We start from the raw sequence: 182,035 nt of genomic DNA, 5'->3' as shown, positions 1-182,035 counted from the left end.
GGCCGTGATCAACGGGATGTGCCTGTGCCGGCTGCATCATGCCCTGAAAACTGCGGGACTGTGGGCGGCGGAGACCACCGATGGTGGGGTGACGGTGATCTGGACCGGCCCGGCAGGTGTCATCGCGGTGACCGAGGCTGATGGTCCCCTGTCCCCGGCCAGAGCCGGGCCCGACATCTGATCCGGCACGCCCTATCCTGGGCATCATGCATTCCGCCCCCACCGTCGCCCCCGACGTCGGTCGCCTCGCCGCGTCCGTCGATGGTTTTCCCGGCCGACTCGACGAGATCGACCCCTCCCTGCTCGGCCCCCGCCAGGACCACGAGCTCGTACGTATCACCGACGGCGACATCTCCCGCGACCTCTCCGGCATGACTCTCATCGACAGTCGCCTGGAGAACCTCACCGCCCACGGCGCGGTCCTCACCGGAGCCCGGATCACCGACTGCATCCTCACTGCAGTGAACGCCACCTCCCTGAACGCCGACCGGATCGGCCTGCAGGACGTCATCGTCCGCGATTCCCGCCTGGGTGCCGTCGACCTGGCGGACGCAGGGATCCACGGTCTGATCATCGAGCGCTGCAGCATCGACTTCCTCAACCTGCGGGGTACGGACCTCACCGACGTCCTCTTCCGTGACTGCCGGATCGGGGACCTCGACCTCGGCGGTGTCCGGGCTGACCGGATCGCCTTCGAGGACTGCCAGGTGGACGCCTTCGACGCGGTCAACGCGAAGGCCCGGAATGTGGACCTGCGCGGCCTCGAGATCCACGGAGTCCGCAATCCGGACGGACTGCGGGGGATGACGCTGTCCCCGGTCCAGGTCGCCCTGCTGTCCACCTCTTTCGCCGCCCACCTGGGCGTCAGGGTCGAGGACTGAACGAGGTCAGCTCTCGCCGTGCACGGCCTCGATCTCGACCTGCACCAGCCAGCCCTCCACCGGCTGCTCGGCGACCCCCACGGTGACCATTGTCGGCCTGGTGCGGTTGTCCGTCCCCGGGTAGAGCTCACTGGTCGGGGACGCCTCCGCCTCCGGGGAGGTCGACTCCGTCGGTTCATCCGAGACGGACGCAGATGCAGTCGCAGAGGCCGATGCCGACGCGGACGCCGAGGTGGTCTCCACCGGCTCTTCGAGCAGCGACCGGCCCGTGTCCCGGTCGATGTTGGCGAAGTAGCGGCGGTAGGCGCGCTCCCAACCGTCGAAGTCCGCGCCGTCGTCACCGTCCGCGGCGAGATAGACCCGCACCGTACCCACCTCGTAGAGCTTGAGCTTGCGGTCGGTGAGCAGGTCCTCGAGCTGCGAGAGCACCTGGAGGGACTGCGCCTCGGTGACGGTCATGTCCTCGGGCAGCTTGCCGTCGTCATCGAGCAGGTCCGGATCGACGAAGGACATCGGGTCGCCGTCCTCGGCCATGTAGTTCAGGCGCTCCGGGCCGGTGGCGGAGGAACGGAAGATCGAGGCGTCTGCGGGAACGGAGATGCCGGCGGCGGCCGCGTCGGTCTCGTCGGAGACGGAACTGCTGAACACCGCTTCGTCGGCGCAGGCGCTCACGGTGAGCATCAGGGCTCCGCCGGTGAGCAGGGCAGCGGTGCGCGGGTGTCGCATGTGATCCTCCGGAATTGTCGAACGTCCGGCTACCATCATACGAATGTCAGAGCAGAGCCCGGGCGTGGTCCTGGTCAACCCGAACACCAACCGTGCGACCACGGCCATGATGGGACGACGACTTCAGACGGCGCTCGCCGACATGGACTGCAACCTGCAGGTCACGGCGTTGACCGTGACGGCAGGCCCCGCGATGATCACCGGCCCTGGGGCGCTGGCGGATGCGGCCGGGCACGTCGTCGACCTGGTGCAGGGGCTGGCTCGGGTTCCGGAGGACGCCCCGAGGGTGGTGGTCGCGGCATTCGGTGACCCCGGCGTCCCCGAACTGCAGGACGCAGGCTTCAGGGTGACCGGTATCGGTGAGGCGGCGGTGCGTGCCGCAGTCGAGGGAGGACGCCGGTTCGCGGTCGCCACGACCACACCGGACCTCGCAGACTTGATCACCGGTCTGGTGCCCCGGGCCCTGGGGAAGGGGAGCGCGGCGGACCTGTTCACCGGGGTGGAGCTGACCACCACCGAGCCACTGGTGCTGGCCGAGGACCCGGTGGCCTGTCGGGAGGAGCTGGACGCGGTGGTCAGGCGGTGTCTGGTGGCCGGGGCGCAGCGCGTCGTCATCGGTGGCGGGCCGCTGGGTGACGCCGCCGCCGACCTGGCGGGGCGCTACCCGGACGTGATCGTCGAGCCGTTGACCGCCGCGGCGGCAGAGCTCTCGGCAGCAGCTGCCACGCCGCGGCACTCCTGACGTCCACAGTGCGCGGTCGCCGGATCAGCGACGCAGTCATCGCAGATGAGCACCATGTCACGGCAGTCGCCGTTGATGCAGTTGCGGTAGGTGTTCGTGGGCTCGCCACAGTGGATGCAGTGGCCGAGCTGCGCGGCGTCCTCGCTGAACTCGACGTGCATCCGACGGTCGAAGACGTACAGTGAGCCCTCCCAGAGACCGGCGTCCCCGAACTGTTCGCCGTAGCGGACGATGCCGCCGTCGAGCTGGTAGATTTCGCCGAAACCGCGGTCCACCATGAGTTTGCTGAGGACCTCGCAGCGCACACCGCCTGTGCAGTACGTGACGACCGGGCGACCTTTGAGCTCGTCGTACTTGCCCGAGTCCAGTTCCTCGAGGAAGTCACGGGTGGTGGTGGCGTCCGGCACGACGGCGTTGCGGAACCGGCCGATCGCCGCCTCCATGGCATTGCGGCCGTCGAAGAAGACGACGTCGTCGCCGCGCTCGGCGACCAGGTCGTTGACCTGGGTGGGGCTCAGGCGGACGCCGCCACCGACCACGCCGTGCTCGTCAACCTCCAGGTCGTCCGCGGCGCCGAAGGTGACGATCTCGTCGCGGACCTTCACCGACAGTTTCGGGAAGTCCTCGGCGCAGCCGGCGGACCACTTGAACTCCATGTCGTGGAATCCCGGGTACTCGCGGGTGCGGCGGATGTAGGTCTTGACCGAGGCCAGGGCCCCGCCGACGGTGCCGTTGATCCCGTCACGGCTGATGATGATCCGCCCACGCAGCCCCAGGGACTCGCAGAGGGTGCGCTGCCAGAGCTTCACCGCGGTCGGGTCGGCGACCGGGGTGAAGCGGTAGTAGAGGAGGATGCGGGATTCACTCACGTCTGACGAGTCTAGGCGGTGCCTAGAGCGTGAGGTGCATCTCCTGGTGCTCGATGCCCTCGACGGTGAAGGGGGCACCGATGGGCTCGAAACCGTAGGAGGCGTAGAAGGGCTGGGTGGCGACCTGGGCGTCGATCTTGACGATGGCGGTCTCGGTCACGGGATCGAGGGCGGCGGCGCGACCGCGGGCGACCTCGAGGGTGGCGTCCACGATCTGGCGGGCGATGCCGAAGCCGCGGAATTCGGGCAGGACAGCGAGGCGTCCGACCTGCTGTTCTTCGGCGGGGCCGAAGATGCGGGCGGTGCCGACAAGTCGCAGCGGGGAGCCCGGGTCCGGGGTGCCCCAGCGGTAGTTCGGCGCGTGGCCGGGGTGGACGTAGGCGAGGACGTGGTGGGTCCCGGGCTCGGCGTCGGCATCGTCGATCTCGGCGAAGGTGGTGTGCTGCTCGTTGACGAAGGTGTCCACGCGCAGCTTGTAGAGGGCATGGACCTGGCCCGGCTGCATGGCGAGCAGCTGCTTGCCGGTGATGTGGACTTCGGGGGTCTCGGAGGCGGTCTCCTGGCTATCGGTCATGGCGTACAGGATAGACGGCTTCCGGGGGTGACTGTGGCGGGATGCCGGATTTTCTGCGGGCCCGTCTCCGCAGGTGGGAAACTATTTTGACGGTGAACGAACCTGGTGGTCCGGTATTCTTGGACCGTTTTCCCGACGCCACAGTAAGGATCACCGCGACCCATGCCGCACCAGTCTTCCCCGTCATCCCACCGACGCCGCTGGCTGATCGCTGGCGCCGCTGTCATTCTGATTGTCGTTCTCGCCCTCGCGCTTGTCGTGGGTGTCGGTGGACGGGGCGGTTCCGACGATACTGCGTCCACCTGTGCGGACGTGGAGTTCATCGGCGCGGCGGGATCCGGGCAGCGGGAGGTGGACGCCGAGACCGACCTCATCGACGATGACGGGGTCGGCAGTATCGTCGCGGACACCTACCGGAATCTCCGCGACGATCTTCCGGAGGATGTGACGGTGAATCTCCGGGCGGTGGAGTATCCGGCGATGGCCGTTCCCCAGGGGGCTGACCGTGCGGCATGGTCGGAGTTCCTTGACTCGGTCGCCGAGGGGGCGGACGCCGCGGAGCAGCTCATCGCCGACACCATCGGGGAGTGCGGGGAGGACGCGAAGATCGTGGTTGCGGGATACTCGCAGGGTGCCATGGCGATGCACCGTGCGCTTGAGGCACTCGGCCCGACGGTGCAGATCGTGGCGGGCGTCCTCATCGGGGACGGGGACAAGATGCCGGACGACAATGTCCGGGGGCTGCCGGAGTACGACACGGCTTCCAGTGAGGGCATCGCCCAGGTGGCCAAGAGTGCGGGGATCGATTCCGGGGCCACCGATGTGCTGCTGCCGGAGGAGTGGTCGGCGATCATCATCGACGCCTGCGCTGACGGTGATGTGGTGTGTGCGCCGGATTCACTGTCCCTGGGGAATCTGGACGCGCACCAGAGCTATGACGCCGATGACTGGCGTGAGGAACTGATGGGCCTCGTATCCGATTAGGAAGTTGGGATACTGATATGACGCTCTCCCGGTGCGTTGCAGTTCCCGCGCTTATGCTCACCACGGTCCTTGTACTCGGGGCCTGCAGCGACAGTGACCGCGACGGAGGAGGGGAGACTACCGCTGAGAGTGCCGGTGTCGACGTCTCCGACGGTGCCGTCGAGGTCCGGGCCGGTCTGGCGATGCTCTACCCCGGGGCCTTTGACGGCGTCAGCGTGGACGACTTCCGTGACCCGGAGGTGACGGCCGGTGAGCTCACCGGCGATTTCGAGTATGCCGTGGCGGACCTCAATGCCGACGAGACACCCGATCCGACGGTGACTGCCCCGTGGGGGAGCACGTCCGTGACCGCCACCGGTCCCTCGACCAATGAGACCTGCACCATGAGCGTGCAGCTCGGGGACTGGCTCATCCGGTGCGAGGTGCACCGGAGGAAACGGGGCTGAGATCCGTTTCGAGAAGTGCGGCCAAGGTGAACTGATGGGACTCCTCGGCTGACAGTGTCCGCTGGGCGCGGTGCGTCTGGACGAGGGCACCGCGCAGTAGACCGGGACGCGTGAAACACCGGTCAAGATCGGACCTGTTTTCTAGACCGGCCCGATAACTGCAGACGCCACCGACAGGAAACCCCGGGTCCTCTGGCGAACCAGGGGAACCGGGGATGTCTGTGAAAAGGGGGAGACTACGCCTCGACGCGGGCCTCGCCGGAGGAGTACCGGATCATCTCCTCGATGTCACGGACCTTCTTGCGCTCGCGACCCTCGGCCTCGCCCAGGGCGCGCTCGTGGGCGTCGAGGTTGTACCAGCCCTCCCAGGTGGAGTAGTTGATACCGCGGGAATGCAGCAGCTCGATGACACCCTCTTCCGAGGCGTCCTCCGGGGCGAAGCCGATGCCCTGCGCGGCGTCCTCGAGGAGGTTGGCGACGGCCTGGTTGGCGTCGCCCTTGGTGTTGCCGATGAGGCCCACCGGGCCACGACGCACCCAGCCGGTGGCGTAGACGCCGGGCAGGGTCTCACGCAGCTCGGCCTCCGGGTCGGCGGAGCCGGGGACGCCGGCGATGCCGTCTGCGGTCGGACCCTCGGTGAGGACGCGGCCACCGACGTTCGGGATGACCAGTTCCTTCTCGTCCCAGGGGATGTCCTCGGGGCGGTCGGACTTGTAGCCGACGGCGCGGTAGACGTCGCCGACCGGCCACTCGGTGAGCTTGCCGGTGCCGACGACCTTGCCGTCGGCGTACTCGGTGCGCTCGGTCACCAGGCCGGTGACCTTGCCGTCAGTGCCGGTCTTGACCTCGACGGGGGACTCGAAGAAGTGCAGGTACAGCTTGTGCGGGGCACCCTTCGGGTCGTTGATGGCGTAGTTCTCGAGGATGGTGCAGACCTGGTCGGTGATCTTCGAGTTGTGACGGGCCTCCATGGACGCCTCGTCGTAGTCGATGTCCTCCGGGTCCACGACGACCTCGATGGTCGGGGAGTGGTTGAGCTCCTTGAGCTCCAGCGGGGTGAACTTCGCCTGGGCCGGGCCGCGGCGTCCGAAGACGTGGACCTCCTTGGCCTGGTTGTCCTTGAGGGACTCGTAGACGTTGTCCGGGATCTCGGTGACGCGCAGTTCCTCACCGGTCTTGGCGAGGACGCGGGCGATGTCGAGGCCGACATTGCCGACGCCGATGACGGCGACGGAGTCGGCGGGCTGGGTCCAGGAATCGGAGAAGTGCGGGTTGGCGTCGTAGAAACCGACGAACTTGCCGGCGCCGATGGTGTGCTCGCCGCCGGGGATGTCCAGGTCGCGGTCGTCGGTGGCGCCGGTGGCGTAGATGACGGCGTCGTAGTACTTCTTCAGGTCATCGAGGGTGATGTCCTTGCCGACGTTGATGTTGCCGAGCAGGCGGATCTGGGGTTTGTCGAGAACCTTGTGAAGGCTCTTGATGATGCCCTTGATACGTGGGTGGTCGGGGGCGACGCCGTAGCGGATCAGTCCGAACGGGGCGGGCATGCGCTCGTAGAGGTCGATGGAGACGTCCTGGCCGGACTTCATCAGGGCATCGGAGGCGTAGATACCGGCCGGGCCGGATCCGATGACGGCGACGCGCAGCGGGCGGTTGTCAGACATGAATTCGTTGGTCCAATCCGTTGAGTGGCAGTACTTCCACGTTAGTCTGCCCTGACTTGAACTGGAACCCTCGTCGCGGGCCGGGAGTGGCCGCGGCGGATCAGTGGTTGATCGTGGGCGGGTCAGGGCAGACCGGGTACAGGTGTGACGGCCCATGACTATAGACCGAGTGGTCTGTTCAGTGCAAGGGGAGCGGAATTGAGGTGGCCCTGCGTTGTGGATATGTACCGAGCGGTCTAGTGTGGGACGCCGACGATCACTAGACCGAACTGTCTGTGCAGAGAGAAGGGGCCTATGACCACGGCAACCGATTCGCCTTCCCGTGAGGCGGTCCGCAAGGCTGCCGCAGCCAAGGAGGACGCTGCGGCGGTGGCCAGGGCTGCCGCCGACGCAGCCAAGGCTGACCCGGACAATGAACAGCTCGCTGACGAGCTCCGTGAGGCGCGCAATGCCCAGCGCCGTGCTGCGCGCGCGCTGAAGAAGGCCGAGGAGACCCTCGCGTCCGAGGAAGCCGGAGCCGCTGCTGACACCGCCCCGGCAGAGGAACTCTCCCCGCTCGAGGCCGCACGCTCTGAGCTGCGACGTCTCGAGGACGCCCAGGCTGAGCTGGCTGCCGCCACGGTCAGGGCGGACGCCGCTGCTGAGGCCGATCCGGGCAATTCCGGTCTCTTCGCCGCCGCCCGTAAAGCGCGCTGGGATGAGCTGAAGGGGACCAAGGCCGTGCAGAAGGCGGCCACCGCGCTCGCCGAGGCCGAGGCCGAGGCTGCGGCTGCGGCACCGGCCGAGGTTGCACAGGAGCGGACCGCTGAGGTCGACGACCCGGACAACGCGGAGGACGCCGACGAAGTTGCCGAGTCCGCCGAGGTCGCACCCGCCGGCCCGCTGACCGTCGCCGACGCCGAGCGTCTGCTCGCCGACGCTGAGGCTGCGACGGAAGCCGCGGAGGCTGCCGCGGAGGCGGATGCCGAGGACAAACAGCTCTCCGCCGCCGCCCGCCGTGCGCGTGCGGCACAGAAGAAGGCCGCGCGTGCACTGAAGCGCGCCCGCAAGGCCGCGGTCGAGGCTGACGAGACAGACGACGCCGGCAGCTCCGGGGACACGGCAGCTGAGACTTCCACTGAGGTCCCCGTCACCGCCCCTGCTGCAGCGTCCACCCCGGAGGTCGCGGAAGAAGCCCCGGCTTCCCAGGCTGCTCCGGTCCCCGCTGCCGCCCAGGCCGCCCCGGTGCTCACCCAGGACACTCTCGCACTGGTCAGCTCGGGTACCTCGGTGCTTGCGGTCGCCGCGGACGCCTCCGAGCGCGCCGCCGCAGCCGACCCCGCCAACGCACTGCTGGCAGAGGCCGCCCGCAGCGCCCGCGCCGCCGCACAGCAGGCCGCCCAGGCTGTGGCTGCCGCAGCAGCACTGCACGGTGCCGCTCCGGCTGTCGCTGCACCGGCCGCTGAGCCCGAGGCGGTGACAGAAGCGGAGGCCCCGGCCGAGCACGAGACCTCCCACACGCCCGAGACCCCCGCCGAGGACCCTGCCGTCGTCGAGGCCCGCGAGGCCCTCGCTGCCGCCGAGGAGACACAGAACGGGTTCGCCACCGCCACCCTGAAGGCCGAAGCCGCCGCCGAGGCGGAGCCGGGCAATTCCGACCTCTTCTCCGCGGCCCGCAAGGCACGCTGGGACGAGCTCAAGGCGTCCAAGGCCGTCCAGAAGGCCACTGCGGCCCTGGAGAAGGCCATCGCCGACGCTCCGCCCGTCCCCAAGGTCCTCACCGAGGAGGAGAAGGAAGACCGCAAGGCGCCGAAGCCGCAGGGCCAGTGGCTCATCGACGGCAGGGACCCGCTCAACGGTGACGAGCGCATCAAGCAGGAGGACGCCGGCCTCGCCGTGGCAGACCGCGTCCGCGAGATCTACTCGAAGCAGGGCTTCGACTCGATCCCGCCCGAGGACCTCGCCCCCCGCTTCAAGTGGATCGGCATGTACACCCAGCGCCGTCAGGACATGGACGGTGAGCAGACCGGCACCCTGACCAACGCCGAGTTGCAGGACCGCTACTTCATGATGCGTATCCGCCTTGACGGTGGTCAGGTCACCCCGCAGCAGCTGCGCGTCATCGGCGGGATCTCAGCGGACTTCGCCCGCAACACCGCCGACTTCACCGACCGGCAGAACATCCAGCTGCACTGGATCCGTATCGAGGACGTCCCGGAGATCTGGGACCGGCTCGCCGCCGTCAACCTGGACACCTTCTTCGGCTGCGGTGACGTGCCCCGCGTCGTCCTGGGTTCCCCGGTCGCCGGGGTCTCCAAGGACGAGATCATCGACGCCACCCCGGCGATCCGTGAGATCAAGGAGAACTGGCTCACCCGGGACGAGTTCACCAACCTGCCCCGCAAGTTCAAGACGGCCATCTCGGGCAACCGTCGCCAGGATGTCACCCATGAGATCCAGGACGTCTCCTTCATCGGCTCCGAGCATCCGGAGCACGGCCCCGGCTTCGACCTCTGGGTCGGTGGCGGTCTGTCGACCAACCCGATGTTCGCCCAGCGTCTCGGCGTATGGGTCCCCCTCGACGAGGTCCCGCAGGTGTGGGCCGGCGTCGTCCGGATCTTCCGCGACTACGGTTACCGCAAGCTGCGCAACCGTGCCCGCCTGAAGTTCCTCGTGGCCGACTGGGGTGTGGAGAAGTTCCGCCGCGTCCTCGAGGAGGACTACGTCGGTCACGCGCTCATCGACGGCCCTGAGCCGGAGGTCTGGCCGGGCTACCGCGACCACGTCGGTGTCCACGAGCAGCGGGACGGGAAGTTCTACGTCGGTGTGAAGCCGACCGTGGGCCACACCGAGGGTGACCAGCTCATCCGCCTGGCCGATCTGGCTGAGGAGCGTGGGATCACGCAGATCCGCACCACCCCGGACAAGGAACTCATCTTCCTCGGCCTCGAGCAGGACGCCGTGGACGACCTCACCGATGCCCTGGAGAAGGAGGGACTGTCGGCCAGGCCGTCCAGCTTCCGTCGCGACATCATCTCCTGCACCGGCCTGGAGTTCTGCAAGCTCGCCCTGGTCACCACCAAGAAGCGGGCGATCGACCTGGCCGACCAGCTCGAGGAGAAGCTCGGTGACCTCGACGTGCCGCTGAAGATCAGCCTCAACGGCTGCCCGAACTCGTGTGCCCGGACGCAGGTCGCGGACATCGGCCTCAAGGGTCAGATCGTCACCGATGATGACGGCAACCGGGTCGAGGGCTTCCAGGTGCACCTCGGCGGTGCGCTGGGCATGCACCCCGACTGGGGTAAGAAGCTGCGCGGCCACAAGGTCACGTCCGCCGACCTGGACGACTATGTCGTCCGCGTCGTGGAGAACTACAAGGAAAACCGCACCAGCGTCGACGAGCAGTTCCGTGACTGGGTGCTCCGTGCGCCGGAGGAGCAGCTCCAGTGAAGGACGCCAACAACGACATCAGCGGGAAGTCCGCCCACCCGAACCCCAGGAGAGCCACCGTGATGCACTGCCCGTACTGCGCCTCGGAGAACCTGTGGCCGGACCCGGAGACGGACAACGCCTGGGAGTGCCGTGACTGCCGCCGGGTGTTCTCGGTGAAGCTCCACGGCCAGCTGCCCCGCGGCGTCTGACCGCCCGGTCCGACTGCTTCCTGTAGTGCCGCGGTCGCGGCGTCCTACAGTCTTCGTCGCAGTTCAGGTATGGGGTAACCTCGGCCTCCATGGCGGTACAGCAGGAGCAGCGGGAACACCAGGCACCACAGCCGGACAGCAGGATCCTCACCTCAGGGTTGCTCAGCGTCCGGCGCTCGCGCCTCCCCGCCCCTGACGACCCCCGGTGGCTTCTCAAGGTCGCCTTCTCGCAGCGTCCCCGGCAGTTCCTCGCCTCCGGCGGAATGCTGCTCGGTTTCATCTGCAACGCCACCACCTCCGTTGTCGTCGGTCGCGCCATCGACGACGCCGTCGCCACCGGCGACGGCGGTCACCTCTTCCTGTGGGTCGGCATTCTCGGCCTGCTCTTCCTGTTCAACGGCGTCTCCGTCTGGCTGGGACGCCGCTTCCTGGAAATGATCCTCCAGCAGGTCAGCCATGACGTCCGCACCGCGGTGACAGACCGGATCCAGGACCCTCGGGGCATCGGTCGCGAGGGGGCCGGAGGCGAACGCACCGCCGGCGGCCTGCTGTCCATCGCCAGCACCGACGCCAACAGGGCCGCCGACATCATCGTCATGACGGTTTTCCCGGTCGCGGAGCTCGGGTCGATCCTCTACGTCGCCGCCGTCGTCCTCACCGTCGACTGGCGCCTCGGTCTCGCCGTGCTGCTCGGCGCCCCGGCCGTGGTCCTGCTCTCGGTCCGCGCCGCCCGACCGCTGCGCAGCAGAGCAGGGGCGCGGCAGCAGGCCCTGGCCCGCACCGCCTCGGTCGCCACCGACGCGGTCCAGGGGCTGCGGATCATCAAGGGCCTCGGCGTCGTCTCCACGATGAAGGCCCGCTACCGCGGGTACTCCGAGAAGGCCTACCATGCCACGGTCGCCGCGAACGCCGCCGAGGCGCGGCTCACTGCCACCACCCAGTCCATCGGTGCCGTGTACGTCGTGGCCGTCGGTGTCGCCGCCGGCTGGCTCGCCCTGCACGACGGCCTCACCGTCGGGCAGCTCATCACCGTCGTCGGCCTGTCCCAGTACGTTGTCCACCCGATGACGATGCTGGGCCGCAACTTCGCCACCCGGGTCGCGATCTCCGCCGCGTCCGCCCGACGCGTCGTCAGCGTGCTCACCGCCCCCTACGCCACCCCGGACGAGGCGACGGACACCGAGACGCAGGCACTCATCGACGCCGTGCCGGTCGGCGTCACCGTCGTCCGCGACATCGCCCGTGCCGGGGAGGTGACGGATTCCCTGCTGCGCATGCCCCGCGACCGCGTGATCGTCGCCCCGCACGCGGCAGATCTCTTCGACGGCCCGTTGCGCGACAACGTCCACCCCGACCCGGTGGTCGCCGCCGAGGCACTGGAGGTGGCCGATTGCGCGGACATCCCCGGCGGTCCCGGACGTCCGGTGGGGGAGGGAGGGCGACGCCTCTCCGGTGGTCAGCGCCAGCGTGTCGCGCTGGCCCGGGCGATCGCCGCCGACCCTGAACTGCTGGTGCTCGCCGACCCGACCACGGCGGTGGATTCGGTCACCGAACAGCACATCGCCGAGCGGGTCGCCGCCCGCTACACAGGCACCGGTCACCGCGTCCTCGTCCTGTCCGAGGCGCCGGCCTGGCAGGTCGCCGCCACCACCCGGTGGGACGCCGCCGACCTCGACGCGGCCCTGGCGGAGGTGCACGCATGACCCCGACCACCTCAGAGATCCAGGCGTTCCCGCTGGCGACCTGGACCCAGGCCCGCCGGGATATCGTCCGGCAGCTGAAGGCGGTGCCGGGTGCGTGGTGGCAGGCGCTGGCCGCCGCCGTACTGCTCGGCATCGGTGCCTGGTGCACGGTCTCCGTACCTCGGCTGATGGGGCGCATCGTCGACATCGCGACCTCCGGCACCGACGGTGACCTGTGGCGCACCGCCGGGCTCATGGCCGCCGCCGCGGTCATCGCGGGAGTCACCGACGGTGCGGGCTACTTCCTGTTGGCCAGGCTGTCGGAACGGCTCATCGCCAACCTGCGTGAGGAGATGGTCGGGACGGCCCTCGGTCTGCCGACGCACCGGGTGGAGGACGCCGGCACCGGCGACGTCGTCAGTCGCTCCACCGACGATGTCGCCCAGACCTCCTCGGCGGTGATGGAGGTTCTGCCGGTGCTGTCCGGGGCGGTGTTCGTCATCGCCGCGACCGGCATCGGACTGCTCACCGTCGACTGGCGGTTCCTCGCCGTGATCCTGCTGGTCTCCCCGGTGTACTGGCTCGCCGCCCGGGCCTACCTGCGCAAGGCACCGCAGCTCTTCGCCGCGGAGCGGGCCTCGATGGGTCTGCGGGCGCGACGGGTGCTCGAGGCGATCCACGGCCGGAAGACGGTCCGGGCGTTCCGGATGGAGCGCGACATGCACGACCGGATCAGCGACGCGTCCTGGTCGGTGGTGGACAACGCCGTCGCAGCGAACCGTGTGATGGTCCGGCTGCTCAACCGGATGCTCGGCGCCGAGTTCGTGATGATCACCTCCGCGCTGGTGCTCGGTTTCGTCCTCGTCGACCGCGGGACACTCGGCGTCGGCTCGGTCACCGGCGCCGCGCTGATGATCATCCGCGTGCGCGGACCGCTGCAGCAGGTGATGCGCGTGCTGGACGCCGCCCAGTCCGGCTACGCCTCGCTGGCCCGCATCATCGGCGTGACCGTCGACCCGCCGCGACCGGTGCCGGACGCCGGTGCGCCGGAGGCCCGTGGTGAGGTCGTCCTCAAGGACGTCGCGTTTCGTTACGGGGAGGATTCCTGGGCCGTGTCCGACGTCAACTTCCGGATCGAACCGGGGAGGACGGTGGCCCTGGTGGGGGCGTCCGGTGCGGGCAAGACCACGGTGGCCACGCTGCTGGCAGGGCTGCGTGAACCGACCGCGGGAGAGGTGACGGTGGACGGGGTGCCGGTGACCGCACTGTCGGACTCCGAGCGTGCCGCCCGTCTGGCGTTGGTCTCCCAGGAGGTCCACGTGTTCTCCGGGACACTGCGCGACGACCTGCTGCTCGCCGCCCCCGACGCCACCGATGGCGCGCTGTCTGAGACGCTGGTGGCGGTGGGTGCCGACGGGTGGCTGGCGACGTTGTCGGACGGGTTGGACACCGAGGTCGGCGCCCGTGGCGTCCTCCCGGATCCGGTGGTGGCCCAGCAGCTCGCCCTGGCCCGGGTGCTGCTGCGCGACCCGAAGGTGGTCGTGCTCGACGAGGCGACGGCAGAGGCAGGGTCGGCCGGGGCCCGGGCCCTGGAGGATGCCGCCCGGCTGTTGACGGACGGGCGCACCGCGCTGACGGTGGCGCACCGGCTGGACCAGGCGCGTCAGGCCGACGAGATCCTCGTCATGGAGGATGGTCGGATCGTGGAGCGGGGCTCCCATGACGACCTGGTGGCGTCCGGCGGACGCTACGCCGAACTGTGGTCGGTGTGGTCGCGGGGGCGGTGAGCCGGTCGCGTGGGTAGACCTCTCTGTCTGGGAGTTTTATTCACGCTGACCTGTAGGTACAAAGACCTCCTGTAGGGGTACGGTCAATCCCTGTTGCTCATGGTGAACCGAGTGGTCTAGTCTGGTGCAGCATTAGACCGACCGGTCTGTTGACGACGGGCCGGTCGCGCCAGAGAAGACCACCAGAGAAGAGCAGGGAAGAACAGCCATGACGAACACGGGAGCAGGTGCCGGCATCACGACGCTGACCGGTCTCGTGGGGCTCGGCGGCACCGCCGCCGCAGACACCCCTGACCGGCCCCGGAGGGACCCCGAGGTCAGCCCCGCGGGCGCGCCCACGACCACCACCCACCTCACCGCCGAGCAGAGTGCCGCCCACCAGGCCCTGGTCGACGAATGGAATGACCGGCTCGACGGGAAGAGCGCTGAGGAGATCCTCGACTGGGTCAACGAGTACGTCACCGGCACCGTCGCGGTGACCATGTCCATGCAGGACACTGTCCTCGCCGAGCTCGCCCAGGGCCGCGTGCATGACGCGGAACTCGTGTTCCTGGACACCGGCTACCACTTCGACGAGACGATGGATGTCGCCCGCGAGGTCGATGAGCGCTACAGCCTGCCGCTGAAGACCGTCGAGCCCGTCCTCTCCGTCGAGGAGCAGGACCGGGAGTACGGGGCGAACCTCTACCGTTCCAACCCGACCGCCTGCTGCCGGATGCGCAAGGTCGAGCCGCTCGCCCGGATGCTCAACCCCTACGAGGCGTGGATCTCCGGTGTGAAGCGGGTCGACAGCGAACTGCGTAAGGACACCCCGATCCTCGACGTCGACCGCACCGGCCGGCTGAAGATCAACCCGATCGCGGCATGGACCGACCAGGACGTCGAGGACTACATCGAGGACCACGACCTGATCATCCACCCCCTGACGAAGCAGGGGTACCCCTCGATCGGCTGCGCCACCTGCACCCTGCCCGTCGCCCCCGGCGAAGATCCCCGTTCCGGCCGCTGGGCCGGTTCCACCAAGACAGAATGCGGACTCCACCTGTGACCACTGCAACGCCTGAAACCACTGAAACCACTGAAACCACTGAAACCACTGACAGCCAGCTCAGCCCCCACCTCGCGAGCCTCGAGGCGGAGGCCATGGAGATCCTCCGCGAGGTCGCCGGCCAGTTCGACAAGCCGGGCCTGCTGTTCTCCTCCGGCAAGGACTCGGTCGTCGTCCTCGAGCTCGCCAAGCGGGCCTTCGCCCCGGCCGCCGTGCCCTTCGAGCTCATCCACGTCGACACCGGCCACAACTTCCCGGAGGTCATCGAGTTCCGCGAGCGCATCGCCGCCGACCCGCGGATCAGCCTCCACGTCGCCCACGTCCAGGACTGGATCGACTCCGGCGCCGTCCAGGAGCGTCCCGACGGCACCCGTAACCCGCTGCAGACCGTCCCGCTCGTCGAGACGATCCAGAACCGTGGCTACGACGCCGTGCTCGGCGGTGCCCGCCGCGACGAGGAGAAGGCCCGCGCCAAGGAGCGCGTCTTCTCCGTGCGCGACTCTTTCGGCGGCTGGAACCCGCGGCGTCAGCGTCCGGAGCTGTGGGGCCTCTACAACGGTCGCCACCAGGCAGGCGAGAACATCCGCGTCTTCCCGATCTCCAACTGGACCGAGGCGGACATCTGGGACTACATCAAGGCCCGCAACGTGGAGATCCCGGAGATCTACTACTCCCACCAGCGTGAGGTCTTCAACCGTGGTGGCATGTGGCTGACCGCCGGTGAGTGGGGCGGCCCGAAGGAGGGTGAGACGGTCGAGACGAAGACCGTGCGCTACCGCACCGTGGGCGACATGTCCTGCACCGGTGCCGTGCTCTCCGACGCCGCCACCATCGACGACGTCATCGAGGAGATCAAGGCCTCCACCACCACCGAACGCGGCGCCACCCGGGCCGACGACAAACTCTCCGAGTCCTCCATGGAGGACCGCAAGAAGGAAGGCTACTTCTGATGACCGCCGCAACCCTGGAGAACGACACCGTGACCACTGCTCTGCCCACCCTGCGGCTGTGCACCGCCGGCTCAGTCGACGACGGCAAGTCAACCTTCGTCGGCCGTCTGCTCCACGACACGAAGTCCATCCTCGCCGACCAGTTCGAGGCCGTCCAGCGCGTCTCGGCCGCCAAGGGTCTGGAGAACCCGGACCTGTCCCTGCTGGTCGACGGACTGCGTGCCGAGCGTGAGCAGGGCATCACCATCGACGTGGCCTACCGCTACTTCGCCACCGACAAGCGTTCCTTCATCCTCGCGGACTGCCCCGGGCACGTGCAGTACACCCGGAACACCGTCACCGGTCTGTCCACCTCTGAGCTGGTCATCGTGCTCATCGACGCCCGCAACGGCGTCATCGAGCAGACGAAGCGACACCTCACCGTCGCCGCGATGATGCGCACCTCGCACGTCATCGTCGCCGTGAACAAGATCGACGCCGTCGACTTCTCCCAGGAGGTCTTCGACGGGATCTCCGCCGATGTCAGGGCCCTGGCCACCGAGCTGGACCTGCCGAAGGTCGACATCGTGCCGACCTCCGCACTGCTCGGCGACAATGTCGTGACCCGTTCGGAGAACACCCCCTGGTACGACGGCCCGTCCGTCCTCGAGATCCTCGAAACTGCCCAGCCGGCCCGCATCAACGCCGGCACGGAGCGCGGTCTGCGTTTCCCGGTCCAGGTCGTCATCCGCGACCACGCCAGCGACTACCGCGGCTACGCCGGTCGCCTGACTTCCGGCTCCGTCTCCGTCGGTGACGAGGTCACCATCGGTGGCGCCGGCGGACGCGCCAGCACCGTCATCGGCATCGACGGTCCCGGTGGAGCCCAGGAGAGCGCCGCCCGCGGCGAGTCCGTCACCCTGCGCCTGGCCGACGACATCGACATCGCCCGCGGTGACCTCATCGCCACCGCCACCGACTCCGACGCCATCCCGGCCGCGGTCAACAGCTTCAAGGCCCTGGTCTTCCAGCTCGCCGAGTCCCCGGTCCGGGTGCGCGGCAATGTCCTGCTCCGCTACGGCACCGCCACCGTCCGGGCCCGCGTCGACGAGATCATCCGCCGCGTCCACATCCTCGATGAGGATGAGGCCCGGGGCGACCTCGGCACCCAGCTCGAGCTCAACGACATCGCCGAGGTCCGCGTCACCGTGGCCGAGCCGCTGCCGGTCGAGTCCTACCGCCGCGGCGGACGGGTGGGTTCCTTCCTGCTGATCAGCCCGGGCGACGGTGACACCCTCACCGCCGGTCTGGTCACCTCGGTCGACTAGGCACAGGACCAGGTACCGCACATGGTGACGCCGGTCGTTCTCCTCGCACACGGGTCCAGGCACCCGGAGGCGGACGCCGCCGTCGCCCGCATCGCCGATGCGGTCTCCGCTCTCACCGGAGCTCCGGCACAGCCCTCCTACCTGGACTTCTCACCTCTGACGCTCACCACCGTCGCCCATCTGCTCGCCGCAGAAGGGTACCGGCGGGCGACCGTCGTCCCACTGCTGTTCACCCGCGCCTTCCACATGCGCCACGATGTCCCCGAGGCTCTCGCCGAAGCGACCGCGGCCACCGGCGTGGCATTCACCCTGGCCGAAGGAATCGGAACCGGTGCGGATGTGGCGGAGCTGCTGGCGTCCCGCATCCCGCCCGGCACCGGGCACCTTGTCCTCTACTCCGTGGGGTCCTCGGTGTCCGGGGCGAATGAGACGGTCGCCGACCTCGCCATCGACAGCGGTGGTCGGGCCGGCATCACCGCCGAACTCGTCACCGCCACCGGCCCCTCTGGGGGCGTGGACGCTCTGGTGGACGCGGTACGCCGCGCCACCGGACCGGTACATGTCGCACCGTTGTTCATCTCGCCCGGAACACTGTGGGACGCCGCCGTTGACGTCCTTTCCTCACTGCCGGACAACCTGTCCGTCACCACCGGCGTCCCCCTGGACACCGCTGTCGCCCCACTGACCGCCCACCGGGCCCGAGAAAGGAACGCCGGATGAAGCTCCTGCTCTTCGCCGTGGCCGGGCTGCTCGCCCAGCTTGTCGACGGTGCCCTCGGCATGGCCTTCGGCATCACCGCCACCACCGCGCTGATCCTCTCCGGCGCGGCCCCCGCCCAGGCCAGCGCCGCGGTGCACTTCGCCGAGGTCGGGACGACGCTTTTCTCCGGGCTCGCCCACTGGAAGCTCAACAACGTCCATTGGCCGACCGTGCTCTTCCTCGGAGTCCCCGGTGCGGTCGGCGCCTTTGCCGGTGCGACGGTGCTGTCGGGTCTGTCGACCGAGTCTGCCGAGCCGGTGGTCTCCACCATCCTGCTGTTGCTGGGTGCCTATGTGCTGGTACGCAGCGTTGCGCTGCCCTGGAAGCGGCGGCAGCGCTCCGAGTTCGCCGACGGCGCCGGCACGCCTCACCCACCGGCCGCCCGTGGCAGGTTCGGTCTGGCCGCCCTCGGACTCGGCGGCGGTTTCCTCGACGCGACCGGCGGCGGCGGCTGGGGCCCGGTCACCACGTCGACACTGCTCAGTGTCGGACGTCGTGAGCCCCGCAAGATCATCGGCACCGTGAACACCGCCGAGTTCCTCGTCGCGGTGTCTGCGTCCCTCGGATTCATCTTCGGCCTGGAGCAGGTCCACGGGTCCTGGCAGCCGGTGCTTGGACTGCTCATCGGCGGACTGATCGGTGCGCCCATCGCCGCCTGGGTGGTGACGGTCATCAACCCCGACGTCCTGGGCGCGGTCGTGGGCGCACTGCTCATCGTGCTCAACGGGGTGCGCGTCATCAACGCCCTCGGCTGGGGCGGTGCCGCGATCGTCACCGTTGTCGTGGTGGTCGTCGCCGTGGTCCTGACCCGTGTGCTGCTGCGCCGACGGGCCGTCAGGCAGGCGGAGGACGCGGCGGAGAGTGGACCTGTGGACAACGCGGGTGCCCCCGCTCCGGGAGCTTTTACCACAGGTTAGAGGGGGTGTGGTTCCTCCCACTCCTGTGGCGTTGGTCACCGACTGTGGTTCCGTGCACAATAGTAACGTTCATGTAGACCGCACCACAGCAGTAGACGACTCCAGGAGATTTCAGTGACAGTCCGCGCAGTGCTCAGTCCGATCGCCACCGCAGCCGGGCGTCGGGGAGAGCTCATCAGCACGCTCTCCGCCGGCCACGGCCCCGATGTCGGAGATGTCACCGACATCTTCGACACACTGCGTCCCTCGGCCCCGGACTTCAGCGAGGCACTCGATGTCGCACTCGGAGACCGTGACGGGGTCCTCGTCGGTACCGGCGAGCCGATGTTCGACTCCCGCCTCGCCGCCGCCGTCGGCGTCCCCCAGTTCCTCGTCGCCGCGGGTGAACAGGACCACCTCCAGTTGCAGCAGGTCGCCGGACAGCTGGTGCGTGTCGGTCGTGCGCCCCGTGGTATCGCCGTGATGGACGGCACCCACGGTTCCTCCGCCCTGGAGGCGGAAGGTACCGCCGTCCCGTTCCTCGCCCTCGACAAGGTCGACGAAGCCGAGGCGTCCACCCCGGTCATCGGACCGGAGGTCTTCGAGCGCAACCTCATCATCCAGGCCCGTGCCGCCAAGGCGCACATCGTGCTTCCTGAAGGTGATGACGACCGCATCCTCACCGCAGCCCACCAGCTGCTCGAGAAGAAGGTCTGTGAACTGACCATCCTGGGTGACCCGCCCGCCATGGCCGCCCGTGCCCACGAACTCGGCCTCGACATTTCCGGTGCCACGCTCACCGACCCGACCGAGGGCGACGACCTCGAGCGTTTCGCCGAGGAGTTCGCCGAGCTACGCAAGGCAAAGGGGGTCTCCCTCGACGAGGCCCGCGAGACCATGAAGGACATCAGCTACTACGCGACGATGATGATCCACCTCGGCCTGGCCGACGGCATGGTCTCCGGTGCCGCGCACACCACCGCGCACACCATCAAGCCCAGCTTCCAGATCATCAAGACCGTGCCCGAGGCGTCCATCGTCTCCTCGATCTTCCTCATGGTCATGGACGGCGTCCTCTGGGCGTTCGGTGACTGCGCGGTCAACCCGAACCCCACTCCGGCACAGCTCGCCGAGATCGCCGTGGTGTCCGCGAAGACCGCCGCGCAGTTCGGCATCGACCCGAAGGTCGCCATGCTGTCCTTCTCCACCGGGTCCTCCGGCGCCGGTGAGGACGTCGAGGCGGTCGCCGAGGCTGTGACCATCGCCCGCGAGTCCTCGGGGGACCTCAGCGTGGACGGCCCGCTGCAGTTCGACGCCGCCGTCGTCGAGTCGGTGGGCCAGAAGAAGCTGCCCGGCTCCGATGTCGCCGGTAAGGCCACCGTCTTCGTCTTCCCTGACCTCAACAGCGGAAACATCACCTACAAGGCGGTCCAGCGCACCGCTGACGCACTGGCCGTCGGCCCGATCCTCCAGGGGCTGAACAAGCCCGTCAACGACCTGTCCCGCGGAGCCACCGTCCCGGACATCGTGAACACCGTCGCCATCACCGCCATCCAGGCCGGCAACTAACCGAAAGAGCATACACAGCCATGACGCAGCACATTCTGGTCCTCAACTCCGGTTCCTCCTCGATCAAGTTCCAGGTCCTCGACCTGCAGGCGGAGAACCCCGACGTGCCCTTCCTCTCCGGTCTCGTCGAGCAGATCGGTGAGTCCCGCGGTCACATCCGCATCGTGACCGAGAACAACACCATCGAGGACCGCCGTCCGATCCTGAGCCACTCCGTCGGTCTGGAGCGCGCCTTCGGCATGATGTCCATGCTGGGCGTGGGACCGCAGGACCTCGACGTCCACGCTGTCGGACACCGCGTCGTCCAGGGGGGCTCGGTCTTCAACGAGCCGGTCATCATCGACGAATCCGTGAAGAACGAGATCCGGGGCATGATCCCGCTGGCGCCGCTGCACAACCCGGCGAACCTCGACGGCATCGAGAACGCCCAGTCCCTGCTGCCGGACGTCCCCCACGTCGCCGTCTTCGATACCGCGTTCTTCCACTCCCTGCCGGAGTCCGCGGCCCGCTACGCCATCAACCGCGACATCGCCGACCAGTACCACATCCGCCGGTACGGTGCCCACGGCACGAGCCACCAGTACGTCTCCGAGCAGGTCCCCGCCCTCATCGGCAAGGCCGCCGAGGACGTCAACCAGATCACCCTCCACCTGGGCAACGGTGCCTCGACCTCCGCCATCCGTGGCGGCAAAGCCATTGACACCTCCATGGGCCTCACCCCGCTGGCAGGTCTGGTCATGGGTACCCGTACCGGTGACATCGACCCCTCGGTCATCTTCCACCTCGCCCGTGAGGCGAAGATGAGCATCGACGAGATCGACACCCTGCTCAACCGTCGTTCCGGTCTCAAGGGCCTGTGCGGGGTCAACGACTTCCGCCTGCTCCAGGAGCTCATCAACGAGGGGGAGCAGGACGCCCAGGAGGCGTACGACATCTACGTCCACCGCGTCCGCCAGTATGTCGGTTCCTACATGCTGGAGCTCGGTCGCCTCGACGCGATCTCTTTCACCGCGGGTGTCGGTGAGAACCACGTCGGTATCCGCCGCGACACCATGGCAGGCCTGGAGAACTTCGGCATCAGGATCGACGATGCGCTGAACAACAATGAGGCAGGCGTCAAGGGGGCCCGGGTCATCTCCACCGAGGATTCCACCGTCAAGGTTCTCGTGGTCCCGACCAACGAAGAGCTCGCCATCGCGCGGGCCGCCGCCGAGCTCGCGGACAACTGATCTACCGCTTGACGGGGCGTTCTTCCACGGCACCGTCGGTGCGGAATATCGCACCTCATCGGCTGATGGCGTCGGTCTCACCTGGACACTTACCAGATGAAAGTTGAATCCGGGTGCGATATTCCGCCACGCTGTGCCACACTCGGTGATTCAGGGACAGATATATCACGTCCGGGTCGGGGGATCCGGGAGGGGGAGGGGCATATGCCGTATGCAGGTGACGCTATAGACAAGGGGATCGCCCGACACTGGCGTCCGCCGGCCGGGGTCCATAATGCGCACCGGCCGGGCACTCGGGACGAGGTCGTGGCGGAGCTCAGCGAAGGAGCATTGGGCGATCTCTACACGGAGGTCGACGGGTTGTGGGTGCCGACGCAGAGTGTCCGGCCCGAAGCCCTCGTCATCACCGGGGCGGCGCACCATCCCCGTCAACTCGCCTACCGGGTTGATGCCCTGACCCGGTTGCGTCGCATCCTGGATCTGCGCCCGGACTGGACCGGTGCCGCGTGGAGTGCAGGGTCGGCCTGGGGTGCGCCCTACTTCTGTGACGATGCGGACACCTGCGTCCTGTCGGGCGGGCGCCGTCGTCTCGCGACCACAATCTGACCAGGTGACGAGGCAACGGAGGGAGGGGCTTGTCGCTGAAGTATCTGCGGTGTCGGTGGATGCGCGGTGCCGGAACCACACGGTCACTCCGCCGGTCCTGACTGTCGCACACTGTCTGCAGTCGGTGCTCCGGGATGAGCACCGCTGGAAAGTGCTGCCGGTGGCAGGATGGTCGACCCGTGACCTCCAGGTGATCCAGGTGCTTGACATGTTCTCGGCACTCTTCGGTGTTCCTCCAGGTGACCTGGCTGCCGCATGCCGCGGTCTGGTGGATGCACGTCTGCTCCGCAGGTTGGCGAGACATGCTGACCAGGGTGGGGAATCGCCGATGGAGACGGTGATGCGTCTTGCGGTGGCGGGGCTGGAGGGAACAGGGGGGCTGATACCTCAGCTGGTTGTCCGGGCTGACGGCTCGGTCGCAGATCCGGTCCACACCGGTGGTGAACAGTGGGGGAGACGTCGACGTCTGACGTCGGCCGAATGGTCGGCACGCCGTCGGGGGCCGAAGATCGTCGCACGTCTTGACCTCGGAGATCCGGTGCTCCGGCTGGCACTGCAGTATGACGGTGCGGCGCACCTCGGTCTTGAACGTCGCGACCGGGATTCGAAGGTGAACACGCAGTTGACGAACCTGGAGTGGCATGTCCTGCGAATTACCCAGGGGCATCTGGCTGATCCGGACCTGCTTGCTGAGACAGTGGATGGCGGGGTGGAAGTCTGCCGGAGGAGGCTCGGAGGTCGGAGCTGACAGGCGGGGTCAACAGGTCAGGGGGTGAAGCAGTGTGGGATATCGCACCTGCATCAGCGTGGGGTGAAATCTGACCTCTATGCTTACCATCGGTAAGTGATCTCGAGGTGCGATATCCCGCACCAGGGACCAGAACACGGGGCCAGAGGGAGTGATGAGCGGTCGGGCATCGACAGATCAGAACCAGGTCCGTGGCCGGATCCGGTTCGCCATGTCCACCAGCCGGAACCGGTGCCGTGCGAACGGTGACTGACGGGCCAGTTCCCTCAGCCCACGCTCCAGGCCCGCCCGCAGACCACGCTCGGTGAAATCCACGTCGAAGAGCTGCCCGGGACCGATATGGACCGGGTCACCGGCCTCCTCACGGTCGCGCAGCCAGTCGAGCGCCGCGGAGAGTACCGCGATGCGCAGCTGGGGGATCCGTGGCTCGGTCGTGGGCAGCAGGTCGAGGCGACGTCCGGCACGACGGATCCGGGACTCGCTGAGGTCCGCACGGTCGGTGATGAACATCAGGACCGTCGTCATCCGGGCGATCTCGTGGTGCCGGGAGTTCGCCGGCACCTTGTCGAGTGTGGCGACCGCAGGGTCGACCATCCCCTCCGCCTGCAGTTGCCGGGCCATGCCGAAGGCGGAGGAGACCGTTGTCGGGTTCGTCGACCACACCAGGCCGTAGAGCCGCAGGGCGTGGAACCGCAGTGCCACCGGGTCCTGGGTGAGGTGCGTCCATCCCGGGACGACGGCCTCCTCGTCAAGGTTCAGCCCCTGCTGGTAGGTCAGCGCCATGGCGGACCGTCGGATCCCGGTGTCCAACAGCCCGATGGTGTTCACCCCCTGCTCCTGCAGGAGCAGTTCGTCGGTCGCGGCGAGCGCCAGCTTCGGCGCCGGCTCACCGGGCAGAATGTTCAGCACCGTGTTGAAGTACCGCTGTGCGGCGACGAAATCGCCGGTGAGCAGGGCGCACACCCCGGACAGCCACTGGTGGCGCCAGTCGCGGCGCAGTGTGGTGTCCATGTCCCGCAGCCGTGCCTCCGCCTCGGCGGTCATGCCCAGGTCAAGCTGGGCGCGGACCATGGTCAGGGGAATCTCGCGGGAATTCTCGAACCCGGGCTGGTCCATCGCCGAGGACAGCGTGTCGATGATTTCGCCGGGCTCGGTGAGACTCGCGGCGGAGAGCAGCGAGGCGCCCGGGTCATTCGGGTCGGTCAGCGGGATCGGCAGGGCGGCGACGACCTCCGGGGCGGTGATCTCCACCGACCGTTCGATACCGTCGAGCAGTTGATCGGTGCGGAACAGCTGGTGGTTCGTACCGAACGTGGAACGCTGGGCGGTGAACCGGGTGGCCGAGTGCGGGAACTGACGTCCGTCCCGGATGGCCAGCACCTCCCGCAGGACGCCGACCAGCTGGTCACGCAGACTGCGCACCGAGGAGAAACGCACGTCCGGATCCTCGTCGGTGGCGCGCAGCAGCAGCCGGTAGAGGGAGAGGTACCGCCGGAACATCGGCTCGTTGTCGGGGGAGGGGAGGCCGGGGTCGTACACGCCGTCGGTGACCGGGAGCTTGACCACGAGGCTCGCCAGGGTACGGCCGACGGTGTAGATGTCACTGGCGACGGTCGGCCCGGTGCGTGCCATCTCGGGGGCCTGGAATCCCCTGGTCCCGAAGATGTGCCCGTAGGCTCCGATGCCGGTCACCGCGCCCAGGTCGATGAGCTTGACCTGGTCCTCGGTGACGATGATGTTGTCCGGCTTGAGATCGTTGTACACCACGCCGCGGGAGTGCAGGTACTCCAGCGCGGGGAGGACGGACAGGACGTAGCCGATGGCGATGTCGACGTCGAGGGTGTTGTCCGGCTGCAGTCGACGCCGGTCACGCAGCGACGGCCCACCGACGTACTCCATGACGATGAATCCGCCGGGGCTGCGGGCGTCGTCGATGAAGTTGAAGATCTTCACGATCCCGGGGTGGGTGATGTCGGCGAGGAAGGCGCGTTCGGATTCTGCAACGGCCTGTTCCTGCTTCGTGACGGTGGCCATCATGCCCTTGAGCACCACCCAGCGGTCGGACACGTTGTGGTCCAGTGCCAGGTAGATCCAGCCCATACCACCGTGGGCGATGGTGCCGATGACCTCGTACTGGCCGGCGACGATGTCCCCGGGGTTCAGTGTCGGCGGTTCGGTGCCCTTGGCGATCTCCTCGGCCGGGTCGATCACGGCGGTGACCGGATCGGTCGGCGGCAGGAACGGGAGGCGGACCATGCCACCGGCGATGTCGGCACCGGCGCGCGAGGTGCCGCGACGCTGCCGGAAGGTCGAGAGAGCCTCCCGCCGGCTGCGTTCGCCGGCGTCCTGCCCGGAGAAACCGTCACCTGCGGCACCGGGACCGGAGACTTCGTCATCGTCGGCGAACGGGTTGAAGGGGGTGGCGGAGGTCGCGGCGGAGTCTTCACCGGCGTCCCCGGCGGAGGACGCGGGGTCCGGGGTGCCGAGCAGGTCGGCGAGGTCGATCTCCGGTTCGTCGTCATCGTCGGCGAAGGGGTCGAAGAAGGTCGCCTCGGTGCCCTTCTCCTGTGCCCGGTCCTGTGCCTGCTCCCGGGCCTTCTCCTGCTCGTCGCGCGTGCTGTCGTCCACGGTCAGCTCCTTTCGCCCTCGTCGTCGCCCTCGTCGTCGGCCGCGGTGGTCGGTGCGGCTGCCGCGGTGGTTGAGGCGCCGGACGCCTCAGATGTCTCAGCTGCTTCAGCCTCCCGCCGCAGATTCCGTAGCTCGGTCGACTCCTCGTCGGTGCGGTACACCGCCTCCGGCTGGGACCCTGCCCCGGTGTACGGGGCCAGCCACTGTCCGTGGAGCCGGTTCCAGGTGCCGTCGGAACGGAGCCGTTCCAGGGTGGTGTTGACCTGCCTGACCAGGCCGGCGGTGTTCCGGATGGTCGGCGGCGCCGTCGCGACGGCGTAGTGGTCCGTGTGGTCACTCATACCCACCAGTTCGGTGTTCGGGTCCTGGGCGAGCAGGCCCGAGAGAACGGCCGAATCCGAGTAGATCGCGTCCACCTGTCCGTGCTGCATCGCCATGAGGCAGTCCGGCCAGGTCTCCGTGAGCAGTAGCCTGTTGTGGTCGATGCTGCTGGTCAGTGACTGGGCGCTGGTGGATCTCGTCGTCGCACACACCGTCTTGTCCGCGAGATCCTCCTCGGAGGCGATCCCGGAGTTCCGGTTGACCAGCAGCCGCGGGTTGACCGTGAGATAGGGGATGGAGAACTCGACGTTCATCTGGCGCAGTCGGGTGACCGTCATCGAACGGATGACGATGTCGACGTCACCGTCTCGCAACGCCTCATCCCGGCCGTCACCCTCGATGTAGCGGAAGTCCACCCGGTCGGGGTCTCCGAAGATGTCGCGGGCGATCTCATGGGCGATGTCGACCTCGAAGCCGGCCATCTCCCCGGTCACCGGGTCCCGGAATCCCAGTTGGTTCATCGACTGCGAGACGCCGACGATCAGGCGTCCCCGGTCGATGATGTCGGGGACACGCTGCTCCGGGGTGGCGTCCCCCGGGCGCAGCGACCCGAAGGGGGCGCCGCCGTCGTCCTGGACGTCGCCGGTGTCCCCACCATCGCTGAACACCGCTCCTGCGGGCAGCGGGACCTGTGGGTCGGCGGGGTCGGGCCACTGTTGGAGCCCGTCGCCGCTGGAGCAGGACGCCAGTACCACGGCGGAAATCAGGAGGACGGCGGTGACCGGAATGACCCTGGTGCGGGAGCGGAATATCATCACAGGTACTCCTGGAGCCGGGGGCGCGTGCCCTGGACGACGCAGAGGATGGACAGCAGTGACAGCACGAAGACCAGGAGGTTCACCCGGCTGGCCGCCCGTCCGGCGTCGGAGAGGTAGTCGCGGAGCTGGTCACGTGAGTCGTCGATGAGAATCTCGAGGTCCTGGTCGAGGGCCGAGAAACTCTCACTGACGCTGTCGTCGCCACTCCCGACGGCCGCCTGCACGGCGTCGGTGTAGTTGCCCTGCCGGACCAGGGAGACCATGTTCGCGTGGGCGCTGTCCCAGGTACGGAGGGACTCCCTGGCAGCGTCGATCCGTTCCCGGCTCTCCTTGCCGTCGGTGACCCCACGCAGTTCCTCCAACCGGGCGTCGATACCGGCGATCCGGTCGGTGAAGTCGGTCTGGTTGTCAGTCGTGTAGTCACGCTGGACCAGACCGAGGACCTCGGTGGACCGCGTCTGCTGGACCCCGATCCGCAGTGAGGTGAGGGTCTGCAGGGGCTGGGAGGTACCGGCCACTCCACGCGGGCCGTCCTGCCAGGTCGTCAGGGCGGACGCGGAGGCCCAGATCAGCGCGACCGTCATGAGCACCGTGGCGGTGGCGTACCCCGCACTGATCCTGCGGTTGGACCACGCCGCCAGCCAGAACTGCGCGACGAACAGCAGGCACACCGCGGCCAGCAGTCCGGAGAGGGCGAACCAGCTGGGCCGGGTCAGTTTGTGCTGCTGGTCGACGACCGAGGAACTTGTCCGGTCGTAGAGCTCGGAGGCGGCGGGCAGCAGTTCGTCCTGCATCATCGCGGACGCCTGGGTGATGTACGCCGCCCCCAGCGGGTAGCCCTGCCGGTTGTTCGCCCCGGCCTCGGTCACCTGGCTGACATAGGTCGGGAGTTTCTCCTGGATCTCCAGGATCAGCTCCATCTCCCGGCTGGACGGGTCGTCGATCCCGTTGGCCGCCCGGACGACCGCGCGGGACGCCGTGTCCAGCGCCTCCCGGTAGGACTCCTGCGTGTCGGCGGTCCGGGAGGAGTCCGACAGGAAACTCGTGGCGGCGACCGAGTCTGCCACCGACAGGGAGTTGAAGAGTTCCTGGGCGGCGAAGGCCACCGGCTCAGACCGGTTGACCAGGGTGTTGAGTTCGCCCTGCCGGTTGCCGGAGGAGCCGGCCATCGCACCGCCGGCCGCGAGAATCGCCAGGACCAGCACCACGGAGACCACGGTGAGCAGACCCGGAGTGGTGGATACGAAGCGGGCGAAGCGGCGCGGTGCTTCGACGAGGGGGGTGAAGATGTGGATCCGGCGGGGACTCTCGCGGAACAGCTCCTCGTCCATCCACCGGTCGGTGTCGCGACGTGGGGCACCCGGCCCCGTCGCCCCCTCGGGGGTGTCGGTGGTGAGTTGCACAGGCGACGGACCGGTCGTCGCCTTCTCCGGCGCGGACATGGGACCGATGATACTGACCGATGTCATCCTGAGTGGTATGGCACCATAGTTGCCATGATCGAAGTTCAGTCACTGACCAAGAGGTACGGTCCCGCGACGGCCGTGGAGGACCTGTCCTTCACGGTGGAGTCCGGGATCGTCACCGGATTCCTGGGCCCGAACGGCGCCGGTAAGTCCACCACCATGCGGATGATCACAGGTCTTGACGAACCGACCGCGGGCTCCGCGACCGTCGACGGCAAATTGTACCGCGACCTGGACCGCCCCCTGACCAGGGTCGGCACCCTGCTGGACGCCAAGTGGGTTCACCCCAACCGCAGCGCGGCGAACCACCTGAAGTGGATGGCCGCGGCCAACGGGATTCCCCGGAAGAGGGTTGACGAGGTCCTCGACCTCGTCGGGCTGTCCCATGTGGCAGGACGCAAGGCCGGCAAGTTCTCCCTCGGCATGGGGCAGCGTCTCGGCCTGGCGGCCGCGCTGCTCGGCGACCCGGACACGCTCATTCTCGATGAGCCGGTCAACGGTCTGGACCCGGAGGGTATCCGCTGGGTGCGCGACTTCGTCCGTTCCCTGGCGGCAGAGGGCCGGACCGTGCTCATCAGTTCCCACCTGCTGTCGGAGATGTCGCTCACCGCGGACCGGCTCGTGGTCATCGGCCGGGGTCGTCTCGTCGCGGACACCACCACGCACGACTTCATCAGGAACTCCTCGGAGTCCACCACCGTGGTGCGTTCGGAGCATCTCGACCAGCTGGAGAAGGCTCTCGGTGACGAAGGGATCGAGACTGAGCGGTCCACCGACGACGACGACCGGGCCATTCTCGTCGTCCGCGGCACCTCACCGGACGACATCGGCCGCATCGCCTTCTCCTACGGACTCATGCTGCTGGAACTCTCGGAGCGCCGGGCGTCCCTGGAGGACGCCTTCATGCAGATGACCGGCCACGCCGTGGACTACCAGACCGGGGGCGTCCCCGATCCCGGGCAGGACGCCGGAACGGTCGGGCAGCAGCTGCCCGGTATCACGGATCTTCCCGGCATCGTCCGGGACGTCAACCAGGGAAGGGCGAACTGATGCTGCTCGACACCATCAACGCCGAGTGGATCAAGCTGCGCTCGACGAAGAGTTTCTACTGGACCACTGCCCTGATCGTCCTTTTCGGGATCGGGTGGGCGATGCTCATGGGCTTCGCCAACGGGTACGCCTTCCAGCAGGCCCTGGACGACCAGGACGCCGAGACCATCGCCTCGCTCGGCGACCCGGCCGACCTCTTCGATGCCTCGAACGGTGTCTCAGGTCTGGGGCTGTTCGGCATCATGATCGTCATCATCCAGGCGGTCATCCTCGTCACCGGCGAGTACGGCAACGGTACCGCGAAGCTGGCGGCGCTGGCCGCACCGAAGCGCTGGCAGATGCCGGCCGCCAAGGTGATCGTCTACGGCGTCATCTCGGCCATCGTCTTCTTCGTGATGAGCATCGTCAGCATCGGGCTCACCAAGCTGATGGCGGATGCCCAGTTGGACGACACGTCACTGACCGAAGGACTCTCGATGTCCGCAGACGGTGCCTGGAGCGTCGTCCTGCTGATGACCCTGGCGGCTGTCCTCATCGTCATGATCTCGGTCGGCGTGGGGTACATGCTGCGCCGCACCGCCGGGGCGGTGGCCCTGCTGCTGCTGTGGGCGCTGCTGCTCGAGGACCTGGTCGGCATGATCCCGAAGGTCGGTGACTGGGTCACCCCCTACCTGCCGTTCAAGAACCTCAACGCAGGTATCTACCAGAGCGCCCTCGATGACGCCCCGTGGGGCATCGGTGGTTCGGTGATCTACTTCGTGGTCTGGGCGGTGGCCATCTACGTCGCCGGAGTGGTCGTCCTGCGTCGCCGCGACGTCTGAGCGGTCGTGTGAGTACCGTGACCGGCCGGTAGTCTGAACTGCTGTGACATCTCATCCCACACCCGATACCCCGGCCGCCCGTCCCACCCGCCCGGCACTGCCGTTGGGGATGCTCCTCGGCATCGCTCTGCTGTCCACGGCGGGGCCGTTCGGCACGGACATGTACCTGCCGAGCCTCCCGGAGATCTCCGACGAGTTCGGGGTCACTGATTCCGTCACCCAGCTGACGATCACCGGATTCATGGTCGGTATGGCCCTCGGGCAGCTCGTCATGGGGCCGCTGTCCGACCGGGTGGGACGCCACCGCATGCTGATCACCGCATCGGTCGTGTGGTTGGTGGCCTCTGTCGCCTGTGCTCTCGCCCCCGGCATCGGACTGTTCACCGTCGCCCGGTTCTTCCAGGGCGCCGCCGGCGGTACCTGCGTCATGCTCGGGCGGTCGATGATCGCCGACCGGGCCTCCGGCGCGGCGGCGGCCAAGGCACTGTCCACGATGATGGTCTTCACCGCGGTCGCGCCGATCCTTGCACCGGTCGTCGGCGGTGCCGTCGCGGGCGTCGCCGGCTGGCACAGTGTCTTCTGGGTGCTGGCCGCGGTGGGCGTCCTCGAGTTGTTCGTCGCGGTGTCCCTGCCGGAGACCCTCCGCACCGAGAACCGGGCCACCGGCTCCCTGGGTGATGTCTACCGGCGGATGGGCGGGTTGTTCCGGATCCGCCCCTTCGTCGGCCACCTCACGGCCTTCGCCGTGGGCTTCGGTGTCTTCTTCAGCTTCGTGTCCGGCTCGTCCTTTGTCATGCAGGACCAGCTGGGGCTGTCTGCCGGGGCCTTCAGTCTCGTCTTCGCCGGCAATGCGGTGGCGATGGTGGTGACCAACCTGGTGAACGCCCGGATCGTCGGTCACTTCGGACCGGCGACACTGCAGCGGACGGGGCACATCCTGCTCGTCGTCGGCGCGGTGTCCCTGCTCACCGTTGCTCTGGTCGCACCGTCACTGCCCGCGGTGATCGTGTGCACCGCGCTGCTGACAGTCGGCACGGCCCTGAACATGGGCAATACGACGGCGCTGGCGATGGATCTGTCGCGGGGACGCGCCGGGGCCGGGTCCGCCCTGCTGGGTGCGGGTCAGTTCATCACGGCGGGAATCGTCTCGCCGCTGGTGGGACTGGGGGAGGACGGCCTGCTGACCATGGCGGTGGTCATGGTCGTCTGTGCGCTCGTCGCAGCCGCCTCCGGGGTTGTGGGGCGGCGCGGCTGACGAGGGGCTGCGTCCTACCGGTCCTACCTCTGCCGCTGGATGTCCTCGATGAGGCTCTCCGCGGCGATGGACAGGTTGCGCAGGGCGGGAACACCGCGGCGCAGCTTGGCCAGGTCCCGGCCGTCCATGCGGGTGGCGGCGCGGGAGATGAGCAGTGCCCACTCGTCGGTGACGGAGTTCAGCATCTCGATGCCCTCCTCCGAGAGGAAGAGGTCCTGCGCGCGGCGGTCCTGGTCGTTGGCACGACGCAGGACCAGGCCCGAGTTGATGAGCCGACGGACCGTCGCCGAGACGTTCGATGCCCGGAGGAAGCGGAGGCGGGCGATGTCGGAGACGCCGCAGCCTGGGTGCTGGGAGACGAACTGCAGCACCTCGATCTCGGACTGGGAGATGGCCAGCTTCTGGTTGGGGCGGTCCATCAGCCGTCGCAGGGCCGAGAGGAAGTCGTAGACGGCGGAGGCGATCTCGGTGACGTCGACATCGGGCAGGATCTCTGCTGCACGATGGCCGCGGATCTGTTCCCGGGACGCTTCGTAGATGTCGTCGACAGTCTCGTTGGTCATGGTGGGACTCCTTGTCAGGTGCTCTTTCCGGGTTGCAGGTCATTGCACAGCCAAAAGCGGATGACCCCATTGTAAAGCACTTACTGGAGCGCAGAGGTCAGACGGGCCACGTTATCGATGTAGCGGCGGCTCCTCGCCCGCGTGTCCCACTCCTCTGAGGTGAGTTCTGTGCAGGCCTCGCGGTATTCGCCGGCCAGAGCGGTCATCTTCTCCAGCAGGGACCCCTCCGCCGACATCAGGGTGATTTCGTAGTTCAGTCCGAAGGACCTCATGTCCATGTTCGAGGAGCCGGTGCACACGACCTCGTGGTCGGCGATCATGAACTTCGAGTGGAGGACCGCCGGGTACGGGAACCGGCGGATACGGACCCCGGCCCGGAGCAGTTCCGCGTAATAGGAGGACTGGGCGTGCTCGATGAGAGGCTGGTCGGCCTTCTCCGAGACGAACAGTTCGACCTTCACACCCCGGTAGGCGGCGGTGGTGATCGCCTCGAGCAGTGACTCGTCCGGGATGAAGTAGGGGCTCACCAGGACCAGCGACTTTTTCGCGTGGTGGACGATCGAGGTGAACAGGCGCAGGTTCGGTTCGGTGGTGAATCCGGGACCGGAGGGGATGATCTGCAGCATGTCGGGCCGGCTGGACAGCCACTCGGTGGACTCCGAGGGGGTGAGCAGCGGCAGTTCCTCACCACATTCGGTGAACCAGTCCACGGCGAAGACCGAGTTCAGCAGGGCGACCACCGGGCCGGTCATCTCCGCCATATTGTCGATCCAGTGGCGCCCTTCCCTGATATTCCCCTTCATGAGGTAGGAGGAGTCGATCATGTTCTGGCTGCCCATGAATCCGGTGTGGCCGTCGATGACCAGGAGCTTCCGGTGGTTGCGCAGGTCAGGCCGGCGGAATCTCCAGCGCCAGGGCTGCAGGGGAAGCATGACCAGCCACTTCACCCCGATCTCGTCGAGCCGCTTGCCGAGTGTCCGGTAGCCGGGGTACTTCCAGCTGCCGACATGGTCGAACATGTACCGCACGGTGACCCCCCGCTTCACCGCCCGTTCCAGGGAGCGGAAGAAGACGTCTGTCGTGTCGTCCCAGGCGGTGATATAGATCTGGACGTTGACGTAGTCCTGTGCGGTGTCCACCGCCTCCGCCATCCGGGTGATCGATCCTTCGTAGTCGGAGTGGACCGCAACCACCGTGCCCGTCGTCGCGGGCATGGCGGTGAGCTGTCGGTTCAGGGACACCAGGCTGCGCAGTTCCGGTGTGAGGGTGTAACCCTCCGGGACGTCCGGCTCATCGCGGCTGATGGTCCGCAGCATCTCATTGGCGGAGTTCTGGATCTTGTGCCGTCGACGGTTGATGTACGGTGACCCGATGAGCATGAACAGGGCGATACCGATGAACGGCAGCAGGAAGATCGCCAGCAGCCAGGCCATCGCGCTCGACGGCTTGCGCTGCGACGGCACATAGCCGACGGCGATGATCTTCACGACGAGGTCCAGCCCGAGGAGTATCCACGCCCACCAGACCAGACCGCCGCTCACGGTGTGGAGGAGCGACATTCCGAACCAGTCCGGGGTCATGAAGTTCCAGGCGGACCGGAAGGCGTCCCAGACCCCCATGTCAGCCCTCGACCGGTGCGTAGGCCACGATGACGGGAGCGTGGTCGGAGGCACCCTTACCGCGGCGCTCATCGACGTCGACCCAGGGCTCCGGGTCGTCAGCCGGTGTGATTCCACGGCAGTACTGCAGGTCGATGCGGATCCCCTGGCCGCGCTGGAAGCGCATCGCCTGGTAGTCCCAGTAGGAGTACCGGCCGCGCAACGGGGCGGTCGCCTCGGTCAGGCCGGCGTCCTCCAGGTGCCGCAGGGCGGCACGCTCCCGCGGGGTGACATGGGTCTTGCCGACGAAGAACGAGGGGTCCCAGACATCGTCGTCGGTGGGGGTGATGTTGAAGTCACCGGTGACCACCGTCGGCCGGTGCTCCTGCTCCGCATAGGACGCCAGGGCATCGAGGAAGTCGAGCTTGTAGGTGTAGTGCCGGTCGGAGATCTCCCGGCCGTTGGGCACGTACAGGCTCCACACCCGCACCCCGCCACAGGTCACGCCGAGGGCCCGGGCCTCCTGCTCCTGTGGGGCGGCCGGATCCTTGTCGAAACCGGGCTGACCGAAGTCCGTGGTCACCTCGTCGATGCCGGTGCGGGAGAGTACGGCGACTCCGTTGAAGGAGCCGAGTCCGTGGTGGGCCTGCTCGTAGCCGGTGTCGGAGAAATCAGGGAACTGTGCGTCGGTGCACTTCGTCTCCTGGAGGCACAGGACGTCAACGTCGGAGCGGGAGAGGAAGTCACGTACCCGGGCTTCCCGGGTGCGCACGGAGTTGATGTTCCAGGTGGCGACACGCATGCCCTACACAGTATCGGGAATGAGGACGCAACGGTGCCGGTGGTGCTCGGAAAACCCCAGGCCGTGGTAGAGGCCACGTCCGGCGAGGTTCGTCGCGATGACCTGGAGGTAGCTTTCCGTCGCGCCCTGTGCCGCTCCCCAGTGCAGCATCGCGGTGCCGAGCAGGGTACCGAGACCACGTCGGCGCCATGCGGGTGAGACCTCGACCGCGGAGTAGCCCAGGAACTGGCGTCCGCCACCCTCGGTGACGGTGCCCCGGGTGACGGCGACGGTCTCTCCGTCGACGGTGAGCCGGGCGAAGCCCAGGGCACCGTCGAGCCGGGCGGCGAGCAGCCGCAGGGCGTGCTCCGGCAGTGGCTCACCACGGAAGTGGTAGAGCTGCAGCCAGGCCTCGTCGGGCTGGTCGTCGACGCGCAGGTCCAGGCGTCCGGCGAGTTCGACGGGCGGCTCCGGGACAGCCGGGAGGGTAGTGGAGCCGGTGGCGCCGGTACCCAACCTGCGGGTCATCACGCTGATCTCCGGACCGCGCTGTGCCCCGGGGACGGTGAGCAGCGGCTCCGCGGGTCGGCTGATCCGGTCGGGCAGCAGCAGGCGGGTCGGGAGGTTGTGGGAGCGGTAGAACGCGTGGATCTCCTCCAGCGGGACCGGAGTGGTTCCGGCCCCGGGGCCGAGCGGGACCGCGGAATTGGACCGTTCGGTGATCCCGTCGCCGGCGCGGGCCAGCCAGCCACCGAAGTCGCGGTGCTCCAGACCCGGGAAGGCCCGTGCGGTGGCGGTCTCGACAGCCCGGATGTCACTGGTGCGCACCGGCCTCGCGTGCAGGGTCTTGAGCACCACCACGGCACGCACCGGGATACGGTGCAGCTCGCCCGCGGCGTCCTCCACGGTCAACGGGTCGAGCGACCGCAGGACGCCGATGACGTCACTGACCAGGGGACGACCGGTGTCCGGGTTGAGGGCGGGACGTCCGTCGTCCCCGGGCACCAGGTGACGCACTGTGGCGCGGGCGCCGGTGTGCACGCTGACCGGGTCGGTGTGCCGTGAGACGGGGAAGGGCAGACCTGTCTCCTGCGGTGGGCGTGCGCCGGCCCGGGCGCCGGAGAAGGAGGTGTCGTTCATCGCGGGTCAGTCGTCGTGACCGAAGGGGTCGGCGTCCACCCCCGGGAGCCAGGAGTTGCCGGGGACGGTCCATCCCTCACGCTTCACCATCTTCTTCGCCGCGCGGGCATTGCGGCCGATCAGCGTGTCGATGTAGAGGTGGCCGTCGAGGTGACCGGTCTCGTGCTGCAGGCAGCGGGCGAAGAATCCGTAGCCCTCCACGCTCGTCGGCTCGCCGTGCTCGTCGGTGCCGGTGACGCGGGCCCAGTCGGCGCGGCCGGTGGGGTAGTCGTAGCCGGGGACCGAGAGGCACCCCTCGACATCGTCCTCGGGATCCGGCATGGTCTCCGGGATCTCGCTGGTCTCCAGGACCGGGTTGATGACGCAGCCGCGGCGCATCGGCCCACCCTGTGCCTCGATCTCCTCCTCGGACTTCCGGGTGCCGTCAGGACCGTCGATGTCGGGGCAGTCGTAGACGAATACCCGCAGGCCGACGCCGACCTGGTTCGCGGCCAGGCCCACACCGTGGGCCAGCTCCAGGGTCTCGTACATGTCGGCGATGAGGGTGGACAGTTCGGTCCCCTCGCCGAGCTGGTCGGCGGCCGGCTCGGTGACCGGGGTGGTGGGGGTGTGCAGGACGGGATCGCCGCAGATGACGACAGGAAGAACGGACATGCCGTCCAGAATAACCCGCTAGACGTGCAGGTCGGACTTCTCCACCGACTTCGGCACCGCGAGTACCGCGATCAGGGAGATCAGGCACATCGCGCCGAGGTAGATACCGATCCACCAGGAGTCGCCGGTGTTGTCGAGGATCATCTGCGCGAAGGTGGACGCGAAGGCGCCACCGAGGATCGAACCGATGGCGTAACCGATCGAGGTGCCGGAGTACCGCACGTCCGCCGGGAACATCTCGGCGTACAGGGCACACTGCGGGGCGTAGGACGCCGCCAGGCCGAAGGTGAGGACGACGATCGCGAAGGTCATCGAGCCGGTGGTGCCCTTGTCGATGAACCACCACATCGGCACGACCCAGGCGATGAGCAGCACATAGCCGATGGCGAAGGTGACGCGGCGTCCGATACGGTCACTGATCCAGCCGCTGTAGATGGTGAGGAGCAGCCAGGCCACACCACCGGCGATGGCGGCGACGAGGGTCTGCGACTTCTCCATGCCCAGGGTCTTGGTGCCGTAGGAGGAGAAGAAGGCGATGATCATGTAGCCGGTGGCGTTGTTGCCGGCGAAGATCAGGGCGGCGAGCAGGACGTTCTTCCAGTGGTCACGGAAGAGGCGGCCGAGCGGTGCGGACGCGGCCTGCTGACGCTCCTGCATGTCCAGGTAGACCGGGGACTCCTCGACGGAGCGACGGATCAGGTAGCCGACGACGATGAGCACCAGGGAGGACAGGAAAGGCAGACGCCAGCCCCAGGACTCGAAGGTGTCGTCGGACATGGAGGTGTTCAGCAGGAACATGAACGAGGTCGCCAGGATCAGGCCCAGCGGGACACCGATCTGCGGGTAGGCGCCGAACAGTCCGCGCTTCTCGCGCGGGGCGTGCTCGACGGACATGAGGGCGGCGCCGCCCCACTCACCGCCGGCGGAGAAGCCCTGCAGGATGCGCAGCAGGATCAGCAGGACCGGTGCGGCCACGCCGATGGTCTCGTAGGTCGGCAGGACGCCGATGAGGGCGGTCGCGAGGCCCATTCCGACCAGGGTGACCACGAGGACGGTCTTGCGTCCGTAGCGGTCACCGAGGTGGCCGGCGATGATCGCACCCAGGGGGCGGAACAGGAAGCTGATGCCGATCGAGGCCCAGGAGAAGATCTGGGCGAGGTTGTCGCTGCCGACGGGGTCGAAGAACAGTGGCGCGAAGATGAAGGCCGCGGCCTGGGCGTAGATGAAGAAGTCGTACCACTCGATGGTGGTGCCGACGAGGGTTCCGGCAAGGACCCGCTTCTCTTCGCGGGTACGTCTACCGGGCGCCTGGGCGGCCGAATCGTTGATGGCTGTAGTCACAGGGGCTCCCTGGGGCTGGTCATGAATGAACGTCAGTAGGACCGTTACACTCTACGGTCATGGCGGCGCTGAGTGAACAGGAACGGGAGATTCTCGCGTTCGAGCATCTGCGGTGGTCGGCGTCAGGGGCGAAGGAAGAGGAGATCCGACGCCGGTTCGGGGTGGAACCGTGGCGGTACTTTCAGCAGCTCAACGCACTTATCGAGCGTCCTGAGGCGCAGGAGGCCGACCCGGCCATGGTGAGGATACTGCGTGAACGGCGTGACTGAAGTTACTATTGGGGCGTGACTGAGCAGAACCGACCGCGGCATTCCCGGGAGCCTGAGCAGGGCCCGTACGACAATTCCGGCTACGACGACTCCTACGACGACTCCTACGACGACTCCTACGACGAGGCCTACGACGAGGCCTACGCCTACCCGGCGGCGGCTACCGGCGCAGGTGCTGCCGGCGCTGCCGGAGTGGCCGGCACATCAGGTGAACCGCCGGAGAAATCCGGCCCGCCGCTGCGTGGCCTGGCCATGATCCTCACCGCCGTCGCCGTGGTCCTCATCATCTGGGGTGCCTTCTCCCTGTTCGGTGGCGACGATGACTCCGACGACACAGCATCCGGCCCGGACACCTCCGCCACGGCCGCCGCACCTGCCCCCGGTGAGGCTGACCAGGGTGCTTCCGAGGCTGCAGGCGCCGACGACGCCGACGGTGCCGACGGTGCGTCGAACGACTCCTCCTCGTCCGCGCAGGCTCCCGTTCCCGGCGACGAAGCCGGCACCGGGGATTCCGCTGCCGAGGTCGACCGGGGCATCGGGGTCACGGTGCTGAACAACAGCACCGAGTCCGGTCTCTCCCAGTCGGGTGCGGACCGGGTCCGTGACAGTGACTGGACCAATGTCGGCTACGGCAACCTCCAGGGTCGTATCGAAGGCATCAGCGAGGAGTCCCGCGTCTACTACCCGGAGGGCAACGCCGCAGCTCAGGCCGCTGCCGAGCAGGTCGCTTCCGACCTCGGGCTGACCGCCGCGCCGGGCAACTCCGACTACTACGACCGCTTCGGTGAGGCCGCCATTCGTGAGGGCGGTACGGCGGACGCCGTCGTCGTCGTCCTGACTGGTCCGCTGGGGTGACCGGCCTGCTGATGCAGTAACATCGGCGCCATGGAATTCCCCGGTTCAGCACCGACGGTCGGTATCGAGTGGGAGGTCGCCCTCGTCGACCCGGTGACCCGCGACCTCGTCGCGAAGGCCCCGGAGATCATGGCGGAGCTCGACCGTCGGTACCCCGGGCACACCATCACCCGCGAGTTCCTCGCGAACACCCTGGAGATGGTGACCGGCGTCCACGAGACGATCCCGGACGCCGTCGAGGACCTCCGTGGTCAGCTGGCGAAGATCATGACCGTGGCGGGGGAGATGGGGGTCAACGTCTTCTCCGCGGGGACGCACCCCTTCGCCCACTGGGGTGACCAGGTGCTCAGTGAGAAGCAGAGCTACAACGAGATCATCGAACGGACCCAGTACTGGGGACGCCAGATGCTCATCTGGGGGATCCATGTCCACGTCGGTGTAGGAGGCAGAGACCGGGTCTGGCCCATCATCAACGCGGTGATGACGCAGTACCCGCACGTGCTCGCGCTGTCGGCGTCCTCCCCGGCCTGGGAGGGCCTGGACACCGGCTACGCCTCGAACCGCACCCTGCTGTACCAGCAGCTGCCGACGGCGGGCATGCCCTACCAGTTCTCCGACTGGGACGAGTGGGAGGCGTTCAACGTCGACCAGGACCGGTCCGGGGTGATCAACCACACCGGGTCGATGCACTTCGACGTTCGCCCTTCGAAGTACGGCACGGTCGAGGTCCGGTTCGCGGACTCCACCATGGAGGTCCGTGAGGTCGGCGCCATCGCCGCATTCATCCACTGCCTCGTGGCGTACTACGAGCGCGAGTGGGAGGCAGGCCGTGACCTGCCGACGCTCCAGTACTGGCATGTCGCGGAGAACAAGTGGCGTGCCGCCCGTTACGGGCTGGACGCGTTGATCATCACCGACCGGGAGACCACCGAGCGGCTGGTCACCGACGACCTCGCCGACTGGGTGGAGCGTCTGACCCCGTTGTCGGAGGATCTGGGGTGTGCTGCGGAGCTCGCGGAGGTCTCCCGGATTGTCGAGCGCGGCGGTGACTACGCCCTGCAGCGGGCGGCTGCCCGTGAGGCCGGCGCAGCGCTCGAGCCTGGTGTGCGCACCCGAGGTGACGCCGGTGCAGAGCAGGGCTTCACCCAGCCGGAGGCGTGGATCGCCGCAGTCGACCTCACGGTGGAGACGCTGAAGAAGTCGCTGTAGAGACCGGGTGCGACTCGACCGGTTGGTCTGAGGCCGGGGAGCCACCCTGCCGGGTCGTACCTGTGCCGGGGTAGGCGCCGGGTCGGGTGCCTCAGGGTGGTCCGGGCATGAAAAACCACCCCTGAACTCCCGATCCGGGCGCATACAGGGGTGGTGGGCAAGAAACCCTCAGCCGTGCAGGCGGGTGGCGGCGGAACCCAGCGCGGCGGCGATGGAGGTGTCCCGGTCGGCACCGAAGCCCACCGCCCAGCACTTCGCGGTCTTGTGCTGTGCGTAGATGAAGGTGACCGTGGCCTCGAAGATGTCGTACTGGTGAAACTCGAGGATCTCCACGCGGCGACCGTGGTCGGCGAGGATCTGGGTCATGGCGGAGGCGGAGCCCATCGAAGTGATGGAGACGCGGGTCGACATACCGTCACGCAGCCCGGTGATCGCGAGCTCGTAGCTCTTCCGGCCGGCGGTGAGCTTCGTGGTACGCAGTGACTCGACCCGGATCGCATCCGGAGCGTAGGTCTCGATGAAGGTGCGCCACTCCATGCCACGGGTCTCCTGGCGCATGCCGGCGGGCAGGCGGCGTCCGAAACGGGCGCGGAAGGGATCCTCGGCGAAAGTGCGGGTGCGACGCTTCTCGATGCGGGGGAGGGGCTGCGCCGTCCGGTAGGTCACCGAGCTGGATCGGCGGGCGGAGGGGCGCAGAGCGTAGCTCGCCTGCTCATCCCTGGAGGATTCAGCGTTGGCGAAGCGGATCAGGGTAGTGGAAGACATCCGGTAATCCTGTGGCTCGAACATGAATATGCAGTTCCCTTGAACGGTGGTGAAAGTGTCGGCTGGATGTGGACCGACGCACCGTGCGAGTATCGCACCGACCCCGAGGTGGAGGGGTCAGTCCATTCCTCCACCCGGGTGGGTTACTCGCTGAAGGGAGATGTTCATGGTCGGTGATGATACTTACATCATCGATGTGGGGCAAATCACTCTGCGTTACTCCGCGGAGCGGGCGAGGAAAAGCAGCTCAGCGGTGCCGATAGCATGAATCTCATCCGGCGAGACGGACTCATCCGCAGAGTGGATACGGCAGGCGGGTTCCTCGATACCGAAGAGTCCGAGTTCGGCGTCCGGGAACTGGGCGAGTAACGCATTGCACAGCGGGATCGAGCCGCCTGACCCGATCTCGGCGGTCGTCTCGGCGCCGTAGGCGTCCGCCAGGGACGCGGTCAGCCGGGCCAGCGCCGGGCCGGTGATGTCGGCGAGGAAGGGGGACGCCAGCGTGTCACGTTCGATGGTGAGCTTCGCATGCTGCGGCACATGCGCCTCGAGGTGGGCGATGAGGGCGTCCTGCGCGACCTTGGGGTCCATTCCCGGCGGGACGCGGAGGCTGACGTGGGCGGCGGCCCGGGCCACGACGGCGTTGACGGCGTCCGCCACCGACAGGGAGTCGAGGCCGGTGACGGTGATGGACGGACGGGCGACCGTGAGGTCGTTGGGGTTCAGGCCCTGTGCCTCGCCGAGGAGGTCGACGCCGTCGAGGATGCCGGCGTCGCGGCGGAAGGTCGCGGCATCGGGGCCGCGTCCCTCCCATCGGGCGTCGGAGTCGAGTCCGTCGACGGCGACGAGTCCGTTCTCGTCGTGGAGGGTGGCGAGCAGGTGGATCAGCGATAGCAGGGCGTCCGGGGCTGCGCCACCGTACTGGCCGGAGTGCATCGGCTGGTCGAGGGTTTCCACGGTGACGGTCACCGGTGCGGTGCCACGCAGGGCGGTGCCGACCGCGGGGACGCCGAGGGTGTCGTTGCCGGAGTCGGCGATGAGGAAGACGTCGGCGGCGAACAGGTCCGGCTTCTCCGCCAGCAGGTCCTCAAGGCCGTAGCCGCCGCGCTCCTCGGAGCCTTCGACGAGGACGCGGACGCCCACCTTCGCGACATCCGGGAACTCGGCGGCAAGCTCGTTGAGAGCACGCAGCACGGCCAGGTGCATGACCACGTGGCCCTTGCAGTCGGCGGCGCCGCGGCCGTACCAGCGGCCGTCCCGTTCGGTGAGCTCCCAGGGCGACGAGGTCCAGTTCTCCACGTCGGACGCGGGCTGCACGTCGAAGTGGGAGTAGAGGAGGATCGTCGGGAATCCCTCTGCAGGCTCACGCAGGCCGATGACGGAGGTCGAACCGTCACTGGTCACGTGGGGTCCGACGGGGATGCCGACCTTGCGGAAGGAGTTGACGACCCAGGCGGCGGCGTCCGCGTTGTCCTTCTCCAGCCCGGGGGTGGAGTGGACGGAGCGGAAGGCGACGAGTTCGGTGAGTGCCTCACGGACGAAAGGCATCTGTGCGGCCATCGCCGCGCGGGCGGCCTCCGGAGTGGGGGAGGTCTGTTCAGTCGGGGAGTCAGTCATGGATATGAGGATAGCGCGTCGCCCCGGCACCCCTCCTTGCACTCGAGGGGTGAGACTGCTAAAAACGGGGTTAGCACTTACCCGTATTGAGTGCCAGACAATCTGGTTCGGGCTCGGTCTACGAGTCGCTTCACGAGCCACTTCAGGTGCAGTGAGGGTGGATGACGCGACATGCGTCCACCCGTGCCGTCGCGGGCGCTGCCTCTGAACCGTACGTGTCGCTCCTACTCTCACACGGAGGAAAACGAGCCACATGGCTAAAATGATTGCTTTTGACGAGGAGGCCCGTCGCGGCCTGGAGAAGGGTCTCAACACCCTCGCGGACGCCGTGAAGGTCACCCTCGGCCCGAAGGGACGCAACGTCGTCCTGGAGCGCAAGTGGGGCGCCCCCATGATCACCAACGACGGCGTCACCATCGCCCGGGAGATCGACCTCGAGGACCCCTACGAGAAGATCGGTGCCGAGCTGGTCAAGGAGGTCGCCAAGAAGACCGACGACGTCGCCGGCGACGGCACCACCACCGCCACCGTTCTGGCCCAGGCCCTGGTCAAGGAGGGTCTGCGCAACGTCGCGGCCGGCTCCAACCCCATGGGCATCAAGCGCGGTATCCAGGCCGGTGTCGAGAAGGTCGCCACCGAGCTGCTCAGCACCGCCAAGGAGATCGAGACCCGGGAGCAGATCGCCGCCACCGCCGGCATCTCCGCCGCGGACGAGAAGATCGGTGAGCTCATCGCCGAGGCCATGTACGCCGTGGGCGACGGTGAGCTCAACAAGGAGGGCGTCATCACCGTCGAGGAGTCCAACGCCTTCGGCGTGACCCTCGAGACCACGGAGGGTATGCGCTTCGACAAGGGCTACATCTCCGCGTACTTCGCCACCGATATCGAGCGCGGCGAGGCTGTCCTGGAGGACCCCTACATCCTCCTGGTCTCCTCCAAGATCTCCAACGTCAAGGACCTGCTGCCGCTGCTCGAGAAGATCATGCAGTCCGGCAAGCCGCTGCTGATCATCGCCGAGGACATCGAGGGTGAGGCCCTGTCCACCCTCGTCGTCAACAAGATCCGCGGCACCTTCAAGTCCGTCGCCGTCAAGGCCCCGGGTTTCGGTGACCGCCGCAAGGCCCAGCTGCAGGACATCGCCATCCTCACCGGTGGCCAGGTCATCGCCGAAGAGGTCGGCCTCTCTCTCGAGACCGCCGACCTGCCGCTGCTGGGTACCGCCCGCAAGGTCGTCGTCACCAAGGACGAGACCACCATCATCGACGGCGCCGGCTCCTCCGAGCAGCTCGCCGGTCGCGTCCGCCAGATCCGTCAGGAGATCGAGAACGCGGACTCCGACTACGACAAGGAGAAGCTCCAGGAGCGTCTCGCCAAGCTGGCCGGTGGCGTCGCCGTCCTGCAGGTCGGTGCCGCCACCGAGGTGGAGCTCAAGGAGCGCAAGCACCGCATCGAGGACGCCGTCCGTAACGCCAAGGCTGCCGCCGAGGAGGGCATCGTCGCCGGTGGTGGCGCTGCACTGCTGCAGGCCGCCCACGTCCTCGCCGACAACCTCGGCCTGGAGGGTGACGAGGCCACCGGTGTGCAGATCGTGCGCGCCGCCCTCTCCTCCCCGCTGAAGCAGATCGCCTTCAACGCCGGCCTGGAGCCGGGCGTCGTCGTCGACAAGGTCGCCAACCTGGAGAGCGGCCACGGTCTCAACGCCGCGACCGGTGAGTACGTCGACCTGCTGGCCGGCGGCATCGCCGACCCGGTGAAGGTCACCCGTTCCGCACTGCAGAACGCGGCCTCCATCGCCAGCCTCTTCCTCACCACCGAGGCTGTCGTCGCCGACAAGCCCGAGCCCGAGGCTGCTGCAGCCCCGGACATGGGTGACATGGGCGGCATGGGCGGCTTCTGATCCCCCGTAGGTGGGCAGACGGGTTGCATTTGTCGGGGACAGCATTAGTATTGTCCCCCGACGGCCCGCCCGGGTCGACTGCATACGATTCCTCTCAGGGAGAACACCATGACCGACCTTCTCGGCCTCTTCGAGAACCTGTCCACCTTCTTCGGCGGTTTCGCTGACGTCTTCTCCGGCCTGTTCGACATCTTCGACGCCGGTTCCGCGCTGTCCTCCTAGGACCTCGCCGCTTCAGTGGCCCGGTCCCCGCTACGGCGGGGCCGGGCCACTGTCGTGCCTGCCGCCGTGTGCACGTCCGTTGCCGGACACCGGGAGTTTCCGTTTCGGGGGTACACGAGGGGGAACGGGGTGTGCGGCCTGCGGGTGACGGCGGGCTGTTCGCTCTAGGATGGGGGTATGGCAGACAGCATGGGTACGGGTACAGGTGACAACCAGGAGTTCCACATCGTCGATCTGGCGGCCACCGAGGGTTACCTGGTGGACGACTCGGACGAGGACGATCCGGTACTCATCACCCCCGACGGGCACCGGGTGGACACCTGGCGGGAGAACTACCCCTACGAGGAGCGGCTCGACCGCGACGAGTACGAGTCCACCAAGCGGGCTCTGCAGATCGAACTGCTGAAGTGGCAGAACTGGACCAAGGACACGGGCCAGAAGCACGTCATCCTCTTCGAGGGGCGCGACGCCGCCGGCAAGGGCGGCACCATCAAGCGCTTCAACGAGCACCTCAACCCCCGTGGTGCCCGGACCGTCGCCCTGGAGAAACCCAGCCCGAGGGAGTCGACGTCCTGGTACTTCCAGCGCTACATCCAGCACCTGCCCTGTGCCGGGGAGATCGTCTTCTTCGACCGCTCCTGGTACAACCGCTCCGGTGTCGAGCGTGTCATGGGCTTCTGTACCAATGACCAGCACGCCGAGTTCCTCCGTGAGGTGCCCATGCTGGAGAACATGCTCATGGGCTCCGGGATCAGCCTGACGAAGTTCTGGTTCTCGGTGACGCAGAAGGAGCAGCGGACCCGCTTCGCCATCCGACAGGTCGATCCGGTGCGGCAGTGGAAGCTGTCTCCGATGGACCTGGCGTCCCTTGACCGGTGGGACGACTACACCCGGGCGAAGGAGGAACAGTTCCGCTACACGGACACGAATGAATCCCCCTGGATCACCATCAAGTCCAACGATAAGAAGCGGGCCCGGCTCAATGCCATGCGTTACGTGCTCAGCAAGTTCGACTACACCGGCAAGGACTACGACCTGGTGGGTCAGCCGGACCCGAAGATCGTGAAGCGGGGACGCGACCAGATCGGCGACTAGGCCGGCTGATCGGTCTCCTCCTCGGAGGCGATGATCGACTTCGCCAGTTTCTTCAGGTGCTTGAGCTGCTTGGAGGTGGATTCGTCGAGGGCCTTGTCCTCGGCGTCCTGCACCACGGGGGTCAGTTTCTCCTGCGCCTTACGCCCCTTCTTCGTCGCCGAGATGATCTGCCGGCGGCGGTCCTTGGGGTCCTTCACCCGCTGCGCCAGTGACCGCTGCTCCAGTGAGTCCACGAGGCGGACCATGTCAGAGCGGTCCACACCGATGACCTCACCGAGCGTGGTTTGGCTGGTGGCGTCCCCGTCGACGAGGTAGGTCAGCACCCAGTACTCGCGGAGGTTGAACCCCTCCCGGGCCAGGTCGGCCTCGACGAATTCCCGGGTGCGTCGGCGCAGTCGCTCCAGCTGGAACGAGGGGGACGCGAGGAGGTTGTGCGGCAGGTGGGGGGAATCGGCCATGCGCTCCAGAATACCGGTTCCGGGATTGGGTCGCCCAATTGTGGGGATTCCCCCGTACCTATCCCGGGTCTGACCCTGCGGCGCCCCCGGTCGCAGCAGGGGTAGAGCCCCGGGGCCGGTCAGTTCCGGGGTGCGGTCTGATCGCCGATGATCGGAAGGCCGGCATCGCGCCATCCGGAAGTTCCGTTGGCGACGTTGATCGCGTCGATGCCGTTCATCTCCAGCCACTGGCAGGCGCGGGCGGAGCGGCCGCCGGACAGGCAGATGAGGTAGATGTCCCGGTCGAAGTCGAACTCGCCGTAGCGCTCCTGAAGCTGGGAAAGCGGCAGATTCTCGGAGCCTTCGGCGTGCCACTGCGCGTACTCGTCGGGTTCGCGGATATCGATGAGCTGGGCTCCGTCGGGGACCTCGGTGGGCTGGACAGTCTCGAAATCACTCATGGTCGACCACTCTACGCCCGCGGTCGGCGGTCGTCCGAGCCTGCCCGAGACTGAACATTATATTTGTGTTTCTATTCCTTACGCTGAGGATGAGCGGTGGGGTTCGCGTCAATCTTCCGACAACGGTAGCGGAACGTTCTGGAATGAGACATTGTCGTGACAACTCCTGACCACCCCCAAACTTTTACCCCCTGCCGAATTCTCCCCCTACCTCCGGCACTGTCCTACGGTGCTCCGAAAGGCCCTCACGTGTCACTCACGCTGTCTCCCACACGCTCTGCCGCGGCTTTCGCCCTGGCCGCCGTCTCCGCTGTCACCGTCGGGCTCGCCGGCGCGCCGACCGCCGGCGCCACGGCACAGGACAAGACCCTCGTCTCCGACAACCGGACCATTGCCGACATTCCCGTGGTGAGTCCGGTCGCTGCGCAGGCGATCCTGCTGCGGGACGCCCAGGTGCCGATCGTGGTGCTCGGCGCCCGCCTCGACGAAGACTGCTCCCGCCCGCAGGTGCTCGACGACCGGTTGGAGGCCGCCACCGAGCTGGCCCGTACCCACCTGCTCAATCCGGTGATCGTCAGTGGTGGCGCTACCCAGGCGGACTGCCCCAGTGAAGCTGCGGCGATGGAGAGCGGACTCCGCGAACGGGGTGTGACCAACCAGATCCTCATCGAGGAAGAGTCGGACAGCACCGTCGCCAATGTGCAGAACACCAAGTCGATGATCTCCGACCGTGGCGGACTGGCCGTGGTCGTCACCTCCAGCCCGCACAATGTCCGTGCCCTGCAGAACTTCCGGGACGCCGGGATCGAGGCTGTCGCCTACGTCGGCGGCGAAGGCTGATTCCCGGGGCCGGCCCGCTACGGCAGCAGACCTGCCACTGCCGCAGCGACGATGACGGCGGAGACCTGCTGGGCGAGGAACCTGCTGCCGGCCAGGGAGGGATGGGCCGGCATGTTGTAGTCCGGGGTTGTGGTGTCCGTCATGCCGGAGATGAAGCGGTCGGCGTCCAGCCCGCAGCTGGAGTTCGCCTCGATGGTCATCGACCGGATGTCGATGAACTGCACGTCGGCCTGTGCGGCGGCGGCCCGCTGGTTGGCCTGGGTCGCGGCCTCATAGGAGGCGGTGGTCCGGTCGATCGCCCCGGTCGGCTGGTCGGGTACGGTGTTGCGGTCGCAGAACCGTCCCTCGGTGTTCGTGGTCGCCAACCGGCCCAGGACGGCGATCTGCGCTCCGGGGGCGACGGCCCGCACCTTCTGTACCGCGGAGACCAGGTTGGCGACGACGGTGGCATCCGACACTCCCTGCCGCTTGTCGTTCATGCCCGCGGCGAAGATCACCAGAGAGGTGTCGTTGATGTGGCCGGAGGCGATGGCGCGGTCGATCCGGCCCAGCATCTGGCCGGTCGTGTGTGCGTTGCATGCCCAGTTCTGGACCGGTCGCCCGGTGATGGCGCCGAGTTGGGCGGGCCAGGCGTCCGGCGCGGTCAGGCACCCTTCGGTGCGTGGGTAGGCGGGATAGGCCCAGGGTGCGTCGTTGACGTAACTCGCGGAATTCGAGGTGAAGGAGTCACCGAAAGCGACGATGTTGTTCCGGGTGTCTGTCGAGTAGGGGTTCTCGACGGTGGTCCCGAAGTCCAGGGATCCCAGGGATCCCAGGGATCCCAGGGAACCGGAGACCGCTCCGGCCGGAGCGGTCACCGCGGTGGAGGCCAGGAAAGCCAGGGCAAGAGGCAGCAGGATTCGGCGATGGTGCATGCGCAGGTCTCCTTCAGTGGATGATCAGTGGGGAAGGAGAGAAGGCACAACCGGCACAGCGGGCACAGCGTCTGAGGTGAGACATACTGTAGACGACCGTCGTGACGCATGGGGCGCAAGTTGCCTGAGAGAATGCCGAGAAGACCGCCGCACACACAGAAAACCCTCCCCGGATGCCACCGCCCGTGAGGGGGGCGTCCGGGGAGGGTGTCTGGACGTGAAAGGAGGGGGAGCGGTCCTACTTGTTGCGCTCGATGGCCTCGGCGAGGATCTTCTCGGCCTCGGCCTTGTCGCCCCAGCCGGAACCGTGGACTTCCTTGCCCGGCTCCAGGTCCTTGTAGTGGACGAAGAAATGCTCGATCTCGTCCTTGACGTCATGGGCGATGTCGTCGATGTCCTGGAACCTGTCGTAGCGGACGTCGTCGATGACGCACAACAGCTTGTCGTCGCCGCCGGCCTCGTCGGTCATCTTGAAGACGCCGACCGGGCGGGCCTTGACGATGACGCCCGGGAAGAGGGGCTCGGGGAGGATCACGAGGGCGTCCAGCGGGTCGCCGTCCTCACCCAGGGTGTGGTCGATGAAGCCGTAGTCGGCCGGGTACGCCATGGGGGTGAAGAGGTAACGGTCCAGGTAGACCTTGCCGGTCTCGTGGTCGACCTCGTACTTGTTGCGGGAACCCTTGGGGATCTCGATGGTGACTTCGATGCTCATGGGCAGTGAGTCTACCCTGCAGCCTCGGCCTCTCCTGCGATACCCGCCAGGGTCTGTTCAATTCCACTGTGCAGCTCGGCCTCGAAGGTGTCGTTGCCGCCGAGGAACGCGGCCACCATTCCGCGGGAGAGCGCGGAGGTGTTCCCCTCCACGATGCGGGACTCGGTGACCGTGGTGGTGCCGTCGCCGTTGTCGGCGAGGTCGTAGCGCCACCGCGAGCCGTTGAGCGGGATCCGGAACTCGAGGGTCTTCGCCGGTTCCCAGGCGGTGACCCTCGACCAGGTCGGCCAGAACAGGATGCCGCGGCGGTTGAGGTTCACGGTCGTCGTGCCAGGACGCGGCGTCCCCGGGCCGAGGACGAGCATCCTGCGGCACTGCGGACTGCGACGGCCCATGGCAGAGAGGTCGGAGACCACGTGCCAGACGCGGTCCGGGGTGGCGTTGACGGTGCGGGATGCGGTGATGAGTTCTTTCGCCATGGACATGGAGCATACGTTCTGGAAACGAACTCCGCAGGCTTTCTGCGGCCTGCCGGTGACCGGGTGACCCGTGACGGTGAGGAGCCGGCCGTGCGGACAGGGTCGTCCGATAGTCTGTGGGGGTCATATCCCGTAACCGGAAGGCACCGATGCCCGAGATGAGCAAGATCTCCTCACGCCGTTGGCTCTACGGCATCGCTGCATTCGTCGTCGCCGTCATCGTCATCGTCGCCGCGGCCCTCGTGGTCAACCGGACAGGCGACACAGGTGTCGAAGCGGCCGAGGAGATCACCGCAGCGTCCCCGGTGGTCGGTGCAGTACCAGTCGACGGTGTGGACAGTTCCGCCCCCGACACCGACACGGTGGCGTCCGTCCTCTCCGGTCCCGCCGCGGATGCGGCACTCGGACAGGTCACCGGTCATGTCACCGACGTCGCCACCGGTGAGGAGATCTGGTCGGCTGATCCGGACCGCACCCTGGTCCCGGCGTCCGCCACGAAGCTCACCACGGCAACCGCCGCGCTGCTCACCCTGCCCGTCGACGACCGCGTCGGGACCACGGTGCTCGCCGGCGACGAGCCGGGTCAGATCATCCTGCGCGGGGGCGGCGACGTCACCCTGCAACGCAGCGAGGACTCCGGGTTCTTCACCGACGCGCCCACGATCGACGATCTCGCCGAACAGGTCACCGGAGCTCTCGGCGGTCAGCAGGTCACCTCGGTCATCGTCGACAACTCGGTCCGTGAGGGCGATCTGTTCAACTCCACCTGGTCCACCGACGATATCGCCGCCGGTAATGTGGCCCCGCTCGGTGCGGTGATGCTGGACGCCGGGCGCCTTGACCCCACCGAGAACTATTCACCGCGGTCGAACACCCCTGCCGCCGACGCCGGCCGTGCCCTGGCGGACGCCCTCGGCGCCACCGGCGCGTCGGTCAGTGTCTCCGATGAGCCGGTGGGCACCGGGACTGACGACGGGGACAGCGACGGGGACAGCGACGGGTCCTTCGAAGCGCTCGGCACCGTCTACTCCGCGCCGCTGGGAACCCGGCTGCGCGACATGATGCTGCACAGTGACAACCTCCTCGCCGAGGCCGTCGGCCGCGAGGTCGCCGCCGCCCGAGGTGGGTCCGCGACCTTCTCCGGCGCCACTGATGCGATCCTCGACACCCTGGGTGAGGCCGGTATCGACGTCGATGAGGCCGTGCTCAAGGACTGCTCCGGGATGAGTGAGGACAACCGGCTCAGTGCCCGGATCCTCGACGGCGTCCTCGCCCTGGCCGCCGGTGCACCGGTCAGCGACGGCGTGGACGACGACATCGCCGACCGTGCCGCCGAACTGCGGCTGCTGCTCGACGCTCTGCCGGTCGCCGCCGCCGACGGCACCCTGTCCGACCGCTATCTCTCCGGTTCCGGCGCGGAATCCGCCGCCGGCCGGGTCCGGGCGAAGACCGGCACCCTCGACGGGGTCAATGCCCTCGCGGGCACGCTGACCACGGACTCCGGTCGCGTCCTCACCTTCGCCTTCCTGTCCAACGGTTCCGACCAGGACGCCGGCCGCGCCGCGCTCGACCGCCTCGCCGCCGCCCTGCGCAAGGTGTAGTCCCGATGTGTCCCGGTCGTCCCGGCCCGGCGACCCTCGCTGTCCGGCACAGCCTCGCCGCCTTCCTCGACCGTGCCGGGCTGCACCGCGGGGACGCCGTGGTCTGCGGAGTCTCCGGGGGAGGGGACTCCCTGGCACTGGCCGCCGCCTGCGTCCACGCCGGTCTTGCGGTCACCACCGTCACCGTCGACCACCGTCTCCAGGACGGCTCGGACCGCGTCGCCGCCCGTGCTGCACATCAGTGCCGTGGCCTCGGGGCGACGGCGACCGTGGTCACCGTCGACGTTGCCGGACCGGGGGAGGGGCCGGCCCGCGACGCCCGTTACCGTGCCCTCGGCGACGCCGCCGCCGGTCTCCCCGTGCTCGTCGCCCATACCGCCGATGACGATGCCGAAGGCCTGCTGCTCGCCCTGACCCGCGGGTCGGGCACCGGCAGTCTCGCCGGATTGCGGGAGATCTCCCGCAAGCATCCGGTGGTGGACGCCGGAGCGTCCTTCCTGGGACGCCCGCTGCTCGCCGCCACCCGTGACCAGACCCGCGGCAGCTGCGCCGAACTCGGCCTCGACCTCTGGGACGACCCCCACAACGAACACCCGGAGATCCTCCGCTCGCGGGTACGGCACGAGCTGCTCCCGGTGATGCGGGAGGTCCTGGGTCCACGGGTGGATGCCGCACTGACCCGCAGTGCCCGCCTGCTACGGGAGGACGCCGACCTGCTCGACGACCTGGCGACCGGGGCACTGGTGTCTGCCGGGGTGGCACCGGGGGACAGGCTGCCGGTGACGGTGCTGGCCGACCGGCCGGCGCCGTTGCGCCGCCGGATGCTCCGCGACTGGCTCGCCGGGTCCGCCGGCCTGCTGACCTCGGTCCACCTGACCAGGATCGACGCGCTGGTCACGGACTGGCACGGACAGGGGCCCGTCGCGGTGCCGCACCCGGAACAGGCGGGGCCTACAATCGATATCCGACGCAACACCCACCGACGTGTGGTCCGGCGGCGTGACGGCGCGCTGGAGACCACACACCTGAGGAGACTGGACACCGTGACCTCCGAGATTCCCGACCACCCTTTCGGCGACGATATCTCCGGGATCCTCATCGACGAGCCGACGCTGCAGCAGCGCGTCCGTGAACTCGCCGACGAGGTCAGTGACCGGTACCGGGACGCCCCGGAGGACCTCGTTCTCGTCTGCGTCCTCAAGGGTGCCGCCGTGTTCATGTCCGACTTCTCCCGCGCCCTGTCGGTGCCCGCCCAGCTGGAGTTCATGGTCGTCTCCTCCTACGGTTCGGGGGCGGAATCCTCCGGGACCGTGACCATCGTCAAGGACCTGGCTACGGACATCGCGGGCCGGGATGTGGTTATCGTGGAGGACATCATCGATTCGGGTAGGACACTGTCCTGGCTGGTCAAGGATCTGGAGGGTCGCGGACCGAAGAGTCTCGAGGTCGTCGCCCTGCTCCGTAAGCCTGACCGGGTCGTCGTCGACGTGGCGTGCTCCGCCCTGGGTTTCGAGGTTCCCGACGAGTTCATCGTCGGCTACGGGCTGGACTACGCCGAGCGCTACCGGACGCTGCCGTGGATCGGCGCACTGCGTCCCGAGGTGTACAGCTGATTCATCCGGCCCACCCCTGCGATACCCTAGGGAGACTATGACTAAGAAGAAGGTCCTGCGGATTGCCGCGGTCGTCGCCGCGATCCTCGTCGCCATCTACGCGTTCAGCGTTCTCACCGACTCCACCCGCGGGTACTCCGACGTCGACACCTCCGTCGCCGTGAAGCAGCTCGACGACAAGAACGTCAAGGAGGTGCAGATCAACGACCGGGAGCAGCAGCTCCAGATCACGTTGAAGGACACGATCAGCGTCGACGGGGACGACGACATCGAGAAGATCATCACGAAGTACCCGGCCCGTGCCGCGGAATCCATCTTCGACAAGGTCGAGGCGTCGGATGCCGAGTCCTACCAGACCAGGGTATCCGAGGATTCCTTCCTCGGCTCACTGCTGGTCATGCTGCTGCCGATCCTCATCATCGGTGGTCTGCTGCTCTTCTTCCTCACCCGTATGCAGGGTGGCCCCGGCGGTGCCTTCGGCATCGGCAAGTCGAAGGCCAAGGAACTCAACGTCGACAATCCGGACACGACCTTCGACGACGTCGCCGGCGCCGACGAGGCTGTCGAGGAGCTCGACGAGATCCGCGACTTCCTGCAGAACCCGGGACGTTATGAGGAGCTCGGGGCGAAGGTTCCACGCGGCGTCCTGCTCTACGGTCCGCCCGGTACCGGTAAGACGCTGCTGGCACGCGCCGTCGCCGGTGAGGCCGGTGTCCCCTTCTACACGATCTCCGGTTCGGACTTCGTCGAGATGTTCGTCGGCGTCGGTGCCTCGCGCGTGCGCGACCTGTTCAAGACCGCCAAGGAGAACAGCCCCTGCATCATCTTCGTCGATGAGATCGACGCGGTCGGTCGCCAGCGTGGCGCCGGCATGGGTGGCGGTCACGACGAGCGCGAGCAGACCCTCAACCAGCTCCTCGTCGAGATGGACGGCTTCGACGACCGTGAGGGCGTCATCCTCATGGCCGCGACGAACCGGCCCGACATCCTCGACCCTGCGCTGCTGCGCCCCGGCCGCTTCGACCGGCAGATCCCGGTCGGCAACCCGGACCTGGCCGGCCGCGAGCAGATCCTGCGTGTCCACGCGAAGAACAAGCCCCTGGCCCCCGACGTGGACCTGAAGTCCCTGGCCAAGCGGACCGTCGGTATGTCCGGTGCGGACCTGGCGAACGTCCTCAACGAGGCCGCGTTGCTCACCGCCCGCGTCGACGGCAATGTCATCACCGGCGATGCACTGGAGGAGGCGACCGACCGCGTGATCGGTGGTCCGCGCCGCACCTCGAAGATCATCTCCGAGCACGAGAAGAAGGTCACCGCCTACCACGAGGGCGGCCACACCCTCGCCGCCTGGGGCATCAAGGACATCGAACGGGTCTACAAGGTCACGATCCTGGCCCGTGGCAAGACCGGCGGTCACGCCATGGCCGTGCCCGAGGACGACAAGGGCATGTACACCCGCTCCGAGCTCTTCGCCCGACTGGTCTTCGCCATGGGCGGACGCTCCGCCGAGGAGCTGGTCTTCGGAAGCCCGACCACGGGTGCCTCCGCCGACATCGAGCAGGCGACCAAGATCGCCCGCGGCATGGTCACCGAGTACGGCATGAGCCCGCAGCTCGGCGCGGTGAAGTACGGCGAGGAACAGGGCGATCCGTTCGCCGGACGCCCCGGCCAGGGCACCCTGGACTACTCGCCGGCCGTCGCTGCGACGATCGACGACCAGGTCCGGATGCTCATCGAGAAGGCCCACGTCGTCGCCTACCGCATCCTGCGTGAGAACCGGGACTACCTCGACACCCTGGCGACCAAGCTCCTGGAAAAGGAGACGCTGCGTCGTCCGGACCTGGAGGCCATCTTCGGCGAGATGCCCTCGGTCGAGGTCAACGACATCTTCGACGGCCAGGACGTCGAGTTCCCGAAGGATTTCCGTGAACCGGTGAAGACCCCCAACGAACTCGCCAAGGAACGTGGCGAGGAGCCGCCGGTGCGTCCCGATTTCTACTCCGAGGCGCGCAAGGCCCGGATGGAGCGTCGCAGGGCGGCTCAGGAGGCCAAGCGTGCTGAGCAGCTTGAACAGACCCAGCAGCGGCAGCAGGGGGGCGACCGGGTGCCGCCGAAGTTGCCCGGTTTCCCGCCGCAGCAGCAGGGACAGCAGGTCCAGCAGCCCGGTCAACCCCGCCAGGACCACCTCTGGGGTGGTCAGGACCGGACCAACCCGCCCGGCGATCCGCTGAACAACCCCTCCGGCCAGGCCACCCCGCGTCACCCCGGTGAGCAGAACTACGGGTCCGGCCCCGAACGGGCAACCGGCCAGGGCGAGATGCGTGGTTTCCGTCTGCCGGACAATGAGCAGCCCGACCACCCGTGGGCCACCGACGACGCCCCCACCGGACGCCACCACCGGGTTGCCCCGGAGCAGAACACCGACGACACGACCGAGGACGACCGTTGAGTAACACTGAATCCACCGACCAGCCGGTCTCCCAGATCACCGGTCGCCCCTTCGACCGGGAGCGGGCGGAAGCAGCCGTGCGCGAGCTGCTGTTCGCCGTCGGTGCGGACCCCGACCGCGAGGGTCTGCAGGAGACCCCGGCACGGGTCGCCCGCGCCTACCGTGAGATCTTCGACGGTCTCTTCCGTGACCCGGCGGAGGTCCTCGACAAGACCTTCAACGAGGACCACCGCGAACTCGTCCTGGTCAAGGACATCCCGATCTACTCGACCTGTGAGCATCACCTGGTGCCCTTCTACGGTCACGCCCACATCGGCTACATCCCCGGCGAGGACGGCACCGTCACCGGACTGTCGAAGCTCGCCCGCCTCGTCGACGGCTTCGCGAAGCGTCCCCAGGTCCAGGAACGCCTCACCAGTCAGGTCGCCGACGCCGTCGCCACCCGTCTCAACGCGTCCGCCGTCATCGTCGTCCTCGAGTGCGAGCACCTGTGCATGGCGATGCGCGGTATCCGCAAACCCGGCGCGACGACCGTGACCTCGGCCGTGCGCGGTGGCTTCCGGGACGATGCCCGCACCCGTGCCGAGGCCTTTGCCCTGATCCGGGGGAACTGATGCCCCGCACGCTCGTGATGGGGATCCTCAACGTCACCGAGGACTCCTTCTCCGACGGTGGTGAGTGGAACTCCACGGAGCGTGCGCTCGCCCACGCCCGCGAGATGGTCGACGCCGGTGCGGACATCATCGACATCGGCGGGGAATCCACCCGTCCCGGAGCCACCCGCGTCGACCCGGACGTCGAGCGTGACCGGGTCGTCCCGGTCATCGCCGCCCTGCACGCCGACGGCATCACCACCAGCGTGGACACGATGCGCGCCGCCACTGCGGGCGCCGCGGTCGCCGCCGGTGTCGACATCGTCAACGATGTCTCCGGTGGGCTGGCGGACCCCGGGATGTACCGGGTCATCGCCGACGCCGACCGGACACGGCCGGTGGGGCGGCCGGTGGACTACTGTCTCATGCACTGGCGGACCGGGCGCTTCGCCTCCGCCGAAGGACGTGCCGACCACGGGGGAGATGTCGTCGCCGACGTCACCGGGCTGCTCGGTGACCTGACGGAGGCCGCCCGGGACGCGGGTATCCCCGCCGATCGGCTGATCCTGGACCCCGGTATCGGGTTCGCCAAGGACGCCGACGACAACTGGGCACTGCTGCACGACATGCCCGGCTACACCGCGACCTGGGCGGAGCAGGGGTACCGCACCCTCATCGGGGCGTCCCGCAAGCGGTTCCTCACGGCTCTGAGACCGGGTCCGGACGGGGAACCCGGCACCCCGACCTCCGCCGATGACGCCACCGCGGCGGTCTCGGCACTGGCCGCACAGGCAGGCGTGTGGGCCGTGAGGGTCCATGACGTCGCCGCGACCCGGGCGGCCGTCGATGTCGCCCATGCGGTGGCACTGGCACACGGACCGGCGCTGCCGGAAGGATGGAGGGCCCGACGTGGCTGACCGTATTGAACTCGACGGACTGGAAGCCTACGGCTACCACGGTGTCTACGACTTCGAGAAGGACAAGGGCCAGAAGTTCATCACCGATCTCGTGGTGTGGACCGACTTCTCGGCCGCCACCGCGTCCGACGAGATCGCCCAGACGATCTCCTACGTCGACCTCGCCGATATCGCCGTGGGGGTCATCGAGGGGCCGTCACTCGACCTCATCGAGACCCTGGCGGCCACTGTCGCCGACCGGATCAACGACCTGACCGGGGTGATCGCGGTCGAGGTGACCGTCCACAAGCCGGACGCCCCGATCCACCACCCCTTCACCGATGTTCGTGTCGTCGCCCGACGGTCCCAGAAGTCCGCTCCGAGGACGGGGAAGTGAGGGCCGTCCTCGCCTTCGGTGCGAACCTGCCCGGTGACCTCGGGGACCCGGCGGCACAGATCGCCCACGCGGCGGCGTCACTGGCGTCCACCGCGGGGATCCGCGTCCTCGCGTCGTCCCGGATGTTCGCCACCCCGCCGTGGGGTGTGGCCGACCAGGCCGAGTTCCGCAACTGTGTCCTCATCGCAGATGTGGAGGACGCCCTGTTCACCCCACTGGATCTGCTGCACCGCTGCCAGGCGGAGGAGCAGGCCGCCCACCGGGTCCGTGCCCGGCACTGGGGACCGCGCACACTGGACGTCGACCTGGTCGCGCTGTACTCGGACACGGGGGAGGAGATCCGCAGCGACGGCCGGTGGGGTGAGGAGCTCGTCGTGCCCCATGCGTGGGCCCATGCGCGCGCCTTCGTCCTGGTCCCCTGGCAGGACGCTGACCCTTCGTCCACGCTCGGTGGAACACCCCTGGCGGACCTCATCGCCGCCTGTCCTGAGGAGGATGTGTCCGGAGTGCGTGCGCTGCCCGACGTAGCATGGGCTCCATGAAGCAGAAGAACGGACAACCGGGTCAGTCGGGCGGACCCGGCATGTCGCTGACCCCGGTCAGTGCCCTGCTCGTCGCGGCCGGTGCCTCGGCACTGGTCGTCGGGGTGGCCGCGGTCTACTTCTACGGGGACTTTCCGCCGGCCCGGGTCCGGAATTCCGTGGCGATGTGGATCATCGCCGGTGTCGCGGCGGTGACCGCGGTGGCGGTGCGGCGGCGGATCGCCGACGGTGAGGTGGGTCAGGACCGCAGCCAGATGGCTCCTGTCTTCATTGCCCGGGCGGCGGTGCTGGGCAAGGCCTGCTCGTGGTTGGGGGCGTTCGTCGGTGGCGGTTACCTGGGGCTGACGGTCTACGTCGTCGTCGAGTACTCCTCGTTGCTGGCGGCCCAGGAAGACACTCCCGGGGCGGTGACCTGTGTGGCCGCCGGGGCTGCTGTGGCGGTCGCCGGCGTGGTCCTGGAGCGCTGTTGTCTGGTTCCGCCGGGCGACGCGGATCCGGATGGACGCCGGTCAGGGGCACAGGCAATGTAGTGTGGGCGACATGAGTTCCGCGTATCCGTCTCCTGATCCGCACCGACTCCCGGATCCGTCGAGCGCACGGCCCACCCGGGCACCGGGTGGTGTCTCGAAACTGCTGATGTACTTCCTCTTCGTCCTGGCACTGTTCGCGACGGTGATCATGTTCTTCGTCGACAGTGACGTGTGGATGAACATCGCGGTCATCGCAGCGCTGTGGGCGGCGTTCATCGGTGCCGTCCTCGTGTCCCGGTACTCGGGTGCGCTGGGGGAGGAATCCTCCCGCAACCGGGAGCGGGACGCCCGACGTGTCGCCGAGTTGGACGCCGAGCGTGCCGAGCACCGGCGTCGTGAGGCGGAACTGGAGAAGTCCTACGCGGACCGTGGTGACACGGGACGCGACGAGACACTCGAGTCCATCCGCCTCGAGCTCGCCGCACTGCGGGAGCAGCTCTCGGACCTGTCCGGACTGGATCTCACCGAGGACCAGGTGGCCGTCCGCGCCCGTGCCGAACGGATCATCGAGCTGGAGCGTCATTCCACGCCGCCGACGGCCGCGAACACCGCGAAGGCCGGGGGCACCGACACATCGTCCGATGCGTCGGGTCGGTCCCCGTTCGCGTCACGCTCCCCGTTCCAGCGTGAGCAGGAGGAGTCGGAGGCGGCCCCGGAGACCGGTCGTACGCACCAGGCGCCGGAGTCCCACCAGGGTGGACGCCGTGGCGGCTTCGCCACCGGTACCTTCTCCGCGGTGAACTGGTCCGGTACCGATTCCGAGGAGACCAGCATGCTCCCGCTGGTCGTGGACACCCGGGACAGCCGGTACAGCGACGCTGGAGAGTCTGCTCCGGAGCCCGTGACGGAGAAGCCCGCTGAGCGGACCTGGGCCCCACGGCAGCCGGAGAAGGCGGCCCCCGAAGCGACGGCTGCAGAGGCTGCAGAGGCTGCAGAAGCGGAGCCGGAGGAGTCCGCCCCGTCCTTCACCGCTCCCACTGCCGGCCATCACGAGGCTCCCGAGGAGGAGATCGGCCACCACCGTCGCCGTCGGGCCGAGTCTCCGGCCGTTACGGAGGATTCCCATGGACGCCGTCGCGCCGATGAACGTCCGGAAGACGGAAACAGCTCCGTCACTGTCGCGCAGCTCATGGCGCAGCTGAAGAAGAACGCCAAGTGACCGGAGGCGACGTCAGCGCACCCCACCCCGACCGACAGGAACCGCGCCTGTCGGTCGGGGTCATTTCTGCCGGTTCCGTGGGGACTGCGGTGGCCTCGGTTCTCCAGCGGGCCGGGCACCACATCCACGGTGTCGTCGCCCGCTCCGACGTCTCCGCTGCCCGGGCCGCCGAGCGGTTGCCCGGTGTGCCGGTGACCGACATCGCGGATGCGGCGCAGGCGGCACTGGTCGTCCTCGCCGTGCCGGATCCGCAGTTGCCCGCAGTCGTGGAGCAGGTCGCCGAGGTGACCCGTCCCGGCCAGATCGTGGTCCACACCGCCGGGGCCCTGGGCTGCAGCGTCCTGCAACCGGTGACGGACACCGGGGCGCTGCCCCTGGCACTGCACCCGGCGATGACTTTCACCGGGCGTCCGGAGGACACCGGCAATCTCGCGGGCTGCGCCTGGGGCGTCACCGCGGACTCGGACACCGGGGCCGCGGTCGCGGAACTGCTCGTCGGTGCCTGCGGTGGTATCGCCGTACCGGTCGCCGAGGAACACCGGACGCTCTACCACGCTGCGATGGCGCACGGCTCGAACCACCTGGTCACCCTGGTCAGCGAGGCATTGCGCGTCCTCGACCACGCGCTGGCGGATCCGGGGGAGGGACAGTCGGGTGTCCCGGTGGCGGAGGATCCGGACTCGGCGGTGCTGCTGCGCAGGATCCTGCCCGCGACACTCGCCGGAGTGCTCGACCGTCGGACGGCCGCACTGACCGGCCCGACCGCCCGTGACGACGCCGCCACCGTGCTGCGTCACCTCGACGCGCTCGGTGCGGTGGACGACGAGGGGCAGACGCTCGCGGCGTCCTACCGGGCGGCGGCACTGCGCACCGCGCGGTCCGTAGGGTCCCTCAATGTGGAGCGGGCACTGGACGGGGACTACTCTTATTGATCCGTTACAGCATCACACTCTGATCGCGAAGGAGCGGCAACGGTGAGTTTCACCCCCGGACAGGCCACGGTCTACACCGGCATCGAGGAGATCGGGGAGCTGACCCGGGCGATCCGCAAGGTCGGGCGTCCGGTCGTGCTCGTGCCCACGATGGGTGCGCTGCACGAAGGCCACCTGTCACTGGTGCGCAACGCCCAGCGCATCCCCGGGGCCCTTGTCGTCGTGTCGGTCTTCGTCAACCCGCTGCAGTTCGGCGAGGGTGAGGACCTGGACGCCTACCCGCGTACCCTCGACGCCGACGTCGAGAAGCTGCGCGCGGTCGGGGTGGACGCCGTGTTCGCGCCCAGCGTCCGCGAGATGTACCCCAACGGACCGCGGACCACGGTGCATCCCGGCCCGGTCGGTGAGATCCTCGAGGGTCGCACCCGGCCGATCCACTTCGCCGGGATGCTCACCGTGGTGCAGAAACTCATGCACATCACGAGCTGCTCGGACGCCTTCTTCGGTGAGAAGGACTACCAGCAGCTGGTCCTCATCCAGCAGATGGTGACCGACCTCAACCTCGGTGTGCAGGTCCACGGGGTCCCGATCGTCCGCGAGGCCGACGGCCTGGCGAAGTCCTCGCGCAACATCTACCTCGCCGAGACCGAGCGTGAACTGGCGCTGACCCTGTCGGCGGCCCTGACCGCCGGCGCCCATGTCGCCGAGGACGGTGCGGAGGCTGTGCTGTCCACCGCCCGGGCGATCCTGGACTCCGTCCCGGAGATCGAGGTCGATTACCTGGAGCTGCGCGGCGCGGACCTCGGGGACGCCCCGGAGACCGGTGACGCCCGACTGCTGGTCGCGGCGAAGATCGGCGACACCCGCCTGATCGACAACGTCGGCGTGCCTGTGGGGATCGGGTTCCGGAACCTGGGCGACGATCCCGTTGCGGCCACGGACGCCGCAGCAGCGCAGTAAGGTTGTCCGCGTGTTGAGAACCATGATGAAGTCCAAGATCCACCGGGCGACGGTCACCCAGGCTGACCTGCACTACGTGGGTTCCTGCACGATCGACGCCGATCTCATGGAGTCCGCCGACATCCTCGAGGGTGAGCAGATCGACATCGTCGACGTCGACAACGGCGCCCGGCTGACCACCTACGCCATCACCGGTGAGCGGGGCTCGGGGATGATCTCGATCAACGGCGCCGCCGCCCATCTGGTGCACCCCGGCGAACTTGTGATCATCATCGGCTACGGCCAGTACACCGCCGAGGAGCTCAAGGACTACAACCCGCGGGTCGTCTTCGTCGACGGGGAGAACCGCCAGGTGTCGCTGGGGGACGATCCGGCGGACGTGCCGGTGGGATCCGGCCTGATGAACCCCCGGTTCCCGGCGTAGGTCCCTGTTCACCGGTCCCCGGGTGCGCTGGGCTTTCCGCCCATATGTGGACCGGAACCTGTGAACTCGATGTTCTCCTCGGGGATGTGCATTCCCTCAAACAGAAGCGCTCGGTGGTGCGCCCGCTCGTCGCGGAGATCCGCCGGAAGTCCGATGTCTCGGTGGCCGAGGTGGACCACCGTGATCTGCACCGTCGGACGATGATCGGGGTATCCGTGGTCAGTGGGGACCGGGAGCGCGTCGTCGAGGTACTGGACGCGGTGGAACGGCTCGTGGCGTCCCACCCGGAGGTGCAGCTGCTGTCGGGGCGTCCCCGCTACCTCTCCTCGGATGACCTGTAGGGGGCGGTGCCTTGTCCGGTCCCGCCCGACTAACCCGACCGGGGGTGGCAGGGAGAAGGGGCGGGGGAGCCCCGGAAAATGTGACGTAGATCAATCGGTGGCGTCCTGTCGGACTGCACGGCCGGACGGTCTGTCCTGACGCTGCACGCCACAGGGCAGATAGTCCGGAACAGGTCAGGTAAACGTACCCTGACCTGTGGTTTCGCGTGAGACCACCGTGAACTTATATGGGGTATCTGAGATGTCCCTTTTACGGCGACCGGCCTAGCGTGGAGTCCATGCACCTCACCAAGTTCGCTGACCTGGGACTCCGGTCCCTCATGATCCTCGGGGACACCGGCGCCGCCGGTGCCACCGACCCGGCTCAGCGACGCACCGTCGGAGAACTCGCGGTCCAGACCGCGGCCCCGGCGTCCCACGTCAAGAAGGTCGTCGCCCGGCTCACCGGGCTGGGCGTCCTGGCGTCCGTCCGCGGACGCAGCGGTGGGGTGTACCTCGCGGACGGCGCACGGGAGACAGACATCGGACTCCTGCTCCGCCAACTCGAAGGCAACCACGAGGTCGTCGACTGTGACGGGGACGCCCCGTGTCCGCTCGCCGCGCGGGACTGTTCCCTGCGGCACCTGCTGGCACAGGCGCAGGAGAACTTCTTCGCCACGTTCGACGGCATGACCCTCGGCGAGCTCATCGACCGGAGCGACCAGGCGTCATCCGGACCTGTATCCATCGGGCTGCCCGGGCTACCCGCCCTGCACTGAACTCGAGAACCCCTACTCCACTCCACAACCACACTTCCCATGGAGGTAACGACCATGTTCACCGCAACCGAACCCCTGCGCGAGGCCGCCCGCACCGCCCACCTCAGCCCGGCCCACGAGGTGACCGTCAAGGCCACCCTCCCGGTCATCGGGGAGAATATCGGGGAGATCGCGAAGACCTTCTATGCCGGCATGTTCGCCGAGAACCCGGACCTGCTCGCCAACACCTTCAACCGTGAAAACCAGAAGACCGGCGCCCAGCAGAAGGCCCTCGCCGCTTCCGTCGCCACCTTCGCCACCATGCTCGTCAACCCTGACGGCCCGGACGCGGTCGACATGCTCTCCCGCATCGCCCACAAGCACGTCTCGCTCGGCATCACCGAGGACCAGTACAAGATCGTCTACCACTACCTTTTCGCTGCGATCGGCAAGGTCCTCGGCGAGGCTGTGACCCCTGAGGTCGCCGAAGCCTGGACCGAGGTCTACTGGCTGATGGCCCGGGTCCTCATCGACGCGGAGAAGGATCTCTACGCCACCGCCGAGGTGACCCCCGGTGATGTCTTCCGGGATGCCGTTCTCGTGGCCCGACGTGACCTGTCCGACCGGGTCACCGAGTTCACCTTCGAGGTGCCGGACGCTCCGGGTGCCTTCACCGCCACGAAGGCCGGCCAGTACACCTCCCTCGGCGTGACCCTGGGCGACGGCGCCCGTCAGCTGCGTCAGTACTCCCTGGTCAACTGGGACGACAAGGGCTTCACCATCGCCGTGCAGCGCGACGGTGAGGTCTCCTCCACGCTGCTGGACACCACCGCCGTGGGTGACCGGGTGGAGGCCACCCTGCCCGCCGGTGACCTCGTGCTCGGTGACTCGGATACCACCCCGGTGGTGCTCGTCAGCTCCGGTATCGGCTCGACCCCGATGGTCGGTATGCTCTCCGCGCTCGTCGCCGGGGCGGGTGCCCGCGACATCACCGTCATCCACTCGGACGTCTCCGAGGAAGCCTACGCTCAGCGCGAGGTCACCAAGGGGCTGCTGGATGCGCTGGACTCCCAGGGCTCCACGGTCCGCCGCTACCGCAGCTACACCGGCGCCGGCGAGCGTGTCTCCCTGGCAGATCTGGACATCCCCGCCGGTGCCGACTGGTACCTGTGCGGCGGCAACGGCTTCCTGCAGGACATCCGCGCCCAGATCGCGGCGTCCTCGCTGGAACCGGTCGGTGTGCACTTCGAGCTGTTCTCCCCGAACGACTGGCTGCTGGGATAGTAACCTCGGGAGGATGACAGGTTTCGCGTGGCCGCTGCCGTCCTCCGATGTCGTCGGCGATCTGCCCGACGGGGGGACGCTCCGGCTGCGCGCGCCGATTGACGCCGACCTGGACGGTCTCGTGACCTCGTCACGGGACGCCGGGTCGATCGAGTTCACCCACCTTCCGGAGAACTACTCCCGGGAGGACGCCGCCCTGTTCCTCCGCTCCATGCTCTACAACCCGGAGGCGATGCTCTGGATCGTCGATGACCCGGACAATGCCCGGCACTTCGGCGGCACCCTGGAGGTCCGACTGGTCAACCGGGCCGGAGCGGTCGTCGAACTCGGGTACACGACTGCACCGCACCTGCGCGGCCGTGGACTGATGACCGCGGTGGTCGCGTTGATCAGCGAGTTCCTCTTCGACTACGGGGTACACCGGGTGCAGATCAAGGCGAATCCGGAGAACGTGGCGTCCTGCAGGGTGGCGTTGACCGCCGGCTTCCAGCGTGAGGGGACGCTGCGGGACGCCGAGTACCTGCGAGGTCAGTGGAACGACCTCGACATCTTCTCGCGTCTCGACGGGGACGACTGACCGGTCACCGGTCCAGCAGATAGCGGGCGGTGCCGGCGATGCTGCTGTCCGGATCTTCGGTGAAGCGGCCCGGCGCCGTGCCCGCGTCGGGAAGGTCGCCGAGCGACTGGACGATGCGGAGGCGTACCGGGGTGGGGGAGTCCTCCGCCGCAGTGAGCAGCGCAGAGCCGACCCTGCCCGTTGAGGCATACTCCGTGGCGATCACGCCGAGGACCTCGACGATACGACGCCGCGCCACCTGCGGTCCGTCGGCACGGTTGACGAGTGCGGGTACGGCGTCCTTCCCCACACGGGCCAGCGCCCAGCGCAGTGCGCCGGCAGCGTTCTCGTCCGGTTCCTCCAGGTAGGACGCCACCAGTGCGGCGACCGGTTGCTGGTCCGGGGACTGGGATGCGGTGGCCTGGAGAACAGCCGCCTGACGCTGCCGTGATGAGCCCTCACGGAGAGCAGTGAGCATCGCGGTGACGCGCAGGGCGTCCTCCCATGTCTCAGATCCGGTGTCACTGACCTCGGTGAGGTGGGTAAGCAGGTCCTGCTCAGTGCGGATCCGGTCGCGGGTCTCCTGCCGGAGCCGGTCGAGCACGGTGCGGCGTCCATCGTGGGGTCGTCGAGGGCGTCGCCGACCTCGGCGAGGGTGAGGCCGAGCGAGCGCAACGCCTCGATCCGGAACAGACGGCCGAGGTCGGCGGGGGAGTAGTCGCGGTAGTCTGTCGAGGTCCGGTGGGAGGGGCTGAGCAGACCGGCCCGGTCGTAGTGCCGCAGCATGCGCACGCTGACACCGGAGAGGTCAGAGACTTCGCCGATACGCATGGTGCCGAGGTTGGTGTGCCGCGAACTCGGCGGCGTCAAAACCCAGGTCCGGGTCGTCGAGCATGAGCAGGGTGGCGCGTGCATGGATGCCATCGTGGACCCCACCGTGGACACCACCGTGCTCCTCGGGTGCGGGCCGCGCGCTCTACCCGAGCTGCAGGAATGCCCGCGAGAGACTGCGACGCATCTCCCGGTCGCCGTGATCCATTTGGGAGGTCGTCCGGCTGTGGATCGGTGCCGGCAGCGAGTGTGGCGCGCAGGCGGGTGTCGGCGTCCTCGGCGGTGTAGGCCCTGGTCAGGCGGTTCATGGTCGTGGTCAAGACCGGGGTGCGTGGGTTCCGGTCTTTCTCCGCCATTGACTAGACAGCCTGGTCTAGGTGGTGCTAGTGTCGTCGACGTCAGATCAAGAAGCTCACTGAGCGGCGCGCCTGACCCGGGCCGGAAACCCGGGGCGCCGCCCGGCTCCGGACGGATTCAGTGACTGGCAACCGTGTCGCGTGCATCGGTGCCCCCGAGAGAGATCGGCCCCGCAGGGCAGAAGTCCTGTGAGGAAACCGCGATGCACAGGAATATCATGCGCACGACGCACTGCACCCTGCACACCCCCGGACACAGTGTCCACTACATCCAGGGCCGTCGGATCACCGACTTCGCCCGCCACTACCCCGAGCGCTGCCACACGGTGACGGTCACCGACCTCGGCGCCGGCTGGTTCGAGACGGAGATCGACGGGGAGAGCGGTACCGTTCGACTCGGCTGGAACCACGACCACGATCTTGTCACCGAGATCGCCCGTGACTCGGTGCTGGGGGAGGTCGTCCACGTCCCCGACTTCGGCGCCCTCGTCCGCTGGGTCGGACGCAACAGGGCCGTCGGCCCCGTCGAAGGCTCCGGCACGGTGCTTCTCCCCACCTGGGGTAAGGCGGGGTCCTGTGTGACCACCGACTCCTTCGTCTACCGGGAGGTGCGCGATGAGCAGTGATTCCGTGAACAGCTACATGCCGCCCTGCTCCTCAAGTGCTCCGGGCCACGACATCAACATGATGTGGGCCTGGAAGTCGGCTGCCGGTACATCCGGGAGCATCCGGAAGAGTGTGTTCCCGTCCGTGTCGAGGATGTCGGAGACGGCGGATTCGGCGAGGTTCTTTTCGACGGTACGGCGACAAGCACTCTGCAGGTCATCCGACCGGCCTGGGGCGGTGGAGCACCCTGCCCCCCCGAGGCCACGGCAATCCGGAGGTCCGGGCCCGGGACTACGGCCACGGACGGGCGGTCCCGCGCGGGTGACCGTAGTCAGCGGTCAGATACCCGTGCCGCCGACGGGTCATCGAGTGCCGTTCCGGCGCCCTACCTGCCATGCAGTAGGCTGGATGACCGTGACTGACCAGAAGCAGAATCCCCAGACCACAGACGCCACAGCCTCCGACGACCTCCCGGAGCAGCTGAAGATCCGCCGCGAGAAGCGGGAGCGCCTGCTGGCCGAGGGGAAGGACGCCTACCCGGTCGTCGTCGACCGCACCCGCACCCTCTCCGAGATCCTCGCGTCCTACGCGGTTCTCCCGAAGGACGAGGAGGAGGCCGTCGCTGTCGAGCGCGTCGAGGGCGTCACCTACCTCGCGCCGGGCGACGAGACCGATGACGTAGTCGGCGTCGCCGGCCGCGTCATCTTCGTGCGCAACACCGGCAAGCTCGCCTTCGCCCGCCTGCAGGAGGGCGACGGCACCCAGATGCAGGCCATGCTGTCCCTGGCCGAGGTGGGGGAGGACGCCCTGGCGTCCTGGAAGGCCGACGTCGACCTCGGTGACATCGTCTTCGTCCACGGACGCGTCGTCGCCTCGAAGCGTGGCGAGCTTTCCGTCATGGCGGACGCCTGGTCCATGGCCTCCAAGTCGCTGCGTCCGCTCCCGGTCGCGCACAAGGAGATGAGCGAGGATTCCCGGATCCGTCACCGCTACACCGACCTCATCATGCGCGAGCAGGCCCGGACCAACGCCCTGACCCGCATCAAGGTCATGCGTGCACTGCGCAATGCCCTGGAGCGCCGTGGTTTCCTCGAGGTCGAGACCCCGATGCTGCAGACCCTGCACGGCGGCGCCGCTGCCCGCCCCTTCGAGACGCACTCCAACGCACTCGACATCGACCTGTACCTGCGTATCGCCCCGGAGCTCTACCTCAAGCGCTGCGTCGTCGGCGGTATCGACAAGGTCTTCGAGGTCAACCGCAACTTCCGTAACGAGGGTGTGGACTCCTCCCACTCCCCGGAGTTCGCCATGTTGGAGACCTACCAGGCCTACGGCACCTACGACACCGGTGCGCAGCTGATCCACGACATCATCCAGGAGATCGCGGTCGAGGTCTTCGGTTCCACCACCGTCACGCTCGTCGACGGCACCGGATACGACTTCGGCGGCGAGTGGCGTGTCATGGAGATGTACCCCTCCCTCAACGAGGCGCTGGGCCGGAAGTTCCCGGAGCAGACCGCGGTCGCTGAAGTCACCATCGATTCCACCGTCGAGGAGCTCAAGGCACTGGCCGCGGACATCGGCCTGGATGTCCCGGTGAAGGGTGGCTGGGGACACGGCAAGCTCGTCGAGGAGATCTGGGAGTACCTGTGCGAGGACCAGCTTTACGGGCCCGTCTTCGTCCGCGACTTCCCGGTGGAGACCTCCCCGCTGACCCGTCAGCACCGTTCCAAGCCCGGTGTGGCCGAGAAGTGGGACCTCTACGTCCGTGGCTTCGAGCTGGCCACCGGCTACTCCGAGCTCGTCGACCCGGTCATCCAGCGTGAGCGCTTCGAGGACCAGGCCCGCCTGGCCGCCGACGGCGATGATGAGGCCATGGTGCTCGACGAGGACTTCCTCGCCGCGATGGAGCAGGGAATGCCGCCTACCTCCGGCAACGGCATGGGCATCGACCGACTTCTCATGGCCCTGACCGGCCTCGGAATCCGTGAGACCGTGCTCTTCCCGATGGTCAAGCCGGAACGTTCCTGACGAAATATTTTCCCCCGGGCGGGGGTACCTTTCGCGATGTGATCTCCGGCACTGCCGGAAGAAATGTGACGCGGGTCATGGCACATGGCTATGATGAAATCATCATTATTCATCCGTCACTGTCCCAGACAGCGAAAGGTAGCTGCCCGCCATGAGCGACCGAAGCAAGCGGAACGACTCCACGCCCGGCCTGAACACCATCAAGCGCGACGCCACCGGCGCCGTGATGCGGGTGCTGACCCGTTTCACCGGTTCCGACCTCGCGCAGAAGTACGGTCTCGGTGAAAAGGTCGACCGCGTGGCCTACGAGTCCACCAAGGGTGGAATGCGCACCCTCGGTGCCATCAACCGCCAGTTCAAGAAGTCCAAGGGCTCCGGCAAGCCGGTCCGCCTGGAGAACCAGCCCACCGACGCCGCTGAGGGGGACGCCGCCGCTGAGTCCTCCAAGCCGGCGAAGGTCCTTTTCGACCTCACTCCGTCCGAGGACCAGGAGATGCTCGTCGGCGCTGTCCGCGAGTTCGCCGAGGACCAGCTCCGCCCTGTCGCAGCCGACGCCAACGAGGCCGCCGTCACCTCCGCCGAGGTGCTCGCCGCCGCCGCCGAGCTCGGTATCTCCCTGATCAACCTCCCGGAGGAGTACGAGGGACTCGCCACCGAGTCCGCCGCCACCACCGGTGCCATGGTCGCCGAGGCCCTGGCCTTCGGTGACATGGGCCAGGCTGTCGCGATCCTCGCTCCGGCCGGTGTCGCGAACACCATCACCAACTACGGTGACGACGCCCAGCAGAAGACCTACCTCCCGGAGTTCTCCGGCGAGAACGTCCCGGTCTCCGCGGTCATCGTCAACGAGCAGCGTGCACTGTTCGACCCCTTCGTCCTGCAGACCACCGCCAAGCGCGAGGGCGACGACATCGTCATCAACGGTGTGAAGACCATGGTCCCCAACGCGGGTTCCGCCGAGCTCTTCGTCATCGCTGTCGACCTCGACGGTGTGAACACCTTCGCCATCGTCGAGTCCTCCACCGAGGGCGTCGTCGTCGAGGCTGACCCGTCCATGGGTCTGCGCGCCGCGTCCCTGGGCCGCGTCCTGCTGAAGGACGTCAAGGTCCCGGCCTCCAACCTCCTGGGTGGTGCCGACCTCGACGCCGACACCCGTGGCGAGAACTACACCGAGATCATCCGCCGCGCCCGCCTCGGCTGGGCTGCGCTGGCCACCGGCACCTCCGAGGCCGTTCTCGAGTACGTCAAGCCCTACGTCCTGGAGCGCACCGCCTTCGGCGAGCCGATCGCCAACCGCCAGGCCGTCGCCTTCATGGTCGCCAACATCCGCATCGAACTCGATGCCCTCCAGCTGATCACCTACCGTGGCGTCTCCCGCCTCGACCAGGGCCGCTCCTTCAACCGTGAGGCCGGGCTCGCCCGCCGCTTCGCCGCTGACAAGGGCATGCAGATCGGTTCCGACGGCGTCCAGCTGCTCGGCGGCCACGGCTTCACCAAGGAGCACCCGGTCGAGCGGTGGTACCGCGACCTGCGTGCCGTCGGTGTCGCCGAGGGCGTCGTCGTCCTCTAGTCCGCAACCACTCGAAGGAGCATAAGAAATGATCAACCTCGAACTCCCGAAGAAGCTGCGGGCGACTGCCAACCAGGCGCACCAGGCCGCAGCCCAGATCTTCCGCCCGATTTCCCGCAAGTACGATCTCGCCGAGCACGAGCGCCCCGTCGAGCTCGACACCATGGCATCCCTCGTCGAGGGCATGACTGACGGTGGCGGCGACATGGCCGGCGCCTCCGGTGGCCGCGGTGACAAGAAGAAGGACCAGGGTGTCCGCAACGGCGGCAACATGGCGTCCCTCGTCAACGTCATCGAGACCTGCTGGGGCGACGTGGGACTGACCCTGTCTCTCCCGTACCAGGGCCTCGGCAACGCCGCCGTCGCCGCCGTCGCCTCCGATGAGCAGCTCGAGCGCTTCGGCAAGGTCTGGGCCGCGATGGCCATCACCGAGCCGCAGTTCGGTTCCGACTCCGCCGCCGTAGCCACCACCGCCAAGGAGGACGGTGACGACTACATTCTCAACGGTGAGAAGATCTTCGTGACCGCCGGTGAGCGTTGCGACCACGTCGTCGTGTGGGCGTCCCTCGACAAGTCCGCCGGCCGCGCCGCCATCAAGTCCTTCCTTGTCCCGCGCGACACCCCGGGCTTCGACCTGGTCCGCCTGGAACACAAGCTGGGCATCCGTTCCTCGGACACCGCCCACTTCATCCTGGACAACGTCCGTGTGCCGAAGGCGAACCTCCTGGGCACCCCGGAGATCGACACCAAGAAGTCCTTCGCCGGTGCCATGGCGACCTTCGACAACACCCGTCCGCTGGTCGCCGGTATGGCCATCGGTGTCGCCCGCGCCTCCCTCGAGAAGCTGCGTGAGATCCTCACCGAGGCCGGCGTCGAGATCGACTACGACGCCCCGGCCTGGAACCAGACCGCCGCCGCCTCCGAGTACATCCGCCTCGAGGCTGACTGGGAAGCGGCCTACCTGCTCACCCTGAAGGCCGCCTGGATGGCAGACAACAAGCAGCCGAACAACAAGGAAGCTTCCGAGTGCAAGGCGAAGGCCGGTCGCATGGCGACCGAGCTGACCCTGCGCGCGGTCGAGCTCGCCGGTTCCTTCGGCTACTCCGAGCGCTCCCTGCTCGAGAAGTGGGCCCGTGACTCCAAGATCCTCGACATCTTCGAGGGTACCCAGCAGATCCAGCAGCTCGTCGTCGCCCGTCGCGAACTGAACCTGTCCTCCAGCCAGCTGAAGTAGCAGCAGGACGCAGGACGCACCACACGCAGCAGCGGCCCCCGGTCATCATGACCGGGGGCCGCTGCTGTGATGTATCAGCACACTGACGACGCTTCCCCGAGGCCCGGGGCGCCCCTGGTGTGTAACCCAACCCCGTAGTTCCGGTGTCGGAACGCGGTGGTTCGCCGGCAACCACACCCGGGTGGGGAGCCGTGTGGACCTGGGGGACGCGTTCCGTGGGCAGACGGGCTCGGGCGCGAGGGACTGTCGCCCCAGGCCTACGGGAGTGTCGCCCGGGCCTACGGGCGGTTACGGTGGCAGACCAGAATGTCGCGCGGACCGGGAGACCCCGACATTCTTGTCTGACATCCGGCGCTCTCGTCTGTCAGCAGAGACCACAGCCCACCGGTGACGATCCGTGCCGGGGAACCACGTTGCAGCACAACTGCGGCAGGCAGGAATCCAGGAATCTGTGGCACGGAAGTACGGATCTGTGCCTGACGCAGATCTGAAGCCCTGGGTGCGGCTGCGGAGAGACGCCTGCCCGGGAGAATCCTGCCGTCAGCCGTTTGCCCGGGTGCTGGTACGGGTGTGCGGGCCGGGAGAGTTGCGCATTGCGTCCCTGGAGGAGCCGGAGCAGCTGTCCGGTCTGAACAGAGAACACCCCGGTGGCCTGCTCGGAGCAGACCGCCGGGGCGCTGTGGTGATGAAGCGGGAGGGTTAACGCCTTAGGCGGCGTCCTCGTCCTCCATGCCGTTGTCGACCTTCGGCAGCTCACGCGGGACGATCTTGCCGACCGCGTTGCGGGGCAGGACATCCATGAACACGAAGTAGCGGGGGACGTTGTGGCGGGCCAGCCTGGCCTTCACCGCGAGCTTCGCCTTCTCGGCGAAGCCTTCCTCGGACTCGCCCTCGTTGAGGACGACGTAGCAGGCCAGGGCCTGGCCGAAGTCCGGATCGGAGACACCGTGGACGGCGACCTCGTAGACCTCCGGCATATCCGAGATGACGTCCTCGGCCTCCAGCGGGTAGACGTTCTCGCCACCGGAGACGATCATGTCGTCGCTGCGTCCGGCCAGGTAGAACAGGCCGTCCTTGAAGTAGCCGAGGTCGCCGGTGGAGACCAGACCGTGCAGGTTCTCCTTGTCTACGCCGGGGCGGGTGTAGCCGTCGAAGAGCAGGTCGTTGCCGACGAAGACACGTCCGATCTCGCCCTCGGGGAGGTCGTTGCCGTCATCGTCGACGACCTTGAGGATGGTGGCCATCGGGGCCTTTCCGGCGGTCGTCGGGTGCGCCTCCAGCTCGTGGGGCTGGGCGATGGACGCCCAGGACACCTCGGTGGAGCCGTAGAGGTTGTAGAGGACCTGGCCGAACTTCTCGTGGGTGTCGCGGATGACGCGGGCCGGCAGTGCCTCACCGCAGGCGACGATGTTGCGGACGCCGGGGGAGAAGTTCTCCGGCACAGCCTCGAGCAGGCGACGCAGCTGCGTCGGGACGATAGCGATGGTGTCCGGACGGTTGGCCTCGATGAGCTTCACGGCGTCCCGCGGGTTGAACTTGCGCTGCAGGATGAATGTGGCGCGCAGTGCCAGGCCCAGCTGGATCTGGCAGAAGCCCCAGAGGTGGAACATCGGCGCCGGCACGTAGTAGCCGCGGTGGTGCTTCAGCGGGATGCGGGACATGATCGAGGAAGCCGGCAGGTAGGTCTTCGGCTCCGGGCGGCGCGCACCCTTCGGGGTGCCGGTGGTGCCGGAGGTCAGGATGATGGTCCGGCCGCGACGTGGGTGGCCCGGGATCTTCTCGGTGCCGGGGGAGGTGCGCAGGACCTCGGTGAGCGTCGGCCACTGCGGATTGCGCACCGCGTGGTCCTCGGATTCGGTGGCCTCGGCGACGTTGGAGGCGTACTCGATGACGTCGTAGCCGAGGGTGGACTTGCGCTCCTTCTCCTCGTCGGTGAGGGGAGCCGCGGCGGTATCCTGGTTCTCTTCCCAGTTGATGATGACGGGGCACTCGTCGAAGCCCTTGGGCAGCAGCGGGATGAACTCCTCGTCGATGAAGAGCAGGTCGATCTTCTGCTCCTTCATCACCGCACGGGTCTGGGACGCGGAGGCGCCGGTGTTGAACAGCACGATGTCGGTGCCGAGTCGACCGTGGGCGCACAGCGTCATGAGGAAGCCGCGGTGGTTGCGGCTCAGCATGCCGATCTTGTCGCGCTCGCGGACGCCGGTGCGGTACAGGGCCTGGGCCAGCTTGTTCGTCTGGTCGTGGAGCTCGCTGTAGGTGATCGAGCCGGCGTCGTCGATGATGGCGGTGTGGTACGGATCCTGGGCGGCGCCGAGGGACAGGAGACCGGCAGGGGTGAAGGACCACTGGTAGATGGACTTCAGTGCCTTGCCCATCGCCAGCGGTCCCATCAGTCCGAGGACGCCGGACTTGAACAGGGGCAGGGTTCCTTCAGCGAGCTTCGGGAGTTCCTTGAGGGTGACGGCGGGATCGGATCCGCTCATGGTGGTCCTTCTCTCTGGTGTTGCGGGGTGTGCCCGGTGGTCAATGGTGACGGGCGGCTGCTGGGACGCCCTCGTGTAATGCAGGTTACAGATAAAAATGTCCGGATTCCCGGTATTACTTGTTTTTGTGGAAGTGAGGACCGGTCAGCCCTGTTCGCTGACGGCGTACAGCCTCCTCCGGGAGGGAAAAAAGTGGCATTGACCTGCCGATATGTGTAGCGCAGGGGGGTGGTCGGCTCCGGGAACACCCGGCAGGAGCCGGGCGTTGTCCATAGTGAGTCAACGGCGGGTCGTGAAGTCACTAAGGTGGTGCCCATATCCGACCCCGCGAGTAAGGGAGAGCTCATGTTCGAGAGGTTCACTGACCGGGCGCGGCGCGTCGTCGTGCTGGCGCAGGAGGAAGCCCGCGCGCTCAACCACAACTACATCGGCACCGAGCACATCCTGCTCGGCCTGATCCATGAGGGGGAGGGTGTCGCCGCCAAGGCCCTGGAATCCATGGGGATTTCCCTGGAGGCTGTCCGTACCGAGGTTGAGGACATCATCGGTACCGGTGGCCACCCGCCGAGCGGCTACATCCCCTTCACCCCGCGCGCCAAGAAGGTGCTGGAACTCGCCCTGCGCGAGGCCCTGCAGCTCGGCCACAAGTACATCGGTACCGAGCACATCCTGCTCGGTCTGATCCGTGAAGGCGAGGGTGTCGCCGCCCAGGTCCTGGTCAAGCTCGGTGCTGACCTGTCCCGCGTCCGCCAGCAGGTCATCCAGCTGCTGTCCGGCTACGAGGGTGGCGAGCCCGAGAGCGAGCAGGCGTCCGATGAGCCGGCCGGTGCCGGCGTCGGTCCCGGCGACGGTGCTCCTTCCGCCCCGACCGGCAAGCCCGGTCAGAAGTCGAATTCCCTGGTCCTCGACCAGTTCGGCCGCAACCTGACCCAGGCTGCCAAGGACGGCAAGCTGGATCCGGTGGTCGGTCGCGGCAAGGAGATCGAGCGCATCATGCAGGTGCTCTCGCGCCGCACCAAGAACAACCCCGTGCTCATCGGTGAGCCCGGCGTCGGTAAGACCGCGGTCGTCGAAGGCCTGGCCCTCGACATCGTCAACGGCAAGGTCCCGGAAACCCTGAAGGACAAGCAGCTCTACTCGCTGGACCTGGGCTCCCTCGTCGCCGGTTCCCGCTACCGCGGTGACTTCGAAGAGCGTCTGAAGAAGGTTCTCAAGGAGATCAACCAGCGCGGCGACATCATCCTGTTCATCGACGAGATCCACACCCTCGTCGGTGCGGGTGCCGCCGAGGGCGCGATCGACGCCGCCAGCATCCTCAAGCCGAAGCTGGCACGTGGCGAGCTGCAGACCATCGGTGCGACCACGCTCGACGAGTACCGCAAGCACATCGAGAAGGACGCCGCCCTCGAGCGTCGTTTCCAGCCCGTCCAGGTGCCGGAGCCGAGCGTCGAGATGACCGTCGAGATCCTCAAGGGTCTGCGCGACCGCTACGAGGCACACCACCGCGTGTCCATCACCGACGGTGCCCTCGCCGCTGCCGCACGTCTGTCCGACCGGTACATCAACGACCGTTTCCTGCCGGACAAGGCCGTCGACCTCATCGACGAGGCCGGTGCCCGCATGCGCATCAAGCGGATGACCGCGCCGAAGGCCATCCAGGACGTCGACGACAAGATCGCCGAGGTCCGCCGGGCCAAGGAAGCCGCGATCGACGACCAGGACTTCGAGAAGGCCGCGTCCCTCCGCGACGACGAGCGTCAGCTCTCCGAGGAGCGCGCCGACAAGGAGAAGCAGTGGCGCGCCGGTGAGCTCGACGACGTCGCCGAGATCGGTGAGCAGGAGATCGCCGAGGTCCTCGGTGCCTGGACCGGTATCCCCGTCGTGCAGCTCACCGAGGAGGAGACCACCCGTCTGCTCCACATGGAGGACGAGCTGCACAAGCGGATCATCGGCCAGGAGGACGCTGTCAAGGCGGTCTCCCGCGCGATCCGTCGTACCCGTGCCGGCCTGAAGGACCCGAAGCGTCCCTCCGGTTCCTTCATCTTCGCCGGCCCGTCCGGTGTCGGTAAGACGGAGCTGTCCAAGGCGCTCGCGGAGTTCCTCTTCGGCGACGAGGACTCGCTCATCTCCATCGACATGGGTGAGTTCCACGACAAGTTCACGGCGTCCCGCCTCTTCGGTGCTCCCCCCGGATACGTCGGCTATGACGAGGGTGGCCAGCTCACCGAGAAGGTGCGCCGCAAGCCGTTCTCCGTGGTCCTGTTCGACGAGATCGAGAAGGCGCACTCCGAGATCTACAACACCCTGCTGCAGGTACTCGAGGAAGGCCGTCTCACCGACGGTCAGGGTCGGGTCGTGGACTTCAAGAACACGGTCCTCATCTTCACCTCGAACCTCGGTACCAGGGACATCTCGAAGGCCGTCGGCATGGGCTTCTCCTCGACCGGTGAGACGGACGAGAAGGGTCAGTACGACCGGATGAAGTCGAAGGTCAACGACGAGCTGAAGAAGCACTTCCGCCCGGAGTTCCTCAACCGTATCGACGACATCGTGGTCTTCCACCAGCTCACCCAGAAGCAGATCGTCGAGATGGTCGACCTGCTGCTCGGCCGGCTGCGCAAGGCCCTGTCCGACAAGGACATGGACCTGGAGGTCTCCGACAAGGCGAAGGACCTGCTGGCGAAGCGCGGCTTCGACCCGGTGCTCGGTGCCCGTCCGCTGCGTCGTACGATCCAGCGCGAGATCGAGGACCACCTGTCAGAGGAGATCCTCTTCGGCAACGTGGCCTCCGGTGAGATCGTCACGGTCGACGTGGAGAACTGGGACGGCGGAACCCGCACCGAGGGTGCATCCTTCGTCTTCGGCTCCAAGCCGAAGCCTGCCCCGGTGGTCATCCCCGAGGTCGAGGACGACACCGAAGGCGGTTCCGAGACCGCCGACGCCACGGCAGATGCCGGTGCAGATGTCGGTGACGTCCAGTAGCGTCACCCCGGGGCCGTCATCCTGACGGCACCACCGGCGACGGGGGCTACCGCGGTAAGCGGTAGCCCCCGTCGTGCTGTTCAACCAGGCCGTCGGCCAGGAGGGACGCCAGGGCACGGTCGCGCTGGGCGGCGTCCGGGCCCGCGTCCGGGAAGCTCTCCGCAGCGCCCTGCTCGCGGAGCACCGCCATGATCCGGCCACGGACCTGACGGTCGGTACCCTCGAACTTCTGTACCCTGCGCTTCGCCTCCGCCTTCGCGGCATCAGAGGGCTCAGGGCGTCCCAGCGCCAGCCACCGGCAGCGGGACGAGACCGGACAGTCGTCGCAACGCGGGGACCGCGCCGTGCAGACCACCGCGCCGAGTTCCATGAGAGAAGAACACATCCCCAACGCCTCGTCGCGACGTGACCGGTCGTGCAGGGGACTGGAGTAACCCCGTTTGGTCAGGTCAGGATCATCGTCGACCCAGGGCATCAGGTCGGCGACGTCGGCAAGATCGCGGGCCTTCGCCGGTCCCTGCAGGTACTCACCCTGGACGATACGACGCTGGACGCGGCGGACGTTCGTGTCCACCACCGGGACCACCGTGCCGAAAGCGAAGGCGGCGACGGCCCGGGCGGTGTATCCGCCGATACCGGGCAGGGCCAGCAGTTCAGAGACATCCGAGGGGACCTCGCCGTCGTGACGTTCCACGATCGCCCGGGCACAGTCGCGCAACCGCAGGGCCCTGCGTGGGTAGCCGAGGTTCGCCCAGGCGCGCAGCACCTCGTCGACCGGGGCGTCCGCGAGATCTGCGGGAGTGGGCCAGCGTTCCATCCACTGCCGCCACAGTGGTTCCACCCGGGCGACGGGGGTCTGCTGAGACATGATCTCACTGAGCAGGATCGCCCACGGGGTGGTGCCGGGCTCGCGCCAGGGCAACGGACGTGCCGTGCGGTGGAACCAGCCGTTGAGGAGCGACCCGAGGCTGGTGTGCCCGGTGTGCTCGCGGTTGACGGATACAGGTGCAGTCATGATCGTTCTACTGTGCCGCACCACGGGTGTGCGGGCCAACCTGCCGTGGAGCGGGTACTCCCGGTCAGCGTATGACGTCGTGCGGTGGCAGAATGGTTTTCATGCCCATCGAACAGACACCTACGAGCTTCGACTCCCGCTACATCCCGCAGGGGGCTCTCGAGACTCTTCAGCGCGGGAACGCCCGGTTCATGACCGAGGATCCCGCCCACCCCCGCCAGGACCACGACCGGCGCGAACTGATGACCTCCGGTCAGCGCCCCTTCGCCGTGGTGCTGGCCTGTTCGGACTCCCGGGTCCCCGTCGAGATCATCTTCGACCAGGGCCTCGGCGACCTCTTCGTCATCCGAACCGCGGGTGAGATCACTGACCTCTCCGTGCTGGCGTCCCTCGAGTTCGCCGTCGTCGGTCTGGGCGTCCCGCTGGTCGTGGTGCTCGGCCACGAGAGCTGCGGTGCAGTGGGAGCGGCACAGAAGGCGCTGGAGACCGGTGAAATGCCCGCCGGCTTCCAGCGCGTCCTCGTCGAGAAGGTCACCCCCTCGCTGCTCGCTGCCCGTGCCGAGGGCCGGGACACCACCGAGGACTTCGAGAAGCACCACGTCGTGGAGATCGCCGAGCACGTCGTGGACCGTTCGCCGCAGATCGTCCAGCGACTCAAGGACGGCACCGTGGGTGTCGTCGGTATGCGCTACCGGCTGTCCGACGGGCTCACCGAGCCGGTCGTGAACTACGGACTGGAGATCGACGGGCTTCCCGCCCGGCCTCTCGACTGAGCGGGACCGGGCGGGACTGAGGATGAACTGAGTCCGACCCGTGTCGTGACAGGGTTCCCGGTCCCCCGCTGGATACACTGGGTTCCGTGAGTCAGCCCTCGAACCAGTACAACCGCCCTCTGCCCCCGGAGATCTACCGTCGCCGACGTATCGCCGCCGGTGTGGGGCTGCTGGTGCTTGTCCTGGTGCTGGTGCTGATCGTCCGGGCCATCACCGGTGGGGGCGGTGACAGTACGGAGACCGCTGCGGACAGTTCGACGAGTTCGGCGTCCGCCGCGCCGTCGGAGTCCGCTACCGGATCCGCCGGTGCATCCGAGAGTGCGTCGGGGGAGGCGTCCGCCAGCGGTTCCGCTGAGGAGAGCGAGGGCGCTGATACCTCCAGAACCTCCGACGCTGAGCCGTCCGGCGCCTGCAACCTCGATGACCTGCAGCTGGAGGTCCGCTCCGGTGCGCCGACCTATGCCGGTGGTCAGTTGCCGGACTTCATCATGTCGGTCTCCAACACCTCCGACGAGGACTGCACGGTCGATCTCGAGGCGAATCCCATGAGCTTCGAGGTCTTCAACCTCACCAGCTACGAACGGATCTGGGGAGACACCGACTGCAACGAGCCGACCGCCACCGAGAACATCGACCTGGCCGCGGGCGAGTCCCGGAACTTCGCCCTCAACGGCTGGTCCCGCACCACCTCCGCCCCCGACCAGTGCAGCGACCGGGCGGACGCCGGTACCGGTGCCTTCCTGCTCTACGGGCACCTCGGTGACAGGGTCTCCGAGCCCGGCACCTTCAACCTCGGCTGACGGCGCTCAGTCGCGGTCCTTCTTCCGTCGCTCCGGGTACTTCCGCCGGGCCTCTTTCGCCAGGCCGAGCTGTTCCAGAGCCTCTCCCAGCGTCCTCACGGGAATGATGCGCAGTCCTTTCACCCGTACCCGGTCCGCGTCCCTGGTGGACGCCGGGACGATCGCGGAGGTGAATCCCAGCCGGGCAGCCTCGGACAGACGCAGCCGCAGATCCGGGACGCGTCGGACCTCACCACCCAGCCCGAGCTCGCCCACGGCGACCAGTCCGTCCGGCAACACCTTGTCGTGCCGTGTGGACGCCAGCGCCAGCGCGGTCGCCAGGTCTGCGGCAGGTTCACTGATCTTCATGCCGCCGACTGTCGCCGCATAGACCTCATGTCCCATCAGGTCGATACCGGCGCGGCGGGTGAGGACGGCGAGAATGGTGGCGACGCGCCCGGTGTCGATACCGGTGACCACGCGCCGCGGGTTGCTCATCTCCGTCTCCATGGCGAGTGTCTGGATCTCACCGGGCATGGCGCGACGTCCGTCCATGATCACGGTGACCGCCGTACCGGAGACCGGTTCGTCCCGCTGGTTGAGGAAGAGGCCGGAAGGGTCGGGGACCTCACGGATCCCCTCGGCGGCCTGCTCGAAGCAGCCGACCTCGTCGGTGGCGCCGAAGCGGTTCTTCTGCCCCCGGAGGAAACGCAGTGCACTGTGCCGGTCGCCCTCGAACTGGAGCACCACGTCCACCAGGTGCTCGACGGTGCGTGGGCCGGCGACAGCTCCGTCCTTGGTGACGTGACCGACGAGCAGTACCGGGATGCCGGTGGTCTTGGCGAACGTGGTGAGCGTGGCGGCGACCGCGCGGGTCTGCGCCACACCGCCGGCCACACCCTCCACCCCGGTGGCGTTCAGGGTCTGCAGGGAATCGACGATGACGAGCTCCGGGCGGGTCACCTCGATCTGCCCCAGGGCGGTCTCCAGGTCGTGCTCAGCGGCGAGCCAGAGATTCGCGGTCAGCGCATCGGTGCGTCCTGCACGCTGGCGGACCTGCCCGACGGACTCCTCGGCGGTGATGTAGAGGACGCTTCGGTCCTGTCTGGCCCACCGGTTCGCGACCTCCAGCAGGAGCGTCGACTTGCCGACACCGGGCTCGCCGGCGAGCAGGACCGCACTGCCGGGCACAACACCGCCACCGAGGACGCGGTCGAGTTCACCGATGCCACTGGGCCGGTGCACCGCCCCGGAGGGGTCGATGTCGGTGACCTTCCGTGCCGGTGAGGTAGGGGTCAGACCGGACAGAGAAACTGCCCCGCTCTTTCCGGACCGGCCGGCGGCCGCGGTTGTCCCCGCCACGGCTGCGGCAGCGGGGGAGAGCTCCTCGACGCTGCCCCATTCACCGCAGGACGGACACCTGCCCACCCACTTGGACACACGGTGGCCGCAGGAGGAGCATTCGTAGCCGGGAGACTTCTTCGCCATGGACGACAGCCTATAGGGGACCAGGACGCCGAAAACGCGCACCACCCGCCAAGGGGGAACGCGCGTTCGAGAACCGGGTAGTCGTCCCGGTGGAGGATCAGTGGTGCTCGGGCAGGTCGGCGATCTCGTCGCCGGCCTTGGTGATGCCGTCCTGGTCGCGGTGCAGGGAACCGGCCTCGGCGTAGTAGGAGACGATGGGGGCGTTGATCTCGATGTCACCTTCGTCGAAGGAGAAGGTGACGGTGCGGGACGCACCCGGGAAGAAGTCCTCACCCTCGACCGTGGTCGTCAGGTACTCGGTGCAGGAACCCTCGCCGAGGGCCTTCTCGGCGTCATCGGCGCGCATGTCTTGCAGGCCCTGCTCGGAGTCAGCCACCAGGTTGCAGCGCCCGTCGATGGTCCGGGAACCACCGAGGTTGAAGTCCGCGTCCTCGACGGTCACGTCGGACAGTGTGACGGGGTTGTCCTGGATGGCCTGGTTGGAGGCGTTGAACTTCAGCGCCACCGAGTTGTCCTCCTGGATGATCAGGCTGACGTCGCGGACGACGGCGTCGCCGATCTCTCCGTTGGTGCCGTTCACGGCGGGGACCTGGTTCGCGGTCTGCGAGATCTGGCCGGCACCGCAGGCGGTGAGGGTCAGTGCCGCGGAACCGGCGACCAGGGCAAGCGCGCCGCGGGCGGCGGGGGACTTCAGGTGCTTCACTGTCTTCTCCTCCGTTGAGGCATACGTCGTACTGCAGTCGGCGTCCAGAATAGCCCCTGCGGACCACGGGTACCTACTCAGTACCCCACTGAAGCAGCCCTGGAGGGGGAGGGAGGGGGGAGTGCGGTGGTAGACTTACCCGTCATGGAGTTCAACATCGGGGACGTTGTCGTCTACCCCCACCACGGTGCCGCAGAGGTCAAGGGAATCGAGCAGCGGGAGTTCAAGGGTCAGAGCGTCGACTACCTCGTCCTCCGGATCCTCCAGGGTGATCTCCTGGTGAAGGTCCCGGCCGCCAACGCGGAGCTCGTCGGCGTGCGCGATGTCGTCGGCGAAGAGGGCCTGCAGAAGGTCTTCTCGGTCCTGCGCGAGACCGACGTCGAGGAGGCCGGCAACTGGTCCCGCCGTTACAAGGCCAACCAGGAGCGTCTCGCCTCCGGCGACGTCAACCGCGTCGCCGAGGTCGTCCGTGATCTGTGGCGCCGCGACCAGGACCGCGGTCTGTCCGCCGGCGAGAAGCGCATGCTCGCCAAGGCCCGTCAGGTCCTCGTCGGTGAGCTCGCGCTCGCCGAGGGCGTCGACGACAAGAAGTCCGATGAGGTCATCGGCTGGCTCGAGACTGCGGTGATCCGCCACCGCGAGGCCGCTGCCGCCAAGCGTGCCGCGGAGGCCGCCGGTGAGGACCCGAAGCACACCGTCGACCTCGATGACGAGCTCGACGAGGACTGACCTGACAGAAAGCCCCGGGCACAGGGCCCGGCGTGGGGAAGATCCGGGGGATCAGGACGCGAAGGTGACCGGCGCCTCGGCCACGGCGTTGAAGCCGTTGGTGTGGTCGCCGAAGACCTTGATGATGCACTTGTCGGTGGAGCAGTCCACCGCGTCGCCCTGTTCGGCGACGGTGAGTTCGACTTCCGCGGTGCCGTCGGCCTTGACGTGGTCGGTGCCCTGGTCGGAGCCCTCGGCGGTGATCCACTTCGAGTCCTCGCGGCCGCCGGTGCAGTCGGGGGCACCGCCCTCACCCGCGGCGTCCGCCCCGGTACCGGCCTTGCAGATGCCCAGGTAGTAGCCGCCCTCGGCATCGAGACCACGGACGGTGACGGTGATCGTGTCGCCGTCGGAGAGATCCTGGGTCTTGTCCGCGGTGATCTGCGGTTCTCCCGGGTCGTTGGCGGGAGTGTCTTCGGCATCGTCGTCGTCGGCGTCCTCCTCCGGCTGGTTGAGTTCGGAGAGCGCCTCCTCGGCAGCCTGCGCGGCACGCTCGTTGGCGTCCTCGGAGCTTTCGTCGTCTGAGCAGGCGGTGAGTCCGAGGCTGAGGGCGGCCGCGGCAGCGACCGCAGCGGAGCGGCGGACGAGGGTCGAGCGGAGGGTCAGGATAGTCATCGGCATTCTCCTTGGAAAGGATGTCAGGTGATCGACGGTCAACGTCAGTTCTTAGCTGACCCTAGCAAAATCATCCGATGCGGACCGTCGTCTTGACGGAACCCAGCCCGTCGATCTCCACGGTGACCTCGTCGCCGTCGGCGAGGAAACGGTCGGAACCGGCACCCACGCCTTCGGGGGTGCCGGTGATGATGACGTCTCCGGGCTCCAGAGTGGTGAACTCGGAGATGTAACGCACCAGGTCCACCGGCTTGAACACAAGGTCTGCGGTGGAGTGCTCCTGACGGAGCTCCCCGTTGACCCAGGTACGCAGCACCGCATCCTCGGCCACCGGGTCGACGTCCGTGGTCAGCCACGGACCGAGACCGGAGGACGCGTCGAGGTTCTTGCCCTGCAGCCACTGCTGGGTGCGGTACTGCCAGTCGCGCTGCGAGAAGTCGTTGCCGACGGCGTAGCCGGCGATGGCGTCCCGGGCCTCGTCCTCGGAGGCTCCGCCGACCGCGCCGGGCAGGCGGCGTCCGATGACGACCACCAGCTCACCCTCGTAGTCCGCTTTCTCCGCCAGGTTCTCCGGCACGGTCACCTCGGCGAACGGTCCGGTGAGGGCTGTGGCGAACTTGGCGAACAGGGTCGGGTGGTCCGGGACCGGATGCCCCATCTCCACGATGTGCTCCCGGTAGTTCAGTCCGACGCACAGCGCCTTGCCGGGCCGGGGGATCAGCGGGAGAAGGTCCGCGGGATCCATGGTGAGCTCTTCGCCGTCGCGGCGCAGTCCGGTGTCCACCTTCGCGGTGAGGTCGCCGGGTGTCTTCGCGAGCAGGGTGCCGAGATCGCAGCGCTCCACGATACGTCCGGTGACGGAGGTGGCGTCCGCGTGGTCGACGAGGACGGTGGCGACGGTTCCTGCGTCGTCGATCCGGGCTGTGGCAAGTTTCATCGGCTTCTCTCCTACAATGACGGTGTGACTCTGCGCATCTTCGATACCGCGACCCGTGAACTCCGTGACTTCGTTCCGCTGCAGGAGGGGCATGCCTCGGTCTACCTGTGTGGTGCGACCGTGCAGTCCATCCCGCACATCGGGCACGTGCGTTCCGGCGTCGCCTTCGACATCCTGCGCAACTGGCTCGAGGCCAAGGGGCTCGACGTCGCTTTCGTCCGCAATGTTACCGACATCGACGACAAGATCCTCGCCAAGTCCGCCGAGAACAACCGCCCCTGGTGGGAGTGGGCCGCGACCCATGAGCGCGCGTTCACCCGCGCCTACGACCTGCTCGGCGTCACCCCGCCGTCGATCGAACCGCGCGCGACCGGGCACATCCCGGAGATGATCGCCTACATCCAACGGATCATCGACAACGGTCTCGGCTACGCCACCGAAGACGGTTCGGTGTACTGCCGGACCGCGCAGGTGCCGGACTACGGCTTCCTGTCCCACCAGAAGCTCGACGAGCTCGACCAGGGTGAGGACGCCGCCCCCGGCAAGGAGGACCCGCGCGACTTCGCCATGTGGAAGGCCGCGAAGTCCGGCGAACCCGGCTGGCAGACCCCGTGGGGCTTCGGTCGCCCCGGCTGGCACATCGAGTGCTCGGCGATGTCGCAGAAGTACCTCGGTGGTTCCTTCGACATCCACGCCGGTGGCATGGATCTGCAGTTCCCGCACCACGAGAACGAGGCCGCCCAGGCGCACGCCGCCGGGGACTCCTTCGCCAACCACTGGATGCACAACGGCTGGGTGACCATGTCGGGGGAGAAGATGTCCAAGTCCCTGGGCAACGTGCTCTCCGTGCCGAACGTGCTGACCAAGGTCCGTCCCATCGAACTGCGCTGGTACCTCGGCTCTGCGCACTACCGTTCCATGCTGGAGTACTCGGAGAAGGCGCTGCAGGACGCCGCCGCGGGTTTCCGGAAGATCGAGAAGTTCCTGGACCGGGCCGTGGAGCTGCTGGGTTCCGTCGAGACAGGCTCCTGGCGTCCTGCCTTCGGGGAGGCACTCGACGATGACCTCGGAGTGCCGGCCGCACTCGCCGTCATCCAGGACGCCGTGCGTGAAGGAAATACTGCGCTGGACGCCGGTGACCCGGACATCGTGGCGCGGATCGCCGGCGAGGTGCGCGCGATGACGGGCGTCCTCGGGGTGGATCCGCTGTCGGACACCTGGGCCGGTGAGGACTCGAAGGGCCGTGGTCAGGGCATCGGTGCCGGGGCGTCCTCCGAAGCGCTCGAGGCACTCGACGTGCTCGTGAAGTCCGAGCTGGAGCGTCGGGCTACCGCCCGTGCCGACAAGGACTGGGCCACCGCGGACGCTGTGCGTGACCGCCTGAAGGCCGCCGGTGTCACAGTCGCGGACTCCGCGGACGGCGCCACCTGGTCGCTGGGGTGATCCGGCGGTTCTGCTCAGTCCCGTTCTTTTTCCGCTGAGCTCCTCCCCGCCACCGTGCGAGGCGGGGCTTCAGATCTGCGTCAGGCAGGAATCCGGGCTTTCGTGGCAGAGAATCCGGGATTCCTGCCTGACGCAGATCTGCTGCACGGGGCGGGGGCGCTGAGCAGGCGGCCGGTCAGAACCTCTACTTCTCCGCCAAGGCCGTGCCCTTGAGCTCCGGCAGGGTGAACGCGGCCGCAGCGGCTATGGCGAAGGCCACGCCGAACAGGGCGAAGAGAATGCCCGTGCCGCCGAAGACCAGTAGCGGCGGCACGATGAGCGGCGCGATGATCGAGGCGATGCGCCCGAAGCCGGTCGCCGCACCGGTACCCGTCGCCCGCAGCGGGGTCGGGTACAGCTCCGGTCCGACGGCGTACAGCGCGCCCCACGCGCCGAGGTTGAAGAAGGACAGCAGGCAGCCGGCGGCGATGATCGCCCATTCCACGTCCGCCAGGCCGTAGAGACCGGCGGCACACGCAGAGCCGACGAGGAAGGCCGTGAGCGTGACGCGGCGTCCCCACTTCTCGATGAGCCACGCCGCACAGGCGTAACCGGGCAGCTGCGCGATGGTGATGATCAGGGTGAAGGTGAAGGACTTCACCAGGGAGTACCCGTTGGACGCCAGGATCGACGGGATCCACGTGAACGCCCCGTAGTAGCTGAGGTTGATGCAGAACCAGACAGTCCAGAATGCAGCGGTGCGCTTACGCATCGAGGGCGCCCAGATGGAGGTCACGGGTTCGGTGGAACCGGTGATCGCGGCGTCCTGCTGGGATTCGTCGAGGACGCGGTCCTGTGAGGATGCTGCGGACGCCTGAAGGAATCCTGCGGTCGGCTCGCTCGCCTCGAACTCGCGGACCGTGGTCTCCGCCTCCTCGTGGCGTCCCTTCGATTCGAGGTAGCGCACCGACTCCGGCAGGGTCAGGCGCACCACCAGCGCATAGGCGGCGGGGACGACACCCACCGCGAAGGCCCAGCGCCAGCCGTTGTCGCCCAGCGGCACCAGCACCGTGCCGATGATCGCCGCGGCGATCCAGCCGACCGCCCAGAACGCCTCGAGCAGCACGACCATGCGGCCCCGGATCGCCCGCGGGGAGAACTCCGAGACCAGGGTGGACGCCACGGGCAGTTCCGCACCCAGGCCCAGACCGATGATGAAACGCAGGATCAGCAGCATGACCAGGCCGGTGGACAGTGCCGCGGCACCGGTCGCAAGGCCGTAGACCAGCAGGGTGAGGGCGAAGATGTGGCGTCGGCCGAACCTGTCGGCCAGCAGGCCGCCGAAGGTCGCGCCCAGGGCCATACCGACGAAGCCGATGGAGGCGATCCAGGAGGTCTCGGTCTGGGAGAGGTCCCAGTGCACGGTCAGGGCGGCCATGATGAAGCCGATGAGTCCGACGTCCATGGCGTCCAGTGCCCAGCCGATGCCGGAGCCGGTGAGCAGTCTGGTGTGCTTCTTCGTCACCGGCAGCCGGTCGAGGCGTTCGGTGCGGGTGAGTGATCCGGTGGAGACTGAAGATGGCGGAGTCGTTTCCATGACGGATCAGAGTACCCTGACCGCCGCGTGAGGAACAGATCAGGAATAGAGGTTGACCGGTACAGACCGTTAGGATGGCCCCCATGGCAGGAAACGACAAGCGCCGCGGTGCGGTGCGCAAGACCGAACGCAAGGGATCGACGAAGGGGTCCGGCGGTCAGGTCCGACGGGGGCTCAAGGGCAAGAAGGCCACTCCGAAGGCGGAGGACCGCGTCTATCACGCGAAGTACAAGGCGAAGAAGGCCGCTGAGCGGCGGGATTCCGGACGCCAGGCGAAGAAGGACCCGGACACCACTCCGGAGCTGGTGGTCGGGCGCAACCCGGTCATCGAGTGCCTCCACGCCCACGTCCCCTCGACCGCCCTCTACGTGGCTCTGGGGACCAGCAACGACGACCGGCTCTCCGAGGCCGTGCACACCGCCGCCGAGCGTGGCATCCCGGTGCTCGAGGTCGCCCGCGAGGAGATGGACCGGATGACCGGCAACGGCATGCACCAGGGCATCGGCCTGCAGGTTCCGCCGTACAAGTACGCCACCGACGACGATCTCATCGAGCAGGCGAAGGATTCGGGACGCCCCGGGCTCATCGTCGTGCTCGACAACATCACCGACCCCCGCAACCTCGGCGCGGTCATCCGCTCCGTCGCCGCGTTCGGGGGTCACGGTGTGGTCATCCCGGAGCGTCGTTCGGCCTCCGTGACCGCGGTGACCTGGCGGACCTCCGCCGGTACCGCCGCCCGGCTGCCCGTCGCCCGTGCGACGAACCTGGTGCGCTCACTGAAGAAGTTCCAGCAGTCCGGCTACCAGGTCGTCGGCCTCGACGCCGGTGGCAGCCACACCCTGGACACCTACGACGGCACCGATCCGGTGGTCGTCGTGGTCGGTTCCGAGGGCAAGGGTCTGTCGCGTCTGGTGGGGGAGACCTGCGACGACATCCTCTCGATCCCGATGACCTCGACGGTCGAGTCGCTCAACGCCTCAGTCGCGGCGGGCGTGGTGCTCAGTGAGTTCGCCCGGCAGCGCCGGGTACGGGACCGCTAGGGACACACCTGCGCTGCCACCCCCGGGAATCAACGGCGATCGCGGAGCGTTGCAGCCCGGTATGAGTCACCTCCTCTTCACTCCCGTCACCCTGCCCACGCCCGACGGTCACGGACTGGAGGTGGGAAACCGTGCCTTCGTCGCCCCGATGTGCCAGTACGCCGTGGACGCCACCGACGGTGTGCCCACCGACTGGCACCTCTCGCATCTCGGCGCCCTGGCTGCCGGTGGGTTCGGTCTGGTTGTCGCTGAGGCGACCGGTGTAGAGGCCCGCGGGCGGATTTCTCCGCAGGACCTGGGGTTGTGGGAGGACGGTCAGGTGTCGGCGCATGCCCGCCTCGTCGACTTCATCCACGGGCAGGACCGGGTGGCCGGAGTGCAGCTCGCCCACGCCGGCGGCAAGGCGTCCACCTGGCCGATGCTCCCCGGGTTCTCCGATGTGACGGTGCCTGCCGCCGAGGGTGGCTGGCAGACCGTCAGCGCCGTCGACGGCCCGGTGCTCCCGGACCTCGACGCTGCCGCGGGGTTGACCGAGGATGGCATCGCGCAGGTCGTGGCGTCCTTCGCGGAGGCGGCGCGTCGGGCGGACGCCGCGGGCTATGACGTGGTGCAGATCCACGCGGCCCACGGGTACCTGGTCCATCAGTTCCTCTCACCGCTGACGAACACCCGTACCGACGGCTACGGCGGGGACCTCGACGGGCGCTCCCGGCTGCTGCGTGAGATCGTGGCGGCGGTCCGTGAGGTGTGGCCTGACTCGAAGCCGCTCGGTGTCCGGGTCTCCGGCACTGACTGGGTCGACGACGGACTGCAGGTCGGCGAGGTGGCGTCCGTGCTGCGTGATCTGGTGGATGCGGGACAGATCAGCTGGATCGACGTCTCCTCCGGTGGCCTCACCGATGGCTCGACCATTCCGGTCGGCCCCGGCTACCAGGTGCCGCTGGCCGTCTCCGTCACGGATACCCTGGCCGAGGCGGGTCTCGGGCAGGATGCCGCGGTCGTCTCCGCCGTGGGACTCATCGAGGACGCACTGCAGGCGGAGACGGTGCTGGCCACCGGACAGGCCCACGCGGTCTCCATCGGTCGTGCGGCGCTGGTCAACCCGCACTGGGCTGCGCAGGCCGCCGCTGATCTGCGTGTTCCGCGGTCTGAGCTGCCACATGCCCCGCAGTTCTTCCGCGCGAGGTTCTGACAGCGACTCCGGGCCGGGGGTAGAGAAGGGGAGTGAACGATAGGTAAAACAGGGAGACCTCCAGGAAAGGGGTCCCTCATGTTCACCAGAGCGTTCGGCCGGAGTACGGTCCTCGCCGGCGCGGTCCTGTTCGCGGCGGCACTGTCCGCATGCTCGGACGACGGCTCGGACGCCGACGCCTCGACGAGTGCGACCACGTCCGGTACCGCTGCGTCAACGACGTCAGCTACGTCCTCTGTACCGTCCGATGCGGACCAGGGGAGCACCGGTGGCTCCGACGGCATTGCTGTGGGGGAACCGACGCCCGGTGGTGGCTCCGGAGATGACGGCGGTGACGGGGGCGACGGAAGTGACGGGGGTGGTGGCCCGGTGGACGACCGGTGTTCCGTCGAGGCGCTCCAGCAGGCCTACGGGGGAGAGGTGACGCAGGTCGGCAGTGTCGGCTACTGCGACGGAGACTGGGCGGTCTCCGGAAACGCGCCGAACTACCTCAACCAGCCGTTCATGCACCGGGAACACGGCTGGGTCGTCTTCGTCGCCGACAGCTCGAACCCCGGCGTCGGTCACGAGTGTTACACCGCCGACTACCTCGACCAGCTCGGGGTGCCGGATGAAGCGCGGTCACTGCTGACAGCCTGCTACGCCCCGGAACCGTCCGGGACGATCACCGCCACGCCGCAGGAATGACACCGGGGGTGATGCACGGGAGGGCGTGCTGACGATGGTCAGGACGAGAGCAGCTGAAGGAGGCTGTCATGTCCACCACATCCGGCACAAACCCAGCTCCGGCGACGACGGGCAGCACCACAGGAGCAGGAACCGGGGGCGGTGGCGGCAACGGAGGCGGCGGGGACCCCGTCGATGACCGCTGCAGCCTCGAGGCACTGTCCCAGGCCTACGGCGACGGTCCCGGAGACATCGTCGGGGTCGCGCACTGTGACGGGGACTGGGCCGTCTCCCAGGGCAGTGATGATTCCCTCAACCGCGTCTTCATGCACCGTGACCACGGCTGGATCGGCTTCGCCGCAGACAGTATGAACCCCACTACCGGCACCGCGTGCTACTCCACAGACCGGCTGCAGCAGGTCGGTGTCCGGGCACTGCTGCCCTGGTGCGACCGGGGTCAGCCGTCCGAGCCCTGTTCCATCGACGCCCTGCACCGCACCGGGGGCACCGGGGACCTCGACACCCTCATCTGGTGCGACGGGTTGTGGATGCGCGCCGGGCAGGGGCAGACGGACAACGTCCGCAACTTCAACCTCGGCGGCCACCTGTGGCGGGACTTCCCCGCAGACGGCGCCTCGGAGGCCACCGGCTACCCCTGCTACACGCAGGGGCGGCTCGACCGTGAGGATGTTCCCGCTGGACCGCGCGCCTACCTCATGGTCTGCGAGGACGCCCGGTGAGCAGGCTCAGTGATGGTGCGAGCCGGCGCCGGGCTCCGCCTCGGCGGGCTCCGGCGGAAGGTCAGCGGAGTCCCGGGTGGCGTCCCGTGAGGTGTCCCGGGAGACACGGCGTCCCCGTAGGTGGCCGATGATGCGGCACACCAGGTAGATCGCGAAACTGATCGAGGTGACGAAGGGGCTCACCGGCAGTCCCGGCCCCAGTGACAGCACCAGTCCACCGGCGGCGGAGACCACCGCGAAGCACGCCGAGAGCACCACGGCCAGGGCCGGATTCGCGGTCACCTTCACCGCGGCGGCACCCGGGGTGATGAGCAGTGCGAGCAGCAACAGCGCACCGACGATCTGCACACCCTGCGAGGCGACCACGCCGATGATCACGGCGAAGACCGCGGCGAGGAGCTTCACCTTCACACCGGACGCCGCGGCGAGCACCGGGTCGACCGTGGAGAACAGCAGTGGCCGCCACAGCACCCCGACGACCACGACGACGACCGCGGTGACCACGGCCAGCGTCCCCAATGATGCCCCGGACACCCCGACGATCTGTCCGGTGAGCAGGGCGTAGGCCTCGGAAGTGCGCCCCGGGTAGAGGTAGATGAACAACACGGACAGGCCCATGCCGAAGGCGAGGACGACGCCGGTGGTGGAATCCTGCTCGCGCATGCCGAGCAGGGCCAGGACCAGGGACGCCAGGACCGCGCCCGCCACCGCACCGACCGTCACGCTGACACCGAGCAGCAGTGCGGCGGCCGCACCCATCAGCGCCAGCTCGCCGGTGGCGTGGGCCGCGAAACTCATCTTGCGCATGACGATGAGCGGGGCGACGGCACCGGAGACGATCCCGAGCAGCAGTGACGCCCACAGGGCGTTCTGCACGAAATCGACCTGGAGAAGATCCCAGGTACTCACACGACCACCAGCTTCCCGTTGACCTCGGCGACCTCCACCCGGGTACCGTACAGCGCCGACAGGACGTCGCTGCGCATGACCTCCCCGACAGTGCCGGTGATGTGGTCGTTCGGGCCCAGGTAGAGGATCCGGTCAGTGACGTCGAGGACCGGGTTGACGGAGTGGGTGACGAAGACGACGGCCGTGTCGTGCTCGCGGCGCCGACGGTCGAGCAGGTCGACGGCGGCACGCTGGGTGCGCAGGTCGAGGCTGAGCAGCGGCTCGTCACAGAGCAGGAGCTCCGGATCACCGGCCAGCGCCTGGGCCTGGCGCACCAGCTGCTGCTGACCACCGGACAGCGTGCCGACCCGGCGGTCGGCCAGCCCCGCGGCGCCGACCTGGTCCAGCGCCTCGTTGACCACGAAACGGGAGGGGCGCCGGTTCCGCCACGTCCCGTGGCCGATGGACAGTCCGACGAGGTCACGGACACGGACCGGCAGATCCGGGTCGACCATGCGCTGCTGGGGGATGTAGCCGATGCGCTCCGGGCCGTCGACCCGGCCCGCGGTGAGTCTCCGGGTGCCGAGGACGGTCCCGAGCAGCGTCGACTTGCCGACGCCGTTGGGTCCCAGCACGGTGAGGAACTCGCCGGGTTCCACGGCGAGGTCGAGGTGACTCCACAGTGGATCGACCGCGGCGTCGGTGAAGGTCAGGACGCTCACGCGGCGTCCTCTGCCTCATCGTCGGCGCCGGCGGTCTTCTCAGTGGCCTTCTCCAGGTCGGAGACGACCTTGTCGAGGTAGTCCATGTAGCTCTGGTTGTTGTCCGGGGACTCGTTGACGTTGATCACGGCATCGATCTTCGTGAGACCGGCGTCCTCCGCGGCATTGACGAGCTGGGTGGACCCGGCGGTCTGCGACTGGGAGTTGGTGACGAGGACATCCACCCCACCGTCGGCGACGAGGTCGCGGGCGGCGGCGAGGTCGGCGGCGGAGGGCTCGGACTCGGTGAGTACGGCGTCCGCGAAACCCTCGGGGGTGACGTCGGTCAGCGCGGTGCCGGCGATGAGGTCGAGGGCGACAGGCTCGGTGAACAGCAGCTTCGCGGCAGGCAGCTTGTCGAGGCGTGCGGACACCTCGTCGAGGTCCTCGGTCACACCGGTGGCGGAGTCAGGGAAGGACTCGTCGACGCTGTGCAGGTAGGACGCCAGGTTGTCGGCGAACTCGCGGACGGTGTCCAGGTTGAACCAGACGTGAGGGTTGGTGTCGCCGTGATCGTGATCGTGGTCGGCGTCCTCGTCGGTACCGTGGTCGTGGTCGTGGTCGTGCGCCTCGCCGGGCTCGGCGGCGGTGATGACCTCGGCGTCGGAGGCGGCGTTGTCGGTGAGCCAGTTGTCGTAGCCGGCTCCGTTGCCGAGGACGACGTCGGCGTCCCGGATGTCGGCGATGTCACGGGCCGTGGCCTCGTACTCGTGCGGATCGCCGTCGGTGCCGGAGAGGATGGTCGAGACCGAGACATCGAGAGTGGATCCGGCATCGGTGGCGTCGTCCACGACCTGTTCAGCGATCGAGCCCCACACGGCGGTGGAGGCGACGATCTTCAGGTCGGCATTGTCCGCGTCGGCGTCGGTGGAGCCGCCGGAACAGGAGGTGATACCGAGAGCCAGGGTGACGGCGGCGGCGCCGGCGAGAGTGGCGCGCAGAGTGCGCTGGGTGCGCTGGGTGTGCTGGGTGCGGCGCGGAGCGAGGCGGGGGCTTCTCATGGTGAGCCAACCTAGTTGTTGTTGGGAATGATTGTCAATTGGGACAGAGTCGGGGACTGTGGCCTGCTAAGATCGCCTGGCAAGGGCCCGGATGGTTGGTTTGACAACCTCTGACCGACCGTTCGGGTCGGACCTGGAACGGATCAGTGGATGACCAGAGGATGTGGAGGCGCAGAATGTTCCGCAGCATCCTCGACATGGGCCGGGAGGGGGCGGATCCGGAGAACATCGGTCCACCCGACCGGCGCCGGGAGGCATCACTGGGAGCATGGACCCTCGTGGTCCTGGTGCTCCTCTCAACCGGTGTGGTGGCGGTCTGCCCGGGGGCCCGGAAGCTGACCATGTGGCTCTTCGCCGACGCAGCGGGACTGCCGCCGAACTGACCTACCCCGGTACAGTGGTCATCTGTGAACCGAACAAGTGGGCAGAACGGCGCGTCCCGGCAGGGCCGTCAGGGCAGACGCGGCACTCTCGCATCCATCGCCGCCGAGCTCGGCGTGTCCCGGACCACCGTGTCCAATGCCTATAACCGCCCCGAGCAGCTGTCCGCTGACCTGCGTGAGAAGATCCTGCGCACCGCCGAGGCCATGGGCTACGCCGGACCTGACCCGATGGCACGGTCGCTGCGGACCCGTCACGCCGGCGCGATCGGCGTCCTGCTCACCGACGACATGACCTACGCCTTCGAGGACCAGGCGTCCCTGGAGTTCATGTCCGGCATCTCCGAGGCGTGCGTAGGCATGGACACCTCCATGCTGCTGATCCCCGCCGGTGCGGAGACCAGTGAGGAGGACCGGCCCGCGAGCCTGGTCAACCAGGCCGTCGTCGACGGATTCATCGTCTACTCCGTCGCCTCCGACGATCCCTTCCTCACCTCCGTCACGGCACGCAGCATCCCCACGGTCATCTGTGACCAGCCCGCCGACGACCACGGGGTGAACTTCGTCGGCATCGACGACGCCCGTGCGATCCGTCCGGCCGCCCAGGCGCTGGTGGACGCCGGCCACACCCGCATCGGCATCCTCTGCATCCGACTGGACCGCGTCCCCAACAACGGCCCCGTCTCCGCGGAACGTCTCGCGGGTGCACACCTGCATGTCCAGCGCGACCGCGTGACCGGCGCCCTCGGCGTCCTGGAGGACGCCGGGATCGACCGGTCCACCGTGCCGGTCATCGAACGACACCTCAACACCCCGGAGACCAGCGCCTCGGCCGCCGCCGAACTCCTGGAGAACCACCCCGACCTCACCGCCGTGATCTGTACGACGGACTCGATGGCCCTCGGCGTGCTGGACTACGCCGAGCGGATGGGCATCAGCATCCCGGACGACGTCTCCGTCACCGGCTTCGACGGTATCCCCCGCGCTCTCGACCGGGGACTGTCGACCGTCGTGCAGCCCAACCGGGAGAAGGGCTTCACCAGCGGCAACGTCCTCGCCGCCCTGATCCGGCGCCGCGAGGCCGCGCTGCGCCCCAGTCACCGGCGGACCGAGGCGGACACCTCCTGGTCTGAGCCGGACGGGCGCATTGTGCTGGCGACCCACTGGCACGAGGGAGTCACTGTCGCGCCGCCGCGATCCTGAGCAGCACCTCGGCGACTTCCCGCGTGTCCGCCACCCGGCGGGACGCCGCGGTCTCACCCTCGCCGACCTTCACTCCGAGATCCTGGGGCCGCAGGATCTTCAGTGCGGTCTCGTCGGTGGTGTCGTCGCCCATGAACAGCACCATGTCCGGCACAGTCGCGCCGATGAACCACTCCAGGTAGCGGCCCTTGGTCATGTCGGTCACCGCGATCTCGAGGATGTCCTTGCCGTCGGTGAGGTGCACCCCCTCGAACTGCCCGACAGCCTCCCGCAGCTCCGCCATCGCCGCCTCGGCGACCGGACGGTTGAGCGTTCCCCGGCAGTGCAGACTGCGGGAGAAGGGCTTGTACTCCACCCAGAGCCTGTCCTCCCGGGTGGCGTAGTCCTCGGCGAGTGCGGTAACGCGGTCCAGCAGGTCCTTCTGCTCCGAGGTGAGGACATCGGCGGCACCGTCGGAATCCGCGTCCGCCTCGGCCGGCTCTGCGCCGTGGGATCCGACCAGGCGCACATCATCCGGTCCCGGGGTGGCGACCGGCCCGTACGGCGTGATGATCTGCAGCTGCTTCAGGTCACGTCCGGACAGCAGCATCACGGTCGTGTCCGGGAGCGTCCGCAACGTCTCGACCGCTGTCGCCGACTCCGGCACCAGCCGGACGGACAGCGGGTCCGTGGAGAATCCGGCGAGGGTGCCGTCGACGTCGAGGGCGAGCAGGAGGGAACCGGCGGATGCCAGGGCGTCGATGTCGGCGTCGGAGACAGGAGAAGTCATGGGCACCAGCATAGCGTCACCCGGAGAAGGTGATGCCGTTCTCCGGGGCGTCCGCGACCCACAGCCGGAAATCGCGCAGGGCGTTGCTGTCGTCGAAACGCCAGCGCAGTTCAGGTGTCTCCAGAAGTCCGGTGAGTTGCCCGGCCAGGTACTCGTCGCCGGGGCGGCAGTCGTCGTCGGTGCGGGTGTCGGTGTCGGAGAAGGTCACCGTCGCGTCGTCTCCCGATCCGTTCCAGTCCACCGAGCCGGTGATCTGTTCGCAGCCGACGGTGGCGGTGAAGGTGTCCGCTCCGGCGGCGAAAGAGGTGCGGGCCTGGGTCGCGACGTCCGTCCCGGCGTCCCCTACGGCAGTGATCTGCCAGCGGACATTGACGACGTCGTCGGGTGCGTCATCGGAGCCGCAGGCGGCCAGCGCGAGCAGCCCCGCCACCGCGGTCGTACCGGCGAGCGTCCGGCGGACGGCCGTTCTCACTTCACGTCCGCCAGGGTCTTGAGGAAGCGGCGGGCCCAGGTGTGGACGTCGTGGGCGCGCACCTCGTCCCACATCGAGGTCATCCGCTCACGGCGGTCGTCCTCCGGCGACTCGATCGCCTTCATGATGGCGTTCGCCGTCGACTCCACATCATAGGGGTTGCACAGGTATCCCTCGGTGAGCTGCGTGGCGGCACCGGTGAACTCGGAGAGCACCAGCGCGCCCGAGCCGTCGGAGTGGGAGGCGACGTACTCCTTCGCCACCAGGTTCATGCCGTCCTTCAGTGCGGTGACCAGCATGACGTCAGCCGCCGCGTACAGTGCCACGACCTCGTCGAAGGGCAGGCTGGCGTGCGTGTAGTGCACCACCGTGTGGCCCAGACTGCCGTGGCGTCCGTTGATCCGCGAGACCGCCAGCTCCACGTCGTTGCGGGTCCGCTGGTACGAGTCGATCCGCTCCCGCGAGGGGGTGGCGACCTGGATCAGGCAGACATTGTCCGCATCCAACTGGCCGCGGTCGAGCAACTGCTCCAGGGCCTTGAGCCGCTGCAGGATGCCCTTCGTGTAGTCCAGCCGGTCCACGCCGGCCAGCAGGATCCCGGGCGAGCCGACCCGGCGTCGCAGGGCGGACGCCGCGGCGATGGTCTCCGGGGTGGACGCCTTCTCCGCCACGCCCGCGGAGTCGATGGAGATCGGGAAGACCCCCACCTGCACATCGCGGACGGAACCGTCCGGGTCCTGGACATGGACCGTGCCGGCCACGGCGTCCCGGCGGGGCAGTCGCGCGCCACGGATGTAGGAGACACCCTCCTCGTCGGTGCCTTCGGCGCCGGTGTCGGCGCCGCAGGCGTCGCCCGTGCCGACCTTCGCGAAGGAGACGTCCGCGCCGAGCGCGCGCAGGGTGTACAGGAAGTTCCACGCCGAGTCCGGGGTGTGGAAACCGATGAGATCGGAGCCCAGCGTCCCGAGCAGGACGTCCCAGCGCCACGGGAGCTGACGGAACAGTTCCGGGGTGGGGAAAGGGATGTGCAGGAAGAACCCGATCCTCAGATCAGGACGCAGCTCCCGCAGCATGCCGGGCACCAGGTGGAGCTGGTAGTCCTGTACCCACACAGTCGCGCCCTCGGCGGCGGCCTCGGAGGCAGCCTCGGCGAAGCGCCGGTTGACCGTCACATAGGAACGCCACCAGGACCGGTGGAACTCCGGGTGGACGATGACGTCGTGGTACAGCGGCCAGAGGGTGTCATTGGAGAATCCCTCGTAGTAGGTCGTGAACTCCTCCGCCGACATGTTCACCGGCAGGAGGCTGATGGCCCCCTCCGGCATGTCCGAGACGTGGATCTCCTCGTCGGGGGTGTCCGCCGTGGTACCGGGCCACCCGACCCAGCAGCCCTGCGAACTCTCGAGCACCGGACGCAGTGCGGTGACGAGGCCACCGGGGCTGGTCGTCCAGACGGTCTCGCCGTTGCGGTCCGTGGTCCGGTCCACCGGGAGGCGGTTGGCGACCACGACCATGTCGCTGGGGGTGACGGCCATGTGGGTATCAGTCCTTGTCGGCGGTCTTCTTGGCGGCGGCCTTCTTGGTCGTCTTCTTCGCCGCGGCCTTCTTCGTGGTCTTCTTGGCGGCGGCCTTCTTCGTCGACTTCTTCCGGCTCTTCTTCTCCGGCTCCGGCTCGGCGAACTCGGCGGCGACCTTGCGGTGGATCAGCCCCTCCGGCTCGACACCCAGCATGCACATCAGGGTGGCGGCGTCGAGATGGTCCTTGGCGTAGGTGGCGACGATCCGCTGGGCTGCGGCGGCGGTGTCCCCCTCCACGGTGTGCAGGGATTCTGCGCTGGTGGTCTGGTTGTCGGTGACCTTCGGCGGCACTGGTGCTCCCTCTAGAGATGATCGTGCGGTTGCAAGGCTCCCATCTTACCTGCGACGTCGGCGGCCCGCACGTTCCACCCGGAGTTTCCAGTGCCGCGGCGCACGGCGTGCACGGGGCCGTCGCAGACCCAGGTCGCGGTGCAGGATCCGGGGTTTACGCAGGCGTCGGGCGATCCACTCGCCGAAGGTCACACCGGCCGCCAGGGCGGTCGCCGTGGCCAGGGCGATACCGAGACTGGACAGGCCCAGGACCAGCTGGTCGGAGAGCAGCGAGTACATGCCGCGGTAGAGCGACAGACCCGGCAGTAGCGGGGTGATGCCCGCGATAGCGGTGATCTGCGGGGGAATGAGGAAGCGGCGGGAGAGCAGACCGCCGGCCAGGCCGATGAGCACGGCGACCGCCCCGACGGCGGTCACCGAATCCATCCCGATGAGCGGCATCGCCAACTGGTGGAAGGTGAAGACGACGAAGGTGGTGAATGTCGCGACGATGAGAGCGCGACGGTCGCAGAACTCGGCGATACAGAAGAACATCGCCGCACCGACGCCACCGAGAATCCGTAGCGCCACCCCGCTCACACCGCCGAGGTCCGAGGTGGAGGTGTCCAACGGAGGCAGCGTCATGCCCAGGCGGCTCATCAACTGGATACCGATCGCCACACCGGCGATGATGCCGCCGGTCATGAGGACGGTCTCGAAGAACCGGGCCGACGCAGTCACCGGCGCACCTGTCACCCCGTCCTGCAGTGCCTGGACCAGCGTCAGGCCGGCGAGCATGGCGACGATACAGGATGCGATGACGATCGACGGCGAGACATGGACGTGCAGGTCCCGGGCGAAACTGTAGGTCAGGGCCGCGGGGATCGTCGCGATGACGCCGCCGATGAGGTTCTGGAAGAACAGCGGCAGTCGCTTCCCGCTGAGCCAGAGGGTCACCGACATGATGATGGTGGTGGTGACCAGTGCGATCAGTGAAATTACGGGTCCGCCGCCGAGGAGCAGTCCGACGGAGCCGGCGAAGCCGCCCCAGGCCGGGGGGATCCAGCGCATCCGGTAGGGCAGCGGACGCCGTTCGAGCTCCGTGACGATGTCTGTGGCCATCTCCACCGGGGTGGCGCCGTTGACGATGGAGCGGATCAGACGGTCAACCTCGGTCAGTCGGGAGAAGTCCGTGTTCAGCGCGTTGACGACCCGGAAGGTGATGACCGGAGGATCGGAGTGGTCCGTGGTGCGGGTGTAGATCGTGATCGTGTTCAGTGTGATGTCCACATGGCAGCCGTAGAGGCCGTAGGACGAGGTCACGGCGAGGATCTGCGCCTTGGTGTCCGAGTTGCCGGTACCGGAGGAGAGCAGGAGGTCACCGATCCGGGCGGCGACGTCGGTGACGCGGTGGATGGCCAGGGGGTCGGTGAGATCCACCGGCGCCAGCGGCGAGGGTGGCGGCGCCATGCGGATCGTGTCGATGGTCGACCGGTTTCCGCCGAAGAGCAGGTCGGATGCCCGGTGCCGCAGATTCGTCATCTGTGTTCGCGTCCGTGTCGCGATGCCACCCATGAGACGTTTCCCTCCGACGTCGGTTCTGTCAGTCGTCACCCTACGACACTGCAGGACAGTGGGCGAAACCGCGGATCGGCGCCGGGCCTGATAGAGTCTCCGGCGGTGTATTTCACGCCCGCTGGAGTGGCGCAATCGGTAGCGCAACGGTCTTGTAAACCGTAGGTTGCGAGTTCAAGTCTCGTCTCCAGCTCTCTGACCAGGTAAAACCCGGTTCAAGTTCCAGACTTGGACCGGGTTCGGTTGTTGCGGCGTTCCCGGGATCCGGAGGACGCCGAACTGCCGGAGCTTCCCGAGGTACCGCTGCGGCCCCTGCCACCCGAGGATCCGGTACCGCTGAGGGGCGGGTCCACCGCCGGTCCGGCCGGGGAGTCCGCGGTGGCGCCAGCAGAGGAGACGGTCATGGTGGCGACCACTGCGCCGACGACCGTGCCGCCCCTGGATGGTGGATAGACTTCGTCTGTGACCGACAACAGCATCAGTGTCCGCGATACCTGCGACACGGACCTCCCCGCCATCACCGAGATCTACAACGACGCGGTCGTCAACACGGTCGCCGTGTGGAACGACGACACCGTCGATGTCGACAACCGTCGCGACTGGCTCCGCGCGCACCGGGTGCCCGGCACGGTCGCGCTCACCGCCGTCGACGCCGGAGATCGTGTCCTCGGCTACGCCACCTACGGGGACTTCCGGAGCTACGACGGGTTCCGCGACACCGTCGAGAACTCGGTCTACGTCTCCTCGGACGCGCGTACCGGTGGCGTCGGTACCGCGCTGATGACCGAACTCCTCATCCGTGCGAGGGCTGAGGGCAAGCACGTCATGGTCGCGGCCATCGAGTCCGGGAACACGGCGTCGCTCAGGCTTCACGAGAAGCTCGGGTTCGCCACGGTGGGCGTCCTGCCGGAGGTGGGGACCAAGTTCGGACGCCGTCTCGGGATGACGCTCATGCAGATCACCCTCGACTGACCCCGGCTGATCCTCGACTGTCCCGTTACCGACCACGTACCCTTTCGGGTGTCCGCCCATCTTGGTATGGTGAGCCTTCTGTTACCTGAGTATCACTCGTAAAAGGAGGAACGCCGTGGGCAAGGGATTCCAGGGTGCTCTGCTGCGTACGCTCGGCGCGAAAGAGCACCGGATCACCGTCGTCGACAAGGAGCAGGTGACGGAGCATTTCCTCCGTATCCGGTTCAGGGAGGACCCGGACAAAGCTGTCCTCGAACCTGACGGCGAATCGCCCGGCGCCTTCCTCCGTGCCTGGTTCCCGGACCCTGACGGCGGTGCGAAACTCCACCAGCGCGGCTACACGATCGCACGTTCAGATCCGGCGTCCGGTGAGTTCGACATGGAGTTCGTCATCCACCAGCCCTACGGCCCGGCGTCCTGGTGGGCGGTGAACTGTGAACCGGGCGACGAACTTGCCGCGATGCGTTACGGCGACGTCTCCTTCGAACCCCTCGACCCCGCGCCTGCGGGATACCTGCTGCTCGGCGATCTCGCCGCCCTGCCGGCGATCCGTGCAGTCGCGGCTACCGTCCCCGAGGACAGTGAGGTGATCATCTACCTCGAGAAGCACTCCGACGCGGACTCCGACGTGCCCCTGCCTGAAGGTCCGAACATCACCGCGGCGTGGATCGACGAGATCCCCGACGGACAGACGCTGGCACAGGCGCTCAGCGGCCGCGACTGGTCCGACTGGTACGCCTGGGTCACCGCGGAGACCACCGCCACCAGACACGCCCGCACTGTCCTGCAGCGTGAACACAATCTGAGTCGTGCGACGCTGCATGCCCAGGCCTACTGGGTCCGGGGCAAGGGGATGGGCAAGTCCGAGGTCCTCGACGAGGCGAACGCCGACGCACCGGACACCACCTCGCCTGCCGCCGGTGCGAGCGACTCCCCGGCGCAGGACGCCACCCCGTCCGAGAGCGTCCTCTCCGGCGCGGCGGTCCCGATGGTCATCGCCGGAGTCGCACAGGCGCTGCTCTCGGTGCTGCAGATCGTGCCGTTCATCCTGTTCGCCGAACTGGCCCGCAGGTTCCTCGCAGGCACCGACCGCGACGAGGTGGTGCGCATCGCCGTCATCGCACTGGTCATCATGGGTGTCTCGGCACTCGGTACCGCACTGCTGGTCTTCGGCACCCACCTTTTCGACTCCTCCTTCGCCGCGGCGCTGCGCAAGCGGCTCACCGGCAAACTCTCCCGCCTGCCGCTGGGCTGGTTCCAGGACCGTTCGGCGACCGAGGTGAAGAAGCTCGTCGCCGACGATGTCTCCGCCCTGCACTACCTGGTCACCCATGCGGTGCCGGACCTGGTCGCCGCGGTGGTCACTCCGGTGGCGACACTGATCTACCTGTTCACCGTCGACTGGCGGCTGGGCCTGGTGCTCTTCATACCCATCATCATCTTCATCAAGGTGATGGTCGGGATCTCCATCGAGGAGAAGGACGGCACCGTCCAGACCATGCGTCGGATGTCGCTGTTGTCCGGGCAGACACAGACCTTCCTCGCCGACCGCGAGGTCTCCCAGGTCTTCGGCGACCGCTCCCTGGTCGATCTGCCCGGGACCCTCGAGGAAGCCGGCGATTTCACCGACGCGGTACAGCGCAAGACCGGTACCCGCAAGATCCTCGCGGTGATGATCAACCGGCCGACCACCACGCTCGGCATCATCGTCGTCGCCGCCTGGCTGCTCATGCTGCCGGGCTGGGTCAGCGTCCACGACCTCGTTCCCTTCCTCATCCTCGGCCCGGCCTTCGGTGGACAGCTCGTCGCGATCTCCGGCGGTGTCGGGGTCCTCATGATGTCCCTGGACGCCCGCAGTGGTCTGGAACTGCTGCTGTCCACCCCGGAACTCGCCGGTCCGGCGAACCGGCCGGGGTCGGAAGGGCACGTCGTCTTCGACGACGTCACCTTCCGCTACACCCCGGAGCGTCCGGTGCTGCAGGACCTCTCCCTGTCGCTGGAGAAGGGCACCGTCACCGCACTGGTCGGTCCCTCGGGCGCCGGAAAGTCCACGGTCGGTGCACTCATCGCCCGGCTGTGGGACCCGCAGGCCGGGTCGGTGAGCGTCAACGGTCGCGACATCCGTGAGATGGACGTCGACGAGCTGTACTCGACCGTCACCATTCTGCTGCAGGACGTGCAGCTGGTACGCGGCACGGTCCGGGAGAACATCGCCCTGACCCGGCCGGACGCCACCGAGGAGCAGATCGTCGCCGCAGCGACCGCGGCCCGGATCCATGACCGGATCGGTGAACTACCCGACGGCTACGACACTGTCGTGGACGCCGCCCACCTCTCCGGCGGTGAACGTCAGCGCATCGGCATCGCCCGCGCGTTGCTCGCCGACACCCCCGTGGTCGTGCTGGATGAGGCCACCGCCTCGGCCGACCCGGACTCCGAGTGGGAGATCCGGCAGGGTCTCGACGAACTGCTGGTGGGACGCACCGTGGTGATGATCGCCCACCGGCTGCACACCATCGCCCGCGCCGACCGGATCCTGGTGATGGATGCCGGACGGATCGTCGAGGACGGTACCCACGCGACACTCATCGACGCCGGCGGGACCTATGCGTCCCTCTGGCACGACGCGAACGACGAGAGCGATCCGACCAACGCCCACGAGACCGAGGTGCACTGATGCTCACCAGACTCCACACCGTCACCTGCGGAGGACGGACCTTCCGGATCTACCTCCTGCTCGTCGTCCTGTCCACGGTCCTGCAGGTCGCGGCGATCATCACACTGTTCCCGCTGTGCCGGGACCTGTTCTCCGACGACCCGGCGTCCGCCGGCTGGTGGGTGCTGCTCATGGTGGTGCTCATCGCCGTGTGCTGGGTCGTCGACATCCTGGCCGCCCACCGGGGACTCGATCTCGGACTGGCGGTCATGCGCCGTATCCAACGTGCCACCCCGGACGCCCTGCTCGCCTGGCCGGAGTCCCGCTTCACCCCGACGATGACCGCGGACCTGCGCCGACTGCTGTCACAGGGGGCGACCGAGGCCAGTTCCTCGGTGGTGCTCGCGTTCACCCCGCTGGCCACCGCGGTCATCTACGTCTTCGCCCTCGGGGTCGGGCTGCTGTTCGTCCACGTCCCCGCCGGGCTGGTGACGCTGTTCGGTGGCGCCCTCGCCATCGGTGCGCTGTGGGCGAGTACCCGCCTGGAGGCCCGTGCCGACCGGCAGTTCGAGGAGGCGACCGGTGAGGTGGACTCCCGGTTGTTCGAGTTCGCCGTCGCCCAGCCGTCACTGCGCACCGGCCGACAGGCAGGCGCCGGTGCCCGACTGGTGGACCGGGCGGTGTCCGGGAACCGCAGCCGGGTCCTCAGACTGCTGCTCTGGCAGATCCCCGGGGAATTCCTGTTCAGCCTGGTGACCCAGGGCGTCCTGCTTGCCTTCGGCGTGGTGATCTGGATGGGCTACGACGGCGGTTCCCTCAGCGCCGTCGAGGCGGCGACCATGGTGATCGTGCTGCTCCGGGTCGTTGAACAGGTCTCCGCGGTGGCGGGCCTGTCCGCCGGAGTGAACAACTTCAACCGCAGCCTGGACCTCGCCGCGCAGGTCGTGAAGACCACACCGGTGCGCCCGGTGGCGATCACGACCGGGGCAGCACCGGCCGTGCAGCTCGACGGGGTAGACGTCACCTTCCCGGACGGCACCACCGGCCTGCAGGACGTGGACCTCACTGCCGCGCCGGGCAGCGTCACCGTCGTCATCGGAGCCTCCGGCTCCGGCAAGACCACCCTACTGCGTACGCTGGCCGGTCTGACCCCGCCGGACGCCGGTGCACTTACTCTCGACGGGACGCCTGCGGGCCCCGCCGAACTGCGCGGCAGCGCGACATTCGCCTTCCAGCACACCGTCCTCAATGCGGGGACGCTGCGGGAGAACCTGCTCACCGTGAACCCGGACCTCACTGACGCGGACCTGGACCGGATCGGAGCGGACGCCCGGCTCACCCCGCTGCTGGAGGCTGCACCCGACGGCTGGGACACCCCGGCCGGTGAACTCGGTGCGCAGCTCTCCGGTGGTGAGCGTCAGCGGGTCGGTATCGCCCGTGCCCTGGCCAAGCCGGCCCGCGTCCTGCTCATCGACGAGGCGACCTCCGCCCTGGACACCACCAGTGAGCGTGCGGTCGTCGAGGCGGTCAGGCGGGTCCGCGACGACTACACGACCGTCATCGTCACCCACCGTCCGGCGATGCTGGACATCGCCGACCGGGTGGTCGTCATGGCCGGCGGACGTGTCGTCGAGGCCGGTGCCCCGGCGGATCTGGAGGCAGCGGGTGGCGAGTATGCCCGACTGCTGGCCGGCTGGCGTGCTGCCGCGGACTGGCAGGTGCGGTAGTTACCGCGCTGTCTTGAGCAGTAGCGCGACACCGACGAGCAGCACCAGACCGATGCCGAGGATGCCGGCGCGGTCATTGCCGGCGATCCCGGTGAACAGGGCGAACATGGCCGGTGCGAGCCAGCTCACCGCGCGTCCGGTGGTGGCGTAGAGGCCGAACATCTCGCCCTCGCGTCCCGGCGGGCAGATCCGGGACAGGTAGGAGCGGGACGCCGACTGCGCCGGGCCGACGAACAGGCACAGGGCCAGTCCGAAGATCCAGAACATCAGCGGTCCGGAGACGATGAAGAGCACCAGGGCAATGGCGACCATGAGCATCAGGGAGACGGCGATGACCGGTACGGGGCCGCGGCTGTCGTCGAGGCGTCCCGCCAGCAGGGCGCCGAGGGCGGCGACGACATTGGCGCCGACACCGAAGATCAGGACGTCGGCGTCCGTCAGCTCGTAGACGGAGACCGCGAGGATCGCGCCGAAGGTGAACACGCCGGCCAGGCCGTCGCGGAAGATGGCAGACGAGATGAGGAACCACACGGTCTTGCGGTCGGTGCGCCACAGCACGGCGATGTCATGGAACAGAGCCCGGTAGGAGTCCTTCCACCCGGTGGGTTCGGAGCCGTTGGGTTCGACCTCGGGGATGCGGCGGAACAGGGGGATCGCCGACAGGCCGAACCACACGGCGGCGAGCAGGGCGACGATGCGGACGTTCCAGCCGTCGTCGGTGGTGATGTTGAACAGGCCGCGGGTGTCTCCGTCGCCGGCGATGAAGCCGACGTAGCAGAACAGCAGCAGGAAGATTCCGCCGAAGTAGCCCATCGCCCAGCCGAAGCCGGAGGCCCGTCCGACGTTCTCCTTCGTGGAGACCTGGTTGAGCATCGCGAAGTAGCCGACCTCGGCGAACTGGAAGGTCACCGAGGCGACCGCCATGATCACCGCGCCCAGCCAGAAGTAGCCCGGGGCGTCGTCGCCGACGAAGACGAGCATGAGCATCAGCGCCACGGTGACCAGCGTCCATGTGCGCACCGCACTGCGGCGCTTCCCCCGGGCATCCGCGCGGCGTCCGACCACTGGGGCCGTCACCGCGATGATGACGCCGGCGACGGCGATGGCTGCGCCGTACCAGGTGGACGCGCTGACGGAGCCGCCGAGGGAGTCACCGACAGAGTCGGTGAGGTAGACGGAGAAGATGAAGGTGACGAGGACGGCGTTGAAGGCGGCGGAGCCGAAGTCCCAGAAGGCCCAGGCGGTGACCGTGCGGCGGTCGGTACGGGCTGTCGTGGTGGGGGCGGCGGTGTCAGGTGCCGGGACGGGGGCGGTCATGCCCTAGAGGATACGGTGCGCGACGAAACCATCCGTGAAGGTGGTGGCGTACACAATCGTCACGGATCGTGCCGCTACAGTGTCCGGACACTGCGAATCTGTCACGATCGTGTACAGACGTCACTGCGCCGCCCGGGCGTGCTTCCGGTTCCTCACCGTCAGATACGCCCCGCCGAGGATGGCCGAGAGCAGCGACGCCGTGAGTACGCCGACCTTCGCGTGGTCGTCGAGCACGGTACCTGCCCCGAAGGTCAGCTCACTGACCAGCAGGGAGACAGTGAAGCCGATGCCGGCGACCATGCCCATGCCGATGATGTCCGGCCACTTCAACGACGGGGCCAGCGCCATGCCGGGAAGCTTCGAGGCCAGCCAGGTCGTCAGCGTGATGCCCAGTGGCTTGCCGACGACCAGGGCGATGATCACACCGTAGGCCACCGGGTCGGTCCAGGAATCCGTCAACCCCGACCAGCCGCCGACGGTCACACCGGCGGCGAAGAAGGCGAACACCGGCAGCACAACCAGCGACGACCACGGGCCGAGCGCCGCCGAGAACTGCCGCGAGGTCTCCTTGCCCGCCCGGGACTTCACCGGGACCATGAAGCCGAGGACCACCGCCGAGATCGTGGCGTGGATCCCGGAATGGTGCACCAGTGCCCAGGTCACCACCGCCAGCGGCGCCAGCACCCACCACTGGTCGACGCCCCGCTGCGTACACACCGCGAACAGGACCAGTGGCACCAGCGCGAGCAGCAGGAACCCCAGGTTGAGATCGTCGGCGAAGAAGAAGGCGATGATGAGGATGCCGATGAGGTCGTCGACGACAGCCAGCGTCAGCAGGAACACACGCAACCGTTGCGGCAGATTCGACCCCACCACGGCGAGGACGGAGACCGCGAAGGCGATGTCGGTGGCCGCCGGGACCGCCCAACCTGAGGTGTCGCCACCGCTCGCCGCGGCATTCACCACGGTGTAGAGGATCGCCGGCACCGCGACACCACCGCAGGCCGCGAGCACCGGCACCAGTGCGTCCTGTACCCGGCGCAGTGCACCGGTGAGGAACTCCTGCTTCAGCTCCAGTCCGGTGACGAAGAAGAAGACCGCCAGCAGACCGTCGGATGCCCACTCACCGACGCTGAGGTGCAGATCCGCCCACTCCGGGCCGGTCTCGGCGTCCCGCAGCCCGGAGTAACCCCCGGAAAACCCGCTGTTCGCCCAGACCAGCGCGATGACCGTCGCGATGAGGAGGAGGATGCCGCCGCCCTTGTCGGTGATGAGGAATCGCACGGCGCGGGTGAACGGGGTGGGGCTGGGACCGGTCATGGTGGGAAACGGTACTCCTGACGGTACGGTTGATCCGTGACATGGCGCAGTACTGAGAGGACCGACGACCGGTACCAGGCGATGGCCGACCGGGTCGCCGCCGACGTCATCGCCCATTACTCGACCTCCTTCACTCTGGCCACGCGCCTGCTGTCCCCGCCGGTGCGTCGCGATGTGTGCAACCTCTACGCCGTCGTCCGGATCGCCGACGAGATCGTCGACGGTGCCGCAGCAGCTGCGGGGGAGGACGCCACGGGCATCCGCGCACTCCTCGACGGGTACGGGGACGCCGTGCTCACCGCCGCAGACTCCTCCGCCCCCGCCTTCCACACCGACCCGGTGCTGCACGCCTTCGCCGGTACCGCCCGCCGCTGCAACCTGGACCCGGCACATCTGCAGGCCTTCTTCGCCTCGATGCGCGCCGATCTGGCCCCCGACGTCCACGATGACGCCAGCCTCGCCGCCTACATCCACGGTTCGGCCGAGGTCATCGGCCTGATGTGTCTCGACATCTTCCGCGCCCACGGAACCGCCACCGGGGATCCGGAGTGGCTGGCCGAGGGGGCGGCGTCGCTCGGATCGGCGTTCCAGAAGGTCAACTTCCTGCGCGACATCGGTGCGGACTCCACTGTCCTGCACCGCCACTACCTTCCCGACGATCTCACCGAGGACGCCAAGCACGCCCTGCTCGACGAGTGTGTCGCGGAACTGGATGCCGGGTGCTCGCGCATCCCGGCCCTGCCCCGGGGAGCCCGTGCCGGGGTCGCCGCCGCAGCCGCGCTGTACCGGGCACTCGTCGACCGGCTGCGGGAGACCCCCGCCACCGACCTCACCGGTGCGGACGCGGTGCGGGTCAGCGTGCCCTCCCGGGTGAAGACGGTGGTCACCCTGCGTGCCGTGGGGAAGGCGGTGCTGTCATGACGCGGGACATGCAGAGCGTGGTCGTCATCGGCGGCGGCGTGGCAGGTCTGGCGACCGCCGGACTGCTCGCCCGCAACGGTCATGCGGTGACTCTGCTGGAGAAGGGGGACTCCGTCGGCGGTCGTGCCGGGTCCCTCACCGTCGATGACGCCCCGGGGTTCCGCTGGGACACCGGCCCGAGCTGGTATCTCATGCCCGAGGCTTTCGACCGGTTCTTCGGACTCATGGGCACCTCGACGGAGGCGGAGCTCGACCTGGTGGACCTGCACCCGGGGTACCGCGTCCTGCCCGAGGGACTGGATCCGGTGGACGTCCCCGTCGGGGAGGACGCGGTGGCGTCCCTGTTCGAGGAGATCGAACCGGGGGCGGGGGAGAAGGTCCGCCGCTACCTCGCCGAGGCCGGCGACACCTACCGCATCGCCGTGGACCGGTTCCTCTACACCCACTTTTCCTCGCCGCGTCCATTCCTGGGACTGCCGGTGCTGCGCCGGGCAGGACGCCTGGTCCGGCTGCTCACCGGCTCGCTGGAGAACCTCGTCAACGCCCGGTTCTCCGACCGACGGCTGCGTCAGATCCTGTCGTACCCCGCGGTGTTCCTGTCCTCGCGCCCGTCGGCGACGCCGGCGCTGTACCAGCTCATGAGCTACACCGACCTGGTCCAGGGCGTGAAGTACCCGCTCGGCGGGTTCACTGCGGTGGTGGACGCACTGCGCTGCCTCGCCGAGGACAACGGCGCCGTCATCCGCACAAATGCGGAGGTCACCCGGATCCGGACCGACCGGGTGTCCGCCAATCCGTTGCGCCGGGTGCCCGGACTGGGGCGGATCTGGCCGCAGCGTGCCCGGGCGACCGGGGTGGAACTCGCCGACGGTACCGTGCTGGACGCCGACCTCGTCGTCAGTGCCGCTGACCTGCACCACACGGAGAATGTTCTGCTTTCGGCCGGTCTGCGTACGTATCCGGAACCGCATTGGACACGGGCGGACGCCGGGGTCGGCGCGGTCGTCGTGATGCTCGGCATCCGCGGCGCACTGCCGGAGCTCGCTCATCACACCCTCATCTTCAGTGAGGACTGGACGCCGGACTTCGCCGCGGTCTTCGACAGTGACGCATCCGGTAGCGGGGCATCCCGTTCCGTCTACGTCTCGAAGCCGTCCGCGACGGATCCCGACGTTGCGCCGGACGGGTACGAGAACCTCTTCGTCCTGGTCCCGGTGACCGCTGATCCCGGCCTCGGTGGCGGGTCGGCCTACAGTGCCGACGGGATCGGTTCGGCGCGGGTCGAGCAGATCGCCGATGCGGTGGTGGACCTCATCACCGAGCGTGCCGGGATCGACGACCTGGCGTCCCGTATCGAAGTCCGCCGCACGTTGGGGCCGGCGGACTTCGCCGCGCGGTACCACTCCTGGCACGGCTGGGCGCTGGGGTTGGCGCACACCCTGCGCCAGTCGGCGTTCTTTCGTGGGACGAACCGCTCGCGAGCCGTGGAGAATCTCTTCTACGCCGGGTCGACGACCACGCCCGGTGTCGGCGTGCCGATGTGCCTGATCAGTGCGGAGAACGTGCTGAGCCGGCTGGTGGGAGGACGGGGTACGGCAGACATGACGGAGCCCCGCACATCCTGAGTCGTGTGCGGGGCCCGTGGTGTCGGCCGGGAAGCAGGGTCTAGTAGATGAAGACCTCGTCGCCCTCGTTGAGGGAGTTGAAGAAGACGTCGTCATCGTCGCCACCGAGATGGATGCATCCGGCGGAGTCCACGTCCGGGTCGCCACCGTGGAAGGCATGACCTGACCAGGTGAAGTACACGGAGTTCGGCATCGGGGCGTCGTTGAACTCGCGGCTGATCTCATCCTTGACCTTGTAGGTCACGTGGAAGGTGCCACGCGGGGTCTCGGTGTCCGCACCCGGGGCGCCGGAGGAGATGTAGACCGGACCGTAGACGGTGTTGCCACCGTCGGTCAGCCAGGCACGGCGACCGTCGAGATCGACGCAGGCCTTCGCGGTGGCGGGGCACGGCGTGTTCGTCGTGTCGTTCCAGGCGTCCTGGCGGGCCTGCTCGGCAGCGGCGGCTTCCGCGGCTGCACGGGCGGCCGCACGCTCGTCGAGCGCGCCCGGGGCGACGGCGTTGGTGAGGTCGGTGACGCCCTGCTCGTAGACGTCACGGAATTCCTCCGGCACCTGGCCGGACTGCTCCAGAGCACCGTCGTGGGCGTCGAGCGCACCATCGGTGACCTGCGCACGGAGGTCATCGAGCGGGTTTGCCATGGCGGGGGCGGCACCGAGGCCGGCAAGGGCCGCCGTGGAAGCGCCGACGAGGGCGATGTTCCGGCGGGTGTGGGTGTGGGAGACCGCGCGGTGGCGTCCATGGTAGGTGTAGTTCGTAGTCACGGGGAGACACTTTAGCTGTTCAGCGGGTGGTTGACCAGAACGTTGACCGGAACTCAGTCGGCTGTGGGGTGTCGGTGTCGGTGAATCCCCGGCAGTTCCACAGGTAAAGTACAGGAGGTATGCACCCGTTTTCCGGGGTGTCTGTCCACACTAGGAAGCATGACCGTGCCGCTCACCCATCAGAATCATCAGACCGTCTCCACTCACGACACCCGGGTACTCGTCGTCGATGATGAAGCCAACATCGCCGACCTCATCAAGGCCCGCCTCGAGTTCCAGGACTTTGACGTGCGCACCGCCAACGACGGCGCGTCCGCCCTGGAGATCGCCAAGGACTTCCAGCCGGACGCCTACATCCTCGACGTCATGATGCCGGGGATGGACGGCTTCACCGTGCTCAACAAGCTCCGCGAGGCAGGCGACGAGGCTCCGGTCCTCTTCCTCACCGCCAAGGACGCCGTCGACGACCGTATCCACGGCCTGACCCTCGGCGCCGACGACTACGTCACCAAGCCCTTCGCCCTGGAGGAGGTCATCACCCGACTGCGGGTGATCCTGCGCCGCGTCCAGCCGGAGGAGAAGGAGGACGAGTCACTGATCACCTACGCCGACCTCACCCTCTCCGACGACATGCACGAGGTGACCAAGGGTGGTCAGGTCGTCGACCTGTCACCCACCGAGTTCAAGCTGCTGCGTTACCTGCTCATCAATGCGGAGGTCGTCGTCTCCAAGGCGAAGATCCTCGACGCTGTATGGGAGTACGACTTCGGCGGCGACGGCAATGTTGTCGAATCCTACGTCTCCTACCTGCGTCGGAAGATCGACACGCAGGAGCCGCACCTGATCCACACCGTCCGTGGTGTCGGGTACGTCCTGCGCATGCCGCGTAACTGACGCCTGACCAGAACACACCCAGCGCGCAACTGACACGGAACTGAGGTACTGACCTGTGGTGAGCATGCGGTCCGGCGGTCGGACGGGGACGAAGGACAGGAGTGCGCGCCGCTATCCGGGTGTCTTCCTGTCCCACTTCCCGCTCCGTGTGTCACTCGTCCTCGTGATGACGACGATGGCTGCGCTCGGTCTCGCCGTCTCCGGCGCGGTCGTCAGCGGGATGATGCAGCAGTTCCTCACCAACCGGGTCGATGAGCAGCTCACCACCGCCACCCACGACTGGGCGAGCCGCCCGGTGGAGGACCTGGAGACCTCGGCCGGTGGTAAAGCGGGGCCGTCGAGTCCGCCGAGTCAGTTCTTCGTGGTCATCTACGACACCGAAGCCGAGGGGTGGAGCACGTCCATCAATCCACTGGAGAACAGGTCCGCCCCGGATGTCTCGACGATCACCGAGGCCACCCCACCGGTGACAGTGCCTGCTTTCGGGGGCTCGGAGAGCTCCACACCCTGGCGCGCCGCCGCGGTGGTCAACGATGACGGGAAAGTCGTCGTCATCGCTCTGCCGATGGCGGGCGAGTACCACATCATGCACCAGCTCCTCGTCGTGCTGGTGACGATCGGCGCCATCGTCCTGGTGCTGCTGGTGGCAGGCAGTCTCTATCTCATCCGGCGTGCTCTGCAGCCGCTGTACCTGGTGGAGCGCACCGCCGGGCGGATCGCCAAGGGGCAGCTCGACGAGCGTGTCCCCGAGTGGTCGCCGAACACCGAGGTCGGTCGTCTCTCCGGCGCGCTCAACCGGATGCTCGCCCAGATCCAGGGTGCGTTCATCGCCACCAACCGCTCGGAGAAACAGGCGCGTGAGGCAGAGGCGTCGATGCGCCGCTTCATCGGGGACGCCTCCCACGAACTCCGCACGCCGTTGACAAGTGTCCGCGGCTACGCAGACCTGTACAAGTCAGGTGCCACCGAGGATGCGGACATGGTCATCGACCGGATCTCCTCGGAAGCCGGCCGAATGAGTCTGCTGGTCGAGGATCTGCTGACCCTGGTGCGCATGGACGAGGGGCGTCCGATGCGTCGTGAACCGGTGGACCTGCTGGACCTGGGGTTCGCCGCTGTGGAGAACGCACGTGCAGGGTTCCCGGGCCGCGCAGTGTCGCTGGTCAACGAGACCCGTTCGATCCCGGTGACCATCGGTGACTCTGACCGGCTGCACCAGGTCATCGGCAACCTCATGACGAATGCGCTGCGCCACGGTGGGGAGGGCGCTTCGGTGATCCTCAAGCTCACCCAGTCCGACCCCGGTGTCCAACCGGCGACCGTGGGTGTCGATGTCATCGACGACGGCGCCGGTATCCCCGCCGAGGATGTACCGCACCTGTTCGAGCGTTTCTACCGCGCCGACGTATCCCGGTCACGCGCGTCCGGCGGGTCCGGCCTGGGCCTGTCGATCGTCAAGAGCCTCGTCGAGGCGCACGGTGGCACGATCAACGTGGAGAGTGAGCTCGGTGAGGGCACGACCTTTCACGTGTCTCTGCCGGCGGCGGCGGAGATGCTCGACGAGAGTGAGATCGAGGAACTGTAGCCGGAGTTCCGGCTGCCCCGGCGGGGCTAGCTGAGCGCTTCGGCGACGAGGCGTCCGACCCGTCGGCTGTGGGGCAGTTTCTCGTGGGGAATACCGTCGATCTCGATGACCTCGGTGGGGCCACGGTGGGCGGGCGTTCCGGAGGCGGCGTCCTCGTCGGTGAAGGCCCGGGCCCGGTCAGTGGGAACGTAGGGGTCCCGGAGCGTGAGGATCTGGGTGACCGGGACCGTCGAACGGGTCGCGTAGTTCATCAGTCTCGCCATCTCGGAGGAGTCGGCGGGATGCCCGCGCCAGGCGGGGACGATGCGGGTGGCCAGCGGCATGATGCGCCGGAACCCGGTGACGCCACGGAAGTCCGCGCCGATGCCCACCAGGCGTCCGACCTTGCCCTGCAGTTCCGGGGTGCCGGACGCGGCGAGGGCCAGCAGTCCGCCCTGGGAGTGGCCGACGAGGTCGACGGTGCCGGCGTCTGCGACGATGTTCGCGAGTTTCTCGCGGACCTCGGTGAAGCTGTGGCGCAGCGGCATGGTGCCGTGGTGGCCGTAGGAGACGGAGAGGACGGGGTGGCCGGCGTCCTTCAGTGCGGCGGCGACACCGGTGAAGTTGCTGCGGGAGCCGACCGCACCGTGAACCAGGACGACCGGCCGGGTCGCCGGGTCGTCGGTGCGGGGATACGGACGCCGGTGGCGGGATTCGGCCCAGGCGTCATCGGGCAGGAGGTCGAGCAGTCGGCCCAGGAGTGGAATGTTCACTCCAGCTACTGTGCCACGGTCACATCCGGCGGCGGACAGGTGCCCGGTCGTGGGAGGAGACGGCACCGATGACAGCACCGGTGGCCTCGCTCTACGCGTCTTCCCCGTTCCGCGACGACCTGCCGCAGCAGGTGTAACCCGTGGACAGCGCCCGGCAGGGCGACGCGGACGTCGAGTCGGGCGAAGGGGTGGTTCGCGGGTGCGGAGTGAGGGGCTGGTCAGGTGCCGGAAAGGTCTGGCTCAGGTCTGGCTCAGGTCTGGTTCATGTCTGGGGTGCAGAACCATGAACCATTGGTAGGCCGGTGGAGTCAAACCGTGTATGGACGATAGGCAGGGCAATCGATTCTGTAGTGCCGTATTCGGTACCAGTCACTGACATGGGTAAGGGCATCGGGAAGCTCCTGGCACAGATGAGAACACAAGGGGCAGGGTGTGGCTGCGACGTTATGCTGCGGCATTGTGCATTCTCAACAACGTCCACTCCTGGGAAACCTGCAGGTAGACGTGATGTCCGCGTCCTGTAGTCGGTATTACAGAATGCATAATGTCTGACGGTGGGGTGGTGAGGCAAGAGGGGGCGAGGAACAGGGAACGCCCTAACCCTTCGCGTCCTCCAGCCGTTCCAGCGTCTCCTCCAGTGCCTCCACCAGGCGTTCGTGCACGATGCGCTGCACCTTCGGGTCCGAAGGCATCTCATTGTGCAGGACGCGACCGGCCCCGAGGTCCTGGATGAACTCGTTGGTGACCTCGACAGCTACCCGGTCGCCCGCGTCATCCACGGCATCCGGCTCCAGGAAGCCGGACTCCGCCGGCACGACCGTGGTGTCCACCTTCGTCGCGAAGCAGGTGTAGCGCACGCCCGGCCTCGTCTCCGGAGAATAGGACAGGTCACCCAGCAGCGGCGATCCGACGACCTGCTGCATCCCGGCCACACCCATCATCCGCGTCACCGTCGTCTCGGCGACTTTCGCCGCGAGCTCGTTCGTCGAGATCAGTGAGGTCAGCTGTGCGTTCACCGTGGTCCCGTGGTGCGGTGCGGACAGTGTGACGAGGTGGTGGACCTTCGAGTCGAAGTCCATCTGGTTGATGAGGTACCGGGCCAGCAGCCCGCCCTGGGAGTGAGCGACGATGTCGACCTTCTCCGCACCCGTCGCCGAAAGCACCTGGTCGATGTACGCGCCCACGTCCTTGGCGGACTGGCGGATCTCGCCGGTGCCGTGGCGTCCGTAGTCGGGGGCGAAGACCACGAAACCGTCATCGCGCAGATCGGTCACCAGGTTCTGCCACACCGACTTCGAGGAGATCGTGCCGTGGACCAGCACCACCGGGTACGGCCGGTACGCCGGTGGCTTCGCATGCCACAGGTCGTCGACGTAGCCGGCGAAACTCTGCCGGGCGCCCATCGGCACCGGCTCCTCACCCGGCGGCTGCGGGGCGAGCTTGACCAGCCGCGAGGTGAACCCGAAGGTGTTGCGCAGCCCGTCGGAGAACGAGGCCAGCTGCTCCGCCCACGAATGCTGTTCCGGATCGGCGGTCTCCTCGGCCGCCGCAGAGGTCAGCGCGTCGATATACGGGGCGAGGTCGTCATCGGAACGGTGGCTCACGGTCGCCTACTCGCTGACACCGGAGACACCCCGGGACTGCAGTCCGAGACGGATCTTCGCCGCCGCCTCCTCCATCTGCACCGGATCGGTCTCGTCCATGCCGAGGGCGTCGGCGAGGTTGTAGCCGGACATGTCGGCGGCGGGGAAGACGTGGATGTGGGTGTGGGGGACCTCGAACCCGGCGATGAGGTAACCGGCGCGCGGGCACTCGAACTGCTCCACGATCGCGGCCCCGACCTCCTGGGCGACCTCGTTGAGGTGGGCCCACAGTTCGGGTTCCAGGTCGGTCCAGCGGTCGACCTCCTCGACCGGCACCACGAGGGTGTGCCCGTAGGCGACCGGCTCGATGGTCAGGAAGGCGACGACGGTCTCGTCGCGGTACACGAAACGGCCGGGGATCTCGCCGGCGATGATCTTGCTGAAGACAGATGCCATGCTGCCGATCGTAGTCACACCTGAGCCGTTAAGATCGGGAGTCATGCGCACACTCGTCATCGGCAACGGAGCCCGCGAACACGCCCTGGCCTATTCCCTCTCGCTCGACCCCTCGGTGACGGAGGTGCACGTCGCCCCCGGTAACCCGGGCATCGGTGGCGTGGCCACCCTGCACCCCGGCATCAAAGGGGAGGACGCCGCGGCCGTCGTCGCACTCGCCCGGGAGCTGACCCCGGACCTCGTCGTCATCGGCCCGGAGATCCCGCTGGTCGCCGGTGTCGCCGACGCCCTGCGCGCCGAGGGTTTCGCCGTCTTCGGCCCTTCCGGATCCGCCGCCCGCATCGAGGGCTCCAAGGCCTTCGCCAAGGGGATCATGGCGTCCGCCGGTGTGAAGACAGCCCACGCCGAGGCCGTCGGCCCGGGTGCCTTCGACGAGGAGATCGGTGCCGCGATCGACCGCTTCGGCCCGACCTGGGTCGTCAAGGATGACGGGCTCGCCGGAGGCAAGGGCGTGGTGGTCACCCCCGACCGTGCCGCCGCCGTCCAGCATGTCCATGACGTCCACGCCGCCGGCAACCCGGTGCTGCTCGAGAGCTTCCTCGACGGCCCCGAGGTCTCCCTGTTCTGCCTGGTCGACGGTGAGACCGTCGTCCCGCTGCTGCCCGCCCAGGACCACAAGCGCGTCCGCGACAACGACGAGGGCCCGAACACCGGCGGCATGGGCGCCTACACCCCGCTGCCATGGCTTCCGGCTGATGGTGTCCAGCGCATCGTCGACGAGGTCTGCGTCCCCGTCGCGAAGCAGATGGTCGCCGAGGGCTGCCCGTTCTCCGGTCTGCTCTACGCCGGTCTGGCCTGGGGCTCGGCCGGCCCCGCGGTCGTCGAGTTCAACTGCCGCTTCGGGGACCCGGAGACCCAGGCCGTCCTCGACCTGCTGAAGACCCCGATCGGTGGAGTGCTGGCCGCCGTGGCGAACGGCACGCTGGCCGAGCTGCCCCCGCTGGAGTGGGACGACGGTTACGCGGTGACCGTCGTGCTCGCTGCGCAGGGTTACCCGGAGAAGCCGGTCACCGGTGTGGCGGTCTCCGGTGCCGCCGCCGGTGACGAGGCCCGGGGCATCCGCGCCGCCGGTGTCGCCGAGAAGGACGGTGCGCTGGTGTCCGCCGGTGGCCGCGTCCTCAATGTCATCGGCCGCGGGGCGACCCTGGAGGAGGCCCGCGCAAAGGCCTACGCCGAGCTGGAGACCATCGACCTGCCCGGTGGCCACTACCGGTCGGATATCGGCCTCGCCGCCGTCGAAGGCCGGATCGCGATCCCGGAGTAGCGCATGTCCGCCCGCCCGAACAGCCCGTGCACGGACGCGGACATCGATGCCGTGGAGAACCGTCTGGGGCGCCGGATCCCGGCGTCCTACCGGGAACTGCTGCGGGAGACCGGGGGAGGTGTGCTCGACGACGACCACCGGGTGTACCCGGACACCTGCAGGACAACCGCCACGGCATCGGAGGAATCGTCCTCAACTGCGGGATCGCCGATGCTCCGGAGGGCGCGGTGCTGGCGATGACCCCGGCCTTGTCCGGGGCGGTGGACGCCCTGGTGGCGTCCGGTATGCGTGAACCGGAGGTCCCGCCGAGGGCGCCGGCGGAACGCCTCATCGACGCCAGAGGCTACCTCGGCCTTCACGAGGATGCGGACAGCCTGCTCTTCCTCGACATGCTCTTCGCCCTGGTGTCGGTGGAAACGGAGGCGGAGAATCCTGCGGCGTTTCTGGACCGGATCACGGACCCGGTCGGTGACGGTTCCACCGACGGTTCCCCGACGATGTTCCGGCTCACCTACGGGTGCAGCCGGGTCTTCGTCGACCACTGGTGGCCGACCCGCAACGCCGCACGGGGACTGGACTACCTCGAGAGGGTCATCGACGTGCGCTACGACCGGCTGCTGAAGAGCCTGGACCGCGGCATCGAGCTCTATCACCGCTTCCAGGTCACCCCGTGGGAGCAGTGGCTGCGCACGGCCCGCACCGAGATCGCCGCCGGTGACGCGCACGGTCTGACGTACATGCTCAGCGCCTACGGTGGCATGGGAAGCCTCCGGGACCTGTACATCCAGGGTCCGGGGCATCCGGTGACCGATGCGGAGTGGGGGGCCGGCCATGGACCTCCACGAGGAGATCGTCTCCGCGATCCACGCGGACGCCACGGCGCTGATCACTCTGATCGCCCCCGACGGTATGAACGGTATGAACAGCCCAGACAAGAAAGCCAGGTGACACCATGAGACGGACAGCGATGACCAGCGGCCTCGGGGTAGCCACGCTCACGGCCCTCGCCCTCACCGCCTGCGGCAGCGATGAGCCGACCGACACCTCCGACATCGCCCCGATGCTCCTCACCGAGGAGGACGCACCGGAGGGCTACACGTGGAACAGTGTCGCCGAGGTACTCACCGATGCCGGGGACGACCTCGGCCAGCAGTTGGACGCCGCGATGGCGGGCGTGACGACCGAGCCGGAGTCCTGCGCAGCCCTGGTGCCGAGCTCCGACTCGATCATCGCGGAGCTCTACGACCACCAGGATGCCGCCGATGCCGTCGAGTTCCTCCCGGTCGACGAGAATGATCCGGCGGTCATCGACGCCATCGTGTCCACCGCCGATTCCGGGGACACGGCTGACCTGGCGTCCGGCGAGATCGACGCGGAGGACTGCAGCGACTTCACCCGCACCGATTCCTCGGGTACGGAGACGACTTTCCACGCGACCTCGCAGAAGGCGTCGGTCGCAGACACCGACGACACCTTCGTCATCACCGTGCTCAGTGATTCCGCGACACCCGGTGAGGAGCTGGTCACCACGGTCATCGGCACGGTCGACGACGTGCACTTCCGGATCACCGCGGCCGGGGTCACCGACGTCGAGGTGCTCACCGAGCTCGCCGAGAAGCAGGTCGCACAGATCACCGGGACCCAGGAGGGGCAGGACTAGATGTTCGGCAGGAAATCGTCGAAGACCCGGCGACAGTGGAAGGACGCCCCGGATCCCGGCACGGTCGAGGTGCTCCCCGATCCGATACCGGACGCCGACCTGGCGTCTTCCGTGCTGCAGCGCGTCCTGGTCGAGGTCGGTGGCGACAATGTCGCGGGGTTCGACGTGACCGCCGGTGTGGCGACAGGTCCGCTGACGTTCACGGTGGAGGCTCTGTGGCACGGGATCGCGGGGGATGGCGGCGGCGTGGACACCGCCCTCAACCGCTGGAACGCCAGGCATACCGTGCCCCGCGCACACGCTGAACTCGACGAGGACGGCCGGGTGCGGGTCCGGGCGGACAGTACCCTGACCTGTGGTGCCGGGGTGACGGTGCAGCAGCTCGACGAGTGGATGCGCCGCGGCCTGGCCGGGTTCACCGCGCTGGGGGAGTTCCTCGACGCGCGGTGGCCGTCGGTGGAGGTCATCGGGGACGATGACGACGATGACGACGGAGAAGTCGGAGATTCCGGCGATGCGGATGTCGCCTCGGGTGACATCACCGCCCTGGTCACCGACGGCAACCGGTACGGACTGCTCGGCGGTCGCACACCCGCGGTGCTGCTGCCGCGACTCGCGGACGCCGTGACGAACAGGGACGGTGGGGAGAGCACCGAGGTCCGCGAGTCCGGTGCATCCGGGCGGCGCGGCAACGGCTACCTGCGCTTCGGGTCCGGCCCCGATGTGGCGCTGCACGACGGCACCCTGACGGTTACCGACGGTGTCGCCCTGGGTGCAGTGGACGCCGACACCCTCGACTGGCTCCATGCCCTGTGCGGTCGGGTCAACGCACTGCCCGGTGGTGTGGTCGCCGTGGCGGACGGGTCGGCAGGGGAGGGGACCGGAACTGTGCTGACCTGTGCCGTGCACCGGCCGGTGGGCTCAGGACTCTCGGATGCCCAGGTCGCCCATGTCGTCGGATGGGACCGGTCCGCCGTCGCGGGGACGCTGCGGCTGCTGCTGGCCGAGGTCACCGGGGAGGACGAGGGAGAGGACGCCGATGCCTGAGGGGCATGTCATCCACCGTCTCGCCACGGGGCTGACCACGAGTTTCGGCGGTGAGGAGGTGTCGGTGGAGTCTCCGCAGGGACGGTTCACCGCTGAGGCGTCCCTGCTTGACAGGTCGGTGCTCACCGACGCCGAGGCCTGGGGCAAGCACCTCTTCGTGCACTTCACCGCGGGCACGGTCCATATCCACCTCGGCCTGATCGGCACGCTGCAGTTCGAGCCGCTCGCCGCCCCGCGGGGGCAGGTGCGGCTACGCATCGCCGATGACACGGTCGCCGCGGACCTGCGCGGCCCGCAACGGTGTTCCCTGGTCACGCCAGTGGAGGAGGATGCCGCGGTCGCGAAACTCGGTGTCGACCCGTTGCGCGTCGTCGGTGGGGGCACCCCGGCCGGGGAACTCAACGCACGGAAGCTGGAGACGGCACTGGCGAAGACCCGACGGTCGTCGAAGCCCGTCGGGGCGCTGCTCATGGACCAGGCGCTGTATGCCGGCGTGGGCAGCATCTACCGCACCGAGGTGCTGTTCCGGCTGGGCATCGATCCGACCCGTCCGGGCAGGTCCCTGACCACGGTAGAGCTCGACGAGATCTGGTCGGACATGGTCGATCTCATGACCTACGGCGAGGTGGTCGGTCGGATCGACACCGTCCGCGCGGAGCACACCCCGGAGGCGATGGGGCGTCCGCCGCGCAAGGACGATCACGGGGGTGAGGTGTACGTGTACCGGCGCGCCGGGTTGCCCTGCCTGGTGTGCGGGACGCCGGTGGAGACAGGGGAGATGGCCGGGCGGAAGATCTACTGGTGTCCGGTGTGCCAGCGGGGTTGAGTGCACCCCCGGTCATAGATTTGTGAGCGATAGCACACTAGTGTGGTGCCGATAATTCTTGACCGATCCAGTGGCGCACCACGGCCACCTCCGCCTCATGGAGCCTTCATGTACCAACCTGACCTGGCACCGGTCGCGGACAACACCTTCCTGTCCGCGCTCGTCGCTCTCCTGCCCCTCCTCACGGTGTTCCTCACCCTCGGCGTCCTGAAATGGCGTGCCCACTGGGCTGGCCTGGCAGCGCTCGCTGTCTCGCTCGTCATCGCGGTCGCCGTCTACGGCATGCCCGCTGACCTGGCGGGACTGTCCGCCACCCAGGGTGCGGTCTTCGGACTCTTCCCGATCCTGTGGATCGTCATCGCCGCGATCTGGTTCTACGAGATCACCGTCAAGGCAGGAAGGTTCCAGGACCTCCGCGCGGTCATCGACGGCATCTCGGATGACCCCCGCATCCAGGCCATCCTCATCGCCTTCTGCTTCGGCGGCATGCTCGAGGCGCTCGCCGGTTTCGGCGCGCCGCTGGCGATCACCGGTGTGATGCTCCTGGCCGTCGGCTTCCCACGTATGCGCGCGGCCATCGCCGTCCTCGTCGCGAACACCGCCCCGGTCGCCTTCGGCGCCATCGCCACCCCGGTGATCACCGCCGGTAACCTCACCGGCATCGACTACGAGCACATCGGCGCGATCATCGGCCGCCAGACCCCGTTCATCGCCCTCGTGGTTCCGCTGTTCCTGCTGCTGATCGTGGACGGCCGCCGTGGCCTCAAGGACTGCTGGCCCGTCGCCCTGGTCATCGGCACCGCCTTCGCCGCAACCCAGTTCGTGGCGTCCAACTACATCTCGGTCGAGCTCACCGACATCATCTCATCGCTGGCCGGCCTGGCCGTCGCGGTGATCATGCTGCGGTTCTGGTCCCCGAAGGGCACCGCCGACGCCACGGAGCGTCTCGGCATGGAGCGGGGGAAGGAGGATGCCGAGGCGACCGGCGAGAACGCGCAGATCGCGAAGGACGCCATGGGGGAGCGGGACGCCGACCGCGAACTCACCGGCGGTCGGATCGCCATGGCGCTGTTCCCGTACCTGCTGGTCATCGTGGTCTTCAGTCTCGCGAAGCTGTGGGCTCCGCTGAAGGACTTCCTGACGGACACGGACCTCAGCATCGGCTGGCCCGGGCTCGACGGTGAGGTCGCCACCACCTCCGGCGAGATCTCGAATGCCACGGTCTTCAACTTCCAGTGGCTGTCGTCGCCGGGCTCGTTGCTGCTGATCTGCGGCGTGATCGTGGCGCTGGTGTACCGCTACCCGCTGACCGGTGCGGCGAAACTCTACGTCGACAACGTGGTCAAGATGCGCTGGACGATCCTCACGGTGGTCTCGGTGCTGTCGCTGGCCTACGTGATGAACCAGTCGGGGCAGACCATCACCGTGGGTACCTGGATCGCCGGTGCCGGTGCGGCCTTCGCTTTCTTCGCTCCGGTCCTCGGCTGGCTCGGTACCGCGGTGACCGGCTCCGACACGAGTGCCAACGCCCTGTTCGCCACGCTGCAGCAGACTGCCGCCGAGGGTGCGGGCCTGGATCCGGCGCTGATGGTGGCGTCCAACACCTCCGGTGGCGTGGTCGCCAAGCTCATCAGCCCGCAGAACCTGGCGATCGTCGCGACGGCGGTGGGGCTGGTCGGCAAGGAGTCCGTGATCCTGCGCAAGGTCGTGTGGTGGAGCATCGGCATGCTGGTGGCGCTCTGCCTGCTCAACGGTCTGCAGGCGGGAGCTCTGGAAGGTATGCTGCCCTAAGGTCAGACCAGGCGTACCATAGTTTCACATGGTTACACGTCAGTTCCCGCACCCGTCCGAGATCCTCGAACTCATGCAGTTCAAGAAGCCCGAGTTCAACACGAAAAAGCGCCGGTTGGACAAGGCCCTCACCATCTACGACCTGCGTACGATTGCGAAACGCCGTACCCCGGCGTCCGCCTTCGACTACACCGACGGTGCCGCGGAGGGTGAGATCTCCCTCGCCCGTGCACGCCAGGCCTTCGAGGACGTCGAGTTCCACCCGTCGATTCTCAAGGACGCCTCCCACATCGACACCACCACCGAGATCCTCGGCGGCTCCTCCGCACTGCCCTTCGGTATCGCCCCGACCGGTTTCACCCGCCTGATGCAGACCGAGGGGGAGATCGCCGGTGCCGGTGCCGCCGCGGTCGCCGGCATCCCGTTCACGCTGTCCACCCTCGGCACCACCTCGATCGAGGACGTCAAGGCCACCAATCCGGCCGGCCGCAACTGGTTCCAGCTCTACGTCATGAAGGACCGCGAGATCTCCTACGGTCTCGTCGAGCGTGCCGCGAAGGCCGGCTACGACACCCTCTTCTTCACCGTGGACACCCCCGTCGCCGGCAACCGCATGCGCGACACCCGCCACGGTTTCTCCATCCCGCCGCAGCTCACAGCGAAGACCATTCTGGACGCCATCCCGCGGCCCTGGTGGTGGATCGACTTCCTCACCACCCCGCCGCTGGAGTTCGCATCCCTGTCCTCGACGGGCGGTACCGTCGGTGAGCTGCTGGATTCCGCGATGGACCCGACGATCAACTACAAGGATCTCGAGGTCATCCGCGAGATATGGCCGGGCAAGATCGCCGTCAAGGGCGTCCAGAATGTCGAGGACTCGGTGACGCTCGCCGAGCTCGGGGTTGATGCCGTCGTCCTGTCCAACCACGGCGGACGTCAGCTCGACCGCGCTCCTGTGCCGTTCCAGTTGCTCCCCTCGGTGAAGGACGCGGTGGGTGACGACATGGAGATCATCGTGGACACCGGCATCATGAACGGTGCCGACATCGTCGCCGCCATGGCGCTCGGCGCGGACTTCACCCTGATCGGTCGCGCGTACCTGTACGGCCTCATGGCAGGTGGCCGCGAGGGTGTGGACCGCACCATCTCGATCCTGCAGTCCCAGATTGAGCGCACCATGAAGCTGCTGCAGGCCAACACCATCGGTGAGCTGACCCCGGAGCATGTCACCCAGCTCTCCCGCTTCAACCGGGTGGAGAAGCCTGGCCAGCAGGTGCTGTAGCCCCGGTCACCGAGTTCACGCCACGTCGATGGTGCAGGTCTCGGACGTATTCGCATCGTCGTGGGCGGGGACGGTCACTTCGACGTGGTCGATGTCCTCGGGATCGCAGGTACCGTCATCGGATATGCTGCCGAGAACCGGTGGCGTCGAGGTCCGGGCGTCGGCAGGGGGTCTCGGAGGAGGAGTCGTCCGACGAACATGCGGTCAACACGAGGGCGGCGACGGTGAGGGAAACGGCGAGGGATGGGAGGTGCAGCAGACAGCGGAGAGAACGCATGGCCCCTCCCCACGGGAGCAGCACCCCGTCCCAGGGGCGTACACAATCATGACGGATCTGGCCTTGCCGTTGTCTGCGTCCTCCAGAAACGTGATGTTCGGGTACAGATTCGGGTGACCGCAGGCACGGCGGCAGCAGTTGCCGCACCATGTGGGATACTGGAACGCGTGGCTGACAAGAAGAAGATCTCCAATGTCCTGGCTGACCGCTACGCCTCCCCCGAGCTGACCCGCATCTGGAGCCCCGAGGACAAGATCCTCGCCGAGCGTCGGCTGTGGATCGCCGTAATGAAGGCCCAGAAGGAGATGGGGGTGGATATCGCCGAGGGTGCCGTCGAGGACTACGAGAAGGTCATCGACCAGATCGACCTCGCGTCCATCGCCGAGCGGGAGAAGATCACCCGCCATGACGTCAAGGCCCGCATCGAGGAGTTCAACGCGCTGGCCGGTCACGAGGACATCCACAAGGGCATGACCTCCCGTGACCTCACCGAGAACGTGGAGCAGCTGCAGATCCGCCGCTCCCTCGGGATCGCCCGCGACAAGGCCGTCGCCGTGCTCGCCCGCATCGCGACCCGTGCCGGCGAGTACAAGACCCTCGTCATGGCCGGCCGTTCCCACAACGTCGCCGCCCAGGCCACCACCCTCGGCAAGCGCTTCGCGTCCGCCGCCGACGAGCTCATGCTCGGCATCGAGCGCATCGAGGACCTGCTGTCCCGCTACCCGCTGCGCGGCATCAAGGGCCCGATGGGCACCAGCCAGGACATGCTGGATCTCCTCGGCGGCGACGTCGGGAAGCTGGCGTCCTTCGAGAAGAAGATCGCCGAAGAGCTCGGCTTCTCCCGCATCTTCGACTCCGTCGGCCAGGTCTACCCCCGCTCCCTCGACTTCGACGCTCTCTCCGCCCTGGTGGAGACCGGTGCGGCAATGTCGTCCCTGTCGATGACCATCCGCCTCATGGCCGGCAACGAGACCGTCACCGAAGGCTTCAAGGAGGGCCAGGTCGGCTCCTCCGCCATGCCGCACAAGATGAACGCCCGCTCCTGCGAGCGCGTCGGCGGCATGCAGATCATCCTCCGCGGCTACATGACCATGGCCTCCGACCTCGCCGGCTCCCAGTGGAACGAGGGCGACGTCTTCTGCTCGGTCGTCCGCCGCGTCGCCCTGCCGGACGCCTTCTTCGCCTTCGACGGCCAGTGCGAGACCTTCCTCACCGTACTCGACGAGTTCGGTGCCTTCCCTGCGATGATCGACCGTGAACTGGAGCGCTACCTGCCGTTCCTCGCCACGACCCGCATCCTCATGGCCGCGGTCCGTGCCGGGGTTGGCCGCGAGACCGCCCACGAGGTCATCAAGGAGAACGCCGTCGCCGTCGCGCTGAACATGCGTGAGAACGGTGGTGGACAGGACCTCGTCGAGCGTCTCGCCGCCGATGACCGTCTCCCGTTGGACGCCGACGCACTCACCGCAGCCCTGGCCGACCGCCACGCCTTCATCGGCGCCGCCGAGGATCAGACCGACCGCGTCCTCGCCCGTGTCGCCGCCGTCGTCGCGAAGTACCCGGAGGCCGCCGCCTACACCCCCGGCGACATCCTCTAGGACGTTCCAGGACGCTTCAGGACGCTTCAGGACGCTTCAGGACGCTACGGTCGACCTGGCAGGGTCGCCTGTCCATGCTGGTCACGGGGGTGCTGGGTGCCAATGACGGCATCGTGTCGACCTCCGCCCTGCTGCTCGGCGTCATCGCCACCGGGGCGGGGTCCACGGCCGTCTTCGCGGCCGGTCTCGCCGCCGCCGTCGCGGGCGCGGTCTCGATGGCCCTGGGGGAGTATGTTTCCGTCTCCGCACAGCGGGACAGTGAGAAGTCGTTGATCGCCGAGGAGACCGGTGAGCTGACGGAGATGCCCACCGAGGAGACTGAGGAGATGGCGGAGATCCTCCGGGGCTACGGCATCTCATCCGAGACGGCGGAGAAGGCGGCCGAGGAAATCCAGGCGGGGGATCCGCTGCCGGCCCACCTGCAGCTGGAACTGGGCATCGACGAGGAGGACCTCACCAATCCCTGGGCCGCAGCCGGATCCTCTGCGGTGTCGTTCATCCTAGGGGCATTGCTGCCGATGCTGGCGGTCCTGATCGCACCGCACAGTGTGGCCGCAGTCGTCGTGACCGTGGTGACGCTGCTCGCCCTGGCGGTGACCGGTGCAGTCTCCGCGCGGCTCGGCGGTAACCCGCTCGGTAAGTCCGTTGCACGTCTGGTCATCGGTGGTGCGCTGGGACTGGCGATCACCTATGCGCTGGGGTCGGTCTTCGATGTTTAGCCGGTGATCACGTCGAGCAGCAGCCAGGTTCCGAAGACGGTGAGGAAGATGCCGGACGCCATACTGACCGCAATGCTCAGCCGGGGCCGGGAGCGCAGCAGGGAGCGGGCGGCCACCGCCACGCCGGAGTAGACGACGAGGATCTCGAGGATGAAGATCCCGCCGAGCAGAAGAATCTGCACGCCGGAGGCCCATCCTCCCTCGGTGAGGAACCGGGGGAGCAGGGCGAGCAGCAGCATGAGGCCCTTGGGGTTGATCCCGCTGACGCCCATGCCGTGCAGGTACTGCCGCAGACTGTCGCCGCGGTAGGCGGACTCTGTGTCCGTCACCGCGACGAGTGTCCTGTCGCTCGACTTCACCCCGAGTAACGTGCTCACACCGAGCCAGAGAATATAGGACGCTCCTACCGCGGTCAGCACCGTGAGAACCCCGGGAGAGGACGCCACGACAGCACCCACGCCCACGGCAATCACCGACACGACGATGACATATCCGCTGGCCAGTCCGAGGATCGGCGGAACGATCGACCGGGATCGGAGGCCTGCGGTGATGGCATAGGCCCAGTCGGCACCGGGCATGAGTGAGAAGAGGCCGGCGGTGAGCGCGAACTGGAGGACGAGTGTAGTTTCCACAGGTCACAAGTTTATTGCGGGTTCGTGGGAAGATGTTCCTGACTTTTCGACAGGTTGGGAAATCACGTGCAATAATATTGCGTATGGACGCAGTTGACCGGGAAATAATGTCGCAGCTGCAGCGGGACGGGCGGATGAGTGTCACCGACCTCGCCCGGAGAGTCCGGCTCAGCATCTCCGCCTGCCACCGTAGGGTGAAGGATCTCGAGAGCTCCGGGGCGATCCGTGGCTACCACGCGGAGATCGCCCCCGAGGCGCTGGGACTGAGCTTCGAGGCCCTCGTCATGGTGACGATGGGTAGGACCGATCAGGCGACCGTGGCGGCTTTCGAGAATGCGGTCGCCGCTGAGCCGGCCGTCATCTCCGCGGAGCGGCTTTTCGGCGAAACCGACTTCATCCTGCGGACGCTAAGCCGGGACATCGCCGGCTACCAGGAGCTCTACGACACGGTGCTCGGTACCCTGCCCGGGGTGGAACGGCTGACCTCCACCATGGTGATGAAGCGCATGGACACCGGTGCCCCCGGGCCACGGTTGTAGAGGAGGAGACAGGAAACCCCACCACTCCGGACGAGTGACGGGGCTATGCTGCCGGGCACAGGGCCCGGTGGAGGGGGAGTACTACTCCACGACGACGAGAAGGTCGCCGCCCTCCACCTTCGTCGGCTTGGTCATGACTACGCGGGCGATCTTGCCGGCGACCGGGGCCGTGATCGACGCCTCCATCTTCATGGCCTCGATGACGGCCACGGCGTCACCCGCCCCGACCTCGTCGCCGACCTTCGCGGTGACTGTGACAGCACCGGCGAACGGTGCTGCGACATGGCCGGCCACAGCAGGATCGGCCTTCTCGGCGGCGGCGGTGACGGACTCCACGGACCGGTCACGCACCCGCATCGGGCGGATCTGGCCGTTGACGTTCATGACGACCTGACGCATGCCCTTCTCGTCGGGCTCTCCGACGGCGTCGAGACGGACCACCATCGGCGGGTTGCCCTTGATCCGCACCGCTGTCTCCTCGCCCTCCTGGAGACCGTAGAAGAACTGACGGTCGGTGAGCGTGGAGACGTCACCGAACTGGCGCTCGTGCTCGTCGAAACCGGCGCTCTCCTTCGGAAACAGCAGGCGGCTCAGTGCGTTCCGCCTCTCCCGGGAGGAATCGCCTCCCAGGTGTGCCTCCTCCTCGGCCGGAACCTCGGTGACACGCGATGCGGTGGAACCGCGCCCCTCCAGGGCTTTCGTGCGCAGCGGCTCGGGCCAGCCACCGGGCGGGGTACCCAGCTCACCGCGCAGGAAGGCGATGACGGACGCCGGGATGTCGTATTTCTGCGGGTCCGCGGCGAACTCGTCGACGGTAACACCGGCACCGACGAGGTGCAGCGCGAGGTCACCGACGACCTTGGAGGACGGGGTCACCTTGGTCGGCCGGCCGAGCAGCCTGTTGACGCCGGCGTAGGCGTCCTCGATGAGTTCGAAACGGTCGCCGAGTCCGAGGGCGACAGCCTGGGTACGCAGGTTGGACAGCTGTCCACCGGGGATCTCGTGGGTGTACACCCGACCCGTCGGACCGGGCAGACCGGACTCGAAGGGACCGTAGAGGGAACGCACGGACTCCCAGTACGGCTCCAGCGAGTTCACCGCGTCCAGCGAGATGCCGGTGTCCCGGTCGGTGTGCGCGAAGGCCGCGACGATCGCGGACAGGGAGGGCTGGGACGTGGTCCCGGCCATCGCAGCGGACGCCCCGTCCACCGCGTCCGCCCCGGCGTTCGCCGCGGCGAGGTAGGTGGCCAGCTGACCGCCGGCGGTGTCGTGGGTGTGCACGTGCACCGGCAGGTCGAAGTTCTTGCGCAGGGCGGTGACCAGGGTGGACGCCGCCTGCGGACGAAGCAGTCCGGCCATGTCCTTGATCGCCAGGACGTGGGCACCGGACTTGACGATCTGCTCGGCGAGTTTCAGGTAGTAGTCGAGGGTGTAGAGGTCCTCGGCCGGGTTCGAGAGGTCACCGGCGTAGGCCATGGCGACCTCGGCGACAGCCGTCCCGGTCTCCAGGACAGCGTCGATGGCGGTGCGCATCTGGTCGATGTCGTTGAGCGCGTCGAAAATGCGGAAGATGTCCACACCACTCTTCGCGGCCTCGGCGACGAAGGAGCGGCAGACCACGTCGGGGTACGGGGTGTAGCCGACGGTGTTGCGGCCACGCAGCAGCATCTGGATGTTGGTGTTCGGCATCGCGACGCGCAGCCGGTCGAGACGCTCCCACGGGTCCTCGTGGAGGAACTGCAGCGCCACGTCGTAGGTCGCGCCACCCCAGGCCTCGACGGAGAGGAGCTCCGGGGTCAGCCGGGCGACCGCCTCCGCGGCGTCCACCAGGGCGGTGGTGCGCACGCGGGTGGCGAGCAGGGACTGGTGGGCGTCGCGGAAGGTCGTGTCCGTGACGGCCAGGGCCTCCTGGGCACGCAGCTTCTTCGCGAACTCGGCCGGGCCGACCTCGAGCAGCAGGTCGCGTGAACCGCGGGGCAGACCTTCGGCGACATTGGCGTCCTCACCGTGGCGGGCGTCCTTGACCTGCACGACATCCGGCAGCTTGTGGCGCGGAATGACGTCCGTCGGACGCTCGCCGTTGGGCCGGTTGACGGTTACGTCGGCCAGGTAGTCGAGCAGACGGCCCGGCTCATCGTCGGCCGGCGGGGCCTGCAGCAACCACGGGTGGTCGGCGATGAAGGACGTGGAGATGCGGTGGTGCTGGAAGTCGTCCTCGCGCAGCAGGGCGCGCAGGAAGCCGATGTTGGTGGCGACACCGGAGACGGTGAACTCGTTGAGCGCGCGCTGGGCGCGGGTGACCGCCTGGGCGAAGTCCGCGCCACGGCAGGTCATCTTCACCAGCATCGAGTCGAAGTGTGCGGTGATCTCGCCGCCGAGGGACGCCGCACCGTCGAGACGAACGCCCGCTCCGCCCGGGGAGCGGTACGCGGTGATGACGCCGGTGTCCGGACGGAAACCGTTGTTCGGGTCCTCGGTGGTGATACGGGTCTGCAGGGCGGCACCGCGCAGCTGGATGCTGTCCTGGCTCAGGCCCAGATCCTCGAGGGACGCCCCGGCGAGGATGTTCATCTGCGACTTCACCAGGTCGACGGAGGTGACCTCCTCGGTCACCGTGTGCTCCACCTGGATACGTGGGTTCATCTCGATGAAGACGTGGTTCTCGTTCTCGTCGACGAGGAACTCCACCGTGCCGGCACCGTAGTAGTTGATCGACTCGCAGAACTTCACCGCGTCCGCGCAGATCCGGTCGCGTAGTTCCTCGGAGATGTGCTGCGCCGGGGCGATCTCCACGACCTTCTGGTGACGACGCTGCAGGGAGCAGTCACGCTCGAAGAGGTGGATGATGTTGCCCTGGGTGTCACCGAGGATCTGCACTTCGATGTGCTGCGGGTTGACCACCGCACGCTCGATGTAGACCCGGCCGTCACCGAAGGCGGCGGCAGCCTCACGGGACGCCTCGGCGGCCTTCTCCGCCAGTTCGTCGGGGGAACCGACGAAGCGCATGCCGCGTCCACCACCACCGGCGACAGCCTTGACGAACAGCGGGTAGGTGCGTCCCTCCGCGAAGGAGACGAGCTCGTCGATGTCCTCGCTGGGGGCCGAGTCGTCGAGGATCGGCAGTCCTGCCTTGCGGGCGGCCTCGACCGCGGCGGACTTGTCACCGGTGAGGTCCAGGGTCTCCGGGGACGGGCCGATGAAGGTGATGCCGTTGGCGGCGCACTGCCGGGCGAGTTCGGCGTTCTCCGAGAGGAAGCCGTATCCGGGGTAGACGGCGTCCGCCCCGGTCTGCTTCGCGGCCCGGATGATCTCGTCGATGTCGAGGTAGGCCTTGACGGGCGACCCCTCGGTACCGATGCGCACGGCTTCGTCGGCGAAGGAACGGTGGAAGGAGTTGCGGTCCTCGCGGGGGTACACCGCGACGGTCTGCGCGCCGGTCTCGTAGGCGGCGCGGAAGGCGCGGACGGCGATCTCACCGCGGTTGGCGACGACGATCTTCCCGAAAGAGGGCAGTGAAGGGTAGGCCATGTGAGGCGCGTCCTTTCTGGTGGCGTGGAGTGGTACGCGAACCGCCCGCACTGGACCGGGGTGCCGGTGCAGGGGCGGGCGGTGTGCGGTCCGTTTCCCAGGCTACTCAGCCCTGGGAGCCGGACGGTGGAGCAGCGGAGGCGGTCAGGCCTGGACGGACCGCTGGGCCTCGCCGTTGTAGGCGGACAGCGGGCGGATGAGAGCGTTGTTCTCGTTCTGCTCCGCGATGTGGGCGGTCCAGCCGACCACGCGGGCGATCACGAAGATCGGGGTGAAGAAAGGGATGTCGATGCCGAGCATGTAGTAGGTCGGGCCGGCCGGGAAGTCCAGGTTCGGCTGGATGCCGGTGCGCTTGTCCATCGCGGCCTGCATGTTCTCGTACATGTCGACCCATTTCTGGCCGTCGTGGTTGGCGGCGGTGCGGCGCATCGCGGCCTCCATCGACGGGACACGGGAGTCGCCGCGCTTGTACACGCGGTGACCGAAGCCCATGATCTTCTCCTTGTTGTCGGCCTTGTTCAGCACCCACTCCTCGGCCTTGGCCGGGTCGTCGACCTCGAGGAAGTTGTGCATGACGGCCTCGTTGGCGCCACCGTGCAGCGGGCCTTTCAGCGCACCGATCGCACCGGTGACCGCGGAGTAGGTGTCCGCGGTGGTGGACGCGATGACGCGGCCGGTGAAAGTGGACGCGTTGAAGGAGTGCTCGGCGTAGAGGGTGAGGGACTGGTCGAAGGCCTCGACGTCCGCCGGGTGGGTGGCGGGAGAGCCCTCCTCGTCGCCGAAGGCCATGTAGAGGTAGTTCTCCGCGATGGACCGCTCCGGGTCCGGCGCGATGAACTTCTGGCCGCGACGGCGGCGCATGTCCCAGGCGATGACGGTCGGCATCTTCGCCAGCAGGCTCAGGCCGATGCGGCGGACACCGTCGCCGGAGCGGTCGTCGGCCTCGGGGTCCTGGGTGCCGAGCCAGGACGCCGCGGTGCGGCAGACGTCCATCGGGTGACAGTCGGCCGGCAGGTCGGCGATGATGTCGAGCAGGGCCTGCGGGACCTCACGCTGGGAGCGCTCGGTCTTCTCGAAGGCGGCCGTCTGCTCCGCGGTCGGCAGTTCGCCGTTCCACAGCAGGTAGGCGACGTCCTCGAAGGTGCAGTTCGCGACCAGTTCCTGGACCGGGTAGCCACGGTACGTCAGGGAATTGGTCTCCGGGACGACCTTGGACACGGCGGTGTAGTCGACGACGACGCCGGCGAGGCCCTTCTTGATGTCGATGCTCTCTTCGCTCACGGTAGTGGCTCCTCTCATGGAGTGGGGTGGTCCCCCGTTGGGTGTGGTTGTGGTGCCGTGTGCCGGTCAGGCAGCGCTGGTAACTGCCGGCTCCTGCCGGCAGCTGTTACTTGCTGGGGTCGTAGCTCTCGCGGGAGTAGGTGAAGACGCCCTGGTCGAACTCGTTGTACTCGTCGTAACGGAGCAGTTCGTAGAGACGGGAACGGTGCTGCATGCGCTCCAGCCATTCCTTCTGCGTGCCGGTCTCGGCGATGTCGCCGAGCGCTTCCTCGACCTGGCCCATGGCGATACGCAGGGTGGTCACCGGGTAGATCACGGCGTTCATGCCGAGATCCTCCAGCTCCCGGGCGGACAACAGCTCGGACTTGCCGAACTCGGTCATGTTCGCCAGCAGCGGGATGTCCACTGCGGCGCGGAACTTCGCGAACTCCTCCGGGGTGTGCAGGGCCTCGGTGAAGATGAGGTCCGCACCGGCGTCGGCGTAGGCCTTGGCACGCTCGATGGCGGAGTCGATGCCCTCGACTCCGGCGGCGTCGGTCCGGGCGCAGATGACGAACTGGTCGTCGCGGCGCTCTTTCACGGCGGCACCGATGCGGCGGAGCATGACGTCGGTCGGGACGACCTCCTTGCCGTCGAGGTGACCGCAGCGCTTCGGGTTGACCTGGTCTTCGAGGTGGCAGCCGGCGACACCGGCGTCCTCGAACTCCGAGATCGTGCGGGCGGCGGACATCGGCTCACCGAAGCCCGTGTCGGCGTCCACCAGGACCGGCAGGTCAGTGGCGCGGGCGATCTGGCGTGCCCGGCCGGCGACCTCGGTCAGGGTGGTCAGCCCGATGTCCGGCAGGGCCAGATCAGCGGCCACGACGGCACCGGAGACGTAGACGCCCTCGAAGCCTTTCTCCTGGATCGCGCGGGCGACCAGCGGGGAGAACGCACCCGGCAGGCGGGTGATCTCCGAGCCGTTCAGCGACGCGCGGAAAGCCCTGCGACGGTCGGTCGGGGTGACGTTGCTGGAGTACAGGCCCGTCATCAGAGGATGCCCTCGGGGATGGTCGGGGCCTTCGCCAGGACCTCGGGATCGAAGGTGACGGTGAGCTGGTCGAGCTCATCGGCGCCGAGGGACGCGGCGTTGCGGGCGGCCTCCAGGAAGCGCTCCTGCTCCTTCTCGGCGACAAGACCGTCGGCCAGCTTGCGGAACTTGCCCTCGTACTGGGAGCGGTCGAAGGGGTGCTCGCCCAGCGGGTGGGCGTTGGCGACGGCCAGCTCGTCCTCGATGACGGTGCCGTCCTTGAGGGTGACGACAGCCTTGGCGCCGAAGGCCTTCACCTGCGGGTCGTTGGAGTGGTAGCGACGGGTCCACTCCGGGTCCTCGACGGTGGAGATCTTGTTCCACAGCTCGATGGTGGACGCGGTGTGGGCGCGGTCCGGGGAGTAGGAGGTGTTGTAGTCCCACACGCCGTCCTCGAGGGCCACGGCGAAGATGTACATCACCGAGTGGTCGAGGGTCTCGCGGGAGGCGTCCGGATCGAACTTCTGCGGGTCGTTCGCACCGGTACCGATGACGTAGTGGGTGTGGTGGCTGGTGTGCAGCACGATCGACTCGATGTCGTCGAGACTGCTGATCTGGCTGCGCAGGCGGAAGGCCAGGTCGATCGGGGCCTGGGACTGGTACTCCGCGGAGTGCTCCTTGGTGTAGGTGTCCAGGATGCCGCGCTTGCCCTCACCGGCGGCGGGCAGCGGCACGGTGTATTCGGCGTCCTTGCCGTCGAGCATCCAGGCGATGAAGCCGTCCTCACCCTCCCAGATCGGGGCCGGGGCACCCTCGCCGCGCAGTGCGCGGTCGACGGACTCGATGGCCATCTTGCCGGCGAAGGCCGGGGCGAAGGCCTTCCAGGAGCTGATCAGGCCCTTGCGGGACTGACGGGTGGCGGTGGTGGTGTGGAGAGCCTGGCCGATGGCCTGGTAGATGGTCTCCGGGTCCAGCTTGAGCATCGCGCCGATACCGGCGGCGACCGACGGGCCGAGGTGGGCGACGTGGTCGATCTTGTGCTCGTGGAGGCAGATGCCCTTGACCAGGTCGACCTGGATCTCGTAGCCGGTGACGATACCGCGGATGAGGTCCTCACCGGTGAGGCCCTTGGCGGCGGCCTGACGCTGGGCGACGGCCAGGATCGGCGGGATGTTGTCGCCGGGGTGGGAGTACTCGGCGGCGAGGAAGGTGTCGTGGTAGTCCAGCTCACGGACAGCAACGCCGTTGGCCAGCGCGGCCCACTCGGGGGCGAAGGTGCCGGGGACACCGAAGACGGTGGAACCGGGGGTCTGCGGGCGGGACAGGGCCTGGGAGCGGGCGGTGCTCGGCGGGCGACGCAGCACGGAGGCGACAGCGACGGAGGCGTTGTCGATGATGCGGTTCACGGCCATATCCGCCGACTCGGTCGGCACGGCCACCGGGTCAGCGGCGACCTGTGCGATCTTCCACGCGAGGTGTTCGCTCTTGGGGAAGTCTTCGGCGGACGGACGGACGCGGACGATGTGGTTCTCCACGGAGGGAATCTCCTTTGTGACAGTGGACACAGGATGTGATGTGGGTCCCACTATTCCATCTGACCCGGAGAAAATGTTCACGAAAGTAATTGCGGGGGTGACGCGTTCGTCACACTTTGTGGTGTGACGCGGTTGCTCACACACTTTCGTGGGTGAATGGTGATGTGGAGTGGAATCTGCAACTGTGCAGGTGAGGAGGGTCCTGTGGGGCGTCCTGGGGTGACCGTGGCGAGGATTCCGGGTCGATCTGGCGGTTTTCTGCCGTTGGGGGTGGTGGAGTCACGGTGAGTTGTGTATGTGGTGTGACTGGCGTCCGGGGGTGCACGCCGGTGGCCCGGTGAGAGTCCCCGCGCTGCCGGTGCGACCCGACCGGTTGGTCAGGGTGGCTGATTCCACCCTCCCGAGTCGCACCTGGCGCGGCACTACCCCTGGTACAGCGGCAACGTGCCACCCGGGATCGACTCGATGAGTCGACGGGTGTACTCCTGCTCCGGGTTGTCGAACAGGGCGTCCGTCTCCCCGCGCTCGACGATCCGACCGGACTTCATGACCAGCGTCTCGTCGGCGATCTGCTTGACCACCGCGAGATCATGGGTGATGAAGAGGTAGGTCAGCCCCATCTCGTCCTGCAGGTCGTTGAGCAGCGAGAGCACCTGTGACTGCACCAGCACGTCGAGCGCACTGACCGCCTCGTCGAGGATCAGCGCCTCCGGGCCCAGCGCCAGCGCACGGGCGATCGCGACACGCTGACGCTGACCGCCGGAAAGCTCCCCGGGGTAGCGGGACAGCATCGACGACGGCATGGCCACCAGGTCCAGCAGTTCGCGGACACGGGCCTCCTGCTCCTTCTTCGAGCCGACCTTGTGGATCTTCAGCGGCTCGGCGATGGTGTTGAACACCGAGTACATCGGATCGACCGACCCGTAGGGGTTCTGGAACACCGGCTGGACGCGGCGTCGGAACGCCAGCTCACCGGCCCTGTCCAGGTGGGTGACGTCGGTGCCGTCGAAGGAAACCGTTCCACTGGTCGGCTCCAACAGGCCGAGCACCATCTGCGCGACCGTGGACTTGCCCGAGCCGGACTCGCCGACGAGCGCGAGAGTGCGGCCCTCGCGCAGGAAGAAGTTCACGTCCTCGGCGGCGGTGAAGTCCTTCTTCCGCCACGGCCTGTCACCGGGGACCTGGTAGATCTTCGTCAGACCGGAGACCTCGATGAGGTTGGGGGACGCCTCTTCAGCGTCCTCCCCGGAATCCCGGAGGGGTTCCTCGATGTCAAGGTCGATACGACGCGCGGCGACCGACGGGGCGGACGCCACAAGCTTCTGCGTGTACGGGTGCTGCGGATTCTGCAGGATCTCCAGCGACGGGCCGGCCTCCACGATCCGGCCCTGGCTCATGACGATGATGCGCTGGGCGCGTTCGGCGGCCAGGCCGAGGTCGTGGGTGATCAGCAGCACCGCGGTGCCGAGCTCCTCGGTCAGCCCCTGGAGGTGGTCGAGGATCTGCTGCTGGACCGTCACGTCGAGAGCGGAGGTCGGCTCGTCGGCGATGAGCAGTTTCGGACGCGCCGCCAGGCCGCAGCCGATGAGCGCACGCTGACGCTGACCGCCGGAGAACTGGTGCGGGAACTGGTTGATCCGGCGGTCGGCTTCGGTGAGCCCGGCCTCCTCCATGAGCTCGACGGCCCGGTCGTGGGCTGCGGAGCCGGAGGCGACGTTGTTGGCCTTCAGCGCCTCCTTGATGTGGTGGCCGACGCTCCACACCGGGTTGAGGTTGCTCATCGGGTCCTGGGGGACCAGACCGACCTCGGAACCACGGATTCCGGTGAACTCACGCTCGGAGAGATGGGTGATGTCCCGGCCGTCGAAGGTGATGGTGCCGTCGGTGACGTGGCCGCCACCGGGCAGCAGTCCCATGATGCTCATCGCGGTGGTGGACTTGCCCGAGCCGGACTCACCCACCACGGCGACGGTCTCGCCGGGCCAGATGTCGAAGTTGACGTCGAAGACCGTCGGCAGCGGGTTCTTCCGCGTACCGAAGGCGATGTCGACGTTACGCAGGGAGAGCAGAGGAGAGGTTGCGTCACTCATCGGGTGCGCTCCTTCGGGTCGAGGGCGTCCTTGAGGGTGTCGCCGAGCAGGATGAATCCCAGCACGGTGATTGCCAGCGCGCCCGCCGGGTAGAACAGGATCTCCGGGGCGACACGCAGCGTGGATTGCGCGGTGGAGATGTCGTTGCCCCAGGAGACGGTCTCCGGGGGAAGACCGATGCCCAGGTAGGAAAGTGTCGCCTCGGCGACGATGTAGATGCCCAGGTTGGTCGTCGTCATCACGATGATCGGTGCCAGGCAGTTCGGCAGGATGTGACGTACGAGGATGCCGATCTTCGACAGGCCCAGGGCACGGGACGCCTGGACGTAGTCGTTGTTCTTCGTCTGCATCACCGCGCCACGGACCATGCGGGCCATCTGCGGCCAGCCGAACAGCGACAGCACCAGGACCACGGTCCAGGTGGTGCGCACGTCGAAGGCCTGCATCAGCACGATGCCGGCGAGCAGCAGCGGGATGGCGAAGAAGATGTCGGTGAGGCGGGAGAGGACGGCGTCCACCCAGCCCCCGAAGTAGCCGGCGGTCGCGCCGACGACGATGCCCAGGACGGTCACGGCCAGCGTCGTGAGGACGCCGGTCGCGATGGACGCACGGGCGCCGTAGATGGTGCGGGCGTAGACGTCGTACCCCTGCTGGGTGAAGCCGAAGGGATGGCCGGAGCGGGCACCCTCGAGGGAGTCCTCGAGGTCGGCGGCCCGCGGGTCGGTCCCGGAGAACAGGCCCGGAAACAGGGCTACCAGGAGAACCAGGGCGATGATGACGACGGAGACCCAGAACATGGGTCGGCGTCGCAGATTCACCCAGGCAGATCCCCAGATGCCGCGGGGTGCTGCATCGGGCAGCAGCTGGTCACGGGTCAGGACGTCATCGGTCTCGACCTCGGCGACCCAACGACCGTCGCGGTCGAGGGGAGTGGGGCGTGTGTTCTTGTGCGTGGACTCAGGCATAGCGGATCCTCGGGTCGAGCAGGGCGTAGAGAAGGTCGATGATGAGGTTGGAGAGTACGAAGATGATCACCAGGACGGTGACCACGGAGACCACCGTCGGGGACTCCCCGAGCTTCACCGCCTCGAAGAGCAGTCCGCCGACGCCGTGGATATTGAAGATGCCCTCGGTGACGATCGCGCCGCCGAGCAGGGCGGCGAAGTCGGCGCCGATGAATGTGACGACCGGGATGAGCGAGTTGCGCAGCACGTGGGCCGCGATGACCTTCGGTCGGGACAGGCCACGGGCCGAGGCGGTGCGGACGTAGTCGGCACGTAGGTTCTGCGCGACCTCGGAGCGGGTCAGCCTCAACACATAGGCGAAGGAGACGAGCCCCAGTACGAAGGCGGGCAACAGCAGTCTCGTGAAGGAGCCGTGGGAGCCGACGGTCGGTGGGACGATGCCCCACTGGATACCGAAGAGGAATTGGCCGACGAAGCCGAGCACGAAGACCGGGATGGCGATGATGATCAGGGAGACGACCAGGAGGGTCGAATCGAACCAGCCGCCCTTCTTCAGGCCGGCGACGACACCGAAGCCGACACCGAAGACGGTCTCGATGACCAGTGCCATCAGCGCCAGCCGGATGGTGATCGGGAAGGCCTCGGCGAGCACCGTGGTGACCTCGCGTCCGGAGAAGGTGAGGCCCAGATCGCCCTGGAAGATGCCGCCGAGGTACATGAAGTACTGGACGATGAAGGGCTTGTCGAGGTGGTACTGCTCGCGGATGGAGTCCAGCACCGCGGGGTCGGCGGCCTTGTCGCCTGCCAGGGCCAGTACGGGGTCACCGGGGGTGAGGAAGACCATCGCGTAGATGAGGAAAGTGGCCCCGAGGAAGACGGGGATGAGCTGGAGGAGTCGTTTACCGAGATACCACCACATGTCAGTTCACATCCTTGGTGATCTCGGTGTACACGGGCATGCCGAGCCAGCCGGACTCGACGTTCTGGAGATCCGGGTTCCAGGCGGTGGACGCGGCGTAGTACCACAGCGGAATCTGGGGCAGGTCCTGCATGAGGATCTCCTGCGCGCTGTTGTAGATCGGCTGCGCCTCTTCGGGACTGGACTGTGCCGCAGCCTCGGCGAGGAGCTCGTCGAAATCCTTGTTGGAGTAGCCGCCGTCATTGGCGGAATCCCCGGTGCGGTAGTTCGAGACGAGGAAGGACGCGATTGACGGGTAATCGGCGTTCCAGCCGGACCGGAAGGCCGCGCCGACGGTGCCGTTGACCACGTCGTCACGCATGGCCTTGAACGTGGGGTAGGCCTTGCCGGTGGCGTCGATGCCCAGGTTCTGGCGGATGCTGTTGGTCACCGCCTCGACCCACTGCTGGTGGCCGCCGTCGGAGTTGTAGGCGATCTGGAACTTCTGACCACCCCACGGGTTGATCTTGTTCGCCTCCTCCCACAGCTCCTTGGCCTTCTCCGGCTGGTAGGTCAGGACCTCCTTGCCCTCGATGTCCGGCAGACCGCCGGCCAGGGTCGGGGCGCCGAAGTCTTCGGCGATCTGGCGGGCGCCGAAGTACACCTTGTCGATGATCAGCTGCCGGTCGATGGACATGGAGATCGCCGCGCGACGCAGGCGTCCCTCCTCGTCCGTGGCGAAGCCGGGAAGGTTCTCCGGGATCGTGAAGTTCTGGATCGCGGCGTAGGGCCTGTCGTCGTGCGAGTCCGGGAAGTCCTCGGTGTAGGTGGGGTACGCCTCGGGGGAGACCGCCTCACGCATGTGGTCGAGGTCGCCGGACTGCAGGTCGGCGTAGGCGGTGTTCAGTGAGGAGTACATGAGGAAGGCGATGCCCGGGTTCTTCGGGGCGTCCTCCCCGGGGTAGTCCGGGTTGGCCTTCAGCGATATGGCGATGTTGTGCTGCCAGGCGTCCTGCCCGCCCATCATGTACGGGCCGTTGCCGATGGGGTGCTCGCCGAAGCCCTTGGGGTCGTCGAAGAAGACCGAGGGAAGCGGGACGAAGGCGGAGTAGCCGAGCAGCAGGGGGAAGGTCGAGTCAGGCGCGGAGAGCGTGACGGTGAACTCCGTGTCGCTGATCTTCGTCAGACCGGACATGGTGTCCGCGGTCGCGCCGACGGTGTTGCCGTCCTCGTCGGTGGTGCCGGCCACCTCGTCGTAACCCTTGATCGGCGCGAAGAAGGCGGACTGCAGCTGGGCGTTGGCCGGGTCAACGGCCCAGTTCCAGGCGTCGATGAAGGAGTCCGAGGTGATCTTCTCGCCGTTGGTGAAGCTCCAGTCCCGCAGCTTGATGCGGAAAGAGGTGGAGTTACTGTTCGGGGTGATCGATTCAGCGACCGCGTTCCGTGCTTCGCCCTCCGGGGTGTAGCGGGCGAGGCCGGTGAAGAGGTTCTCGATCACCTGGCCACCGTTGACTTCCTGGGTGTTGGTCGGGATCAGCGGGTTCTGCGGCTCACCGCCGAAGAAGGTGATGTAGTCGTCCGGCACTTTGGAGGTGTCGTTCATGCAGGCGGTGAGGCCGAAGACCACGGCAACGCTGGTGAGCAGTGCCGTGATGAGGCGGGGTATGTGACCGGGGAGCCTGGTGCGGCCCATGTCGGTGCCTTTCGTCAGAAGGGGTAGGGGACCCGGGCCGATGGAGACGGTCAGGGACAACTGGTTGCTGGATCACGGTGACCGGGGTCATGAGATCCGGACCACAGATACTTTAGAGTTACCAGGGATACACCGGGTATTCATCCGGAAGAACCCCCGGCGTCGGCGGTGTGGGGTCTGTCGCCCGGCTGTGGGGTGGTCGCGTGGAGATCGGCTGCGCGGCGGGCTAGACTTTGCCCCCATGCGACCTGACTTGTCCGAGTACACGCACTTTTCCGCAGGTAAGGTGCGCGAGATCTACGAGATCGACGACGCCACCCTCCTCATGGTGGCCACCGACCGGATCTCCGCCTACGATTTCGTCCTGGACACGGACATCCCTGACAAGGGACGCGTCCTCACCGCGATGAGCGATTTCTTCTTCGCGGCCCTGGACTTCCCGAACCACCTCGCGGGTTCCGCCGATGACGAGCGGATCCCGGAGAAGGTCCTCGGCCGGGCGATGGTCTGCCGCAAGCTGGAGATGCTCCCCTTCGAGTGCGTCGTCCGCGGCTACCTGACCGGTTCCGGGCTCAAGGAGTACCGGGAGAACGGCACCGTCTGCGGTGTCGAGCTGCCCGAGGGGCTCACCGAGGCCTCCAGGCTGCCGGAGCCGATCTTCACCCCGGCGACGAAGGCCGAGATCGGTGACCATGACGAGAACGTCTCCTTTGACCGGGTCGTCGCCGACCTGGGTCAGGAGCGCGCCGAGGAACTGCGCGCGGCGTCCATCAGGATCTACAGCCAGGCTGCGGCCGTCGCCGCCGAGCACGGCATCATCCTCGCCGACACGAAGTTCGAGTTCGGTCTGGACGCCGAGGGCAACCTGGTCCTCGGCGACGAGGTCCTCACCCCGGACTCCTCCCGCTACTGGCCCGCGGACACCTACGAGGAGGGCAAGGTCCAGCCCAGCTTCGACAAGCAGTATGTGCGCAACTGGCTGACCGGGCCGAAGTCCGGCTGGGACATCAAGTCCCAGACCCCGCCGCCGGAGCTGCCCGGCTCGGTCGTCGAAGCCACCCGCGAGCGCTACATCGAGGCCTACGAGCGGATCTCGGGGAACCGCTTCGCCGACTGGATCGGCACCTGCGCGGGGTACTGAGCCCGCCGCGGCCCGCACCACACGTCGCGGCTACGATCGGGCGTCATGGATTCAGACACTCCTATGCCCGCGACCGTGGCGGCTCTTCCTCCGGTCGCCGCGAAGATCCCGCACATCCGCACCTTCCACGGCCGTGAGTTCCGGGATGACTACGAATGGCTCCGGGAGAAGGACAACCCGGCGGTCCGGGAGTACCTGGAGGCGGAGAACGCCTTCACCGACTCCCGCACTTCGCACCTCAAACCGCTGGAGGACGCCATCTTCGGCGAGGTGAAGGAGCGTGTCCGCGAGACCGACATGTCCCTGCCGGTCCGCGCCGGACGCTACTGGTACTTCTCGCGCACCGAGGAGGGCAAGAGCTACGGCATCTCCAGCCGCATCCCCGTCAATGACGCCGCCCCGTGGACCCCACCGGAGATCGTGCCGGGGGAACCGGCACCGAACGAGGAGGTCATCCTCGACAGCAATGAGCTCGCCGAGGGTCATGAGTTCTTCAGCCTGGGCGCGGCGAGCGTGACAGTCGACGGCCGCTACCTCGCGTACTCCGTGGACCTGGCCGGTGATGAGCGCTTCGATCTGCGGATCAAGGATCTCAGCACGGGGGAACTGCTGGCCGACGAGATCCCCGGCGTCGCCTACGGTGCGACCTGGGTCGGCGACGACTATCTCTTCTACCAGCGGGTGGATGAGGCCTGGCGTCCTCACGAGGTGTGGCGCCACCATGTCGGTAGCCCGGTCAGTGAGGACGTCTGCATCTTCCGTGAGGAGGACGAGCACTACTGGGTGGGGGTCGGGGTGACCCGTTCCGAGCGGTTCCTGCTGGTCTCTGCGGCCTCGAAGACCACCAGTGAATCCTGGTACCTGGACCTCGGTACCGACGGGGAGAATGCCGACGGTGAGCTGTCCTGCATCCGACCGCGGGAACAGGGCGTGCAGTACGACGTCGACCATGCGGTCGTCGGCGGCGAGGACCACTGGCTGGTGCTCCATGACTCCCTCGACAAGCGTCCCAACGGCGAGCTGGGACGCTGCCCGGTCGGCCCGATCGATGACCTGGACGCGTTGACGGTCATGGTGGAGCACCGCGACGACCGTCGGGTCGAGGGTGTCGACGTTTTCGCCGACCACATCGTGCTCTCCACCCGCGACAACGCCATCGAGAAGCTCTCGCTGATGATGCTCGGCGGTAGCGACGACGAGGACGCCACGGGTTGGGGCACCTTTGAGCCCGTCGCCTTCGACGAGGAGCTGTACTCCGCCGGCAGCACCGGGAACGCGGAGTGGGAGTCCCCGGTGCTGCGGGTCAGCTACACCAGCTACGTCACCCCGGGGCAGGTGTGGGAGATCGACCTGGCGTCCGGTGGGCGGACGCTGCGCAAGCAGCAGGAGGTCCTCGGTGACGTGGACCTGTCGCAGTACACGGCGTCCCGCCGGTGGGTGAGGGCGACCGACGGTGCGGACATCCCGGTCTCGCTGATCCACCGCACCGATGTGCCGCTGGACCGGGTCAACCCGGTGCTGCTCTACGGCTACGGCTCCTATGAGGCGTGCATGGACCCGTACTTCTCGGTGTTCCGGCTGTCGATGCTGGACCGCGGTGTGGTCTACGCCGTCGCGCACGTCCGTGGTGGCGGCGAGATGGGTCGCATCTGGTACGAGCAGGGCAAGGAGTTGCAGAAGAAGACGACCTTCACCGACTTCATCGACGTCGCCGACAACCTCATCGCCGCCGGGATGACTACTCCGGAGCGGATGGTGGCCGAAGGCGGGTCCGCCGGCGGCCTGCTCATGGGTGCGGTGGCGAACATGGCCCCGGACCGGTTCGTCGGTATCGAGGCTGTGGTGCCTTTCGTGGATCCGCTGACCTCAATGCTCATGCCGGAGCTGCCGCTGACTGTCACCGAGTGGGAGGAGTGGGGCGATCCGTTCCACGATGCCGGGGTCTACGACTACATGGCGACCTATGCGCCCTACGAGAACGTGACGACTCAGAAGTACCCGTCGATCCTCGCGGTGAGCGGCTTCAACGACACCCGCGTGCTCTACGTGGAGCCGAGCAAGTGGGTGGCGAAGCTGCGGGAGACCGCCGCGCCGGAGTCCGGGGAGATCCTGCTGAAGACGGACATGTCCTCCGGGCACGGGGGAGTGTCCGGACGCTACGCCAAGTGGCACCAGACCTCTTTCGAGATCGCCTGGGAACTGGACCTGATGGGTGCCACCGAACGTCTCTGAGGAGCTGCCTGAATCACCCCCGGTGCCTGTCTGGCGGACACCGGGTCCCACGGTCTGACCACTTTGTAACCGTATACTGGGACAACAGTGTGAGTGAATAAAGTTCACGTGAACTGGTGTGATCGTCCCCATACATGAACGGCGGGGGGAGCGGTACGGAATCGCTGAAAAACCTTTTGGAGCGGGGGTCGGTCGGGGGTAGATTCTTGCGACTATGAGCAGTCAAGAGTCTTCGGCGGCAGTGAAGCCGAAGAAGAAGATCAACAAGAGCCAGTGGCTCTACATCACCGTCATCATCGCGATTGTCGCGGGCGTCATCCTGGGCCTCGTCGCCCCGGGCGTGGCATCGAACGTCAAGTTCCTCGGAACGATGTTCGTGAACCTGATCAAGATGATGATCGCGCCGATCATCTTCTGCACCATCGTCGTCGGCGTCGGCCACGTCCGTGAAGCGGCGACAGTGGGTAAGGCCGGCGGCATGGCCCTGGTCTATTTCATCATCATGTCGACCTTCGCCCTGGCCATCGGCCTGGTCGTGGGCAATCTCCTTGACCCGGGCAACGGTCTGAGCATCAACCCGGGAGGCTCCGACAAGTACCCCGCGGGCGAGCAGAAGAGTGACGGTGTCCAGGGGATCATCGAGGAGATCATCCCGGACACCATGGTCTCCTCCCTGACCTCCGGTGAGATCCTGCAGGCCCTGTTCGTCGCTCTGCTCGTCGGTTTCGCGGTCCAGGCCATGCCGAACAAGGTCGCCGGTCCGGTGCTCTACGCCGTCGAGCTCGGTCAGCAGGTCGTCTTCAAGGTGATGGCCATGGTGCTGTGGGTCGCTCCGGTCGGTGCCTTCGGTGCGATGGCCGGTGTCGTCGGCGAGACCGGTATGGACGCCGTCTGGAGCCTGATGAAACTCATGCTCGCGTTCTGGATCACCTGCATCCTCTTCATCACGATTGTGCTGGGCACGATGCTCAAGACCGTGACCGGCCTCAGCATCTTCAAGCTGCTGCGCTACCTCGGCAGCGAGTACCTGCTCATCTTCGGTACTTCGTCCTCGGAGTCCGCGCTGCCGCAGCTCATCGACAAGATGGGATTCGCCGGGGTGGACAAGTCCACCGTCGGTATCGTCGTGCCGACCGGCTACTCCTTCAACCTTGACGGCACCGCGATCTACCTGACCATGTCCTCGATCTTCATCGCCGAGGCGATGGACATGCCCATGAGTATCGGCGAGCAGGTCAGCCTCATGGTCATCATGATCATCGCCTCCAAGGGTGCTGCAGGTGTCTCCGGTGCAGGTATCGCGACCCTGGCCGCGGGTCTGCAGGCACACGAGCCGCAGATGCTCTCCGGCGTGGACACGATCCTCGGCATCGACAAGTTCATGTCCGAGGCCCGTTCGCTGACCAACTTCACCGGTAACGCTGTCGCCACCTTCCTCGTCGGCAAGTGGACGAAGTCCATCGACATCCAGCGTGCCCACGATGTCCTCGACCGCAAGGTGGAGTACACCTCGGGTGAGGTCGCGGAGCAGACGCCGGTCGAGGCCTTCGTCGGCGCCAACCCACAGCCGGCGGTCCAGGAGCCCCAGACCGAGATCTGGAAGCCCTGACCTGACCCGCAGGATGACCTGCAGGATGACCCGCTGAGCCGGGGCCGCCCCCGCCGTCCCGTGACCCCGCGGGAGCAGGGGACGGTCCCGGTTCGCTCTGTCCGGGTCAACCGGTAAGGTTGTGCCTGTTCAGCAACCCCGACCAGCAACCGCTGACTTTATGGAGAGAATCACCGTGGCCCGAGTCGTTGTCAATGTCATGCCGAAGGCGGAGATCCTGGACCCCCAGGGCCAGGCCGTCGTCCGAGCCCTGGGACGCATCGGCGTCAGCGGTGTCGCTGACGTCCGCCAGGGCAAGCGCTTCGAGCTCGAGGTCGACGGCACCGTGACCGCCGGGGACCTCGACCGGATCGCCGCCACGCTGCTGGCGAACACCGTCATCGAGGACTACGAGGTCGTCACCGCCGAGCTCGCCGGGGAGAACAAGTAATGGCAGCCCGTATCGGTGTCATCACCTTCCCCGGCACCCTGGACGACGTCGACGCAGCCCGCGCCGTGACCATCGCCGGTGCCGAGGCCGTGAGCCTCTGGCATGCGGACGCCGACCTCAAGGACGTCGACGCGGTCGTCGTCCCCGGCGGCTTCTCCTACGGTGACTACCTGCGTTCCGGCGCCATCGCCGCCCAGGCGCCCGTCATGCGCTCCGTCATCGAGCGTGCGAACGCCGGCATGCCCGTTCTGGGCATCTGCAACGGCTTCCAGATCCTCACCGAGGCCGGCCTGCTCCCCGGTGCCCTGACCCGCAACCAGGGTCTGCACTTCCACTGCACGGACGCCTGGCTCGAGGTCGCCAACAACTCCACCGCCTGGACCACCGGTTTCGACGAGGGCCAGAAGATCCTCATCCCGTCGAAGCACGGTGAGGGACGCTTCCAGGCGTCCGCCGAGACCGTCACCGAGCTGGAGGCCGAGGGCCGCGTGGTCTTCCGCTACACCGACAACGTCAACGGTTCGGTCAACGGTATCGCCGGTGTCGGCTCCGCCGACGGTCGCGTCGTCGGCCTCATGCCGCACCCCGAGCACGCCGTGGAGACTCTCACCGGCCCGTCGCTCGACGGCCTGCAGCTGTTCCTGTCCGCCGTCGGCTCCGTCGCCGCCTGATCCGCCGCGTCTTCGCAAGGGAGAACAATGACCGTCCACAACGACACCGTCGCCAACGCCGTAGCCACCCCGGATCTTGAGCAGCCCTGGGCTGAACTCGGCCTCAAGGAGGACGAGTACGGCCGCATCCGGCATATCCTCGGACGCCGCCCCACCGCCGCGGAGCTCGCCATGTACTCCGTGATGTGGTCTGAGCACTGCTCCTACAAGTCCTCCAAGACCCACCTGCGCTACTTCGGTGAGACCACCACCGAGGAGATGCAGTCCAAGATGCTCGCCGGCATCGGCGAGAACGCCGGCGTCATCGACATCGGGGACGGCAACGCCGTCACCTTCAAGGTGGAGTCCCACAACCACCCGTCCTACGTCGAGCCCTACCAGGGTGCGGCCACCGGTGTCGGCGGCATCGTCCGCGACATCATGGCCATGGGTGCCCGCCCGGTCGCCGTCATGGACCAGCTGCGCTTCGGTGCTGCGGACGCCCCGGACACCCAGCGCGTCCTGCCGGGTGTCGTCGCCGGTGTCGGTGGCTACGGCAACTGCCTCGGCCTGCCGAACCTCGGCGGTGAGACCGTCTTTGACCCCTCCTACGCCGGTAACCCGCTGGTCAACGCCCTGTGCGTCGGTACTCTCAAGAGCGATGACCTGAAGCTCGCCTTCGCCTCCGGCGTCGGCAACCGTGTCATCCTCTTCGGCTCCCGCACCGGCCTCGACGGTATCGGCGGCGTGTCCGTGCTCGCCTCCGACACCTTCGAGGAAGGCGCCGAGCGCAAGCTCCCCGCTGTCCAGGTCGGCGACCCCTTCGCCGAGAAGGTGCTCATCGAGTGCTGCCTCGACCTGTACAACGCCGGCGTCGTCGTCGGTATCCAGGACCTCGGCGGTGCCGGTCTGTCCTGCGCCACCTCCGAGCTTGCCGCCGCCGGTGACGGCGGCATGCACATCAACCTCGACAACGTGCACCTGCGTGCCGAGAACATGTCGGCCGCGGACATCCTCTCCTCGGAGTCCCAGGAGCGCATGATGGCTGTCGTCGCGCCCGAGCACGTCGACGCCTTCATGGAGATCTGTGCGAAGTGGGAGGTCATCGCCTCCGACCTCGGCGAGGTCACCGACGGCGACCATCTCGTGATCGAGCACCAGGGCGAGATCGTCGTCGACGCAGACGCGTCCTCCATGGCGGATGAGGGTCCGGTCTACGAGCGTCCCTACGCGAAGCCGGATACCCAGGATGCCCTGAACGAGACCCCTGACCTTGCCCGCCCGGCCTCCGCCGACGAGCTGCGTCAGACCGTGCTCGATCTCGCAGCGTCCCCCGCACTCTGTTCCCGCGCGTACATCACCGAGCAGTACGACCGCTACGTCCGTGGTAATACTGTCCTGGCGAAGGATGCCGACGGTGGCGTCCTGCGTATTGACGAAAAGACCGGACGAGGCATCGCCGTGGCCACCGACGCCTCCGGCCGGTACACGAAGCTGGATCCGAACACCGGCGCCCGCCTGGCGCTGGCCGAGGCGTTCCGCAACGTCTCCGTCACCGGTGCGACCCCGGTCGCCCTGTCCAACTGCCTGAACTTCGGCTCCCCGGAGGACGCCGGCGTGATGTGGCAGTTCCGCGAGGCCGTCCACGGTCTGGCTGACGGTGCCGCTGAGCTCGGCATCCCGGTCACCGGCGGCAACGTCTCCTTCTACAACCAGACCGGTTCCGAACCGATCCTGCCGACCCCGGTCATCGCCGTGCTCGGCACCATCGATGACGTCGCCACCCGCATCCCGGCCCAGGCACCGGCAGGGGAGTACACCCTGCTGCTGGCCGGCAAGGCCACCGCCGACGAGCTCGGTGGGTCGATCTGGCAGCAGGTCGTCCATGCAACGCTGGCCGGTGTGCCGCCGCAGGTCGACCTCGCTGACGAACAGAAGCTGGGCGCGGCACTGTCCGCACTGCGCGGTACCGTCGCCTCCGCCCACGACCTCTCCGAGGGTGGCCTGTCCCAGGCACTTGTCGAGTTCGCTGTCCAGGCCGGCGCCGCCGTGTCCGTCGACCCGACGGCTGCGCTCGCTGCCGCCACCGGTGATGCCGTGGCGGACACCTTCACCGCACTGTTCTCCGAGACCGCGTCCCGCGTCCTCGTCGCCGTCGCCGCCGACAAGGCGGGGGAGGCGGAGTCAGTCTTCGCCGCCAACGGTGTGCCCGTGGTCACCCTCGGTAAGGCCGTTGTCTCCGGCGACGCCGCTGACGTCGAGGGCCAGGTCATCGAGGTGACCTCTGAGGGTGCGTCCTTCACCCTGCCGGTCGCCGAGGTGAAGGCCGCGTGGGAGGGCACCCTGCCGGGCCTGTTCAGCCACGCCGTCGGAGCGAACTCCGTGATCGACTAGACCCGCTGACGGGGATACTTCCCCGCGGCACTGCTCCGTGTCCGCCGCGTCGGCTATCGTCGCGGGGGACACGGTGTTCTCCTGTCGAAAACACCACGGATTCAAAGGAGCGCGCGCCATGGGCCACTACGACCTCTACTCCTCACTCGGTCTGGACCGGTGGGCCCCACCGGACGCCCTCGCCGCCGAACTGGACCGGCGCATCGCCTGGGCACAGACCGGGAACCCCTCGGCTCTCGACGAACTGCACTGTGCCCGGGCGATCCTCGGGGACCCCGGTCGCCGCACCACCTACGACCGGATGCTCGACAACCCCGCCGGCCCACCGGTCACCACCGACACCCTGCGACAGCTCGCGGCGTCCGCCCCCGGTGGCGGGTCCTCGGGTTCCCCGGGTTCCTCGGGAGGAAGCGGCGCCCTGCGGATCCTCGTGCCGGTCGTCGCCCTGCTGGTCGGTCTCGGGCTCGGTGCCGGGGCAGTGGCCCTGTTCGCGGGCGACGACGGGGACTCCGGACAGGCCATCTCCACCGGCGACCGCGAAGAGGCCGAGTCGCTGACGCAGGAGTTCATCGTGCTGGACAGCAGGGACGCGGCGCTCGACTGGGCGGAGGACCACTTCGACCGACGGGTCCGCAACGAGCTCATCGAGGAACTCGGCGCCAGCGGCAGCCTGCGGGACTTCACGGGAATGGAGGACCTCTTCGGGGGTACGGGTCTGGCCACCGGCCCCGCCACCGAGTTCAGTTCGGTCGTCGCCTACGAGGCCATAGCCTCGGGGATTTCCATGCAGGACGCCCTCGACTCCCTGTCCAGTGAGCAGAACTTCGGGACCGGGGAGATGGGCTCCTCTCTGATGGTCCCCGTCCTTGACCGCAGCGACCGGGCTCTCGGGTTCGTGGTCTTCATCGACGACGGGGGCGACTACCGGGTCGCAGGGTTCGTGGCCACGGGAGCGGTGACGGACTCCGGCTACGGGTGGGACGCCTGATCCCCCGCACCACCTCCGATGACCGGATCAGGGTGAGAACTTTGTTAGTTTATGGGGAGTGAAAGTCAGCGTGGAATGAGGAGACACCCGTGCCAGAGAACCCGTGGGCCAGAGCGGACAGCGGCGAGACCCGGCAATGGGTGCCCGCCACCCCGCAGGGTTCCACCGGTCCGCAGCGATCCGGGGGAGGGAACGGCGGCCTGGTCATCGCGATCATCGCCGCCGTCCTCGCTGTCGCCCTGCTCATCGGCGTGCTCATCTGGCTCTTCACCAGTGGCGGCGATGACAACGACGACAACGCCTCCCCCACGACTCCGCAGTTCAGCGGGGCACCGACGGTCACCGAGACGGTGACCGCGGCCCCTGCCCCCGAACCTGCGCAGCCGGAGCCGACAGCCGCCGCACCGGACAGCGGAAGCGACGGCAGCAGCAACGGCAACGGTGGCAGCAGCTCCGGCAGTTCGGGCAGCGGTTCCCTGCCCTCGGGGCTCACCGACAGTGGGTGGACCGGCTACTCCAACGCCACCTGCAACGGCAGCGACACCTGGGTCTACGCCGGCGGCAACGACTCCACCAAGGTCGTCATCTGCCGGGCGACGGCCCGGGACGGTTCCTCGCTCGGTCTCTACTACCGCGGTCACGCCGGTGGACAGGGCCTGGAGCGGGACGTGGACATGAGTTCCGCCGACATCGCCGCCGGCCACTTCGAGATCCCCGCGAACCCGGCGAAGTTCGTCATCGACGGTGACGAGATGGAGGTCTACGAGAACAACAGTCTCAGGAAGACCCACACCTTCAGCGTGGCCCGCGTCAGGACCTCCGCCTAGAACACCAGCCTAGTTCACCGGGTACTGCGGCTCCTCGCGCAGCGGGCGGAACAGTGGCTCCGGGGAGTACTGGCTGCGGAGCTCGCGGAGAGTGACGGCATGCTGCTCGAGGCGCCGGTCCTCCGGGGACTCCGGGGTGAACTTCCGGGCGTTCAGCGGGTTTCCGTCGATGTCCACGCCGACATAGGTCATCGAGGCGTGGATCGCCACCGGCAGGTTTCCGGTGCCCTCACGGGGATCACCGGCTCGCAGGTGCACCGTGACGGCCATGGAGCGGGTGTCGGTACGGATCAGCCGTGCCTCGACCTCCACCAGGTCGCCGATGTGGACCGGGCGGTAGAAACGGATGCCGCCGGCGTAGACCGCCACGGTCTGCTCCCCGGACCAGGCCATCGTGCAGGCCGTCGCCGCCTCGTCGATCCACTCCATCGCGGTTCCACCGTGGACGTTGCCGCCCCAGTTCACGTCCGTGGGCTTCGCCATGAACCGGTGCACCATACTCGGCCCGGTGCCCGATGCGGTGTAGCTCTGCTTGAGCATCTCCTCCTCGATGGCTTTGCGCAGCCGGACGCGGGACAGCGCGGCGTCCGCCACCCGACGTTCCTCGTCGTTGCGCGGCTCGAAGTGGGGCACCGGGGTCGACTTCCGGTTCTCGTCCATCGCCACGAAGATGACGAGGCAGTCACAGGCGCGGGTGAAGACCAGTTCACGCGGATCCGCCGACAGCACCTCGTTGACGACGTGCATCGACGACCGGCCCGTGTAGGCGATCCGTGACCGGACCTCGACGACGTGCCCCGAGGGGATCGGCCGGGTGAAGTGGATGTGGCCGACGTAGGCGGTCACGCAGTAGGCCCCGGACCAGCCCACGGCGCAGGCGTAGGCTCCCTTGTCGATCCATTCGAGGACGCGACCACCGTGGACGCCGTTCGCACCCTGCATGAGCACGTCCGTCGGCGCTGCCATGAACCGCAGCGTCACGTCGGGGGAAGGGGACCGTTCTACACCGTTCACAGTTTCCGTCACCGGTTCATGCCTTCCATGCTCTCCATACGTCCATCACGCGTCTTCATTCCTGCCATACTATGTGTCTCCGGGTGTCACGTGTAGTGACGGGGCACACTCGACGTGGTGTTCAACAGGCGAACCACATGCACCGACAAACACAGAACAGGGGACACGGGTGGAGAAGACAGAGCCGGCTGAGGTCAGAGCGGCACTGCTTGCGGTGCGGGACTGGGTCGACGGGGACGGGGAGCGTCCCTCCCGGACCGCCGTCGCCCGGGCCTGCCGGCTCAGCACCGCACTGCTCGGGGAGGACGCCCCGGGGCACAGCGTGGAGGTGCGCGTTCCTCCGTTCGCGGCGGTGCAGTGCGTCGCCGGTTCCGTGCACCGACGGGGGACGCCGCCGAACGTCGTGCAGTGCAGTCCGCGGACCTGGCTGCGTCTGGCGACCGGGGTCGACACTCTCGACGACGCGGTGTCCGCCGGGGCCGAGGTGTCGGGGGCGCACGCCGCAGATGTCGCACACTGGCTCCCGGTGGTGGATCTGCGCCGGTGAACAGATAGGATGGGGCCGTGACTGAGACGAACGATTCATCCCTCCCCGACAACACCGACGCCACGGGCGCGAGCTACGCCGCCGCCGGTGTGGACATCGAGGCCGGTGACCGCGCGGTAGAGCTCTTCGCTCCGCTCGCGAAGAAGGCCACCCGACCCGAGGTCCGGGGCGGTCTCGGCGGCTTCGCCGGGCTCTTCGCCCTCGGGGAGTACGACAAGCCCCTGCTCGCCGCGGGTTCCGACGGCGTGGGTACCAAGGTCGCCGTCGCGCAGGCCATGGACAAGCACGACACCATCGGCCGCGACCTTGTCGCCATGGTCGTCGACGACCTCGTCGTCTGCGGGGCGGAGCCGCTCTTCCTCCAGGACTACATCGCCATCGGCAAGGTCGTTCCGGAGCACGTCGCCTCGATCGTCTCGGGCATCGCCGCGGGCTGCATCGACGCCGGCTGCGCCCTTCTCGGTGGCGAGACCGCCGAGCACCCGGGCCTCATGCAGGTCGGCGAGTACGACATCTCCGCCACCGCCGTCGGCGTGGTCGAGGAGGATGAGCTGCTCGGCCCGGACCGCGTCCGCAGCGGTGACGTCGTCATTGCGATGGCCAGCTCCGGTCTGCACTCCAACGGCTACAGTCTCGCCCGCCACGTCCTGCTGGAGCAGGCGGGTCTGCCGCTCGACGGCTACGTCGCCGACTTCGGCCGTACCCTCGGTGAGGAGCTGCTGGAGCCGACCCGCATCTACGCCAAGGACTGCCTGGCACTGGCCGCCGAGTGCGATGTGCACACCTATTCCCACGTGACCGGTGGCGGCCTGGCGGCCAACCTGGCCCGCGTGATCCCGGAGGGCTTCACCGCCGAGCTGGACCGTGGCACCTGGACCCCGGACCCGGTCTTCCACACCATCGCCCGCCTCGGCAAGGTCTCCCAGGAGGAGATGGACAAGACATTCAACATGGGTGTCGGCATGGTCGCCGTCGTCTCCGAGGAGGACGCCGAGCGCGCCCTCGCGATGCTGACCGCCCGCCACATCGAGTGCTGGAACATCGGTCGCGTCCGCGTCGCCAGGGACGATGAGCCGGAGCGCGCCGTGCTCACCGGCGAGCACCGCCGCTAGCTCCGCGTTCGACAGCAGCGCCGGGAGGATGTTACCGGGTTTCCGGAACGACCTCCCGGTGCTACTTCTGTACCGGGGCGGGCAGCGGCCGGGACCCGCGTGAGAAGTCGGTCAGGATCGGTCGATCCGGGTGTGTCGGGGACGCATAACCGGCCCGGCTTTTCACCGGGTTCTACGGTGGGGCGCGTGGGGACAGGGCGGGCCCGGGGCGGTCCCGGCGGAAAAGGGGTCCGAATATGCCGCGACCCCGCAGGCCGGTCGAGGCGGCGTGCGGGGTCGTACGGTGATATCAGAGGCTGAGTGGCCCCGGGGATGACGTCAGGGCGTCACCGGCCGGAATCGTCCGGGCCCCACTCCTCCCACTCGGCGTAGTCCTCTTCGGACGCCGCCTCATGCGGGTGTTCATTCGAGAGTTCACGCTGGAGACTGTCCAGGTCCATCTCGGGAGAGTTGTACTTGAGCTGACGGGCGACTTTCGTCTGCTTCGCCTTGGCGCGGCCGCGACCCATGGCCTACCCCCTCGGGTGTACTCGCGCAGCGGCCAGGGATTCAACCGCCTACGCATGTGTCTTGTATCTGTTCCTGGCACCACAATAGCGGGTGTCGGCGGAAATTTCAGAACCGACCCCCTGGACACACGGTCACCTGCAGTGGAACACCGAGCGCAGTCACCGACCCTTCAACTTGTTGACCGCCGCCCGCCCGGGCCGGACCGATCTGTCGACATGCAGGTCATCCCGGTCGATCGCCGCGTCCACCCCGTCGACCTGCAGTGGTGGGGCAGTTCCCTCGGCCGCAGCCTCGACGACGGCCCGCTTCACCAGGGCCAGGGCGACGGGGCCGTAGTCCGCGTCCTGGACGGGGGTGCCCATCCTGCCCACGGTGCGACCGCCGGCGGTCACGTCGGCGCCGATGTCCGGCAGACGACCGGCGGAACCGTCGAGCTGGAGCAGGACAAGCAGGCGGGGTGGTCGGCCCAGATTGTGGACCCGCGAGACCGTCTCCTGGCCGCGGTAGCAGCCCTTGTTGAGGTGCACCGCGGAGGCGGTGGGACCCTCGGCGGCGTCGGCCAGGCGGGTCGCCCCGTCGATCCCCGCACCGATCCAGGCGGGGACCTCATGGGGGATGAGCCGTTCATCGGTGTCCACACCCAGCACCGGGAGACGGTCGCGTAACCGCCAGGCATCGACGGCTGCACTACCGGTCGGGCGCGCGCCGGCCTCGACCAGGGCATCCCAGACCGCCGGCAGATCCGACAGCGGCACCCAGAGGTCAGTGACCGGCACCCCGGAGGTCACCCGGGTGCGCCAGAAATCGGCCGCCGGGGCCAGTGGGGTCGTGGTCCCGGCATGGCCGGGTCCGGGGAAGTCGGGGTCGGCCTCCCGGCCCAGCAGGGACAGTCGTGCCAGCCCGGGACGGCTGATCTCCACCTGCGCCCAGAAGACCATCCTGCGCAGGAAGTCCTCCAGTGCATCGGCATGGTCGGCGGCGACATCCAGAAGCACGGCGGGGGAGCCGTCGAGATCCACGATGCTGATCCCGAACTCCTGCTCCACCCGTCCCTGCGCGTCCAGCAGCAGTCCGTCAGTGGCGGTACCGGGCTCTGCGGCGTCCACCTTCTGGGAGATGAAACCGTTGAGCCAGCTGCGTGCCTCATCCCCGGTGACCAGCAGTGCGACCCGGTCCCAGCCGTCGGTGAGACCGGCGGAGCCTTCGTCGACCCGGGTCTGTTCGATCAGCGGGGCGCCGTAGTGGCGGGCGGTGACGGACTCCACCCCTGAGCCGTCCTGTGTGCTTGCCGCCGCGACATGGGCGACGATCGGCGAAACTTGCGAGGCACTCACGTCATCCACTGTAGACCCTTGCAGGTGTGCCCGCCGCAAGTCCGGCCGACGGCACAGTCCTAGGATGGCCCCATGGATGTCCCCACGACCACCTCCGCCCCCCTCGGTTCCCGCGCCGCCGTCGCCGTCCACCCGGCCGGTGACGCCGCCCCGGAGCTGCTCGACCCGACCCTGCCGGCCCTCTACATCGACGACCTCGCCGCCGTACGCGGTGACGGCGTCTTCGAGACACTCATGGTCCGTGACGGTGCGGTGCGCAACCTCGACCGGCACACCGCACGATTCATCAACAGTGCCGCGATGCTCGACCTGCCCACCCCGGACACCGGACGCTGGCACGCCGCCACCGATCTCGCCCTGGAGCACTGGGTGGCCTCGGGCGGCGGCGACGGATCGCTGCGGTGGATGTACTCCCGTGGCCGCGAGACGACCGGTGAGCCGACCGGCTGGGTGACCGTCGCCCCCGAGTCGCCGGCCGTCGCCAGGGACCGGGAACAGGGAGTGCGGGTGATGACCGCCCAGCGCGGGTACAGCCTCGACATCACGAAGGACGCCGCCCCCTGGGCCCTCGTCGGCGCGAAGACCCTCTCCTATGCGGCGAACATGGCGGCGCTGCGTTACGCGAAGAGCCACGACCTCGACGATGTCATCTTCATCGGTGACGGGGAACGGGTGCTCGAAGGCCCGACCTCCACCGTCATCGTGGCCCGGGACCGCGACGGTGTCCGGAAGATCCTCACCCCGCTGCACGAAGTCGGCGTCCTCCCGGGAACCACCCAGGCCGCGATGTTCCGCCTTGCGGGAGAGGCCGGCTGGGCCTGCTCCGAGGCGCCGCTGACCGTCGATGACCTGCGGGACGCCGACGGCGTCTGGCTGCTGTCCTCGGTGCGCCGTTACGCCCGGGTCACGGCCCTGGACGGTACCCCCCTGGGCCGTCCGGTCTGCGCCGACGAGATCGAGGACCTCGCCACACGCGCCGCCGAAGGACGCTAGCCCATCACGCGGCTGAGCTCGGCGGACATCCACGGGGTCAGGCCACCCTCAGCGTCGGAGCCGTCCTCGGCGCGGGCGATGCGCTCGTCGACCCAGCCGAGGTTGTTGTTCGGCATCAGGCCGTAGAGCCGCTTGCCCGGGCCCAGGGTGGACGGTCCGGTCTCGGTGACCATGGTGGACGCACTCTCGAGCTGCCAGGCGCGTTCGGTGAGCGGCTTGCCGTACATGATCTCCACCGCACCGTCGCTGTGCGCGGTGACGAACTCGATGTTGTCCTCGAGGTCGATGCGCAGGAAACCGGTCTCGCGGCGGTCCGGGCCGACGGCATTGCCCTCCTCGTCGAGCCGCCAGATGCGGGAGGAGTAGCTGATGTAGTTCTCGCCGTCGTGCGCGAAGACCAGCTGCTGGCCGAAGGCGTAGGGGTCGGAGCCGTCGGTGGGGGCGGCATTGCCCTCACCCCGCCAGACTCCGATGAGGGGGAGCAGGGCCAGCAGACCGTCGTGCAGGCTCGGGCCCTGACGCAGGTTAGCCGTGTCCTCGGCGACGGGGAGGTCGCCGAGGGAGGGGATGTTGCGGTCCGCGGTGTTCTTCGCCTGTTCGGTGGCGCGGGCGACAGCCTCGTTGCCGTCGATGGAGGGGGTCTCGGGGGAGTCACTCATGGCGTCCAGCATACGGAACGGTCTCAGCGACCCGGGAAGTCCCCGGAGCAGCCGGAGACAGACCCTGGAGCAGTTCCCGGAACAGTCCCTAGAGCCCGGCCTGTTCGTCTGTGGCCAGCGGGGCCGAGCGCGGTGCCAGATCGGAGATCCCGACCCGGGTGTAGTTCTGCTCCGACTCGATGTACAGGGCGCCGCCGTTGACGTACACCCGGCCCGGCTTCGTCCCCAGCGGCAGACTGTCGCCGGGGAGTTCCAGGGTGAAGGCCTCCATCACACGCTCGCGGGTGGCGTCGTCGAGGGCGTTCTTCTTCCCGTCGCCGCGGGAGGAGTCTCCGTCGACCGAACGGATCTCGGTCGGCAGCAGACGGACATCACCCTCCCAGACACGCAGCCGCATCCCGACATCCACCGGGCCGTCGATGCCGGGCACATTGTCCGGCGTGGCGGTGAAATAGGCCTCGGTCTCCCAGCCGCCGGAGGGTGAGATGTCCTCCACGCCCTGGACGTTGAGGTCGGAGAAGCCGTCCTCACCGTTGTCACCGCCGGTCATCAGACCGCCGAGCGCCACCGGGTCGAGCTGGAGGCGGGTGAAGACCTTGCGGGCCGGGGCGTCCTCGAAATCGCCGGAGAGGATCTCGTCGCGGGTCAGCGTCACCTTCTCGGCCGAGGAGGTCACCGACACCCGGGCGAAGCCGGGGACCTCGACATCACGGGCCTCCACCGACACCGAGGTGAGCTCGTGGGACCAGAGGGACGCACTGACCGGCATGCCGCCGATCTGCACGGCCGGGGGAGAGGCGAGCTTTGAGTCATGGAGGATGCGCTGCGAGATCTCGCGCTCCACCTTCGCGGCGAAGAGACTGTCGCCGACCACGGCCACCCCGGCCAGGGCCAGGACCACCACGACGACGGTCACCAGGACACGCACCGGGCGGTGGGGGCGGCGCGTGCTGTCCGTGCTTCCCTTGCCGCCCTCGCTGTCCCGGCTGCGGCGGGGCTCGGCCTGCTCTGGCTCAACGGTCTCGGTCACCGGTCCAGCATAGAGGAGTGGCGGGTGTGGACGGGTGTGCCGGTGGACCGGGTGGCGCGAGTGCAGTGTTACGGGGACGTTTCCGGAGTTTTTCGCCTCGCCTCTCGATGGGAGAGCCACTTTCCACCCGTGTAATCTCGTGGTGGTCACAGAGAAATCGACGTGAAGTGGGAAGGACGCCGGCCGTGAAACTGACCGTGCTCTCGGAGAAGGACGACATCGCGCAGGTCCTGCCTTCACTGGCTCTGCTGTCCCATGAGACCGTGCTGTTGGATTCGTCCGCGGCCTCCGTCCGCGAGGTGGGGGACGCGGAGATCGTCCTCATCGACGTCACCGGCCGGAACCTGCTGGGTATCCGCGACCTCTGCCGCTCCGTCGCCGCCGCGTACCCCACCCTCCCGGTGGCCGTCGCGATCGAGGAGACCAGCGTCATCGCCCTCGACGGGTCCTGGGCGGTGGACGATTTCATCCTCCCCAGCGCCACCCCCACCGAGGTGGATGCCCGGCTGCGGATGCTCATGACGCGTCGCCCCGTCCCCGTCGAAGAAGCCGAGGACAGTCAGGTCGCCTCCATCGGCGGGCTCATCGTCGACGAGGTCACCTACGTCGCCCGCGTGGAGGGACGCCCCCTCGACCTCACCTACAAGGAGTTCGAGCTCCTCTACTTCCTCGTCAAGCATGCCGGCCGCGTCTTCAGCCGTGAACAGCTGCTCCAGGACGTCTGGGGCTACGACTACTTCGGCGGCACCCGTACCGTCGACGTGCATGTCCGCCGGCTGCGTGCCAAGCTCGGTCACGACTACGAGAAGGTCATCGCCACCGTGCGTAATGTGGGGTACAAGGCCGTGGACATCAGCGCAGACGGGAGATAGCGGTGGACAGTTACCGGTGGCTCGAGGACGGGCCCGCAGGACAGCAGAGGACCTGGCGTGAGGAGCTCGCCGAGCTGCTCGACGCGGTCTCCGCGGCAGACGGCGTGCCTGCGCTCTCCGAGGAGTTCGTCCGGGCGCTCGAGGAGGGGACCGGACACCGACATCTCCTCGCCGTCGACAGCGGCAGTGGCGCGGAGCGCGTCATCGGGGTCCTGGCCGTGGACGTCCCCGACGTGACCGATGCCGGTGGTACCGCCGAGATCGCCGTGCACCCGGATTTCCGCCGACGCGGCACGGCCGCCGGCCTGCTGCGTGAGGCGGGAAGGGGCCTGGACCCAGAGTCGCAGTTCAGCATCTGGGCCCACGGCAACCTCGACCCTGCCCGGGGGCTCGCCGCCGACCGGGGCGCTCGCACCGTACGCGAACTGCTGAAGATGACCGTGTACTGCGGTGTCGACGATCCGGCCCGCACACCGCTGGTGGAAGGGGCCGCCGCCGCGCCGACCGCCGTGACGGACGCGGGACTGGAACTCCTCGACTACCCGGCGGCCTGTGAGGAGTTCGGGGCCGACCTGGTCGACGCCGAGTGGCTCCGCGTCAACAACGAGGCTTTCGCCTGGCACCCGGAACAGGGCGGTTGGGATGTCGACCGGCTGCGGCGGGCGCGGGAAACCGACTGGTTCGATCCCCACGGTGTCCTCATGCTGTGGAGCCGCGACGACAACCAGGGACCGCAGTGTGCCGGGGTGCACTGGACGAAACTTCCGGCAGACGACACCCACGGCGAGGTCTACGTGATCTGTCTCGCCGACGCCGTCCGCGGTCAGGGCCTCGGTGGCCCGTTCACCCTGCTGGGCATCGGGTACCTCATCGACGCAGGCGCACAGGCCGTCGACCTCTACGTCGAGGGCGACAACACCCCGGCCGTCGCGACCTACCGGCGGCTGGGTTTCGAGATCGTCCACCGGGACGTCGTCTACCGCGGCATGGTGTAGCGGGGTCTCCCCACAGCAGTTCACGGAGAGTTCATCCGGGTGGTGGTTGGCGTCCACCTCGGGCAGTTAGGGTCAACGGTGACCATCACGACGACCAGTCACGACGACGAGTCGAGAACCGTTGAAAGAGGAACCATTCCGTGAAGACCGTGAAGTACACCGCTGCCCTGGCCGCAGTGGCCGCCGGCTCGCTCCTGCTCACCTCCTGCTCCAACTCCGGCAACGGGGATTCCAGTGCGGACGCCACCTCCACCTTCGATCTCACGGGCACCACCGGTGAACTCCAGGGTGAAGGCGCCAGCTCCCAGCAGAAGGCCATGGAGCAGTTCGGTGTGGCCTACCAGTCCGCCGTCCCGGGGGCGTCGCTGTCCTACAACGCCACCGGGTCCGGTGCCGGTCAGAAGCAGTTCATCGCCGGCCAGGTCGACTTCGGCGGCTCCGACTCCCCGCTGAAGGACGACCAGGTCGCCGATGCGGCGAAGCGTTGCGGCGGGAACGACGCCTGGCACCTTCCGCTCGTCGTTGGCCCGGTCGCCGTCGCCTTCCACATCGACGGCATCGACGAGCTCAACCTCTCTGTCGACACCGTCGCCAAGATCTTCAAGGGTGAGATCAGCAACTGGAACGACCCGGCTATCGCCGCAGAGAACGAGGGCGTCGACCTGCCCGACCTTCCGGTCAGCGTCCTGTACCGGGCGGAGGAGTCCGGCACCTCCGACAACTTCCAGGACTTCCTCAAAACCGCCACCGACGGCTACTGGGACACCGAGGGCAAGACCTTCCCGACCAAGGTCGGTTCCGGTGCCCAGGGCTCCTCCGGTGTCGCGGACCAGGTGAAGGCCACCAACGGCGCCGTCACCTACGTGGAGTCCGGCTACGCCGACGCCGCGGGCCTGGGCATCGCGGCCCTCGACTTCGGCGCCGGCCCGGTCGAGCTGAACACGGAGAGCGTCAACAAGGCCCTGGCCGATGTCTCCTTCACCGGTGAGGGCAACGACCTGATCGTCGACTCCGAGGCACTGTTCGCCTCCAAGGAGGCCGGTGCCTACCCGCTGGCCCTGACCACCTACGAGATCGTCTGCTCCGACGGCTACGACGACGAGACCACGTCCCGGGTGAAGGACTTCCTCCACACCATCCTCGACAACCAGAACGATGCTCTCGAGGAGGCCGGCTACGTGCCGCTGTCCGGCACCTTCCGCGACAAGCTGGTCACCGCCGTCGACGCGATCGGCGGGTCCGACTCCGACTCCGCCGGCACCACCGAGTAACCGACAGGACTGCAACCTCCATGTCCAGCACTGAACGTGACGGCCGTGACGGCCGTGACGCCGAGGACGTCGTAGTCGACGGAACCGTCGCCACCGACGCCACCGGTACCGACGACGGGCCCCCGACCGGGGACGCCGCCGAGGCCGCGCCCGAGTCGTCCGACCGGCCCGGCACCGCCGGACTCGCCACGAGGCGATCACGACGGGCCGGTGACCGGATCTTCGAGAGCCTCACGACGGGCTCCGCGGTCCTGATCACCGTCTTCATCGCCGCCATCGCGATCTTCCTCATCGTCCAGGCGGTCCCCGCCCTGGCGAAGGAACGCGACGGTATCGGCGCTTTCTTCACCTATTCCGGCGCCTGGAACCTCAACTACACGTCCAACGACGGCGGGTGGATGGAGTTCGGCATCCCGAACCTCTTCTTCACCACTGTCCTGGTGTCCGCCCTCGCCCTGGCGATCGCCATGCCGGTGGCCCTGGGTATCGCGATCTTCCTGTCGAACTACTGCCCGAAGCGGCTGGTCCGTCCCCTCGGTTTCATGGTCGACCTGCTCGCCGCTGTGCCGTCCATCGTCTTCGGCATCTGGGGCATGCAGGTGCTCGGCCCGTCACTCGGCGGCATCTTCGAGTGGATCCACGGCTGGGCCGGGGGTTTCTTCCTCTTCCAGTGGGACCAGCAGACCTCCCCGGCCTTCTCCACCAGCCGGAATGTCTTCACCGGTGGCGTGGTCCTGGCGATCATGATCCTGCCGATCATCGCTGCGACCACACGTGAGGTCTTCATTCAGACACCCCGCGGGCACATCGAGGCGGCACTCGCCCTCGGCGCGACTCGGTGGGAGGTCGTCCGACTGACGGTTTTGCCCTTCGGACGCTCCGGTTACGTCTCCGGTGCGATGCTCGGCCTCGGCCGGGCCCTGGGCGAGACGATGGCACTCTACATGGTCATCGCGTCCGCCCCGGGATTCCGATGGTCGTTGTTCGACGGAGGCACGACCTTCGCCACCGCCATCGCCAACGCCGCGCCGGAATTCAACGACGACACCAAGGCCGGCGCCTACATCGCCGCAGGCCTGGTCCTCTTCGCCCTGACCTTCATCGTCAACGCGGCGGCCCGCACGGTCGTCAACAACAGGAAGTAGGACGCCATGTCCCTCGGAACGGCATCCCGCAACTCGCCGCACGCCGACCTGGCGCCCAGCGGCTTCACCGACATCGCGGCGTCCCGCAAGCGCAAGGACCGCGCCGCCACCGTCATCGTCTACTCGATGATGGGCGTGGCCCTCATCCCGTTGGTCTGGGTGCTCGTCGTCCTCGTCGCCAAGGGGCTGCCGGCCGTCCTCGACGTCGGCTGGTGGTCTTTCGACATGGCCGGACAGCTGTCCAACCAGGCCGGTGGCGGCATCAGCCACGCCATCATCGGCACCCTGACCCAGGCCCTGGTCACCACCGTCATCTCCGTGCCGGTGGGTGTGCTCACCGCCGTGTACCTCGTGGAGTACTCCCGCGGTGGGTGGCTGGGCAGGGTCACGACCTTCATGGTCGACATCCTCACCGGTGTGCCCTCCATCGTCGCCGCACTGTTCGTCTACGCGCTGTGGATCGCCCTGTTCGGGTTCTCCCGCTCCGGATTCGCCGTGTCCCTGGCTCTGGTGCTGCTGATGGTCCCGGTGATCGTCCGCAACACCGAGGAGATGCTGCGCATCGTGCCCATGGACCTGCGCGAGGCCGCGTACGCCCTGGGTGTGCCGAAATGGAAGACGATCGTGAGGATCGTGCTGCCCACCGCCCTGTCCGGCATCATCACCGGCATCATGCTCGCCGTGGCCCGCATCATGGGCGAATCCGCTCCGGTCCTGATCCTCGTGGGCGCGACGCCGGTGATCAACTGGAACGTCATGGAGGGCAACCAGAACTCCCTGCCGCTGTTCATGTTGGAGATGTACAAACTGCAGGCCAATGATCAGGTGCTCGCCCGCCTCTGGGGCGCGGCACTGACCCTGGTGCTCATCATCGCCGGACTGAACCTCGCCGCCCGGTTCATCTCCCACCGCTTCTCCGTCAAGACCGACTGACCTCCACCGACTAAGGAACACACCATGGCCAAGCGACTCGATCTCAGAGACGTCAACATCCACTACGGCGACTTCCACGCGGTGCAGAACGTGGACCTGCAGGTCCCGCCCCGGTCCGTGACCGCCTTCATCGGCCCCTCCGGTTGCGGCAAGTCGACCGTGCTCCGCTCGCTCAACCGGATGCACGAGGTCATCCCGGGCGCGTACGTCGAAGGGGAGATCCTGCTCGACGGGGAGAACATCTACGACCGGCGGATCGATCCCGTCGCCGTGCGCAACACCATCGGCATGGTCTTTCAGAAGGCGAACCCGTTCCCCACGATGTCCATCGAGGAGAATGTCGTCGCCGGCCTGAAGCTGTCGGGGGTGAAGAACCGGAAGAAGCTCGCCGAGGTCGCCGAGAAGTCCCTGCGCGGGGCCAACCTGTGGGAGGAGGTCAAGGACCGCCTCGACAAGCCCGGTGGCGGACTCTCCGGCGGTCAGCAGCAGCGACTGTGCATCGCCCGGGCCATCGCCGTCGAGCCCGAGGTGCTGCTCATGGACGAGCCGTGCTCCGCCCTGGACCCGATCTCGACCCTGGCGGTGGAGGACCTCATCCACGAGCTGAAGGAGGACTTCACCATCGTCATCGTCACCCACAACATGCAGCAGGCCGCACGCGTCTCCGACCAGACCGCGTTCTTCTCGCTGGAGGCGGCAGGACGCCCCGGGCAGCTCGTCGAGGTCGGCCCGACCAAGAAGATCTTCGAGTCCCCGGAGCGTCAGGAGACCGAGGACTACATCTCCGGCCGCTTCGGCTGATCCGGCGGTGCCGGCAGGGGACCACCCCCGTCCGCTTTTCGTGCCACACTTGAGGCGTCGAAAGGAGTATGTGATGGAACCGGTACACATCGTTCTCATGGGGGTCAGCGGCAGCGGCAAGGCGGCGCTGGCCGAGGAGCTGCAGCGGCGCACGGGGTACACCGGCGCAACCGCCGAGGAACTGCAGCCCGAGGAGGTCCGCCGGAAGATGGCGGAGGGAGGCTTCGTCTCCCCGGACGACCGCCTGCCCTGGGCGTACGCCATCCGTGACTGGCTCACCGGGCAGGCGCAGCAGGGGAACTCGACGGTGGTGGTGAGCCTGGGGCTGGGACGCCGGGCCCGCGACATCTTCCGCGAGGCGGAGGGGTTCGTCTTCTTCGTCCACGTTGAGGGGACCCAGGACGTCATCCGTGAACGCATCCGCCGGAATACCGGGAAACTCCCGGATGCGGCCGAGGACGAGGTGCTGCGGCGTCAGTATGTCGAGCTGGAGCGGCTGCGGGCGGACGAGCCCGGCGTCCGGGTGGATGCCACCCGCGAACCCGAGGTGCTGGCGGACGCTGCACTGGTCGCACTCTCGGTGGCACGCAAGGCCGGCGCCGACACCTAGAAGGCGTCGGAACCGTAGCGGCGGCGGATCTCGTCGAACTGCTCCCGCATGGTCTCCTGCTGTTCCTCGGTCCGCAGGGCGGTCTCGTACTCCTCCGGCTGCTTGCCGGTTGCCAGGTAGACCACCCGGGTACCGATGTTCACGGCGTGGTCCGAGTACCTCTCGAAGAACCGGGAAAGCAGGGTGACGTCCACCGCGACTGACACGGGGAAGGGCCATTCGCGCTTCGTGGTGAGCTGGAACATATGCTCGTGGAGGTCATCGACCGCGTCATCGTCGAGTGCGAGTTCCATCGCCTTCTCCGGGTCATAGGTGACCAGGACGTCGTGGAGCTTCGCGCCGATCTCGTCGGTCAGCCGGGCCATCTCCCGGAAGTAGGGTTCGATCTGCTCCGGCAGGGTGTGGTCGGGGTGGTGACGCCGCGCGGTCCGCGCGACATGCACCGCCAGCGCCGCCATCCGGGCGAGATCCTCGACGATGTAGGTTCCCGAGACGACCTGGCGAAGGTCACGCGCGACCGGGCCCTCCAGGGCCAGTAGCTCGAAAGAGGTCTGCTCCGCCTTCTTCCGCAGCTCCTCGACCCCGTCGATGGAGCTGAGGACCGTCTCGGCCTTCTCGATGTCGGCCTCGAAGAGGGCCAGGCAGGCCTCCGACATCATTGTGCGGACCCGGTCCGACATCACGGAGAGGTCGTGGGCGAAGGCCCGCATCTGTTCCTGGTACACGGTGCGCATGGCGGACAGTCTACGTGGATCGGACGCGCTCGGCCCGCACGACGCGGAAACTTCACGCTCCGTTCATGTAGGAGACGCCGATGGTGGGAATGGCCCACATATGTCGGCGTTCGCCCACTACCCGCCGTTGTTGGCGGCATCCTCCACGTCTTCGGTGACGCCGGCGCAGTCCTCCCACGGATCCTGGAGCCAGTCATGCGGCAGGGAGACCTTACCGGGTGATCCCTGTCGGCCGCGGGCGCTGTCCGCTTCCGCGGCCAGCGCGTCGGACTCCCAGATCGGGTCGAGCACCTCGCGCAGGTCAGCGAGGCTGTTGATGCTCCCCAGCTGACGCCGCATCTCGCCACCGGCCGGGAAACCGCGCAGGTACCAGGCGATGTGCTTGCGGATGTCTCGGCTGGCGTACTTCTCGCCGTCATGGTCGGCGAGCAGCTCGGCGTGACGGAGGATGATGTGCGCGACCTCGCCGAGAGTCGGCTCCGCGGGAATCTCCTCGCCGCGCAGGTGGGCGGAGAGTTCGGCGAACAGCCAGGGCCGGCCCAGGCAGCCGCGTCCCACGACGACGCCGTCGCATCCGGTCTGCTCCATCATCGCTGCGGCGTCCGTGGCCTTGAAGACGTCACCGTTGCCAAGCACCGGGATGCCGGTGCCGTCCATGTGCTCCACGAGGCGGGCGATCTCACCCCAGTCCGCGGTGCCGGAGTAGCGCTGCGCGGCGGTACGTCCGTGCAGGGTGACGGCGGCCGCGCCCTGGTCGGCGGCGATGCGGCCGGCGTCCAGGTGGGTGTGGTGCTCGTCGTCGATGCCGACGCGGAACTTGACTGTGACGGGGATGGCGTCCGGGCCGGAGGCGCGTCCGGCGTCCGCCACGCCCTTGACCGCTGCACCGACGACCGCGGCGAAGAGCTTCCGTTTGTAGGGCAGGGCCGAACCGCCGCCACGGCGGGTGACCTTGGGGACCGGGCAGCCGAAGTTCATGTCGATGTGGTCGGCCCGGTCCTCCTCGGCGAGCATCCGGGCCGCCTTGTAGGTGTACTCCGGATCGGTCGTGTACAGCTGCAGACTGCGCGGGGACTCGTCGGGTCCGAAGGTCGTCATGTGCAGTGTCTTGGGGTTGCGCTCGACGAGGGCGCGGGCCGTGATCATCTCGCAGACGTAGAGGCCGGACGCGGACCCGGTGCGCTGTTCCTCCTGCTCGCGGCACAGGGTGCGGAAGGCGACATTGGTGACTCCGGCCATGGGTGCCAGGACCACCGGGGACGCCAGTTCGAGAGGTTCGATGGTCAGGGCGGGGGTGGACGTTGTCGCCGTGGTTGCTGCAGTCACCGTCCGATTCTCACACCGTGGGCGTTGCCGGGGCAATTCCCCGGCGCTACGTCTGACCTGAATGCTTGTTCAGGGTTATGGACAACGCGGGTGTAGTACCGGGGGTGGGTAAGGGGAACCTCGTTTTCCAGTGATCTCGCACGCCTAACTAGGGTGGGGGTGGAGCGTGTCACAGTCGGCGTTTTGTCGGCGGAAAACCCTGCCGAATCGCCGACGATGCGGTATCGCGTCCCATCTGCCATACTTGGGCGGCTGAGTACGCGTTTGATCAGAAAACAACGATCACGCAGAGATAAATACAAGGAGAGTCAGTGTCAGAGCGCATCAGGAACCAGTCCCTGAAGTCCAAGGTCATGTCCGCCGACGAGGCGGTGCAGTTCATCGACAACGGTGACATGATCGGGACCTCCGGTTTCACCGGTGCCGGCTACCCCAAGGGCATGCCCGCGGCCATCGCCGCCAAGGCGAACGAGGCGCACGCCCGCGGCGACGAGTGGGCCGTGAAGATCCTCACCGGCGCCTCCACTGCCCCGGAGAACGACGGCGTGCTGGCTGAGGCGGACGCCGTGAGCTTCCGCTCCCCGTTCAACACCGACCCGAAGATGCGGGCCAAGATCAACGAGGGCAAGGTCAAGTACACCGACATCCACCTCTCGGAGCTCGGCATGTACGTCCAGGAGGGCTTCTTCGGTCACATGGACGTCGCCATCATCGAGGCCGTCGCCATCCGTGAGGACGGCTCCATCGTCCCGTCCTCCGCCGTGGGCAACAACGTCGAGTACATGGATGCCGCCGACCGGATCATCATCGAGATCAACGAGTGGCAGGACCTCGAGCTCGAGGGCATGCACGACATCTACCGTATGCCGATGCCGGGTTCCCGCGTCCCGCTGCCGATCTGCAACCCCGGTGACCGCATCGGTGGTACCTCCATCGACGTCGACCCGGAGAAAATCGTCGCGATCGTCCACACCGACGGCCCGGACCGCAACGCCCCCTTCCGTCCCGTCGACGAGACCTCCGAGGCCATCGCCGGTCACCTCCTCGACTTCCTCGACGGTGAGGTCCAGGCCGGTCGTCTGGCCTACGACCGCCTGATCCTGCAGAACGGTGTCGGCAACGTGCCGAACGCCGTCCTCGCCGGCCTGGAGGACTCGAAGTTCGAGAACATCACCGCCTACACAGAGGTGATCCAGGACGGCATGCTGGACCTCATCGACTCCGGCAAGATGTCTTTCGCCTCCGCGACCTCCTTCTGCCTGTCGCCGGACGCCGCCCACCGGATGAACCAGGAGGCCGACCGCTACCGCAACCACATCGTGCTGCGTCCCCAGCAGGTCTCCAACCATCCGGAGGTCATCCGCCGACTCGCCCCGATCGGCATCAACGGCATGATCGAAGCCGACATCTACGGCAACGTGAACTCCACCAACGTCGCCGGCTCGAAGATGATGAACGGCATCGGCGGCTCGGGTGACTTCACCCGCAACGCCTACATCTCCTCCTTCGTCACCCCGTCCGTGGCCAAGGGTGGCGACATCTCCGCCATCGTGCCTTTCGCGTCCCACATCGACCACGCCGAGCATGACGTCAAGCTCGTCGTCACCGAGCAGGGCTACGCCGACCTGCGTGGCCTGTGCCCGCGTGACCGCGTGAAGAAGATGATCGACATCGCCGCACCGGAGTACCGGCCGCTGCTGGAGGAGTACGTGGAGTTCGCCTCCAGGTCCAAGGCCCAGCACACCCCGCACGACCTCACCCGTGCCTTCGAGTTCCACACCCGCTTCCTGGAGACCGGTTCCATGAAGAAGTAGCCCCTCCCGCCGCCTCCTGGCGGTACCGGGCCACGGACCCGCCGACGCCCCCGCGTCCGGCGGGTTTCTGCATGTCCGGGGCCAGCGACAGGGTGACTGCCTCTCCGCCACCCCCGAATGGAGCCGATTCGGAAAGTATGTTTCATGATCCATATAATGGACGTCACGTTGATGGACATATCGTGAGTCCCATCACTATGTACGGTGACCACCGAAAACACCAAGGAGAGAGCACACAATGTCAGACAGGATCGCCCACCCCGGACTGCGCGCAAAAGTCATGACCTCTGATGAGGCGGCCACCTTCGTCAACGACGGAGACCTCGTCGGAATGTCAGGCTTCACCGGTGCCGGCTACCCCAAGGTGCTGCCGACCGCGATCGCCAGGCGGGCCAGGGAGTTCCACGACCGCGGCGACAGTTTCTCCATCTCCCTGCTCACCGGTGCGTCCACCTCCGCCGAGCTCGACGGTGAGCTGGCTGAGGCGGACGCGGTGAAGTTCCGCGCCCCGTACCAGTCCGACCCGATCATGCGTGACAAGATCAACTCCGGTCAGATGAAGTACGCGGACATCCACCTGTCCCACCTGGGCATGATGGTCCAGGAGGGCTTCTTCGGGAAGATGGACGTCGCCATCGTCGAGGTCACCAAGATCCTCGAGGACGGCCGCATCGTCCCCTCCTCCTCGGTGGGCAACAACGTCGAGTACCTCGACGCCGCAGATAAGATCATCCTCGGTGTGAACTCCTGGCAGTCCGAGGATCTCGAGGGGATGCACGACATCTACCGCATCCCGCTGCCAGGGCACCGGCAGCCCATCCCGATCACCGAGGTCGGTGACCGGATCGGCAGCCCGTACATCGACATCGACGTCAACAAGGTCGTCGCCGTCGTCGAGACTGATTCCCCGGACCGCAACGCCCCCTTCAAGCCCGCCGACGAGACCTCCAAGAAGATCGCCGGTCACTTCCTCGACTTCCTCGAGGGTGAGGTCCGGGCAGGTCGCCTATCCTACGACCGCTACATCATGCAGTCCGGTGTCGGTAACGTCCCGAACGCCGTGATGGCGGGCCTACTGGACTCGAAGTTCGAGAACATCACCGCCTACACCGAGGTCATCCAGGACGGCATGCTCGATCTCATCGATGCCGGCAAGATGACGGTGGCCTCGGCGACGTCGTTCTCCCTGTCGCCCGAGTACGCGGAGAAAATGAACCGGGAGGCGAAGCGCTACCGGGAGAACATCATCCTGCGTCCGCAGCAGGTCTCCAACCACCCGGAGGTCATCCGCCGACTAGGCCTCATCGCCACCAACGGCATGATCGAGGCGGACATCTACGGCAACATCAACTCCACCAACGTCATCGGCTCCCGCGTGATGAACGGTATCGGTGGTTCGGGTGACTTCACCCGTAACGCCTACATCTCCTCCTTCATCAGCCCGTCGGTCGCCAAGGGGGGCGCGCTCTCGGCGATCGTGCCCTACGTGACCCACACGGACCACACCGAGCACGATGTCATGGTCGTCATCACCGAGCACGGCTACGCCGATCTGCGTGGTCTGGCACCGCGTGACCGTGCGGAGAAGATGATCGCCATCTCCGCGCCGGAGTACCGGCCGCTGCTGGAGGAGTACGTCGACCGTGCGGGTCAGGGCGAGTTCCTGCAGACCCCGCACGAGCTGGCACACGTCTTCGACTTCCAGAAGCGGTTCGTGGAGACCGGCTCGATGTTGAAGTAGGCTCTTCGGCTCCCCCCCGGGGCGAGCTTCCCGGACAGCCACGGTGCGGCTGCCGTGGCGTCCGTGATGAGGGTGGGACATGTCCACTGTGGCTGGTGGCATGTCCCGGTTTCGTGTTCTACCCGGTGTCCTGCACCGTGTCTGCACTGCGTCGGGGGCAGGCGCACACCTGTGGTGGGGTGTGCGCTACACTCTCTTTCGACAGTGGTACGGGCCTTTAGCTCAGTTGGTAGAGCTACGGACTTTTAATCCGCAGGTCGTGGGTTCGAGCCCCACAGGGCCCACAGTCAGTGAATGCAGATCAGAGGGTCTGTCGGGAAGTCCCGGCAGGCCCTCTCCTGTGTGCTCTGGGCCTCGGCGCCTGAGTGTCATGAGGAAATCGCGGGCGGATTCAGAGGGCGGATTCAGAGGGCGGATTCAGAGGGTCATGGAAACAGTTCCCGTCAGAAAGGACTGCCATCCATGTCTGTTTCGAAACTCATGACGGGAATCCTCAGCATGTGGCGGGCGAGGGGTGGGAGAGCGGGACCCGCAGCGGCTCGCGTGCGTCGGGCGACCCCCGTCCGGGGTTGAGATCCCACAGTGGCCACAGAAAACAGACAGATACCGCTGCTACCCTCGGGGGCACTTTCAGCCTCGACGGAATGCTGACGGGGCGCCGATGGAACGACCCACGACCAGAGCCCGACCTCAGTGAGGACGCACATGGTGGAAACGACAGGACGCTCTGTCTACTTCGTCTCCGACAGCACCGGCATCACTGCGGACACTCTGGGAAATGCACTGCTCGCACAGTTCCCGGACCTCGACTGGCGGCGTCACCACCTGCCCTTCATCGAGTCCGTCGAGACCGCCCGTCGTGCCGTGGACCAGATCACCACGGAGAGCGCCGAAGGTCCCGGCCACGCCCCGCTGATCTTCGTCACCGTCCGCGACACCGCCGTGGCCGCGGAACTGAGCAAGGCCCCCGGTGAGGTCATCGACCTGCTCGGCACCCACCTTGCCCGCATGGAGGACATCCTCGGCACCGAACGCTCCGGCAGGGCCACCGCCTACCACCGTGTCGGCAACATGGAGCGCTACCACGACCGCATCGACGCGGTGGAGTTCTCCATCGCCCACGACGACGCCGCCGACCTGCGACACCTGGAGACGGCGGATCTCATCCTCCTGGCCCCGTCACGGTGCGGCAAGACCCCCACCGCCATGTATCTCGCGCTGCAGCACGGCCTGCGCGTCGCCAACTACCCGCTCACCGAGGAGGACCGGCCCGGCGAACTCCCGCCGGCGTTGACAGACCACAAAGACAGGCTCTTCGGCCTGACCACCACCGCCCAACGACTCAGCGAGGTCCGGGGCGAACGAAGACCCGGCAGCGGCTATGCCAGTCCCGCCCGTTGCCGGGCCGAACTCCGCCAGGCAGAACAGCTCTACCGGACCCACCGCATCCCCTACATTGACTCCCACGCCATGAGTGTGGAGGAGATGGCCAGCATCATTCTCACCACCATGGACCTGCGCCGCACCTGAGCAGGAATGAAAGGACCACACCATGTCCGGAAACAGCACTGACAAGACCCGGAACGTCATCCCCTTCGACCACCTCGGCATGGACGACGTCCCCGAGGTCGGCGGAAAGAACGCCTCTCTCGGTGAGATGGTCGTCAACCTCGCCGACGCCGGCGTCCACGTCCCCGGTGGTTTCGCCACCACCGCCGACGCCTACCGTGATTTCCTCGCCCTCGACGGTCTCGACAGGAAGATCAGTGAGGCTCTCGCCGACCTCGACATCGACAACGTCAACGAGCTGACGAAGCGCGGCGAGCAGATCCGTCAGTGGATCCTCGACCAGCCCTTCCCCGAGGCGCTCGAGCAGGATATCCGGGACAACTACGCCGACCTCGTCGACAATGACCCCCACCCCGAGGAGGTCACCTGGGCGGTGCGGTCCTCCGCCACCGCCGAGGACCTGCCCGACGCGTCCTTCGCCGGCCAGCAGGAGACCTACCTCAACATCGGCGGGATCGACAACATCCTCGAGGCCGTGAAGTGGGTCTTCGCGTCCCTCTACAACGACCGCGCGATCGCCTACCGCGTCCACCACGGTTTCCACCACGACGATGTCGCGCTCTCCGCCGGTGTTCAACGCATGGTCCGCACCGACATCGGTGCCTCGGGTGTCATGTTCACCGTCGACACTGAGTCCGGTTTCGACCGCGCGGTCTTCGTCACCGCGTCCTACGGGCTCGGCGAAGCTGTGGTCCAGGGGGCGGTGAACCCGGACGAGTTCTACGTCTCCAAGCCCGCCGTGCGTGACGGGAAGACCGGGAAGGACGCCGTCCTCTCCCGCACCGTCGGCGGCAAGGCCGTCGCGATGCGCTATGCCGAGGGGACCGGCATCGAGACCGCCACCCGCTGGGAGGATGTCGCCGAGGACGACCGGAACCGCTTCTGCATCACCGATGAGCAGGTCACCGAACTTGCCCGTCACGCCGTCGCCATCGAGGACCACTACGGCCGACCGATGGACATCGAGTGGGGGCTCGACGGCCAGGACGGACAGCTCTACATTCTGCAGGCCCGCCCGGAGACGGTCGTGTCGCGCCGGGAGGGGCAGTCCCTGTCCCGCTTCGAGTTCGCGGCGGACGCCACCACCGGTGCGGAGGTCCTCGTCGAGGGACGCTCCATCGGCCAGCGGATCGGCGCCGGTCCCGTGCGGGTGCTGCGTTCCCTCAAGGACATGGACAAGATGCAGGTCGGTGACGTCCTCGTCGCCGAGATCACCGACCCCGACTGGGAGCCGGTGATGAAGCGTGCCTCGGCCATCATCACCGAACGCGGTGGCCGCACCTGCCACGCGGCGATCATCGCCCGCGAGCTCGGGGTCCCCGCCATCGTCGGTACCGGGGACGCCACCTCGGCGCTCGCCGACGGCACCGAGGTCACCGTCTCCTGTGCCGAGGGTGACACCGGACGCGCCTACCGGGGCGTCCTGGACTTCGAGGAGAAGACCACGGACCTCGGGGAGATGCCGGAGATCCCGGTGAAGCTCATGATGAACGTCGCCACCCCTGACCAGGCGTTCGCCTTCTCCGCCCTGCCGAACAGCGGTGTGGGTCTGGCGCGCATGGAGTTCATCATCAACCGGCAGATCGGGGTGCACCCGAAGGCGCTGCTGGAGCGCGACAGCCTACCTGTGGACCTGCAGGCGCAGGTCGACGAGATCACCGCGGCCTACCCGGACCCGGAGGAGTTCTTCATCCGGCGCGTCGTCGAGGGTGTCTCCACCATCGCCGCGGCCTTCGCCCCGAAGCCTGTGATCGTGCGCCTGTCGGACTTCAAGACCAACGAGTACGCCAACCTCGTCGCCGGTGAACGCTACGAGCCGGACGAGGAGAACCCGATGCTCGGCTACCGCGGTGCGGCCCGGTACGTCTCCGAGGAGTTCCGTGACTGCTTCGCCATGGAGTGTGAGGCGCTGCGCCGCGTCCGCGAGGACATGGGTCTGGACAACGTGAAGATCATGGTGCCGTTCGTCCGCACCACCGACGAGCTCGACGAGGTGCTGGAGGTCATGGCGTCCCACGGGCTGAATCGTGGTGAAGGTGCCGGTGAGGACGGCCTGCAGGTCGTCATGATGTGCGAGATCCCGGCGAACTACCTGCTCGCCGACGAATTCCTCGACCGGGTCGACGGTTTCTCCATCGGCTCGAATGACATGACGCAGCTGGTCCTCGGTGTCGACCGTGATTCCGGCCTCGTCGCACACGACTTCGACGAGCGCAATCCCGCGGTGCTCAAGGTGCTGGCGTCCGCTATCTCTTCGTGTACCGCGCGCGGCAAGTACGTCGGCATCTGCGGCCAGGGCCCGTCGGACCACCCTGACCTCGCCGCATGGCTGGTGGAGCAGGGCATCGAGTCGATGTCGCTGACCCCGGACACCGTGGTGAGGACCTGGCTGTCCCTGGCGGGGGAGTAGCCGTTCAGTCTGTCGTCGCGAGTCGTCCGATCTCCGCGACGACGAGGTCGGCGGCCATCCGGGACAGAGTGCGCCCGCCTCGAGGACGACGGTCACGTCGGGCGTGCCGGCGTCCGTGTACCGCCGGCGAAACACTGGCCCGGTGTCCCGCTCAGGGCAGGCGTCCGGGCCCGCGCTGTCGGCGCGCCCGTCCTGTGGCCCGGTGTGCCGCCGCACTTGTCCAGTCGACCGAGATACTCCGCCGACGCCCGGGGTGGTCCGGGTCGAAGTGGACCGTCACGGCGTCCCCCTCTTCCACGAGGCGGACGTTCCTCGGTGCGAGACGCCTGACCCACCGTCGCGTCCCCGAGGTGTCGGTGAATCGGATCGTCGCGCGGTGTCGTAGCCGGCGCTCGTCCTCGACGAAGCTCCACACACCCGTGACCTGACCCGGGGACCCGGCACCGTGGAACCGGATCTCGTCCCGGTGACGCTGTAACGCGGCGCGGTAGGCGGTGATCAGCCACGGCGCGGCAAAGAACAGGACGCCGACGACCGTCACAGGCAGTGCCCAGCTCAGGGTGGCGTGATGGTGTTCACCGGACAGGGTCGACAGACCACCGACCCCGATGCTGAGGGCCACCGTCCCCAGGTAACGGAAGACGTCGTAGCCGACGGACCACACGCCCTCCCGGTTCCGCACGAGGAAGACCATGAGCAGCAGGAGGATCAGTCCCGATGTCCAGGATGCACTGAGCCAGACCCCTGGTTCGTCCTGCAGGGAACCGGTACCGGAACTGCTCCACGCCGTAGGCTGTCCCATCACGCGTCCGGTCCGGACACCGACCACAGCGACCGGGACCCACAGCAGGACCGCCACGGCCACCGCACCCCGCGGCATCCGCCAGAATCTGTTACCTGGATCACGTGTGGTCATGGTGTCGACTCTATCGGGAGAGCGCAGGGGGCGGCGGCGGTAATCTCAGCGGCATGATCAGGACGCTGCTCGTCGACAACCACGACTCCTTCACCTTCAACCTCGTCCACGACCTCATCCGGGTCAACGGTGAAGAGCCCGTCGTCGTGCCGAACGACTGGGACCGGTGGGACATCGACGGTGCCGCTCTGCTCGACCGTATCGACAACATCGTCATCTCCCCGGGGCCCGGCACACCGCTGAACCCGGACGACGTCGGCATCTGCCCGGCCGTCATCACCGCCGCCGTCGAACGAGGCATCCCGGTCCTCGGCATCTGCCTCGGTCACCAGCTCATCGCCCACCTCTACGGCGGTACCGTCGGGCCCGCGGATGAACCGGTCCACGGCAGGTCCTCGCAGGTCACCCATGGCGGCCGCGACATCTTCCGTGGCGTCCCCTCGCCGTTCGAGGTGGTGCGCTACCACTCCCTGGCCGTCACCGGTCTCCCCGGTGCCGTCACCGTGGACGCCCGTAGCGACGACGGCACGGTCATGGGGCTCAGCGTCCCCGGCAAGCTGCTGTGGGGAGTGCAGTTCCACCCGGAGTCGGTGAAGACCGGGCACGGGCCGGAACTGCTCGCCAACTTCGCCGACCTCACCCGCGCCCACGGCCGTATCCGTACCGTCCGCGACAAGGTCGTCCCACTCACCGGGTTGGACGCGGCGGGTACCCGCAGGCTCTCCCAGGACCTTTTCCGCACCCTGTACGGGGACGTCACCGGCCCCGCCGTCTGGCTCGACGGCAACGCGGACTCCGATCCACGGGCGAGGTTCTCGGTCATGGGGGCGGCCACCGGCGACCATGCCGGCCCCTCGGCCCGGACCGTCACCGCGGACGTGGACGCCGGAACGGTCACTGTCTCCCGCGGCGACAGCGGAGCGGAGGAGATCCGCACCGAGCAGGCGGACATCCTCGACTGGCTGCGGTCCGACCTGGAACGGTGGAACATCCGTGGTGGTGGACTCGACGATGACCTCGCCGGTGAGCCGCCGTTCGCCTTCCGCCTCGGCTGGGTCGGCGTCCTCGGCTACGGGGTGAAGGCTCAGTGCTGTTCCGGCGAGGGTGGACCGAACCGGCATCCGGCTGCGGAGGTCGGCCAGCCGGACGCGGCGTTCGTCTTCCTCGACCGGGCGGTCGTCATCGACCATGAACAGGCCGAGGCACACCTGCTGTGCCTTGACCGTCCGTTGGCGAAGGACGCCGGCCCCTGGGCCACCGCCGCCGAGACCGCCTGGGTCGAGCAGACCGCGGCGGTGGTGCGGAACCTGGTCAACGGAGCAGAGGGTGCGCAGAGGGGTGCGCAGAGGGATGAGCAGGGGGATGCGCGGGACGGGACCGCTCCGGTCGCGGCGTCCGTCACCATGCACGGGCGGGCCGACTACCGGGCAAGCGTCCGGAAGATCCAGGACCTCATCCGCGCCGGGGAAACCTACGAGGCCTGCCTCACCACCACTCTCGACGTGGCGTCGGCGGCCGACGACCTCGACATCTACACCGCGTTGCGGCGCGACAATCCCGCGCCCTTCGCGTCCTTCCTGCGACTTCCCGGTGTGACGGTGATGTCCACCTCCCCGGAACGGTTCCTGCGGGTCTCCGTCGACGGACTCGTCACCTCCTCTCCGATCAAGGGGACCCGACCGGTCGGCGACACCGAGGAGGCGGACCTGCGCATCCGGGCGGACCTGCAGCACAGTGAGAAGGACCGGGCGGAGAACCTCATGATTGTCGACCTGGTGCGCCACGATCTCGGCCGCGTCGCCGCGCCGGGCACCGTCCAGGTCCCCGAACTGTTCAGCATCGAGAGCTACGCCACGGTCCATCAGCTGGTCAGTACCGTCACCGCGCGTCTGGGGGAGGGACGCACCGGAGTGGACGCCGTCCGGGCGTCCTTCCCGCCGGGATCGATGACCGGCGCCCCGAAGGAACGCACGATGCGCATCCTCGAGGAGCTGGAGGACGCCCCGCGCGGTGTGTACAGCGGTGCGGTCGGTTACTTCTCTCTCGACGGTGCGGTCGATCTGTCGGTGGTCATCCGCACCCTCGTCGCCGCCCGGAACGGTCAGGAGCGTCGGCTGAGCTACGGCGTCGGAGGGGCGGTGGTGACCCAGTCCGATCCGGACGCCGAGTACGACGAGACGGTGATCAAGGCCCGGCCGGTGCGGCGACTAGGCTGAACAGTGTGACTGAGACTGATCTTTCCCCTGAGTCCCGCACCGGGACGTCCGCAGATTTCCGTGCCCGGTGGGACGCGGTGCGCGCCCGCGTCGATGAGGCGGCCCGCGCCGCCGGCCGTGACCCTGCCGAGATCCGCCTGCTGCCGGTGAGCAAGACCGTGCCGGTGGAGCGGCTGCGTCTGGCGGTGGACGCGGGGATGACCGAACTCGCGGAGAACAAGCCGCAGGAGATCGGACGGAAGGCCGTCGAGATGGCTGACCTGCCGGTCCGGTGGGTCGCGATCGGACACCTGCAGACCAACAAGGCGAAGATCATCGCCGAGCATGCCGCGGAGTTCCAGGCGCTCGACTCGGTGCGACTGGCCGAGGCGCTGCAGCGTCGTCTGGAGGCGCTCGATGAGTCGGCGGACGGGTCTGCGGGAGGTCCGCCGGACGGCCCTGCGCGGACACTGGATGTCCTGGTGCAGGTGAACACCTCGGGGGAGGAAGCGAAGACCGGGGCGTCCCCCGAGGAGGTCGATGAGATCCTCGATGCGGCGTCCCGGTGTGACCGGCTGCGGGTCCGTGGATTCATGACGGTGGCCGTGCACAGTGAGGACGAGTCCGAGGTGCGGGCCTGTTTCGTGCAGCTGCGGGGGATCCTGGAGCGGGCGCGTGAGCGGGCCGTCGTGGATCCGGCGCTGCTCACCGAACTGTCGATGGGGATGTCCGGGGACTTCCCACTGGCCATCGCGGAAGGCGCGACCTGTGTTCGGGTCGGCACGGCGCTGTTCGGTGCGCGCGACTACCCGTAGGCGGAGTTGAACCGCCTGGTCAGGGCATATTTTTGTGTATGATCGGGCGGTGGTCTATTCTAAACGAGCTGCCGACCTGAGCGGCCCGGTCAACGGGTTGTCTTCGGTAGAGGTAGAGCTCCCATCGTCTAGTGGCCTAGGACTCCGCCCTTTCACGGCGGCAACACGGGTTCGAATCCCGTTGGGAGTACTGTGGACACACAGTTTCCACTTCTTGTCTGGCCCTGTGGCGCAGTTGGTTAGCGCGCCGCCCTGTCACGGCGGAGGTCGCGAGTTCAAGTCTCGTCAGGGTCGCAACATGGACGGCGGGTCCCCACTTCGGTGGGGCCCGCCGTTTGTCGTGTGCGTGGATGTCGGGGTGGTGCAGACCCTCTGGCCCTGTCTGGCCCTGTCTGGCCCTGTCGCGCGTACACGATCATCACGTCTTCGGACCTGGCGTTGTACCGACTGCCCCGATCCGTGATGATCGTGTACGGACGGTAGTGCGCCTCGGACCCGGCGGGTATGTGCCGGGTAGGTGCCGGGGCGTATCTGGGATGCGTCTCGGATGGAGCCTGTTAAGGGGCGTCCTACATGCTGGTTTGCCGGTTCTACGGGGCCTGTGTAGAGTATCGCCTCGTGCAAGGGACACGCCGCGAGGCGATCCGCAGCACGGCCCTGTGGCGCAGTTGGTTAGCGCGCCGCCCTGTCACGGCGGAGGTCGCGAGTTCAAGTCTCGTCAGGGTCGCTGAAGAGGGGTACGCCCCTTTTCTGCCCAGATAGCTCAGTTGGTAGAGCGTACGCCTGAAAAGTGTAAGGTCCCTGGTTCGATCCCTGGTCTGGGCACACTGAACAATCCCCCGCGGAACACTCCGCGGGGGATTTCGTGCGTCCGGAGCCCGGTCGTGTCCCCGGTGTGAACCGGGGACGCGGCGCCCTCAGATGTTGTTCTGGAGGTCGTCCACGTAGGACGCCGGCTCGACCAGGGGGGTGTGCTCGTCTGCCTTGCGGGGGCGGATCTTCGCCGGGATACCGACGAGGATCGAGTTCTCCGGGGCGTCCTTGGTCACCACGGCGTTGCCGCCGATCGCGGAGCCGGCCCCGATGGTGATAGGGCCCAGGACCTTCGCGCCCGCACCGACCATCACGCCGTCGCCGATGGTGGGGTGACGCTTGCGCTGGACGAGCTCTGAGCCGCCGAGAGTGACGCCGTGGTACAGCATGACGTCATCGCCGATCTCGGCCGTCTCACCGATCACCACGCCCATTCCGTGGTCGATGAAGAAGCGGCGTCCGATGGTGGCGCCGGGGTGGATCTCCACGCCGGTGAGGAAGCGGGTGAACTGGCTGAGGATGCGGGCCGGTCCCTTGGCACCGCGGACCCACAGTCTGTGCGCCAGACGGTGGCTCCAGATGGCGTGGAGGCCTGAGTAGACCAGGGCGTTCTCCAGGTCACCGCGCGCTGCGGGATCGTGGGTCCTGGCGTTCGCCAGGTCCTCCTTGAGGGTGCTGAGCAGACTCACCGTCGAGTCGCCTCCTTGTGTTGTCCTTGTGTTGTCCTGTGTTGTCACTGCAGTTGTCCTGCGGCTGTGGTTTCCTCTGTCACACGGTACCGTCCCTGTCACGACCGACGGCCCCGTACCGCCACTCCGTGCGGGAGAGGCGGTGCGGGGCCGTTGTGCGGCATGTGTCCCGGGGGACGGTCCTGTCGACTAGTCGCGCAGGTCGTCGAACAGGAGGGTGGAGACGTAGCGCTCGCCGAAGTCGGCGACGACGGCGACGATCAGCTTGCCCTCGTTCTCCGGCTTCTTGGCCTCCTCGACGGCGGCCCAGATGTTGGCACCGGTGGAGATACCGACCAGGATGCCCTCCTTGGCGGCGATCTCGCGGGCGTACTTCACGGAATCCTCGATGGTGGCGTCGTACACCTCGTCGATGATGTCCTTGTCCAGGTTGTCCGGGAAGAAGTTGGTGCCGATGCCCTGGATCTTGTGCGGGCCGAACTTGCCCTCGGTCAGCAGCGGGGAGTCCTTGGGCTCGACGCCGACGATCTTGACGTCCGAGCTCTGCTCCTTGAGGTACTTGCCGGCGCCGGAGACGGTGCCGCCGGTGCCGATGCCGGCGATGAAGACGTCGACCTTGCCGTCGGTGTCGGCCCAGATCTCCGGACCGGTGGTCTCGTAGTGGGCCTTCGGGTTTGCCGGGTTGGCGAACTGGCGGGCCAGGACGGCGTTCTCGGTGTTCTCGACGATCTCGTTGGCCTTGTCGACGGCACCCTGCATGCCGGCGGGCGGCGGGGTGAGGACGAGCTCGGCACCGAGGGCGCGCAGCATGATGCGACGCTCGAGGGACATGGACTCCGGCATGGTCAGGATGACCTTGTAGCCGCGGGCGGCGCCGACGGTGGCCAGGGCGATACCGGTGTTACCGGAGGTGGCCTCGACGATGGTGCCGCCGGGCTTCAGGGTGCCGTCCTCGACAGCGGCGTCGATGATGGCCGCACCGATGCGGTCCTTGACGGAGTTGCCGGGGTTGGCGGACTCGAGCTTGACGGCGACGGTGCCGGGAAGACCCTCGGTGAGCTTGTTCAGCTTCACCAGAGGGGTGTTGCCGATGAGGTCGGTGATGTTCTCGTAGATCTTTGCCATGGCTGCTGCAGGCCGTCCTTCCGGGGGAATCGAGTGGCTAGACCGATCGGTCTGTCCGTTTCGTGGCAAGTGTACATCAGTCCGACCCGGGGTGTCGACGGCCGTGACACAATGGCCACCATGACTGACTCAGAAACCACGTACGAGATGATCCTCACCTCCGTCGCCGACGGCGTCGCCACCGTCACACTGAACCGGCCCAAGGCACTCAACGCCCTCAACCAGACCGTCATGGAGGAGGTCGTCGGCGCGTTGGAGCTCTTCGACGCCGACCAGACCGTCGGGGCGATCGTCATCACCGGCAGCGAGAAGGCCTTCGCCGCCGGCGCCGACATCACCCAGATGAAGGACCAGACCTGGCCCGACATCAAGCTCAAGCGCTTCTACGCCCAGTGGGAGCGGGTCGCGAACATCCAGACCCCGGTCATCACTGCGGTCCAGGGCTTCGCCCTCGGCGGCGGCTGTGAGCTCGCCATGATGGGCGACATCATCCTCGCCAGCGAGAAGGCGAAGTTCGGCCAGCCCGAGATCACCCTCGGCGTCATCCCCGGTATGGGCGGTACCCAGCGCCTCACCCGTGCCGTCGGTAAGTACAAGGCGATGGACCTCATCCTCACCGGCCGCATGATGGGCGCCGAGGAAGCCGAGCGGGCCGGTCTGGTCTCCCGGATCCTGCCGGTCGAGGGCTTCACGGATGCGGTAGCCGACGTCGCACGCAAGGTGGCGTCCTTCTCCCGCGTGGCGTTGGCCGCCGCGACCGAGACGGTGGACGCCGCCCTCAACACCCCCCTGACCGAAGGGATGCGCCAGGAGCGCGAGGCGTTCTGGGGCCTGTTCGCCACCGAGGACCAGAAAGAGGGGATGGCGGCCTTCGTCGAGAAGCGCGATCCCGAGTGGAGGCACCGCTAGATCATGGCTACCAGGGCAACCACCGTCGTCCGCGAGATCGCCGTACCGATCGAGCGCGTCCGCGAGGTCACGGTCTCCGAGGAATTCCTGCTCACCCTGGACACGGATGACGCGGCGATGCGCATCCGCGACGGCCACCGGGAGGTCCATGAGGACGGTTCGGTGGACGCCACCGTCACCGCCGTCGTGGGGGAGGGGGACAAGGAACTGGAGATGGTCCAGAAGACCGAGGTCTCCGAGGTGCGCGAGGACGGCTCCTTCAGCATCTTCACCTCGGTGCCGCTGCCCAAGGACATCGGCACCATGGCCACCAACCAGGTCTACCGGCCCGAGGGGGACGCTACGCTGCTGGAGTCCACGGTCGCCGTCGAGGTGCACATCGCGCTGGTCGGGGCGAAGATCGCCTCGAAGGTCCTCGAGGGTGCACCGTCCTCCACGGAGAAGGGTGTGGCCCGCATTCTCAGGCTGGCGGAGCAGTAGAAGGCGCCACAGGGAGCTGACGGGGGCGGGGACGCAGAGTGCAGAGCCTGCGTCCGCCCTCCGGTCGGGGGTGGAACGGGCCCCGGAGGAAAGACACGGG

164 protein-coding genes, 6 tRNA genes and 3 pseudogenes are annotated in these 182,035 nt (G+C 67.7%); 111 read left to right on the top strand and 62 right to left on the bottom strand.

Translation table 11 applies throughout. From position 1 onward, the window contains the following. Both Q0A27_RS13930 and Q0A27_RS13925 read left to right on the top strand, forming a co-directional pair. Nucleotides 1-181: pseudogene (locus tag Q0A27_RS13930) on the top strand (HNH endonuclease); the annotation flags it as partial. A gap of 25 nt (nucleotides 182-206) precedes the next feature. Beyond that, complete coding sequence (locus Q0A27_RS13925; RefSeq protein WP_291476325.1) at nucleotides 207-881, top strand: pentapeptide repeat-containing protein; 675 nt, start codon at nucleotides 207-209, stop codon at nucleotides 879-881. A gap of 6 nt (nucleotides 882-887) precedes the next feature. Here Q0A27_RS13925 and Q0A27_RS13920 read toward each other — a convergent pair whose 3' ends face one another. Beyond that, a complete protein-coding gene (locus Q0A27_RS13920; RefSeq protein WP_291476324.1) occupies nucleotides 888-1,607 on the bottom strand; it encodes a hypothetical protein in 720 nt (239 codons plus the stop codon). Nucleotides 1,608-1,650: 43 nt separating this feature from the next. Here Q0A27_RS13920 and Q0A27_RS13915 point away from each other — a divergent pair, with 43 nt between their 5' ends. Continuing rightward, nucleotides 1,651-2,349 (top strand): aspartate/glutamate racemase family protein, encoded by a 699-nt coding sequence (locus Q0A27_RS13915; RefSeq protein ID WP_291476323.1) that lies wholly within the window; start codon nucleotides 1,651-1,653, stop codon nucleotides 2,347-2,349. On the opposite strand, the gene Q0A27_RS13910 is transcribed toward Q0A27_RS13915, so the two are convergent. Both Q0A27_RS13910 and Q0A27_RS13905 read right to left on the bottom strand, forming a co-directional pair. Further along, nucleotides 2,268-3,218 carry a rhodanese-related sulfurtransferase gene (locus Q0A27_RS13910; RefSeq protein WP_291476320.1) on the bottom strand — a complete coding sequence of 317 codons (951 nt, stop codon included), beginning with the start codon at nucleotides 3,216-3,218 and terminating at the stop codon, nucleotides 2,268-2,270. The two genes, Q0A27_RS13915 and Q0A27_RS13910, sit on opposite strands and share 82 nt — an antisense overlap. A 22-nt stretch (nucleotides 3,219-3,240) precedes the next feature. Then, a complete protein-coding gene (locus tag Q0A27_RS13905) occupies nucleotides 3,241-3,792 on the bottom strand; it encodes a GNAT family N-acetyltransferase (RefSeq protein ID WP_291476318.1) in 552 nt (183 codons plus the stop codon). A 162-nt stretch (nucleotides 3,793-3,954) separates the two neighbouring features. Between Q0A27_RS13905 and Q0A27_RS13900 the strand changes: the two genes are divergently transcribed. Together Q0A27_RS13900 and Q0A27_RS13895 are read left to right on the top strand one after the other, a co-directional pair. After that, complete coding sequence (locus tag Q0A27_RS13900) at nucleotides 3,955-4,776, top strand: cutinase family protein (RefSeq protein WP_291476316.1); 822 nt, start codon at nucleotides 3,955-3,957, stop codon at nucleotides 4,774-4,776. 17 nt (nucleotides 4,777-4,793) lie between these two features. Continuing rightward, nucleotides 4,794-5,222: a hypothetical protein gene (locus tag Q0A27_RS13895; RefSeq protein WP_291476315.1), complete on the top strand. Its 429-nt coding sequence runs from the start codon at nucleotides 4,794-4,796 to the stop codon at nucleotides 5,220-5,222. A 236-nt stretch (nucleotides 5,223-5,458) separates the two neighbouring features. Here the strand turns inward: Q0A27_RS13895 and Q0A27_RS13890 are convergent, their stop codons facing one another. After that, complete coding sequence (locus Q0A27_RS13890; RefSeq protein ID WP_291476313.1) at nucleotides 5,459-6,886, bottom strand: FAD-dependent oxidoreductase; 1,428 nt, start codon at nucleotides 6,884-6,886, stop codon at nucleotides 5,459-5,461. 294 nt (nucleotides 6,887-7,180) lie between these two features. Here Q0A27_RS13890 and Q0A27_RS15090 point away from each other — a divergent pair, with 294 nt between their 5' ends. From Q0A27_RS15090 to Q0A27_RS13825, 13 genes are all read left to right on the top strand, one after another. Next, nucleotides 7,181-10,315 (top strand): nitrite/sulfite reductase, encoded by a 3,135-nt coding sequence (locus tag Q0A27_RS15090; protein ID WP_367273330.1) that lies wholly within the window; start codon nucleotides 7,181-7,183, stop codon nucleotides 10,313-10,315. Continuing rightward, nucleotides 10,312-10,506 (top strand): hypothetical protein, encoded by a 195-nt coding sequence (locus Q0A27_RS13880; RefSeq protein WP_291476312.1) that lies wholly within the window; start codon nucleotides 10,312-10,314, stop codon nucleotides 10,504-10,506. The genes Q0A27_RS15090 and Q0A27_RS13880 overlap by 4 nt, the downstream gene beginning before the upstream one ends. A gap of 89 nt (nucleotides 10,507-10,595) precedes the next feature. After that, a complete protein-coding gene (locus Q0A27_RS13875; RefSeq protein WP_291476310.1) occupies nucleotides 10,596-12,209 on the top strand; it encodes an ABC transporter ATP-binding protein in 1,614 nt (537 codons plus the stop codon). Further along, complete coding sequence (locus Q0A27_RS13870; protein ID WP_291476309.1) at nucleotides 12,206-13,975, top strand: ABC transporter ATP-binding protein; 1,770 nt, start codon at nucleotides 12,206-12,208, stop codon at nucleotides 13,973-13,975. The genes Q0A27_RS13875 and Q0A27_RS13870 overlap by 4 nt, the downstream gene beginning before the upstream one ends. Before the next feature lie 208 nt (nucleotides 13,976-14,183). Then, nucleotides 14,184-15,023: a phosphoadenylyl-sulfate reductase gene (locus tag Q0A27_RS13865; protein WP_291476307.1), complete on the top strand. Its 840-nt coding sequence runs from the start codon at nucleotides 14,184-14,186 to the stop codon at nucleotides 15,021-15,023. Beyond that, nucleotides 15,020-15,973, top strand: a complete 954-nt coding sequence (gene cysD / locus Q0A27_RS13860) for a sulfate adenylyltransferase subunit CysD (protein ID WP_291476305.1) — start codon at nucleotides 15,020-15,022, stop codon at nucleotides 15,971-15,973. The genes Q0A27_RS13865 and cysD overlap by 4 nt, the downstream gene beginning before the upstream one ends. Next, the gene (locus Q0A27_RS13855; protein ID WP_291476304.1) at nucleotides 15,973-17,280 is read left to right on the top strand and encodes a GTP-binding protein; all 1,308 of its coding nucleotides are present in this window, start codon (nucleotides 15,973-15,975) and stop codon (nucleotides 17,278-17,280) included. The genes cysD and Q0A27_RS13855 overlap by 1 nt, the downstream gene beginning before the upstream one ends. Before the next feature lie 21 nt (nucleotides 17,281-17,301). Further along, a complete protein-coding gene (locus Q0A27_RS13850; protein WP_291476302.1) occupies nucleotides 17,302-18,000 on the top strand; it encodes a sirohydrochlorin chelatase in 699 nt (232 codons plus the stop codon). Next, on the top strand, nucleotides 17,997-18,956 hold the full coding sequence (locus tag Q0A27_RS13845; RefSeq protein WP_291476301.1) for a sulfite exporter TauE/SafE family protein: 960 nt from the start codon (nucleotides 17,997-17,999) through the stop codon (nucleotides 18,954-18,956). Before Q0A27_RS13850 ends, Q0A27_RS13845 begins: the two co-directional genes overlap by 4 nt. A gap of 114 nt (nucleotides 18,957-19,070) precedes the next feature. Beyond that, the gene (gene pta / locus Q0A27_RS13840; protein WP_291476300.1) at nucleotides 19,071-20,504 is read left to right on the top strand and encodes a phosphate acetyltransferase; all 1,434 of its coding nucleotides are present in this window, start codon (nucleotides 19,071-19,073) and stop codon (nucleotides 20,502-20,504) included. A 20-nt stretch (nucleotides 20,505-20,524) separates the two neighbouring features. Beyond that, nucleotides 20,525-21,733, top strand: coding sequence for an acetate kinase (locus tag Q0A27_RS13835; RefSeq protein ID WP_291476299.1), 1,209 nt, complete (start codon nucleotides 20,525-20,527; stop codon nucleotides 21,731-21,733). Between the two features lie 306 nt (nucleotides 21,734-22,039). Next, entirely contained in the window at nucleotides 22,040-22,339 is a 300-nt protein-coding gene (locus Q0A27_RS13830) for a hypothetical protein (protein ID WP_291476297.1), read from the top strand. Nucleotides 22,340-22,499: 160 nt separating this feature from the next. After that, nucleotides 22,500-23,087, top strand: a complete 588-nt coding sequence (locus tag Q0A27_RS13825; RefSeq protein WP_291476295.1) for a hypothetical protein — start codon at nucleotides 22,500-22,502, stop codon at nucleotides 23,085-23,087. Nucleotides 23,088-23,264: 177 nt separating this feature from the next. Here the strand turns inward: Q0A27_RS13825 and Q0A27_RS13820 are convergent, their stop codons facing one another. Genes Q0A27_RS13820 through Q0A27_RS13810 form a run of 3 tightly spaced genes read right to left on the bottom strand, consistent with a single transcriptional unit; the run spans nucleotide 23,265 to nucleotide 28,296 of the window. Continuing rightward, nucleotides 23,265-25,715: a serine/threonine protein kinase gene (locus tag Q0A27_RS13820; protein ID WP_291476293.1), complete on the bottom strand. Its 2,451-nt coding sequence runs from the start codon at nucleotides 25,713-25,715 to the stop codon at nucleotides 23,265-23,267. A 2-nt stretch (nucleotides 25,716-25,717) separates the two neighbouring features. After that, nucleotides 25,718-26,851 carry a transporter substrate-binding domain-containing protein gene (locus Q0A27_RS13815; protein WP_291476291.1) on the bottom strand — a complete coding sequence of 378 codons (1,134 nt, stop codon included), beginning with the start codon at nucleotides 26,849-26,851 and terminating at the stop codon, nucleotides 25,718-25,720. Further along, on the bottom strand, nucleotides 26,851-28,296 hold the full coding sequence (locus Q0A27_RS13810) for an MCP four helix bundle domain-containing protein (protein ID WP_291476289.1): 1,446 nt from the start codon (nucleotides 28,294-28,296) through the stop codon (nucleotides 26,851-26,853). The genes Q0A27_RS13815 and Q0A27_RS13810 overlap by 1 nt, the downstream gene beginning before the upstream one ends. Nucleotides 28,297-28,350: 54 nt before the next feature. Here Q0A27_RS13810 and Q0A27_RS13805 point away from each other — a divergent pair, with 54 nt between their 5' ends. Genes Q0A27_RS13805 through Q0A27_RS13795 form a run of 3 tightly spaced genes read left to right on the top strand, consistent with a single transcriptional unit; the run spans nucleotide 28,351 to nucleotide 31,446 of the window. Beyond that, complete coding sequence (locus Q0A27_RS13805) at nucleotides 28,351-29,370, top strand: ABC transporter ATP-binding protein (protein WP_291476287.1); 1,020 nt, start codon at nucleotides 28,351-28,353, stop codon at nucleotides 29,368-29,370. Next, complete coding sequence (locus tag Q0A27_RS13800) at nucleotides 29,370-30,191, top strand: ABC transporter permease (RefSeq protein WP_291476286.1); 822 nt, start codon at nucleotides 29,370-29,372, stop codon at nucleotides 30,189-30,191. Before Q0A27_RS13805 ends, Q0A27_RS13800 begins: the two co-directional genes overlap by 1 nt. Before the next feature lie 43 nt (nucleotides 30,192-30,234). Next, a complete protein-coding gene (locus tag Q0A27_RS13795; protein ID WP_291476284.1) occupies nucleotides 30,235-31,446 on the top strand; it encodes a Bcr/CflA family efflux MFS transporter in 1,212 nt (403 codons plus the stop codon). A 23-nt stretch (nucleotides 31,447-31,469) separates the two neighbouring features. On the opposite strand, the gene Q0A27_RS13790 is transcribed toward Q0A27_RS13795, so the two are convergent. The 6 genes from Q0A27_RS13790 to Q0A27_RS13765 all read right to left on the bottom strand — a co-directional run bounded on the left by Q0A27_RS13790 (nucleotide 31,470) and on the right by Q0A27_RS13765 (nucleotide 37,523). Continuing rightward, nucleotides 31,470-32,009: a MarR family transcriptional regulator gene (locus tag Q0A27_RS13790; RefSeq protein WP_291476283.1), complete on the bottom strand. Its 540-nt coding sequence runs from the start codon at nucleotides 32,007-32,009 to the stop codon at nucleotides 31,470-31,472. An 80-nt stretch (nucleotides 32,010-32,089) separates the two neighbouring features. Beyond that, nucleotides 32,090-33,568 (bottom strand): cardiolipin synthase, encoded by a 1,479-nt coding sequence (gene cls / locus Q0A27_RS13785; RefSeq protein ID WP_291476332.1) that lies wholly within the window; start codon nucleotides 33,566-33,568, stop codon nucleotides 32,090-32,092. A gap of 61 nt (nucleotides 33,569-33,629) precedes the next feature. Then, entirely contained in the window at nucleotides 33,630-34,409 is a 780-nt protein-coding gene (locus tag Q0A27_RS13780; RefSeq protein WP_291476282.1) for an exodeoxyribonuclease III, read from the bottom strand. 3 nt (nucleotides 34,410-34,412) lie between these two features. Continuing rightward, nucleotides 34,413-35,528: a GNAT family N-acetyltransferase gene (locus tag Q0A27_RS13775; RefSeq protein WP_291476280.1), complete on the bottom strand. Its 1,116-nt coding sequence runs from the start codon at nucleotides 35,526-35,528 to the stop codon at nucleotides 34,413-34,415. Between the two features lie 6 nt (nucleotides 35,529-35,534). Further along, nucleotides 35,535-36,182: a peptide deformylase gene (locus Q0A27_RS13770; RefSeq protein ID WP_291476279.1), complete on the bottom strand. Its 648-nt coding sequence runs from the start codon at nucleotides 36,180-36,182 to the stop codon at nucleotides 35,535-35,537. Between the two features lie 18 nt (nucleotides 36,183-36,200). Continuing rightward, entirely contained in the window at nucleotides 36,201-37,523 is a 1,323-nt protein-coding gene (locus Q0A27_RS13765) for an MFS transporter (protein ID WP_291476278.1), read from the bottom strand. A 59-nt stretch (nucleotides 37,524-37,582) separates the two neighbouring features. Here Q0A27_RS13765 and Q0A27_RS13760 point away from each other — a divergent pair, with 59 nt between their 5' ends. The 3 genes from Q0A27_RS13760 to Q0A27_RS13750 are packed head-to-tail and all read left to right on the top strand — an operon-like array spanning nucleotide 37,583 to nucleotide 39,856. Beyond that, nucleotides 37,583-37,792, top strand: a complete 210-nt coding sequence (locus Q0A27_RS13760; protein ID WP_291476277.1) for a DUF3263 domain-containing protein — start codon at nucleotides 37,583-37,585, stop codon at nucleotides 37,790-37,792. A 15-nt stretch (nucleotides 37,793-37,807) separates the two neighbouring features. Beyond that, nucleotides 37,808-38,647, top strand: coding sequence for a LytR C-terminal domain-containing protein (locus Q0A27_RS13755; protein WP_291476276.1), 840 nt, complete (start codon nucleotides 37,808-37,810; stop codon nucleotides 38,645-38,647). 30 nt (nucleotides 38,648-38,677) lie between these two features. Next, entirely contained in the window at nucleotides 38,678-39,856 is a 1,179-nt protein-coding gene (locus tag Q0A27_RS13750; protein ID WP_291476275.1) for a glutamate--cysteine ligase, read from the top strand. A gap of 168 nt (nucleotides 39,857-40,024) precedes the next feature. Here the strand turns inward: Q0A27_RS13750 and Q0A27_RS13745 are convergent, their stop codons facing one another. Beyond that, nucleotides 40,025-40,645 carry a hypothetical protein gene (locus Q0A27_RS13745; protein ID WP_291476273.1) on the bottom strand — a complete coding sequence of 207 codons (621 nt, stop codon included), beginning with the start codon at nucleotides 40,643-40,645 and terminating at the stop codon, nucleotides 40,025-40,027. 192 nt (nucleotides 40,646-40,837) lie between these two features. After that, a complete protein-coding gene (locus Q0A27_RS13740) occupies nucleotides 40,838-42,238 on the bottom strand; it encodes a dipeptidase (protein WP_291476271.1) in 1,401 nt (466 codons plus the stop codon). Nucleotides 42,239-42,491: 253 nt separating this feature from the next. Between Q0A27_RS13740 and groL the strand changes: the two genes are divergently transcribed. From groL to ppk2, 3 genes are all read left to right on the top strand, one after another. Next, nucleotides 42,492-44,135, top strand: coding sequence for a chaperonin GroEL (groL, locus tag Q0A27_RS13735; protein ID WP_291476269.1), 1,644 nt, complete (start codon nucleotides 42,492-42,494; stop codon nucleotides 44,133-44,135). A 108-nt stretch (nucleotides 44,136-44,243) separates the two neighbouring features. Then, nucleotides 44,244-44,357, top strand: coding sequence for a PorACj family cell wall channel-forming small protein (locus tag Q0A27_RS13730; RefSeq protein WP_291476268.1), 114 nt, complete (start codon nucleotides 44,244-44,246; stop codon nucleotides 44,355-44,357). A 177-nt stretch (nucleotides 44,358-44,534) separates the two neighbouring features. Beyond that, nucleotides 44,535-45,452, top strand: coding sequence for a polyphosphate kinase 2 (gene ppk2 / locus Q0A27_RS13725; protein WP_291476266.1), 918 nt, complete (start codon nucleotides 44,535-44,537; stop codon nucleotides 45,450-45,452). Here ppk2 and Q0A27_RS13720 read toward each other — a convergent pair. Both Q0A27_RS13720 and Q0A27_RS13715 read right to left on the bottom strand, forming a co-directional pair. Further along, nucleotides 45,449-45,910 (bottom strand): MarR family winged helix-turn-helix transcriptional regulator, encoded by a 462-nt coding sequence (locus Q0A27_RS13720; RefSeq protein ID WP_291476265.1) that lies wholly within the window; start codon nucleotides 45,908-45,910, stop codon nucleotides 45,449-45,451. The genes ppk2 and Q0A27_RS13720 overlap by 4 nt on opposite strands. 119 nt (nucleotides 45,911-46,029) lie before the next feature. Beyond that, complete coding sequence (locus tag Q0A27_RS13715) at nucleotides 46,030-46,350, bottom strand: rhodanese-like domain-containing protein (protein ID WP_291476263.1); 321 nt, start codon at nucleotides 46,348-46,350, stop codon at nucleotides 46,030-46,032. Nucleotides 46,351-46,599: 249 nt separating this feature from the next. Here Q0A27_RS13715 and Q0A27_RS13710 point away from each other — a divergent pair, with 249 nt between their 5' ends. Further along, the gene (locus tag Q0A27_RS13710) at nucleotides 46,600-47,190 is read left to right on the top strand and encodes a YdcF family protein (protein ID WP_291476261.1); all 591 of its coding nucleotides are present in this window, start codon (nucleotides 46,600-46,602) and stop codon (nucleotides 47,188-47,190) included. A 17-nt stretch (nucleotides 47,191-47,207) separates the two neighbouring features. Here Q0A27_RS13710 and Q0A27_RS13705 read toward each other — a convergent pair whose 3' ends face one another. The 3 genes from Q0A27_RS13705 to Q0A27_RS13695 form a co-directional block, all read right to left on the bottom strand. Then, on the bottom strand, nucleotides 47,208-48,104 hold the full coding sequence (locus Q0A27_RS13705; protein WP_291476259.1) for a GDSL-type esterase/lipase family protein: 897 nt from the start codon (nucleotides 48,102-48,104) through the stop codon (nucleotides 47,208-47,210). Nucleotides 48,105-48,342: 238 nt separating this feature from the next. After that, nucleotides 48,343-48,816: an inorganic diphosphatase gene (locus tag Q0A27_RS13700; protein WP_291476258.1), complete on the bottom strand. Its 474-nt coding sequence runs from the start codon at nucleotides 48,814-48,816 to the stop codon at nucleotides 48,343-48,345. Nucleotides 48,817-48,827: 11 nt separating this feature from the next. Then, nucleotides 48,828-49,295 carry an SRPBCC family protein gene (locus tag Q0A27_RS13695; protein WP_291476256.1) on the bottom strand — a complete coding sequence of 156 codons (468 nt, stop codon included), beginning with the start codon at nucleotides 49,293-49,295 and terminating at the stop codon, nucleotides 48,828-48,830. A 149-nt stretch (nucleotides 49,296-49,444) separates the two neighbouring features. On the opposite strand from Q0A27_RS13695, the gene dacB reads away from it, so the two are divergent. From dacB to Q0A27_RS13610, 17 genes and pseudogenes are all read left to right on the top strand, one after another. Next, nucleotides 49,445-50,896: a D-alanyl-D-alanine carboxypeptidase/D-alanyl-D-alanine-endopeptidase gene (dacB, locus tag Q0A27_RS13690; protein ID WP_291476254.1), complete on the top strand. Its 1,452-nt coding sequence runs from the start codon at nucleotides 49,445-49,447 to the stop codon at nucleotides 50,894-50,896. Nucleotides 50,897-50,901: 5 nt separating this feature from the next. Next, a pseudogene (gene tilS, locus Q0A27_RS15085) lies at nucleotides 50,902-51,519 on the top strand (tRNA lysidine(34) synthetase TilS); the annotation flags it as partial. A 420-nt stretch (nucleotides 51,520-51,939) separates the two neighbouring features. After that, entirely contained in the window at nucleotides 51,940-52,509 is a 570-nt protein-coding gene (hpt, locus tag Q0A27_RS13680) for a hypoxanthine phosphoribosyltransferase (protein WP_291476331.1), read from the top strand. 37 nt (nucleotides 52,510-52,546) lie between these two features. After that, nucleotides 52,547-54,958, top strand: coding sequence for an ATP-dependent zinc metalloprotease FtsH (ftsH, locus tag Q0A27_RS13675; protein ID WP_291476253.1), 2,412 nt, complete (start codon nucleotides 52,547-52,549; stop codon nucleotides 54,956-54,958). Next, nucleotides 54,955-55,572, top strand: a complete 618-nt coding sequence (gene folE, locus Q0A27_RS13670) for a GTP cyclohydrolase I FolE (RefSeq protein WP_291476252.1) — start codon at nucleotides 54,955-54,957, stop codon at nucleotides 55,570-55,572. The genes ftsH and folE overlap by 4 nt, the downstream gene beginning before the upstream one ends. Beyond that, nucleotides 55,572-56,468: a dihydropteroate synthase gene (gene folP, locus Q0A27_RS13665; protein ID WP_291476251.1), complete on the top strand. Its 897-nt coding sequence runs from the start codon at nucleotides 55,572-55,574 to the stop codon at nucleotides 56,466-56,468. The genes folE and folP overlap by 1 nt, the downstream gene beginning before the upstream one ends. Further along, a complete protein-coding gene (folB, locus tag Q0A27_RS13660; protein WP_291476250.1) occupies nucleotides 56,461-56,844 on the top strand; it encodes a dihydroneopterin aldolase in 384 nt (127 codons plus the stop codon). The genes folP and folB overlap by 8 nt, the downstream gene beginning before the upstream one ends. Beyond that, nucleotides 56,841-57,386: a 2-amino-4-hydroxy-6-hydroxymethyldihydropteridine diphosphokinase gene (gene folK / locus Q0A27_RS13655; protein WP_291476249.1), complete on the top strand. Its 546-nt coding sequence runs from the start codon at nucleotides 56,841-56,843 to the stop codon at nucleotides 57,384-57,386. Before folB ends, folK begins: the two co-directional genes overlap by 4 nt. Next, nucleotides 57,383-57,916 (top strand): DUF3180 domain-containing protein, encoded by a 534-nt coding sequence (locus Q0A27_RS13650; protein ID WP_291476248.1) that lies wholly within the window; start codon nucleotides 57,383-57,385, stop codon nucleotides 57,914-57,916. Before folK ends, Q0A27_RS13650 begins: the two co-directional genes overlap by 4 nt. 10 nt (nucleotides 57,917-57,926) lie before the next feature. Further along, nucleotides 57,927-59,075, top strand: a complete 1,149-nt coding sequence (locus Q0A27_RS13645) for a DUF6779 domain-containing protein (RefSeq protein WP_291476247.1) — start codon at nucleotides 57,927-57,929, stop codon at nucleotides 59,073-59,075. Next, nucleotides 59,072-60,007 (top strand): DUF2520 domain-containing protein, encoded by a 936-nt coding sequence (locus Q0A27_RS13640; protein ID WP_291476246.1) that lies wholly within the window; start codon nucleotides 59,072-59,074, stop codon nucleotides 60,005-60,007. Before Q0A27_RS13645 ends, Q0A27_RS13640 begins: the two co-directional genes overlap by 4 nt. A gap of 42 nt (nucleotides 60,008-60,049) precedes the next feature. Then, on the top strand, nucleotides 60,050-60,967 hold the full coding sequence (gene panC / locus Q0A27_RS13635; protein ID WP_291476245.1) for a pantoate--beta-alanine ligase: 918 nt from the start codon (nucleotides 60,050-60,052) through the stop codon (nucleotides 60,965-60,967). Between the two features lie 10 nt (nucleotides 60,968-60,977). Further along, on the top strand, nucleotides 60,978-61,391 hold the full coding sequence (panD, locus tag Q0A27_RS13630) for an aspartate 1-decarboxylase (protein ID WP_014009032.1): 414 nt from the start codon (nucleotides 60,978-60,980) through the stop codon (nucleotides 61,389-61,391). A gap of 44 nt (nucleotides 61,392-61,435) precedes the next feature. Beyond that, on the top strand, nucleotides 61,436-61,732 hold the full coding sequence (locus Q0A27_RS13625) for a DUF503 domain-containing protein (protein ID WP_291476244.1): 297 nt from the start codon (nucleotides 61,436-61,438) through the stop codon (nucleotides 61,730-61,732). A gap of 278 nt (nucleotides 61,733-62,010) precedes the next feature. After that, nucleotides 62,011-62,490 carry an Rrf2 family transcriptional regulator gene (locus Q0A27_RS13620; protein WP_291476243.1) on the top strand — a complete coding sequence of 160 codons (480 nt, stop codon included), beginning with the start codon at nucleotides 62,011-62,013 and terminating at the stop codon, nucleotides 62,488-62,490. A gap of 54 nt (nucleotides 62,491-62,544) precedes the next feature. Next, on the top strand, nucleotides 62,545-63,753 hold the full coding sequence (locus Q0A27_RS13615; RefSeq protein WP_291476242.1) for a globin domain-containing protein: 1,209 nt from the start codon (nucleotides 62,545-62,547) through the stop codon (nucleotides 63,751-63,753). Nucleotides 63,754-63,766: 13 nt separating this feature from the next. Further along, nucleotides 63,767-64,330 (top strand): GNAT family protein, encoded by a 564-nt coding sequence (locus Q0A27_RS13610; RefSeq protein WP_291476241.1) that lies wholly within the window; start codon nucleotides 63,767-63,769, stop codon nucleotides 64,328-64,330. Nucleotides 64,331-64,334: 4 nt separating this feature from the next. On the opposite strand, the gene Q0A27_RS13605 is transcribed toward Q0A27_RS13610, so the two are convergent. Next, nucleotides 64,335-64,913, bottom strand: a complete 579-nt coding sequence (locus Q0A27_RS13605; protein ID WP_291476240.1) for a hypothetical protein — start codon at nucleotides 64,911-64,913, stop codon at nucleotides 64,335-64,337. Nucleotides 64,914-64,948: 35 nt separating this feature from the next. Further along, a pseudogene (locus Q0A27_RS15080) lies at nucleotides 64,949-65,140 on the bottom strand (MerR family transcriptional regulator); the annotation flags it as partial. 559 nt (nucleotides 65,141-65,699) lie between these two features. Between Q0A27_RS15080 and Q0A27_RS13600 the strand changes: the two are divergent. The 4 genes from Q0A27_RS13600 to Q0A27_RS13585 all read left to right on the top strand — a co-directional run bounded on the left by Q0A27_RS13600 (nucleotide 65,700) and on the right by Q0A27_RS13585 (nucleotide 70,937). Further along, nucleotides 65,700-66,122 (top strand): hypothetical protein, encoded by a 423-nt coding sequence (locus Q0A27_RS13600; protein ID WP_291476239.1) that lies wholly within the window; start codon nucleotides 65,700-65,702, stop codon nucleotides 66,120-66,122. A gap of 388 nt (nucleotides 66,123-66,510) precedes the next feature. After that, nucleotides 66,511-68,133: a lysine--tRNA ligase gene (gene lysS, locus Q0A27_RS13595; RefSeq protein WP_291476238.1), complete on the top strand. Its 1,623-nt coding sequence runs from the start codon at nucleotides 66,511-66,513 to the stop codon at nucleotides 68,131-68,133. Between the two features lie 151 nt (nucleotides 68,134-68,284). After that, the gene (locus Q0A27_RS13590) at nucleotides 68,285-69,703 is read left to right on the top strand and encodes an acyl-CoA dehydrogenase family protein (protein WP_291476237.1); all 1,419 of its coding nucleotides are present in this window, start codon (nucleotides 68,285-68,287) and stop codon (nucleotides 69,701-69,703) included. 28 nt (nucleotides 69,704-69,731) lie between these two features. Then, nucleotides 69,732-70,937, top strand: coding sequence for an acyl-CoA dehydrogenase family protein (locus tag Q0A27_RS13585; RefSeq protein WP_291476236.1), 1,206 nt, complete (start codon nucleotides 69,732-69,734; stop codon nucleotides 70,935-70,937). Nucleotides 70,938-71,644: 707 nt separating this feature from the next. Here Q0A27_RS13585 and Q0A27_RS13580 read toward each other — a convergent pair. Continuing rightward, nucleotides 71,645-73,423, bottom strand: a complete 1,779-nt coding sequence (locus Q0A27_RS13580; protein WP_291476235.1) for an AMP-binding protein — start codon at nucleotides 73,421-73,423, stop codon at nucleotides 71,645-71,647. Nucleotides 73,424-73,768: 345 nt separating this feature from the next. On the opposite strand from Q0A27_RS13580, the gene Q0A27_RS13575 reads away from it, so the two are divergent. After that, nucleotides 73,769-76,405 carry an ATP-dependent Clp protease ATP-binding subunit gene (locus Q0A27_RS13575; protein ID WP_291476234.1) on the top strand — a complete coding sequence of 879 codons (2,637 nt, stop codon included), beginning with the start codon at nucleotides 73,769-73,771 and terminating at the stop codon, nucleotides 76,403-76,405. A 46-nt stretch (nucleotides 76,406-76,451) separates the two neighbouring features. Here Q0A27_RS13575 and Q0A27_RS13570 read toward each other — a convergent pair whose 3' ends face one another. Continuing rightward, nucleotides 76,452-77,420, bottom strand: coding sequence for an A/G-specific adenine glycosylase (locus tag Q0A27_RS13570; protein WP_291476232.1), 969 nt, complete (start codon nucleotides 77,418-77,420; stop codon nucleotides 76,452-76,454). A 92-nt stretch (nucleotides 77,421-77,512) separates the two neighbouring features. Between Q0A27_RS13570 and Q0A27_RS13565 the strand changes: the two genes are divergently transcribed. Together Q0A27_RS13565 and Q0A27_RS13560 are read left to right on the top strand one after the other, a co-directional pair. Further along, nucleotides 77,513-78,193 carry a carbonic anhydrase gene (locus Q0A27_RS13565; protein ID WP_291476231.1) on the top strand — a complete coding sequence of 227 codons (681 nt, stop codon included), beginning with the start codon at nucleotides 77,513-77,515 and terminating at the stop codon, nucleotides 78,191-78,193. 86 nt (nucleotides 78,194-78,279) lie between these two features. Beyond that, the gene (locus tag Q0A27_RS13560; protein WP_291476229.1) at nucleotides 78,280-78,993 is read left to right on the top strand and encodes a hypothetical protein; all 714 of its coding nucleotides are present in this window, start codon (nucleotides 78,280-78,282) and stop codon (nucleotides 78,991-78,993) included. A 6-nt stretch (nucleotides 78,994-78,999) separates the two neighbouring features. Here Q0A27_RS13560 and radA read toward each other — a convergent pair whose 3' ends face one another. Both radA and Q0A27_RS13550 read right to left on the bottom strand, forming a co-directional pair. Then, nucleotides 79,000-80,460 (bottom strand): DNA repair protein RadA, encoded by a 1,461-nt coding sequence (gene radA, locus Q0A27_RS13555; protein ID WP_291476227.1) that lies wholly within the window; start codon nucleotides 80,458-80,460, stop codon nucleotides 79,000-79,002. 97 nt (nucleotides 80,461-80,557) lie between these two features. Next, complete coding sequence (locus Q0A27_RS13550) at nucleotides 80,558-81,163, bottom strand: hypothetical protein (RefSeq protein ID WP_291476225.1); 606 nt, start codon at nucleotides 81,161-81,163, stop codon at nucleotides 80,558-80,560. A gap of 144 nt (nucleotides 81,164-81,307) precedes the next feature. On the opposite strand from Q0A27_RS13550, the gene Q0A27_RS13545 reads away from it, so the two are divergent. Then, the gene (locus Q0A27_RS13545; protein ID WP_041629784.1) at nucleotides 81,308-81,892 is read left to right on the top strand and encodes a CarD family transcriptional regulator; all 585 of its coding nucleotides are present in this window, start codon (nucleotides 81,308-81,310) and stop codon (nucleotides 81,890-81,892) included. A 51-nt stretch (nucleotides 81,893-81,943) separates the two neighbouring features. Here the strand turns inward: Q0A27_RS13545 and Q0A27_RS13540 are convergent, their stop codons facing one another. Beyond that, nucleotides 81,944-82,546 carry a neocarzinostatin apoprotein domain-containing protein gene (locus Q0A27_RS13540; RefSeq protein WP_291476224.1) on the bottom strand — a complete coding sequence of 201 codons (603 nt, stop codon included), beginning with the start codon at nucleotides 82,544-82,546 and terminating at the stop codon, nucleotides 81,944-81,946. Between the two features lie 70 nt (nucleotides 82,547-82,616). Continuing rightward, entirely contained in the window at nucleotides 82,617-83,483 is an 867-nt protein-coding gene (locus tag Q0A27_RS13535; protein ID WP_073884465.1) for a fumarylacetoacetate hydrolase family protein, read from the bottom strand. A 24-nt stretch (nucleotides 83,484-83,507) separates the two neighbouring features. Here Q0A27_RS13535 and cysS point away from each other — a divergent pair, with 24 nt between their 5' ends. Next, entirely contained in the window at nucleotides 83,508-84,926 is a 1,419-nt protein-coding gene (cysS, locus tag Q0A27_RS13530; protein ID WP_291476223.1) for a cysteine--tRNA ligase, read from the top strand. A 184-nt stretch (nucleotides 84,927-85,110) separates the two neighbouring features. Here cysS and Q0A27_RS13525 read toward each other — a convergent pair whose 3' ends face one another. After that, nucleotides 85,111-86,502, bottom strand: a complete 1,392-nt coding sequence (locus Q0A27_RS13525; RefSeq protein ID WP_291476222.1) for an MFS transporter — start codon at nucleotides 86,500-86,502, stop codon at nucleotides 85,111-85,113. Between the two features lie 83 nt (nucleotides 86,503-86,585). On the opposite strand from Q0A27_RS13525, the gene rlmB reads away from it, so the two are divergent. The 4 genes from rlmB (at nucleotide 86,586) to Q0A27_RS13505 (ending at nucleotide 90,140) form a co-directional block, all read left to right on the top strand. Further along, nucleotides 86,586-87,542, top strand: coding sequence for a 23S rRNA (guanosine(2251)-2'-O)-methyltransferase RlmB (gene rlmB / locus Q0A27_RS13520; RefSeq protein ID WP_291476221.1), 957 nt, complete (start codon nucleotides 86,586-86,588; stop codon nucleotides 87,540-87,542). 61 nt (nucleotides 87,543-87,603) lie between these two features. Continuing rightward, a complete protein-coding gene (locus Q0A27_RS13515) occupies nucleotides 87,604-88,734 on the top strand; it encodes an NADH:flavin oxidoreductase/NADH oxidase (protein WP_291476220.1) in 1,131 nt (376 codons plus the stop codon). 78 nt (nucleotides 88,735-88,812) lie between these two features. Beyond that, nucleotides 88,813-89,421 carry a hypothetical protein gene (locus Q0A27_RS13510; protein ID WP_291476219.1) on the top strand — a complete coding sequence of 203 codons (609 nt, stop codon included), beginning with the start codon at nucleotides 88,813-88,815 and terminating at the stop codon, nucleotides 89,419-89,421. 68 nt (nucleotides 89,422-89,489) lie between these two features. Beyond that, nucleotides 89,490-90,140: a hypothetical protein gene (locus Q0A27_RS13505; RefSeq protein WP_291476218.1), complete on the top strand. Its 651-nt coding sequence runs from the start codon at nucleotides 89,490-89,492 to the stop codon at nucleotides 90,138-90,140. A gap of 6 nt (nucleotides 90,141-90,146) precedes the next feature. On the opposite strand, the gene Q0A27_RS13500 is transcribed toward Q0A27_RS13505, so the two are convergent. The 3 genes from Q0A27_RS13500 to Q0A27_RS13490 are packed head-to-tail and all read right to left on the bottom strand — an operon-like array spanning nucleotide 90,147 to nucleotide 92,790. Then, complete coding sequence (locus Q0A27_RS13500; protein ID WP_291476216.1) at nucleotides 90,147-91,049, bottom strand: metal ABC transporter permease; 903 nt, start codon at nucleotides 91,047-91,049, stop codon at nucleotides 90,147-90,149. Then, a complete protein-coding gene (locus tag Q0A27_RS13495) occupies nucleotides 91,046-91,750 on the bottom strand; it encodes a metal ABC transporter ATP-binding protein (protein ID WP_291476215.1) in 705 nt (234 codons plus the stop codon). Before Q0A27_RS13495 ends, Q0A27_RS13500 begins: the two co-directional genes overlap by 4 nt. Beyond that, nucleotides 91,747-92,790 (bottom strand): zinc ABC transporter substrate-binding protein, encoded by a 1,044-nt coding sequence (locus Q0A27_RS13490; RefSeq protein ID WP_291476214.1) that lies wholly within the window; start codon nucleotides 92,788-92,790, stop codon nucleotides 91,747-91,749. The genes Q0A27_RS13495 and Q0A27_RS13490 overlap by 4 nt, the downstream gene beginning before the upstream one ends. Nucleotides 92,791-92,966: 176 nt before the next feature. Here Q0A27_RS13490 and Q0A27_RS13485 point away from each other — a divergent pair, with 176 nt between their 5' ends. Beyond that, nucleotides 92,967-93,173, top strand: a complete 207-nt coding sequence (locus tag Q0A27_RS13485; RefSeq protein ID WP_291476213.1) for a hypothetical protein — start codon at nucleotides 92,967-92,969, stop codon at nucleotides 93,171-93,173. Nucleotides 93,174-93,197: 24 nt separating this feature from the next. Beyond that, the gene (locus tag Q0A27_RS13480; protein WP_073884476.1) at nucleotides 93,198-94,373 is read left to right on the top strand and encodes a LacI family DNA-binding transcriptional regulator; all 1,176 of its coding nucleotides are present in this window, start codon (nucleotides 93,198-93,200) and stop codon (nucleotides 94,371-94,373) included. Here the strand turns inward: Q0A27_RS13480 and otsB are convergent. From otsB to Q0A27_RS13455, 5 genes are read right to left on the bottom strand one after another with little or no spacing between them, the layout of a single operon-like run. Next, nucleotides 94,348-95,142 (bottom strand): trehalose-phosphatase, encoded by a 795-nt coding sequence (gene otsB, locus Q0A27_RS13475; protein ID WP_255307755.1) that lies wholly within the window; start codon nucleotides 95,140-95,142, stop codon nucleotides 94,348-94,350. The two genes, Q0A27_RS13480 and otsB, sit on opposite strands and share 26 nt — an antisense overlap. Before the next feature lie 16 nt (nucleotides 95,143-95,158). Next, nucleotides 95,159-95,614 carry an META domain-containing protein gene (locus Q0A27_RS13470; RefSeq protein WP_073884478.1) on the bottom strand — a complete coding sequence of 152 codons (456 nt, stop codon included), beginning with the start codon at nucleotides 95,612-95,614 and terminating at the stop codon, nucleotides 95,159-95,161. Then, nucleotides 95,611-97,149 carry a trehalose-6-phosphate synthase gene (locus tag Q0A27_RS13465; RefSeq protein WP_291476212.1) on the bottom strand — a complete coding sequence of 513 codons (1,539 nt, stop codon included), beginning with the start codon at nucleotides 97,147-97,149 and terminating at the stop codon, nucleotides 95,611-95,613. The genes Q0A27_RS13470 and Q0A27_RS13465 overlap by 4 nt, the downstream gene beginning before the upstream one ends. Before the next feature lie 7 nt (nucleotides 97,150-97,156). Beyond that, complete coding sequence (locus Q0A27_RS13460; protein ID WP_073884480.1) at nucleotides 97,157-97,483, bottom strand: hypothetical protein; 327 nt, start codon at nucleotides 97,481-97,483, stop codon at nucleotides 97,157-97,159. A 45-nt stretch (nucleotides 97,484-97,528) separates the two neighbouring features. Continuing rightward, a complete protein-coding gene (locus Q0A27_RS13455) occupies nucleotides 97,529-99,004 on the bottom strand; it encodes a threonine/serine exporter family protein (protein WP_291476211.1) in 1,476 nt (491 codons plus the stop codon). A 153-nt stretch (nucleotides 99,005-99,157) separates the two neighbouring features. Here Q0A27_RS13455 and Q0A27_RS13450 point away from each other — a divergent pair. The 5 genes from Q0A27_RS13450 (at nucleotide 99,158) to Q0A27_RS13430 (ending at nucleotide 104,392) form a co-directional block, all read left to right on the top strand. Continuing rightward, a tRNA-Thr gene (locus tag Q0A27_RS13450) sits at nucleotides 99,158-99,230 on the top strand. A gap of 50 nt (nucleotides 99,231-99,280) precedes the next feature. Further along, nucleotides 99,281-99,490, top strand: coding sequence for a hypothetical protein (locus Q0A27_RS13445; protein WP_291476210.1), 210 nt, complete (start codon nucleotides 99,281-99,283; stop codon nucleotides 99,488-99,490). 9 nt (nucleotides 99,491-99,499) lie between these two features. Beyond that, the gene (locus Q0A27_RS13440; protein WP_073884482.1) at nucleotides 99,500-100,009 is read left to right on the top strand and encodes a GNAT family N-acetyltransferase; all 510 of its coding nucleotides are present in this window, start codon (nucleotides 99,500-99,502) and stop codon (nucleotides 100,007-100,009) included. A 115-nt stretch (nucleotides 100,010-100,124) separates the two neighbouring features. Continuing rightward, entirely contained in the window at nucleotides 100,125-102,686 is a 2,562-nt protein-coding gene (locus Q0A27_RS13435; RefSeq protein WP_291476209.1) for an ABC transporter ATP-binding protein/permease, read from the top strand. Then, nucleotides 102,686-104,392: an ABC transporter ATP-binding protein gene (locus tag Q0A27_RS13430; protein WP_291476208.1), complete on the top strand. Its 1,707-nt coding sequence runs from the start codon at nucleotides 102,686-102,688 to the stop codon at nucleotides 104,390-104,392. The genes Q0A27_RS13435 and Q0A27_RS13430 overlap by 1 nt, the downstream gene beginning before the upstream one ends. Here Q0A27_RS13430 and Q0A27_RS13425 read toward each other — a convergent pair whose 3' ends face one another. Then, the gene (locus tag Q0A27_RS13425) at nucleotides 104,393-105,709 is read right to left on the bottom strand and encodes an MFS transporter (protein WP_291476207.1); all 1,317 of its coding nucleotides are present in this window, start codon (nucleotides 105,707-105,709) and stop codon (nucleotides 104,393-104,395) included. It abuts the gene before it with no gap. A gap of 120 nt (nucleotides 105,710-105,829) precedes the next feature. Then, nucleotides 105,830-107,029, bottom strand: a complete 1,200-nt coding sequence (gene nhaA / locus Q0A27_RS13420; protein WP_291476206.1) for a Na+/H+ antiporter NhaA — start codon at nucleotides 107,027-107,029, stop codon at nucleotides 105,830-105,832. 36 nt (nucleotides 107,030-107,065) lie between these two features. Between nhaA and Q0A27_RS13415 the strand changes: the two genes are divergently transcribed. Continuing rightward, the gene (locus Q0A27_RS13415; protein WP_291476205.1) at nucleotides 107,066-107,950 is read left to right on the top strand and encodes a squalene/phytoene synthase family protein; all 885 of its coding nucleotides are present in this window, start codon (nucleotides 107,066-107,068) and stop codon (nucleotides 107,948-107,950) included. Next, nucleotides 107,947-109,575, top strand: coding sequence for a phytoene desaturase family protein (gene crtI / locus Q0A27_RS13410; protein WP_291476204.1), 1,629 nt, complete (start codon nucleotides 107,947-107,949; stop codon nucleotides 109,573-109,575). The genes Q0A27_RS13415 and crtI overlap by 4 nt, the downstream gene beginning before the upstream one ends. A gap of 40 nt (nucleotides 109,576-109,615) precedes the next feature. On the opposite strand, the gene Q0A27_RS13405 is transcribed toward crtI, so the two are convergent. After that, the gene (locus tag Q0A27_RS13405) at nucleotides 109,616-110,338 is read right to left on the bottom strand and encodes a L,D-transpeptidase (RefSeq protein WP_291476203.1); all 723 of its coding nucleotides are present in this window, start codon (nucleotides 110,336-110,338) and stop codon (nucleotides 109,616-109,618) included. A 159-nt stretch (nucleotides 110,339-110,497) separates the two neighbouring features. Between Q0A27_RS13405 and Q0A27_RS13400 the strand changes: the two genes are divergently transcribed. Together Q0A27_RS13400 and Q0A27_RS13395 are read left to right on the top strand one after the other, a co-directional pair. Continuing rightward, on the top strand, nucleotides 110,498-111,232 hold the full coding sequence (locus Q0A27_RS13400; RefSeq protein ID WP_041629794.1) for a response regulator transcription factor: 735 nt from the start codon (nucleotides 110,498-110,500) through the stop codon (nucleotides 111,230-111,232). Between the two features lie 64 nt (nucleotides 111,233-111,296). Next, nucleotides 111,297-112,817: a cell wall metabolism sensor histidine kinase WalK gene (locus Q0A27_RS13395; RefSeq protein WP_291476329.1), complete on the top strand. Its 1,521-nt coding sequence runs from the start codon at nucleotides 111,297-111,299 to the stop codon at nucleotides 112,815-112,817. Between the two features lie 26 nt (nucleotides 112,818-112,843). Here the strand turns inward: Q0A27_RS13395 and Q0A27_RS13390 are convergent, their stop codons facing one another. The 3 genes from Q0A27_RS13390 to Q0A27_RS13380 all read right to left on the bottom strand — a co-directional run bounded on the left by Q0A27_RS13390 (nucleotide 112,844) and on the right by Q0A27_RS13380 (nucleotide 115,608). Further along, the gene (locus tag Q0A27_RS13390) at nucleotides 112,844-113,569 is read right to left on the bottom strand and encodes an alpha/beta fold hydrolase (RefSeq protein WP_291476202.1); all 726 of its coding nucleotides are present in this window, start codon (nucleotides 113,567-113,569) and stop codon (nucleotides 112,844-112,846) included. 596 nt (nucleotides 113,570-114,165) lie between these two features. After that, nucleotides 114,166-115,173 (bottom strand): alpha/beta fold hydrolase, encoded by a 1,008-nt coding sequence (locus tag Q0A27_RS13385; RefSeq protein WP_291476201.1) that lies wholly within the window; start codon nucleotides 115,171-115,173, stop codon nucleotides 114,166-114,168. A 6-nt stretch (nucleotides 115,174-115,179) separates the two neighbouring features. Further along, the gene (locus tag Q0A27_RS13380; protein ID WP_291476200.1) at nucleotides 115,180-115,608 is read right to left on the bottom strand and encodes an HIT family protein; all 429 of its coding nucleotides are present in this window, start codon (nucleotides 115,606-115,608) and stop codon (nucleotides 115,180-115,182) included. A gap of 43 nt (nucleotides 115,609-115,651) precedes the next feature. Here Q0A27_RS13380 and purD point away from each other — a divergent pair, with 43 nt between their 5' ends. The 10 genes from purD to Q0A27_RS13330 all read left to right on the top strand — a co-directional run bounded on the left by purD (nucleotide 115,652) and on the right by Q0A27_RS13330 (nucleotide 126,132). Continuing rightward, complete coding sequence (gene purD / locus Q0A27_RS13375; RefSeq protein WP_291476199.1) at nucleotides 115,652-116,932, top strand: phosphoribosylamine--glycine ligase; 1,281 nt, start codon at nucleotides 115,652-115,654, stop codon at nucleotides 116,930-116,932. Between the two features lie 3 nt (nucleotides 116,933-116,935). Beyond that, nucleotides 116,936-117,172: an SMI1/KNR4 family protein gene (locus Q0A27_RS13370; protein WP_291476198.1), complete on the top strand. Its 237-nt coding sequence runs from the start codon at nucleotides 116,936-116,938 to the stop codon at nucleotides 117,170-117,172. Beyond that, nucleotides 117,160-117,888: a hypothetical protein gene (locus Q0A27_RS13365; protein WP_291476197.1), complete on the top strand. Its 729-nt coding sequence runs from the start codon at nucleotides 117,160-117,162 to the stop codon at nucleotides 117,886-117,888. The genes Q0A27_RS13370 and Q0A27_RS13365 overlap by 13 nt, the downstream gene beginning before the upstream one ends. After that, entirely contained in the window at nucleotides 117,885-118,592 is a 708-nt protein-coding gene (locus tag Q0A27_RS13360; RefSeq protein WP_291476196.1) for a hypothetical protein, read from the top strand. Before Q0A27_RS13365 ends, Q0A27_RS13360 begins: the two co-directional genes overlap by 4 nt. After that, entirely contained in the window at nucleotides 118,593-119,639 is a 1,047-nt protein-coding gene (locus Q0A27_RS13355; RefSeq protein WP_291476195.1) for a YbjN domain-containing protein, read from the top strand. Continuing rightward, entirely contained in the window at nucleotides 119,632-120,465 is an 834-nt protein-coding gene (locus Q0A27_RS13350) for a DNA-formamidopyrimidine glycosylase family protein (RefSeq protein ID WP_291476194.1), read from the top strand. The genes Q0A27_RS13355 and Q0A27_RS13350 overlap by 8 nt, the downstream gene beginning before the upstream one ends. A 108-nt stretch (nucleotides 120,466-120,573) precedes the next feature. Further along, entirely contained in the window at nucleotides 120,574-122,256 is a 1,683-nt protein-coding gene (locus tag Q0A27_RS13345) for an L-lactate permease (RefSeq protein WP_291476193.1), read from the top strand. Between the two features lie 28 nt (nucleotides 122,257-122,284). Continuing rightward, nucleotides 122,285-123,538, top strand: coding sequence for an alpha-hydroxy acid oxidase (locus tag Q0A27_RS13340; protein WP_291476192.1), 1,254 nt, complete (start codon nucleotides 122,285-122,287; stop codon nucleotides 123,536-123,538). A gap of 444 nt (nucleotides 123,539-123,982) precedes the next feature. After that, a complete protein-coding gene (gene purB / locus Q0A27_RS13335) occupies nucleotides 123,983-125,413 on the top strand; it encodes an adenylosuccinate lyase (protein ID WP_291476191.1) in 1,431 nt (476 codons plus the stop codon). Between the two features lie 74 nt (nucleotides 125,414-125,487). Beyond that, entirely contained in the window at nucleotides 125,488-126,132 is a 645-nt protein-coding gene (locus Q0A27_RS13330; protein ID WP_291476188.1) for a VIT1/CCC1 transporter family protein, read from the top strand. Here the strand turns inward: Q0A27_RS13330 and Q0A27_RS13325 are convergent. Next, complete coding sequence (locus Q0A27_RS13325; RefSeq protein ID WP_291476186.1) at nucleotides 126,129-126,764, bottom strand: LysE family translocator; 636 nt, start codon at nucleotides 126,762-126,764, stop codon at nucleotides 126,129-126,131. The two genes, Q0A27_RS13330 and Q0A27_RS13325, sit on opposite strands and share 4 nt — an antisense overlap. Nucleotides 126,765-126,847: 83 nt before the next feature. On the opposite strand from Q0A27_RS13325, the gene Q0A27_RS13320 reads away from it, so the two are divergent. Next, a complete protein-coding gene (locus tag Q0A27_RS13320; protein WP_291476184.1) occupies nucleotides 126,848-127,303 on the top strand; it encodes an Lrp/AsnC family transcriptional regulator in 456 nt (151 codons plus the stop codon). Nucleotides 127,304-127,384: 81 nt separating this feature from the next. Here Q0A27_RS13320 and Q0A27_RS13315 read toward each other — a convergent pair whose 3' ends face one another. The 8 genes from Q0A27_RS13315 to Q0A27_RS13280 form a co-directional block, all read right to left on the bottom strand. Beyond that, nucleotides 127,385-130,831: a pyruvate carboxylase gene (locus Q0A27_RS13315; protein ID WP_291476182.1), complete on the bottom strand. Its 3,447-nt coding sequence runs from the start codon at nucleotides 130,829-130,831 to the stop codon at nucleotides 127,385-127,387. Between the two features lie 144 nt (nucleotides 130,832-130,975). After that, complete coding sequence (locus Q0A27_RS13310; protein ID WP_291476181.1) at nucleotides 130,976-132,130, bottom strand: bifunctional 2-methylcitrate synthase/citrate synthase; 1,155 nt, start codon at nucleotides 132,128-132,130, stop codon at nucleotides 130,976-130,978. A gap of 88 nt (nucleotides 132,131-132,218) precedes the next feature. Continuing rightward, nucleotides 132,219-133,142 (bottom strand): methylisocitrate lyase, encoded by a 924-nt coding sequence (prpB, locus tag Q0A27_RS13305; RefSeq protein WP_014009095.1) that lies wholly within the window; start codon nucleotides 133,140-133,142, stop codon nucleotides 132,219-132,221. Beyond that, complete coding sequence (locus Q0A27_RS13300; protein WP_291476327.1) at nucleotides 133,142-134,656, bottom strand: MmgE/PrpD family protein; 1,515 nt, start codon at nucleotides 134,654-134,656, stop codon at nucleotides 133,142-133,144. Before Q0A27_RS13300 ends, prpB begins: the two co-directional genes overlap by 1 nt. A gap of 422 nt (nucleotides 134,657-135,078) precedes the next feature. Continuing rightward, the gene (locus tag Q0A27_RS13295) at nucleotides 135,079-136,746 is read right to left on the bottom strand and encodes an ABC transporter ATP-binding protein (RefSeq protein ID WP_291476180.1); all 1,668 of its coding nucleotides are present in this window, start codon (nucleotides 136,744-136,746) and stop codon (nucleotides 135,079-135,081) included. After that, nucleotides 136,743-137,711 (bottom strand): ABC transporter permease, encoded by a 969-nt coding sequence (locus Q0A27_RS13290; RefSeq protein WP_291476179.1) that lies wholly within the window; start codon nucleotides 137,709-137,711, stop codon nucleotides 136,743-136,745. The genes Q0A27_RS13295 and Q0A27_RS13290 overlap by 4 nt, the downstream gene beginning before the upstream one ends. Beyond that, nucleotides 137,704-138,630 carry an ABC transporter permease gene (locus Q0A27_RS13285; protein WP_291476178.1) on the bottom strand — a complete coding sequence of 309 codons (927 nt, stop codon included), beginning with the start codon at nucleotides 138,628-138,630 and terminating at the stop codon, nucleotides 137,704-137,706. Before Q0A27_RS13285 ends, Q0A27_RS13290 begins: the two co-directional genes overlap by 8 nt. Before the next feature lies 1 nt (nucleotide 138,631). Next, complete coding sequence (locus tag Q0A27_RS13280; RefSeq protein WP_291476177.1) at nucleotides 138,632-140,302, bottom strand: ABC transporter substrate-binding protein; 1,671 nt, start codon at nucleotides 140,300-140,302, stop codon at nucleotides 138,632-138,634. A 241-nt stretch (nucleotides 140,303-140,543) separates the two neighbouring features. Here Q0A27_RS13280 and Q0A27_RS13275 point away from each other — a divergent pair, with 241 nt between their 5' ends. From Q0A27_RS13275 to Q0A27_RS13240, 8 genes are all read left to right on the top strand, one after another. Beyond that, on the top strand, nucleotides 140,544-141,443 hold the full coding sequence (locus tag Q0A27_RS13275) for a phosphoribosylaminoimidazolesuccinocarboxamide synthase (protein ID WP_291476176.1): 900 nt from the start codon (nucleotides 140,544-140,546) through the stop codon (nucleotides 141,441-141,443). Between the two features lie 45 nt (nucleotides 141,444-141,488). Continuing rightward, nucleotides 141,489-143,675, top strand: a complete 2,187-nt coding sequence (locus Q0A27_RS13270) for a S9 family peptidase (protein WP_291476175.1) — start codon at nucleotides 141,489-141,491, stop codon at nucleotides 143,673-143,675. 214 nt (nucleotides 143,676-143,889) lie between these two features. Further along, nucleotides 143,890-145,284, top strand: a complete 1,395-nt coding sequence (locus tag Q0A27_RS13265) for a cation:dicarboxylase symporter family transporter (protein WP_291476174.1) — start codon at nucleotides 143,890-143,892, stop codon at nucleotides 145,282-145,284. A 175-nt stretch (nucleotides 145,285-145,459) separates the two neighbouring features. Further along, nucleotides 145,460-145,714 carry a phosphoribosylformylglycinamidine synthase subunit PurS gene (purS, locus tag Q0A27_RS13260; protein WP_291476173.1) on the top strand — a complete coding sequence of 85 codons (255 nt, stop codon included), beginning with the start codon at nucleotides 145,460-145,462 and terminating at the stop codon, nucleotides 145,712-145,714. Next, nucleotides 145,714-146,385, top strand: coding sequence for a phosphoribosylformylglycinamidine synthase subunit PurQ (purQ, locus tag Q0A27_RS13255; RefSeq protein WP_291476172.1), 672 nt, complete (start codon nucleotides 145,714-145,716; stop codon nucleotides 146,383-146,385). The genes purS and purQ overlap by 1 nt, the downstream gene beginning before the upstream one ends. A gap of 27 nt (nucleotides 146,386-146,412) precedes the next feature. After that, the gene (purL, locus tag Q0A27_RS13250) at nucleotides 146,413-148,758 is read left to right on the top strand and encodes a phosphoribosylformylglycinamidine synthase subunit PurL (protein WP_291476171.1); all 2,346 of its coding nucleotides are present in this window, start codon (nucleotides 146,413-146,415) and stop codon (nucleotides 148,756-148,758) included. 118 nt (nucleotides 148,759-148,876) lie between these two features. Continuing rightward, nucleotides 148,877-149,746 carry a hypothetical protein gene (locus Q0A27_RS13245; RefSeq protein WP_291476170.1) on the top strand — a complete coding sequence of 290 codons (870 nt, stop codon included), beginning with the start codon at nucleotides 148,877-148,879 and terminating at the stop codon, nucleotides 149,744-149,746. An 89-nt stretch (nucleotides 149,747-149,835) separates the two neighbouring features. Continuing rightward, entirely contained in the window at nucleotides 149,836-150,573 is a 738-nt protein-coding gene (locus Q0A27_RS13240) for a hypothetical protein (protein ID WP_291476169.1), read from the top strand. 9 nt (nucleotides 150,574-150,582) lie between these two features. Here Q0A27_RS13240 and Q0A27_RS13235 read toward each other — a convergent pair whose 3' ends face one another. Next, a complete protein-coding gene (locus tag Q0A27_RS13235) occupies nucleotides 150,583-151,539 on the bottom strand; it encodes a hotdog domain-containing protein (protein ID WP_291476168.1) in 957 nt (318 codons plus the stop codon). Between the two features lie 217 nt (nucleotides 151,540-151,756). Here Q0A27_RS13235 and Q0A27_RS13230 point away from each other — a divergent pair, with 217 nt between their 5' ends. Together Q0A27_RS13230 and purM are read left to right on the top strand one after the other, a co-directional pair. Further along, nucleotides 151,757-152,134, top strand: a complete 378-nt coding sequence (locus Q0A27_RS13230) for a sterol carrier family protein (RefSeq protein ID WP_291476167.1) — start codon at nucleotides 151,757-151,759, stop codon at nucleotides 152,132-152,134. Between the two features lie 17 nt (nucleotides 152,135-152,151). Further along, complete coding sequence (gene purM, locus Q0A27_RS13225; protein WP_291476166.1) at nucleotides 152,152-153,246, top strand: phosphoribosylformylglycinamidine cyclo-ligase; 1,095 nt, start codon at nucleotides 152,152-152,154, stop codon at nucleotides 153,244-153,246. A 326-nt stretch (nucleotides 153,247-153,572) separates the two neighbouring features. On the opposite strand, the gene Q0A27_RS13220 is transcribed toward purM, so the two are convergent. Further along, a complete protein-coding gene (locus tag Q0A27_RS13220) occupies nucleotides 153,573-153,755 on the bottom strand; it encodes a DUF3073 domain-containing protein (RefSeq protein ID WP_014009112.1) in 183 nt (60 codons plus the stop codon). Between the two features lie 159 nt (nucleotides 153,756-153,914). Further along, the gene (locus tag Q0A27_RS13215) at nucleotides 153,915-155,090 is read right to left on the bottom strand and encodes a folate-binding protein YgfZ (RefSeq protein WP_367273329.1); all 1,176 of its coding nucleotides are present in this window, start codon (nucleotides 155,088-155,090) and stop codon (nucleotides 153,915-153,917) included. Between the two features lie 72 nt (nucleotides 155,091-155,162). Between Q0A27_RS13215 and Q0A27_RS13210 the strand changes: the two genes are divergently transcribed. Then, nucleotides 155,163-156,083 (top strand): aminodeoxychorismate lyase, encoded by a 921-nt coding sequence (locus Q0A27_RS13210; protein ID WP_291476163.1) that lies wholly within the window; start codon nucleotides 155,163-155,165, stop codon nucleotides 156,081-156,083. On the opposite strand, the gene Q0A27_RS13205 is transcribed toward Q0A27_RS13210, so the two are convergent. Together Q0A27_RS13205 and Q0A27_RS13200 are read right to left on the bottom strand one after the other, a co-directional pair. Beyond that, on the bottom strand, nucleotides 156,080-156,742 hold the full coding sequence (locus Q0A27_RS13205) for an FABP family protein (RefSeq protein ID WP_291476162.1): 663 nt from the start codon (nucleotides 156,740-156,742) through the stop codon (nucleotides 156,080-156,082). The two genes, Q0A27_RS13210 and Q0A27_RS13205, sit on opposite strands and share 4 nt — an antisense overlap. A gap of 88 nt (nucleotides 156,743-156,830) precedes the next feature. Beyond that, a complete protein-coding gene (locus tag Q0A27_RS13200) occupies nucleotides 156,831-157,772 on the bottom strand; it encodes a DUF2993 domain-containing protein (protein ID WP_291476161.1) in 942 nt (313 codons plus the stop codon). Between the two features lie 185 nt (nucleotides 157,773-157,957). On the opposite strand from Q0A27_RS13200, the gene Q0A27_RS13195 reads away from it, so the two are divergent. The 7 genes from Q0A27_RS13195 (at nucleotide 157,958) to Q0A27_RS13165 (ending at nucleotide 164,399) form a co-directional block, all read left to right on the top strand. Beyond that, nucleotides 157,958-158,644 (top strand): response regulator transcription factor, encoded by a 687-nt coding sequence (locus Q0A27_RS13195; RefSeq protein WP_291476160.1) that lies wholly within the window; start codon nucleotides 157,958-157,960, stop codon nucleotides 158,642-158,644. A 2-nt stretch (nucleotides 158,645-158,646) separates the two neighbouring features. Next, nucleotides 158,647-159,639 carry a mycothiol synthase gene (gene mshD, locus Q0A27_RS13190; protein WP_291476159.1) on the top strand — a complete coding sequence of 331 codons (993 nt, stop codon included), beginning with the start codon at nucleotides 158,647-158,649 and terminating at the stop codon, nucleotides 159,637-159,639. A 140-nt stretch (nucleotides 159,640-159,779) separates the two neighbouring features. Next, nucleotides 159,780-160,910: a phosphate ABC transporter substrate-binding protein PstS gene (gene pstS / locus Q0A27_RS13185; RefSeq protein WP_291476158.1), complete on the top strand. Its 1,131-nt coding sequence runs from the start codon at nucleotides 159,780-159,782 to the stop codon at nucleotides 160,908-160,910. A 20-nt stretch (nucleotides 160,911-160,930) separates the two neighbouring features. Further along, entirely contained in the window at nucleotides 160,931-162,055 is a 1,125-nt protein-coding gene (gene pstC / locus Q0A27_RS13180) for a phosphate ABC transporter permease subunit PstC (protein WP_291476157.1), read from the top strand. Nucleotides 162,056-162,061: 6 nt separating this feature from the next. Continuing rightward, nucleotides 162,062-162,988, top strand: a complete 927-nt coding sequence (gene pstA / locus Q0A27_RS13175) for a phosphate ABC transporter permease PstA (protein ID WP_291476156.1) — start codon at nucleotides 162,062-162,064, stop codon at nucleotides 162,986-162,988. A gap of 24 nt (nucleotides 162,989-163,012) precedes the next feature. Continuing rightward, a complete protein-coding gene (gene pstB, locus Q0A27_RS13170) occupies nucleotides 163,013-163,789 on the top strand; it encodes a phosphate ABC transporter ATP-binding protein PstB (protein WP_291476155.1) in 777 nt (258 codons plus the stop codon). A 73-nt stretch (nucleotides 163,790-163,862) separates the two neighbouring features. Beyond that, nucleotides 163,863-164,399: an AAA family ATPase gene (locus Q0A27_RS13165; protein WP_291476154.1), complete on the top strand. Its 537-nt coding sequence runs from the start codon at nucleotides 163,863-163,865 to the stop codon at nucleotides 164,397-164,399. Here Q0A27_RS13165 and phoU read toward each other — a convergent pair. Both phoU and dusB read right to left on the bottom strand, forming a co-directional pair. Continuing rightward, on the bottom strand, nucleotides 164,396-165,133 hold the full coding sequence (phoU, locus tag Q0A27_RS13160) for a phosphate signaling complex protein PhoU (protein ID WP_291476153.1): 738 nt from the start codon (nucleotides 165,131-165,133) through the stop codon (nucleotides 164,396-164,398). The genes Q0A27_RS13165 and phoU overlap by 4 nt on opposite strands. Before the next feature lie 117 nt (nucleotides 165,134-165,250). Next, the gene (gene dusB, locus Q0A27_RS13155) at nucleotides 165,251-166,459 is read right to left on the bottom strand and encodes a tRNA dihydrouridine synthase DusB (RefSeq protein WP_291476152.1); all 1,209 of its coding nucleotides are present in this window, start codon (nucleotides 166,457-166,459) and stop codon (nucleotides 165,251-165,253) included. 311 nt (nucleotides 166,460-166,770) lie between these two features. On the opposite strand from dusB, the gene Q0A27_RS13150 reads away from it, so the two are divergent. The 5 genes from Q0A27_RS13150 (at nucleotide 166,771) to ppsA (ending at nucleotide 173,993) form a co-directional block, all read left to right on the top strand. Continuing rightward, nucleotides 166,771-168,273 (top strand): succinate CoA transferase, encoded by a 1,503-nt coding sequence (locus Q0A27_RS13150; RefSeq protein WP_291476151.1) that lies wholly within the window; start codon nucleotides 166,771-166,773, stop codon nucleotides 168,271-168,273. A gap of 238 nt (nucleotides 168,274-168,511) precedes the next feature. Next, on the top strand, nucleotides 168,512-170,014 hold the full coding sequence (locus Q0A27_RS13145; protein WP_291476150.1) for an acetyl-CoA hydrolase/transferase family protein: 1,503 nt from the start codon (nucleotides 168,512-168,514) through the stop codon (nucleotides 170,012-170,014). Between the two features lie 211 nt (nucleotides 170,015-170,225). Beyond that, nucleotides 170,226-170,298, top strand: a tRNA-Lys gene (locus Q0A27_RS13140). A gap of 421 nt (nucleotides 170,299-170,719) precedes the next feature. After that, nucleotides 170,720-171,544 carry a pyruvate, water dikinase regulatory protein gene (locus Q0A27_RS13135; RefSeq protein WP_291476149.1) on the top strand — a complete coding sequence of 275 codons (825 nt, stop codon included), beginning with the start codon at nucleotides 170,720-170,722 and terminating at the stop codon, nucleotides 171,542-171,544. A gap of 22 nt (nucleotides 171,545-171,566) precedes the next feature. Beyond that, nucleotides 171,567-173,993 carry a phosphoenolpyruvate synthase gene (gene ppsA, locus Q0A27_RS13130; RefSeq protein WP_291476148.1) on the top strand — a complete coding sequence of 809 codons (2,427 nt, stop codon included), beginning with the start codon at nucleotides 171,567-171,569 and terminating at the stop codon, nucleotides 173,991-173,993. Nucleotides 173,994-174,144: 151 nt separating this feature from the next. Here ppsA and Q0A27_RS13125 read toward each other — a convergent pair whose 3' ends face one another. Beyond that, nucleotides 174,145-174,909, bottom strand: coding sequence for a hypothetical protein (locus Q0A27_RS13125; RefSeq protein WP_291476147.1), 765 nt, complete (start codon nucleotides 174,907-174,909; stop codon nucleotides 174,145-174,147). Nucleotides 174,910-174,962: 53 nt separating this feature from the next. On the opposite strand from Q0A27_RS13125, the gene pabB reads away from it, so the two are divergent. The 6 genes from pabB (at nucleotide 174,963) to Q0A27_RS13095 (ending at nucleotide 178,744) form a co-directional block, all read left to right on the top strand. Beyond that, nucleotides 174,963-177,125, top strand: coding sequence for an aminodeoxychorismate synthase component I (pabB, locus tag Q0A27_RS13120; protein ID WP_291476146.1), 2,163 nt, complete (start codon nucleotides 174,963-174,965; stop codon nucleotides 177,123-177,125). 5 nt (nucleotides 177,126-177,130) lie between these two features. Further along, the gene (locus tag Q0A27_RS13115; RefSeq protein ID WP_291476145.1) at nucleotides 177,131-177,919 is read left to right on the top strand and encodes a YggS family pyridoxal phosphate-dependent enzyme; all 789 of its coding nucleotides are present in this window, start codon (nucleotides 177,131-177,133) and stop codon (nucleotides 177,917-177,919) included. A 117-nt stretch (nucleotides 177,920-178,036) separates the two neighbouring features. Then, nucleotides 178,037-178,109, top strand: a tRNA-Glu gene (locus tag Q0A27_RS13110). Between the two features lie 30 nt (nucleotides 178,110-178,139). Next, a tRNA-Asp gene (locus Q0A27_RS13105) sits at nucleotides 178,140-178,213 on the top strand. Nucleotides 178,214-178,572: 359 nt separating this feature from the next. Continuing rightward, nucleotides 178,573-178,646 (top strand) — tRNA-Asp (locus Q0A27_RS13100). Nucleotides 178,647-178,671: 25 nt separating this feature from the next. After that, nucleotides 178,672-178,744, top strand: a tRNA-Phe gene (locus Q0A27_RS13095). A gap of 92 nt (nucleotides 178,745-178,836) precedes the next feature. Here Q0A27_RS13095 and epsC read toward each other — a convergent pair. Both epsC and cysK read right to left on the bottom strand, forming a co-directional pair. Beyond that, nucleotides 178,837-179,421 (bottom strand): serine O-acetyltransferase EpsC, encoded by a 585-nt coding sequence (epsC, locus tag Q0A27_RS13090; RefSeq protein WP_291476144.1) that lies wholly within the window; start codon nucleotides 179,419-179,421, stop codon nucleotides 178,837-178,839. A 189-nt stretch (nucleotides 179,422-179,610) separates the two neighbouring features. Further along, complete coding sequence (gene cysK / locus Q0A27_RS13085) at nucleotides 179,611-180,546, bottom strand: cysteine synthase A (protein WP_291476143.1); 936 nt, start codon at nucleotides 180,544-180,546, stop codon at nucleotides 179,611-179,613. 111 nt (nucleotides 180,547-180,657) lie between these two features. On the opposite strand from cysK, the gene Q0A27_RS13080 reads away from it, so the two are divergent. Together Q0A27_RS13080 and Q0A27_RS13075 are read left to right on the top strand one after the other, a co-directional pair. Next, nucleotides 180,658-181,455: an enoyl-CoA hydratase-related protein gene (locus Q0A27_RS13080; RefSeq protein WP_291476142.1), complete on the top strand. Its 798-nt coding sequence runs from the start codon at nucleotides 180,658-180,660 to the stop codon at nucleotides 181,453-181,455. 3 nt (nucleotides 181,456-181,458) lie between these two features. After that, nucleotides 181,459-181,935 carry a DUF2505 family protein gene (locus tag Q0A27_RS13075; protein ID WP_291476141.1) on the top strand — a complete coding sequence of 159 codons (477 nt, stop codon included), beginning with the start codon at nucleotides 181,459-181,461 and terminating at the stop codon, nucleotides 181,933-181,935. Nucleotides 181,936-182,035 lie beyond the last annotated feature (100 nt).

The organism is Corynebacterium sp., assembly GCF_022712275.1.
Lineage (GTDB): Bacteria > Actinomycetota > Actinomycetes > Mycobacteriales > Mycobacteriaceae > Corynebacterium.
The sequence above is the reverse complement of the archived record's forward strand: the minus strand, read 5'-3'. Positions and strand labels throughout refer to the sequence as shown.

Excerpts from the sequence above, each read along its gene's own strand:
- folP (WP_291476251.1), top strand. The coding sequence starts at position 55,572 with ATGCCCCGCACGCTCGTGATGGGGATCCTCAACGTCACCGAGGACTCC.
- rlmB (WP_291476221.1), top strand. The coding sequence starts at position 86,586 with ATGGCAGGAAACGACAAGCGCCGCGGTGCGGTGCGCAAGACCGAACGC.
- purD (WP_291476199.1), top strand. The coding sequence starts at position 115,652 with ATGCGCACACTCGTCATCGGCAACGGAGCCCGCGAACACGCCCTGGCC.
- Q0A27_RS15090 (WP_367273330.1), top strand. The coding sequence starts at position 7,181 with ATGACCACGGCAACCGATTCGCCTTCCCGTGAGGCGGTCCGCAAGGCT.
- Q0A27_RS13080 (WP_291476142.1), top strand. The coding sequence starts at position 180,658 with ATGGCCACCATGACTGACTCAGAAACCACGTACGAGATGATCCTCACC.
- Q0A27_RS13855 (WP_291476304.1), top strand. The coding sequence starts at position 15,973 with ATGACCGCCGCAACCCTGGAGAACGACACCGTGACCACTGCTCTGCCC.
- Q0A27_RS13895 (WP_291476315.1), top strand. The coding sequence starts at position 4,794 with ATGACGCTCTCCCGGTGCGTTGCAGTTCCCGCGCTTATGCTCACCACG.
- Q0A27_RS13355 (WP_291476195.1), top strand. The coding sequence starts at position 118,593 with ATGTTCGGCAGGAAATCGTCGAAGACCCGGCGACAGTGGAAGGACGCC.
- purQ (WP_291476172.1), top strand. The coding sequence starts at position 145,714 with ATGGCAGCCCGTATCGGTGTCATCACCTTCCCCGGCACCCTGGACGAC.
- Q0A27_RS13545 (WP_041629784.1), top strand. The coding sequence starts at position 81,308 with ATGGAGTTCAACATCGGGGACGTTGTCGTCTACCCCCACCACGGTGCC.
- Q0A27_RS13245 (WP_291476170.1), top strand. The coding sequence starts at position 148,877 with ATGGGCCACTACGACCTCTACTCCTCACTCGGTCTGGACCGGTGGGCC.
- Q0A27_RS13360 (WP_291476196.1), top strand. The coding sequence starts at position 117,885 with ATGAGACGGACAGCGATGACCAGCGGCCTCGGGGTAGCCACGCTCACG.
- Q0A27_RS13610 (WP_291476241.1), top strand. The coding sequence starts at position 63,767 with ATGACAGGTTTCGCGTGGCCGCTGCCGTCCTCCGATGTCGTCGGCGAT.
- Q0A27_RS13570 (WP_291476232.1), bottom strand. The coding sequence starts at position 77,420 with ATGACTGCACCTGTATCCGTCAACCGCGAGCACACCGGGCACACCAGC.
- prpB (WP_014009095.1), bottom strand. The coding sequence starts at position 133,142 with ATGACGGGCCTGTACTCCAGCAACGTCACCCCGACCGACCGTCGCAGG.
- Q0A27_RS13845 (WP_291476301.1), top strand. The coding sequence starts at position 17,997 with ATGAAGCTCCTGCTCTTCGCCGTGGCCGGGCTGCTCGCCCAGCTTGTC.
- Q0A27_RS13535 (WP_073884465.1), bottom strand. The coding sequence starts at position 83,483 with ATGAAACTTGCCACAGCCCGGATCGACGACGCAGGAACCGTCGCCACC.
- Q0A27_RS13220 (WP_014009112.1), bottom strand. The coding sequence starts at position 153,755 with ATGGGTCGCGGCCGCGCCAAGGCGAAGCAGACGAAAGTCGCCCGTCAG.
- Q0A27_RS13135 (WP_291476149.1), top strand. The coding sequence starts at position 170,720 with ATGGTGGAAACGACAGGACGCTCTGTCTACTTCGTCTCCGACAGCACC.
- Q0A27_RS13740 (WP_291476271.1), bottom strand. The coding sequence starts at position 42,238 with ATGACTGACTCCCCGACTGAACAGACCTCCCCCACTCCGGAGGCCGCC.
- Q0A27_RS13395 (WP_291476329.1), top strand. The coding sequence starts at position 111,297 with ATGCGGTCCGGCGGTCGGACGGGGACGAAGGACAGGAGTGCGCGCCGC.
- Q0A27_RS13280 (WP_291476177.1), bottom strand. The coding sequence starts at position 140,302 with ATGGGCCGCACCAGGCTCCCCGGTCACATACCCCGCCTCATCACGGCA.
- Q0A27_RS13780 (WP_291476282.1), bottom strand. The coding sequence starts at position 34,409 with ATGCGTGTCGCCACCTGGAACATCAACTCCGTGCGCACCCGGGAAGCC.
- radA (WP_291476227.1), bottom strand. The coding sequence starts at position 80,460 with ATGGCGAAGAAGTCTCCCGGCTACGAATGCTCCTCCTGCGGCCACCGT.
- Q0A27_RS13400 (WP_041629794.1), top strand. The coding sequence starts at position 110,498 with ATGACCGTGCCGCTCACCCATCAGAATCATCAGACCGTCTCCACTCAC.
- phoU (WP_291476153.1), bottom strand. The coding sequence starts at position 165,133 with ATGCGCACCGTGTACCAGGAACAGATGCGGGCCTTCGCCCACGACCTC.
- otsB (WP_255307755.1), bottom strand. The coding sequence starts at position 95,142 with ATGACTTCTCCTGTCTCCGACGCCGACATCGACGCCCTGGCATCCGCC.
- Q0A27_RS13370 (WP_291476198.1), top strand. The coding sequence starts at position 116,936 with ATGTCCGCCCGCCCGAACAGCCCGTGCACGGACGCGGACATCGATGCC.
- Q0A27_RS13345 (WP_291476193.1), top strand. The coding sequence starts at position 120,574 with ATGTACCAACCTGACCTGGCACCGGTCGCGGACAACACCTTCCTGTCC.
- Q0A27_RS13580 (WP_291476235.1), bottom strand. The coding sequence starts at position 73,423 with ATGAGCGGATCCGATCCCGCCGTCACCCTCAAGGAACTCCCGAAGCTC.
- Q0A27_RS13650 (WP_291476248.1), top strand. The coding sequence starts at position 57,383 with ATGAAGCAGAAGAACGGACAACCGGGTCAGTCGGGCGGACCCGGCATG.
- Q0A27_RS13590 (WP_291476237.1), top strand. The coding sequence starts at position 68,285 with ATGAGCGACCGAAGCAAGCGGAACGACTCCACGCCCGGCCTGAACACC.
- Q0A27_RS13125 (WP_291476147.1), bottom strand. The coding sequence starts at position 174,909 with ATGACCACACGTGATCCAGGTAACAGATTCTGGCGGATGCCGCGGGGT.
- Q0A27_RS13865 (WP_291476307.1), top strand. The coding sequence starts at position 14,184 with ATGACGAACACGGGAGCAGGTGCCGGCATCACGACGCTGACCGGTCTC.
- Q0A27_RS13565 (WP_291476231.1), top strand. The coding sequence starts at position 77,513 with ATGGTTTTCATGCCCATCGAACAGACACCTACGAGCTTCGACTCCCGC.
- Q0A27_RS13465 (WP_291476212.1), bottom strand. The coding sequence starts at position 97,149 with ATGGCCGTCACCCCCAGCGACATGGTCGTGGTCGCCAACCGCCTCCCG.
- Q0A27_RS13330 (WP_291476188.1), top strand. The coding sequence starts at position 125,488 with ATGCTGGTCACGGGGGTGCTGGGTGCCAATGACGGCATCGTGTCGACC.
- Q0A27_RS13350 (WP_291476194.1), top strand. The coding sequence starts at position 119,632 with ATGCCTGAGGGGCATGTCATCCACCGTCTCGCCACGGGGCTGACCACG.
- ppsA (WP_291476148.1), top strand. The coding sequence starts at position 171,567 with ATGTCCGGAAACAGCACTGACAAGACCCGGAACGTCATCCCCTTCGAC.
- Q0A27_RS13210 (WP_291476163.1), top strand. The coding sequence starts at position 155,163 with ATGGATGTCCCCACGACCACCTCCGCCCCCCTCGGTTCCCGCGCCGCC.
- Q0A27_RS13380 (WP_291476200.1), bottom strand. The coding sequence starts at position 115,608 with ATGGCATCTGTCTTCAGCAAGATCATCGCCGGCGAGATCCCCGGCCGT.
- Q0A27_RS13540 (WP_291476224.1), bottom strand. The coding sequence starts at position 82,546 with ATGACTATCCTGACCCTCCGCTCGACCCTCGTCCGCCGCTCCGCTGCG.
- Q0A27_RS13900 (WP_291476316.1), top strand. The coding sequence starts at position 3,955 with ATGCCGCACCAGTCTTCCCCGTCATCCCACCGACGCCGCTGGCTGATC.
- Q0A27_RS13295 (WP_291476180.1), bottom strand. The coding sequence starts at position 136,746 with ATGAGTGACGCAACCTCTCCTCTGCTCTCCCTGCGTAACGTCGACATC.
- Q0A27_RS13745 (WP_291476273.1), bottom strand. The coding sequence starts at position 40,645 with ATGTTCGAGCCACAGGATTACCGGATGTCTTCCACTACCCTGATCCGC.
- Q0A27_RS13515 (WP_291476220.1), top strand. The coding sequence starts at position 87,604 with ATGAGTCACCTCCTCTTCACTCCCGTCACCCTGCCCACGCCCGACGGT.
- Q0A27_RS13310 (WP_291476181.1), bottom strand. The coding sequence starts at position 132,130 with ATGAGAGGAGCCACTACCGTGAGCGAAGAGAGCATCGACATCAAGAAG.
- Q0A27_RS13270 (WP_291476175.1), top strand. The coding sequence starts at position 141,489 with ATGGATTCAGACACTCCTATGCCCGCGACCGTGGCGGCTCTTCCTCCG.
- Q0A27_RS13525 (WP_291476222.1), bottom strand. The coding sequence starts at position 86,502 with ATGGAAACGACTCCGCCATCTTCAGTCTCCACCGGATCACTCACCCGC.
- Q0A27_RS13575 (WP_291476234.1), top strand. The coding sequence starts at position 73,769 with ATGTTCGAGAGGTTCACTGACCGGGCGCGGCGCGTCGTCGTGCTGGCG.
- Q0A27_RS13620 (WP_291476243.1), top strand. The coding sequence starts at position 62,011 with ATGCACCTCACCAAGTTCGCTGACCTGGGACTCCGGTCCCTCATGATC.
- purL (WP_291476171.1), top strand. The coding sequence starts at position 146,413 with ATGACCGTCCACAACGACACCGTCGCCAACGCCGTAGCCACCCCGGAT.
- crtI (WP_291476204.1), top strand. The coding sequence starts at position 107,947 with ATGACGCGGGACATGCAGAGCGTGGTCGTCATCGGCGGCGGCGTGGCA.
- Q0A27_RS13075 (WP_291476141.1), top strand. The coding sequence starts at position 181,459 with ATGGCTACCAGGGCAACCACCGTCGTCCGCGAGATCGCCGTACCGATC.
- Q0A27_RS13700 (WP_291476258.1), bottom strand. The coding sequence starts at position 48,816 with ATGAGCATCGAAGTCACCATCGAGATCCCCAAGGGTTCCCGCAACAAG.
- Q0A27_RS13340 (WP_291476192.1), top strand. The coding sequence starts at position 122,285 with ATGGTTACACGTCAGTTCCCGCACCCGTCCGAGATCCTCGAACTCATG.
- Q0A27_RS13850 (WP_291476302.1), top strand. The coding sequence starts at position 17,302 with ATGGTGACGCCGGTCGTTCTCCTCGCACACGGGTCCAGGCACCCGGAG.
- Q0A27_RS13790 (WP_291476283.1), bottom strand. The coding sequence starts at position 32,009 with ATGACCAACGAGACTGTCGACGACATCTACGAAGCGTCCCGGGAACAG.
- Q0A27_RS13775 (WP_291476280.1), bottom strand. The coding sequence starts at position 35,528 with ATGAACGACACCTCCTTCTCCGGCGCCCGGGCCGGCGCACGCCCACCG.
- pstA (WP_291476156.1), top strand. The coding sequence starts at position 162,062 with ATGTCCCTCGGAACGGCATCCCGCAACTCGCCGCACGCCGACCTGGCG.
- Q0A27_RS13730 (WP_291476268.1), top strand. The coding sequence starts at position 44,244 with ATGACCGACCTTCTCGGCCTCTTCGAGAACCTGTCCACCTTCTTCGGC.
- pstB (WP_291476155.1), top strand. The coding sequence starts at position 163,013 with ATGGCCAAGCGACTCGATCTCAGAGACGTCAACATCCACTACGGCGAC.
- Q0A27_RS13265 (WP_291476174.1), top strand. The coding sequence starts at position 143,890 with ATGAGCAGTCAAGAGTCTTCGGCGGCAGTGAAGCCGAAGAAGAAGATC.
- nhaA (WP_291476206.1), bottom strand. The coding sequence starts at position 107,029 with ATGACCGGTCCCAGCCCCACCCCGTTCACCCGCGCCGTGCGATTCCTC.
- groL (WP_291476269.1), top strand. The coding sequence starts at position 42,492 with ATGGCTAAAATGATTGCTTTTGACGAGGAGGCCCGTCGCGGCCTGGAG.
- Q0A27_RS13815 (WP_291476291.1), bottom strand. The coding sequence starts at position 26,851 with ATGATATTCCGCTCCCGCACCAGGGTCATTCCGGTCACCGCCGTCCTC.
- Q0A27_RS13715 (WP_291476263.1), bottom strand. The coding sequence starts at position 46,350 with ATGAGTGATTTCGAGACTGTCCAGCCCACCGAGGTCCCCGACGGAGCC.
- Q0A27_RS13145 (WP_291476150.1), top strand. The coding sequence starts at position 168,512 with ATGTCAGACAGGATCGCCCACCCCGGACTGCGCGCAAAAGTCATGACC.
- Q0A27_RS13585 (WP_291476236.1), top strand. The coding sequence starts at position 69,732 with ATGATCAACCTCGAACTCCCGAAGAAGCTGCGGGCGACTGCCAACCAG.
- Q0A27_RS13285 (WP_291476178.1), bottom strand. The coding sequence starts at position 138,630 with ATGTGGTGGTATCTCGGTAAACGACTCCTCCAGCTCATCCCCGTCTTC.
- Q0A27_RS13625 (WP_291476244.1), top strand. The coding sequence starts at position 61,436 with ATGTGGACCGGAACCTGTGAACTCGATGTTCTCCTCGGGGATGTGCAT.
- Q0A27_RS13165 (WP_291476154.1), top strand. The coding sequence starts at position 163,863 with ATGGAACCGGTACACATCGTTCTCATGGGGGTCAGCGGCAGCGGCAAG.
- Q0A27_RS13810 (WP_291476289.1), bottom strand. The coding sequence starts at position 28,296 with ATGTCCGCGCCGGAGAAGGCGACGACCGGTCCGTCGCCTGTGCAACTC.
- Q0A27_RS13275 (WP_291476176.1), top strand. The coding sequence starts at position 140,544 with ATGCGACCTGACTTGTCCGAGTACACGCACTTTTCCGCAGGTAAGGTG.
- cls (WP_291476332.1), bottom strand. The coding sequence starts at position 33,568 with ATGTCGCTCCTCCACACCGTGAGCGGCGGTCTGGTCTGGTGGGCGTGG.
- Q0A27_RS13915 (WP_291476323.1), top strand. The coding sequence starts at position 1,651 with ATGTCAGAGCAGAGCCCGGGCGTGGTCCTGGTCAACCCGAACACCAAC.
- pstC (WP_291476157.1), top strand. The coding sequence starts at position 160,931 with ATGTCCAGCACTGAACGTGACGGCCGTGACGGCCGTGACGCCGAGGAC.
- dacB (WP_291476254.1), top strand. The coding sequence starts at position 49,445 with ATGCCCGAGATGAGCAAGATCTCCTCACGCCGTTGGCTCTACGGCATC.
- Q0A27_RS13925 (WP_291476325.1), top strand. The coding sequence starts at position 207 with ATGCATTCCGCCCCCACCGTCGCCCCCGACGTCGGTCGCCTCGCCGCG.
- Q0A27_RS13705 (WP_291476259.1), bottom strand. The coding sequence starts at position 48,104 with ATGCACCATCGCCGAATCCTGCTGCCTCTTGCCCTGGCTTTCCTGGCC.
- Q0A27_RS13770 (WP_291476279.1), bottom strand. The coding sequence starts at position 36,182 with ATGTCCGTTCTTCCTGTCGTCATCTGCGGCGATCCCGTCCTGCACACC.
- Q0A27_RS13425 (WP_291476207.1), bottom strand. The coding sequence starts at position 105,709 with ATGACCGCCCCCGTCCCGGCACCTGACACCGCCGCCCCCACCACGACA.
- Q0A27_RS13645 (WP_291476247.1), top strand. The coding sequence starts at position 57,927 with ATGAGTTCCGCGTATCCGTCTCCTGATCCGCACCGACTCCCGGATCCG.
- Q0A27_RS13485 (WP_291476213.1), top strand. The coding sequence starts at position 92,967 with ATGTTCCGCAGCATCCTCGACATGGGCCGGGAGGGGGCGGATCCGGAG.
- ppk2 (WP_291476266.1), top strand. The coding sequence starts at position 44,535 with ATGGCAGACAGCATGGGTACGGGTACAGGTGACAACCAGGAGTTCCAC.
- Q0A27_RS13290 (WP_291476179.1), bottom strand. The coding sequence starts at position 137,711 with ATGCCTGAGTCCACGCACAAGAACACACGCCCCACTCCCCTCGACCGC.
- Q0A27_RS13760 (WP_291476277.1), top strand. The coding sequence starts at position 37,583 with ATGGCGGCGCTGAGTGAACAGGAACGGGAGATTCTCGCGTTCGAGCAT.
- Q0A27_RS13890 (WP_291476313.1), bottom strand. The coding sequence starts at position 6,886 with ATGTCTGACAACCGCCCGCTGCGCGTCGCCGTCATCGGATCCGGCCCG.
- Q0A27_RS13320 (WP_291476184.1), top strand. The coding sequence starts at position 126,848 with ATGGACGCAGTTGACCGGGAAATAATGTCGCAGCTGCAGCGGGACGGG.
- Q0A27_RS13205 (WP_291476162.1), bottom strand. The coding sequence starts at position 156,742 with ATGAGTGACTCCCCCGAGACCCCCTCCATCGACGGCAACGAGGCTGTC.
- Q0A27_RS13750 (WP_291476275.1), top strand. The coding sequence starts at position 38,678 with ATGGAATTCCCCGGTTCAGCACCGACGGTCGGTATCGAGTGGGAGGTC.
- Q0A27_RS13235 (WP_291476168.1), bottom strand. The coding sequence starts at position 151,539 with ATGGCAGCGCCGACGGACGTGCTCATGCAGGGTGCGAACGGCGTCCAC.
- lysS (WP_291476238.1), top strand. The coding sequence starts at position 66,511 with ATGACCGTGACTGACCAGAAGCAGAATCCCCAGACCACAGACGCCACA.
- Q0A27_RS13720 (WP_291476265.1), bottom strand. The coding sequence starts at position 45,910 with ATGGCCGATTCCCCCCACCTGCCGCACAACCTCCTCGCGTCCCCCTCG.
- Q0A27_RS13315 (WP_291476182.1), bottom strand. The coding sequence starts at position 130,831 with ATGGCCTACCCTTCACTGCCCTCTTTCGGGAAGATCGTCGTCGCCAAC.
- cysK (WP_291476143.1), bottom strand. The coding sequence starts at position 180,546 with ATGGCAAAGATCTACGAGAACATCACCGACCTCATCGGCAACACCCCT.
- Q0A27_RS13870 (WP_291476309.1), top strand. The coding sequence starts at position 12,206 with ATGACCCCGACCACCTCAGAGATCCAGGCGTTCCCGCTGGCGACCTGG.
- ftsH (WP_291476253.1), top strand. The coding sequence starts at position 52,547 with ATGACTAAGAAGAAGGTCCTGCGGATTGCCGCGGTCGTCGCCGCGATC.
- Q0A27_RS13430 (WP_291476208.1), top strand. The coding sequence starts at position 102,686 with ATGCTCACCAGACTCCACACCGTCACCTGCGGAGGACGGACCTTCCGG.
- Q0A27_RS13695 (WP_291476256.1), bottom strand. The coding sequence starts at position 49,295 with ATGGCGAAAGAACTCATCACCGCATCCCGCACCGTCAACGCCACCCCG.
- Q0A27_RS13510 (WP_291476219.1), top strand. The coding sequence starts at position 88,813 with ATGTTCACCAGAGCGTTCGGCCGGAGTACGGTCCTCGCCGGCGCGGTC.
- Q0A27_RS13920 (WP_291476324.1), bottom strand. The coding sequence starts at position 1,607 with ATGCGACACCCGCGCACCGCTGCCCTGCTCACCGGCGGAGCCCTGATG.
- Q0A27_RS13835 (WP_291476299.1), top strand. The coding sequence starts at position 20,525 with ATGACGCAGCACATTCTGGTCCTCAACTCCGGTTCCTCCTCGATCAAG.
- Q0A27_RS13600 (WP_291476239.1), top strand. The coding sequence starts at position 65,700 with ATGCACAGGAATATCATGCGCACGACGCACTGCACCCTGCACACCCCC.
- Q0A27_RS13800 (WP_291476286.1), top strand. The coding sequence starts at position 29,370 with ATGCTGCTCGACACCATCAACGCCGAGTGGATCAAGCTGCGCTCGACG.
- Q0A27_RS13905 (WP_291476318.1), bottom strand. The coding sequence starts at position 3,792 with ATGACCGATAGCCAGGAGACCGCCTCCGAGACCCCCGAAGTCCACATC.
- Q0A27_RS13490 (WP_291476214.1), bottom strand. The coding sequence starts at position 92,790 with ATGAGAAGCCCCCGCCTCGCTCCGCGCCGCACCCAGCACACCCAGCGC.
- Q0A27_RS13875 (WP_291476310.1), top strand. The coding sequence starts at position 10,596 with ATGGCGGTACAGCAGGAGCAGCGGGAACACCAGGCACCACAGCCGGAC.
- Q0A27_RS13455 (WP_291476211.1), bottom strand. The coding sequence starts at position 99,004 with ATGACGAATCTGCGGCACCGGGCATCCGACCTGCTCTTCGGCGGAAAC.
- pabB (WP_291476146.1), top strand. The coding sequence starts at position 174,963 with ATGATCAGGACGCTGCTCGTCGACAACCACGACTCCTTCACCTTCAAC.
- Q0A27_RS13615 (WP_291476242.1), top strand. The coding sequence starts at position 62,545 with ATGTTCACCGCAACCGAACCCCTGCGCGAGGCCGCCCGCACCGCCCAC.
- Q0A27_RS13805 (WP_291476287.1), top strand. The coding sequence starts at position 28,351 with ATGATCGAAGTTCAGTCACTGACCAAGAGGTACGGTCCCGCGACGGCC.
- Q0A27_RS13505 (WP_291476218.1), top strand. The coding sequence starts at position 89,490 with ATGTCCACCACATCCGGCACAAACCCAGCTCCGGCGACGACGGGCAGC.